Source organism: Streptomyces sp. NPDC051452 (assembly GCF_044454765.1).
GTDB lineage: Bacteria > Actinomycetota > Actinomycetes > Streptomycetales > Streptomycetaceae > Streptomyces.
Genome location: NZ_JBITEB010000020.1, coordinates 1 through 168,826 on the forward strand (window position 1 = coordinate 1; position 168,826 = coordinate 168,826).

Consider the following 168,826-nt stretch of genomic DNA (forward strand, 5'->3'; position numbering starts at 1 on the left):
GTTGATAGGCCAGATATGGAAGCCGGGTAACCGGTGGAGTTGACTGGTACTAATAGGCCGAGGGCTTGTCCATTGATGCTCGCGTTCACTGTGTTAGTTCTGAGGCAACGCCTGTTGCCGGCTTCGAGCAGAACAAAAGAAGAGTGTGCTTGTTCGCTCGAAACCATTAGGGTTTCGGTGGTCATAGCGTGAGGGAAACGCCCGGTTACATTTCGAACCCGGAAGCTAAGCCTCACAGCGCCGATGGTACTGCAGGGGGGACCCTGTGGGAGAGTAGGACGCCGCCGAACAATCTTTGGAAGGACCCCTGGTCCCAGCGTTCAGCTGGGACCAGGGGTCCTTTCGTTTTTACACTACTTGCAGTACCGAAGACAGGAGTCACCATGTCCACCAACTCTCCCGAGGACCGACCGGAGCGCGACCAGCGCCGACGGGACAGTGGTGACCGGGGCGACCGCGGCGGCGACCGTGGTGACCGTGGTGGCTTCCGTCGGGACAACGACCGTCGCGACAACGACCGTGGTGGCCACGGCCGGCGTGACGACAGCCGGGGCGGGTTCGCTCGGCGTGACGACCGTGACCGCGGCGACCGTGGTGGCGCCCGCCCGCCCTTCCGCCGCGATGAGCGCCGTGACGACCGTGGTGGCGACCGGCGTGATGACAACCGTGGCGGTGGCTTCCGCCGCGAGGGCGACCGCGGCTCCCGCCCGGGCTTTCAGCGCGACAACCGCGACCGTGGCGGCTTCCGTGGCCGTGACGACCGCGGTGGCGACCGCCCGTCGTTCCGGCGCGACGACCGTGGTGGCGACCGCCCGTCGTTCCGCCGTGACGACCGGCGCGACGACCGCGGTGGCGACCGTCCTCCGTTCCGCCGCGATGACCGTCGCGATGACCGCCGCGACGACCGCGGTGGCGCTCGCCCGCCCTTCCGCCGTGACGATCGCCGTGACGACCGTGGTGGCGACCGGCGTGATGACAACCGTGGCGGTGGCTTCCGCCGCGAGGGCGACCGCGGCTCCCGCCCGGGCTTTCAGCGCGACGACCGCGACCGTGGCGGCTTCCGTGGCCGTGACGACCGCGGTGGCGACCGCCCGTCGTTCCGCCGGGATGACCGCCGTGACGACCGTGGCGGTGACCGTCCTCCGTTCCGCCGGGATGACCGCCGTGACGACCGTGGCGGTGACCGTCCTCCGTTCCGCCGGGATGACCGCCGTGACGACCGTGGTGGCGACCGTCCTCCGTTCCGCCGGGATGACCGCCGTGACGACCGTGGTGGCGACCGCCCGTCGTTCCGCCGTGACGACCGCCGGGATGACCGGCGCGACGACCGCGGTGGCGACCGTCCTCCGTTCCGCCGGGATGACCGGCGCGACGACCGCGGTGGCGACCGTCCTCCGTTCCGTCGCGATGACCGCCGCGACGACCGTGGTGGCGACCGCCCGCCCTTCCGCCGCGACGACCGCCGGGATGACCGCCGCGACGACCGGCGTGGCGATGACCGAGGTGGCTTCCGGGGCCGCGATGACCGCGGACCCCGCAGGGACGACCGCGGCGCCCGCCCCGGTGGCTTCCGCGGGCGTGACGGGCGCGACGACCGGCGTGGTGGTGGCCAGTTCCGTGACGAGCGGGACCGGGACCGTGAGCCGATCAAGCGGCTGCCGATCCCGGAGGACGTCACCGGCGAGGAGATCGACAAGGACGTCCGGCAGGAGCTGCAGAGCCTGCCCAAGACGCTCGCGGAAGACGTCGCCAAGAACCTGGTGATGGTCGCTCGCCTCATCGACGAGGACCCCGAGGGTGCGTACGGCTACGCCAAGGTCGCCCTGCGCCTGGCGTCCCGTGTGGCCGCCGTACGCGAGGCCGCCGGCTTCGCCGCGTACGCGAGCCAGAAGTACAGCGAGGCGCTCGCCGAGTTCCGGGCGGCCCGGCGCATGTCCGGTAGCGCGGACCTGTGGCCGGTGATGGCCGACTGCGAACGCGGGCTCGGGCGGCCGGAGAAGGCGCTGGACATGGCCGGTGCTCCGGAGGTGCAGAAGCTGGACAAGGCCGGCCAGGTGGAGATGCGACTCGTCGCGGCCGGCGCCCGGCGTGACATGGGGCAGCTGGACGCGGCCATCGTGACGCTGCAGAGCCCCGAGCTGGCCTCCAACTCCGTGCAGCCGTGGACCGCGCGCCTGCGGTACGCCTACGCGGACGCCCTGCTGGCCGGGGGCCGGGAGGGTGAGGCGCGCGAGTGGTTCGCGAAGGCCGTCGAGGCCGACCGGGACGGAAGCACGGACGCCTCGGACCGGCTGGCCGAGCTCGACGGCGTGGAGTTCATGGACGCCCTCGATGAGACCGACACCGAGACCCAGGTCGAGGCCAAGGACGACACCGAAGCCGAAGCCGAAGCCGAGGCCGTGACGAAGGACGAGCACGAGGCCGACACCGAGGGCGAAGCCGAAGCCGAAGCCGTGACCAAGGACGAGGCCGACACCGAGGCCAACACCGAGGCCGAGGACGAGGACGAGGCCCAGGTCGAGGGCGACTCCGCGGACGCCGCTCAGGACGACGACAAGCACTGACGTCGGCCACGGACGCCAGACGAGGCAAGGGGGCAGGCTCCGCCAGGAGCCTGCCCCCTTGCCGTTGTGCCCGTGCCCGTGCCCGTGCCCGTGCCCGTGCCTGTGCCCGCGCCCGTCTCAGATCTCCAGTGCCCGCAGCACCAGACCCGACGCCGGCTTCGGGCCGAAGGAGGTCGACTTGCGCGGCATCGTCACGCCCTGGCGGGCCAGTTCGCGTACGACCTCCTCGCGGACCGGGTGCATCAGCACGGCCGTTCCGCCGTCGCGTTCGGCCTTCTCCACCGTGGCCGCCGTGTCGTGGATGTAGGCGATGTGGGCCGGGGAGTCCTCGGGGATGTGCCAGACGTGTTCGAGGAGGGTGGAGTGCAGGACCGTGGCGTCCAGGGAACGCCAGGCGGCCGGGCGGTCCGCCGGGATCGTCCGGGCCAGCAGGGCGGGGTCGGGGTGGCTGAGCAGGTGGTAGCCGCCGTCCCCGGCGAGCAGGAAGGCGTTGCCCTCGCAGGAGGCGTCGGCCAGCGCCGCCAGGGCTTCGGGCTGCGCCGCGTCGAGGCGTCGTACCCGGAACAGGCCGTCCACGGCGGCCAGCGCGTCGGCGACCGGCAGGCCGTGCAGCAGCCGGTGGATGGCGCGCACCCGCAGCGGGTAGCGGACGGTGTCGACCAGGAGGACCAGTCCGTGGTCCCAGGGGCTGGGGGAGGGGTGTTCCGCCCGCAGTCGCAGGTAGGTCGCCCAGCGGTGGTGACCGTCGGCGATCAGGGCCTGGTGGCGGGCGAGTTCGGACTGGACGAGCGCCATGTCGACCGGGTCGGTGACGGACCACAGGGTGTGTTGGTAGCCGTCCTCCGTGGTCGTGGCCAGCAGGGGTGGGAGGGACGCCGTGCGCTCGACGACCTCGGCGGCCGTGCCGTTGCCGCGGTAGGTCAGCAGCAGCGGCTCCAGGTTCGCCCGCGTGGCCCGCATCAGGGCGGCGCGGTCCGCGACCACGAGCGGCATGACGTCCTCGTGCGGCAGGACAAGGCCCTCCTCGGGCTCCGAGACGCGCAGGGCGCCGATGACGCCGCGCTGGAGCATGCCGTTGCCGTCCCGCTGCTCGTACACGTACAGGCACGGCTCGGGTTCCACGGTGAGGATGCCCTCGTCCAGCCAGCGGCGCAGGGTGTCCGCCGCCTGCTCGGTGCGGGCGCTGGACGTGCCGGCCTGGGGCAGGATCAGCCGGACGATGTTGTGCGGGTCGGCCGACTGGAGGTGGTGCACACCATCGGGGCGTACGACCACGTCGTACGGCGGAGAGGTGACGGAGGCCAGGCTGCCGACCCGTTCGGGGTCGTAACGAAGGCCGCGGAACGGAGTGAGTTCCAGGCCTCGGCGCGCCGTTGCTTCCGAGTGACCTGCAGTGTTCATCCCGGCATCGTACGTGTGCGGGCGGCATGCGGGATGATCGGGGGAAACGCGAGTGAACGAGGAGCGATGAACATGAGCCAGGGCGTCAGGACGAGGCCCGAGGGCAGTGGGCGGCCCCTGAGCGAGGCGTACGACACGGCGCTGCTCGATCTCGACGGGGTGGTCTACGCGGGCGGGAACGCGATCGCGCACGCGGTGGAATCGCTGGCGGCGGCGCGCGAGGGCGGGATGCGTCTGGCGTACGTCACGAACAACGCGCTGCGGACGCCGGACAGCGTGGCCGAGCACCTGACGGAGCTGGGGATACCGGCGGGGGCCGAGGACGTCATCACCTCCGCGCAGGCCGTCGCGCGGCTGATCAGCGAGCAGGTGCCGCGGGGGGCGCGGGTGCTGGTGATCGGCGGCGAGGGGCTGCGGGTGGCGCTGCGCGAACGCGGGCTGGTCCCGGTGGAGTCGGCGGACGACGATCCGGCGGCGGTGGTGCAGGGGTACGGCGGACTCGACCTGCCGTGGGGCAGGTTCGCGGAGGCCTCGTACGCGGTGGCGCGCGGGGTGCCGTGGTTCGCGTCCAACACCGATCTGACGATTCCCAGCGGGCGGGGGATCGCGCCGGGCAACGGGGCGGCCGTGGAGGTCGTGCGGATCGCCACCGGCGCGGATCCGCAGGTGGCGGGCAAGCCGTTGCCGCCCATGCACAAGGAGACGATCATCCGGACGGGTGCCGAGCGGCCGCTGGTGGTCGGGGACCGGCTGGACACGGACATCGAGGGCGCCTTCAACGGCGGGGTGGACTCGCTGCTGGTGCTGACCGGTGTCACCGACGGGCCCCAGCTGCTGGCCGCCCGGCCGCGGCACCGGCCGACGTATGTGGACGCCGACCTGCGCGGTCTGCTCACCGGGCAGCCCGAGGTCGCGGAGGCGGGCGAGGGGTTCCGCTGCGGTGGCTGGACGGCGACCGCCGGCGCGGACCGGCTGGAGCTGGACGGCGACGGCGAGGCGCTGGACGGGCTGCGGGCGCTGTGCGCGGCGGCCTGGACCTCGGCGGGGGACGGTTCGTGCGCGCTGGACGGGGCGAAGGCGCTGGCGCGGCTGGGACTGTGAAGCCGAGGAAGGCACCACCCGGGGATCGAGACCGTATGCGAGGGTAGGCTAACCTAACCTCGTGTTGGTCGACAGTCCCCCGGTACAGCGCGCGGAGAGCGCCCCCGCGCCCCCAACTCGTCGGGCGGTGAGGATCCTTGGGATCCTGCTCTCCGTCGCGGTCCTGCTGCTCGTCGCCCTGGCGAGTATCGCGGTCGGTGCGAAAGCGCTGCCGTTGGACCAGGTCTGGCACGGCCTGTTCCACGACACGGGGACCTACGGCGACGTCGTCGTGGACGAGCGGCTCTCGCGCACGCTCCTCGGTCTGCTGGCCGGTGCCGCGCTCGGTCTCGCGGGCGCGGTGCTGCAGGCGCTCACCCGGAACCCGCTGGCCGACCCGGGGCTGCTCGGCATCAACGCCGGTGCGTCCGCGGCCGTCGTCACGGCCATCACCTTCTTCGGTGTCACCAGCCTCACCGGCTATGTGTGGTTCGCCTTCCTCGGCGCGGCGGCGGTCGGCGCGCTGGTGTGGTTCCTCGGCGGCAGCCGGGGCGCCACCCCGGTGCGCCTGGCGCTCGCCGGTACGGCGATCAGCGCCGCCCTGTACGGCTATCTGCAGGCCGTGATGATCACCGATGACGCGGCGCTGGGCAGGATGCGGTTCTGGACGGTGGGTTCGCTGTCCTCGGCGACGGACGCGACCGTCCACCAGGTGCTGCCGTTCCTCGTGGCCGGCACGGTCCTGGCCCTCGCCCTCGCCCGGCCGCTGAACGCCGTGGAGATGGGCGACGACACGGCCCGGGCGCTCGGCGCCGGTCTCGGACGCACCCGCGCCCTGGCCATGCTGGCCGCGACCGTGCTGTGCGGTGCCGCGACCGCGGCCTGCGGTCCGATCGTGTTCGTCGGTCTGATGGTCCCGCACGTCGTGCGCTCCTTCACCGGACCCGACCTGCGCTGGATCCTGCCGTACGCCGCGGTGCTGTCGCCCGTGCTGCTGCTCGGGGCGGATGTCATCGGCCGGGTGGTGGCCCGCCCCGCCGAGCTCCAGGTCGGCATCGTCACCGCGATCATCGGCGGCCCGGTCTTCATCTTTCTCGTACGACGGCGAAGGACGGCCCAGCTGTGAAGACTCCCTCCAGGAGCCGTGCCGTGCGCACCCCCGGCGGGCTCTCCCTGCGGCTGGACCCGCGGGCCCTGATCGTCGTCGTCCTCCTGCTGGTCGCCGCCCTGGCCGCCGGTGTCGCGCTGATCGGCACCGGTGACGCCCGGATACCCGCGGCCGACGTGCTCAGGACGCTCGCCGGGAACGGCACCGCGTACCAGGACTTCATCGTCGACGAGCTGCGGCTGCCGCGCGTCCTGGTGGGTCTGCTGGTCGGCGCTTCCCTCGGTCTCGGCGGCGCGCTGTTCCAGTCCGTCTCCCGCAACCCGCTGGGCTCCCCGGACGTGCTCGGCCTGTCGCAGGGTTCGACGGCCGGCGCGCTCGTCGTGATCGTGCTGATGTCCGGCAGCGCCACCGAGGTCACCCTGGGCGCGCTGATCGGCGGACTGGTGACCGGTCTCGCGATCTATCTCCTCGCCTGGAAGCAGGGCGTGCACGGGTACCGGCTGGTCCTGGTCGGCATCGGCGTCTCCGCCGTCGTCACCGCGGTCAACGGCTATCTGCTCACCAAGGCCGACCTGGTCGACGCGGCCCGCGCGGTCGTCTGGATGACCGGCTCCCTCAACGGCCGTGACTGGTCGCAGGTATGGCCGCTGCTGGCCCTCTGCGCGATCGTCGTGCCGCTGGTCCTGTGCAACGCGCGCGGCCTGCGGATGCTGGAGATGGGCGACGACGTCTCCCACGCCCTCGGGGTGCGGGTGCAGCGCGTCCGGATGCTGCTGCTGGTCTGCGCCGTGCTGCTGACCGCGGCCGCGACGGCCGCCGCCGGACCCGTCGGTTTCGTGGCCCTCACCGCGCCGCAGCTCGCCCGGCGGCTGACCCGGTCCCCGGGGCCGAATCTGGTGCCCTCGCTGTGCATGGGCGCCGCCCTGCTGGTCGCGGCGGACTGGGCCTCGCAGCGCGCCTTCGGCGCCGACCAGCTGCCGGTCGGCGTGGTCACCGGCGTCCTCGGCGGCTGCTATCTGCTGTGGCTGCTGGTCACCGAGCGCAAGGCGGGCCGGATATGAGCGGCGCGCCCACCAACACCCCGAGGAGCACTGTGAACCGCCTGTCCGCCGAGAACGTCACCCTCGCCTACGACCAGCGCGTGATCGCCGAACAGCTGTCGGTGGAGATCCCCGACAACTCCTTCACGGTGATCGTCGGCCCGAACGCCTGCGGCAAGTCGACGCTGCTGCGGGCGCTGTCGCGGATGCTCAGGCCCAGCGAGGGCCGGGTGCTGCTGGACGGGCAGGTCATCCAGTCGATGCCGGCGAAGAAGGTCGCGCGGACCCTCGGCCTGCTGCCGCAGTCGTCCATCGCGCCCGACGGCATCACCGTCGCCGACCTGGTCGGCCGGGGCCGCTATCCGCACCAGGGTCTGCTGCGGCAGTGGTCCACCGAGGACGAGCGGGTCGTCCGGGAGTCGATGCGGCGGACCGGGGTGGCCGAGCTGGCCGACCGGTACGTGGACGAGCTGTCCGGCGGCCAGCGGCAGCGGGTGTGGATCGCCATGGCGCTGGCCCAGCAGACCCCCCTGTTGCTCCTGGACGAGCCGACCACCTATCTCGACATCCAGCACCAGATCGACGTGCTCGACCTGTGCGCGCAGCTGCACGAGACGCAGGGCCGCACCCTGGTCGCCGTCCTGCACGACCTGAACCACGCCGCCCGCTACGCCACCCACCTCATCGCCCTGCGCGGCGGCGAGGTGATCGCCGAGGGCGCGCCGAACGAGATCGTCACGGCCGAACTGGTCGAAGAGGTGTTCGGGCTGCGCTGTCAGGTCATCGACGATCCGCAGACGGGCACCCCGCTGGTGGTGCCGGCCGCGCGCAAGGCCCGCGCCCGGCGGGTCACAGCAGCTTCCTGAGCCGGAACAGGTCCGGCAGGCTCGCCTCCAGCTTCACCCGGCCCCTGCCCCAGGCGGTCGCGAAGTTCAGCCCGCCGTCCACCAGGGCCACCAGGTCGTCACCGGCCAGGGCGAGTCTGATCCGCGCCTGCTCGCGCGGCGGGCCGGGGCGGGTGTCGTCGACCTCGATCCGGCCACCGGTCATCCGGCCCGCGAAGGTGACGTCGAGATCGGTGATGTGGCAGCTCACCGAGCGTTCCAGGGCGGCGGCAGCACGGACGTCGCCCTCGGCTCCTCGCATGTTGTCCGAAAGCTTCTCCAGTGCGGCGCGGCACTCCTCCACGGTGGCCATCGCCACCGACGGTACCCCAGTGGTTCGAGGTAGCGTCTGGGCATGAGCGAGTCCGTGTCCGAGGCCGCCGCCGTACCGCCGGCCGCCGCGATCGTCACAGAGCCCGAGTCCGACCCCGCCGCCCCGGCGCCGGTGGGCGTCGCCCGCACCGCCACCGGCAACGCCGAGATCGACGCCCGGCTGGAGCGGCTCGCCGACGCCGACCACCTCGCCACCGACGGGCATGTCGAGGTGTACGAGGATGTACACCGGGGGCTGCGCGACGCGCTCACCGCGCTCGACGCCCGTCCGGAACCTCCGGCGCCCTCATCGCCGTACCCGACGTCACCGATGTCGCACCAGAGCAGGAGCTGAACCGAACGTGGCAGGAGTCGCACGCCGCCGTCTGGACGCGGAGCTGGTCCGCCGGAAGCTCGCGCGCTCGCGCGAGCACGCCAGCCAGCTGATCGTCGCAGGCCGGGTCACCGTCGGCCGGACCGTGGCGACCAAGCCGGCCACACAGGTGGAGACCGCCGCGGCCATCGTGGTCCAGAGCGACGACAGCGATCCGGACTACGTGTCCCGCGGCGGCCACAAGCTCGCCGGCGCGCTGGCGGTCTTCGGGCCCCAGGGGCTCGTCGTCGAGGGCCGGCGCGCGCTGGACGCCGGCGCGTCCACCGGTGGCTTCACCGATGTCCTGCTGCGCGCGGGCGCCGCGCACGTCGTCGCCGTGGACGTCGGCTACGGCCAGCTCGCCTGGTCTCTGCAGAGCGATGAACGCGTCACCGTCAAGGACCGTACGAACGTACGTGAGTTGACGCTCGAGGTGATCGATGGGAAGCCTGTGGATCTTGTGGTGGGCGATCTGTCCTTCATCCCGCTCGGACTGGTGCTGCCCGCCCTGAAGCGGTGCGTGGGGCCGGACGCCGACCTGGTGATGATGGTCAAGCCGCAGTTCGAGGTGGGCAAGGAACGGCTGGGCAGCGGGGGTGTCGTACGGAGTCCGCAGCTGCGGGCGGAGTCCGTGCGGGCAGTGGCCGAGAAGGCCTGGGAGCTGGGGCTCGGGGTGCGTGGCGTCACCGCGAGTCCGCTGCCCGGCCCCTCGGGGAACGTCGAGTACTTTCTCTGGCTGCGGTCCGGTGCTCCCGCACTGGACCCGGCCGACGTCGACCGTGCAGTGGCGGAGGGGCCGCGTTGACACAGAACCGGGCGCGAACTGTTTTCCTGCTGGCCCACACCGGGCGGCCCGCGGCGATCCGCAGTGCGGAACTCGTCGTCAAGGGCCTGCTGCGGCACGGCATCGGGGTGCGGGTGCTGGAGGAGGAGGCATGCGATCTGCCGCTGCCCGACGAGGTGCAGCTGGTCAAGGAGGCCACCGCGCAGTGCCTCGACGGGTGCGAGCTGCTGATCGTCCTGGGCGGCGACGGCACGCTGCTGCGGGGCGCCGAGTTCGCGCGGGCCTCCGGGGTGCCGATGCTCGGCGTCAATCTGGGACGCGTCGGGTTCCTCGCCGAGGCCGAGCGTGACGACCTCGACCGGGTGGTCGACCGGGTGGTGGCGCGGTCGTACGAGGTCGAGGAGCGGATGACCGTCGATGTCGTCGTGCACCGCAACGGCGACATCGTGCACACCGACTGGGCGCTGAACGAGGCGGCCGTGCAGAAGGCGGGCGCCGAGAAGCTGCTCGAGGTGGTGCTGGAGATCGACGGGCGCCCGGTGACGGGCTTCGGATGCGACGGGGTCGTGCTGTCCACGCCGACCGGGTCCACGGCGTACGCCTTCTCCGCCGGCGGGCCGGTGGTGTGGCCCGAGGTGGAGGCGCTGCTGATGGTGCCGATCAGCGCGCACGCGCTGTTCGCCAAGCCGCTGGTCACCTCGCCGGATTCGGTGCTCGCCGTGGAGGTGCTGCCGCACATCCCGCCGGGGGTGCTGTGGTGCGACGGGCGGCGGACCGTGGAGCTGCCCCCCGGCGCCCGCGTCGAGGTGCGCCGGGGAGCCGTGCCCGTGCGGCTGGCGCGGCTGCATCACTCGTCGTTCACGGATCGGATTGTCGCGAAGTTCGCGCTGCCGACCACCGGGTGGCGGGGGGCGCCGCACTAGCGGTTCGGGCGGCCCATGTGCGCTCCCCGCCCTGGACCTCGTATGGTCTGTTCCGTGTTGGAGGAGATGCGGATACGGTCGCTCGGGGTCATCGACGATGCCGTGGTCGAGCTGTCGCCCGGGTTCACGGCCGTCACCGGCGAGACGGGTGCGGGCAAGACCATGGTCGTCACCAGCCTGGGACTGCTGCTCGGTGGCAGGGCGGACCCGGCGCTCGTGCGGATCGGGGCCGAGAAGGCGGTCGTGGAGGGGCGGATCGCCGTACCCGCGGACGCCGCCGCCCTCGTGCGCGCCGAGGAGGCCGGGGCCGAACTGGACGACGGGGCTCTGCTGATCAGCCGTACCGTTTCCGCCGAGGGCCGTTCGCGGGCTCATCTGGGCGGGCGCAGCGTGCCGGTGGGGCTGCTCGCCGAGCTGGCCGACGACCTGGTGGCCGTGCACGGGCAGACCGACCAGCAGGGGCTGCTGAAGCTGTCCCGGCAGCGGCAGGCGCTCGACCGGTACGCCGGGGACGCGGTCACCGTGCCGCTCGCCAAGTACACCGAGGCCTACCGGCGGCTGCGGGCCGTCTCCGCCGAACTGGAGGAGATCACCACGCGCGCGCGTGAGCGGGCGCAGGAGGCCGACCTGCTGCGGTACGGGCTCGACGAGATCGCCGCCGTGGAGCCGCGGGCCGGTGAGGACGTGGAGCTGGCCGAGGAGGCGGAACGGCTGGGGCACGCCGAGGCGCTGTCGTCCGCCGCGACGGCCGCGCACGCCGCCCTCGCGGGCAACCCCGAGGACCCCGAGGGGATCGACGCCTCGACGCTGGTCGCGGGCGCCCACCGGGCACTGGAGGCCGTGCGGTCGCACGACCCGGCGCTGTCCGCGCTCGCCGAACGGATCGGGGAGATCGGGATCCTGCTGGGCGACGTCGCCGGTGAGCTGGCCGGGTACGCCGACGATCTCGACGCCGATCCGCTGCGGCTGGCCGCCGTGGAGGAGCGCCGGGCCGCGCTCACCGCGCTCACCCGCAAGTACGGCGAGGACGTGGACGCCGTCCTGGCCTGGGCCGAGCAGAGCGCCGGGCGGCTGACGGAACTGGACGGCGACGACGAGCGGATCGAGGAGCTGACCGCCGAGCGGGACGCGCTGCGCGCCGGACTGAGCGGCCTCGCGCAGGCGCTGACGGACGCCCGGACCGGCGCCGCCGACCGGTTCGCCGCCGCCGTGACCGCCGAGCTGGCCTCGCTGGCCATGCCGCACGCGCGCGTGTCCTTCGACATCCGCCAGACCGAGGACCCCGAGGGCGTCGAGGTCGGCGGGCGGGCCGTCGCCTACGGCCCGTCGGGCGTCGACGAGGTCGAGCTGCTGCTCGCCCCGCATCCGGGCGCCCCGCCCCGGCCCATCGCCAAGGGCGCGTCCGGCGGTGAGCTGTCCCGCGTGATGCTGGCCGTGGAGGTGGTGTTCGCGGGCACCGACCCCGTACCGACCTACCTCTTCGACGAAGTCGACGCCGGTGTCGGCGGCAAGGCGGCGGTGGAGATCGGCCGGCGGCTGGCCAAGCTCGCCCGGACCGCGCAGGTCGTCGTGGTCACCCATCTGCCCCAGGTCGCCGCCTTCGCCGACCGGCAGCTGCTGGTCGAGAAGACCAACGACGGGTCCGTCACCCGGTCCGGCGTAAAGGTGCTGGAGGGCGAGGAACGCGTGCGTGAGCTGTCCCGCATGCTGGCCGGCCAGGAGGACTCCGAGACGGCCCGCGCGCACGCGGAGGAGTTGTTGGCGACCGCCCGGGCCGACGGGTGAGGGACCGGATCCGGTCCCTCACGCTCACCGCCGCCCTCACCCGCGCGGGCATGTCCCTGCTGCGCGCCGGCCCGCCCGGCGGATCGGCGCGCTGGGAGCGGCGCAACCACGCCGGGCGGACCGTGGGGATGTACGCCGGGCCGGCGTCCGCCGTGGCGGCGGCCGTGGGCGCCGCGCGCGTCCACCCCGGAGCCGGGCTCGCGGTCCTGGCGGCCGGGGCCTGCGGGGCCTACGACGATGTCGCCGGGGACCACCGGCGCGGCTTTCGGGCTCATCTGAAGGCGTTGCGGGACGGCGAAGTCACCAGCGGCGCAGTCAAGTTGTTCGGGGTGTCGGCCGCGGGGCTGGCGGCCGGGGCCCTGCTGAAGGAACGCCCGGCCGACCGGGTGCTGGCCGGTGTCGTGATCGCCGGGACCGCCCACTTCGTCAACCTCCTCGACGTGCGCCCCGGGCGGGCCGTGGGCGCGGTGCTCGCGCTCGGGGCACCGGGGCTCCTGCGCGCGGGGCCGGCCGGCGAACTGGCCGCCGCCGCGCTGGGCGTGGCGGCCGCCGTGCTCCCCGACGACCTCGGCGAACGCGTCATGATCGGGGACACGGGGGCGCACGCCCTGGGCGCCGCGCTGGGGGCGGCCGTCGTGGCGGGCAACCGGCGCGCGGGGCTGCTCGCGCACGCCGTCGCCGTCGTGGTCGCCGCCCGGCACGGGGACCGGGTGAGCGCGTGGGCGCGGTCGTGGTGAGCGTCCGGCCTCGGCGGACGCGGTCGGACACCGGTCGGCCGCGCCGGGGTTCCCACCCCGGACTGTCTCACCCGTGTGGGTGACGCGCTCCGGCGCATTGCCCCGGGCCGCCGCACGCTGCGCCCCCACGGATTTCCCGGAACGGCCCCACGGCCTGGCATGCTTGGCGGGGACCGCGGGCGGGCGGCGGGCCGGGACAGTCCGGGCCGCGGGCGCGCGGGGTACGTCCGTGCACCCCCCTGAGCCCGCTACCTTCTGTACGTTCCCTCGTGACCACCCCACGCCGAACCAGGAGTCCGGGCCCCGTGACCCCCCTGAGCAGCAACGCACCGCACGGCCAGTCGCCGCTGCGCACCGTGCAGGTGCTGGGCGGAGGCAACGCCGGCAGCGGCGCGCACGTACGTTCCCTCGCCGAGGGACTCGTCGCGCGGGGCGTGCGGGTCACGGTGTGCGCCCCCTTCGAGGCCGACCGCGCCTACGGCTTCACCGGGACCGGCGCCGCGCACGTGCACGTCCCGCGCAGCAGCGCCCCGGCCTCCGTGGCCGCGCTCCGGGCGGCCTGCGCCGACGCCGACCTGGTGCACGCGCACGGGCTGCACGCCTCCTTCCGGGCCGCGCTCGCCCTCGGCGGCCGGTCCACCCCGCTGGTGGTCACCTGGCACAACCGGGCACGGGCCGAGGGCGCGCGGGGGCATCTGCTGCGCCTGCTGGAGCGGCGGGTGGCGAAGACGGCGGCCGTCGTCCTCGGCACCAGCTCCGACCTGGTCGACCAGGCGCGCCGCAGCGGCGCGCGCGACGCCCGGCTCGCGGCGGTCGGTCTGCCCGGACAGCGCCGGCCCGCGCCCGAGGACCCCGACAGGCTGCGCCCCAAGACCCGGGCCGAACTCGGCACCACCGGCCGGCCGCTGCTCATCGCGGTCGGCTCCCTCGAACGGCACCGCGGCTACGGCGTCCTGCTCGACGCGGCCCGCGCCTGGCGCGACCTGGACCCGGTGCCGCTGGTCGTCATCGCCGGGGAGGGCCCGCTGCGGGCGGAGCTGCAGCGGCGAATCGAGGACGAGCGGCTGCCGGTGCGGCTCATCGGCCGCCGCGACGACGTGCCCGAACTGCTCGCCGCCGCCGATCTGGCACTGCTGACGAGCGACTGGGAGTCGCGGTCCGTCCTCGCCCAGGAGGCGCTGCACGCGCGGGTGCCGCTCGTCGCCACCCGCGTCGGCGGCATCCCGGACCTCGTCGGTGACGCCGCCGAACTCGTCCCGTACGGCGACGCGGACGCGCTCGCCGCGACCGTCGTCCGCCTGCTCGCCGATCCCGCACGGCGCGAGCTGCTGCGGGAACGCGGGGTACGGCAGGCCGCCGGCTGGCCCACGGAGGACGAGACGGTCGCCCAAGTGCTCAGCGTGTACGACGAGTTGACCCAGCCAAGGCCGCTCGCCTAGGGGACGTGCCGGCGGGCGCGCAGGGCCAGGCTCAAGGCCAGTACCGTCTGCGGGTCGTCGAGGTCGGTGCCGAGCAACTCCCCGATACGGGCGAGGCGGTTGTACAGGGTCTGGCGGTTGAGGTGCAGTTCGCGTGCCGTCTCCGCCTTGCGGCCGGCATGCGCCAGATAGGTCTCCAGGGTCGGCAGCAGGGGCGGCTTGGAGCGGTGGTCGTGGTCGCGCAGCGGGCCGATCGCGCGGTCCACGAAGGCCGCCAGGTCCGGATGGTCGCGCAGCCGCCACAGCAGCAGGTCGATGTCGAGCCGGCGGGCGTCGTACCAGGGCCGGTCGGTCAGGCCCTGGGCCGCAGCCGCCGTCTCCGCCGCGTGCCGCAGCCCGGCCGAGGCGGCCGCCCAGCCCCCCGCCACGCCGACGACCACCACTGGCGGCGAAGCGCCGGGCCGCCGCGCCCCGGCCCGCTCCACACCCGCGCGCAGCGCCGCCGCCACCCGGTCGGCGACCACCGGGCGCTCCGACTCCGAGCGCAGCGCCAGCAGCACCAGGACCCGGCCCTCCACCGGTCGCACGCCCAGCAGCACCGGCATGCCCAGCGCGGCCAGCTCCTCCGAGAGCGCCCTCGCGGGCACCGCCCAGCCACCTCCACGCTCGGCCGTGTCACCCCGGGCGCCCCCCTCGGGGGAGAGGGAGTCCCCCAGCCGCATGACCACCGGCAGCAGCGGGCTGTCACCGGGCTTGAAGCCGAGGACCCGGGCCTGCGCCGGGGCGTCGTGCGCCGCGATCCGGCCCTCGGCGAGATCGGTGAGGAAGTCGCCGCGCCCGCGCGCCGCCAGCTCCTCCTCCTGGCGGGCCTGCATCAGCACGACGGCCAGGATGGCCGCGGCCCGCTCGGCGGCGATCCGGTGCACCGGCGCCAGCGGTGAGCGCACCGGCAGCAGCACCAGCCGGGCCCGCACCGAGCCGGCCGTACCGGGCCCACCGCCGGGCACGTCCACCAGCACCGAACCGGCCGGCGGCGGGGCGTCCTTGTGCGGGCCGCGCAGCCCCTCCCACACCTGCAACGGATCCGCGCCCTCGGGACCGGACCCGGCGGCGTACAGCAGCCGGCCGTCCGCCGCCTCCAGGAAGACCGGATTGCCGCCGAAGTCGGCCAGGATGCCGAGCACCTGCGGCACCCCGCCACCGCTCAACAGCGCCTCGGTACAGCGCCGGTGCACCTCCTCCGCCCGTTGCAGCAGCGCGTAGTGCCCGTTGACGATCTCGGTGTGGATCTCCTCGGTCACCGCCACGAACGGCACCTCGCGGTGCAGCTGGACCAGCGGCAGCCCGGCGCCGCGCGCGGTGTCCACCAGTGCGGCCGGCAGCCGGGTGAAGCGCGGGCCCAGCTCCACCACCAGGGCGGCGATCCCGCGCTCGGCGAGGGTGCGGACGAACGCCCGCTGATCGGCGGGCCGGGTGCCGAGACCGTAGCCGGTGGTGAGCAGCAGCTCGCCGCCCTTGAGCAGCGAGGCGATGTTCGGCACCTCGCCCGCGTGCACCCAGCGCACGGTGCGGCCCAGCCGGTCGGCGCCCGCCACGATCTCCGGCAGCCCGCTGCGCAGACCGGGCAGCTCCAGCGCGCGCTGAACGGTGATCCCGGCGCCCTGTGTGGCGAGTCTGCTCTCCGTACCGCTGTCCATGCAGCGGACGCTACCTGCGCGAACGCCCGGAGGACAGCCGCGGCTGACGGCCGGGCCCGGCAGGGCGGCTACACCGGCCGGATGTTGTGGTTGAAGCGGAACACATTGTCCGGGTCGAAGCGCCGCTTGACCTTCTCCAGGCGCAGCGTGCTGCCCTCGCCCAGCGCCGCCCGGACCCGCTCCGGGCCCTCGTCCCCGATGAGGTTCGGACAGACGGCGCCGGTGCTCCAGGGTCGTACGGCACTGCGGACACCCCGCACCCAGGCGACCGCCCGCTCGTCGTCGGCCGGGTCCTCCCAGCGGGCGCACGGGTGCACCGTCCAGGCGGCGTCCCGGTAGGGCACCGGGAACTCGCGCGGACCGGCGGCGATCGCCCCGCCCTGCGGGAACAGCAGCTGTCGGCTGCCGGCCTGCCCCGGCATGCCGTCCGCGCGGGCGCAGAAGACCTCCACCAGGTCGTCGGGGAGCGCGGACAGGCACTCCGCCGACCAGTGGCCGCGCAGTCCGGGCGGCTGGTCGAGCACGCGCTGCGCGTCCGCGTAGGGCAGGTCACCGGCCAGCTTTGCCTCGTGCGGCAGCGCCAGCACCGGCGCGGCGAGCCGCCGCAGCTCGTCCGCATCGCCCGCGTACGTCAGGACCGCGGCGCACAGCGGCCCGTCCGACGACTTGGGCGGCGTGGGCCGGCCGGGCGGCCCGGACTGGTACAGCACCGCGCCGCCCACCTCGTCGGGCCCGGCGCGGACGATCTCGCGGAAGGCGCTGATCACCTCCGGTCCGAGCCGGGGCCGGAACATCAGCAGGACGAGGGAGAACTCCGGCAGCTCGTGCAGGCGCAGGGTCAGCGCGGTGGCGATGCCGAAGTTGCCGCCCCCGCCGTGCAGCGCCCAGAACAGCTCGGGGTTGTCGTCGACGTTCGCCCGCACCCGCTCGGCGTCGGCGGTCACCAGCTCCACGCCCAGCAGATTGTCGGCGGCGAGCCCGAAGGCCCGGTCCAGCCATCCGGTGCCGCCGCCGAGGACGAAGCCGCCGACCCCGGTGGTGGACGCCCGCCCGCCGGTGGTGGCGAGGCCGTAGGGCTGGGTGGCCCGGTCCAGGTGGCTCATCGTGGCGCCACCCCCGACCCGGACCGCCCCGGCCCGCGGGTCGACGGCCACCCGGTGCATCCGGCGCAGGTCCACCACGAGCGCGCCGTCGCCCCGGGCCGCTCCGGCCAGGCCGTGGCCGCCGCCGCGCACCGCGATCGGCAGGTCCAGATCCCGGCCGAAGCGCACGGCCCGCACCACGTCGGTGGCGTCCGCGCACTGGGCGATCACGGCCGGCCGCCGGTCGATCACGGCGTTGAAGACGCCCCGGGCCTCGTCGTAGCCCGGATCGCCCGGGGCGAACACGGCACCGACCAGGTCTTCGCGCAGCGCGGCGAGGGCCGCGCCCGCCTTCGAGAGGGGAGCCATGGCCGCCACCCTTCGCGAAAGGGTCCGATGCCCAGACTAGGCGGGGGCCCCGGCCCGGTCGCGCTCAGCCGCCGTACGCCCCGGAGGCCGTCAGCCGCAGGGCGGTGTCGATCAGCGGGACGTGGCTGAAGGCCTGCGGGAAGTTGCCGACCTGGCGCTGCAGACGCGGGTCCCACTCCTCGGCGAGCAGGCCGAGGTCGTTGCGCAGCGCGAGGAGCTTCTCGAACAGCCTGCGGGCCTCGTCCACCCGGCCGATCATCGCCAGGTCGTCCGCCATCCAGAACGAGCAGGCCAGGAAGGCCCCCTCGTCGCCGGGCAGGCCGTCGACGCCCTCGTCGGCACCCTCGGTCGGGTAGCGCAGGATGAAGCCGTCCGAGGTGGACAGCTCGCGCTGGATGGCCTCGATCGTGCCGATCACCCGCTTGTCGTCCGGCGGCAGGAAGCCCATCTGCGGGATCAGCAGCAGCGAGGCGTCCAGCTCCTGGGAGCCGTAGGACTGCGTGAAGGTGTTGCGCTCCTTGTCGTACCCCTTCTCGCACACGTCCCGGTGGATGTCCTCGCGCAGTTCCTTCCAGCGCTCCAGGGGGCCGTCCGCGTCACCGGACTCGATCAGCTTGATCGTGCGGTCCACCGCGACCCAGGCCATCACCTTGGAGTGCACGAAGTGCCGGCGCGGGCCGCGCACCTCCCAGATGCCCTCGTCCGGCTCCTGCCAGTGGTCCTCCAGGTAGCGGATCAGCTTCAGCTGGAGCAGGGAGGCGTAGTCGTTGCGGGCGAGGCCCGTCATATGGGCCAGGTGCAGGGCCTCGGTGACCTCGCCGTACACGTCCAGCTGGAGCTGGTGCGCGGCGCCGTTGCCGACCCGGACCGGGCCGGAGAGCTCGTAGCCCGGCAGCCAGTCCAGCTCGGCCTCGCCCAGCTCGCGCTCGCCCGCGATGCCGTACATGATCTGCAGGTTCTCCGGGTCGCCGGCGACCGCGCGCAGCAGCCACTCGCGCCAGGCGCGGGCCTCCTCGCGGTAGCCGGTGCGCAGCAGCGAGGACAGGGTGATCGCCGCGTCCCGCAGCCAGGTGTAGCGGTAGTCCCAGTTGCGCACCCCGCCGATGTCCTCGGGCAGGGAGGTGGTGGGGGCCGCGACGATGCCGCCCGTGGGCGCGTACGTCAGCGCCTTCAGGGTGATCAGCGAGCGGACCACGGCCTCGCGGTACGGGCCGTGGTACGTACAGTGCTCCACCCAGTCGCGCCAGAAGTCCTCGGTGGCCTGCAGCGACTGCTCCGGCTCCGGCAGCGCGGGCGGCTGCTTGTGCGAGGGCTCCCACGAGATCGTGAAGGCGATCCGGTCGCCCGGGGCCACGGTGAAGTCCGAGTAGGTCGTCAGCGACTTGCCGTAGGTCTCGGCCTCCGTGTCGAACCACACCGAGTCCGGCCCGGCGACCGCGACCGTGCGGCCCTCGTGCTTGTGCACCCACGGCACGACCCGGCCGTAGGAGAACCGCATCCGCAGGGCCGAGCGCATCGGCACCCGCCCGGTGACGCCCTCCACGATCCGGATCAGCTGCGGCGCGCCGTCACGCGGGGGCATGAAATCGGTCACGCGGACCGTGCCGCGCGGGGTGTCCCACTCCGATTCCAGGATCAGCGAGTCGCCGCGGTAGCCGCGCCGGGCGGCCGTGGGCGGCTGCGCGTCGGCCGCGTGCGCCGGGCCGAGCCGCCAGAATCCGTGTTCCTCGGTGCCCAGCAGGCCGGCGAAGACGGCGTGCGAGTCGAAGCGGGGCAGGCACAGCCAGTCCACCGTGCCGTCCCGGCAGACCAGCGCGGCGGTCTGCATGTCTCCGATGAGTGCGTAGTCTTCGATGCGCCCGGCCACGTGCAACTCCAGTCGAACGGCCACGTCACCCCCGCGCAGGGGGCTGTCGCTAGTGCGGTCAAGGGGGTCGTTTGTTGTGCGTCGTTGAGCGGTGAAGCAAAGCAGCCCGCCGAGCCCTGAGGCAAAACGACAGTCCTTGCTCAACGAACTGCCGCGCTCTCGTTGTTCCGGGTGATACGGGCGGGGGTGGTGCCGTCGTTCCGGCCGGGCTCGGCAGCGAGTGTCCGAGCAGGATACGACGCACGTAGATGATCTGCGTCCCGCTCCGGGCAACCGGTGTGGGCCGAACGAGTGAGCAGCCGGTGAGAATCGTGTGACCGGAGCATGGCGTGTCACGGCTGGTGTCACCGCCTCGTGGCCGGGCGGACGCGGAGCGTGGCCGGAAGCCATCTCCCTCAGGCGCTGATACCCTGGTAGCCCGTGGACCGGTGGGCCTGAAGCCCCCGAACCGCAAGCGACGGCACCCCGGAAGCTTCCGCTCCGGAAACGCCGTACCGCACGACAGTCAGCGACCACGGGAGCCCCCTCTTGGCCATGCCGCCGAAATCTACGACGACCAAGCACATCTTCGTCACCGGGGGTGTCGCCTCCTCTCTCGGCAAGGGCCTCACCGCCTCCAGCCTGGGCATGCTGCTCAAGGCCCGCGGCCTGCGCGTCGTGATGCAGAAGCTCGACCCCTACCTGAACGTCGACCCGGGCACGATGAACCCCTTCCAGCACGGTGAGGTGTTCGTCACCAACGACGGCGCCGAGACCGACCTGGACATCGGCCACTACGAGCGCTTCCTCGACCGGAACCTGGACGGCTCCGCCAACGTCACCACCGGTCAGGTGTACTCCACCGTGATCGCCAAGGAGCGGCGCGGCGAGTACCTGGGCGACACCGTGCAGGTCATCCCGCACATCACCAACGAGATCAAGCACCGCATCCGGCGCATGGCCACCGACGAGGTGGACGTCGTCATCACCGAGGTCGGCGGCACGGTCGGCGACATCGAGTCGCTGCCGTTCCTGGAGACCGTCCGCCAGGTCCGCCACGAGGTCGGCCGGGACAACGTCTTCGTCGTCCACATCTCGCTGCTGCCCTACATCGGTCCCTCCGGCGAGCTGAAGACCAAGCCGACCCAGCACTCCGTCGCCGCCCTGCGCAACATCGGTATCCAGCCGGACGCGATCGTGCTGCGCTGCGACCGCGAGGTGCCGACCGCGATCAAGCGCAAGATCTCGCTGATGTGCGACGTCGACGAGGATGCCGTCGTCGCCTGCCCCGACGCCCGCTCGATCTACGACATCCCCAAGACCGTGCACGGCGAGGGCCTGGACGCCTACGTGGTGCGCAAGCTCGACCTGCCGTTCCGCGACGTGGACTGGACGACCTGGGACGACCTGCTCGACCGCGTCCACAACCCCGACCACGAGATCACCCTGGCCCTGGTCGGCAAGTACATCGACCTGCCCGACGCCTATCTGTCGGTGACCGAGGCGCTGCGCGCCGGCGGCTTCGCCAACCGCGCCCGGGTGAAGATCAAGTGGGTCACCTCCGACGACTGCAAGACCCCGGCCGGCGCCAAGGCCCAGCTCGAGGACGTCGACGGCATCTGCATCCCCGGCGGCTTCGGCGACCGCGGTGTGCTCGGCAAGGTCGGCGCCATCCGCTACGCCCGCGAGAACAAGATCCCGCTGCTCGGCCTCTGCCTCGGCCTGCAGTGCATCGTGATCGAGGCCGCGCGCAACCTGGCCGACATCCCGGACGCCAACTCCACCGAGTTCGACCCGGCCACCGGCCACCCGGTCATCTCCACCATGGCCGAGCAGATGGACATCGTGGCCGGCGAGGGCGACATGGGCGGCACCATGCGGCTGGGCATGTACCCGGCGAAGCTGGCCGAGGGCTCCATCGTCCGCGAGGTGTACGAGGGCAAGGAGTACATCGAGGAGCGGCACCGCCACCGCTACGAGGTGAACAACGCCTACCGCGCGGAGCTGGAGAAGAAGGCCGGCATCCAGTTCTCCGGCACCTCCCCGGACGGCAAGCTCGTCGAGTACGTGGAGTACCCGCGCGACGTCCACCCCTACCTGGTCGCCACGCAGGCGCACCCCGAGCTGCGGTCGCGGCCGACCCGCCCGCACCCGCTCTTCGCCGGCCTGGTGAAGGCCTCCGTGGAGCGGAAGAACGCCAAGTAACACACCGGTTGTACGGTGGCCGGGGTGCCGACCCGCGAAGGTCGGCACCCCGGCCTGCGTATCGGGCCGGTGGTCAACCGCGTGTGTGGAAGGACAGGGCATGACGATCAAGGACACCCCCGTGGAGTGGGAGATCCGGGCGACGGAGACCCCGTTCGTGGGCAACAAGACCTCCGTCCGCACGGACGACGTGGTCATGCCCGACGGCTCGGTGGTCCGCCGTGACTACCAGGTGCACCCCGGTTCGGTGGCCGTCCTCGCCCTGGACGCCGAGGACCGGGTCCTGCTCATCAACCAGTACCGCCACCCCGTGCGCCACAAGCTGTGGGAGATCCCGGCCGGCCTGCTCGACGTGCCCGGCGAGAACCCGCTGCACGCCGCCCAGCGCGAGCTGTACGAGGAGGCGCACGTCAAGGCCGAGGACTGGCGGGTGCTTACCGACGTGTACACCACGCCCGGCGGCTGCGACGAGGCCGTACGGATCTTCCTGGCCCGTGACCTCTCCGAGGCCGAGGGGGAGCGCTTCGAGGCCGAGCACGAGGAGACCGACATGGAGCACGCGCGCGTGCCGGTCGACGAGCTGGTGCGCCGGATCCTCGCCGGTGACGTGCACAACAACTGCCTGGTGGTGGGCGTTCTGTCGCTGGTCGCCGCCCGGAGCGGGGACGGGCTGGAGGCGCTGCGCCCGGCCACCGCGCCGTGGCCGGCCCGCCCCTTCGACGCCTGAGCCGCACCCGTACGGCCCACTGGTGTGACCATCGCCTGATCCGATCGGGCGATGTGTCCGCCGCGCTCCTCACGGAACGTCGCAGAGAGTGAACTAGGCTCGGGAAACGCCCGTTCCGGAAGACACCGGCGGGCTTGCGCGTGCGGTGGGACGGGAGTGTGGCCCGTGACGGATCAGGCGGTGGACACAGACGGTGCGCGACTGTCCGCGCACCCGGCCGTGGAAGGCCGTTTCCTGGGCCGCACCCGGGAGTTGAAGGAGCTGCGGGCCGACATCGAACGCGCCGGCCTGGACACCCTCTCGGGCCGCAAGGCGCCCCGCGCGCGGGTGCTGCTCATCGCGGGGCGCCCCGGTTCGGGCCGTACCGCGCTCGCCGAGGAACTCGTCCGGCAGGTCGCCGAGCGTTACCCCGACGGGGTGCTGCGGGCCCGGCTCAGCGAACCCGACGGCACCCCCGTCCCGGTCGAGCGCACCGCCCGCGAACTGCTCGGCGCGCTGGATCTGGCCGCCCCCGCCGGAGCCGCCGAGGACGATCTGACCGCGGCGCTGCGCGCGGCCCTCGCCGACCGGCGGGCGCTGCTCCTGCTGGACGACGCGGCCGGCGCCGAACAGGTCGACGCGCTGCTCCCGGAGACCCCCCACTGCCTGGCGGTGGCCGTCTCCGGCGGCCCGCTCACCGGCATCGCCGACGTCCGCCCCTGCACCCTCGGCGGCCTGGACACCAAGTCCGCGGTCGAACTGCTCACGGGCTTCACCGGATCGGTCCGCGTCACCGTGGACCCGCGCTCCGCCGAGAGCCTGGTCGAGGCCTGCCAGGGCCACCCGGCCGCCCTGGTCCTGGCCGGCGGCTGGCTCGCCGCGCGCCCCCAGGCCGCCGTCTCCGATCTCGCCAAGCGGCTGCACGCCGACACCGACGACGGCGCCGACACCACCCCGCTGGCCCGGGTGCTCCGGCTCGTCCACGCCCAGCTGCCCCCTCCGGCCGCCCGGCTGCTGCGGCTGCTCTCGCTGGCCCCGGCCGGGCTGATCGACCCGCACACCGCCTCCTCCCTCGCCGGCAGCTCGGTCGACGGCGCCCGCGCAGTCCTGGACGACCTCGTCGCCCACGGTCTGCTGCGCGCGACGGACGGCCCGCTGCCCCAGTACGACGTCCCCGGCTGTCTGCACCCGCTGCTGCGTTCCCTCGCCGTCAGCCACGAGCGGCCCGCGGAGTTGCAGCTGGCCCGGGCCCGGATGCTGGAGCGGACGGTACGGCTGCTGCAGTCCTGCCGGGCGATCACCGAGACGGACAGCCCGCAGGCCCGGGAGAAGCTCGGCGCGATGCCCCGCGAGGTGCGCTTCCCCCATCCCCGCGCCGCCGCCGACTGGCTGCGTGTGCGGCGCCCCGCGCTGCTGGCCTCCGCGCGTCTCGCGGTGGCCGACGGCGAGCTGGACACCCTGGCGAGGCGGCTGATGTCCCAGCTGGTCAGGGCCATCGTGGCCCATGTCGGCACCCAGGCCGCCGCCCCCGACCTGTACGGCGTGCACCGCCTCGTCCTCGATGTCGCCGAGCGCCGCGGCCTGCCCCGGGAGAAGGCCGCCGCCCTGCTGAACCTCGGCGATCTGGACGCGCAGACCGGCCGCACCCGGGACGCGCTGGTGCGCTACCGGGCCGCGCTGGACGCCGGACGCGAGGCGAACGACCCGTACGCGACCGGCCGCGCGATGGAATCCGTAGGCGGCGCCTACCAGGAGCTGGGGGACTACGACCGGGCCGCCGACTGGTTCGGCCGGGCCCTGGGGGAGCGGCTGGCCCGCGGCGAGCGCGAGCAGGCCGCCCGGCTGTACGGCCGGATCGCGGGCGCCCACACCTACGCGGGCCGCTACGGGGAGGCGCTCAGGAACTGGCGGGCCGCGGTCGCGGGCTACCGCAAGGGTGGCGATGTCGCCGCACACGCGCGGGCGTTGAGCGAGCTGGCCCGGGTGCAGGAGTACGCGGGCCGGCCCGCCGAATCGCTGCGCACCTGCCGGCTGGCGGTGGAGTGGGCGAGGCGGGCCGAGGACACCCGTCTGCAGGCCGCGCTCCAGCTGCGGCTGGCCGACACCCTGGAGCGGCTCGGCGACCCCGCCTCGGCCCACCTGCACCGCGCTGCGGCCCAGCGCATGCTGGACGGTGAGGCCCCGGAGAGCGAGGAAAGGCCGGAAGTCGACGGGAACGCCTGCGAAATCCGCAGTGCATCCGACGAAGATTGATGCAATGAAAGGCTAGACAGCCGGAACGCCTTCATTAAACTGGCTCTGCCGCACGTTCTCCTGCGGTGTCTCCCGGTGTGCCCCCGCACGCCTGGGTATGTCATGCAATGACACCCCCCATACCCTCTGAGCCAAGGACCGTGATCGACGTGAAGGTCGGCATCCCCCGCGAGGTCAAGAACAACGAGTTCCGGGTGGCCATCACCCCCGCCGGTGTGCACGAGCTGGTGCGCAACGGTCACCAGGTCGTCGTCGAGCGGGGCGCCGGCCTCGGCTCGTCGATCACGGACGCCGAGTACGTGTCGGCCGGTGCCGCGATCCTGGAGACGGCGGACGAGGTCTGGGCCGCCGCCGACCTGGTGCTGAAGGTCAAGGAGCCCATCGCGGAGGAGTACCACCGCCTCCGCAAGGACCAGGTCCTCTTCACCTACCTGCACCTGGCCGCATCCAAGGAGTGCACGGACGCCCTCATCGAGTCCGGCACCACGGCCATCGCCTACGAGACGGTGGAGCTGCCGGGCCGCGCGCTGCCGCTGCTCGCCCCGATGTCCGAGGTCGCGGGCCGGCTGGCCCCGCAGGTCGGCGCCTACCACCTGATGCGCGCGGCCGGCGGCCGTGGCGTGCTGCCGGGCGGCGTCCCGGGCGTGACCCCCGCCAAGGCCGTGGTCATCGGCGGCGGCGTCTCCGGCTGGAACGCCACCCAGGTCGCCGTCGGCATGGGCTTCGACGTGACGCTGCTCGACCGCGACATCAACAAGCTGCGCGAGGCCGACAAGATCTTCGGTACGAGGGTCAAGGCGATCATGTCCAACACCTTCGAGCTGGAGAAGGCCGTCCTCGACGCCGACCTCGTCATCGGCGCGGTCCTCATCCCGGGCGCCAAGGCCCCGAAGCTGGTCACCAACGAGCTGGTGGCCCGGATGAAGCCCGGAAGTGTTCTTGTCGACATCGCGATCGACCAGGGCGGCTGCTTCGAGGACTCCCGTCCCACCACGCACGCCGAGCCGACCTTCCCGATCCACAACTCGGTCTTCTACTGCGTGGCCAACATGCCGGGCGCGGTGCCGAACACCTCCACCAACGCCCTCACCAACGCGACGCTGCCCTACATCGTCTCGCTCGCCAACAACGGCTGGGTCGAGGCGCTGCGCCGCGACGCCGCGCTCGCCAAGGGTCTCAACACCCATGACGGCAAGGTCGTTTACAAGGAGGTCGCCGAGGCGCACGGACTGGAGCACGTCGAGCTGGCGTCCCTGCTGGTCTGACCCCTGCGACCAGGCGAGTCGCCAAGTCGCCGCCCGGCAAAAGGCGATTCGTCAACACGGCTCGTCAACATCGCGCACCCGGCCGGACCTTGCCCGACAAGGTCCGGCCGGATGTGTGTATGGTCACTTTGCGACTCTCGGTCAACTCGCCTCGAACGTAACCCTTCGACCGATTCGCACACCGGTGAAACCTGCTGTACGACGCCCGTACGCCCTTGACAGCCACATGTTTCATTGCCGACACATCCTGCCGGGTCCGGCGGATTGTGTTGCTGCGGACCGCCGACACGCCATAGAGTCGCCAACCGTCGGCATGGTGCCACGCTGACCTTGTCTAGAAGTTTCCTGGTCACCAAGGAGGTAAGACGACTTGTGAATGAGTCGACATTTTCTCCCGGGGGTGGTCAACCAGGAATGCCGGTACGGGGCCAGGACCCCACGGGATTCGAGGCTGTCGGCTCCGTAGCTGTGCGCACCTTCGCAGCCCACCAGAGTCCGGGGCCGCAACCGGCCCGGACAGCACACCAGAGCATGGATGGCCATCACGTGAACGCCATGGCCGGCGACGGAAGTGGCGCGCCCCACAACCACTTCGCCGACTACGACGAACTGCCCGAGGGGCACTTCTACGACCCCGACGCCGAGTACGAGCCCGATCCCGAGTACGCGGCCACGCTCGCGCCCGACGCGGCCCGCCAGCGCCGTGAGCGCGTCGGTCCGACCGGACGCCCGCTGCCGTACTTCCCGATCCCGGGCCCGCTGACCGACCACGGCCCCGCCAAGATCATCGCGATGTGCAACCAGAAGGGCGGCGTCGGCAAGACGACGTCGACCATCAACCTGGGTGCCGCGCTGGCGGAGTACGGCCGGCGCGTGCTGCTCGTGGACTTCGACCCGCAGGGCGCGCTGTCGGTCGGTCTCGGCGTCAACCCCATGGAGCTCGACCTCACCGTCTACAACCTGCTCATGGAGCGGGGCATGTCCGCGGACGAGGTCCTGCTGAAGACGGCGGTCCCCAACATGGACCTGCTGCCCTCCAACATCGACCTGTCGGCCGCCGAGGTCCAGCTGGTCTCCGAGGTCGCGCGCGAGTCCACGCTCCAGCGCGCGCTCAAGCCGCTGCTGCCCGACTACGACTACATCGTGATCGACTGTCAGCCCTCGCTCGGTCTGCTCACGGTCAACGCGCTGACCGCCGCGCACAAGGTGATCGTCCCGCTGGAGTGCGAGTTCTTCGCGCTGCGCGGTGTGGCGCTGCTGACGGAGACCATCGAGAAGGTCCAGGAGCGGCTCAACCCCGACCTGGAACTGGACGGCATCCTCGCCACGATGTACGACTCGCGCACGGTGCACAGCCGTGAGGTGCTCGCGCGGGTCGTCGAGGCGTTCGACGACCACGTCTACCACACGGTCATCGGCCGCACGGTCCGCTTCCCGGAGACCACCGTCGCCGGTGAGCCGATCACCACCTACGCCTCCAACTCCGTCGGTGCCGCCGCCTATCGCCAGCTCGCCAGGGAGGTGCTCGCCCGGTGTCACGCCGAGTGAGTCTGCCGGGGGCCGACGAACTCTTCCGTACGACAGGGGGCACGGCACTCCAGCCGTCGACTCCCCGGCGTGGGGCGGGCGGTGAGGCCCGGGTGCCGGCTCCCGCCGGGGAGAGCGACGAGGCGGCCGCCGCCGAGGACGCGCCGCAGTCGGTACCCGTGCGGGGCGGTGACGGCGAGGGCGCCGAACACGTCGCGGCGGATGCCGGGTCGGGCGAGGCGGGCGAGTCGCACAGCCGCCCGGCGCGCCGGCAGACGGCGCAGGAAGGTTCTGCCACCGAGCAGCCGCGCAAGCGCGGTCGGGCGGCGGCCCGGCGGCCCAGCGGACGCGAGCGGCACGACGAGAAGATCACCGTGTACGTGTCGGCCGAGGAATTGATGGACCTGGAGCACGCCCGTCTCGTCCTGCGCGGCGAGCATGGGCTGGCCGTGGACCGCGGGCGCATCGTCCGCGAGGCGGTGGCCGTGGTCCTGGCCGACCTGGAGTCCCGCGGGGACGCGAGCATCCTCGTACGACGGCTGCGCGGGCGGTAACGGTAGCCTGCGGGGGCCATGTCCTCGAACGACGTCCCCGTACCCGCGGCCGCCCCCGGCGCCGGCCGTCGGCGTGCCCTGGGACGCGGCCCGGGCACGGCACCGGCCGATCCGGCAGATCCGGCCGTACCTCCGGCGACGGCCCCCGAGCCCGTGCCTACGAAAGTGGCCGTACCTCCGGCCACGGCCCCCGAGCCCGCGCCCAGGGAACCGGCCGTGCAGGCCGAGCCTGCCGAGCCGGAGCCCGCCAAGGCCGTGGCGGCGGCCCCTTCCGCGGATGCGGGGGCCCTGACGGCCGGGCGCGTGCCCGCCGCGCCGGAGGCGGCGCCGTCCCCCGGTGACCAGGCTCCTTCCGACGGCGTCTTCAAGGTCCGCCTCGCCAACTTCGAGGGGCCCTTCGACCTCCTCCTCCAGCTGATCTCCAAGCACAAGCTGGACGTGACCGAGGTCGCCCTGTCCAAGGTCACCGACGAGTTCATGGCGCACATCCGGGCCATGGGGCCGGACTGGGACCTGGACCAGACGACCGAGTTCCTGGTCGTGGCCGCCACCCTGCTCGACCTGAAGGCGGCCCGGCTGCTGCCCACCGCCGAGGTCGAGGACGAGGCAGACCTGGCGCTGCTGGAGGCGCGGGACCTGCTGTTCGCCCGCCTCCTGCAGTACCGGGCCTACAAACGGATCGCCGACATCTTCAACGAGCGCCTGGACGAGGAAGCCCGCCGCTACCCCCGTACCGTGGGCCTGGAACCCGAGCACGCCGAGCTGCTGCCCGAGGTCGTCATCAGCATCGGACCCGAGGGCTTCGCCGGGCTCGCCGTCAAGGCCATGCAGCCAAGGGCCAAGCCGCAGGTCTACGTCGACCACATCCACGCCCCGCTGGTCAGCGTGCGGGAGCAGGCGGGGATCGTGGTCGCGCGACTGAGGGAGCTGGGCGAGGCGAGCTTCCGGGCGCTGGTGGAGGACACCGACGACACCCTGACCGTCGTGGCGCGCTTCCTCGCCCTGCTGGAGCTGTACCGCGAGAAGGCCGTCGCCCTGGAGCAGGAGGACGCGCTCGGGGAGCTGACCGTGCGCTGGACGGGCGGGGACACGGACGCGGCCCCGATGGTCACCGACGAGTTCGACCGGCCGCCCGAGCAGTCCCGGGAGCCCGTGGAGGCCAGAGAGTCGAGGGAGTCGAGGGAGTCGGGGGAGCCGAAGGAGTCGGGGGAGTCGAGCGAGTCGAAGGAGGAGATGTCGGCATGAGCCAGGAGACCGCGCAACCACCCGCCGGGCCCGGCACCGTCGCGGGCCTCGACCTCAAGCCCGCCCTGGAGGCGGTCCTCATGGTCGTGGACGAGCCCGCGACCGAGGAGCACCTGGCCAGGATCCTCGACCGGCCGAGGCGGCGGATCGCCGACGCGCTGCGCGAGCTGGCCGACGAGTACACCGCGCAGGGCCGCGGCTTCGAGCTGCGCTTCGTCGCCGGCGGCTGGCGCTTCTACACCCGTGCCGGGTACGCGCCCGCCGTCGAGCGGCTCGTCCTGGACGGTCAGACGGCCCGCCTGACCCAGGCGGCGCTGGAGACCCTCGCGGTCGTCGCCTACCGCCAGCCGGTCAGCCGCAGCCGCGTCTCCGCCGTGCGCGGAGTCAACTGCGACGGCGTGATGCGCACCCTCCTGCAACGCGGTCTGGTCGAGGAGGCGGGCACGGAACCCGAAACAGGTGCGATCCTGTACAGGACGACGAACTACTTCCTGGAGCGGATGGGCCTGCGCGGCCTGGACGAACTTCCGGAGCTCGCGCCCTTCCTCCCGGAGGCTGAGGCGATCGAGGCCGAGACCCAGGAGGGTATGCCGTCGTTCGACCCGGACGCGCCCGACGCGCCCGGTGGTCAGGACGCAGACGACTAAGACGGAAACCTTGATGCGAAGCAGCGGCAGCGGCAAGAGCGGTGGGCGCGGTAACTACCGCGGTGCCGGCAACGACAGGGACCAGAAGCAGGGACAGGGGCGTCCCCGCAAGCCCCGCCCCGAGGAGCGCCGCTACGACGTGGGCCCCGGCGCCTCCCCGGAGGGCCCCAAGTCCGGGCGCGGTGGCGCGGCCCGCGGCGGTGCCAAGGGCGGCCCGAAGAAGCCCCAGCAGGGCGGACGTACGGCCCCCGCACGCTCGCGCGAGTACGAGACGCGGGTCGAGGAGCGCAACCGGGAGCGGTACGCCGACAAGAAGGACGTCAAGCTGCCCAAGACCTTCCCGGGCGCCGAGCAGGAGGGCGAGCGGCTGCAGAAGGTCCTCGCGCGCGCGGGCTACGGCTCCCGGCGTGCCTGCGAGGAGCTGATCGAGCAGGCCCGGGTCGAGATCAACGGCGAGATCGTGCTGGAGCAGGGCCGCCGGGTGGACCCGGAGAACGACGAGGTCAAGGTCGACGGCCTGACCGTGGCGACCCAGTCGTACCAGTTCTTCTCGCTGAACAAGCCCGCCGGTGTCGTCTCCACCATGGAGGACCCGGAGGGCCGCCAGTGCCTCGGGGACTACGTCACCAACCGTGAGACCCGGCTCTTCCACGTCGGCCGGCTCGACACCGAGACCGAGGGCGTCATCCTGCTCACCAACCACGGTGAGCTGGCCCACCGCCTCACGCACCCGAAGTACGGCGTGAAGAAGACCTACCTCGCGCACATCGTCGGCCCGATCCCGCGCGACCTCGGCAAGCGTCTGAAGGACGGCATCCAGCTGGAGGACGGTTACGCGCGCGCGGACCACTTCCGGGTCGTGGAGCAGACCGGCAAGAACTACCTGGTCGAGGTGACGCTGCACGAGGGCCGCAAGCACATCGTGCGGCGCATGCTGGCCGAGGCGGGATTCCCGGTCGACAAGCTGGTGCGCGTGGCCTTCGGCCCGATCACCCTGGGCGACCAGAAGTCCGGCTGGCTGCGGCGCCTGTCGAACACCGAGGTCGGCATGCTGATGCAGGAAGTCGAACTCTGAACACCTTGCCGTGATCACCCATCCCCTTTATTGTCAGAGTGACGATAAAGGGGATGGTGAATCGCGTGTCCAAACGTGCCGCGACGGGAGCACTCGTCGGCCTCGCTCTCGGGGACGCCCTCGGCTTCCCGACCGAGTTCGACGACGTGCCGTCGATCCTGGCGAAGCGCGGCCCCTGGCGGGAGATCGACCTGCCCCGGCCGGCCCTGGTCTCCGACGACACCCAGATGACCTTCGCCCTCGGGCGGGCGCTGCGGACCGCCATGGAGCGCGGCCACCTCGCCCCGAAGCGGCTGGAGCGGCCGCTGCGCGAGGAGTACGTCGACTGGTACTACTCGCCGGAGAACAACCGTGCCCCGGGCCGCACCTGCCTGACCGCGTGCGCCCTGCTCGCGCGGGACGGCCTGCCCTGGCAGGACGCCGCCCGGATCGGCTCCAAGGGCTGCGGCGCCAACATGCGCGTCGCCCCCATCGGCCTCGCCCCCGGGCTCGGCGACGAACAGCGCTCGGGCGCCGCCCAGTTGCAGTCCGCGCTGACCCACGGCCACCCCACCGCGCTCGCCGCCTGCGACCTCACCGCCCACGCCGTCCATCTGCTCGCGCGGGGCACCGACCCGACGGGGCTGGTCGGCCGGCTGCGCTCCTACGCGCTGGAGCGGCGCACCCACTACGACCACACCTGGCTCGGCGACCTGTGGACCCGCTCCCAGGACCCCGGCCCGGAGCACTTCATCGCACGCGGCTGGGACGAGTGCCTGGACGTCCTCGACCGGCTCCAGGAGGCCGTGCGCACCGTCTCGCCCGAGACCGACCCGTGTCTGGTCACCGGCGAGGGCTGGATCGCCGAGGAGGCCCTCGCCACCGGGCTGCTGTGCTTCCTGCTCTTCCCGGACGAGCCCCTCACCGCCCTGCGCCGGGCCGCCTGTACCGCGGGCGACTCCGACTCCATCGCCTGTCTCACCGGTGCCTTCGCGGGCGCCTGGCTGGGGGCGGACGCCTGGCCGGCCGACTGGGCCGAGCGGATCGAGCACCGACGCGATCTGTTGGCGCTGGGCACGCTCTGGGACGCTTAGGCCCATGATCGAAGACCTCGGCATCGACCTCGCACCCGTGGTCGCGGAACAGCGCGACCCGCTGTTGTTCGCGACCATCTCCGGAGCCCATCTCTACGGCTTCCCCTCGCAGGACTCGGACGTGGACGTGCGGGGCGTCCATCTGCTGCCGGCGGCCGACCTCGTCGGACTGCGCGAGCCGGAGGAGACCCGGTCGCGAACCTGGGTGCGGTTCGGTGTCGAGCTGGACCTCGTCACCCACGACCTGCGCAAGTTCGTCCGGCTGATGCTCCGCCGCAACGGCTACGTCCTGGAACAGCTGCTCTCCCCGCTGGTCGTGCACACCGGCGACGCGCACCGGGAACTGGCCGCGCTCGCCCCCGGCGTCCTCACCAGCCACCACGCCCACCACTACCGGGGGTTCGCGGTGACCCAGTGGCGGATGTTCGAGAAGACCCGGGAGATCAAGCCGCTGCTCTACACCTTCCGCGTCCTGCTCACCGGCATCCACCTCATGCGCAGCGGCGAGGTCCAGGCCCATCTGCCCACCCTCCTGGACATGGTGGACGCCCCCGGATACCTGCCCGAGCTGATAGCGGCCAAGGCCGAGCGGGAACACCTGGCCGCCGACGTCGACGGCGCGCGGGTGGAGGCCGACGTGGAGCGGCTCCAGGCACTGCTGGACGAGGCGCAGGCCGGCTCAGCCCTGCCGGACGCGCCCGGCGCCCATGACGCCCTCCACGACTTCGTGGTGCGCGTCCGCCTGGCGGGCTGAGCGGGGCGGCGCGGGGAGCCGGCGGCCCTCGGCGGGCGCCGCCCTCCGCGCGGGGTGCGCGGCGGCCGAGTCGCGGCGTACCCGGAAGAGGAAGTCGGCCACCCGCTCCCGGTCCGGCTCCGGCGGCAGCGGGCTGCCCCGCCCGGCCTCCTCGGCCTCGGCCGCCAGCCGAGCCATCCACGCCTCGACCCGCGCCCACGGCACCTCGCCCCGCTTCACCGCCAGCAGCGACTCGCGCCGGTCGCCCACCTCGATCCGCAGCTCACCGGTGCGCAGCAGGTCACGGGCGCTCATCAGCAGCCGCAGCAGATGCATCGCGTGCTTCCAGCGCGGAGCGCCCGTCGTACGGACGTCCGCGTCCAGCTTGCGGCGCTGGCCGAGCGCGTAGCGGGAGAAGGTGTCGTGGACCTGGAGGGACAGGAAGGCGCCGCGCAGCGACAGCAGCTCGCGGCCGGTGTCGTCCAGGTGCTCCACCAGGGGGGAGTGCAGACACTCCAGGATGTTCGGGTTGCCGCGCAGCCCCAACTCGCAGAACCGTTCCAGCTCCCAGGAGAACCGCTCCTCGCCGGGGCCCTCCACATGTGTCGGCGGCTTCTCGAACCGCCAGAACAGGGCGGTGGGGGCGAGAAAGACGCCCCGCCGGTCGGTGTCGCTCGTGTCCGTCGCCAGGCCGAAGGCCCGGGAACCCATGACGCAGGCGTAGATCGTGTGGTCGCGCACCAGGTGCTGAGGGTTCTCGGGCCGCATGCCCGGAGCGTACGCGGCGCCCTCAGCCCAGGCGGATCGAATTTCCCTCCACCTTGATCGACTTCTTGGGAAGCGGCCTGGTCGCGGGACCGTCGGCCACCGAGCCGTCGGCGATGTGGAACTTGCTGCCGTGGCAGGGGCAGTCGATGGTGCCGTCCGTCACCCGGTTCACCGTGCAGCCCTGATGGGTGCAGATCGCCGAGAACGCCTTGAACTCACCCTTCTTCGGCTGGGTGACCACGATCTTCCGGTCCTTGAAGACCTTGCCGCCGCCCTCCGGGATGTCGCTGGTCTCCGCCAGCTCCTTCCCGCCGGATGCAGCGGCCGAGGTGTCGGCCGCGGGGGAGGCGGACTCCGAGGTGGCGGACGCGGGGGCGGCCGGCTGCGAGGTCTTGTCCTTGTCGGCACCGCATCCCACGCATCCCGTCGCGAGCGCCGCCGCGCCCGTCGCCAGAACCGTGCGCCGCGTCGCGGGCTGGGTCATGTCACCACTCCGTACAGAGGTAGAAGGGCAGGGTGTGAAACCGGTCGATACCGTCACATTCGCATCGTCTCAGTGATCGGGCCCCACGCGCCCGGACCGCGCGGGCTGACTACGCTGGACGGGCCAGAACAGACACACATGTCAGCGAGGAGCAGCGCCGTGGCGGTACGAGCGGTCCGGGGGGCCGTCCAGCTGGAGCGGGACGAGGCCGGACACATGGACGAGCGGGTCGGGGCGTTGCTGACGGCGGTCCTGGAACGGAACGCGCTGACCACCGACGATCTGATCAGCATCTGGTTCACGGCCACCCCCGACCTGCACAGCGACTTCCCGGCGGCCGCCGCCCGCAAGCTCGGCATCGTCGACGTCCCGCTGATCTGCGCCCAGGAACTCGAGATCGAGGGCGCCATGCCGCGCGTCGTCCGGGTCCTCGCGCACATCGAGTCGGACCGCCCCCGCGCCGACATCGCGCACGTCTACCTCGGGGCGGCGGCCGCCCTGCGCAAGGACATCGCCCAGTGAGAACCGCACTCGTCATCGGTACCGGCCTGATCGGTACCTCCGCCGCCCTCGCCCTCGCCCAGCGCGGGGTCACCGTCCACCTCGCCGACCACGACCCCGAGCAGGCCCGCACCGCCGCCGCGCTGGGCGCCGGCACCGACGAGGCCCCCGAGGGCCCCGTCGACCTGGCGATCGTGGCCGCCCCGCCCGCTCTCGTGGCCGGTGTGCTCGCCGACGCCATGCGCCGGGGTGTCGCCCGCGGCTACCTGGACGTGGCCAGCGTCAAGGGCGGCCCGCGGCGCGAACTGGAGGCGCTGGGCCTGGACCTCACGCCGTACATCGGCACGCACCCCATGTCCGGCCGCGAGAAGTCGGGCCCGCTGGCCGCGACCGGCGACCTCTTCGAGGGCCGGCCCTGGGTGCTCACCCCCACCCGGGACACCGACACCGAGGTGCTGAACCTCGCCCTGGAGCTGGTCTCGCACTGCCGTGCCGTCCCGGTCGTCATGGACGCCGACGCCCACGACCGTGCCGTCGCCCTCGTCTCGCACATGCCCCATCTGGTGTCCAGCATGGTCGCCGCGCGCCTGGAGCACGCCGAGGAGGCGGCCGTACGACTGTGCGGCCAGGGCATCCGGGACGTGACCCGGATCGCCGCCTCCGACCCGCGGATGTGGATCGACATCCTGTCCGCGAACCCAGGCCCGGTCGCCGACCTGCTCACGGACGTCGCCGCCGACCTGGACGAGACCGTGCGGGCCCTGCGCGCCCTGCAGTCCTCCGACGAGGACAAGCGGCGCGAGGGCGGCGCCGGCGTCGAGAGCGTGCTGCGCCGCGGCAACGCGGGCCAGGTCCGGGTGCCCGGCAAGCACGGCAGCGCACCGCGCCTCTACGACACCGTCGTGGTCCTCATCGACGACCAGCCCGGCCAGCTGGCCCGCATCTTCGCCGACGCGGGCCGGGCCGGGGTCAACATCGAGGACGTCCGCATCGACCACGCGACCGGACAGCAGGCGGGCCTGGTCCAGCTCATGGTCGAACCGCGAGCGGCGGGCCCCCTGAAGGAGGCCCTGCGCGACCGGGGCTGGGCTCTGCGGCAGTAGAAGGTGGAAGAGGGGTCCGGCCCCGCCTGCCGGGAGGGCTCCGCGGCCCCCTCGGCCCGCGGACCCCTCTCGCCGGCGGGCGCCCTCGGCGGTGCGTGGGGCCGGGCCGCGTGGGGCCGGGCCGCGGGTGCGGGCGGCCCCCGTGCGGCGGGACCGGCCGGACGGGGGTCGCAGGCGGGGCGAAGCCCGGTGAGGGTGGCTCCCGGAAGCCAGTAACCTTGTGCGGGGCGCCCTCGCGTCCCGCACCCCGCCCACCACCCTTCACCAGGAAGGTGCCCTCCCGTGGAAAACGGCGCCGCCCCGACCGCCAAGCCCGTGATCGTCGCCATCGACGGTCCCTCCGGCACGGGCAAGTCGAGCACGTCGAAGGCCGTGGCCGCGCAGCTCGGCCTGAGCTACCTGGACACCGGCGCCCAGTACCGGGCGATCACGTGGTGGATGGTGAACAACGGCATCGACCTCGAGGACCCGACCGCCATCGCCGCCGTGGCCGGCAAGCCGGAGATCATCTCCGGCACCGACCCGGCCGCCCCGACCATCACGGTCGACGGTGTGGACGTGGCCGGCCCCATCCGCACCCAGGAGGTCACCTCCAAGGTCAGCGCCGTCAGCGCGGTACCCGAGGTCCGCACCCGGATCACCGAGCTGCAGCGCTCGCTGGCCACCGGTGCCCAGGACGGCATCGTCGTCGAGGGCCGCGACATCGGCACCACCGTCCTGCCGGACGCCGACCTGAAGGTCTTCCTCACCGCCTCCCCGGAGGCCCGCGCGGCCCGCCGCAGCGGCGAGCTGAAGGGCGCCGACGTCCACGCCACCCGCGAGGCCCTGATCAAGCGGGACGCGGCCGACTCCAGCCGCAAGACCTCGCCGCTCGCCAAGGCCGGCGACGCCGTCGAGGTGGACACCACCGAGCTCACCCTCGCCCAGGTCATCGAGTGCGTCGTCACCCTGGTCGAGGAGAAGCGGGCCGGGAAGTGACCCGGCCGCCGGTTCCCTCCGCCAGAGGCGCCGAGGTCGGGCGGCGCATCGGCGTCGGCCTGATGTACGGGTTGTGGAAGCCGCGTGTGCTGGGCGCCTGGAAGGTGCCCGCGACCGGCCCGGTGATCTTCGCGGTGAACCACTCGCACAACATCGACGGCCCGATGGTCATGGGCGTGGCGCCCCGGCCGACGCACTTCCTGATCAAGAAAGAGGCGTTCGTCGGCCCGCTGGACCCCTTCCTGACCGGCATCGGCCAGCTGAAGGTGGACCGCGCCTCCACGGACCGCACCGCGATCTCCCAGGCCCTCGGCGTGCTCCAGGCCGGGGGAGTGCTGGGCATCTTCCCGGAGGGCACCCGGGGCGAGGGCGACTTCGCCTCGCTGCGCGCCGGGCTCGCCTACTTCGCGGTACGCGGCGGGGCGCCGATCGTGCCCGTCGCGGTACTGGGAAGCTCCAGGCGGCCCAGCCGGTTGACGAAGGCGTTGCCTCCGCTGCGTTCCCGGGTCGACGTCGTGTTCGGCGACCCCTTCGACGCGGGCGACGGCACCGGGCGGCGTACGCGCAAGGCGCTGGACGAGGCGACCGAGCGCATCCAGAAGCAGCTCACCCGCCACCTGGAAAACGCCAGGCGCCTGACCGGGCGCTAGGCGACACTTGAGTAGTGGATCAGCCGGGACGAAACCGGACCGGTCCACCGACCACCACGAATGAACGACGAGGTACGGACTTCATGAACGACGACATCCAGCCCGACGGCTCGGCCGCGCACGAGCACGAGCACGGGGCTCTCGGCGACGCCGAGTACGCGGAGTTCATGGAGCTCGCCGCGGACGAGGGCTTCGACATCGAGGACGTCGAGGGCGCCATCGAGGCGGCGGGCCACGGTCCGCTGCCCGTGCTCGCCGTCGTCGGCCGCCCGAACGTCGGCAAGTCGACCCTGGTGAACCGGATCATCGGCCGCCGTGAGGCGGTCGTCGAGGACAAGCCGGGCGTCACCCGCGACCGCGTCACCTACGAGGCCGAGTGGGCCGGGCGCCGCTTCAAGGTCGTCGACACCGGCGGCTGGGAGCAGGACGTCCTCGGTATCGACGCCTCCGTGGCCGCCCAGGCCGAGTACGCGATCGAGGCGGCCGACGCGGTCGTCTTCGTGGTCGACGCCAAGGTCGGCGCGACCGACACCGACGAGGCGGTCGTCCGGCTGCTGCGCAAGGCCGGCAAGCCCGTCGTGCTGGCCGCCAACAAGGTCGACGGCCTGAGCGGCGAGTCCGACGCGGCCTACCTGTGGTCCCTGGGCCTCGGCGAGCCGCACCCCGTCTCCGCGCTGCACGGCCGAGGCACCGGCGACATGCTGGACGCCGTCCTGGAGGCCCTGCCGGAGGCGCCCGAGCAGACCTTCGGCGTCGCGGTCGGCGGCCCCCGCCGTATCGCCCTGATCGGCCGCCCGAACGTCGGCAAGTCCTCCCTGCTGAACAAGGTGGCCGGTGAGGAGCGGGTGGTCGTCAACGAGCTGGCGGGCACCACCCGCGACCCGGTCGACGAGCTGATCGAGCTCGGCGGAGTGACCTGGAAGTTCGTCGACACGGCCGGCATCCGCAAGCGCGTCCACCTGCAGCAGGGCGCCGACTACTACGCCTCCCTGCGTACGGCCGCCGCCGTGGAGAAGGCCGAGGTCGCCGTCATCCTGATCGACGCCTCGGAGAACATCTCGATCCAGGACCAGCGCATCGTCACCATGGCCGTGGAGGCGGGCCGCGCGGTCGTCCTGGCCTTCAACAAGTGGGACACGCTCGACGAGGAGCGCCGCTACTACCTGGAGCGGGAGATCGACACCGAGCTGGGCCAGGTCGCCTGGGCGCCCCGCGTCAACGTCTCGGCCCGCACCGGGCGGCACATGGAGAAGCTGGTCCCGGCGATCGAGACCGCCCTCGCCGGCTGGGAGACCCGCGTGCCCACCGGCCGCCTCAACGCCTTCCTCGGCGAGCTGGTCGCGGCCCACCCGCACCCGATCCGGGGCGGCAAGCAGCCGCGCATCCTCTTCGGTACCCAGGCCGGCACCAAGCCCCCACGGTTCGTGCTCTTCGCCTCGGGCTTCATCGAGGCGGGCTACCGGCGCTTCATCGAGCGCCGGCTGCGCGAGGAGTTCGGCTTCGAGGGCACCCCGATCCACATTTCGGTGCGGGTGCGCGAGAAGCGCGGCAAGAAGAAGTAACGGCCGTACGGCATGTAACGGCCGTACGACGTGAAGGGCGGCCCCCGGTTCTCCGGGGGCCGCCCTTCAGCTTGCGTCCGTCACACCCCCCGGCGGGGTCCCGGGGGCAGCGGCAGGGCCGCCGGGACGTGGTGCATGCCGGTGTCGTGCTGCCGTCCGAGCGTGCCGACCCGCTGCCACTGCGACTGGGCCTGCTGCCGCGCGCTGTACGCGCCGGCGCTGTAGGCGCTGTACGAGCTGCTGAACGACCCCTCCCGGTGCCCGCCGTAGGACCCGACACCGTCCGGGATGTCCCCGAAGGCGCTGAACCCCAACTCCTCCTCGCCGCTGCGGTCACCCGGCAGCGTGCGGAAGGACTTGACCCACTCCGCGTAGAGCGCGTCGTAGATCGGCGTGGCCGAGGGCCCGCCGGCACAGTCCTGCGCCGTCCGGGCGGACGGGACGGAGACGAAGGAGGACCGACGGGGAGGAGGAGTGTCGTATGCGTGCACGTATGTCCAAACGACAGCGCTCCCAAAGGGATGCGGCCCCCGCTCTCCGGGCGGCTGCCAGGTCCGGGGCGGCCGTCGGCCGGGGCGGCTGTCAGGTGCCGGCGAGGGGGAGCGCCGCGGCGACCAGCCGTCCGTTCGCGGCCGCCTTGTCCAGCGCGTCCCGCAGCAGGTCCTCCCGCGGCTGCCGGCCGATCGAGCCCACCGGTGCCGCGAACATCAGCACCTGCTGGTGCTTGTTGGCCGCCGCCCGCCAGCTGTCCGTCACCTGGAGCGGCTGGTGCGCCTGCCACCAGGCGACCGGCTGGCCGCCGACCGGACCGGGCTGGAGCACCGCGTGCAGCTGGCCGACCGCGAGCAGCACCGACCAGCCGTGCAGCACCGGTGGGACCGAGGTCAGCCCGGTCAGCGGCTGGTAGCCCTGCTCGATGAGCAGCGGAAGGAAGTCGTCGCCGACCCCGGAGCCGCCCGGGCGCATGATCGCCGAGGTCGGCTCGACGACGAGCGCGGGATGCAACTCGCCCTCGATCAGGACGAGTCCGCTCGTCACCCCGAGCACCGCCTGCTCCGGCACGGTCCTGTCGGGGGCGCCGCCGGTGAAGTCGCCGCCGGCGGTGCCGATGGAACGCACGGCCCCCTGCAGCTGCTCCTCGGTGACCTGGACCACCTGCGAGGGCAGACAGCCGGCGTGGGCGAAGGCGAGGACGGCGGTCTCGTCCCCGACGAACAGAACGGTGCTGGTGCGCTCCTGCTCGGAGTCGCCCGGGGTGCGACAGGACGTGCAGTCGTAACTGCCCGGGGCGTTCTCTCCGGCGAGCAGCCGGTCGGCTTCTTCGTCGCCGATCTCGGCGCGTACGGCGTCACTGACGTCGAGCATGCGCGGCACGGGTGGCTCCCTCGGGATGCGGTGCTGGGTCGGCCGGGTGGCTCCCTGCCGATGAGCCCCGGGGGTTTCCGGGCTCATGAAGAAGACAACGGGCGTCCTGTGGTGGGGGTCACGCCTCGGGGCGGACCGGTTCGAACCATCCACCGCACAGCGTCACCTTCGGTACGGAACACGCCACTCCCCGTCAACTCATCGCCAGGTCAAGGGACTTGAATGAGTGAAGTGAGTCACAGATCGCTTGAGCTGTTGGTCGACAAATCATGAAATCAATGGATGAAGTGGGTGTCCGGAAATCGCCGATACCAGCGGTAACGGGCAACTGGCCTGGCCTGACGGACCGTTGGTTGATTCCCGCCGCTCCGGCTCCCTACATTCCTCCGCCGTGTGCACAGAGCACCGCTCGGGTACGTCCGCCGCCGGCACCGGCAGAGCACCATCGCCGACACCGGTCACGGCGGACGGGGCGGGCGCGCGGCACCGCGGAAGTCCGCGGGACGCGCGCTCCGTCCTGGGGGAGCCCGGGTTCGTGGAGAGGGAATTACATGTCCGATTGTGCCGATACCACCCGCATCACCACACGTCCCGACAGCGCCCGCAAGGGCCGCACGACAGCCCTGCTCGCCGGAGCCGCCCTGCTGGCCCCGCTGGGGCTGCTGGCCGCGGCCGGGGACGCCGGAGCGGCGGACAACGGAGTGTGGGACCGCATCGCCCAGTGCGAGAGCGGCGGCAACTGGCACATCAACACCGGCAACGGCTACTACGGCGGACTCCAGTTCTCCGCCGGCACCTGGAGCGCGTACGGCGGCACCGCCTACGCCGCGACGGCCGACCAGGCCTCCAGAAGCGCGCAGATCGCCGTCGCCGCCAAGGTCCAGCAGGCCCAGGGCTGGGGTGCCTGGCCGGTCTGCTCGACGCGCGCCGGAGCCTACGGAGCGGCCCCCGCGTCGGCTTCCACGGCCTCCTCCGGCGGCGCCGACGCGAAGGGCGTGACGACGAAGTCCGCCCCCCGCAAGGCTCCGACCAGGTCCGCTCCCGTGCGGTCCGCCCCGGCGAAGACCGCGCAGCAGCCGGTGAGCGACCACCGGGGCGCCTCCCGGGGCGACTACACCGTCCGCGAGGGCGACACGCTGAGCGTCATCGCGGCCCGCCACGGCACCACCTGGCAGCGCATCTACGCCGCCAACCAGGCCGTCATCGGCGGGGACCCCGACCTGATCGTGCCCGGACAGCGCCTGGCACTCTGAGCGCCGCTCTCCTCGGCGCGGGGCGGCCGCCGTTCCGACGGGGACGGCGGCCGCCCCCGGCCCACCGGGCGGACCCGGCCGCCGTGCCGCCGGGCATCGAGGGGCCGGACCGAGCGGGACGGCCGCCGTGCGGGGCGGCCGTGCGGGTCAGGAGGAGTCCGAACCGGCCTGGTGCCGCTCGGGTTCGGGCTGCGGGGCCTGGCCCGCGTACTCCGGGTGGTGCAGGTCGAACGCCGGGGACTCCGAGCGGATCCGGGGCAGGGTGACGAAGTTGTGCCGGGGCGGCGGGCAGGAGGTCGCCCACTCCAGGGACCGCCCGTAGCCCCAGGGGTCGTCGGAATCGACCTTCTCCCCGTACCGGGCGGTCTTCCAGACGTTGTAGAGGAACGGCAGTGTCGACAGGCCCAGCAGGAACGCGCCGATCGACGAGACCGTGTTGAGCGCGGTGAAGCCGTCGGACGCCAGATAGTCGGCGTACCGGCGGGGCATGCCCTCCGCGCCCAGCCAGTGCTGCACCAGGAACGTGGTGTGGAAGCCCACGAACAGCGTCCAGAAATGGATCTTCCCCAGCCGCTCGTCCAGCATCCTGCCGGTGAACTTCGGCCACCAGAAGGAGAGGCCGCCGAAGACCGCGAAGACGACCGTGCCGAAGACGACGTAGTGGAAGTGCGCGACGACGAAGTACGAGTCGGTGACGTGGAAGTCCAGCGGCGGCGACGCCAGGATCACCCCGGTCAGACCCCCGAACAGGAACGTCACCAGGAAGCCGGTCGCCCACAGCATCGGCGTCTCGAAGGACAGCGAGCCCTTGATCATCGTGCCGGTCCAGTTGAAGAACTTCACACCCGTCGGCACCGCGATCAGGAACGACATCAAGGAGAAGAACGGCAGCAGTACCGCGCCCGTCGCGAACATGTGGTGCGCCCACACCACGATCGACAGACCGGTGATCGTCATCGTCGCGCCGACCAGGGTCAGATAACCGAAGATCGGCTTGCGGGCGAACACCGGGATGATCTCCGTGATGATCCCGAAGAACGGCAGCGCGATGATGTACACCTCCGGGTGCCCGAAGAACCAGAACAGGTGCTGCCACAGCAGCGCCCCGCCGTTGGGCGCCTCGAACACCCGCGCGCCGAACCGCCGGTCGGCCTCCAGCACCAGCAGCGCCGCCGCCAGCACCGGGAACGCGAAGAGGATCAGGATCGAGGTGAACAGCGTGTTCCAGGTGAAGATCGGCATCCGGAACATCGTCATGCCCGGCGCGCGCATCCCGATGATCGTGGTCACGAAGTTGACCGCGCCGAGGATCGTCCCGAAGCCGGCGAGCGCCAGCCCCATGATCCACAGATCCGGGCCGAGACCGGGGGAGTACGCGGTGTCGTTGAGCGGGGCGTAGGCGAACCAGCCGAAGGCGGCCGGGCCCTCCGGCACCAGCAGTGAGCCGAGCACGATCAGCCCGCCGAACGCGAACAGCCAGTACGACAGCATGTTCAGCCGGGGGAAGGCCACGTCCGGGGCGCCGATCTGCAACGGCATCAGCTCGTTGGCGAAGCCCGCGAAGCTCGGAGTGGCGAACAGCAGCAGCATGATCGTGCCGTGCAGGGTGAAGAGCTGGTTGTACTGGTCGTTGTTCATGAGCTGCAGCCCCGGCCGGGCCAGTTCGGCGCGCATCAGCAGCGCCATGACGCCGGCCGCGAGGAAGAAGCCGAAGGCCGTGATCAGATACAGATGACCGATCTTCTTGTGGTCGGTGGTGGTGAGCCAGTCGACGACCAGCCGGCCACCCCGCACCGGTTCCGCCGCCGCCCGCGTCTGGGTCCCCATCGCTCGCTCGCCCCTTCACTCGTCGCGCCCGGGCCCGCCGCGACCCGTGGGCGCGGGTGTCCGCGAGCTGCCGACATGATGCTCGCGCGGCCGTGGCTCGGCCGGGGAGCATACGGCGGTCGTGTGCTGAATCCGTGAATTTCCTATGCGGCGTCAGCGGCCGGACCGCCGTGGTGGATTGGCGGGGTAATACCGCCCCGGGGCCACCCCGATCCCCGCTGCGGCACTTTCCCGTCGGGTAATTCGAAGAGACGCCCCGACACGCATAAATTTTGTTCGATTACCCCGGTAAGCGGTACGGAAACCCCCGAACGTGTGACGCGGTTCGGCCAAAACGCGGACCGGGAAGCTGTGACAGAAGTGTGACCGGAGTCGGATGCTTCTCTTACCCGGTCATGCCCGCTTCCGTCTTGGCCGGTTGCGGCCTAGCGTGGCGGCATGGCACCGATTCCCACTCCGCCAGCGGAGCCCCAGGACAGCCCGGACGGGTACGTCGGTCTCGACACCGCGCACGCCGAGCGGCTCGCCCGGCAGCGCGGATGGCCGACGGTACGGTCCCTGCCGCCGGGCGCGATCATCACCATGGAGTACCGGACCGGGCGGCTGAACTTCGAGGTGCGCGAGGGCCGGGTGGCCCGCGCCTGGAAGGGCTGACCCGGCCGCCGCCGGCCCCGCGCCGCCGGCCCGGGTGCGACGAAGGCCCCGCTCCCTTGCCGGGAGCGGGGCCTTCGTCGTGGCGGCGGGGCGGCTGTGCGTACCGGGCCCGTGGCCTTTTCGTGGGTTCAGCCGCCGGTGAGGGGCCGGGCCGGCTGGGAGGTGCCGCGTGGCAGCCGGTCGGCGTGCGGAGGCCGGCGGCTGCCCGCCGGGGTGACGGGGGTGCGTTCGGAGCGGGTCGTGTGCGGTCCGGGGGCCAGGTGCGCCGAACCCCGGGAGGAACGCGTCGAGGAGACCGGCTCGCGCACCGGGCTGACCTCCGCGGGCACGCCGCGCGGCCTGAGCACCACCGGCGTGAGGGGTACGACCGGTTCGGCGACGGGCCGGCTGCGCCGGGCGCGCCGGCGGTCGCGCAGGTCGAAGAGCCCGTTCTCGGCCGCGGCGATCAACGGCTCGAACCACGGCAGGGCCAGCAGGATCAGCAGGCCGGCGGCCCAGCCCAGCAGCACGTCGCTCAGCCAGTGCGTACCGAGGTAGACGGTGGTGAGGCCGACGCCCAGCGAGGTGACCGCAGACAGGGCCGACAGCCAGCGGCGCGCTCTCGGCGTGGACGCCAGATACGCCAGGATTCCCCAGGTCACCACGGCGTTGGCGGTGTGACCGCTGGGAAATATATCGCCGCCCAGGCCCATCTCGTTCGAGCCGATCACGGTCGCGTAGTGCGGACCGAGCCGCCCCATGCCGATCTTGGCGGAGCCGACGGTGATGTTCAGCAGCAGCAGCGAGGCGGCCAGCGTCAGCAGTGGACGCAGGGTGTGCTGCCGCCAGGACCGCCAGCCGAGCCAGGCCGCGACCATCACGGCGGTGGGGCCGCGCTGGCCGAGCACCACGTAGTAGTCGAGGAACGCGTGGATCTGCGGCCACTGCTGGTACGGCCGGAAGAACATGACCTGCCAGTCCAGCCGGACCAGCCAGGAGGTGGTCACCACGGCCCACACGATCGCCAGGTAGAAAGCCAGGGTCGCCGAGAACAGAACGACCCGGTGCCTGCTCATCCTTGGCACATCGATGTGGGCCGGTCGTTCCGGCTCACGGTCCAGTCTGGCGAACACCCGGTCCAGACGCCGGGTGAGGTTTCGTTCGGTACGCACCCAATCGACGTTACAGCGAGTGAGCTGTGGTCCCGGTCGAAACAGGGGCTTTGTGATGACGATGTGATGTGGGAAACCTCTCAAGGGCGGTACGAATTAACGTGATTCCGCAATCCTGTGAGACGTCTCTCTTCAATTCCTTTGATCATGCCGGGCGTTGTTTATATGGCGCTTATGAATGCGTTAACCGGGTCCTGGCGTGGAATTCTCCGGGACGCCATCGGGGCCGCCGCAGTTGATCATGGTGGGCCGGAGCCGTTCAGCCAGAACGCCCCGTAGACCGCCGAGGCGACCGCCAACCCCGCCGTGACCAGCACGGATCGGGAGGTGCGCAGCCGGGCCAGGGCGCACGCGAGCGGCAGCAGCAGGGGGAAGGCGGGCATCAGCAGCCGCGGCTTGGAACCGAAGTAGCTCGACGCGCACAGGGCGAGCGCGAGCACGGCACCGGTGTACACCAGCAGTTCGACCGGCTGGCGCCGACGGACGCCGGTGACGTACAGCCAGATCAGCAGGGCGACCCCGATGATCAGTCCGAGGCCGGCGAGGGCGGAGGGGAAGGACGTGAACTTGGCGGCGACGAAGCGGGCGAAGGCGTATCCGCCGTCGAACCCGTTGCGCCACCCGGCCTGGACGTCCAGATAGCCGAGCGGTCCCGCGCCGGTGCGGTGGCCGACCCACAGGACGTAACCGGCGGCACCGAGCGGGGCGAGCGCCATGCCGAGCGCGCGGCGCCAGACCGGGGCGCGCGGGGTGACGCGCGCGCCGGGGGAGGGAGGGGAGGCACCCGTTGCGCAGGGGGCGTACGACCCTTCCCGAGCGCCGTCGGTCGGGTGCGCACTCCCCTCGCCGGAACTGCGCGCCGGTGTGGGGGCGCGTTGGCCGGAGCGCGCGCCGTGCGGGTCGGGCGCGCTTCGGTCTCGCGCGAACGAGATCACGGCCGCGACCCACACCGCCGCGACCACCGCCGCCCCCACCGGCCGGGTCAGCCCGGCGAGCGCCGCCAGCAGCCCCGCGCCGACCCACCGCCCGGTCAGCACCGCGTACAGCGACCAGGCCGCCAGTGCCGTGAACAGTGACTCGCTGTAGGCCATCGACTGCACGATCCCGACCGGCAGCACCGCCCACAGCAGCACGGCGCACAGGCCCACCCGGGGGCCGTGGACCCGTTCGGCGACCGCGAAGATCCCCGCGGCCGCGGCCACCGAGGCGACCAGGGCGACGACGAGACCGGCGTCCGCGTACGACAGCGGCGTCAGCGCGTGCAGCGACCGCTCCAGCCACGGCAGCAGCGGGAAGAAGGCCAGGTTGGAGTGGACGTCGCCGTTCGGCAGCCGTACCTCGTAGCCGTACCCCAGCTCGGCGACCCGGGTGTACCACAGCGAGTCCCAGCGGGCGGTCAGCAAGGTGTGCGCGCTCGCCCCGCGCGCGGCGCTCCACACCGCCAGCACCAGCAGGCCCAGGGCGCGGACCGCCGCGTAGCCCAGGAGGGCCGGGGCCGCCCGGCGCAGAAGGGGGGCGCGGCGGGAGCCCACGCGTGTTTCACGATCGGTCACGGGCCCGATTATCGACCGGGCGCGGAACCGCACGGCTCGCCGGGTCGTAGGCAAGAGGGAGTGACGTGGTGTACGCCACACGGGTTCCGTCTCGCGTGTGAGAGGTCCGCCACGTGACGACGAAGTGAACTCGCGTACGCTGACGAGCCATCCGCGTGGGTTTGCGCGGGCCGGAGACACCGCTCTTCTCCGGCCGTACGACGGGGGATCCCCGCCCCGTCGCTCCGCCTCACGCGAGGGATCATCTGGGAGGTACGTACATGTCCGGGACGACCACGGCTGCCGCAGGGCCGCGCCGTCGGGCGGCCGGGGCCGGTGCCAACCGTTGGATCGTCCTCGTCGTCCTGTGCGCGAGCCTGCTGCTCGTCGCCCTCGACGCCACCGTGCTGCACGTGGCGGTCCCCGCCGTCACCGAGGACCTCAGGCCTGGCGCCGTGCAACTGCTCTGGATCGTCGACGTCTACCCGCTGGTCTGCGCCTCGCTGCTGATCCTCTTCGGCACCCTGGGCGACCGCGTGGGCCGCAGACGCGTCCTGCTGCTCGGCTACGCCCTCTTCGGCGTCGCCTCCGCCATGGCCGCCTTCGCGCCCAGCGCCCAGACGCTGATCCTGGCCCGCGCGCTGCTCGGCGTCGGCGGCGCCATGATCATGCCGGCGACTCTGTCGATCCTCCGCCAGGTCTTCCCCGACCGGCGTGAGCGTGCCCTCGCCATCGGCATCTGGAGCGCGGTCGCCGCCGTCGGCGCGGCCGTCGGCCCGCTGCTCGGCGGCTTCCTGCTGGAGCACTTCTGGTGGGGCGCGGTCTTCCTGGTCAACATCCCGCTGATGCTGGTCAGCCTGCCGGTGGGCCGGATGCTGCTGCCCGAGTCCCGGGGTGACCGAAGCGGCCCGTGGGACGTGACCGGCGCGCTGACCGCGGCGGCCGGACTCTTCGGCGCCGTCCTCGGGGTGAAGCAGCTGGGCGCCGGCGAGTCGATGACGAGCCCGTTCACGCTGCCGCCGCTGCTGCTGGGCGCGGCCCTCCTGTTCTTCTTCGCACGCCGCCAGCGCAGGCTGCCCCATCCGCTGGTGGACCTGCGGATGTTCCGCCGGCCGGCGTTCAGCACCTCCGTGGGCTGCATCGTGCTGGCGATGCTCGCGCTGGTCGGTCTGGAGCTGATCGCCGCCCAGTACCTGCAGCTGGTGCTCGGTCTCTCGCCCCTGCGGACTGGTCTGCGGCTGCTGCCCCTGACCGTGGCCGCGATGGCGGCGGGCCTGGCGGGCGCGCGGATGCTGCGCCGCTTCGGACCGCGCCGCATGGTCTGCGTCGGCTTCTGTCTGACGGCGGCCGCGGTGCTGACGCTGACGGCGATGGGCGGCACCGACGACCCGGCGCTGCTGCTGGCCGGCTTCGTGCTGCTGGGCTTCGGCCTGGAGACCACGCTCTTCGGTGCCTACGAGTCGATGCTCAGCGAGGCCCCGGCGGACCAGGCGGGCGGCGCGGCGGCGATCGGCGAGACGTCGTACCAGCTCGGCGCCGGCATCGGCATCGCGCTGCTCGGCAGCGTGATGAACGCGGCGTACGCGCCGGGGCTGCGGTCGGTCCCGGGCGTCCCGCACCCCGCCTCGGACGCGGCGGGGCACTCGCTCGGCGAGGCCTACGAGGTCGCCGGACGCCTCGGCGGGTCCGCCGGGGCCGCGCTGCGCCAGGCGGCCAGGGACTCCTTCGTACACGGGCTGCATGTCACGCTGCTGGTGAGCGCGGGTCTGCTGCTGCTGGGCGCGCTGATGGCGCTGCGGCTGCCGCGGGTCATGCAGTGCGGCGAGGAGCCGGCCGGGGCCGAGGTCGAGCTGCCGGGACCGAGGGGCGCGCGGACGGCGGCCGGGAAGCCGCGGGTCTCGGCCTGACCTCCTCTGGACGTGCGGGACACTGCGCCGTAACGTCGCCCGGAGAGCCGTAACTAGCGCTGCTAGTTTTGCTGAGTCCCGTCCCGGAGGGTGATCCATGTCCGCGTCCGCGAAGCTCCCCCCTTTCGATGCCGCCGACCCGCTCGGAATCGACGATTATCTGGACCCGGACGACCTGGCCGTCCGGGACACCGTCCGCGCCTGGGCGACCGACCGCGTGCTGCCGTACGTGGCCGACTGGTACGAGAAGGGCGAACTGCCGCGGATCAGGGAGCTCGCCCGGGAACTCGGTGACATCGGCGCCCTCGGCATGTCGCTCACCGGGTACGGCTGTGCGGGGGCGACGGCCGTGCAGTACGGGCTGGCCTGCCTGGAGCTGGAGGCGGCCGACTCGGGCATCCGGTCCCTGGTCTCCGTGCAGGGATCGCTCGCGATGTACGCGATCCACCGGTTCGGCAGCGAGGAACAGAAGCAGCAGTGGCTGCCGGCCATGGCCCGGGGCGAGGTGATCGGCTGCTTCGGTCTGACCGAGCCCGACCACGGCTCCGACCCCGCCGCCATGCGCACCCACGCCAAGCGCGACGGCGACGACTGGATCCTCAACGGCCGCAAGATGTGGATCACCAACGGGTCGGTCGCGGGGGTGGCCGTCGTCTGGGCGCAGACCGAGGAGGGCATCAAGGGCTTCGTCGTCCCCACCGGCAGTCCCGGCTTCTCGGCGCCGGAGATCAAGCACAAGTGGTCCCTGCGCGCCTCCGTCACCAGCGAGCTGGTCCTCGACGACGTACGGCTGCCGGCGACGGCCGTACTGCCGGAGGTCACCGGACTGCGCGGACCGCTCAGCTGCCTCTCGCACGCCCGCTACGGCATCGTCTGGGGCGCGATGGGCGCGGCGCGCAGCAGTTTCGAGGCGGCCGTGGAGTACGCGAAGACCAGGGAGCAGTTCGGGCGGCCCATCGGCGGCTTCCAGCTCACCCAGGCCAAGCTCGCCGACATGGCGGTCGAACTGCACAAGGGAATCCTGCTCGCCCACCATCTGGGGCGGCGGATGGACGCCGGCCGCCTGCGTCCCGAGCAGGTCAGCTTCGGCAAGCTCAACAACGTCCGCGAGGCCATCGAGATCTGTCGCACCGCGCGGACGATCCTCGGCGCCAACGGGATCTCCCTCGAATACCCCGTGATGCGGCACGCGACCAACCTGGAGTCGGTGCTCACCTACGAGGGCACCGCCGAGATGCACCAGCTCGTGCTGGGCAAGGCGCTCACCGGTCTCGACGCCTTCCGGTGAGCCTCCGGGCAGGGCGGGGCCGGCCGGCGGCCCCGCCTCAGCTCTGGTTGTAGAAGCCGTCCTCCCGGCGGCCGGCCGGCTCACCGCTGATGATCTCCGTGTTCGCGGGCGTCAGCAGGAAGACGCGGTTCGCCACCCGCTCGATGGTGCCCCGCAGTCCGAAGGTCAGGCCCGCCGCGAAGTCCACGACGCGCTTGGCGTCGGCGGGCTCCATCGCGGTCAGGTTCATGATGACCGGGACGCCGTCCCGGAACAGCTCGCCGATGGCGCGGGCGTCCCGGAAGCTGTCCGGGGTGACCGTGCCGATCCGGCGGCCCTTCTCCTCGGCCGTGTCCGTGGCCACCTTCACCCGGGGGTCCGTGACCCAGGCGTCTTGCGACTCGGTGCCCTCGGCGTACTCGTCGTCGTAGTAACGCTCGTCGTCGTTGTCGTCGACGAGGCCGAGCCACGCACTCGCCTTGCGTACCGATCCCATGGACGCCTCCTCTCACAGCGGTCTTTCTTGCTTCCGCATCCCTATGGTCATCCATGATGCGGACGGCGCGCCAAGTGGATAGACGCCGCGCGGGGGGTTTGTGACGGTACTGGTGCACGGCGGATCCGTCGAGAGTCCTTGTGCCCCAAGGCTCGTGACTCATACGGCTGCTGACTGTGAGTGAAATATGATTGTCGGCGGCGGACGGGTGACGCCCGGGGCGTACGGGTGAACGGGAACCCTCATACGACCCGACCATCCGTCGATACGATGCCGCAGCTCAACGTCGTATCACGGCACGGGGGATCATTGTGTTCGGAATCGTCAGGCCCTGCTCCCATCGGCTCGGGGAGGGCCTCAAGGCCCAGTGGATGGCGCACTTGTGCGGGCTGTGTCTCGCGCTGCGCAAGGACCACGGACAGTTCGCGCGCGTCGTGACGAACTACGACGGGCTGCTCCTCTCGGTTCTGACGGAGGCTCAGACGGGCGTGCGGAGCGCGGAGCGGCGTACGGCGGGGCCGTGCGCGCTGCGCGGCCTGCGGACCGCCTCCGTCACACAGGGTGACGGCGCGCGCCTGGCCGCCGCGGTCTCGCTGGTCCTCGCCTCGGCGAAGGTGCGTGACCATGTCGCCGACGGCGACGGACTGCTGGCGCGCAGGCCGGTGGCGGCCGCGGCCCGCCGGGTCGCGGCGGGCTGGGACAGGGCCGGGGCCCAGGGCGGATCGGCGGTCGGCTTCGACACGGACGTCCTCGTCGCGGCCGTGGACCGCCAGCTCGCCCTCGAGACCCTGGCCGGGCCCGGCACCCCGCTGCTGACGGTCACCGAGCCGACCGAGACGGCGACGGCGGCCGCCTTCGCGCACACGGCGGTGCTGGCCGGGCGGCCGGCCAACGCGGCACCCCTCGCCGAGGCCGGCCGGCTGTTCGGGCGCCTGGCGCATCTGCTCGACGCCGTGGAGGACCGGCACGCTGACGCCGCGTCAGGCGCCTGGAACCCGCTCATCGTCACCGGCACACCGCTGACGGAGGCCCGCCGGCTCGCCGACGACGCCCTGCACGGCATCCGGCTGGCGCTGGGGTCTCTCTTTCGGACCGGGCCGGCCGGGACCGGGGGCGCCCCAGGGCCTGCCGCGACCCCGGCGAGATCCGAAAAGGAGGCCCTACGGGGTGCGGAGTCCACCGAGGCCAAGCTGGCGCATCTGCTGCTGGTGCACGAACTGCGGCGCTCGGTGGACCGGGCGTTCGGGGCGGTGCCGACCTGCGCCGCCCACCAGCCGGGGCAGGGGCCGCGACCGGGCGGCGTGCCGCCGCTCTTCACCCCCACGCTCCAGCCGCCCAAGCCCAAGCCGCCGCGCGGGTTCCTGCCGGGCTGCGGGGCCTTCCTCGCCCTGTGCTGCACCTGCCGGATGTGCTGCGCGGCCGAGTACGAGGGCCCGTGGTCGCGCAAGCGGCGCGAGGGCTGCTGTCAGTTCTGCGACTGCGACTGCCCGTGCGACGGGTGCGGCGGCTGTGACGGGTGCGACGGCTGTGACTGCTGTTGTCCTTGCGACGGCTGTTGACGAAATGTGACGTTCGGTTCTTCAGTTCTTCAGTTCGGGCGGGGAGATCCGGGATTGGCTGATAGCGGATCCCGACGTCCCCCACTTCCGCAGGATCCTCGCGTATGTGCCGTCCGCGATCAGCTTGTTCACCGCCGCCCGGAACGCCGGGGCCAGCCTGGTGCCCTTCTTGAAGACGAAGCCGACGTCCAGGCGGTGGAACTCGTTGAGGAACTTCAGTCCTCGCTGGTGGGCGACGGCGTAGCGCAGCCCGTTGATCGTGGACATCACGACGTCGCTGCGGCCCTGCTGGAGCGAGGACCAGATCGCGCTGGGATCGGAGTACGTCTGCACCTGGTACCGCTTGTTTCCCGCGTCGGTGCACACGTGCTCGCCGGCCTCCAGCGTGGCCTCGAAGGTCGTACCGGCGCCGGTCGCCACCTTCAGGCCGCACAGCTGCCTCAGATCGGTGATCCTGCCGAGCTTGCTGTCCTCGCGGGTGGCGAAGCCCTGGCCGTCGTTGACGTAGGTGACGAAGTCGATGGTCTTGCGCCGCTCGTCGGTCACGCCGAAGTTGCTCGCGCCGAAGTCGTACTTGCCGCTGTCCAGGGCCGGCAGGATCGCCTCGAAACTCGCCTGCTCCACCTTGAGCCGGACACCGAGCACCTTGCCGACGGCCCGGGTGAAGTCGACGTCCTGGCCGGCCGGTGTCGTGCCGTCCGCGAGGTAGGTGGTGCCCGGCGGGGTGCCGCCGACGCTGATCGCGACGGTGAGGCGCTTGGTGCCCGCGGGCAGCAGCTTCGCGGCCCCGGCGTCCTTGCCGACGGAGGAGACCACGTCCGTGGTGGGCACGTCGTCCGAACCGGCCGCCACACCTGCGGCGCCCGTCCCACCGGAACCGGCACCGGACCCCGAACCGCAGGCGGTGAGCAACAAGGACGCCACCGTGATGGCGACAAAGGGCATGAAATGGCGGTAAACGGATGTGCGCATCGGACAGCGGTCTCCTGAAGCGGAAGGACGGAAAAGAGCGCGAGGGGAGGGGTGCGCGTGTGAAGGCGTGACGCGGAGAAGGGAGAACGCGCTCACGCCCGCCATGAGGCGGGCGCGCGCAGTGGGGTCAGCTCAACAGGAAGAGGACCACACGCGACCGAAGTCGATGTGGGAGCGGGTGACCAGCCACTGCTGTGGATGCATGGGCCAAGTGGAACAGGCATCCGGTTGCCCGTCAACCGAGTTGAGACGTGGGGCTCACAGTCCGGACAGCCGTTGACAACGGAGGTGAACGCCCGCGTACTCTCGGTGTACGGCCCTGCTGAGGGGCTCGGCCGTGTCCGCGCCCTACGGCGCGCCCGTGTGAAGGCACCACCCGTTCTGACGACTCGCGTCACGGAGCCTTCGCATGTCATCCGACACCCTCGCCAAACTCCCCACCACACCCGAGATACCCGAGCCGGCAGACGCCCCGCGGATCGTTCCGCGCCGCCGGTACGGGCAGTGGGCCGCCGCCGCCGTGGTCCTCCTCCTGCTCGGGTTCGCCATCGATTCCATCGCGCGCAACAAGGCGTTCCAGTGGGACGTGGTCGGCGACCACTTCACCTCCGACTCCGTCCTGCGCGGACTGTGGCTCACCCTGTGGCTGACCGCGGTCGTGATGGTCCTCGGCTTCGCCCTCGGCACCCTGATCGCCGCTTTCCGGCTGTCCGCCAACCCGGTCCTGCGAGCGGTCGGCCGGGGATACGTCTGGCTCTTCCGGTCGATCCCGATCCTGGTGCAGCTGCTGCTGTGGTTCAACATCGGGGCGCTCTACCCCGAGGTGCTCGGGGTACGGACGGTCGACCTGCTCGGTCCGGTCGCCGTCGCCGTCATCGGCCTCACCCTGCACGAGGCCGCGTACGCCGCCGAAGTCGTCCGGGGCGGGATCCTCTCCGTGGACCACGGGCAGATCGAGGCCGCCCAGGCACTCGGTCTGAGCCGGTGGCGGCGCGGGTACCGGATCATCCTGCCCCAGGCGATGCGCTCCATCGTGCCGCCGGCCGGCAACATGCTGATCGGCACCCTCAAGGGCACCTCGATCGTCAGCGTCATCGCCGTCAACGACCTGCTGTTCTCCACCCAGTTGATCTACCACCGCACCTATCAGGTGATCCCGCTGCTGATGGTCGCCACGCTCTGGTACGCGGTCGTCACCTCGGTGCTCGGCATCGGCCAGTACTACGTGGAGAAGTACTACGCGCGCGGCACGGAGCACACCCGATGAGGCCGCAGCTGGTGATCGTGGGAGCCGGTCCGCGGGGGACCGGTGTCCTCGAACGCCTCGCCGCCAACCTGCCCGAGCTGTACGCCGGCGAGGGCCTCGACATCCACTTCGTCGACCCCCACCCGCCCGGCGGCGGACGCATCTGGCGCGAGGCGCAGTCACCGCTGCTGTGGATGAACTCGCACGCCGAGGACGTCACCATGTTCACCGACGACACGGTGCCCATGGACGGCCCGGTGCGCGAGGGCCCCACCCTGCACGAGTGGGCCGCGCTGAACGGCCGCACCTTCGCCGACCGGCAGCTCCAGGGCCGCTATCTGCGCTGGGTGTACGAACAGGCGCGCGACGCCCTGCCGTCCGGTGTCACGGTCCACCACCACCCGCGGCGCGCGCTGCGGGTCACCGGCTCGCGCGAGGGCCGCCAGCGGGTGTGGCTGGAGGGCGGCCAGCGCCCCCTCCTCGCCGACCTGGTGATCTTCACCCTCGGCCATCTGGACGCCGAACTCGACGACGAACAGCGCGAGTTGGCCCGGTACGCCGACGAGCACGGCCTGCTGCACCTGCCGCCCGACTTCACCGCCGACAGCGACCTGTCCGCGCTACGGGCCGGTGAACCCGTCCTGGTGCGCGGCTTCGGGCTGGCCTTCGTCGACCTGATGGTGCTGCTCACCGAGGGGCGCGGCGGACGGTACGAGGGCGACACCTACCTCCCCTCGGGCCGCGAACCGGTGCTCTACGTCGGCTCCCGGCGCGGAGTGCCGTACCACTCGAAGATCGGCTACGACTGGACCGGCGACCGGCCCCCGCTGCCCCGCTTCCTCGGCCCCGCCGAGGTGCGCGAACTGCTGGCCAGACCGCAGGGCTTCGACTTCCGGCGCGACGTGTGGCCCCTGGTGGAGAAGGAACTGGGCTTCGCCCACTACCACCGGCTGTTCACCGCCCACCCGGAACGCACCGCGATGGCCTGGACCGACTTCGAGGAGAAGTACGCGGCCGCCGCCGGCCCCGCCGAGACCCGGGCGCTGATCACCGCCGCCGTCCCCGCCCCGGCGGACCGGCTCGACCTCGCCGCGCTCGACCATCCGCTGGCCGACGTGCGCCACACCTCGCACGAGGAGTTCCAGCAGGGGCTGCGCCGCTACATCGAGGACGACCTCGACCGCCGTCACGATCCCTCGTTCAGCGCCGATCTGGGGGTCTTCCTCGGTTTGCTCTCCGTCTACGGTCAGCTCGTGCGGCTCGGCGGCATCGGCACCTGGTGGCACGGGTTCTTCAGCTATCTGGCGTCCGGTCCGCCCGGGCCCCGGCTGCGGCAGATGCTCGCGCTGTCCCGGGCCGGCCTGCTCCGGTTCGTCGGCGCCGACATGGCCGTCACCGCCGAGGACGGGGTGTTCCGGGCCACCAGCCCCACCGTGCCGGGCTTCTCCGTCGAGGCCCGGGCCCTGGTCGAGGCCCGGCTGCCCGAGCCGACCGTGGGGCGCACCCGCGACGGTCTGCTGCGTGAACTGCACGCCGACGGCGGCTCCGAGACCCCCGAGGGGCTGCTCCGGGTCGACCCCGGCGACGGCCGCGTCCTCGACGGCGCCGGGCGCCCGCACCCCCGGCGCTTCGCCCTCGGCCCCTACACCGACGCCCGCAGCCCCGGCGCCTTCACCCGCCCCCGCACCGGTGGCGTCGCGTTCCGGCAGAACGACGCCACCGCCCGCGCGGCGCTGGCCCTCCTACGGGACCTGGCCGCTCGCGCCGCCGCCTGAGACGCCCCCTTCCGCGCAACCACAAAGGAACACATGCGATGACCGTCATGGTCGACATCAGGTCGGTGCACAAGAGCTTCGGCTCGCTCGACGTGCTCAAGGGCATCGACCTCCAGGTCCGCGCCGGTGAGGTCACCGCCGTGCTCGGCCCCTCCGGCTCCGGGAAGTCCACGCTGCTGCGCACCGTCAACCACCTGGAGAAGGTGGACCGGGGCGAGATCAGCGTCGACGGCTCGCTGATCGGGTACCGGCGCGTCGGGCAGAAGCTGTACGAGCTGCCCGAACGCGAGGTGCTCCGACAGCGCACCCGGATCGGGTTCGTCTTCCAGAACTTCCACCTCTTCCCGCACCTCACCGTCCTCGACAACGTCGTCGAGGCGCCGGTGGCCGCGCTGGGCCGGCCCCGCAAGGACGCGGTGCGCGACGCGCACCGGCTGCTGGCACGGGTCGGGCTCGACGACAAGGCCGACGCCTATCCACGGCACCTGTCCGGCGGCCAGCAGCAGCGGGTGGCCATCGCACGGGCGCTCGCGCTGGAACCCGGGCTGCTGCTGTTCGACGAGCCGACCTCGGCGCTCGACCCCGAGCTGGTCGGTGAAGTCCTCGACGTCATCCGCGACCTGGCGGCCCAGGGCACGACGATGATCATCGTCACGCACGAGATCGCGTTCGCCCGGGAGGTTGCCGACACGGTGGTCTTCATGGCCGACGGCCGGATCGTCGAGCAGGGACCGCCGGACGAGGTGCTGGACGCCCCGCGCGAGGACCGGACCCGGGCGTTCCTGTCGAAGGTGCTGTGAGGGATGGCAGCGACCGCCCGCCGCGCGCCGCGCCGGCCAGGGAAACGGAACCGAACGAGGCGCCACGGGCGGCGGTCCGGGGTGGTGTCGTGAGCGTGCGCCACGGCCGTGGCCTGGTCCATCTCGCCGCCTCCGTCGACCAGCCGGGCCCCCTCGACGTCGCCTCCTGCACCGAGCTGGCCCGGCTCGCCGAGCGCGGTGGGCTGGACTTCGTGACGCTGGACGACGCCTTCGCCCGGACCGGACCCGACGCGCTCGCGGTGCTGGCCCGGGTGGCGCCCGCGACCCGGCGGATCGGGCTGGTCCCCACGATCGCGACACACGGCGAGCCCTCCCGGGTGCGGGCCGCCATGGCGGAGCTGGACCGGGTCAGCCGGGGCCGGGCCGGCTGGCGGCTCGACGTGTCCGCCGGCCTGGCGGACGCCCGGCCGCTCGGCACACTCCCGCCGGCCGAGGCGCTGTGGCCGCAGGCGGTTGACGGTGCCGACCTGGCCGCGCAGTGGTGGGACGGTAGGGAGGAGGACGCCGGGAACGGGCGCCTGGCGAACGGCCGTCGTCCCGACCGAGGACGCCCCCGTGACGGCGGCCGCACCGGGACCGCCCTGTCCCTCCGGGACCCCTCGGCCCCGCCCCGGCCGTCGGCGGGCCGCCCCGTCCGCGTGGTGGACGCCGGCGACGGCCGGGCCGGTACGATCGCCGCCCGGTACGCGGACGTGGCCCTCGTGCGTGCCGTGACACCGGCGCGGGCCGCCGCCTTGGGCGAGGAACTGCGGGCGCGGGCGGTGGAGTTCGGGCGGGCGCCGAACTCCCTGCGGGTGCTGGTGAGCCTGCTGGTGGACCTCGGCGACGGCGAGTACGCGGCCGAGCGCGGGCACGGGGGAGGGGGCCCACGGCCGACCGCGCGGGGCCCGCTGTACCGGGGCGGCCCGGTCGACCTCGCGGAACTGGTCGCCGGCTGGCACGCCGACGGCGCCGCCGACGGCTTCCACCTCGTCCCCGTCGAACCGCGACGCGATCTCGAACGGCTGGTCAACGGCACGGTGGCACTGCTCCAGCATCGTGGCCTGTTCCGCACGTTCTACCCGGGCAGCACCCTGCGCGAGCACCTCGGCCTCGCCCTGCCCGCCGACCGGCCCGCCGTGACCGGAGGAGCACCGTGACCGGCGAAGAGCCTCGACCGTGGAACACCGTACGACCGGCCCGCCATGGGAAGCTTGATCACATATGGAAGGAAACGAAGGCATGACGACGGACGCGCCCGACGCGTGGAAGAAGTGGCACGCCCAGCGTGAGGAGGCGGTCTCGGCGCCGTACGGCCCGCTCGCGCTGACCGCCACCCACTGGGTCGAGGACTATGCGGAGGGTCGACTTCCGGACATTCCCGGAGCGTGGGTGGCAGACGACGGGGGAGTTGTGCTCACCGCCGCCGAGGCCGACGGCCTGACCGTGGACGGCCGGCCCTTCACCGGTCGGCTCCATCTCGCCGCCGACCGCGGGCCGGAGGCCGCCGCACGCGTCGCGCTCGGCGAGAAGCGGCTGTTCGTGCTGGTCCGCGAGGGGGTCTGGGGCGTACGGGTGTACGACCCCGCGTCCCCGGCCCGCCGAGCCTTCCGGGGCATCGAGGCCACCCCCTACGACCCCCGCTGGTCGGTGCCTGGGCGCTTCACCCCCTACGACGACACGAGGACCGTGCGGGTCACCCACGCGGACGGCCGTGACCGCGGGCTCGCCCTCGCCGGCCGCCTTGCCTTCACCCTCGCCGGAAAGGAGTCAACGCTCCAGGTCGCGCGGCAGGGCGACGCACGGCTGTGGGCGGTGTTCGCCGACGCCACCAGCGGCGACACCAGCTTCCGGTTCCGCTTCCTCTACCCGCCGGCGCCGGACGCCGAGGGCCGCACCCTCGTCGACCTCAACCGCGCCCAACTCCCCCCGTGCGCCTTCGCGGACCACTTCGTCTGCCCCTTCCCGCCGCCCGGCAACACGCTGGAGGTGGCGGTCGAGGCGGGCGAACGCACGCTGAGTCGACGTCAGTCGGCAGATGACGAGGGGCACTCGACGACCGCGAGCCCGAGGTAGTTCACCGTTCGACGGCCGAAAGGCACCCTTGTGCCTACCGGTCGTTCGGCCGAATACTCCCCCTCAGCGCTTGTCAGGGGCATGCGTTTTCGGAAAAACCCGGCCGCTCCGCTGACTGCGCCTCACGGGCCCCGACCCCACGCGGGCCCCCGACTTCCCCTGGGAGGGAACGAAACGTGAGGATCAAGCGCACCACTCCCCGCACCGGCACCGCCAGACGGACCCGCTTGGTCGCCGTGGCCACCGGCTTCCTCGCCGCAGCCGCGTTCGCAGCCCCCACCGCGAACGCCAGTGACACCCACACGTTCAGCGCGAGCCAGCTCAGCACGGCGAGCGACTCCGTCCGCGCGGCCGACGTCGCCGGCACCGCCTGGGCGGTGGACAGCAAGACCGACCGCGTCGTCGTCACCGTCGACAGCACGGTCTCCAAGGCCGAGATCGCCAGGATCCGGCAGCAGGCCGGCGGCAACGCGGACGCGCTCACCATCAAGCACACCTCCGGCAAGTTCAGCAAGCTGATCACCGGCGGCGACGCCATCTACGGCGGCTCCTACCGCTGCTCGCTCGGCTTCAACGTGCGCAGCGGCAGCACGTACTACTTCCTGACCGCCGGCCACTGCGGCCAGGTCGCCTCGACCTGGTACAGCAACTCCGCGCACACCACCGTGCTGGGCACGAACGTGGGCTACAGCTTCCCGGGCAACGACTTCGCCCTGGTGCGCTACACCAACTCCTCGATCGCCCACCCGAGCGCGGTCGGCAGCCAGACCATCAGCAGCGCGGCGACCCCTTCCGTGGGGACGACCGTCTACCGTCGCGGCTCCACCACCGGTACGCACAGCGGCCGGGTCACCGCGCTGAACGCCACCGTCAACTACGGCAGCGGTGACGTCGTCTCCGGTCTGATCCAGACCACGGTCTGCGCCGAGGGCGGCGACAGCGGCGGTCCCCTCTACGGGGGCAGCGTGGCCTACGGTCTGACCTCCGGCGGCAGCGGCGACTGCACCTCCGGCGGCACGACCTTCTTCCAGCCCGTGACCGAGGCGCTGAGCTACTACGGGGTGACGCTTCCCTGACGGGTTCGCTCCCGGCCCCACCGAGCCCCCGCACGCCATGGCGTGCGGGGGCTTCTCGTCGAGTTGGCCCGAACCCCACGGTCGACCACTTCGAGGACTCGGTCGGCGGTCTCGGCCGGCGGTCTGGATGTCATGTCTGGACGAGCCGGACGTGGGGTTTCCGCAGGTGGGAGGCGTCCGACCGGATGTCGTACACATGTTCGAGAATGAGGGTATGGTGGGGCGTGGAAGTGGAACAGATGTTCGAGAGTCGTTCGGGACTCACCAGTGCGGGAGGTGTGGATGCCGGGTTTCACCCATCTGCACACCGCCTCCGGGTTCTCCCTGAGACACGGGGCCTCCCACCCGGAGCGGCTGGCCGAGCGCGCCTCGGAGCGGGGCATGGACGCCCTCGCCCTCACCGACCGCGACACCCTGGCCGGCACGGTCCGCTTCGCCAAGGCCTGCGCCAAGGCGGGCGTCCGTCCGCTGTTCGGAGTGGACCTGGCGGTGGAGACGGCACAGGCCGTACGAGGTGAGCGGCGCCGTGCCCCGGTGCGGGGCGGCGCCTTCCTCGACGAGTCGGCGCCCCGGGTGACCTTCCTCGCCCGGGACGGCGCGCGGGGATGGGCCGGCCTGTGCCGGATCGTCACCGCCGCGCACGCGAGCGAGGGCGCCCCGCTGCTGCCCTGGTCCGGCCACCGGGGCGACGGCCTGACCGTGCTGCTCGGTCCCGGCTCCGACGTGGGACGCGCGCTCGCCGCCGGCCGCCCCGACCGGGCCGCGACGCTGCTCGCGCCATGGCGCGAGGTCTACGGCGACGCCCTGCGCCTCGAAGCCGTCTGGCACGGCCGTACCGGGACGGGGGCCGGCTCCCTGCGCCTCGCCGCCCGCACCGTCGGCTTCGCCGCCGAACAGGGGGTGCGGCCCGTGCTGAGCAACGCCGTCCGGTACGCCGACCCCGGCCAGGGGCCGGTCGCCGACGTGCTGGACGCCGCGCGGCGCCTGGTACCGATCGACCCGCGCGGGGAGCTGGACTCCGGCGAGGCCTGGCTGAAGGACCCGGGGGCCATGCTCCAGGCCGCCGAGCGGGTGGTGGAGGCGGCCGGTTACCGGCGCGACACCGCGCACCGGCTGCTGGAGCAGACCCGGGCCACGGCCGCCGAGTGCCGCGTCGACCCCGAGGACGACCTCGGCATCGGCACCGTCCACTTCCCCGAGCCGCACCTCGTCGGCGCCGGCCGCCGCACCGCCCAGCGGGCGCTCGCCTCGCGGGCGACGGCGGGCATGATGCGGCTCGGCTACGGCGGCCGCCGCGCGTACTGGGAGCGGATGCACCGCGAGCTGGACATCATCGCCCACCACGGCTTCGCCTCGTACTTCCTGACGGTCGCCCAAGTGGTGGACGACGTAAGGGATATGGGAATCCGGGTGGCGGCGCGCGGCTCCGGCGCCGGATCGCTCGTCAACCATCTCCTCGGGATCGCGCACGCCGATCCGGTCGAGCACGGGCTGCTGATGGAGCGCTTTTTGTCCAAGGAGCGCGTGGTGCTGCCCGACATCGACATCGACGTGGAGTCCGCGCGCCGGCTGGAGGTGTACCGGGCGATCATCGACCGGTTCGGCGGCGAGCGGGTCGCCACCGTCTCGATGCCGGAGACCTACCGGGTCCGGCACGCCGTCCGGGACGTGGGCGCCGCCCTGTCCATGGACCCGGCCGAGATCGACCGGATCGCCAAGTCCTTTCCGCACATCCGGGCGCGGGACGCCCGCGCCGCGTTGGAGGAACTGCCCGAGCTGAAGCGGCTGGCCGGAGAGAAGGAGAGGTACGGCAGGCTCTGGGAGCTGGTCGAGGCGCTCGACGCCCTGCCGCGCGGAATCGCCATGCACCCGTGCGGGGTGCTGCTCTCCGACGCCTCCCTGCCCGCCCGTACGCCGGTGGTGCCGACCAGCGGCGAGGGGCTGCCGATGTCGCAGTTCGACAAGGAGGACGTGGAGGACCTCGGGCTGCTCAAGCTGGACGTGCTGGGCGTGCGGATGCAGTCGGCGATGGCGCACGCCGTCGCCGAGGTGCGGCGGGCGACGGGCGAGCGGATCGACCTGGACGCGCTGACGCCGGACGACCCGGCGACGTACGGGCTCGTCCGCTCCACCGAGACGCTCGGTTGCTTCCAGATCGAGTCGCCGGGCCAGCGGGACCTGGTGGGCCGCCTCCAGCCGGCCACGTTCCACGACCTGGTCGTCGACATCTCCCTCTTTCGGCCCGGACCGGTCGCCGCCGACATGGTGCGGCCGTTCATCGAGGCGCGGCACGGCCGGGCACCGGTGCGCTATCCGCACCCGGACCTGGAGGAACCGCTGAAGGGGACGTACGGGGTCGTCGTCTTCCACGAGCAGGTCATCGACATCGTCGCCGTCATGACCGGCTGCGGCCGGGGCGAGGCCGACCGGATCCGGCGCGGACTGTCCGAGCCGGAGTCGCAGGCGCGGATCAAGGTGTGGTTCGCCCAGCACGCGGCGGCCAGGGGCTACGACGCGGAGACGATCCGGCGGACCTGGGAGATCGTCGAGGCCTTCGGGTCGTACGGCTTCTGCAAGGCGCACGCGGTCGCCTTCGCGGTGCCGACCTACCAGTCGGCGTGGCTGAAGGCCCATCACCCCGCCGCCTTCTACGCCGGGCTGCTCACGCACGACCCCGGGATGTACCCGAAGCGGCTGCTGCTGGCGGACGCGCGGCGGCGCGGGGTGCCGATCCTGCCGCTGGACGTCAACGTCTCCGGAGTCGCACACAGGATCGAACTGGTGTCTGAATCCCCGACGGTGTGGGGGCTGCGGCTCGCCCTCGGCGACGTCCACGGCATCAGCGAGGCCGAGGCGCGGCGGATCGAGGACGGCCAGCCCTACTCCTCACTGCTGGACTTCTGGGAGCGGGCCCGGCCGAGCCGGCCGCTCGCCGGGCGGCTCGCACAGGTGGGCGCGCTGGACGCCTTCGGCGCCAACCGGCGTGATCTGCAACTGCATCTGACCGAACTGCACCGGGGCGCCCGGGGCGGCGGCGGAGGCCAGCTGCCGCTGGCCGGGGGCCGCGAGACGGCACCGGCCGGGCTGCCGGACCTGTCGTCGGCGGAACGGCTCAGCGCCGAACTGGGTGTGCTGTCCATGGACGCCTCGCGCAATCTGATGGACGACCACCGGGAGTTCCTCAAGGAGCTGGGCGTGGTCTCGGCGCGCCGGCTGCGCGAGGCCCGGCACGGCGAGACCGTGCTGGTCGCGGGCGCCAAGGCGGCCACCCAGACCCCGCCGATCCGGTCCGGCAAGCGGGTCATCTTCTCCACGTTGGACGACGGCACGGGCCTGGTCGACCTGGCCTTCTTCGACGACTCCCACGACGTCTGCGCGCACACCGTCTTCCACTCCTGGCTGTTGCTGGTGCGCGGAGTGGTGCAGCGCCGCGGCCCGCGCAGCCTGAGCGTGGTGGGCTCGGCCGCCTGGAACCTCGCCGAACTGGTGGAGGTGCGCGGCGAGGAGGGGCTCGACGGGGTCGCGGCCCGGCTGGCCGACCCCTCCGGCCCGGCCGGAGACGCCGCGGGCGCGGACGGACCGGCGGCGGGGGCCGGCGGCGGAGCCTCCCGGGCCCGGCTCGCCGGGTCGGACGGGCTGCCCGCGCCTGCCGGGTCCGCGGCCCGCGACCCGATGGAGGGCCGGACGATCCGTATGCCCACGGGGTACGAGATGCATCCCTGGGCGGATCTGCGCCCGGCGGGCGAAGGGCCCGCGGTGGGAAGGAAGTTGTGGCACCAGAGTCCGGGGAGTGCGGGATGACCATCCTCTGCGTACGTTTCCAGCTGCCGCCGATGTACGAGGCGGCCCTGCCGGGGCTGCTCGGCCTGCTGGAGGAGTTCACACCGGTCGTCGAGGCGCTGCCGCCCGACGGCGCGCTGGCCGATCTGCGGGGCGCCGAACGGTACTTCGGGCGCGACGCCGTCGAACTGGCGTCGGTGATCCGGGTCCGGGCCCTCGCCCGGTACGGCGTCGACTGCGCGATCGGCGCCGGCCCGGGCCCGATGCTGGCCCGGGTGGCGCTGGGTGCCGCCCGGCCCGGGGTGACCCGCGCGGCGCCCGAGGACCCGGACGGCGTCGCCGGCTTCCTCGCCGAACGGCCGGTGTCCGTGCTGCCCGGCGTCGGCGCGGCGACCACCCGCATCCTGCGCGAGTACGGCCTGGACACGCTGGGTCTGGTCGCCGCCGCGCCGCTGTCCACCCTCCAGCGGCTGATCGGCGCGAAGGCGGGCCGGGAACTGCGCGAGAAGGCGAGCGGCATCGACCGGAGCCGGGTCGTCCCGAACGCCGTCTCGCGTTCCCTGGTCACCGAACGCCCCTTCGACATCGACGAGTTGAACCCCGGCCGACACCGCCGGGCACTGCTGTCGGCCGTCGAGGAGATCGGCGCCCGGCTGCGCGGGGTGGAGAAGGTCTGCCGCACCCTGACCCTCACCGTGCGCTACGCCGACCGCTCCTCGACCACCCGCAGCCGCACCCTGAAGGAGCCGACCGCGCACACGGCGGCCCTGGCCAGGACGGCCTACGGCATGTACGAGGTGCTCGGCCTGCAACGGGCCCGGGTGCGCGCGCTCGCCCTGCGCGCCGAGGGGCTCGCCCCCGCCGACCAGGCCTCCTGTCAGCTCACCTTCGACCCCGTGGACGACAAGGTCCGCCGCATCGAGGAGGTCGCGGACCGCGCGCGAGCGAAGTTCGGACCGCGGGCGGTGATGCCGGGCACACTGGCGGCGTGAGCCGGGGCGGTCGGTTGGCCCACGGGGGGGGTGAGGCGTGTGCCGTCGGCGAGGCAGCCGGAAGATCTCCTCCCGGGTCACGGTGTGTGGGTGACGGGCCCGGTCGACGAGATCGTATGCAAGGGGTATGCCGAGCGGCGGCCCCATCCCGAGGGCGCGCGGGCCCGGCTGGTCGTGTCGACCGCGCGCGGGCGGGTCTGCAAGTGCGCGCTACGGGACGGTTTGGCGCGGCCGGCTCTCGGGGGCCCGATCAGGCCCGCCTGGTGACGTGTCATCAGCGTGCCGGTGACGCGCCGGTTATCACTGGAAGTTTTTACTGACGCGTAACTTCACACTTGCACTACTCGCTCGTAACTTGACGAGTGAACAGCATCCTCGTGATCCGGATCACAGGGTAAGGCCGTCGAACCTCCCTTGAGCCGCAAGGAGATCACCCGATGCTGCCCTGGAAGAGATTGCTCAGACCCGTCGCCGCACTGCTCCTGACCGCCGCGGTCGCCGTCGTACCCGCCGCCACCGCCCAAGCCGCCGCCACCGCCCAAGCCGCCGCCACCGCCCAAGCCGCCGCCACCGCCCCGAGCAGTGGCTGGAACGACTTCTCCTGCAAGCCCTCCGCCGACCATCCCCGCCCCGTCGTCCTCGTCCACGGCACCCTGGGCAACTCGGTCGACAACTGGCTCTCCCTCGCCCCCTACCTGGAGGACCGCGGATACTGCGTCTACTCCGTCGACTACGGCCAGCTGGCCGGTGTCCCGCTCTTCCACGGCCTCGGCCCCATCGACAAGTCGGCCGAGCAACTGTCCACCTACGTCGACCAGGTGCTCGCCGCCACCGGCGCCGCCAAGGTCGACCTGGTCGGCCACTCCCAGGGCGGCATGATGCCCCGCTACTACCTCAGGTTCCTCGGCGGCGCCGCCAAGGTGAACGCCCTCGTCGGCATCGCCCCCGACAACCACGGCGCCACCCTGAGCGGGTTCACCAAACTGCTCCCGTACTTCCCCGGCGCCGAGGACCTGATCAAGGCCGGCACCCCCGGCCTGGCCGACCAGCTCCCTGGCTCCGAGTTCCTCACCAAGCTCAACGCGGGCGGCGACACCGTACCGGGAGTGCACTACACCGTCCTCGCCACCCAGTACGACGAGGTGGCCACCCCCTGGCGCAGCCAGTACCTGAACGGCCCGGACGTCCGCAACCTCCTGCTACAGGACTTGTGCCCGCTCGACCTCTCCGAACACGTGGCGATCGCCCTGCTCGACCGGATCGCCTTCCACGAGGTGGCCAACGCGCTCGACCCGGCCCACGCCAAGGCCACCACCTGCGCCTCCGTCTTCAACTGACGCACGGCGGGTCCTGTCCGGCCTGAGCCGCCGGACAGGCCCCGCGCCCCTCGGTGGCGCCGGCCGCCGCCCACCGCGCGCCGCCGGACCGACAGCGCGGTCGGGGATCCCGTGGGTGATCAGAAGCTAGCCCCACGAGCGCGTGGAATCGCCTGCCGAAGGCGAGTGGAGGAGATCCTTATGGTGCCGTTAAGGGGGCGCTCAGCCTGGGCTCAGGTAGACGGTGCGTGGGGCATGATCGAGGACATGCACGCCATGACCGATGAGGGAACCGAGCGGGTCCGGGCGGCCGTCGCCGGGGACGTGTCCGCCGTGCGAGCCGTGACGGACGCGGCCTATCGCCCCTACGTCGAGCGCATCGGCGTGGTACCGCGGCCCATGGAGGCCGATCACGCGGCGGACGTCGCCGGCGGCAAGGTGTTCGTCACCGGGGAACCCGTCGTCGGTCTCGTGGTGGTCGAGGTGCTCGCCGACCACCTGTTCCTGGACAGCATCGCCGTCCACCCCGACGCCCACGGCACGGGCGTCGGGCGGCGGCTGCTGCACTTCGTCGACGCACACGCGCGTGCGCTGGGGCTCGACGAGATCAGGCTCTACACCAACGCGATGATGTGGGAGAACCAGAAGATCTATCCGAAGTACGGGTACGAAATCGTGGAACGCCGGGTCGACGGCCCCTACGACCGGATCCACTACCGCAGACGGCTGGGCTGACCGGCCCGGGGCGCCCTACTCCTCGGGCCACCAGACGCGTGCGATGTCCCTGCGCACCTCCGGACGCCCCGCGGGGCGCTCCTCCGCCTCTTCGCGGATCCGGCGGCCGTCCGTCCTCTTCAGGGGCTTCTGCACGGTCGTACGGCGCATGGCTGCCTCCTTGGGTGCCTACCGGGTTCCGTGATGCCACAGAGGTAGACGTGTTCGGCGAGGGTTCCTCATCGGTGCCGGGATGTCAGTGGCGGCTGTCACGTCCGCGCTGTCAGTGGCCTGTGTCACTCTCTGTGCAGAGGGGGGAAGGCGAGTACTGCGGTGCGGGTGCCCCGTCAGGGCGCCGAAATGCCCCCGCCCGGGACCGGACGTCCGGGGCGCGGAAGGCCTGGGCTGTCAGGCCAGGAGCTCCTCGAAGCCGCCCTCGCGGGCCAGCCCCTCCAGCTCGTCGAGCGCGGCCATGGCGGCGGACGCCGCCCGCGGATCCCTCGTGGCCAGCCCGCTCTCGGCGAACTCGTCCTCGTCGAGACGGCGTACGTCCGAGCCGTCGGCGGAGCGCCACAGGTCCAGGTCGAGGTCCTCCACCACCAGCTCCGTCCCGGAGACGACCGCGGGGCGGGTGATGTCGCAGTACCAGCCCTTGACCCGGCCGTCGGCCGCGCGGACCTCCTTCACCGCGTACCAGCGGTGGCGCCAGTAGTACTCGGTGAACACATCCCCCGGCCCGAAGCGCACGAAGCCGAAGTCGCGGACGCCCGAGCCCGCCCAGGGGGCCCGGACGACGACCCGCTCGCCGTCGTCCCCGAGCAGCTCGGCCGGATACCGGATCTTCGTGCGCCCCGCCTTGACCAGCACGACCTCCCACCGGGCCGCCATGTCAGCCGAGATCGCGGACATAGCGCACCTCCGCCGCGCACTCCTCGTATCCGAGCCACTTGTTGATCGCGATCATGGGGCCGTTGCCGGTGTCGTTGCCCGTGAACGCCTCGGTGACGCCGGCGGCACGGGCCCGGTGCAGACCGTGGACCTTGGCGAGCTTGGCCAGGCCGCGGCCGCGGTGGGCGCGCGCGGTACCGGTCATCGCGGTGGAGTAGCGGGTGCCGCCGTCGGTGTAGGCCACGGTGAAGGCGGCGGGCCGGCCGTCGACCACGGCGACCGTCGTCAGCTCCCGGTCGAGCAGCGGATGCCGCCAGGTCTCCGCGAGCCAGGCCTCGTAGTTCGTGAACTCGTTGGAGACATCGCTCGGCTCGTCGCGCATCGTCTCCGCGTCCAGCTCGAACAGCGGCCGGGGATCGTCCGCGAAGTCGGCGCCGGTCCGCAGTTCGACCCCCGGTGGGATCTCCGGCGGGGGAGGGAGGGTGCCGTTCGCCAGGTCGAGCCGGAGGAAGCGGGCGCAGCGGCCCCGCCGGTAGCCGCGCCGCTCGGCGAAGGCACGGTTCGGCGCCGCGTCGAGTGCCCAGGCGAACAGCCTGGTCGCGCCCTGCTCCGCCAGGTACTCCTCGGCGACCCGGACCAGCAGCCGGCCGGCGCCGCGGCCCGTGCGGTCCGGGCGGACGTAGACGTTCAGACAGCCCTGGCCGGGCTCGGGGCCGTCGGGGACGAGGTGCACCTGGGCCGTTCCGATCACCTCGCCGTCCTCCTCCGCGACCAGCGGACGGTACCGGGCGTCGGGATGCACGTGGACGGCCATGTGCCGGACCGACTCCGGGGTGAACAGGATGTACGGCAGGGCGAGACGGCGCACCCGGGCGAAGCCCTCGGTGTCGGCCGGGACGTCCGGGCGGAGGTCGCGCACGATCACGGTCATGGGCAGGCACCGTACGCGGCGGGTACCGCGGTATGCCCCTCATTTTCCGCCGGGTGCGGGACAATCGCCGGTGTGAGCCTGAAGATCCATATCGACGACAGCGCGCCCCCGTACGAACAGGTGCGGGCGCAGATCTCCCAGCAGGCGCGGTCCGGGGCGCTCCCGGTCGGGTACCGGCTGCCGACCGTGCGGGGGCTCGCCGAGTCCCTGGGCCTCGCGGTGAACACGGTGGCCAAGGCCTACCGGGCGCTGGAGGGCGACGGGGTGATCGAGACGCGGGGACGCAACGGCACGTTCGTGGCCGCCGCGGGCTCGGCCGCCGAGCGCGAGGCGTCCTCGGCCGCCCAGGCCTACGCGGAGCGGGTACGGCGTCTGGGCCTGGGGGAGGCGGAGGCGACGGCCGCCGTACGCGACGCCCTGCGGGCGGCCTACGGCGGGTAACGTACGCGACGCCCTGCGGGCGGCCTACGACGGGGTAGGGGCCGGCGAGGCCGGGCGGAGAGCAGGCGCTGTGCCTCCGGAGGCACGGAGAACCGCCCCCACCCGCTCACGACCCCAACGCACCCCGCGCCCGCGACGCACCCTTGAGACCCAACGCATGCCCAGGACCGCGACGCCACCGCACCGCACGCTCACGGCCGCGACGCACCCCGCACCCCGCACCCCGGCTAACGGCCTCGACGCACCCCGCACCCAGGCTCACGGCCGGGCTTCCGCGGGCTCCGGCGTGCGCGTCACCGTCAGCCCCGCCCGGCGCGCCGTCCGCCCGAACGCCACCGCGTCCCGCACCGCCGCGCCCCCGGGGTCGTTGTTGAAGTACGCGTACACGTCCTCCCCGTCGGACCATGTCGTCGCGATGCGGTCGACCCAGGTCTCCAGGCAGCGGCGGCCGTAGCGCGGCCAGGGCCGGGCGCGCCCCTGGTGGAAGCGGACGTAGCCCCAGTCGGCGGTGCGCCACAGCGGGGTGACCGGGCGGGCCAGGACATCGGCCCAGCACAGGGCGGCTCCCCGGCACCGGAGGACCGCGCGGACCTCCGGCGTCCACCAGGAGTCGTGGCGTGGCTCGACCGCGACCCTCGTCCCGGCCGGGAAGCAGGCCAGGCAGGCGTCCAGCAGTGCCGGGTCGGCGCGCAGGGTGGGCGGGAGCTGGAGCAACACCGGTCCCAGCCGGTCTCCCAGGCCCGCCGCGTGGGTCATCAGGCGGTGCACCGGTTCCGCCGGCTCCTTCAGGCGCTTGATGTGGGTCAGATAGCGGCTTGCCTTCACCGCGACCACGAAGTCCGGCGGGACCCGCTCACGCCAGGCCGCGAAGTTCTCCCGTGAGGGCAGCCGGTAGAACGCGTTGTTGACCTCCACGGTCTGGAACAGCCGTGTGTACTCCTCCAGCCACAGCCGCGCCGGGACCCCGGCCGGGTAGACGAGGCCCCGCCAGTCCTTGTACTGCCACCCCGAGGTGCCGACGAACAAGGTCACCACACCATCAAAGCACTACGGGTACCGGCGGGCGCATTACAGGTACAGGCCCGCGTCCGCGCCTTCCCGGGCCCCCGGCACCGAGGTCGGCGTCGTGCCCCGGCGCAGCGCGTACAGCTCGGCGAGGGTGGCCCCGTCCCGGCCGACGCCCTCCTCGGTACCCAGCCAGTCCACCGCCTCCTGCCGGGTCAGCGCGCCCACCTCGATCCGCGCCAGGCAGCGGCCGGGACGGACCACCGCGGGGTGCAGTCGCTCAAGGTCCTCGTTGGTGGTGACGCCGACCAGGACGTTGCGGCCCTGGCCGAGCAGGCCGTCGGTGAGGTTCAGCAGCCGGGACAGGGCCTGGCCGGCCGTGTGCCGGGCCTCGCCGCGGATCAGTTCGTCGCAGTCCTCCAGCAGCAGCAGCCGCCAGCGGCCCTTGCCGGCGCCGTCGTCCTCGCCGATTGCGATGTCCATCAGATAGCCGACGTCGGAGAAGAGACGTTCCGGGTCGAGCACGCAGTCGACCTGGCACCAGTCCCGCCAGGAGCGGGCCAGGGTGCGCAGGGCGGAGGTCTTGCCGGTGCCGGGCGGCCCGTGCAGCAGGAGCAGCCGGCCGGCGATGTTCTCCGGGGTCGTCGTCATCAGCTGGTCCATCGCCTCGGCGACCGGCGCGGTGTAGTTGGGCCGCACCTCGTCCCAGGTGCCGGCGGAGATCTGGCGGGTGGTGCGGTGCGGCCCGCGCCTCGGGGAGACGTACCAGAACCCCATCGTCACGTTCTCGGGCTGCGGTTCGGGCTCGTCGGCGGCGCCGTCCGTGGCCTGGTCGAGGATCCGCTTGGCCAGTTCGGCGGTGGTCGCGGTGACCGTCACGTCCGCGCCGCGGTTCCAACGGGACACCAGCAGGGTCCAGTCGTCGCCCTCGGCGAGGGTGGCGCTGCGGTCGTCGTCGCGGGCGACCCGCAGCACGCGGGCCCCGTCCGGCACCAGGGTCGCCCCGGAGCGCACCCGGTCGATGTTCACCGCGTGCGAGTACGGCTGCTCGCCCGTCGCGAAGCGGCCGAGGAACAGCGCGTCGACGACGTCGGACGGCGAGTCGGAGTCGTCGACGTGGAGCCGGATCGGCAGAGCGTCGTGCGGGTTGGCAGACATGCCGCCATGATCCGGCACGGACGCACTCCGCGCACGGTATTTCCGCCGCCAGTCCCGGGTGTTCCCGGACCACTCCTCCGGGTGTTCCTCCGATGCCCCCGGCATCGGGGACGGCACGGGAGGGAACCGTAATTGACGGGATGTCAACCACCCTGACGCACGCGGCCACTAGATGAGCAGTGAACGTTTTGCGCTGATCCTGTTGAGCCTGCGAAATTCTTGGCATGGACACTTCCCGTCAATGCGCGTAGTTGGTACGACAGTTACGGCAGAGATCCTGCTAAAGGGAGGTTCCATGAGACGTTCCCGACTTACCGGATTCGTGACCTCGCTCCTCCTCGCCGCCGGCCTCGGTCTCACCGGGGCCGGCTCGGCACAGGCGTCGACCGCCGCGACCGGTGGCTACGTGGCCCTCGGCGACTCCTACTCCTCCGGAGTGGGATCCGGCAGCTACATCAGCTCCAGCGGCGACTGCAGCCGCAGCACGAAGGCGTACCCGTACCTGTGGAACGCCGCCCACAGCCCGTCCTCGTTCGCCTTCAACGCCTGCTCGGGCGCCAAGACGGACGACGTCCTCGCCAACCAGCTCGGCTCGCTGAACTCCTCCACCTCGCTGGTGTCCATCACCATCGGCGGCAACGACGCCGGTTTCGCCGACGTCATGACGACCTGTGTGCTCCAGTCCGACAGCGCCTGCATCTCCAAGATCAACACGGCGAAGGCGTTCGTCACGAGTACGCTGCCCGGCAAGCTCGACACCGTCTACAACACGATCAGCGCCAAGGCCCCCTCCGCCCGGGTGGTCGTCATCGGCTACCCCCGCTTCTACCTCCTCGGCCAGAGCTGCCTGGGCCTCTCCGAGGCCAAGCGGACCGCGATCAACGACGCGTCCGACCTCCTCAACGCCACCACGAAGACTCGCGCCACCGCCCACGCCTTCGTCTTCGGCGACGTCCGCACCACCTTCTCGGGACACGAGATCTGCTCGTCGAACTCCTGGCTGCACAGCGTCAACTGGCTCAACATCGGCGAGTCGTACCACCCCACCGAGGCCGGCCAGTCCGGCGGCTATCTGCCCGTGCTCACCAACGCCGCCTGACACCCCTCCGGGCTCGCCCGCGAAGGTGAAGCGCACCCACTGCGGAACCAAGAGAGGCGGAGGCCCCTTCACGGGGTCTCCGCCTTCGCGCGTGCGTCTCAGCCGACCGCGGCCGCGGCGCCCTTGAGTACCAGGCCGACGCCCAGCGCGAGGACGAGCACCGCGGACCCGAGCGGCAGGGTGCGGCTCACCAGCATGGTCAGCGGGTGCGTGCCCCAGCGTGGGCGCCGCTCCAGGATCCGGTTCGCCCCCGAGCCCAGCCGGACGACGGCGAATCCGGCCGCGGTGAGCGTCAGCGCCAGACCGGCGCCGTACGCGACGACCAGCAGCAGTCCGAACCAGGCCTTGCCCAGGGCCGTCGCGCCGACCAGCACGACCACGGCCGACGGGCTCGGCACCAGCCCGCCGGCGAACCCGAGCAGGAGCGTGCCGCGGAGCGTGGGCGCCGTGGGGTGGCTGTGGGTGTGGCCACCGTGCGTGTGCACCACACCGCCGTCGCCGTGAGGACCGGGCCGTCCGGAGGGGGCGGGGTGGCGGTGGGGGTGGCCGTGCCCGGCACGCCCGGCCTCGTGGCGCGCCCCGGCCAGGGCCAACGGACGCTCCCCGAGACCCTGGTGCGAGTGCGAGTGCGAGTGCGAGTGCGAGTGCGGGTGCGGGTGCGAGTGGGCATGCGCATCCGCACCCGCTCCGGCGGGCGTCCGGTTGCGCCAGGCCCGGCGTACGAGGGTGGCGCCGGCGAGCAGGACCAGGGCGCCGCTCGCGATGCCCAGCCAGGCGATCACCGAGGGCGTGGCGGCGGAACCGGCCGTGACGAGCAGGCCCAGGGCGACCACGCCGAGGGTGTGGGTCACCGTGACCGAGGCGGCCAGGGGCAGCACGTCCCGCAGCCGGGACCGGCCGCCGCGCGCCGCCGCCGTGGCGGCCATCAGCGTCTTGCCGTGTCCCGGGGCGAGCGCGTGCAGCGCGCCCAGGCCGACCGCGACGAGCAGCGCGAGCGCCGCGAAGCCGACGGTGAGGTCGTGGCGGGCCACCAGGCCGTCCAGGGCCCGGGTCCAGCGGTCGGCGCCGCGGGGCAGCACCGCGGCACCAGGTGCGTCCTGCCGCTCCCGCGCGAGCGCCGGGCCGCCGGCACGCGCACGCAGGGTGGCCGTCGTGGTGTGGACCGGGGAGGACAGCAGGTCCCGGGGATACACGGTCAGTTCGTGCGTGACGGAGGTGCGCGGAACGTCCGCCGCGGTGAGCGTCATCCGATCGCCGCGTGCGGTGATCTCCCGCCAGCCCGGCCCACCGGTGGCACCGGCGCCGCGGAAGCGGAGGGCCACGACGCCCCCGCGCGGCAGCGCGGCGGTCAGCCGGCACTCGACGCGGAGGGTGTTCAGTCCGGCCTGGCCGGGGCGTGTCCGGGCCGTGCCGCCGACGGCGGTCAGGGCGGTCCGGTGCCCGTCGACGGTGAGTTCGCTGCCCTCGGCGGCCTGGGCGCACCGCTGCCGGGCCCACCGCCCCGGGCCCAGCCGCTTCAGGTCGGGTCCGGCCTGGGTAGCCGGGATCTCCGCGAGATCCTCCACATGCTCGACTCGGAGCCGTCCCTCCGCCACGACCAGACCGTCGTAGCGGTTGACGGTGAAGTTGCCCAGGGGATGCGCGCTCGCGGCACCGGCCGGCAGGACCACCAGGACGCACAGGGCGAGGAGGACGAGGAGCGGACGCGGCCTCACCGCTCACCTCGCAGCTGCGCGCGGGCCCGCGCGGCGCCCAGTGGGGAGAAGCCGGGGTTCAGCCGCAGGGCCGAGGCCAGCGAGGAGCGGCCGGCCGCTCGGTGGCCCGTGGCCAGTTCGATCGTGCCGCGGTGGTAGAGGAAGGCGGCGTTGCGGTAGCCGGTGGCCGTGGCCCGGCGGGCGTAGGGCAGGGCCTCCGCGTCGCGCCCCTCGGTGTGCAGGGCCCAGGCGAGGGCGTCCGCCGTGTGCACGGTGTGCCGGCGGATCCATTCGGCGCGGGCCGCCCGCAGCGCGGCAGCCCGGTCGCCGTGGTCGGCGGCGGCCAGCGCGGTGTCGAGATCCGCGTCGACGCCGTTGGCCCTGGCCAGTGCGATCCAGGCGTCCACCAGGGCGTACTGCCGGTGGGCCCGTGCCCGGTCGCCGGCCGCGCCCCGGGCCTCGTACAACTCGCCCAGTTCCACGAGCGGGCCGGGCAGCGGGTAACGGGAGACCACCGTCTCCATCCCCTTGATCGCGGCGGAGCGGTCACCGCTCGCCGCCTGCACGCGTGCCCGGCCCTCCAACGCCGGCAGATAGCCGTCGTCCGCCGTGAGCGCGCGGGTGTAGTAGCCGCGCGCCGACCGGTAGTCGCCCTGGTTCCAGGCGAGTTGGCCGAGCTGGGCGGCCACGTACGCGGTGTCGCCCGGCGAAGTGGCCACGGACAGCGCCTGTTCGAGGACGCGGCGGGCCGTGCTCACGTCGCCGCGCAGCTCGTGCACGTACGCGTAACGGGTGAAGACCGGCACGCCGGGCCGGCGCGCGTCGGCGGTCCCGGCGGTCTTCGACGCCTCGGCGTACCGGCCGAGTTCGACCAAGGCGTCGATCCGGGAGGACAGCGCGCGCTCGCTGTACGGGTTCTGCCGCAGGGCGCGGTCCGCGTAGGTCAGGGCGCCCTTGAAGTCGTGCCGGGCGGCGGCGAGGGCCGCGCGCCCGGCGAGCGCCTGGTCGTTGTCCGGGGCGGTCGCGAGGGAGCGTGCCAGCGCCTTCTCCGCCTGCGGGTACCGGGACGGGTCGCCGTTGGTGCGGGCCTGTTCGACGTAGGCCAGCCCGAGGGTGGCCCAGCCGCCGGAGTCCTTGGGCTGCGCCCGCAGATGCGCCTGCAGGGCGCTGATGCTCGCGTCCAGGTTCTTGCCGCCCAGGACGCCGGGGTCGACGGCGTCGGCGGCGGCCGGCACCGACACCGACGCCGGTGCGGGATCCGTGCCGAGGGCGAGCGCACCACCGGTCATCGCCAGCGCGACCAGGGCAGCCCACCCGACGATCCGTCCGGCCCGCCGGGGCCGCCCGAGGGGGTTCGGTGCGGTGTCGTCCGGGGGCGGGGGAAGGAGGGTGGAGCGGGCCGGTGCGGCCGGTGTTCCGGTCTCGTCCCGCGGTGGGCCGCCGGCCCGCCGTTCGCCGGCCTCGTCGTCGTTCGTGCGCGGGGACATGGCCTCTCCTCGGTCGCCTGCTGATGTCGGAAGGGGAAGGAAGGCGCGGCCCGCCGTGGGGGAGCGGAGCGCGGGCCGCGCCGGTCTCGGTGGGACGCGCCGGTCAGTACGGGCGCTGCAGGCGCCGGCGCCACCAGGCGAAGGCGGTCCCGATCAGCAGGATCCCGGCCGCGCCGGAGGCCGCCGAGGCGGCGATCAGCATGGTGTCCGAGGAACCGCCGGAGGAGCCGGCCGGCCGCAGGGCGTCACCGAGCTGGCTGCGCACGTCCACGCCCGTGGTCGTGCCCTTGGCGAGCCGGCCGCGCGAGCCGGCCGTCGGCTCGGCGACATAGGGGAAGTGCGACTCGAACTTCTTGTCGTTCTTGTCGACCGCGTCCCCCAAGTCGTTCTTGGAGCCGACCAGTTCGCCCTCGACGACCTGGAGTGCCTCGTCGATCACGTCGTCGGTGAGCCGGCGCCCGTTCGGGAAGCCCGCGTTGTCGCCGTCGAGCACGCCCAGCCGCTTGGGATGCATGCTCGGCCGGATCGAGGTGTTCAGCCGCAGTTCCTCGGCGGGCTTGCCGTTCGGCGGCTGGTTGAGACCCTTGACGCCCTTGAGGAAGACGTCGACGAGGTCGTTGCGCGGCTCGGTGGGCGCCTTGATCTTGTAGATGGACTCGATGAGCTTCGGCAGCTCGGGGGCGGTGACGTTCTTCAGGAACTGCGCGTCGTAGGCGGGCTGGGACGCGTTGAACCTGTCCTTGTCCTTCTGCGGGTTGACGACCTCGTTGACCAGCGGGTTGCCCAGGCGGGAGACCTGCGCGTAGGAGCCCTGCGCGGTGCGGCGCTGGGTGGTGGACCAGATGCCCACGACCGGCTGGCCGGAGGACTCGCGGATCAGGTCGTTGGGCACCTGGAGGGCGATGGTGTTGACGTTGTAGCCCTTGAGGGTGTCCCGGCCGACCTCACTGAGGTTCCCCCCGTACAGCAGGTCGAAGACCCGCAGATCCGCGAAGAACGGGTCGTCGGCCTGCCCGGCGAAGGTCGTGGCGCCGGCCGCCGTCTTGTAGACGGCCTGCGACCGCAGCTTGCCGTAGTCCGGCATGGACGCCTTGCCGACGTCGGACGGCGCCACCGGCACATCGTCGGCGAGCTTCGTCCTCGACACCTCGTGCTCGTTCTTCGAACGGATGAGGTCGAGGTCGTAGGTCTGCGTGATGTTGAGGTCGGGATCCGCCAGATTCGAGACCGGTCCGGTGTTGTAGAGGAAGGTGTCCCCGTTCTTCCTGTGGGTCGTGAAGGTGTAGCGGAAGGTCAACTCGCTGTGCGCGTCGCCGTTGTTGTCGACGTGGAGGTCGTACTGGGCGTCGTCCGCGAAGGTGTAGAAGTTCGGGCCGCCCGCCGGCTCCTCGAACGGGATCCAGTCGCCCACGATCGTCGTCGTGTCGGGCTTGTCCGGGCTGACGAAGGCGTACAGGTCCGTGTTGTCGTACTGGGGGGTCCCCGAGATCAGCGGGGCCTCCCGATGGGAGGAGGCGGAGGCCGCCCCGGGGGCCAGCGCGCCGACTCCGGCGGCCGCGAGCCCCGCGGCGGCCAGCGCCCCGCAGATGAGGGTGACCAGGCCCGAGCGCCCCGCGCCACTCCTGGGGAAAAGAGGTGTCATGCCGTCCGTCCTCAGTGCCGAATTGCCTTTGACGGACGGTGATACGGAACGGAGTGCCCGATCGGTTTGGTCGGCCGGCGAAAAACTTTTCCTTGCTCCGCGACCCGCTTTTTCGGCCCGCTGATCCGTATCACCTCGGGGAGGTGTGTGCGGTGCGGATGCGCGGTACGCGAGGAAGACCCGGCTGCGGCCACGGTGAGGGGGCCCGGGCGACGGCCGACGAACTGCTGGTGCTCGTGGCGGACGGCGACCAGCGGGCGTTCGAGGAGCTGTACGGGCTGGTGTCCGGGCCGCTGTACGGACTGGTACGACGGGTGGTGCGCGACCCCGCCCAGTCCGAGGAGGTCGCCCAGGAGGTGCTGCTCGAACTGTGGCGCTGCGCAGCCCGGTTCGACCCCCGCCGCGGCAGCGCCCTGTCCTGGATCCTCACGCTCGCCCACCGCCGCGCCGTCGACCGGGTGCGCAGCGCCCGCGCGGCCGGCGAACGCGAGCAGCGCGAGGCGTCACGGGCCGGGGAGCCCGCGTTCGACCAGGTCGCCGAGGAGGTCGAGGCGGGCCTGGAACGCGAGTGGGTGCGCCGCTGCCTGAACCGGCTCACGGCGCTGCAACGCCAGTCGGTGACCCTCGCCTACTACGACGGCTACACCTACCGCGAGGTGGCCGAGCGGCTCTCGCTGCCGCTCGGCACGGTCAAGACGCGGATGCGTGACGGACTCTCCCGGCTGCGCCACTGCCTGGGAGGTGCCGTATGAGCTTCCTCGGCGGCCTCCGGCGCCCGGGCGACCCGCACTCCCTGGCCGCGCCCTACGCGCTCGACGCCCTCGAACCCGAGGAGCGGCGCCGCTTCGAGAAGCACTTGCGGGGCTGCGACCGCTGCGCCGCCGAGGTGCGGGACCTGGCCGAGGACGCCGTGCGCCTCGCCTGGTCGGCGGCCGTTCCCGCGCCCGCCGCCCTGCGCGACCGGGTCCTGGCCGCCGTCCGCGACACCCCGCAGGAGCGGGTACCGGCGCAGGGTCGGGGACGGAACCGGGAGCGGGGGCCGGCCCGGGAGCGTACGCCCCGGCTGCCGCCGTACGTCTGGGGTGCCCAGCCCCCGCCGGGTCGCTCCCGCCCGCCCCGTACCCGTCCCCTCCTCGCGCCCTTCACCATGCTCACGGCCACGGCGGCCCTCGTCGTCGCCTCGCTCTTCGCGGTCCAGGCGCACCGCACCGAGGACCGGCTGGACGCCGAGCGGGCCAGGGCACGTGACATCGCCCACGTTCTCGCCGCGACGGACGCCCGCGCCACGAACGGCGAGGACGCGCGGGGCCGCCGTATCGGAGTGATCGCTTCCGCCTCGGAGCGGGAAGCCGTCGTCACCCTCAGCGGATACGGCACCCCGTCCGGCGGGCGCGTACACCAGCTCTGGCTCATGCGCCCAGGCGCGCATCCGCGCTCCCTCGGGCGCTTCGCGGGCGACACGCCCTTGGTCGCGAAGGGGATGGACACCTCCTCGACGTCACTCGCTGTGACCGTCGAGCCTGACGGGGGATCAGCGCAACCCACCAGCCAGCCGCTTGTCCAACTCGGCCTGAAATCGGTTGGATTCGGAGAGTAGTCAACGAAGGATGGTCAACCGCCTTACAGGGAAGGTGAATCCTGTGGCCGAGATACACGCGTGCCCGCCCGGGGCGATAGGGTTACCCTGCCCGGGCCGGGTGGACTCGTACGGGTGGGGAGTGACATGGAGCAGATAACAGTGCGCAGCAGGGCCAGGGTCCCTGCGATCACCTGCGGAAGCAGCGCGACCAGTTCGCGCCTCGACCGCCATCTGTCGGTACTGGCGGGTCCCGCCATACCGCAACGGGAGACGATCGAGGCGACCTCGCTGATGCGCGAGCTGACGGCGCGTGACTCCGTGCACGAGCGCAGTGACCGAGGCCGGCGGGTCAGCCGTGTCTCGCTCTTCGCGCCACTGCGCCGGCTGCGCCGCTCGCTGTTCGGCGGCCACTGACCGCTCACCCGACGGCCACCGACCCGCGCCCCCCGGAGCCCGTCCGGGGTGCCCGTGGTCAGGCCGCCACACCGTCCCGGCGCAGCGCTGCGATCTCCTCGGCTGTCATCCCCACGGCACACAGCAGCGCATCGGTGTGCTGCCCCAGTGCGGGCACGTCACCCATCCGTGCCTCCTCACCGCCCGGCAGCGTGAGGGGAGGCAGCAGCGCCCGCAGCGGCCCGACCGGCGATCCCACCTCGCGCCACCGCCCTCGGGCCGCCAGCTGCGGATGCGCGGCCAGCTCGTGCAGATCCCTCAGCCGCGCACAGGCGATACCCGCCTTCTCCAGCCGGGCCAGCGCCTCGTCGGCGTCCAGAGTCCCCAGCGCACCCGCGACCAGCTCGTCGGTCCGCTCCCGGTTCGCCACCCGCGCCGCGTTCGTCGCGAACGCCGGGTCCGCTCCCAACTCCGGCCGTTCTATGACCTGTTCGGCCAGCCGGCGCCACTCCCGGTCGTTCTGCACCGACAGCAGTACCCGGCCGCCGTCCGCCGTCGGGTAGGCGTCGTACGGGGCGATGACGGCGTGCGCGAGCCCGGTGCGCGCCGGTGGCTCACCCCCGTGCATCGCGTGGTGCAGCGGATGCCCCAGCCACTCGGCGAGCGCCTCCAGCATGGACACCTCGACCGGGCCGCCCCGCCCGGTGGTCCCGCGCCGCACCAGGGCCGCCAGCACGCCCGAGAAGGCGTACATGGCCGCCGCGATGTCCGCCGCCGGGATCCCCGCCTTCACCGGCCGCTCGGGCGTCCCCGTCACCGACACCAGCCCCGCCTCGCACTGTACGAGCATGTCGTACGCCCGCTTGTCCGCGTACGGCCCCGAGCCGCCGTAGCCCGAGATGTCCACGGCGATCAGCCGCGGGTGCGCGGCGCACAGCGTGGGCGCGTCGAGGCCGAGCCGGGCCGCGGCCCCGTGCGCGAGGTTCTGCACGAACACGTCCGCGTCCGCGATCAGCCGCCGTACGACGTCGAGACCGCGGGGATCCTTCAGGTCCAGGGCGAGGGACTCCTTGCCGCGGTTGCACCACACGAAGTGCGAGGCGAGCCCCGCGGCCGCCGTGTCGTAGCCGCGCGCGAAGTCGCCGCCGTCGACCCGCTCCACCTTGACGACCCGGGCGCCCAGGTCGGCGAGCTGCCGGGTCGCGAAGGGCGCGGACACGGCCTGTTCGACGGCGACGACGGTGATGCCCTCCAGGGGCAGCGGAAGATGATCCATGAGGTGGATGATCCCCGGCGGCGCCGCTCGTGTCAGCAGCGGGTCACCGCTGCCCGTGCGCGTGCCGGCCACCCTCGGGCAGGCGACGCGGACCGAGTGGTCCTCGACGCGTTCGCACCGCGCCGATCGGACGGGTGCGCCGGGCCCCGCCGCCGCCCTAAAGCAGGGCGAACTGTCCGTCCGGACCCTCTTCCTGGTGGTCCAGGACCGAGGCGGGCCGGCGGGACGACTCGGGTACCGGCAGGACGCCCGCCCGCCGCAGTTCGGCCGCCGTCACCGTCGACGTCGGCGGCGAGCCGGACCACGGGCGCCGTACCTCCGCCAGCAGGGCCAGGACCGTGATCAGCTCCAGCAGCTCCGACGTCCAGCTCTGCGGCCAGGCCGCCGGGCGGATCGCGGCGAGCGTGCCCGGCTCGGCCGGGGCCGTGCGCACCGCGAACCAGGCCTCCAGGACCCGCACCCCGGCCACCTGGTGGTCCCAGGCTTGCGGCGGGACGGGGGAGACGCGGCCCTCGTCGATGTGCAGGGTCTCCTCGTCGCGGTCGTAGCGCAGGGCCACGGGACGGTCGGGCAGGGGCGCGCGGACGTAGGGGCGCCGGCCGCCGGGCAGCTTGGGGCGCTCGCCGTCGCGGCACATCAGCCACAGCATGCGCCGCCCCGACTCCACACCCGCGGACCACAGTTCCCGGTCGTCGGTCAGCGGCACGGTGAGGTCCGCGCGGACGGCCGCCAGGATCCACGCCAGCACGTCCGTCGCCGTGGGGCGGTCGCCCAGACGGGCCGACAGATGGTCCAGCAGGCCCGGCGCCAGGTTCGGTTCCGTGCCGCCGGGGCGCCGGTGCAGCGGGCGGACGCGGCCCGCGCGCAGGAGGGGCAGCAGCGGGGTGGCCAGCAGCGGAGCGTCGGCGTCTCCCGTCTCGACCGTGAACACCTGCCGCGCGTCCGCCACCCGCCACAACTCAGGGCGGGCCGCGTCGATCAGCCGGTGGTCCGGGATCAGCCACTGCTCGTCGAAGGGCGCCGCCAGCACCCGCACCGGTTCCGCGCAGCGGCCCTCGGCGCGCGCGAGCCGCCGCGTGTCGGACGACTGGCCGGGCAGCTGGCCCACGGCCGAGTGTGGCGTGCGGGCGCGGGTCGGCTGGAACAGCACGGTACGGTCCGGACCCTCGGCCTTCAGCAGGGCGTCCCAGCGGGCCTTCAGCGAGGCCGGGTCGGGTGCCGTCGGCCAGGTGCGGCCGAGCCGCAGCGGTGCGACGGACCACGGCATGAGGTCCGCCAGCGGCGGAGCGTCGTCGTGCGTCACGCAGGGCATGGTACGGCCTGACCGGTGCCCGGGATCAGGTCGCGTCCAGCGTGACGGTGAACGAGAACCGGTCGCCCCGGTAATGGATGACCGCCACGTCCAGCACCCGCCCTTCGGCGTCGTACGTGACGCCGGTGTAGTGCAGGATCGGGCTGAGCAGCGGGACCTGGAGCAGTCGCGCGGTCTCCGGATCCGCGAGCCGCGCCTCGACGGTGTCCGTGATGCGGCTGATGTCCGCCTTGACGATGTCCCGGAGGACCTTCGTCATCGGCCAGCGGACCAGATCCTCCGGGTCGATCCGCGCGGCGAGTTCGGGCCGCACGTGGTTGACGGCGTGGTTGGTCGGCTCGCCGGTCTTCTCGTCGCCGCGCAGCCGGTGGTACGTCGCCACCTCCGCGAGACCCGGGAAGTACTCGGCGATCCCGGCGGGCACCGGCGTGCGGCCGTGCTCCAGCAGTTCGGTGGTCATGCCGGACTGCTGGGCCACGATCGCGTCGACCGAGCCCAGCAGTCGCACGGGGGCCCCGCGCCGCACCCCGGGCTCGATGAACGTGCCGCGCCGCCGGTGCCGGGTGATCAGCCCCTCGTCCTCCAGCTCCTTCAGCGCCTGTCGCATGGTCAGCACGCTGACGCCGTAGTGCTCCGCCAGCTGCTCCTCGGTGGGCAGCCGCAGCGGATCCCGCGGCGAGCGGCCGAGTATCGAGGCGCGCAGCGACTGCGACACCTGGTACCACAGCGGCAGCTTGCGGTTCAGGACGATCGAATCCGGGGCGAAAGAGGTCACGCGGCTATCCGTACCTGTCCGGTCGTGTTCGGCGCAACGCGGGCGTCACGATGGCCTGAAGTGGCGCTCCAGGCCCTGCCACACGTCGTCGTAACCCCGCTGGAGATGGTCCGCGCCGGCCGCGCCCGGGGTGAGCGTCACCGGCCAGCGGGTCTCGAACATGAACGCCAGCCCGTCGTCGACCCTCTGCGGCCGCAGCTCGGCCGCGCTCGCCCGGTCGAAGGTCTCCCGGTCCGGGCCGTGCGCCGACATCATGTTGTGCAGCGATCCGCCGCCGGGCACGAAGCCCTCCGCCTTGGCGTCGTACGCGCCCTCGATCAGGCCCATGTACTCGCTCATCACGTTCCGGTGGAAGTACGGCGGCCGGAAGGTGTCCTCGCCCACCAGCCAGCGCGGTGCGAACACCACGAAGTCGACGCCGGCCAGGCCCGGGGTGTCCGACGGGGAGGTCAGGACCGTGAAGATCGACGGGTCCGGGTGGTCGTAGGAGATGGTGCCGATCACATTGAAGCGACGCAGATCGTAGACGTAGGGCACATGGTTCCCGTGCCAGGCGACCACATCGAGGGGGGAGTGGTCGTAGGTCGCCGTCCAGAGGTTGCCGCAGAACTTGTTCACCACCTCCACCGGGCCCTCGACGTCCTCGTACGCGGCGACCGGCGCCCGGAAGTCCCGTGCGTTGGCCAGTCCGTTGGCGCCGATGGGACCGAGATCGGGCAGCTGGAACGGCGCCCCGTAGTTCTCGCACACATAACCCCGGGCCGACTCGTCCAGCAGCTCCACACGGAAGCGCACCCCACGCGGAATCAACGCGACGTGTGCGGGCTCCACATGGAGCCGCCCGAACTCGGTGTGCAGCAGCAGCCCGCCCCGCTCCGGCACGATCAGCAGCTCCCCGTCGGCGTCCGAGAAGACCCGCTCCATGGAGGCGTCGGCGTGGTAGAGGTGCACGGCCATACCGGTGCGCTGGGTCGCGTCGCCGTTGCCCCCGAGCGTCCACAGTCCGGCCAGGAAGTCGGTCCCGGCGGGCGGCTGGGGCAGCGGGTTCCAGCGCAGCCGGTTGGGGTCGGGCACCGTCTCGGTGAACGGCGCCGTGCGGATCGCGCCGCCCGCGGTACGGGTGAACGCCGGATGCGCGGCCGACGGCCGGATCCGGTACAGCCAGGAGCGGCGGTTGTGCGCCCGCGGCTCGGTGAACGCCGTACCGCTCAGCTGCTCCGCGTACAGGCCGAGTGGTGCGCGCTGCGGCGAGTTGCGGCCCTCGGGCAGGGCACCCGGCACCGCCTCCGAGGCGTGTTCATTGCCGAACCCGGTCAGATACGACAGTGCCTCGGCGGTCTTCCGTGCGTCCCCGCTCATGATCGCTCCCTTGCGCGGTCCTGATTCCTGCCCACAGCTGATTCCTATGCGACACCGTAGGAATGCGGGAGGCGGCGCGCAAGGGGGATCCGCCCCCGCCGCGCGCATCGCGCCCGCACTCGGCCCATATGCCCCATGAACTCAGCCGGAGGGACGAGGAGAACCAGACCTGAGGGGGATCCGGGGAGCCGGGACGCTGACCTAGTCTGCCGAGCATGTCGTGGACGTCGTGGAGACGCGGACCGCTCGTCACCCTCGCGGCCTGCGTCCTGCTGCCCTGGACGCTGGCCGGCTGTACGGGCGGTGAGGCGCACGGGCACGGCGGCACGCCCTCGCCCTCCGCGGTGGGCAAGGTGCTGGACGGCACCGACGACACCGGCCGCCGGCTGCGCGAGGTCGCCGCGAAGGAAGCGCCGCAGGTCGGCGTCGAGGTGATCCCGGACTCCGGCGGTGGTTGGGACGTCCGGCTGACCTTCCACCGCTTCCACTGCTCGGCGCCGGGAACCCGGCCCACGGCGGTCACCGGACGCGGACTCGCCCACCTCTTCGTCGACGGCCACCGGATCGCCCGGCTGCACGGCCCCGGGTACCGCCTGCCCGACCGCCTCGTCCCGCGCGGCACCCACCACGTCACGGTGCGGCTGTACGCCGACGACGGCACCGTGTGGGCCGTGCGCGGCAAGCCCGTGCAGAGCACCGCCGACATCACCGTGTCGGGACCGGGGGATCCGGCGGCGGACCCGGCGGAGCCCTCCGGCGGGACGGCCATCCCGCCCGCCGGCGGCTGAGTGCGTCGGCCCCCCTTCTCCGTACTGCCGGGAGAGGTTCACCCGACGGACGCGGAGAGGCATCATGAAGCCCGTGCCCCACGCGACACCCCTCCGCCGCGCGCCCGTCCAGCGGCGCAGCGCCGAACGCCTCACCAGGATCCTCGACGCGTGCGCCGAACTCCTGGACGAGGTCGGCTACGACGACCTGACGACCCGTGCGGTCGCGCTGCGCGCCGGCGTGCCCATCGGCTCGGTCTACCGGTTCTTCGGCAACAAACGGCAGATGGCCGACGCCCTCGCCCAGCGCAACCTGGAGCGGTACACCGAGCGCGTCGGCGAGCGGCTGCGGCAGGCAGGCGAGGGCGGCTGGCGGGCGGCGATGGACGCCGTCCTGGACGAGTACCTGGCCATGAAGCGCACCGCGCCCGGGTTCTGCCTCGTCGACTTCGGCAACCAGATCCCGGTCGGCGTGCGCCAGGCCGAGCCCAACACCCGCTTCGTCGACCGGCTCACCGTCCTACTCTCCGGCTATCTCGACCGCACGCCCGACGAGAATCTGCGCCGGGTCTTCCTGGTCGCCGTCGAGAGCGCCGACACCCTGGTCCAACTGGCCTTCCGGATGGACCCGCAGGGCGACGAGGCGATCATCGAGGAGACCCGCGCGTTGCTGCGGGCGTACCTCGGGCGCGTGCTCGACTGACGCACGGCCGCTCCCGACTCCCGCCCCCGCTTCTCTCGCACGCCTCTGACCTGGAGTTTTGCGCTTATTGCTCGCACGTCAACATCTTGTTAACGCCGGACGACGAGACCTAACGTCAACGCACCGCCGACACCCAGGTGGGATGTTCAAAGGCGAACGTTAGGTATCCACTCATGCTGACCATCCTCGGCTTCGCCATGATCGCGACCTTCCTGGTCCTGATCATGCTGAAGAAGATGTCGCCGATCGCGGCGCTCGTGCTCGTCCCCGCGCTGTTCTGCGTGGCCGTAGGCAAGGGGCCGGGCCTCGGCGGCTACGTCATCGACGGCGTCACCGATCTCGCCCCCACCGCGGCGATGCTCATGTTCGCGATCGTCTACTTCGGCGTGATGATCGACGTCGGCCTGTTCGACCCGATCGTGCGGGGCATCCTGAGGTTCTGCAAGGCCGACCCGCTGCGCATCGTCGTCGGCACCGCGGTCCTCGCCGCGATCGTCTCCCTCGACGGCGACGGCTCCACCACCTTCATGATCACCGTCTCGGCGATGTACCCCCTCTACAAGCGCCTGAAGATGTCCCTGGTCGTCATGACCGGCGTGGCCGCCATGGCCAACGGCGTGATGAACACGCTGCCTTGGGGCGGGCCGACCGCCCGTGCCGCCACCGCGCTCAAGGTCGACGCGAGCGACATCTTCGTCCCGATGATCCCCGCCCTGGCCGTGGGCCTGGTGTGCGTCCTGGCCCTCGCCTTCGTCCTCGGCCGCCGCGAGCGCAAGCGGCTCGGCGTGCTCACGCTGGACGAGGCGCTGGTGGAGGAGACCGTCGGCCAGGAGACGGTGCTGATCGGCGCCGGCTCAGGCACCGGCACCGGCGCCGGCTCGGGCGTCGGCTCCGGCGTCGGAGCCGACGCCGGCTCAGGCACCGGCACTGGTTCCGGCGCGGGTGCCGGCGACGCGGCCGGCATCGGCGCGCGGCTGCCCGAACCGTCCGTGGAGGAGGGCTTGAAGGGCGACGGGTTCCAGGGGCTCGACCAGAACCGGCCCACCCTGCGACCCCGGCTGTACTGGTTCAACGCCCTCCTGACGGTCGTGCTGCTCACCGCCATGATCATGGAATGGCTGCCGATCCCGGTGCTGTTCCTGCTCGGCGCCGCGCTCGCGCTGACCGTCAACTTCCCGCACATGCCCGACCAGAAGGCCCGCATCGCCGCCCACGCGGAGAACGTCCTCAACGTCTCCGGCATGGTGTTCGCCGCCGCCGTCTTCACGGGTGTCCTACAGGGCACCGGCATGGTCGACCACATGGCCGCGTGGCTGGTCGACAACGTCCCCGCCGGCATGGGCCCGCACATGGCCTTCGTCACCGGCGTGCTGAGCATCCCGCTCACGTACTTCATGTCCAACGACGGCTTCTACTTCGGCATCCTGCCGGTGCTCGCCGAGGCGGGCCACGCGCACGGTGTCTCCTCGCTGGAGATCGCCCGCGCCTCGATCGTCGGCCAGCCCCTGCACATGTCCAGCCCGCTCGTCCCCGCCGTGTACGTCCTGGTCGGCATGGCCAAGGTCGAGTTCGGTGACCACACCAGGTTCGTGGTGAAGTGGGCCGCCCTCACCTCACTGGTGGTCCTCGGCGCGGGAATCCTGTTCGGCACCATCTGACCGCGCGGGAGGCGTCCGGGCGGTCAGATGGTGCGGGCATCCGGAATTGCGCCACACGGGCGATATCTGACGGCGCGCCGGGCGTCGCTGCCGCGCGCCGCGCGACACATGGCGGAGAGTCCAGGCGAAAGAGCGATTTGTATGAAAATCGTCTGAACTAGGAGGATTGCGCATGCCCACCATGACGCTTCCACGTGCCGTCGGCTCCCGCGCGGGCGCCACAGTCGTCCTCACCGCACTCGCCGCGGCGGGGGCGTCATGGGTGGCGGCGCCGAACGCGGCTGCCCAGGGGGAGAACGGCGACATCAGGATCCACCGGGAGGGCGTGCCCTTCGGTGTCTCCAAGGACGACCCGTCGGTCTGCCGGTTCTATCTGGACGCGGTCAACTTCGACATCCTGCCCACCATCGCCTACACCATTACGCCGCAGCCTCCGCTGCCCACCGCGGCCACCGTGGCAGGCACCATCCAGCTCGCCGGCGGCGCCGGGCACACCGACCCGCTCGGGCTGGCGGACGGACAGTACAAGCTCACCTGGATCGTGGCGGGTGCCCCCAAGGAGAAGGTGTTCCGGGTCAACTGCCACGACGGCAAGCAGGACGGGGCGCACGGCCCCGGCGGCCAGATCGAGGATCACCAGCAGGACCACCAGCAGGATCACCAGCAGGACAACGGGGGCTGGGGTCAGGGCGGCCAGGACGGCCAGGGCGGCCCGAAGGGCGGTGTGCACGCGGGCGGTGGCGGACTCGTCGACACCGCCGCCGCGTACTCGCCGGTGGGCGCGGCGGCGGCGGTCGGTCTCGTCGCGGTCTGCGGTGCCGTGTACTTCCGGCTGATCCGCCGGCGCCCCCATGGTGCCGCGTAGGCGCGGACGCAGGCCCTGGCACCGGACCCGTGCCTACCGTCTGACCAGAACGGCCCTGCTGGTGTTCGTCCTGGTGACGGTGGGCAGGCGGTGCGGCGGGCACGGCTCCCCGGCCGTGCCCGGCCAGGCGGGCGAACCGGGCACGGCGGTGGCCGCGGGGCCGCACTCCGCCCGGGCGGACGGGCGAGGCTCGGGCCGCAGGGACTCCGGAGCGGACCGTTCCGCCCCGCCGCCCCGCCCACTGACCCGGTCCCGGCCCACGACGTTCCGCATCCCCTCCCTGGGGATCGACGCCCCGGTGACGGGTCTCCGGCTCGACGGGAACCGGCAGTTGGAGACGCCGCCCGTGGATCAGCCGAAGCTGGTGGGCTGGTACGAGGGCGGCCCCACGCCGGGCGAGTCGGGCGTCGCGGTCGCCGTCGGCCATCGCGACACCGCGACCGGACGCGCCGTGTTCGCCGGGCTCGCCCAGGTCAAGGCCGGCAAGCCGATCGAGGTCCGGCGGGCGGACGGGCGTACCGCCGTCTACGCCGTGGACCGGATCAAGGTATTCGACAAGACGGACTTCCCGGACAAGGAGGTCTACGGCCCGGTCCGGCGCCCGGAGCTGCGGGTGATCACCTGCGGCGGCCTCTTCAGCCGGCGGACGGGCTACACCAGCAACGTGGTGGTCTTCGCCCATCTGACCGCGACCAGATGACGGGCCGGTGCGGGCGCCCCCCCCCGCACCGCGCACCCCCGACGCCTTCGACGCTTCCACGGGGTCACCTCTGGCGCCAGAAAACTAACATCGCTAGTTTGTGTGCCGGACGACGCAGCCCCGTCGAGAGGGAAGCAGCATGAAGGCACACGACGGCCTGTACATCGACGGCGCCTGGCGCCCGGCCGGGAACCAGGACGTGATCGAGGTCGTGAATCCGGCCGACGAGCAGGTCATCGCCCGCGTCCCGGCGGCCGGCGCCCCGGACGTCGACACCGCCGTACGCGCCGCGCGCGCCGCCCTGCCGGCCTGGGCCGCCACGCCCCCGGCCGAGCGCGCGGCGCGGCTCACCGCGCTCCGCGACATCCTCGCGGCCCGCAAGGACGAGATCGCCGAGACCGTCACCGCCGAACTGGGCTCCCCGCTCGCGTTCTCCCAGGCCGTGCACGCCGCCCTGCCGATCGCGGTCGCCGGTTCCTACGCCGAGCTGGCCGCCGGCCTCTCCCTCGAGGAGAAGGTCGGCAACTCCACCGTCCTGCGCGAGCCGGTCGGCGTGGTCGGCGCGATCACCCCCTGGAACTACCCCCTCCACCAGATCGTCGCCAAGGTCGCCCCGGCGCTCGCCGCGGGCTGCACGATCGTCCTCAAGCCGGCCGAGGACACCCCGCTGACGGCCCAGCTGTTCGCCGAGGCGGTGCACGAGGCGGGCGTACCGGCCGGTGTGTTCAACCTGGTCACCGGTCTCGGGCCGGTCGCCGGCCAGGCCCTCGCCGAGCACCCGGGCGTGGACCTGGTCTCCTTCACCGGCTCCACGGCGGTCGGCAGGCGGATCGGTGCGCTGGCCGGCGCCGCCGTGAAGAGGGTGGCCCTGGAACTCGGCGGCAAGTCCGCCAACGTCGTCCTGCCGAGCGCCGATCTGGCCAAGGCGGTCAACGTCGGTGTCGCCAACGTGATGTCCAACTCCGGCCAGACGTGCAGCGCCTGGACCCGCATGCTGATCCACCGCGACCGTTACGACGAGGCCGTCACGCTCGCCGCCGCTGCCGCCGCCAAGTGCGGCGACCGTATCGGCCCGGTGGTCAGCGCCAAGCAGCGGGACAGGGTGCGCGGTTACATCGAGAAGGGCATCGCCGAAGGCGCCCGGCTGGTCGCCGGAGGGCTCGAACCGCCGCGCGAGAAGGGCTACTTCGTCAGCCCGACCGTCTTCGCCGACGTCACTCCCGACATGACCGTCGCCCAGGAGGAGATCTTCGGCCCGGTCCTGACCCTCCTGCGCTACGACGACGAGGAGGACGCCCTGCGCATCGCCAACGGCACGGTCTACGGCCTCGGGGGCGCCGTGTGGGCCGGCGACGAGTCCGAGGCGGTAGCCTTCGCCCGCCGTATGGACACCGGTCAGGTGGACATCAACGGCGGCCGGTTCAATCCCCTCGCGCCCTTCGGCGGCTACAAGCAGTCCGGAGTGGGCCGGGAACTCGGGGAGCACGGACTCGCCGAGTACCTCCAGACCAAGTCCCTCCAGTTCTAAGGGAGTCCGACAGTCATGGCCGTACGAGCCGCCGTCCTGCCCGCCATCGGCGCCCCCCTGGAGATCACCGGCGTCGACCTCCCCGAGCCGGGCCCCGGCCGCGTCCGGGTCCGCCTCGCCGCCGCGGGCGTCTGCCACTCCGACCTCTCCCTGTGCGACGGCACCATGCGGGTACCGGTGCCGGCCGTCCTCGGCCACGAGGGCGCCGGCACCGTCGTCGCCGTGGGGGAGGGCGTCAGCGATGTCTCGCCCGGGGACCCCGTCGTCCTCAACTGGGCCCCGTCCTGCGGCACATGCCACGCCTGCTCGCTGGGCGAGGTCTGGCTGTGCGCCAACGCCCTCGGCGGTGCCGGCGACGTCTACGCCCACACCGCCGACGGCACCGCGCTGCATCCCGGCCTGAACGTCGCCGCGTTCGCCGAGGAGACGGTGGTGTCCCGGTCCTGCGTGCTGCCCCTGCCGGAGGGCATCCCGCTCACCGACGCGGCCCTCCTCGGCTGTGCCGTCCTCACCGGCTACGGGGCCGTCCACAACTCGGCCAGGGTCCGGCCCGGCGAGACGGTCGCCGTCTTCGGCGTCGGCGGAGTCGGACTCGCCACCCTCCAGGCGGCGCGGATCGCGGGCGCCTCGCGCGTCATCGCCGTGGACGTCTCACCCGGCAAGGAGGAGCTGGCCCGAGCGGCCGGCGCCACCGACTACGTCCTCGCCTCCGAGAACACCCCCCGCGAGATCCGCGCTCTCACCGGCAAGCAGGGCACCGACGTCTCGATCGAGTGCGTGGGCCGCGCCGTCAGCATCCGCGCCGCCTGGGAGTCCACCCGCCGGGGCGGCCGCACCACGGTGGTCGGCATCGGCGGCAAGGACCAGCAGGTGACCTTCAACGCCCTGGAGATCTTCCACTGGGGCCGCACCTTGTCCGGCTGCGTCTACGGCGACACCGACCCGGCCCGCGACCTGCCGGTGCTCGCCGAGCACGTCCGCGCGGGACGCCTGGACCTGTCGGCGCTGATCACCGAGCGGATCGGCCTGGAGGACATCCCGGCGGCCTTCGACAACATGCGTGCGGGCAAGGGCGGCCGGTCCCTGATCGTCTTCTGACGCCGACTTCCGACGCCGAAACACCCCACCCGCGCCCTGGCGGGTGCCGGGAGGCGGGTGCCGGGAGGCCGCGCGACCGGCCCCGGCACCCCGCCCGGCCTCACCCGCCGTCGTCCTGCCGCGCCTCCTCGTACTGCCGCGCCAACCCGTCCAGCAGAGCGGTGAGGCCGGCCTCGAAGGCCCGTTCGTCGATCTTCTCCTGCTGCTCGGCGAGCAGGTGCGCCTGCCCGAGGTGCGGATAGTCGGCGGGGTCGTAGGCGCTCGCGTCGTCCACGAACCCACCGGCGAACGACCCGAGCGCGGAGCCCATGATGAAGTACCGCATCAGCGCACCGACGGACGTCGCCTGCGCCGGCGGCCAGCCCGCCTCGACCATCGCGCCGTACACCGCGTCGGCCAGCCGCAGGGCGGCGGGACGCCGGCCCGGTCCGCGGGCGAGGACCGGCACGATGTTGGGGTGGTCGCGCAGGGCGGCCCGGTAGGAGACCGCCCAGTCGTGCAGCGCGGTCCGCCAGTCCGGCCCGTCCTCGAACATCGACAGGTCCACCAGCCCGCTCACCGAGTCCGCGACCGCCTCCAGGATCTCGTCCTTGGTGCGGAAGTGGTTGTACAACGACGGGCCGCTCACCCCCAGCTCGGCGGCGAGCCGGCGCGTCGAGACGGCCGCCAGGCCCTCGCGGTCCACGAGTTCCCGTGCCGTCTCGACGATCCGGTCGGTGCTGAGGAGGGGCTTGCGCGGTCGGGCCATGGCGCACATAGTAGGGCTGCCGTTAGAAACTAGCAGTGCTAATTTAAAGGTACAGCTTTCAATGTCCAGTCGGTGTGGGGTGATCTCGTGGTGAACCTGGGACTCAGCGAGGAGCAGGCGGCCGTACGGCAGCTGGCCCGGGACTTCGTGCGGCGCGAGATCGTCCCGCACGTGGTCGCCTGGGACCGTGCCGAGGAGGTCGACCGGGGCATCGTGAAGAAGCTCGGCGAGGTCGGCTTCCTCGGCCTGACCATCGACGAGGAGTACGGCGGCTCCGGCGGTGACCATCTCGCGTACTGCCTGGTCACCGAGGAACTGGGGCGCGGCGACTCCTCGGTCCGCGGCATCGTCTCGGTATCCCTGGGGCTGGTGGCCAAGTCGGTCGCCGCCTGGGGCGACGAGGCACAGAAGCGGCGCTGGCTGCCCGGACTGACCGCCGGAGAGTACGTCGGCTGCTTCGGCCTCACCGAGCCGGGCACCGGCTCCGACGCCGGCAACCTCACCACCCGGGCCGTGCGCGACGGTGACGACTACGTCGTGAACGGCACCAAGATGTTCATCACCAACGGCACCTGGGCGGACGTGGTCCTGCTCTTCGCCCGTTCCACCGACGCGCCCGGCCACAAGGGCGTGTCCGCGTTCCTGGTACCCACCGACACCCCCGGCCTGACCCGCCGCACCATCCACGGCAAGCTCGGCCTGCGCGGCCAGGCCACCGCCGAGCTGGTCCTTCAGGACGTGCGGGTGCCCGCCTCGGCGATGCTGGGCGAGGAGGGCAAGGGCTTCTCCGTCGCGATGTCCGCGCTGGCCAAGGGGCGCATGTCGGTGGCCGCCGGATGCGTCGGCATCGCCCAGGCGGCCCTGGACGCGGCCGTCCGGTACGCGGGGGAGCGCGAGCAGTTCGGCAAGCCGATCGCCCGCCATCAGCTGGTGCAGGAGCTGATCAGTGACATAGCCGTCGACGTCGACGCGGCCCGGCTGCTGACCTGGCGCGTCGCCGACCTCGTCGACCGCGGCCTGCCGTTCGCCGTCGAGTCCTCCAAGGCCAAGCTGTTCGCCTCCGAGGCCGCCGTCCGCGCCGCCAACAACGCCCTGCAGGTCTTCGGCGGCTACGGCTACATCGACGAGTACCCGGCCGGCAAACTCCTGCGCGACGCCCGCGTGATGACGCTCTACGAGGGCACCAGCCAGATCCAGAAGCTGCTCATCGGCCGTTCCCTGACCGGGGTCTCCGCGTTCTGAGTACGTTTCCTGAGTACGTCGGCGGATGTGGCGCGACCCGCGTCCGCCGATCCTGGACGGCATGAGTGAGACATCGGACAAGTCCCAGAACACGGCCGCCTTCTACGGCCAGGCCGTCGCTTCCTTCTCCGTCGCCATGGCCGCCACGGCCATCGGCATCTTCAAGCTGCACGCCGACGCCTGGGTCCGGGCCTTCCTCGGCATCGCCGTCCTGTACCTGGTCACATCGGCGTTCACCCTGGCGAAGGTGATCCGGGACCGTCAGGAGGCGGCCCGCGGCGCGTACGGCCCCTTCCAGAAGCTCTGACGCCCCCCGGACGCGCCACCGGCGCACGGCTACGCTAAGCGCCCGCTCACCGTCGGCGGTATGGTGGTGCTCCTGTCATCGAGAGGGGCGAACGAGCGATGAGTACGGCGGAGGAGACGACCGGCGGCGAAGTGGAGCCGTGGGAACAGGTCACCCCTGACGCGGCCCGGCGACTCCTGGTCGCCGCCGTGGATGCCTTCGCCGAGCGTGGCTACCACGCGACGACGACCCGCGACATCGCGGGCCGGGCCGGTATGAGCCCGGCCGCGCTCTACATCCACTACAAGACCAAGGAAGAGCTGCTCCACCGGATCAGCCGGCTCGGCCACGACAAGGCCCTCGACATCCTGCGCACGGCGGCCCGCCGCGAGGGCAGCGCCCGGGACCGGCTGGCCGACGCCGTGGGCTCCTTCGTCCGCTGGCACGCGGGGCGCCGCACCACCGCCCGGGTCGTGCAGTACGAACTGGACGCCCTCGGACCCGAGGCCCGCGCCGAGATCGTCGCGCTGCGCCGCCAGGTGGATGCCGAGGTGCGCGGGATCATCGAGGACGGGGTGGCCGCGGGCGAGTTCGACGTGCCGGACGTCAAGGGCACCACGCTCGCCGTGCTGTCCCTGTGCATCGACGTGGCCCGCTGGTTCGACGTGAACGGCCCGCGCACCCCGGAGCAGGTCGGCGCGCTCTACGCCGACCTGGTGCTGCGGATGGTGGGCGCCGCGTAGGGCGCCCCGGCGTTCAGAGGTAGTAGCGGGACACCGACTCCGCGACGCACACCGGCTTGTCGCCGCCCTCGCGCTCCACCGTGAAGGCCACCGAGACCTGGACACCGCCGGTGACGTCCTCGACGCCGGTGATCTCGGCGGTGGCGCGCAGCCGGGAGCCGACCGGGACGGGAGCGGGGAAGCGGACCTTGTTCGTGCCGTAGTTGACGCCCATCCGCACGCCCTCGACCTTGATCAGCTGGGGTCCGAAGAGCGGGAGCAGGGACAGGGTGAGATAGCCGTGCGCGATGGTCGTCCCGAACGGCCCCGCGGCGGCCTTCTCCGGGTCCACGTGGATCCACTGGTGGTCCCCGGTCGCCTCGGCGAACAGATCGATCCGCTTCTGGTCGACCTCCAGCCAGTCGGTGTGCCCCAGCCGCTCGCCCACGGCGGCCTTCAGGTCGTCGGGGGAGGTGAAGATCCTCGGTTGTGCCATGTTCCCGGCCTCTCGCTCGCGTGTCTAAGCAACTGCTTAGCATGGTCGGGTGTCGGGTCGATGTCAACGGACCACGGAATCGGTGCGATGGGTAATCTTGGAGGAGTGCCCCAGATTCCCGTGCAGGTCCACGAGCTGACCGTCGGCCAGTTGTCCGCGCGCAGCGGTGCCGCCGTCTCCGCCCTCCACTTCTACGAGTCCAAGGGCCTCATCAGCAGCCGCCGCACACCCGGCAACCAGCGCCGCTACGGCCGTGACACCCTGCGCCGGGTCGCCTTCGTCCGGGCGGCCCAGCGGGTCGGGATACCCCTCGCCACGATCCGTGAGGCGCTGGCGGAGCTGCCCGAGGAGCGGACACCGACGCGTGAGGACTGGGCGCGGCTGTCGGAGAGGTGGCGCTCGGAGCTGGACGAGCGCATCCGGCAGCTGAACCGGCTGCGCGACCATCTCACCGACTGCATCGGATGCGGCTGTCTGTCGCTGGAGAACTGCGTTCTGTCCAACCCCGGCGACGTCTTCGGTGAACGGCTCACCGGCTCACGCCTCCTGGCGGAGCACCCCTGAACCGCGGCCTCCGAACGGCGCCACCCCGGGCCCCGGCCCCCCGACCCGGCCGCACCGCTCCCTGGCCGCGAAACGGGGTCGGACTCCCGCGCGATCACTCGTATTCGGTGCCGTTCCTGCGGGTCAGATAGGCCGGGCTGACGGCCTTGGCGATCGCGCGGCCCGCGGTGACCGGGCTGTACCGCTCCACCGCCGGCCGTATCACCACGCCCTCGCGCAAGTGCAGCCCACGCCCGGACACCGTCTCCGGCCGCTCGCGAACCGGAGCACCTGGTCGATGTCGTACGGCCCCGAGTACAGCCGGGGCACCAAGGGCAGCTCCCCTTCGAGCAGTTCGGCCGCGTCCAGCCAGCGCGGCGCCCCGTCCACCTCCGCCGAGACGTCGAAGGCCGCGTACCCCAGCGTCTCGCGGCGACCGTCGGCGCCGTAGGTCAGGTCCTGCACCCCCGCGCCGAACACCTCGCCGAATATGCCGACCCGGCGTGCGCCGAGCCGCTCGGCCAGCCGGGCCGCCACCTCGGCGACCTTGTGCCCGCGCACCGCCCGCCAGTACAGGTTCCCCGGGTCCTCCCGCAATGCCAGGGACCTGGCACCGAAGCCCTTGGAGGACACGTACACCCGCCCCTCCCCGGCCACATAGGTCACCAGGCACGCCGAACCGTGCAGCTTCTCCGTCAGGACGACCGGCTCGCCCGGCGTGAAGATGTCCGGGTAGCGCTGGACGTTCTCGATGTCGACCCAGGACAGCAGCTCCGGCGCCGACTCCACGTCCCCGTCCATCGTCGGCGGGATCGGCGGCACCCACTTGGTGATGCCCAGCAGCTCCGCGAAGTCCGCGCCCTCGGCCGCCGCCCGCGCCAGATCGATGCCCGCCAGAGCCTTCGGCCGGCACACGATGCCCTGCGACAGCTCGCCGCGCAGCCGGACCGCCTTGACCCGGTCGGCGTCGCCTCCCGCCAGCCGTCCGGTCAGCCCCAACTCCTCGATCAGTCCCGGCGGGAGAACGGCCTGCTCCGGGATGTAGACGGCGGCGTCACCGGTCCGGTACGCGCCCTTGGCGACGACCGCCCGGTACAGGCCCACCTGGGCCAACTCGAGCTTGTCCGCGTTCGGATGCTCATGGACGGTCAGCAGCTCGGCCGTGACGCGCAGCGTCGACATCGGCGACTCCTTCGAGGCGGGGGCCGCGAGCGAACGTGCCCCTCGGACGTGTCTCATCGCCTCCCACTGTGCGGACGGGAAAGGGGTGGAGCGAGCGGATTGGCGGCTGATAGCGTCACGCGAATCGGCGTCGGACAGCGTCACGGACCTCACCCAGCGCCTCGCACCGCCACGTGACCCTCAAGGCGTACGGGAGGACGTCCCGTACTGGACCAGCGCCTCCGCCACCAACTCGGCGTTGGACGCCGCCCGGCGGCCGTCCGGTAGCAGCAGCGTGTCCTCCAGGCCGACGCGCGTGGCGAGCCCCAGCCGGCCGGCCAGCCGCAGCACCGGCCAGGTGCCGCCCCGCGCCCCGTGCAACAGGACCGGGCGGCCGGCCGCCGTGCCCAGCGCGGCCAGCAGGGCCTCGGCCGAGGCCTCGGCGGTCGCCGAATCCGGGTCGGTCACCTCGGCGAGCACGCGCAGCACCCTCGGCCCGAGCGGGGAGACGGCGAACCGGGCCGCGCCGTCGGTGCCCGACCGGATGCCCGCCTCGACGCCCACCCCGAGGTCGAGCAACCGCGCGGCGATCTCCTCGGCGCCCCGCTCATGCCAGTCGACCGAGGCGAAGTCGGGCCGCTCCGACCAGCCGCTCACCCGGGCGAGCCGGGCCGCCTGGTCGGGCTCGGCCCAGGCACCGGTGGCCACACCCACCGGGACCGCGACCCGTGCGCGAATCGCCTCCAGCGCCGGCGCGAGCACACGTGGGGAAAGACTGCCGTGACCGCACGGAGTCTTCGGATGGACCCGGACCGACGTGGCACCGGCCGCCACGGCGTCGGCCGCGGAACGCGCCATCTCCTGCGGGGACATCGGCACCGCCGCGCCGTCGGCCGCCGAGCGGTTGCCGTTGAGACAGACCTGCACCATGCCAACCCTCATCCGCCGCCCGTCGGCCGCCGGCACGCGTCACCGACCGGCCGTCGTCCACCAGCCTTCCGCGGCCGGGGGTGCGGCATCCCCTGCACACCCCCAGGTCCCCCCGGGTATCTCCAGGTGTTCCCCCTGATGTGCCGGCGGGCGCACCCTTGCTCTCCTCAGGCCGACATCAGCAGCCGCTCCCGCCGGGCGTACTCCAGCGCCCGGTGGGTGAGGACGGGTCGCGGGACCAGGATTCCGCAGTCGACGCAGACCGGGCCGGACGAGGGCTCGTGGTCCAGGTCATGGCGCCACACCAGACGTTCCCCGTCGCACACCGGGCAGGAGGACCCGGGTGCCCGCTCCAGCGCGGCGATCAGCCGGCGCAGCACCTCGGCCAGCGGCCCGTCGGGGTGCACCCGTGGGTCGTCGCACCAGGCCACCCCGAAGCCGCCCCAGGTCAGCCGGTGCCAGTCGTCCACACTGCCCGGCCGGCGCAGCCCGTCGTGCTTCTCCTTCCTCCGCCGCTCGGTGAAGTCCGTCTCGTACCCGAGCCAGACCGAGCGGGCCTCTTCGAGCTCCTCCAGTGCGGCCACGAGCCGCACCGGTTCGGGGGAGCGGTCCTCGGGGCCGAACCCCGCCCGGGAGCACAGATGGTCCCAGGTCGCGCGATGCCCGTAAGGGGCGAACTTCTCCAGGCACTTGCGGAGCGAGTACCGCCGCAGCGCCAGATCACAGTCCGGATCGCGTACCTGTCTCGCCAGACTCCGGAAACCGGCCATCGTCCTGCACCTCCGTCACATCTGCGCCTGTACTTCGGTCACTTCGGCGTCTTGCACGGACGTCGCCGAATAGACGTATCGACAGACGAATCGGCTCCATCTCTTCTCATCGCCCTGCCCTCGGACTTCGATAAGTGACGCGTGTTCATCTTTAAAGCTGGGGATACCGGCGGTAACGTTCGCCCACCCTTGTCGCTAGGAGCCGCTCATGCCACGGCGAACCCCACGCAACGCCACTGACGGAGTGAGAACGTCCCGCAGACTCTTCGGGTTCCTGAAGACCGCGTCCGTATGCGTCCTGATCGCCGGTCTTCTGTCCCCGCTCACCCAGACCGCGGCGGCGGCCGCCCCGAGCGCCGCCGCCGACGACTACTGCGGCGGCCGGTGCTCGGACATCCTGCCGCCCGGCGAGAACGGCAACGCCACCCTCGCCCAGATCCTGCTCAACCAGGCCTTCGGCACCCAGCCCGACCACGCCGAGGACCAGCTCGGGCCGTACGCCAACCTGGCCGGCGGCTATCCCGGCCTCACCGACGCCACGATCAACACCTTCTTCGACGACGCCTCGTTCGGTGTCCCCTCCGACCAGGTCGCCTCCAGCGAGAAGCCGGCCGGACGCGGTGACGTGACGATCGTGCGCGACAAGAAGACCGGTGTGCCGCACATCACAGGCACCACCCGCTACGGCACCGAGTTCGGCGCGGGCTACGCGGCGGCCGAGGACCGGCTGTGGCTGATGGACGTCTTCCGGCACGTGGGCCGCGGCCAGCTGACCTCCTTCGCCGGCGGCGCCGCCGCCAACCAGGGCCTGGAGCAGCAGTTCTACCGCAACGCCCCCTACACCGAGGCCGATCTCCAGGCGCAGATCGACAGCGCCGTCGCCAACAACGGCGCCCGCGGCCAGCAGGCCCTCGGCGACGTCAACGCCTACCTCGCCGGGATCAACGCCTACATCGACGCCTCCGACGGCGGCCGCTACTTCCCCGGCGAGTACGACCTGACCGGACACAAGGACCCCATCACCAACGCCGGGACCATAGACCACTTCAAGGTCACCGACCTGGTGGCGCTGGCCTCGGTCATCGGCTCGCTCTTCGGTTCCGGTGGGGGCGGCGAGGTCAACAACGCCGTGTCCCTGCTCGCCGCCCAGGCCAAGTACGGCGTCGAGGAGGGCACCAAGGTCTGGGAGTCCTTCCGCGAGCGCAACGACCCCGAGGCCGCCCTCACCGTCCACGACGGCCAGAGCTTCCCGTACGGAGCCAGACCCGCCGACGCCAAGGGCCAGGCGCTGCCCGACGCCGGCTCGGTGACCGAGGAACCACTCGTCTACGACCGCACCGGAAGCGCGGCCACCGCCTCCGCCCGGAGCATGTCCGGCACGGCCGCCAAGGCCACGCTCGGCTCGGCCCGCCGCGGCATGTCCAACGCCCTCGTGATGAGCGGCAAGTACACCGCCAGCGGCCACCCCGTCGCCGTGTTCGGACCGCAGACCGGCTACTTCGCGCCCCAGCTGCTCATGCTCCAGGAGATCCAGGGCCCGGGCATCAGCGCCCGCGGCGCCTCCTTCGCCGGCCTGAGCATGTACGTCGAACTCGGCCGCGGTCAGGACTACTCCTGGAGCGCGACCACCTCCGGCCAGGACATCATCGACACCTACGCCGTCGAGCTGTGCCAGGACGACTACCACTACCTGTTCCACGGCACCTGCACCGCGATGGACCAGGTCGAGCGGAAGAACGCCTGGAAACCGACCCTGGCCGACGGCACGGCCGCCGGGTCGTACACCATGCGTGCCTGGCGCACCAGGTACGGGCCGGTGGAGTACCGGGCGACCGTCGGCGGCAAGAAGGTCGCCTACACCAGTCTGCGCTCCTCGTATCTGCACGAGGCCGACTCGATCATCGGCTTCCAGATGCTCAACGACCCCGACTTCGTCAAGGGCCCCCAGGACTTCCAGAGCGCGGCCCAGCACATCAACTACACCTTCAACTGGTTCTACGCCGACTCCCGGCACACCGCGTACTACAACAGCGGCGACAACCCGGTCCGGGCGAGCGGGGTCGACGCCGAGTTCCCGGTGTGGGCGCAGCCGGCGTACGAGTGGCGGAACTGGAACCCGGCGACCAACACCGCCGACTACACCCCCGCCTCCTCGCACCCCAACTCCGTGGACCAGGACTACTACATCTCCTGGAACAACAAGCAGGCCAAGGACTACACCACCGCGTCCTGGGGCGACGGCTCGGTGCACCGCGGCAATCTGCTGGACGACCGGGTGAAGAGGCTGGTCGCGGCCGGCGGGGTGACCCGCGCGAAGCTGACCCAGGCCATGGCCGACGCGGCCCTCGCCGACCTGCGGGCCGAGGACGTGCTCCCGGATCTGCTCAAGGTGATCGACTCCTCGGCGGTGACCGACCCCACGGCCGCCGCGGCGGTGGACAAGCTCAAGGCGTGGGTGAGCGCGGGCGCCAAGCGCACGGAGACGTCGCCCGGTTCGAAGACGTACGCGAACGCCGACGCGATCCGCATCCTGGACGCCTGGTGGCCGCAGCTGGTGAAGGCCGAGTTCGAGCCGGGCCTCGGCAGCGATCTCTACACCGCCTTCACCGCGAACCTGCCCACCGACGAGGCCCCGTCCGCCGGACACGGCCCGACCGGCTCGCACGCCGGCAGCTCCTTCCAGTACGGCTGGTGGAGTTATGTCGACAAGGACATCCGTGCGGTGCTCGGGGAGGACGTCCAGGGTGGCCTGCCGCGGAAGTACTGCGGCGGCGGCAGCCTCGGCAGCTGCCGGGACAGCCTGATCAGCACCCTGAAGCAGGCGTCCGCACTGACCGCCGCCCAGGTCTACCCGGGCGACGACCAGTGCTCGGCGGGCGACCAGTGGTGCGCCGACTCCATCGCCCAGCGCGCCCTGGGCGGCATCAAGCACGGCAGGATCGGCTGGCAGAACCGGCCGACCTTCCAGCAGGTCGTGGAGTTCACCTCGCACCGCTGAGGTGAGCGGGCGGCGGGTCAGACGATGTGGCCCGCCGCCAGTACCAGCCGGGCCAGTTCGGGGTGCACGATGTCGCTGTGCGCCCCGTTGGGCGGCCCTCCGCGCCGGACGACGGCCGCCGCGTCCACGTTGACGCAGCCCGACGCCGGCAGCGCCGCGCCCAGGGCCGCCGCGAGGTCCAGCCGGACGGCGCCCGGTACCGCCTGCGCGCCGTCGTGGCCCAGGGCGCCCCACTCGGGCCCCAGCACGGCCGCGATGTCGCCGCCCAGGCAGGAGCGGTCGTCCCCGGCCAGCCGGGAGGCCAGGGGATAGAACGTGCCGAGCGCCGAGTCGAAACGCGAGTGACAGCACACCAGCGGTCCGTCGATGCGCCGCAGGCCGTCCTTGAGCGCGCCCGACCGGTCCGGCGCGTGCGGCAGCCGCGCCGTGAAGGCGTAGTGCGAGAAGGCGCCTTGCAGGAGCGTCACCGACTTCACCGCCCGCACCCCCTCGGGCAGCCCGCGCAGCGCGAACGCCACCAGCCGGCCGCCGAAGCTGTGCCCGGCCAGATGCACCCGCACCCCGGGTGCCGCACCCGCCAACTGCCCGACCAGGGGCCCGAGTCCGTGTTCGCCGACCGTCCCGGCCCGCCGTTTCATCGTGTAGTACGTCGCCTGCCTGAGCAGTTCCTTGGCGCCGTCCCACGGGTTCGGAACACTGAAGGCCCTGGGTGTACCGGGTGAGCCGAGCGCGGCCAGGGCCCCGGCGAACTCCTCGCAGGCCGCCGCCGGATCCTGTGTGAACACGGCGGGTTCGCCCTCCTCGTCCGTGTCGGCCGTGCCGCGCCGACCCTCCCCGTCCACCAGCAGCCGCACCAGCCGGCCGAACTCCGTCAGCCCCCGTGCGCCGTCGGGGCGTTCGTCGAGCATCCGCGCCAGCCGGTCGACCACCGGCGCGCGGCCCGGGAAGGTCGTCACCAGCGCACGCCGGGTGTCCTCGTCCAGTGCCGGACACGGGGCCGCCGCCTCTACGGCGGCCAGGGACCGGGGGAAGTCCGGGATCGGCTCGTCGCTGAACCGCATCGACGGCCAGATGACGCCCACGTACCCGAGCCGGGCCCTGGGGGCGAGCCCCGGGACGGGCGCGAGGAAACGGCGGTACAGCGCGGTCGCGCCCGATCGGTCGTTGTTCCAGCCGTGCGCGAAGACGATCAGGTCACGGACGCCGTGCTCCGTGACCTGCGCCAGCAACCGGTCGGCTTCGGGACGGTCCACGTCCCCGTCCGCGTCGAAGGTCAGCTCCCAGTAGGGGGCCACGCTCATCCCAGGATCCGCCATGCCAGGCTCCTTCGTCCCCCCCGGAACGGATGGGTCGTGCCGCATCGTCCCGCCGCGGGGCGCGGTTGGCCATACACCGGGACCTGTTCGCGGATCACCAGCGGATCACCCGTGGCCCTCAGTGGCTCACCCGTGGTCGGCCGGCGATCACCCGTAGAGCAGATACTCCTTTCGCGTCCGCCGGAACGCCGCCAGTTCCTCCTGCCAGGCACCGGTCACCTCGTCGGTGCCGGCGCCCGCGTCGATCATCGTGCGCACCCGGTCCGAGCCGGTGAGCTTGTCGATCCAGTGGTCCGGTCGCCAGGCGAAGCCGTGCCACGTCTTCCGCGCGGTCACCAGGAGCGCGATCCCGGTACGCACGGGATCGAAGGCGGCCCGGTCGGTGACGTGGATCTGCACCCCGCCGACCGTCCTGCCCTCGAACTTGGAGAACGTCGGCGTGAAGTACGCCTCCCGGAACCGGACACCGGGCAGCCCGAGCGCGTTCGCCGCGGCGGCCCAGCGTCCGTCGAGCCCCTCCGCGCCGAGCAGTTCGAAGGGCCGTGTCGTGCCCCGCCCCTCGGAGAGGTTGGTGCCCTCGAACATGCAGGTCCCCGAGTACACCAGCGCCGTGTCCGGGGTGGGCATGTTCGGGCTCGGCGGCACCCACGGCAGCCCGTAGGCGTCGTAGAACCGGGAGCGCTGCCAGCCGGTCATCAGCACGGTGTGCAGCTGCACCGGCCGGGCGAGGAACTCCCCGTTGAAGAGCCGGGCCAGCTCCGCGACCGTCATCCCGTGCGCCTGCGCGATCGGCTGCCGGCCGACGAAGGTGGCGAACTCCTTGTGCAGCACCGGCCCCAGGGCCGCGCGTCCGGTCACCGGGTTGGGGCGGTCGAGGACGACGAAGCGCTTGTCGGCCAGCTGGGCCGCCTCCATGCAGTCGTACAGCGTCCAGATGTAGGTGTAGAAGCGGGCACCCACGTCCTGGATGTCGAAGACGATCGTGTCGACGCCGGAGGCGGTGAAGACGTCGGCGAGCGGGCGGCCGCTCTTGAGGTAGGTGTCGTAGACCGGCAGGCCGGTGGCCGGGTCGTCGTAGCGGCCCTCGGAGCCGCCCGCCTGCGCCGTGCCGCGAAAGCCGTGCTCGGGGCCGAAGACGGCGGTCAGCCGCACCCGGGGGTCGGCGTGCATGACGTCGACGATGTGGGCCGCGTCCCTCGTGACGCCGGTGGGGTTGGTGACGATGCCGACGCGCCGGCCGCTCAGGATCGAGTAGCCGTCGGCGGCGAGCCGCTCGAAACCGGTGCGCAGCCGCTCGTGGTCGCGGAGCGCGGCCGGTACGGCCGGTACGGCCGCCATCGTCGCCGAGGCGAGCAGGTTCCGTCTGGACAGGCGCATGAGTGACCTTTCGTGGGCGGGGAGTGCGGGCCGTTCGTGGTTGCTCGCGCGGTACTCGCGTTCCTTGAGGTTGGCGCAGTCACCCTTCCCCTTACACATACCGACTGGTTAGTCTGTCGACGGAAGAGCCGATTCGCACCGTGTCGAAGGAGACCAGTGGTGGAAGCCGTGCAGGACGCGGGAGTGGTGGTGACCGGCGCCGGAGGCGGGATCGGGGCCGCGCTGGCCCGGAGGTTCGCGGCCGCCGGCGCCCGGGTCGTGGTCAACGACCTGGACGCCAAGAGGGCCGAGGCGGTCGCCGGGGAGATCGGCGGGATCGCCGTGCCGGGCGACGCCTCCGCGATCGTCGGCGACGCGCGCGACGCGCTCGGCGGCACCGTCGACGTCTACTGCGCCAACGCCGGTGTCGCCTTCGAGGACGGTGACGCCGCCTCGCCGCTGGAGGAGGGGAGCTGGGCGGCCTCCTGGGACGTCAACGTGATGGCCCACGTCCGCGCGGCCCACGCCCTCCTCCCGGACTGGCTGGAACGGGGCGACGGCCGGTTCGTGTCCACGGTGTCGGCCGCCGGGCTGCTCACCATGATCGGCGCGCCCTCCTACAGCGTCACCAAACACGGCGCCTACGCCTTCGCCGAGTGGCTGTCCCTCACCTATCGGCACCGGGGCCTGAAGGTGCACGCCATCTGTCCGCAGGGCGTGCGCACCGACATGCTGGCCGCCACCGGCAGCGCCGGCGACCTGGTGCTCCAGCCGACCGCGATCGAACCGGACGACGTCGCGAGCGCCCTCTTCCGGGGCATCGAGGAGGACCGCTTCCTGATCCTGCCGCACCCCGAGGTGGCCGGCTTCTACCAGGCCCGGGCCGGCGACCCCGAACGCTGGCTGGCCGGCATGAACCACCTCCAGCGCGCGTGGGAGGGTGCCCGGTGACCGCCTCCCGGTACGCGGCCCGCCCCTGGCTGGCCCTCCTCGACGACGCCCAGCGCGCCCCCGTGGACCCGGCCGACTCCCTCGTGCACGCCCTGCGCCGGGCGGTGGCCGAGGCCCCCGAGCGGACCTTCCTCGCCTACTTCGACGGCCGGCTGACCTACCGCGAGGTGGACGAGCTGAGCGACTCCGTCGCCGCCCATCTCGCCGGGCGCGGCCTGGCCCCCGGCGACCGGGTCGCCGTGCTCCTGCAGAACTCCCCGCACTTCGTCCTGGCCGTCCTCGGCGCCTGGAAGGCGGGCGCGACCGTCGTCCCCGTCAACCCCATGTACAAGTCGGCCGAGATGGCGCACATCCTGCGGGACGGCGAGGTGGCCGCCCTGATCTGCTCCGACCGCGCCTGGGCGGCCTACCTCAGGGACACGGCCGCACAGTCGCCGGTGCGGATCGTGCTGACCGGCTGCGAGCTGGACTTCCAGACCCGCGACGACCCGCGTGTCCTCGCCTTCGAGCGGCTGCCGCAGGCCCCCGACGCCGACGACCTCGTGGCCGTCGCCCGGCAGGGCGGCAAGGCACCCGAGGGCCGTGCGCCGCGCCCGGACGACATCGCGCTGATCAGCTACACCTCGGGCACCAGCGGCACCCCCAAGGGCGCCACCAACACCCACCGCAACATCATGTACAACGCCGAGCGGCAGCGCACCGGCCTGGACCTGCCCGGGACGCCGGTCTACTACGCCCTGGCGCCGCTGTTCCACATCACCGGCATGGTCTGCCAGTTCGGCGCGTGCCTGAACAGCGCGGGCACCCTGGTGCTCGCCTACCGCTTCGACGCCGGGGTCGTCCTGGAGGCGTTCGCCGAGCACCGTCCGCACTACACGGTCGGCCCGTCCACCGCCTACATGGCGCTGGCCGCCCATCCGGACGTCACCCCCGAGCACTTCACCTCCTTCGTGAACCTCTCCTCGGGCGGCGCCCCCGTGCCGCCGGCCCTGGTGGAGCGGTTCCGGGAGCGTCTCGGGCCGTACATCCGCGTCGGCTACGGCCTCACCGAGTGCACCGCCCCCTGCGCCTCGGTCCCGCCCGGCCTGGAAGCACCCGTCGACCCCGTCTCCGGGACGCTGTCCGTGGGCCTGCCCGGCGCGGACACCCTCGTGCGGATCCTGGACGAGCGGGGCGAGGAGGTCCCCTTCGGCGAGCAGGGGGAGATCGTCGTCCGCGGCCCCCAGGTGGTCCCCGGCTACTGGCGGCGCCCCGAGGCCACCGCCGAGACCTTCCCGGACGGGGAGCTGCGCACCGGTGACATCGGCTTCATGGACGCCCAGGGCTGGCTGTACGTCGTCGACCGCAAGAAGGACATGATCAACGCGTCCGGTTTCAAGGTGTGGCCGCGCGAGGTCGAGGACGTCCTCTACACCCATCCGGCGGTGCGCGAGGCGGCCGTCGTCGGCGTACCCGACGGCTATCGTGGGGAGACCGTCAAGGCCTATATCAGCCTCCGTCCGGGCGCCGGGACGGACCCGGATGAACTCGCGGTGTACTGCAAGGAGAGACTGGCCGCCTATAAATACCCGCGCCAGGTGGAGATCCTGCCCGACCTGCCCAAGACGGCCAGTGGGAAGATCCTCCGTCGGGAACTGCGTTCCCGCGCGCGCGACGACAGCGACGCCGGTCAGTAGGCGACGAGGAAAGGCAGGTGGCGGAAGTGCCCAGGACGACGGACGGAGACGGCCTGCCCGTCCCGCAGCGGCTGCTGGCCGCCGCCACCCGGCTCTTCGCCGAGCAGGGATACGACCGTACCTCCGTGCAGGAGATCGTGGAGGCCGCCGGCGTCACCAAGGGAGCGCTGTACCACTACTTCGGCTCCAAGGACGACCTGCTGCACGAGGTCTACGCCCGCATGCTGCGGGTGCAGCAGGAGCGCCTCGACGCGTTCGCGGGCGCCGACGAGCCGGTCGACCAGCGGCTCAGAGCCGCCGCGGCGGACGTCGTGGTCACCACGATCGAGCACCTCGACGACGCCATGATCTTCTTCCGCTCCATGCACCAGCTGAGCCCGGAGAAGAACAAGCAGGTCCGCGCCGAGCGCCGCCGCTATCACGAACGCTTCCGCGCGCTCATCGAAGAGGGCCAGCAGGCGGGCGTGTTCTCCACGGCGACCCCGGCCGACCTGGTCGTGGACTACCACTTCGGTTCCGTCCACCACCTGTCGACCTGGTACCGCCCCGACGGCCCCCTCACCCCCCAGCAGCTCGCCGACCAGCTCGCCGACCTGCTGCTGCGGGCCCTGCGCCCGTGACGGCGAAGGGCGTCGGCCCCTGACGGGCCCCACCCCCCTGCCAGGGGCGCACATGAGGGGCGGCCTCCGCCGAGACCGCCCCTCACGCGCACCGCCCTACAGGTACTTCTTCAACTCCCTGCGCGCCAGCGACCGCTGGTGCACCTCGTCCGGGCCGTCGGCGAGCATCAGGGTGCGGGCGCTCGCGTACAGCTCCGCCAGCGGGAAGTCCTGGCTCACCCCGCCCGCGCCGTGCAACTGGATCGCGCGGTCCAGGATGCCGACCACCGCACGCGGAGTGGCGATCTTGATGGCCTGGATCTCCGTGTGGGCGCCGCGGTTGCCGACGGTGTCCATCAGCCAGGCCGTCTTCAGCACCAGCAGCCGCAGCTGCTCGACGGTGACCCGGGCGTCCGCGATCCACTCCTGTACGACGCCCTGCTGGGCCAGCGCCTTGCCGAACGCCGTCCGGGACACCGCGCGCCGGCACATCAGCTCGATCGCCCGCTCGGCGATGCCGATCAGCCGCATGCAGTGGTGGATCCGGCCGGGGCCGAGCCGGGCCTGGGCGATGGCGAAGCCGCCGCCCTCCTCGCCGATCAGGTTCGACGCCGGTACGCGCGCGTGGTCGAAGACCACCTCGGCGTGGCCGCCGTGGGAGTGGTCCTCGTAACCGAAGACCCGCATCGCGCGCTTCACGGTCACGCCCGGGGTGTCGCGCGGGACCAGCACCATGGACTGCTGGCGGCGGATGTCCGGCCCGTCCGGGTCCGTCTTGCCCATCACGATGAAGATCTTGCAGTCGGGGTTCATCGCCCCGGAGATGTACCACTTGCGGCCGGTGATGACGTACTCGTCCGAGCCGTCGGTGGCCCGCTCGATGCGCGTGGTGATGTTCGTGGCGTCGGAGGAGGCCACCTCGGGCTCGGTCATCGCGAACGCCGAACGGATCTCACCGGCCAGCAGCGGCTCCAGCCACTGCTTCTTCTGCTGCTCGCTGCCGAACTGCGTCAGCACCTCCATGTTCCCGGTGTCGGGCGCCGCGCAGTTGGTCGCGGTCGGCGCGAGGTGCGGGGAGCGGCCGGTGATCTCGGCCAGCGGGGCGTACTGGAGGTTCGTCAGCCCGGCACCGTAGCCGGCGTCGGGGAGGAACAGGTTCCACAGGCCCTGCCTGCGGGCCTCGGCCTTCAACTCCCCGACCACCGCCGGGGTGTCCCAGGGGGAGGCCAGCGCGGCCCGCTGCTCCTCGGCGACCGTCTCGGCCGGGTACACGTGCTCGTCCATGAAGGCGAGGAGCCTGGCCCGCAGTTCCTCCGTGCGCGCGTCGAACGCGAAGTCCATGTCGGTCAGCCTTCCTGAAGAGTCGTCAGTCCGTGGTCGATGAAGACCGGCACGAGTTCGCCGATGCGGTCGAAGCCGCGTCCCACCGTCTGGCCGAGGGTGTACCGGTAGTGGATGCCCTCCAGGATCACGGCGAGCTTGAACCAGGCGAACGCCGTGTACCAGGAGATGTCGCGGACGTCGCGTCCCGAGCCGGCGGCATAGCGCTCGATCAGCTCCCGCGGGGTGGGGTGTCCCGGGGCCTCGGCGGTGGTGGAGACGGGCGAGTCGGGCATGCCCAGCGGCCGGCTGTACATCACCAGCAGACCGAGGTCGGTCAACGGATCGCCGAGCGTCGACATCTCCCAGTCGAGGACCGCGTTGATGGTGTCGTCGGCGCCGATCAGGACGTTGTCCAGCCGGTAGTCGCCGTGTACGACGGTGGGCGCGGGGGAGACGGGCAGGGCGCGCCCGAGGGCCGCGTGCAGCTCGTCGACACCGGCCAGCTCCCGGTTGCGGGACGCGTCCAACTGCTTTCCCCAGCGGCGCAGTTGCCGGTCCAGGAAGCCCTCCGGCCGGCCGAAGTCCGCGAGGCCCACCCCGGCGGGGTCCACCGCGTGCAGCTCGACCAGGGTGTCCACCAGGGACAGCACCGCGCCGCGGGTGCGCTCCGGGCCGAGCGGGGCGAGCTGCTGGGCGGTGCGGTACGGGGTGCCCTCGACGAACTCCATGACGTAGAACGGCGCTCCGAGCACCTCCTCGTCCTCGCACAGCAGCACCGGGCGCGGGACCGGCACGTTCGTCGGGTGCAGTGCGCTGATCACCCGGTGCTCGCGCCTCATGTCGTGCGCGGTGGCCAGGACATGGCCGAGCGGGGGGCGCCGTACGACCCATTTCGAGGTGCCGTCGGTCAGCGCGTAGGTGAGGTTCGACCGTCCACCCTCGACCAGCCGGCCGGACAGGGGGCCGTTCACCAGACCGGGGCGCTCGCGGTCGAGCAGGGCGCGCAGCCGGTCCACGTCGAGTCCGGGCGGGTGGTCGGCGCTCATACATCTCTCCTACGAACGGAGGAACTGGACCCGACTCATGATGCCGACCGGTCGGTATGTCGTCCAGTGCGTGAGCCGAACGTGGTGCGAAACGTGACCGGGGCCACCCTGGGCCGGGCGGCTCCCGGCATGTGTCCGGGGAGCCGCCGTCCATCGTCCGCCGGTGAGGTCAGTGGTCGTCCCAGTGGTCTTCGTGCGCGGCGTGCCGGTGCCCGTCGTGCAGATAGTCGACGTGGTCGCCGTGGCGTACCCGCGCGTGCCCGCACTCGTCGTGGTGTTCGTGCTCGTGGTCCTCGTGCTTGGTGTGCCCGGCCGGCTCGCACTCGTCCCAGTGGCCGGCGTGCTCCCGGTGCAGATGGCCGTCGTGCGCGTAGTCGAGGTGGTCGTCGTGCCGCACGGCCGTGTGCCCGCAGTCCGGACCGTGGCTGTGCGTCCAGTGCTCGCCGTGTTCCTGGTGAAGGGTGGTCATGATGCTCGCCTTCGGGTGCGGGGTGCTGACGACGGACAGGCTGCCACGCGAACGGCACATATCGGGGCATCCCGGCTATGTGGCGGGCCCGCCGGACATGGCCCGGACCGTTCCTCAGGCCACCAGCACGGCAGCGCACACCGCCAGCCCCACCGCGCACAGCACCGCCGCCACCGCGAGGCGAGGGGCGAGGGCGGCCGGCGGGCCGCCGAGGGACAGGGGCCGGATGCGGTGGTGGGCCACCCGCAGGAAGCCCAGCCACAGCGCGCAGCACACCGCGGCGACGACGATTCCGGCGGCCGAGGCGCCATGCAGCGCGGTCCTCACCGCGAGGACGGCGGCCACGGTGGCGGACAGGGTCGTGCGGCGCCAGGCCAGCCGGGTGCGCTCGGGCTGCAGCCCGGAATCCCGGCCGGCGGGGCTCACCCCTCCCATCCGACCAGCACCACGACGACCATCGCGACGGCCACCACCGCCACGACCACACTCAGCAGCACCGGGAAGCGGGACACGGGCAGGTCCTCGCCGCGCCGCATGGCCCGCTCGCAGCGCACCCAGTGGTTCACGGCCCGCAGCGAGCAGAGCACGCCGGCCCCCAGCAGCGCGAGCGCCAGCCCCACCCGCCACGCCCAGCGCAGGTCCGGCAGGAACTGGTCCACCGCGAATCCGCCGCCGATCAGCGCGAGCGCGGTCCGCAGCCACGCGAGGAAGGTGCGCTCGTTGGCCAGCGAGAAACGGTAGTCGGGTGTGGCACCCTCTTCCCGCACCTGGTCGGGCGCGAACCACAGCCGGATGTTCCGCACGAACTCGCTCACACCGACGACCCTACCGGCGGCTCACCGTCCGGCCCGGAACGCCCCCAGCCTCTCGTGGGCGGCCAGCCCGTCCGGCACCCACTCCCACGTGCCGAGCCGCGCCTCGACCTCCTCCTCGGACAGGAAGCCGTACCACTGGACCTCCTCCACCTGGGGCCGTACCGGCAGCTCGCAGCGCACCTCGTACACCGCCGACCACCAGCTCTTGCCGGCTCCGTCGTCGTACAGGAACTTGAAGAGGAACGCCGGCCGGGGCAGTCCGCTCACCCCCAGCTCCTCCTCCGCCTCCCGCAGGGCGGCCTCGTCGTAGGACTCGCCCGCCCCGACGACCCCGCCGACGAACATGTCGTACAGGGCGGGGAACACCAGCTTGGTCGCCGTGCGCCGGTGCACGAAGAGCCGGCCGTCCGCGTCCCGGGCCTGGACGAAGACGCAGCGGTGGCGCAGCCCGCGGGCGTACACCTCGCCACGCGGGTACTGGGCGACGACCTCGTCCTTCTCGTCGACGACGTCGAGGATCTCGTCAGCGGGATTCATACCCCCATCCAACCAGGCGCCCCCGGCGCCGGGGCCCTGGCGGGGGGCGGGGGGCTTGGCGTCGTTGGGGGCGTGGGCTCGGGGCGCGGGTGGGTTTCGGCGTCGCGGGGGTCCGGGGCTGGGGGGGGTGCGGGGGCTGGGGTCGGGTGTCGCGGGGGAGGGGGCTGGCCGGGCGCTGAGGGGGGCTCGGGTCGTAGGCCGAGGGCTTAAGGGGCGACGTCGTTGGGGTCGTGGGCTGGGCGTTGCGAGCGGGGTTCGGCGTCGCGGGGCGGCCCGGGGGGCGGGGTGGGGTCGGCGTCGCGGGGCCCGGGGCTCGGGGCTGGTGGTCGCGGGCGGGGTTCGGGGGCGTCGAGGCCGGCCCGTCCATGCAGGTGGCCTTGGTGTCGCGGAGGGCCTGGCCGGGGACTGAGGGCGGCTTGGTGTCGTCGGGGTCGTGAGCTGGGCATTGCGGACGTGGTTGGGCGTCGCGGGGCGGCCTGGGGCCGGGGTGGGGTCGGCGTCGCGGGGTCCGGGGACCGGAGGTGGGGCGTGGCGGGGCCGGGGCTGGTGGGTGTGGGTGGGGTTCGGCGTCGCGGGGGGAACGGGGGCCGAGATGGGGTCGGCCGCGGGGCGGCCCGGGGCCGGGGTGGGGTCGGCGTCCCGGGGCCCGGGGACCGGAGGGGGCGTCGCGGGGCCGGGGCTGGAGGGTGTGGGTGGGGTTTGGTGGTTCGTGGTCCGGGGCCGCCGGGCGGAGTCAGCGGCGCTGGAGGTCCCTGGCCGGGGGTTCCGTTTCCGTCGTGCCGCACGGCATCGCCGGGTGCAACCCGAGCAGCACGATGCCCGCAACCGCCGCCGCGAGTCCGGCCGCCTGCCAGGCCAGCGCCCCGGTGTCGGTGCGCAGCCGGTCGCCGAGGAAGCCCACCCCGCACAGGATCCCGGCCAGCGGCTCGGCCGCCGTGAGCGCGGGCAGCGACATACGCAGGGGCGCCGTCTCGAACGCGCTCTGCACCAGTATCAGCCCGGTGACCCCGCAGGCCAGCACACCGTACGGCTGCCAGCTGGTGAGCAGCTCCGGGAAGCCGCCCTCGCCGAAGAGCGTGCCGCTCACCCGGGTCAGCGCGTCCTGTACGCCGTACAGCAGCCCGGCCGCGGTGGCCAGCAGTACCGGGCCCCAGCTGAGCCGGGAACGCTTGGCGTACGCCGTGAGCACCAGCGCCACACCCACCATGGCACCGATGATCAGCCAGTGCCGCAGCGGGTCGGCGATGGCGGTGCCGCCGCGTGGTTGGCCCGCCAGGATGAACGCGCTCACCCCGCCGGCGAGCAGCAGCAGCCCGGCCCAGCCCTGGCGGCCCAAGGACTGCTTGGTCTGGTGGCGGGAGAGGGCGAGCGCGAACAGCAGGTTGGTCGCGAGCAGCGGTTCGACCAGGGAGATCTCGCCCTTGCCCAGGGCGACGGCGCCCAGCACCATGCCGGCCACCATCAGACCGAGGCCGCCCAGCCAGCGCGGCACCCGCATCAGGTCGAGCAGTAGCCGGGGGGAGAGGAAGTCGTCGAGGGGTGCCCGCTGTGCGACGTTCTGCTGGAGCACGAACCCGAAACCCAGACAGCAGGCCGCACCCACGGCGAGGAGGAGAACCAGAACGGACACGCTGCGTACCTCGATCATCCGGCCGGACCACGGACGCGTAGTGGCCGACTGTAGCGCTCCCGGTCGGCATTGACCCGGAGAGTACCCGCAACCGGGCGGTTGATTCGGTCACGCCGCCGGTCGGACGCACGGGGGAGCCGGGGCGGTGGCGGAACCGTCCGGCCATCGTCGGTGGCCGGGGCGCCGCGCGCCATGGCGTACGCCACAGGCCGCCGCCCGGACCCCGGCTTCCGGATGGTCCCCTTGCGCGGTTGGTCCTCAAGTACCCCTTCCCGGAGGGTAGTTGAAGCTGGCAACATCACGGTTCCGCTTGACGTGATCCTTGGCTGGGGGTTTGCTGTGAGTGATCGGCCGATGGCAGCCCGAGAAACAGGAAGTCCCGCGGTGCCCCCACTCTCGTCTCTGCTCGGCGCCCGCAGCGCCCCCACGGACCCGCCCGGCGACACCGCCCCGGCCGGCCCCGGCGCCCCCGACGACGCCTTAGGCGACGCCTCTACGGACGCCTTGGACGACGCGCTCGACGACGCGGCGTTGCGCACCGCCCGGGCCGCGCTGGCCCAGGGCCGACGGCAGACCGCCCGTGCCCTGCTGCTGCACACCGGCGACGACTGGGACCGCCGAGGCCACCGCCTCACCGTGCTCGCCCGCGACCCCCACGCCGCCGCCTTGGCCGAGGACTGGATACGGGCCGAGCCCGAGTCCGCCGACGCCGCCGCCCTGTACGCCATGGCCCTGGTCCAGCGTGCCCTGCGCGGCAAGGAGGACCCCGACCGGGCCCGAGAGGCCTGCGCCGCGGCCGGCACGCTCGCCCCCGCCGACCCCACCCCCTGGCTCGGCCTGCTGCTGCTCGCCCGCGCCCTCGGCCCGGAGCCCGAGGTGTTCGCCGTCTTCGCCGAACTGCGCCGCCGTCACCCCGAGCACCACCACGCCCACCATCTGCTGATCGCCCGCCTCGCCGAACGACCCTCGGGCGGCCGGGCCGACGCCCACGAGGTCTACGACCACGCCGAGCGGGCCGCCGCCGAGGCCCCCGCCGACTCCCCGCTCGCCGTCCTGCCGGTCGTCGCCTACGCCGAGCACTACCGGGTGCTGGCCGCCACCGGCCCGACCCCCGCCGACCCGGCCGCCTCCGGGCACTGGTCCGGACCCCGGGCCCGCCGCGTCCTGCGCACCGCCTTCGACTGGTGGCTGGAATGGGAGCACGACGAACACCCCCGCCGCCACCTCGACCTCAACCACCTCGCCTTCGCCCTGTCCTGCGCCGGCCGCCCGGCCGAGGCCGCCGCCCTCTTCCAGCGCATCGGCGGGCACGCCACCGGCGTGCCCTGGTCCTACGCGCACCGCGACCCCCTGGCGGCCTTCCACGCCGCCCGCACCCGAGCCCTGGGGCAGCGCAAATAATTACGGAACGCTGACCTGCTGCCCGGACCTCTGGCCCCACGACGCCCCGAGTGCTCGAATGAACAGGTGAACCCCAAACCCTCCGAGGAGCCGGACGGCCGGCCGATCGGCCGACGCGTCTTCCTCGGCACCCTGGGCCTGGGCGCGCTCGGCGTCATCACCGCGCCCACCCTGCAACGCGGCGCCGAGGGCCTGCTCGGCGCGGTCTCCGGCAAGGACCCGACGGGCCTGACCGGTCTGCTGCCCAACGGCGGCGGCTTCCGCTACTACTCCGTCGCCGCGTCCGTCCCGCACAAGAGCGCCGCCGACTACCGCCTCACCATCGACGGCCTGGTCGACCGCCCCCGCGGCTACACCCTCGCCGACCTGCGCGCCCTGCCCCAGACCCGGTTGGTCAGGGACGTCCAGTGCGTCACCGGCTGGCGGGTGCCCGGCACCCCCTTCCAGGGCGTCCGTCTCTCCCGTCTGCTGGACGCCGCCGGGGTCCGCTCCTCCGCCAGGGCCGTCCGCTTCACCTGCTTCGACGGCACCTACAGCGAGAGTCTCACCCTCGACCAGGCCCGCCGCCCGGACATCCTGGTCGCCCTGCGCATGCAGGACCAGGACATCGGCCACGACCACGGCGGCCCGGTCCGCCTCTACGTCGCCCCCATGTACTTCTACAAGTCGGCCAAATGGCTCTCCGGGATCACGGTCACCGACCGGGTGAAGCCCGGCTACTGGGAGGACCTCGGCTACGACGTCGACGCCTGGGTCGGCCGCTCGAACGGACGGACCGATGAGCCTACGAGCTGAGACCCCGGCCCCGCCGAGCGCCCGGGTCCGCCGCTTCGGCCCCGCCCAGCGGTGGGTGCACCGTACGACGGCGGCGCTGATGGGCGTGTGCGTGGCGACCGCCGCCGCCCTCTACATTCCCCAGCTGGCGGTCCTGGTCGGACGCCGCGAGCTGGTCGTCCGCGTCCACGAGTGCGCCGGCGTCGCGCTGCCGGTGCCCGTCCTGCTGGGCCTGGCCTCCCGCGCCTTCCGCTCCGACCTGCGCTTCCTCAACCGCTTCGGCCCGCACGACCGGCTCTGGCTGCGCGCCGCCCTCCAACGGGACAAACGGCACAGCTCGCGCCCGGCCGGCAAGTTCAACGCCGGCCAGAAGATCTACGCGGCCTGGATCGCCGGAGCGACGCTCGTCATGCTCGGCACGGGCCTGATGATGTGGTTCACCCACTTCACACCACTGGTGTGGCGCACCTCCGCGACCTTCGTCCACGACTGGCTGGCCCTCACGATCGGCGTGGTCGTCGCGGGCCACATCGGCATGGCCCTGGCCGACCCGGAAGCACGAAGAGGCCTGCGAACGGGAACGGTGAGCAGGGAATGGGCCCACCGGGAACACCGCCTGTGGCGCCCCTGAACGGCATCCGAGCCCGGCTCGCCGACGGCACCGGGCCTCACCCACCGGGCGCCAGACCCCGGGTCCGGAGCACCCGGCGCTCCAGCGGGCCGAACGCCAGCCACTCCACGGCGATCCCCACCAGCAGGATCAGGAGGATCGCCAGGAACACGCCCGGCATGTCGCTGTTGTCGCGCCCGTTCTCCAGCAACTGGCCCAGCCCCAGGCCGAGATCGGGCGAGGAGGCGATGATCTCGGCCGCCATCAGTGAGCGCCAGGAGAACGCCCAGCCCTGCTTCAACCCCGCCAGGAAGCCGGGGAACGCGGCCGGCAGGACGATGTGCCAGGTGCCGCGCAGCCCGGTGGCGCCCAGCGTCCGCCCGGCGCGCAGGTACAGCGGGGCCACCTGATCGACGCCCGCGACGAGGCCGTTGGCGATCGAGGGGACGGCGCCGAGCAGGACCACCGCGTACATCATCGAGTCGTTCAGCCCCAGCCACAGCACCGCCGGGGGCACCCACGCCACCGACGGCAGCGATTGCAGGCCCGACAGGACCGGGCGGACCGCGGCGCGTACGAACCGCGAGCGGGCGACCACGAGACCGAGCGGGGTCCCGATCGCCACGGCCAGCAGGAAACCCAGCAGCCCGCGCGACACGCTGGTCCAGACGACGTCCAGCAGGGTCCCCCGCAGCCACATCTCCCGCAGGCCGGACCAGACCGCGGACGGCGGCGGAAGCCGGTCGTCGGTCGTCACCTTTACCGAGACCAGGAGCTGCCAGGTGCCCAGCACCAGGCAGATCGCCACCACTGGCGGCAGGACCTTCGCCGTCAGGAACCCGCGTACGGACGCCCGGGCGCGCACGGGGGCCGCGTCCAGCGCGTCCAGGCCCGCCAGATCGTTCGCCTCCGGCGCCTTCGCGGGCGGGCCGCTCTTCCCCGCACCCCCGGTTGCCTCAATGACGGCCATGGCGGCGGATCTCCCTACGCAGTTCCTCGGTGATCTCGACGGACAACTCCGCAACGGCGGCGTCCTCGATGCGGCGCGGCTGCCCGATGTCCACGGTCCATTCGCGGACCACCCGGCCCGGCCGTGAGGAGAGCAGCACCACGCGCTGGGCGAGCCGCACGGCCTCCCGCACGTTGTGCGTCACGAACAGCACGGACACGTTCGTCTCACGCCAGACGCGGGTCAGTTCCTCGTGGAGCACATCCCGGGTGATGGCGTCGAGGGCCGCGAACGGCTCGTCCATCAGCAGGAGCCGGCTGTCCTGGGCGAGGGCCCGGGCCAGGGCCACGCGCTGTCGCATGCCGCCGGACAACTCGTGCACGCGCTTGCCGTGCGCGCCGCCGAGCCGGACGAGCTCGAGCAGGCGCTCGGACTCGGCGCGCCGTTCGGCTTTGGCAACGCCGCGCAGGCGCAGGGCCAGCTCGATGTTCTTGCCCGCGGTCAGCCACGGGAAGAGGGCGTGTTCCTGGAACATCAGCGCGGGCCGGCCGGCCGTGGAGATGCTGCCGTTACTGGGCTTGTCCAGCCCCGCCACCAGACCGAGCAGGGTCGACTTGCCGCAGCCCGAGGCTCCGAGCAGCGTGACGAACTCCCCTGGCGCCACGTCGAGGCTGATGTCGTCCAGGACGAGCTGCCCGCCGGCGGGGGTCGCGAAGGACTTCGAGACGTGCGCGAGGCGGGCGGCCGCACGGGGCACGGCCGCGTCCGCGGCGCCGGGGGCCGACGATGGAAGCGTGAGGGACATGGTCGATCACCTCCTGGAGGCGTCGGTACGGGGATGGGGCGGGGATCGGTACAGGGCCGGCAGCGGGATCAGCCGGTGCCGAGGCCCGCGTCCGGCACCGCCGGGCGGCCCTCTCCCGCGAGCACCTTGTCGAGCAACCTCAAGTCGTAGATCCCGTGCAGGTCGGGCCGCTTGAGCAGGCCCGTCGCCACCGCGTGCTCGGCCTGCGTCCGGAGCGTGGCGGCCAGCGGGTCGTCGGTGACCTGGATGGAGTCCCAGGCCGGATCGATCACCTCGGGCGCCAGTTCCTTGCCGGTGAGCGCCATGAGCGCGGCGTTCGCCGACGCCTTCGCGCCGCTCCGGTGGGTTTTGATCCAGGCGTTGGTCCGCACCGAGCCGCGCAGGACCGCCTCGACCACATCCGGGTGCTCCCTGAGGAAGCTCTGCCTGACGATGATGTTGGTGGTGACGAACCTCTTGTGCGGCCACAGCGTCGACTCGTCGAGCAGTACCTTCGCGCCTTGGCCGACGAGCTTGGAGGCGGTGGGCTCGGGCACCCAGGCGCCGTCGATGGAACCGGACTTGTAGGCGTCCGGAGTGATCTTGCTGTCCGTACGGACCACGGAGACATCGCCCCTGCCGCTCTGGGCGTCGACCTTCCAGCCCTTGCCCGCGACCCAGTCGAGGAACGCGACGTCCTGCGTGTTGCCGAGCTGCGGGGTGGCGATCCTCTTACCCTTGACGTCGTCAAGGGTCTTGATCCTCGCCGGGTTGACCACGAGCTTCACGCCGCCGGATGCCGCACCGGAGACGATCCGCAGGCTGGTGCCCTTGGACTTGGCGTATCCGTTGACAGCCGGTGACGGGCCGATGAAGCCGATGTCGATCGAGCCGCCGTTCAGCGCCTCGATCTCGGACGGACCGGCGTTGAAAATCTGCGGCTTGAGCACCGTACCGCCGAGTTCCTTCTGGATCAGGCCCTTCTGGACGCCGATCAGGGCGGTGGCGTGCGTGAGGTTCGGGAAGTAGCCGACGCGCACGGCGTCCGTGGACAGCTTCCTGCCCTTGGTCGCGGTCCTGGCCGTGGTGTCGTGCACGGCCTGGGAGCCGTAGCCGCAGGCGCTGAGCGCCATGGCCAGCAGCGCGGCTCCGGCAGCGGCGGCGGCGACGCGGCGTGGGGCGAGGGGGGTAGCGGGCACGCGATGTCCTCTCGTGGACCGGACTCAGAAGTCCCAGGCGTCGTCGTCGCGCGGACGGACGGCCAGGGGGGTGGCGAAGGATTCGCCGGTCATTCCGGCGGCGAGTGTGGTGCCGTCGGCGGGGTCGATCAGCAGGAAGGACCCGGTACGTCGGGAGTCGGCGTAGGAGTCCAGTGCGAGGGGTTCGGCGGTGCGGACCCTCACGGTGCCGATGTCGTTGGCGACCAGTTGTCCCGGGTCGGGGTGCGCGGAGAGGTCGTCCAGGGTCAGACGGGTGGGGATGTCCTCGACGATCGCCCTGACGGTCCGAGTGGTGTGCTTGAGCAGCACCCGCCGGCCCACGGTGAGGGGTGTGTCGGCGAGGTGGCAGACGGTCGCCTCGACGTCCCGGGTGGTGGCCGGCGCGTCGTCGCTCGGCACTATCAGATCGCCCCGGGAGATGTCGATGTCGTCCTCCAGGAGGACGGTCACCGACTGCGGGACCCAGGCCATGTCGACCTTCCGGCCCAGCAGGTCCAGGCCGGAGATCTTCGAGGTCCGGCCGGACGGCAGCACGGTCACGTCCTGGCCCACGCGCAGCGTTCCGGCGGCGATCTGGCCGGCGTAGCCGCGGTAGCCGCGGTAGTCGGGGTGTCCGGGCGTCCGGGGGCGGATGACGCACTGCACGGGCAGGCGGGCGTGGCAACCGGCCGGATCCTGGCCGACGGGGACGGTCTCCAGGTGTTCCAGGACCGTGGGGCCGCCGTACCAGTCCATGTGGGCGGAGGGCTCCACCACGTTGTCGCCGGCCAGCGCGGAGACCGGGATCGCGGTGATCTCCGGGACCCCCAGGCCCCTGGCGTACGTGCTGAACTCTTCGGCGATCCTGGCGAAGACCGGCTCGGCGTACTCCACCAGGTCCATCTTGTTCACCGCGAGCACCACGTGCGGGACGCGCAAGAGCGCGGCGACGGCGGCGTGGCGGCGGGTCTGCTCGACCACGCCGTTGCGGGCGTCGACGAGGACGACGGCGAGTTCGGCGGTGGAGGCGCCGGTCACCATGTTGCGGGTGTACTGCACGTGCCCGGGGGTGTCGGCCAGGATGAACCGACGCCGGGCGGTGGCGAAGTAGCGGTAGGCCACGTCGATGGTGATGCCCTGCTCCCGCTCCGCCCGCAACCCGTCGGTCAGCAGCGCCAGGTCCGGGCCCTCGCCGCCACGGCCGCGCGAGGCGCGCTCGACGGCCTCCAGGTGGTCGGTCAGCACCGACTTCGAATCGTGCAGCAGCCGGCCGACCAGGGTCGACTTGCCGTCGTCGACGGAACCCGCGGTCGCGAAACGCAGCAGCGTGGTGGCCGACAGGCCATCCGCCGGCCCGGTCGTGGTGGTGGTGCTGGTCATCTCTAGAAGTACCCTTCGCGCTTGCGGTCTTCCATCGCGGCCTCGGACACCTTGTCGTCGGCACGGGTCGCCCCCCGCTCGGTCAGCCTCGACGCGGCGATCTCCGCGATCACCGCCTCCAGCGTGGTGGCATCCGAATCCACCGCGCCGGTGCAGGACATGTCACCCACCGTGCGGTAGCGGATCAGCCGGGTCTGGATCGCCTCGGCCCCCTTCGGCCCGCCCCACTCACCCGCCGTAAGCCACATGCCGTCACGGCGGAAGACCTCACGCTCATGCGCGAAATAGATCTCCGGCAGCTCGATCCGCTCGCGCTGGATGTACTGCCACACATCCAGTTCCGTCCAGTTCGACAACGGGAAGACACGCACATGCTCGCCCGGTGCGTGCCGGCCGTTGTACAGCTGCCACAGCTCCGGACGCTGACGGCGCGGATCCCACTGTGAGAACTCGTCACGCAGCGAGAACACCCGCTCCTTGGCGCGTGCCTTCTCCTCGTCGCGCCGACCGCCGCCGAAGACCGCGTCGAAGCGTTCGGCGGCGATCCTCTCGGTCAGCGGCACCGTCTGCAGCGGATTGCGCGTCCCGTCCGGGCGCTCGCGCAGCCTGCCGGCGTCGATGTACTCCTGCACGGACGCCACATGCAGCCGCAGCCCGTGTTCGGCCACCACCCGGTCGCGGTAGTCGATCACCTCGGGGAAGTTGTGCCCGGTGTCCACGTGCAACAGCGGGAACGGCACCGGCGCCGGCGCGAACGCCTTCAGTGCCAGATGCAGCATCACGATCGAGTCCTTGCCTCCGGAGAACAGCACCACCGGACGCTCGAACTCCCCCGCGACCTCCCGCAGGATGTGCACCGCCTCCGACTCCAGAAGGTCCAGGTGCGACAGTGCGAAGGGGCTGTCCGTGCCCCGCTTGAGCGAGTCGACGGCCGTCATGCCAGCCCCCTCTCGGTCAGCAGCGCGTACAACGCCGTCACGGACTCCCGCACGGTCGCCTTCTGCGACCCGATCCGCAGATCCGGGCTCCGCGGCGCCTCGTACGGGTCGTCCACCCCGGTCAGACCACTGATCTCGCCCGCGGCCTGTCTGGCGTACAAGCCCTTCACATCGCGCACCGAGCACACCTCGACCGGCGTGGCCACATGCACCTCGACATACGCCGTTCCCTCCGCCTCGTGCCGCTCGCGTACCGCCGCACGGCTGTCGGCGTACGGCGCGATCACCGGCACCAGCGCGAGCACACCGTTGGACGCCAGAAGTTCGGCGAGGAACCCGATCCGCCGCAGATGCGTGTCACGGTCCGCGCGGCTGAAACCGAGGCCCGCGGAGAGGAACTCCCTGATCTCGTCCCCGTCGAGCACCTCGACGCGGCGCCCTTCGGCCCGCAGCCGCTCGGCCAGCGCGCAGGCGATCGTCGTCTTGCCCGCACTGGGCAGGCCGGTCAGCCAGACGGTGGCCCCCGTCGCCACTCAGACCGCCGGAAGCGTCGCGGCCAGCGAATTCGCCGCCTGGAGGCCGAGGTTGAGACCTGCCGCCGCCGGGTCGTGCGACCAGGGCTGAATCCGTGCGCTGTCGGCGAAGCGGCGCAATGCCGCCGACGGCGTGCTGCGAGGGGCCAGACGGCCCGCCCGCCATGCCTCGCGAAACGCGATGCCCGCGCCCTTGCTGTTGCGGTGCGCGACCCGGAGGGCGGGCACGAAGCAGACCTGTCCGCCCGTCTCCGCGAGCCGCTCCACGAGGCCGTTGTCGCTGGCGGTGACGATGTCCGGGAAGCCTCCCGCCGCCAGGAAACGGTCGGTCCACACGGCCGAGTTGCCACCCGCGAAGAAGGTGACAGGGCCGCAGTCCGGGTGCTTGGCGTATCGCACTTCGTACCGGTACTGGCGGGCGCGTGCGACTACGCCGCTGTCGAAGGGGAGGACGCGTCCGGTGATCGCGGACCGTTCCGTGGTCAGGGCGTCGTCCAGGACGTGGAACCAGTCCGGCAAGGGGCGTGCGTCGTCGTCGAGGAAGGCCAGGACGTCGCCGGTGGCCTCCTCGGCAGCGAGGTTGCGGCTGGCGGCGGCGCCGCGGCGGGTGGCGTTGCGCAGGATCCGGACCGGGAACGGGTAGGCGGCCTCGTCGAGGGTCAGGGGGGTGTCGGAGGCGTCGTCGACGAGCAGGATTTCGTGGACGGCGCCGCTGTCGTAGGCCGCGATGGCGGTCAGCAGGTGGCGGACGTCCGAGGGGCGGTTGCGGGTGGCGACCACCACGGAGACCCGCTTGGCGCGGTTCGGCTCCGGTGCGGGGTCGGTGGGGTGCTGTGGCGTACTCACTGCCGTACTCCTTGCGGGCGGGCGTCGGTGGCGCGGGTCGTCGCGGCGGCGAACGGGTCCAGGACCTCGTCGACCTCTTCCAGGAGGTCGCCGAGGGTTGCGGTGTCCTGGCCGGTGGCGGGCTCGGTGGTGATCGTGACGAGGGCGGCGGCCTCGGCTGCGCGGCGCACGGCGGTCGCGGCGTCCTCGGCCCGCGCCACGACGTAGCCGCAGCGGTCCTCCGACCAGCGCAGGGGGTGCACGGTGTCGCCCTCGTCGACCTGGACGTCGACGTCGACGACGCCGGGCGCGCACTCGGCATCGCCCGCACCGGTCACCGAGGTGACGACGCCGGGCCGGGCGACCAGGAAGCGGATCGCGGCCGCGCCGTCGGTCACGGCCTCGGGCAGCGGGTCGGGGACCTCCGCCAGGCGGTAGGTGGCCTCTTCGAGGTCGACGCCGTGCACCAGCCGTACGAGTTCGTTGATGCGGTCACCGCCGCGGCGGCTGTGCGACTCGACGACCCGCGGGCCTTCGGCGGTCAGGATCAGCTCGGTGTGCGCGGGGCCGTCCACGAGGCCGACGGCGTCCAGGAGGTCGAGGACCATGGCGTGCACCGCGTCGCGGTCCCGGTCGGTCATCGTGGCGGGGACGACATGGCCGAGTTCGACGGTGCCGCCGCCGGTCTCCTTCCCGGTAACGGCGACGACGGTGTGCCGGCCGCCGCTGGAGAAGGTCTCGACGCTCAGCTCTTCGCCCACCAGGAGCTGTTCGACGAGGAAGGCGTCCAGGCCGAACTCCTGGCGCCAGGCCCAGGCCGCGTCGGTCTCGTCCGGCGAACCGATCACGCGGACGCCGAGACTGCCGGAGCCCATCGTGGGCTTGAGGACGGCGGCGCCGTGGGCCTTCACGAAGTCCTGCAGTTCCCGGTGCGTCGGGCGGCTCAGCGTGGCGACCGGGCCGATGCCCCGCTCGTTGAGCAGGGAGCGCAGGGCGGACTTGTCGTGCAGCAGGCGGGTGGTGCGGGCGCTGTTGCCGGGCAGTCCGAGGGCGTCGGTAAGGTGCCCGGCAACCACCTGCGCGGCCTCGGTCTGCGTGAACACCCGTGCGAACGGCTGCTGTTCGTGCAGGGCGCGCACGAGTGCGGTGACGGTGGGGACGTCCTGGAAGTCCACGAGCAGCAGTTGTGCGCAGTGCTCGACGACGGAGGCGTCGAATGCGGACGGCTTCTGGACGTGCACGATCTCGTAGCCGAGGGCACGGGCTTTGCGGATGATGCCGGCCTTGCCTCCGAGGACGAGGACACGGGTCGCGGTCATGGAGTCACCTCTGGGTGGTCGCGGTGAGGGCGGATGCCGGGGCGGTGTCGGCGGCGGCCTGCCGCCGCAGCGCGTCCCACACGGCGGCCGTGTCCTGCGGGAGGCCGGCACCGGGCGTCGCGGCGGGCCGACGGGGGCTGAGCCCGGCCAGGTAGCGGCCCAGGTCCAGGCCCGTGAACTCCTCCAGGCGCGCGGTCTCCTCGCCCCGGCACAGGGCCTGGTACTCGACGACCAGCCGCCGCTCGGCCGGGACCCCGGGGGCGAAGTCCACCCAGTGCCGGTTCCACGCGGTCCACTTGGCGAGCGCGGCGGCCTCGGTCCGAGGCAGCCACGGCCGGTCGCCGGTCCAGCGCAGCATGGAGCGCGCGGCCTCCTCGGGGTGGCGCACCAGCATCACGTACCGCGCGTCGGGCAGCGCGGCGTCCAGCCAGGGCAGGTGCAGCAGGTACTCGTTGTACTTGTCACCCCAGCACGGCAGGCCCGCGTTGCTCTCGGCGAGGATACGACGGGCGAGCGCGGCGGGGTCGTCCTCGGCGCGGCCCTCGGCGACGTCGGCGGCCGCGGCGCGGAGGCTGGTCTCGACACGGGCGCGCCAGCCCTCCACGCCGGCGCCGTCGGGCGGCCGGCGGTCGAGGGCGTGCAGGATCTCGTCGGTGCGCAGGTGGCGGTCGGCCAGGTCCTGGCGGGTGAGCCAGCGGTGCAGCAGGTAGGGCAGCTTGCCGTTGACGGTGAAGTGGCCGCCCGCGTCGTGGAAGGCCAGGTTCATGGCGTAGGCGAAGGCGGTGGTGCCGCAGCGCTGGGCGCCGAGCAGGATGACGGGGGACGTGGTCATACGACCGGCTCCTCGGTGTGCGGTGCGGTTCCGGTGGCGGGCAGGGCACCGACGGCCTCGGCCATCGCGCGCAGCCGCCGCATACAGGTGGCGCTGGCTTCGAAGCCGCCCGCGGTGAACTCCTCGCCCCAGGGCTCGTCGCGCTGGGCCTGGGTGAGGACGCGGCCGATGCGCCAATGCGTCTCCAGGGAGACCCAGCCGTCGTAGCCGTCCTCGGCGAGACGGGTGAGGATCCGGGGCCACGGCAGGTCCCCGTCGCCCAGGCGGACGTACGCGGTGGTGCCGACGGGGTCCTTCACGTGGACGTGCCGGATGCGTTCGCGGCCGGTCTCGTAGTCGTCCGGGAAGGGCGCGGGATCCCAGCCGCTGAAGACGCTGTTGCCCGGGTCCCAGAGGATGCCGAGCCGGTCGTCTCCCAGCTCGTCCAGGAACTCCAGGGTGTGGCGCATGGTGGGGCTGTTGGTGCGCATGCCGGTCTCCACGACGAGCGGGACCCGGTCGGCGGGGACGCCGTCGAGGACCTCCCGGGCGGCCTTGGCAGCCGTGCGCGGGTCGGGGTCGCCCTCGCGGTAGAAAGTGAAGACGCGGACGAACGGCGCGCCGAGGAGCTCGGCCCGGCGGACGGCGTCGACGACCAGGTCGCGCACGCTCGTGATGTCGGCGTCGGTGCGCGGCAGGGCGCACTTGAGGGCGGGCGGGTCGAATCCGGCGACGCGCAGGCCGTGTCCGGTCACCGCCTCGCGTACGGCGGTCAGTTGGGCGTCGTCCATGAGGTGGGGCGGTACGCCGCCGCAGGACCGGATCTCCAGGCCGCCGAAGCCCTGGCGGGCCGCCTCGGCGGCCGCCTCGTCGATGTCCTGGGACAACTCGTCGTTGATGATGGCGAGTCTCAAGGGAGGATCTCCTCGAGGAGGGCTGGTGAATCGGGTGCGGGCCGGGCGCCGGAGGCGTACCACTGGCGCAGCAGCGCGATGTCCTCCGCCAGGGAGGGCGCCTTCGTCTCGGCGGTGACGGCACGCAGGTCTCCGGCCCGGGCGAGCACCTCCCGTGTCGGTGCGGCGCAGGTCGCGAGCGGCTGGTGCCGCGAGGTGTCGGGGGCGTCCCAGGCGAATCCCTTGACCTGACCGTGGGTGGTCCAGGGGGCGAGGCGGGCGGCGGCGGACGCCGGGTCCGGGGTGATGCGGGCCAGACCCATGGTGTCGAGCAGGATCGCGGTGCCGTGGTGCTCGCAGAGTGCCGCGAGTTCGTCGACGGGTGCGTAGCCGTGGTGGGTCTCCACCAGGACGAGGCGGCCGTCCCCGGTACGGGCGGACAGCGCGGCGATCTGGGCGACCGTCAGGTCCACGCGGTCCGGTGCGGTGCAGCCCTCGGCCGCGAACACCTTGACGGACAGGCCTGGTTCGAGCCAGGGCTGGGCCCCGCAGCGCGCGGCTGGGTGGGCCGGGTCGCCGAGGACGATGCCGGTGCCGACGAAGCATACGTCGACGCCCGCGGCGCGCAGCCCGGCGACGCCACCCGAGTCCTCCCAGCGGTGGCCCTTGCCCGCGCGGACGTCGACGGTGCTGCCGCCGAGGTCCAGGGTGAGCGCGGCGAGGGCGTCGGCGGTGAGGTCCGGGGCGGAGCCCGAGGAGAGGCCCACCCGCGTGGCGGGGGCGCTCACGCCGCCACCGCCAGATCTTGGGCCACGGAGGCCAGGATCGCGGTCACGGCGCGCGCGCCTTCCAGGTGGCAGCGGCGCGGCGGCAGTCCGGTGGTGACGGCCTCGGCCATCTCCTCGTACACCATCCGCCGCAGACGCGGGGTGGGCACCGTCGGCAGGGTCTGGCCGGTCTCGCCGAGCTGGGTGGTGACCATCCCGTCGGCGACACACAGCCCGCCGTCGGGGCCCAGCATCTGCAGCCGTTCGCTGCGGAACGCGGACTCGGCGGTGACCGTGAAGGCGAGGGTGGCGCCGCTTTGGAACTCGATGTGTCCGGTGACCCGGGAATCGATGCCGGGGGCCAGTTGCCTGCTCGGCGCCAGGCGCACTGCCCGGGGCTCGCCGAGGAGCTGGCAGGCGAGGTCGAGGTAGTGCACGCCCAGGTGGGCCGCGATGCCGCCGAAGGCGGAGACGGCGTCGCCGCGCCAGCCGGCCCTGCGGTAGTGGGCGGGCGGGCGGTAGCGGGACACTTCGAGGACCGCGGTGACGGCGGGGTCCGCCCAGTCGGCGTCGAGCACCGCGGCGGGCAGGCGCATCCGGTGCTGGAGCATCACGCCGACGGGCCTCCGGAACCTGCGCGCGGTGTCCGTGATCCAGTCGATCTCGGCCACGGACACGGCCGGGGGCTTCTCCAGGAGGACCGCCTTGCCGTGCTCCAGCGCTTGCACGGCGAGCGCGGCCCGGCTGCCGGGCGGCAGGCACAGGGCCACCAGCTCGACACGCGGGTCGGCGAGCAGGGCCTGCCAGGAGGCCGCCCGGGGAAGTCCGCCGACGTCCAGGGACGCGTCCTGCTCGAGCACCGCCACCGCTTCGGCGGCGCCGAGGCCGTCGAGGGCGGCCGCGTGCTGCCGTCCGGCGGAGCCGAAGCCGACGAGGCCCACGCCCACGCTCATCGGGTGCCTCCCGAGGCGGCCGGGGTGCGGTCCGCGGTCCAGCCCAGCCGCTCGACCACCGTCAGGGGCACGGGTATCCCGGAGTCCAGGGCGGCGGCCTCGGCCAGCTCCTCCTGTTGCTCCGGCAGGTGCACGCGCGGCGCGCCCTGGGGGTAGCCGGCGGTGACGGCTCCGGACAGCACGTCGAGCAGTTCGTCCACGGGGGGATCGCCGAAGGCCGCCGGGGACAGGGCGAGGAAGAGCTGCGAGCAGTCCATGGAGCGCTCGGGCTCCGCGCGCTGCTTGTGCACCAGCGGGCTCACGGTCCCCCCGGCGAGGATGCCGGCGAGGACCTCGGTGATCACGGCGACACCGAGTCCCTTGTGGCCGCCGAACACCGGTACCGCTCCGCCGCGGTCCAGTTCCCCGGGGTCGGTGGTGGGCCGTCCCCGCCGGTCCACCAGCCAGGTGGCGGGCACGGGCTCGCCGCGGTGGGCGGCGTGCCGGATCTTGCCGCTGGCGACGGATCCGGTGGCGAAGTCCACGACAAGCGGGCGCCCTTCGCCGCGTGGGACGACCATGCAGACGGCGTCGTTGCCGAGGGTCGGACGGCCGGCGCCGGGGGCGGCGACACTGGGTCCGGAGATGTTGAGGATCAGGCCCACGACGCCGTGCCGGACGAAGTGCTCGCGGTAGGCGGCGAGCATCCCGACGTGGTTGTTGCCGCGCACGGCGACGGCCGCGAGGCCCGTGGCCGCCGCCCGCCGGGCGCAGTGCTCGGCGGCGCGTCCGGCGGCGACCTGTCCGAAGCCGCCGCGGGCGTCGAGGACGGCCACCGGGGCGTCCTCGCAGATCCACTCGGGCTCGGCGGCGGGGTCGATGCCGCCGCGCTCGACCCGGTCGAGGTACATCGGGAGCAGCCCGACCCCATGCGAGAAGTGGCCGCGCACGTCGGCGTCGACGAGCACTCCGGCCACCAGCGCGGCGCGCTCCTCGCCGACTCCGGCGGAGGTGAGGGAACCGATCGCGGCGGCGGTGAGGGCAGCCGTGGAGAAGAGCGCCTGCTCCGGGGCCCGAGCCGGGGCGGCCGGGGGGCGGTTGAGGTGGACGACGCGGTCCGCTTCGGCGGCGGTGTCGGCGTCGGTGGTCACCAGCAGCACCCCACTTCCCTCGCGGGCCGCGGTGCGCGCCACGTCGGTGGCCACCGCGCCGGTGTCCGACGCGGTGGCGTCGACGACCACGACCGGACGGGGTCCCGCTCCGGTGGGCGGGGCCTGTCCGGCCCGTACCACCGTCACGCTCGCCGGCCGGACCGGGGCGACCCGGCGGGGGCGCCCACCGGTGCCCGCGGCCAGGGCGCCGTACTGGGCCCGCCGCCGTCCGTCCAGGACCTGGACCAGGGCCTGGGCCGAGGCCGCGTCGTCGGCCCGTACGGCGACGATCTCGCCGGCCGCCACGCTGACGGTCAGCCCGGCGATCAGGATGCGCTCGGCGCCTTCGGGGCCCTCGGCCACGATCAGGTCCGCCACGCTGAGTGCGGGCGGCCTGCCCGCTGCTTCGGTCATCACTGGCTCCTCAAGTGCCGTGCGGCGCACGGGTGGACGGCGGTGGGACGATCGGTTCCGGGGCTCAGGCGGCCTTGGGCTCCAGGAACTCCAAGCGGTTGCCGAGCTTGTCGAAGGCGTAGAAGCGGTGCATGCCGGGGAAGTTGTCGTCCCACGTCACCTCGTGACCGCACTCCTCCAGGCGCCTGGCCAGGCCTTCGAGGGACCGCACGAGGATGCCCGGGTGCGCCTTGCGGGCGGGGCTGAACTCCTGCTCCACTCCGAGGTGGACCTCCAGGCCGCCGCCGCGGAACCAGCAGCCGCCGCGCGCGGCGAGCACCGGGGGCTTCTCCAGCTCGGTCATGCCCAGCACCTCACCCCAGAACTGGCGGCACAGGTCCTCGGCCCCGGCGGGGATGGCGAGCTGGACGTGGTGCAGGCCGCCGAGGGCGTAGTCGTTGGTGGTCTGGTCGGTCATGGTCTTCTCTCTTCGTACTCGTGCGTGTGGTGAACCCGGTGGTGGTGCAAAGCGGCCGATGTCAGGTCAGCCGATGGTGAGGTCGTCGTGGCGGGCGGCCATGCCGTCGCTGCGTACGGTGAAGGCCAGCTTCCGCACGCCTTCCTTGGCGCGCTCCAGAGCCTCCTCCGGGGTGGCGCCGACCGCGCAGACGTGCGCACCGCGGGCGAAGGAGCCCGTCACGCCGTTGAGCCGCTTGCCCGGCTCGCGCAGCACCTCGACGTCGACGACGCCGTCCAGGACACGCGCCTCGTCCCCGCCGGTGACCTCGACGATCTCGCCGACGGCGTCCGGGCAGGCGTACCAGATGGCGGCCGCGCGCGGCCCCTGCGGCGTGCGGGCGAGCGTGGTCCGTACCTCGTCGAGGACCTTCAGGCCGACGGCCTGGCGGGCCACCACGTCGATCAGGTCGACGCCGCTGACGCGGGCCCACAGTTCGGGGATCTCGTCGCCCGCCGGGCGCAGATGGGTCTCCACCACGTGCACCGCGTCGGAGGCGACGATGACCTCGGTGTGGGTGACTCCGTGGCGCACGCCGAGCGCGGTGAGCATGTCCCGTACGGTCGCGGTGATCCGCCGCTCGTCCGCTTCGGGCAGCGGGGCCGGGACGACGTGGCCGACCTCGACGAAGTGGTCGTGCTCGGAGATCTTGCGGGTGACGCCGATGACGAGGTGTTCGCCGTCCTCGCTGACGGCCTCGACGCTGTACTCGTCGCCACTGAGGAAGGGCTCCACGAGCAGTTCGGGAGAGTCGAGGTCGTCCGCGCCGGTGGCGCCCCAGGACAGCGCGCGCTCGATGTCAGCGGGGCCGTCGATGCGGGTGACGCCCTTGCTGGCGACGCCACGGACGGGCTTGCAGATCAGGGGATAACCGGTCTGCTCGGCGACCTTGAGGACGCCCGCGGCGTCGTGCACGGTCTCGGCGGTGACGGAGCCGACGCCCGCGGCGGCGAGGACCCGGCGCATCTCGCACTTGTCGGCGACCGCGCGGACCGTCTCGGGGCTGTGCCAGGGCAGGCCGAGGTCGAGGCCGATGGCGGCGGTCTTCTCGGTGTCCTTCTCGGTGAAGTTGGTGAGCCGGTCCACCGGGTCCACGGCGTGGACGAACCGGGCGGCGGCGACCCACTCGTCGACGGACGCGTCCTCGCGCAGCACGATCAGCCGCTCGATCTTCTCCCGGCTGCGCAGCCGGGGCACGACCTCGGGCCGGCAGATGACGGTCGTGCGCAATCCGGGCCAGGCGTCGCGGGCCCGGTCGGGCAGGTCGCGGCCACCGCTGACGATCAGCAGGTGTTGGAGAGGCGGAGTGTCGGACATGGTGCTCCTCCGGGGATGCGGTGGGTTCAGGCGGCGGTGGGGGTGGACACGGTGGCGGGTTCGGTTCCGGCCGGCTCCGGGGCGGCCGGCTTCCTCGGGCGGGTGCCCACCCAGCTGAGGGCGGCGGCGAGCGGGAAGCACACGGCGAGGATCAGCCAGCCCGAGGAGCCGGTGCGGGCGAGCAGCCACAGCACGACGGCCGGCCCGGCGATCTCGGCGGCCGAGAAGCCCAGGTTGAAGAAGGCGAGGTAGCGGCCCTGGGCGGCCTCCGGGGACAGCGCGAAGGAGATCTCCCAGGAGGATGCCGAGTGCAGGAGCTCGGCGACGGTCAGCAGCAGCAGCGCGGCCATCAGCGTGACGGCCGCCCAGGCGGGGGTGTCGACGACACCGCTGGCGGCGAAGGCACAGCAGGCGAACGCCAGCAGGACGGCCGACCAGTTGGTGGCGCGCGCGGCGGAGGGGAGACTGTCGATGTGCCGGGTCACCCTGACCTGTCCGAGCACCGTGATGAGGGTGTTGGTGGTGACCAGGACGGTGATCATCCAGACCGGGGACGGGGTGTGGTCGGCGACCCACAGCGGGAGCACTGTGATGAGCACGGCGTCGTGCAGGAAGAGCACGCCGTTGGAGGCCATCGCGGCGACGAACCGCCAGTCGCGCAGCGGCGGGACCACGGCGCTCGCGGCGCCCTTGCCGCCGTCCTCGCCCTTCGGCGCGGTGGCGGGGCCGACCTTGGGCAGCATGCTGACGAAGGCGAAGACGAAGAGGAAGCTGATCGCGTTGCCGATGAACAGCCAGCGGAACGCGGTTTCGGAACCCGTGGTCAGGGCGATGCCGGCGATGCCGAAACCGATGGTGAAGCCGAGGTTGCGCAGGGATCTGATGAAGCCCATGGTGCGGTTGCGTTCGGTGCCGGTGATCAGGCGCCCCACCAGGGCCTGGTTCAGGGGTTGTCCGGCCCGGTCCATGACGAACAGCAGACAGGCCGTGACGACGAATTCCGTGAAGCCGTTGACGTTGAGGTACGCGATGTAGCCGATGGCCCGCCACAGGACGACGACGAGCAGGACGTTGCGCGGGCCGAACCGGTCGGCGAGCCGGCCCATGGGCACGGTGGTGGCCAGTCCGACGAGGCCCGCGATGCCCATGCCCAGGCCGAGCTGGGTCTCGCTCAAGCCCGCGAAACGGGTGAAGTACAGGGCCGAGCCCGCCAGGAACATACCGGTTCCCACGGAGCCGATCAGCGCGTTCAGCGCGATGATCTTCGATTCCCCGGTGGCGGGCAGGGCCCGGGTGAACCGGTCCCGCCACCTTGTGTGTTCAGTCATGGGGTTCCTCCCTCGGGGCGTGCGGAGTCGGACGGCGGGGCGGTGGGCACGCCGGTCCACCCCTCACGCCAGTGGTCCACCAGCCCGTCCCAGACCTCGACCGTCCCGGACGGCAGGTAGGTGCGCCGGATGGCGTGGGGCGCGGCCGTCCACGGCGCGGCGGCCGAGCGCACGGTGCCGAAGGCGAGCGCGTCTGCGGCGAGGGGGGCCGGCGGGTCGGGGATCCCCCCGTAGGGATAGGCGAACAGGCGGGCGGGGCCCGGCCCGTAGCGGGCCGCCACGTCCGAGACCGAGCCGAGCGTCTCCTCGCGTACCAGGTGCTCGGGGGAGCGGTCGAGGTGGGGGTGGGTACGGGTGTGGGCGCCGATCAGGTGCCCCGCCGCGGCCAGCCGGTCGCACTCGTCGTGGCTGAGCTGGTCCTGGCGCGGCTGTTCGCTGCGGTGGCCGAGCAGACCGGTGCAGACGAAGAACACCGCGCGCACGCCGAGCCGGTCGAGGATCGGCGCGGCGTACACGACGTTGTCGCGGTAGCCGTCGTCGAAGGTGACCAGCACAGTGGGGCGGTCCGGCCGCAGCGGGGCGGGGCCGGCTGTCAGGGCCGAGGGGTCGTACGGGGCGAAGTCCTCCAGCACTCGCGCCAGACCCTGTTCGAACTCACGGGGGGTGAGCGCGGTGTAGTGGCGGACGTCGGGGTGGACGTGGTGGAAGTAGAGGACGAGCGGCCAGCCGGGTGCGCTGCCCGTGGCGGGCTGGTGCTCGGCGGGGATGCCGGGGACGTACGGAGCGGTGGACCGGCTCATGTGGCGTCCTCCGTGCCCCGCGCCAGCGCGGCGTACATGACGTGCTCGATCTCCTCGGCCAGCGCCGCGATCCGCTCCGGACTCCAGCGACCGGTCGAGTACTTCAGGCTCAGCTCCAGCTCGCCGTCGATGATGTCGCCCTCCGCCATCAGCAGGTAACGCTCCCTCTGGAGGGGGGAGCGGTGGGCGCCGAAGCTCTCGTCGGCGGCCCGGAGCACGGCGCCGGACGCCCGCTGCTCCAGCCTGAGCAGATGGCCGCGGAAGTTCAGCCGGACGGTGGGCCTGGGCAGCCCCGCCAAGGCGGTCCGCTCGGCCTCGACGGGCGAGGCGTGGCGCAGCGCGTCGAATCCGTACCGCCGTTCCGGCAGCGCGTGGAGGCCTTCCAGGGCGGAGCGCAGCGCGGTGATGCCCTCGCCCTGCCAGCGCAGCACGGCGGGGAAGGTGCTCTGTACGTAGCCGACGGTGCGGGACAGGTCCAGGTCGCCGACGGAGGTGTCACGGCTGTGCGCGTACACGTCGACGCCGTGCGCGGGCTGTCCGGTCCAGCGGGCGAGGCCACCGACCAGGGCGCCGAGCGCGAAATCGTGCGGGGCGATGCCGGCGGCGGGCAGGTCGTGGGTGACCAGCCGGGTGGCCTCGGCGGACAGCCGGAACCGGTGGGTGCGCAGCGTGGGCAGCCGGTCGTCGTCGTTCCGCTCGGCCCGCAGGACGGTGAACTCCCCGATCTGACGCTCCCATTGCGCGGCGTCCTCGCGGGCCTGGAGGCTGTCCAGCCAGGTGCGGGTCGCGGTGCCGACGGCGCGGGGGCCGGTCGCGGGCGGCGGCGGGGGCGCGTCGGCGAGGAGGGCCTCCAACTCGTCGACGAGGAGTCCCATGGAGACGCCGTCGAGGACGAAGTGGTGCACGGTCAGCAGCAGTCGGGCCGTACCGTCGCCGAGTTCCGCGTACAGCAGTGCGAACACCCGGCCGTCGGCGAGTGACATCGACCGCTGGGCAGCGGCCAGTTCCTCCTCCAGGCGCGCGGTGCGGGTCGCTGCCGGGACGCCGGTGAGGTCGACGATGCGCACACACGTGTCCGGGTCCGGCTCGGCGAGGCAGGCCGTGCCGTCGGCGTGGAGGACCGTGCGTAGCGCGGGGTGGCGGCGCAGCAGGCTCCCGGCGACGGCGCGCAGCCGGCCCGCGCCGACGCCGGGGTCGGTGCTGAAGAGCGCGTTGAGACAGAAGTGGTCGCGCTCGGGAAGGTCGCCGTCGTACAGCCAGCGCCGCTGCGCGGGCAGCAGGTCGAGCGGTCCGGCCGGCTCCTCGCCGGCCGGTGCCGAGGGTGCGGTCCGCTCCGCGGCGCGGGACAGCGCGGCGCGTGCGGTGCGGCCGGTGAGCAGGTCGGCGGGGCGCAGGGGCACGCCGAGGGCGCGCATCCGCGCGCAGACCCGCATGGCCATCAGGGAGTCCCCGCCGCGGCCGAGGAAGTCGTCGTCGGGGCCGAGGTCCGGGTCCTGGAGCAGACCGCGCAGCATCCGGACGGCCGCGTCGAGGGGGGTGAGCGCGTCGTCCCCGTCCGGTGGCGCGGCGGTCGCGGCGAGGGCCGCGGCCGCCTGGGAGGCGGCGGCGCGCCGGTCGGTCTTGCCGGAGGTGGTGAGCGGCAGCCGGTCCAGGACGACGATGCGGCCCGGCACCAGGTAGCCGGGCACCCGCTCGCGCAGCCGGGCGCGCACGTCCCGCGGGTCGGGCCCGTCGGCGGAGCGGCCGAGGGCGGCGGCCAGTACGCGACCCCCGACGCCGTCGTCCAGGGTGAAGGAGGTCGCGGAGGTCACACCCGGGACGGTGAGCAGGTGGCGGTCGACCTCGTCGAGTTCGACCCGGTGGCCGCGTACCTTGACCTGGTTGTCGGCGCGACCCAGGAACTCCAGGTGACCCGCTGGATGGCGGCGCACGATGTCGCCGGTGCGGTACATGCGAGCGCCGGGATGACCGGCGAAGGGGTCGGGGGCGAAGCGCTCCTCGGTGCGGGCGGGCTCGTGGAGGTATCCGGCGGCGAGCAGCGGGCCGCCGATCCACAGTTCGCCGCTCTCGCCGTCGGCCACAGGTTCGCGCCCGTCGTCGAGCACGTGCAGCAGGCGGTCGCCGACGGGGCCGCCGATGGGCAGACCGGCCGTGTCGGGCAGCGGCGCGTGCGGGGGCAGCACCAGGGCACTCGCGGTGATCACGGTCTCGGTGGGGCCGTAGCCGTTGACCAGGGTGGTGTGGGCGAGCGGGGTGCGCCGGTGGGTCCTGGCGTCGTCCGTGGTGGCGCTCTCGCTGCCGATGACCACGGTGCGTACGCCCGCGAAGGCCGGACCGGTCGCGCCGTCGAGTTCGGCGCACGCCATCCGCCAGTAGACCGTGGGGAGCTGGAGCACGGTGACGCCCAGCCGGGCAGTGAGATCGGCCAGTGACGCGGTGTCGGGGACGCCGCCGTGGAAGGCGAGGGTGCCGCCCGCGGCGAGGGTGGGCCAGATCTCCTCCTGCGCGACGTCGAAGCCGAGGCTGGCGAACTGAAGCACCGTGTCGCACGAGGTGAGTTCGAGCAGGGCCGCGGTGGCGGCGACGTGACCGGCCAGCTGTTCGTGGCCGACCAGGACGCCCTTTGGGGTGCCGGTGGAGCCGGAGGTGTAGACGACGTACGCCGGTTCCCGCACGGCCGGTCGCGCCGTGCGGCGTGCGGCGGCGGCCCCCGCGTCCAGGACCGGACCGGTGCCGGGGTCGAACGTCGCCACGGCGCCGGAGTGCCGCAGCAGGTACGCGCGCCGCTCGTCGGGGGTGGCCGTGTCGACGGGCAGGAACGCGGCCCCGGCCAGCCAGGTGCCGAGCATCGCGACGACGGCCTCCGGACCGGCCGGCAGCCTGATCGCGACGATGTCTCCCGGCCGTACGCCGACGCGGTCGAGGTCACGCGCGGTGTCCGTGGCGCGCCGCCACAGGTCGGCGTAGCTGACGGTCGAGTCGGGAGTGCGCAGGGCGACCACGGCCGGGCGGTCGGTGACGCGGGCGTGGACGAGGGCGGCCACGGCGGGCGGAGGGGTTGCCACGGGTGCGGTGGCGGGGCTGGGCGCCGTCATGAAGGTCGGCCGTTCTTCGTGGGGGTGGGTCCGCTGGGATCGAGCACGAGCCGTGCCTTCGCGAGCAGTTCGGCGCGGTACACGCTGTGGTGCTGGACGACGACGGTCAGATCGGCGGCGGCGATCCCCGCGCGCAGGTCGCTGGTCGGGGCGAGCTGACGGCCGCGTACCGCGTACGACTCGACGTACGGGTCGTGGAAGGCCACATCGGCCCCGGCGCCGAGGAGTTCGGCGGCGAGCGGCTCGGCGGGCGAGTGGCGGATGTCGGCGATGTCGGGCTTATAGGTGACGCCGAGGAGCAGGATCCGTGCCCCGCGCACCGGGACGCCGTGCCGCTCCAACAGCTCCCGGGCGCGGGAGGCGACCCACACGGGCATAGAGTCGTTGACGCGTTGGGCCTGCTCCGCCATCCGGAACGGCACGCCCGCCTGGGTCGCGCGGTGGACCAGATACAGCGGGTCCACGGGGATGCAGTGGCCGCCGACCCCCGCGCCGGGGCGGAAGGGCGTGAAGCCGAAGGGCTTGGTGGCGGCCGCCTCGATGGTGTCCCACACGTCGACGTCGAGGCGGTGGCAGATTTGCGCGAACTCGTTGACGAGCGCCAGGTTCACCTGGCGGTAGGTGTTCTCCAGGATCTTCGCGGCCTCCGCCTCGCGGGGCGAGCGGGTGACGTGCACCCGCTCGGTCAGCTTGCCGTAGAACTCGGCGGCGCGGGCGGCGCACGTGTCGGTCAGGCCGCCGACGACCTTGGGGGTGTTGTGGAACCCGAACCGGGTGTTGCCGGGGTCGACGCGCTCCGGGGAGAACGCCAGCCCGAAGTCCCGTCCGGCGACGAGCCCGGACTCCTCCAGGATGTCGCGGATGACGCCCTCGGTGGTGCCGGGGTAGGTCGTCGACTCGACGATGACCAGCTGGCCGGGAGCGAGGTGGTGACGCATCGTGCGGGCGGCGGTCAGCAGCGGTTCGAGGTCCGGCGCGCCGTGGGGGTCGACCGGGGTGGGCACGCACAGCGCGATGATCGTGCAGTCGCGCAGGAACGCGGGATCGGTGGTGGCGTCGAGCAGTCCGGCGACCGCGTCGAGTTCGGCGCCGGTCACCGTGTCCACGGGTGGGCGGCCGATGTTGACCTGCGCCACCAGGAAGTCGCTGAGGTCGAGCCCCCGGGTGCGGTAGCCGGCCGTCGCGGCGGCCACGGCCAGGGGGAGGCCGGCGTACCCGATGCCGACGACGGCCACGTCGACGGTCCGGGTCAGGCCGAGCCTGCGGTCGCTGGCGGCGGCCGCGCCGGGTCCTTCGGGCGGCGCGGCGGCGATGAGATCCATCTGTGCTCCTGGGCGGGAGGCGCGGCTGCTCCCGGGAGGGGAGGCCGCGGGCGCGGGACGGTCCGGGCGGCGGGCGTGAGGAGATGGGAGCGACGCTGGTTCAGCGCCTTTGCAGCCGTGCTGAGCTGCTGTGCTGGGCTGCTACCACCAGCCGTTGTCGCCCTGCGGGCCCGAGGTCATCGCGGGGAGAGCCGGGACCGGTGCGGCGGCCTCGGTGTGGGTGACGGTCGCGGTGCCCGACTCGGACCCGGCGCCGGCGCACAGCGCGGCGAGGGCGAGCAGGGTGGTACAGAAGAAGGCGCGAACAGTCGCAGACATGGTGTTCCCCCGTGGTGTGGATCGCGGTGATGAGGTGGGCGTAGGCCGATCGCTCATTGCTTCGGCCTCGGGTGGCTCTCACCACCGGCCGGCCTCGTAGATCAACTCTGCTCGTCGGTGCCGTACCTGTTCAAGGGCCGCGCGCGGCGTCGACCTGACATGGCGGGCACGTGCCACAGCCGCACCCCGTCTCAGCATGCGAGACGGGGTCAAGGGGGAGTCGGGGCAAAGCGAGAGCCGAGGCGCGGACGCACGGCGTCGAAAGCCCGAGGAAACCGTCATGGAAGGACAAAGGGGCGGGTCACCGCGACCTCTCGTGGTCCGGTGACCCGCCCCTCGTACGGCGCTCTCAGCCCAGCAGCCCCGACTCGGCGATACGCAACGCCGCCTGGAAGCGCGTCTGCGCGCCGAGCCGTTCCATCAGCCCGGAGATGGACCGGCTGAGGGTGCGCGAGGAGATGCCGAGCCGGCGGGCGATCACCTCGTCCTTGACCCCGTCCGCGAGCATCCGCACGATGACACGCTCCGGCCCGTCCAGCACCGGCTCGACCGCCTGGGACGACGGAACGGGGTGCGCGGGCGTGGCGCTGTGCCAGCAGTAGTCGTACAGGGCGTGCAGGGAGCACACGAGCGCCTGCCCGTGGACGACGAGGGCGCCCTGTCCGCTGTCCTCCGGGTCGACCGGCAGCACCGCGACGTCGTCGTCGAACAGGAGCATCTGCAGCGGCAGGTAGTCGGCCGTACGGGCCTCCCGCCCCGGGCGCACGGCGTCGGCCAGGTAGCCGGCCATATAAGGCACCTCGGCGGTCCGGCACGGATACAGTGCCTCCACCTTGATGCCGCGGCTCTCCATCTCCTTGTCGCGCAGCAGCATGTCGTCGATCAGCTCCTCGGGCGGCGGTCCGCCCGGGTGCATCGACCTCATGCGCACGCGCGCGGTGCTCCCGGCGTCCTCCAGGAAGGCGTTCACCAGGGCCGGGTGCGGCAGAGTCTGCACCTCGACCTGTTCGCGCCGAACCTCCGACAGCCGGTGGTAGTCCCGCGCCAGCGTCGAGATCGACTCCCGGATCCGCGACACCAGCTCGGTGTGCGCGGCGACCTGCCGCTCCTCCGCGGAGAACAGTCTGCTCAAGGCCGCTTCCGGGGCCACGGTCAGATAGCCGCTCGACGAGTCGGACGCGGGCGTCAGCAGGCCCAGGACACTGAGTTCGTCACACAGCTGCTCCGCCTCGCCACGCGAACACCGGGCCTCCGCCGCCACGTCCTCCAGCGACCACCCGGGATTGCGAGAGATCAAGCCATAGATCTTGCGGCGTGCTTCGTCGTTCTCCCCCATCGAGAAGTCCCCCTTCCTCCCGCGGCCCCGCGCCGACCGGGAACGCTACCAGCGAGCGGTCGCCGTCGGCAGGTCATATTCGCACAGGCCGAAACACCGGTGGACGTCCCACCGTGGCCGAAACCGGACGCCCGTGCTCGCCGGACCACCCGGTACGCCACGTCCGCTCACGGCCGACGCCTCAAGAGAACTCCAGCAGCACCTTGCAGGACCGTCCGCGGTCGACGGCCCGGGCGAAGGCCGTCGCGGCGTCGTGGACCGGGAACACCGCGCTGATCAGCCCGTCGAACTCGCCGCGCGCCGCCGGCAGTTCCAGCGCCTCGTCGAACTCGGCGTCGAAGTCGCCGGCCGCCTTCGCCGCCGCGACCACCAGGCACCCGATCGGCCCCGCCCCCGTCACCAGCACATGCCTGCCGGACACGCGCCCTTGGTCGCCGCGTACGGCGCGATACCCGGCCGGACCACCTCGCTCTGCGGCGAGCAGATGTTGACGATCTTGCCGTGCCCACGTGCCGTCATCCGCCGGGCGGCCTCCCGACCGACCAGGAACGCGCTGGTGAGGTTGGTGTCCAGCAGGCGGTGCCAGTCGGAGTCGGTGAACTCGCGCAGCGGAGCGCGTAGTTGCATGCCCGCGTTGTTCGCCAGGATGTCCAGCGGGCCCACCCGCTCCTCGACGTCGGCGATGCCCGCGGCCACGGCGGGGCCGTCGGTCACGTCGAACACCGCCGTACGGACCTCACCGGGCAGGTGCGCCGCCGCCAGGGCCGTGCGGCCGCCGATGTCGAAGAGGGGATGAGCCGTCATCGCCGTACCCCGCCTAGACCACGAGGGACAGCAGCAGGATCAGGCCGCCCGCGACCACCGAGATGATCGTCTCCATCACCGACCACGTCTTCACGGTCTGCCCGACGCTCAGCCCGAAGTACTCCTTCACCAGCCAGAAGCCGGCGTCGTTGACGAAGCTGAAGAAGAGCGAGCCGGCACCGACGGCGAGGACCAGCAGGGCGGTGTGGGTCGTCGACATGTCGGCCGCGAGCGGCGCGACCAGACCGGCCGCCGAGACCGTCGCCACCGTCGCCGAACCGGTCGCCAGCCGGATCACCACCGCGATCAGCCAGCCCAGCAGCAGCGCCGGGATCGACCAGTCCTTGGAGATGTCCAGGATCATCTGGCCCACCCCGGAGTCGATCAGCGTCTGCTTGAAGCCGCCGCCCGCACCGACGATCAGCAGGATGCCGGCGATGGGCATCAGCCCCTTCTCGACGGTCCGCTGCAGGCGCTCCTTGCTGAACCCGGCGGGCCGGCCCAGCGTGAAGAACCCGACCAGCACGGCGGCGAGCAGCGCGATCAGCGGCGAGCCGACGACGTCGAAGACCCGCTGGGTCCGGTTCGCCGGGTCGTCCACGACGATGTCCACCAGCGCCTTGGCCAGCATCAGCACCACCGGCAGCAGCACGGTGGCCAGCGTCGCCCCGAAGCCCGGGCGGCCCTTCAGCTCCTCGGAGGGGCGCTGCGGCAGCATGCGCTCGGGAGCCGGGACGTCCACCCAGCGCGCCGCGACCTTGGAGAACAGCGGACCGGCGACGATCACCGTCGGTATGGCGACGAGGATGCCGAAGGCCAGCGTCACGCCCAGGTTGGCGTGCAGCGCGTCGATCGCGACGAGCGGGCCGGGGTGCGGCGGGATCAGACCGTGCATCACGGACAGGCCGGCCAGCGCCGGGATGCCGATGCGCATCAGGGAGTAGTTGCCCCGTTTGGCGACCATCAGCACGACCGGGATCAGCAGCACGATGCCGACCTCGAAGAACAGCGGAAGGCCGATCACGGAGGCGATCAGCACCATCGCCCAGGGCATGGCGCGCCCGCCCGCCCGGGCGAGGATCGTGTCGACGATCTGGTCGGCGCCACCGGAGTCGGCGAGCAGCTTGCCCAGGATCGCCCCGAGCGCGATCAGGACGCCGACGCCGGCCACGGTGCTGCCGAGCCCGGTGGTGAAGCTGACGATGGCCTTGTCGAGCGGCGCGCCGGCGACCGCCCCGAGCACCAGCGCCCCGATGGTCAGTGCCAGGAAGGCGTGGAGCTTGAACTTGGTGATGAGCAGGACGATCACGGCGATGCCCACGAGGACGGCGATGCCCAGCTGGGCGTGTCCGGCGGAGGTGATCGGCGGAGGCGCGTCCGCTGCCAGCATCTCGACGCTGAGTCTGGTCACGGGGGTTCCCTTGCGAATACGGGGGACGGGGGTGGGTGTTACTCGGATGCCACGGGAAGCGTGTCCAGCGCCCGTACTGCGCGTTCGGTGATCTCCTGGGGGCTGCCGTCGACGTCCACGGCGACTCCAGCCTCGTCCGACTCCAGGGGCTGCAGCGTGGCGAACTGGGAGTCCAGCAGCGCGGTCGGCATGAAGTGCCCCTGCCGCTGCGACATCCGGTCCTCGATCAGCTTCCGGTCACCCGAGAGGTGCACGAACACCACTCCGGGGGCCACGGCCCTGAGCCGGTCGCGGTACGACCGCTTCAGCGCCGAGCTGCTGACCACCCCGCCGAGCCCGGCCCGCCCGTGCGCCCAGTGTCCGATGGCGTCGAGCCACGGCCACCGGTCGGTGTCCTCGAGCGGGATGCCGGCCGACATCTTGTCGATGTTGGCCTGCGGGTGGAAGTCGTCGCCCTCGGCGTACGGAACGCCCAGCCGCGCGGCGAGCAAGGGACCGATCGTCGTCTTGCCCGTCCCCGCGACGCCCATCACGACGACGACCTGGGGGGTACGCATCACTGCCTCGCTGTCTTCCTCGACATCCGACGCCACATCGGCGTCGCCACACTGAAACCCATTAGGTACGACGAATTCAAGAGTTTGTGATTTATAAGTCTGACTTTTTGTGTCAGTGATCCACGCCGTACTCTGAGTGCATGACCACACCGGGCCGGGGGCTGCACGGCCGCGTACTGGACACCCTGGGCCCCGCGATCACGGCGGGCGAGTACCCGCCCGGCAGTGTTCTGCGCACGGACGAACTCGCACAGCACTTCGAGGTCTCACGTTCCGTGATGCGCGAGGCGGTGCGCGTACTCGAATCCATGCACCTGGTCGAGTCCCGCCGCCGGGTGGGCGTCACGGTCCGCCCCAAGCCCGAGTGGAACGTCTACGACCCGCAGGTCATCCGCTGGCGCCTCGCGGGCGCCGACCGCCCCCAGCAGCTGCGCTCCCTGACGGTGCTGCGGTCCGCGGTCGAGCCGGTCGCCGCGGGCCTCGCCGCCCAGCACGCCACGCCCGAGCAGTGCGCCGAGCTCACCGAGTGCGCCCTCGGCATGGTGGCCAACTCACGCGGCCACCGACTGGAGAAGTACCTGGTCCACGACGTCGCCTTCCACCGGGTCGTCCTCAACGCCTCCGGCAACGAGATGTTCGCCCGCCTCGGCGATGTCGTCGCCGAGGTCCTGGCCGGACGCACCCAGCACGAGGTCATGTTCGAGGACCCCGACCCGGCGGCCGTCACCCTGCATGTGCGGGTGGCCGAGGCGGTCCGCGCCGGCGACGCGGCCCGCGCGGAGGAGCTGACCCGGCAGATCACCGTGGGCGCCCTCCAGGAACTCGACATCCTGGCGCCCTGACGGCGGGTCCCGACGGCGGCCACCGACCTCGGGCCCCGGCGACGGAACCCCACGCTCGGGGGCTACTTGCCGTCCTCGGGGAAGTCTCCGTCGACGTACACCCACGCCCCGGCCACCCGCTCGAACCGGCTGCGCTCCAGCAGCGACCCGCCCCGGTAGGAGGCGCGGAACGTCACCGTGCCCGTGGTGTGGAAGGCGGACCCGTCGGCGGTGCCGAGCACCTCCAGCCCCGTCCACCTCGTCCGGGGATCGAGATCCAGCCGCTCCGGCCGGGTCCGCGGATGCCAGGTCCGCAGCAGATACCCCGCGTCCCCCTTCACGAACGCGCAGTAACGCGACCGCATCAGCGCCTCGGCGGTCGGCGCGGTGTCCGGACCGGCGTGAAACCGGCCGCAGCAGGCGTCGTAGGGCCGGGGCAGTCCGCAGGGGCAGTGGCGCGTGGTCATGCCCCCATTCTGCCCGCGGCCGGGGAGGCGCCCGCCCCTGACCGGGTGCACAGTGGAAGGGCCTGACCGACGTGCCCCGCCGGGCGTAACGCAGGGAGGAGCGACGGACGATGACCCGTCCCGTGCGAAGCCGTCCTCCGGCCGTCAAGGAGTGGCGGCTGAACCTCTACCTGTCCGAGCGTGACCCGGACACCACCGCCCGGATCGTCCTGGACACCGGCGACAACGTCCTGGAGAGCTGCGCCGAGGCCCGCCGTAGCCCCTACGACCCGGCGATGCCCGACATCGGAGACGAACTCGCCGCCGGACGCGCCCTCATCGCCATGGGCCGCATGCTCCTGCGGGCCGCCGACGGCGACCTGAGGACGACGGGAGCCGCCGAGGACGAGGGCCCGAGCCCGCTGTGGCTGACCCGGGAGTGACCGCGTCGACCCGGCGGTGACCGCACCCCGGGCACGCGAAAGGCCCCCGCGAATCGCGGGGGCCTCACTGGTGTCCGAGGGGGGACTTGAACCCCCACGCCCGATAAAGGGCACTAGCACCTCAAGCTAGCGCGTCTGCCATTCCGCCACCCGGACAAGGTGTCTGTCGTGCGAGGCTTCCCTCGGCGGGGCTCCCTCGCGGCGACGAAGGAAACATTACCAGGCTTTCCGGGGTGGCCGATCACCCCCTGTTCCCGTCGCCGGGCAGGCGTGAACGGCGTGTGACGGGCCGGGACCGGTCTTGGGCCCACGGCGGGGGCGGAGAGAGGATGAGGAGACCGCCGGCGGGACGGACCCGTACGACGACGGGCGCGACGGCCGGCGGACAACCGGCAGTGACAGCGGGAGGAACCAGCGTGAGCGAGACGGACACGACCAGGCACGTCACCGGCGAGGACGAGGTCGTGGACCTCTGCCGCGACCTCATCCGGTTCGACACCAGCAACTACGGCGACCACTCCGGACCCGGCGAACGCAAGGCGGCCGAGTGGGTCGCCGAGAAGCTCGCCGAGGTCGGACTGGAACCGAGGATCTTCGAGTCGCACCCGGGCCGCGCCTCGACGGTGGCCCGCATCGCGGGTGAGGACCCCTCCCGGCCCGCGCTGCTGATCCACGGCCACCTCGACGTCGTACCGGCCAACGCCGGCGACTGGACCCACCACCCCTTCTCCGGCGAGATCACCGACGGGTGCGTGTGGGGGCGCGGTGCCGTCGACATGAAGGACATGGACGCCATGACGCTCGCCGTCGTGCGCGACCGGCTGCGCAGCGGGCGCCGGCCGCCGCGGGACGTCGTGGTCGCCTTCCTCGCCGACGAGGAGGCGGGCGGCACCTACGGCGCCCGCTACCTGGTCGATCACCACCCCGAGCTGTTCGAGGGCGTCACCGAGGCGATCAGCGAGGTGGGCGGCTTCTCCTTCACCGTCGACGACCAGCGGCGGCTCTATCTGATCCAGACCGCCGAGAAGGGCATGCACTGGATGAAGCTGACCGTGGCCGGCACCGCCGGGCACGGCTCGATGATCCACCGCGACAACGCCATCACGGAGCTGTCCGAGGCGGTCGCCCGGGTCGGCCGGCACACGTTCCCGGTGCGGGTCACCAAGACCACGCGGGCCTTCCTCGACGAGCTGGGTGACGCGCTCGGCACCGAGCTGGACCCGGAGGACATGCAGTCCACGCTCGCCAAGCTCGGCGGCATCGCCAAGCTGATCGGCGCGACCCTGAGCAACACCGCCAACCCCACCCAGCTGAACGCCGGGTACAAGGTCAACGTGATCCCGGGCGAGGCCACCGCGCACATCGACGGACGGTTCCTGCCCGGCCACGAGGAGGAGTTCCTCGGCGACCTCGACCGGCTGCTCGGACCGCACGTCCGCCGCGAGGACGTCCACACCGACAAGGCGCTGGAGACCACCTTCGACGGGGCGCTGGTGGAGGCCATGCAGTCCTCGCTGCTGGCCGAGGACCCCACCGCCAAGGCGATCCCCTACATGCTCTCCGGCGGCACCGACGCCAAGTCCTTCGACGACCTCGGCATCCGCGGCTTCGGCTTCGCGCCGCTGAAGCTGCCGCCGGAGCTGGACTTCGCCGGCATGTTCCACGGTGTCGACGAGCGCGTGCCGGTGGACGGGCTGCGGTTCGGCGTCCGGGTGCTCGACCGTTTCCTCGACGCGTCGTGAGGCCCTGACCTCAGCTAATCGGGCAGTCGTACGGGACCGACTGAGAAGAGTGAATGCGACCATAAGCTCGTAGCTCCATTAGTTCCTCCTCGTTACAGGTGATGCGATCAGCTACTTGTTATCGCATTGCCAACGAGGAGGAACTAATGATCAAGAAGGTCGTCGCCGCTGCGGCCGCCACCGGTGGACTGGTTCTCGCGGGTGCGGGCCTGGCCGTCGCCGACTCCGGTGCCCAGGGTGCCGCCGTGCACTCTCCGGGCGTCGTCTCCGGCAATGTCATCCAGGTGCCCGTGCACGTCCCGGTGAACGTGTGCGGTAACACGATCAACGTGATCGGGCTCCTGAACCCCGCCTTCGGCAACACCTGTTTCAACAAGTGACGCCGGCTCCCTGAGGGGGCGCGTTGTCAAGCCGTCGGCCTCGGAGCGCGCACCATGCGCCCCGGGGCCGACCGGCTTTTCCGTACCGGTCCCGCCACGCGGACCGGTCGTTCAGGGAAAACGAAGGCAGGGGGGAACTCAGCATGCGACAAGGCACCCGCAAGGGCCTGATGACCATGGCCGCAGCGACCGGTGTGATCGCCGCCGCGAGCGGCTACGCCCACGCCGACTCGGGCGCGCACGGCAGCGCCACCGGCTCACCCGGCGTACTGTCCGGCAACACGGTGCAGGCGCCGGTGCACGTGCCGGTGAACGTCTGCGGCAACACCGTGAACGTCGTCGGGCTGCTCAACCCGGCGATCGGCAACACCTGCGCTCACGGCAGCGGCAGGTCCGGGGGGTACGGCGACACGAGCGGCCACTCCGGCTCCGGCGGCGCACACGCCGGCGGCCACACCACGGGGTCGCCGGGGGTCGGATCCGGCAACACCGTCCAGGTGCCGATCGACGCGCCGGTGAACGTCTGCGGCAACAGCGTGAACGTCATCGGCGTCGGGAACACCGCCACGGGCAACGACTGCGGCGACGGCGGCCACCACGGCACGCCACCGGGCCACGGCCACGGCAACCCGCCCGGAAAGCCGGGACACCCGGGACACCCGGGACATCCCGGGGAGCCTGGTCACCCCGGGCAGCCTGGCCATCCGGGGCAGCCCGGTCATCCGGGGCAGCCCGGTCATCCGGGTCAGCCCGGGCACCCCGGCACGCCGCATCAGCCGGGTACGCCGGGTCAGCCCGGCCGGCCCGGTGCTCCGGGCGGGCCCGGGACGGGCACTCCGCCCGCCGGTCATGGTTCCACGTCCCACGGTGCGTCGCAGGTCAGCGCGGAGTCCGGCAGCCCGGCCGGATCCGGGGCGGCCGGCACCCAGCTCGCGCACACGGGCGGCGACGTGCCCCTGGGACTCGCGCTGCCGGTCGGCGCGGGCGCCCTGCTCGCGGGCGCGGTGCTGTACCGCAAGGGCCGCTCCGCGGCCTAGCCGTACCGCCGCGGGGCCGACGCGGTACGGCGCGCGCCGCCGCTACCGCCCGTGCCGCCCGACATCGAGGCCGTCACCGCCCGGGACGACGGAGCGGGCCCAGCCATGCCGACGGGGCCCGCTCCGTTCATCAGTGCCACCTCACCACGTGGCCCGCACCTGGCGGATGATCCGCCGGCGCAACCGCACCCTGCGGCTGCCGTCACGCAGCAGGCTCAGTCGGTCCAACTCCCAGTTTCCGTACTCGGCATGGTCGGTCAGCAGACGAGTCGCCTCCTTGCGGGACACCCCGCGAGGCACGTACACGTCGACAAATTCGTATTCCGGCATCGCATCTATTGTGCGGGCTGGTGCCCGGTACGGATAGCGTCTGCACTATGTCTGATGCTGCGCAGCCCACCGCTGCCGAGGTACGCGCCGCCGCCGAGTCGGTCAAGACCGCGCTCGACCGCCACCTGGCGGCGGTCGAACGCAGGTCGGGGGAGGACGACCCGGCGGTCTCCGAGGCGTTCAACCAGCTGGCCGCGGCCGCCGAGGCGTACGACGAGCTGCTCTACGACCGCTACGACGAGGTCACACCTTTCGAGATCCCGGGCGCGGAGGACACCCTGCCCCCGTACGCGGGACCCGAGGAACCGAGCGCGCTCAGTGTGCTGATCCGCCGCGACTACACCGTCGCCGAACCCCAGCGGCTGCTGGCGCAGGCCCAGCGCGTGGAGGCGGCCGAGTACGAGCAGATCGGCGGCGACGGCGACGAGGCCGCCGGTACGGTCCCCGGGGCGCTTGGCGTCCTCTTCGGCGAGTTCGAGCCGGACGAGATCGCCTCCCGGCACAAGGAGTTCGGTCTGGAGGAGGGCGACTCCACGCTCTGGGTCACCGCCGCGGACGAGGCTCCCGAGGCGGGCGAGTGGCTGGACGCGCCCTTCGAGCACATCGACGCGCAGCGGGTGGTGTGCCGCTTCGACGTCAGCGCGGTGTTCGACGACGAGGACGTCGAGGACGAGGACGACCTCGAGTTCGTCGAGGACGAGGCCACCGTGGACGAGACCGGTGACGGCACCGGGGCCGGGGCCGGGGACACGGAGAGGTGACCTCGGCCGGCGGTGCCGCGGCGCCTGTGAAGCGCCGCGGCACCCCGGTCGCCGCCCCGGGCCGGCGTCAGCCCGCCGCCGGGATCTGGGGGCGCAGGAGGGCCCCCAGGCGGGTCGTGCGGGGCCTGGCCGGGATCTCCGCGACCGCCTTCGGCAACGCCTGGTCCACGCCGTGGACCACGGACAGATGCCGTTCCGCCCGCCCGAACGCCGTGTACACCCAAGGTCTGGTGAGAGTCTGAGCGGCGTCACCGGGCAGCACCACGACCACCGCCGGCCAGCGGGTGCCCACCGCCTGGTGCGCGGTCACCGCCCAGCCGAGCCGCACCTGGCTCTCCACCCGCTCCCGGGGCACCACGACGGCCGCTCCCGCGCACGTCAGATGCAGTCCGTCGGCGTCGGCCCGCACCACCACGCCCGGCACCGAACGGCCCGGCGCGGGGGAGTAGACGACCCGGTCACCCGGGTCGAAGCCGCCGAACCGGCCCGGCCCGGGATTGAGGCGCTCCTTCAGCGCGGTGTTGAGAGCGCGGGTGCCCGCGGCGCCGCCATGGCCCGGCGTGATCACCACGGTCTGCTCGGCCGGGACACCGATCGCCCGCGGCACCGAGTCCGCGACCAGCTGCACCGTCCGGTGCACGGCCTCGCCCGGGTCCCGCACCGGAACGATGACGATCTCCTTGCCCGGCGCCTCGACCTGGTTCAGCTCGCCGATACCGACCCCGGAGAGCAGCTCGCCCAGCGGACCGGGATCGGGCACCCGGGAGGCGATCTGGGGACAGGCACGGGCGGCGAGGAGATCCGCGAAGACCCGGCCGGGTCCGGCCGACCACAGCACCCCGGGATCGCCGCCGAGCACCAGCCGGGCCCCGTCGGGCAGCGACTCCACGAGCATCGCGGCGCTCTCCAGGTCCAGCTGGGGGGCGTCCGACACGATCAGCAGATCGAGGTTCAGCGCCCCGTCCGCGTCCCGGCCGGGGCCCTCGGCGCCGGACAGCAGACCGGCGACCGTCCCCACACTCCGCTCCGCCGGTTCCCCGCCCTCGCCGAGCAGCGCCGCGAGGCGGCGACCGCCGTCGGGGGTGTGGCAGGCCGCGAAGGCCCGCAGACCCGCGGCGCGAGCGGCACCGAGCAGCGCGGCCGGTTCGGCGCGGGCCGCCTCCCCGCCGGTGTGCAGCACCAGGGCGTGCCCGGCGACCGCGCGGCCCACCTCGGCCGCGCCACCGGACACCCCGGAGGCCAGCGCCTGCCACGCCTGCTCGGCGTCCTCGGACAGCGAGTTGACCAGCCGGGCCAGACCGTCGGCGAGACTCTCCTCCGCCAGCGCGTACCGCTCCAGACCGACCAGGACCCGGACGGGGCGCTCCAACTCGCCGTCCTCGGCGCCCTCCTGCCGCGGGGCCGGGGCCCCGGGCTCGTCCAGGGCGTCCTGGAACAGCAGGGCCTCGCCCTCCGCGAGGGCGCTCTGCACCGCCGCGTCCGGGTCGGGCACGCCCTGCCGGCCCAAGGCAGTGATCAGCGCGGGCAGTTCCAGGGCGGTGTGTCCCGCCACGGCGGCCTGCTCCAGCAGCCAGGCGGTCACCGCGCGGCCGCGCCGCTCGTCGTCCGGGCCGCACTCGGCGCCGAGCAACGCCCGTGCGAAGCCGTCGGCCTGCTCGGGCCGGACCCCGCCGACCTGCAACAGCCGCCAGGGGTCCGCCCGGAGCGTGTCACCGGCGCCCTCGCCCAGCGCCGCGGCCACCTGCGGGGCCAGCGTGTCGGGCGCGCCGCCCTCGCCCAGCACCTCGCGCACGGCCGCCACGGTCTCCGGCGCGGGTACACCCGCCGCCACGGTCGCGGGGACCGGCTGCGGGGGGCGCACGGGTTCCGGAGCCGGGCGGCGGGGCGCGGGCGTCGGATCGGCGAACACCGCGGCCGTCGGCTTCTCGCCGCTCTCCACGGCGCGCACCGCGGCGAGCAGGTCCGCCGCCTTCCCGCTGAGCTTGGTGCCGCTCTGGACCGGGGCCGCCCGCTCCGCCTTGCGCCGCTCGATACGCTCCCGCTCGATCCGCTGCGCGGCCAGCTCCGCCGCGGCCTCGGACAGCCCACCCGCGCCGGCACCGCCGTCGGCGGCAGCCCCTTCAGCGCTCTCCGAGTCCTCGGTGTTCGTCGGTCCGTCCGCGCTCTTCGAGTCCTCGGTGTTCGTCGATCCGTCCGCGCTCTTCGAGTCCTCGGTGCTCGCCGATCCGTCCGCGTTCTCCGAGTCGTCCGTGCTCTGCGAGCCGTCCGCCTTCTCCGCGTCCCCGGGGCCCGTCGTGCTCCCCGCGCCCCCGGTGTCGGCCACGCTTCCCCCGGCGTCCGCGGGCGCGGCTTCCGGCGCGGTCCCTTCCCGCTCGGCCCGAGGGGTGTCCGGTGTCCCCGGCCCGGCTTCCTCCGTGGTCTCCGGCTCCGTGCTCACAGCGTGCTCCAGTCGTGATCGGGATAGCGGTGCACGGGCGCCGACACATCGTCCAGCGCCCGGCAGATCTCGTCAGGAAGACTAAGGGCCTCCACTGACAATGCCGCCGTGAGCTGCCGGGCGTTGCGTGCGCCGACGATCGGTGCGACCACCCCCGGCCGGTCCCGGACCCAGGCGAGGGCCACCTGCAGCGGGGTGACCGCGAGCCCGTCGGCGGCCGTCGTCACCGCGTCCACGATGCCGGTCGCCGTGTCGTCCAGGTAGGGCTCGACGAACCGGGCCATGTGGTCCGAGGCACCGCGCGAGTCCTGGGGAATGGTGTGCCGGTACTTGCCGGTCAGCACGCCCCGGCCGAGCGGGGAGGAGGGCAGCATGCCCACCCCCAGGTCCAGCGCGGCGGGCAGCACCTCGCGCTCCACGCCCCGCTGGAGCAGCGAGTACTCCATCTGCGTGCTGGCCAGCCGGGTGCGGGTGCCCGGCGCCGCGAGCTGCCAGGTGGCGGCCTTGGCCAGCTGCCAGCCGCAGAAGTTGGAGACGCCCGCGTACCGGGCCCGGCCGCTGCCAACCGCCAGGTCGAGGGCCTGCAGCGTCTCCTCGAGCGGTGTCTCGGGGTCGAAGGCGTGGACGTGCCAGACGTCCACGTAGTCCGTCCCGAGACGGCCCAGCGAGGCGTCGAGCGCGGCGAGCAGATGGCCCCGGGAGCCGTCGAAACGGCGGTCGGGGTCGGGGACGCTGCCGGCCTTGGTGGAGATCACCAGGTCCCGGCGCGGCACCAGCCCGTCCAAGAGCTGTCCGAGCAGATACTCCGCCTCGCCGTCCCCGTACACGTCGGCGGTGTCGACCAGGGTGCCGCCGGCCTCCCAGAACGCCTTCAGCATGTCCGCGGCGTCGTGCTCGTCGGTGTCCCGGCCCCAGGTGAGGGTGCCGAGGCCGATCCGGGACACGCGCAGGCCGGTACGGCCGAGATGCCTCTGCTCCATGTCCGCGAGATTACTGGCCAGAACTGCTGCCGTGGGTTGCCTGTGGATAACTCGACCGGCCCGCTCGGGGCCGCCTCGGACCGCGTGATCCGGCCCTCTGTCCCGGCCGTGCCCTGCCCGCGGGCCGTACCCCCGCGCTAAGGTCGGCGCCACACGACGTTACTCACGGGTAAGGGGATTCGGCCATGCAACTCGGGATCAACCTCGGCTACTGGGGTGCCGGAATGGACGGGGACAATCTGGCCGTGGCGCAGGAGGCCGACCGGCTGGGCTTCTCGGTGTGCTGGGCCGCCGAGGCGTACGGCTCCGACGCGGCCACCGTGCTCAGCTGGGTCGCCGCGCAGACCGAGCGCATCGACGTCGGCTCGGCCATCTTCCAGATCCCGGCCCGCCAGCCGGCGATGACCGCGATGACGGCCGCGACCCTCGACTCCCTCTCCGGCGGCCGGTTCCGGCTCGGTCTCGGCGTCTCCGGGCCCCAGGTCTCCGAGGGCTGGTACGGCGTCAAGTTCGACAAGCCGCTGGCGCGCACACGCGAGTACGTGGAGATCGTCCGTCGGGCGATGACCCGGGAGCGGCTGACGTACGAGGGCGAGCACTGGACGCTTCCGCTGCCCGACGGCCCGGGCAAGCCGATCAAGCTGACCGTGCACCCGCAGCGCGAGCACATCCCGCTGTACATCGCCGCGATCGGTCCGAAGAACCTGGAGCAGACCGGCGAGATCGCCGACGGCGCGCTGCTGATCTTCCCCGCCGCCGAACACCTCGAGGACACCACCCTCAAGTACCTGCGGGCCGGGCGCGAGAAGGCGGGCAAGACCCTCGACGGGTTCGACGTCTGTCCCACGCTGCCGCTGGCCGTCGGCGACGACCGGGACGTGGCCCGCCTCGCAGACACCTTCCGCCCCTACACCGCGCTGTACGTCGGCGGCATGGGCAGTGCCAAGCAGAACTTCTACAACCAGCTCGCGCAGCGCATGGGTTACGAGAAGGAGGCGGCCGAGATCCAGCGGAAGTACCTGTCGGGGGACAAGCAGGGCGCCGCCGCCGCGGTCCCGCAGGACCTCATCGACAAGACCACGCTGCTGGGTTCGGTCGACCGCATCGCCGACCGGATGAAGGCCTACGCCGCCGCCGGGGTGACCACCCTCAGCCTCGCCCCGGCCGGCTTCACGCTCGACGAGCGGCTCGCCTCCCTGCGGGCCGGCAGCGAGGCGCTGGAGCGTGCCGGCCTCGCTTAGGGCGCAGGGCGCACATCCACGACCGGCCCTGAGGGCCTCTCTTCCGGATCTTGCCGGGGTCGCGGGGTCCGGCCATGCGGCGTCCCCCGACCCCGGGCGGCCTTGTCCGAGAGAACGGCCCATTCGGGAGGGAAGGTCAGCGGCCGTGGTGGGGGCTCGGGGGTCTTCCCCGCCACGGCCGTCACGGGGAACAACGCGCCCGGCGCCGCCCGGTTACGACCCGCGCGGTCCTTCATCCGGCAGAGTCTGTCCGCACACTTGTCGCGGCTCCCATATGCCCGCATTCGCCCGAGTCGAGACCGGTCACGCCGGCGCCGGACCGCCCGAACCGACCCCGGCTCAGAGCCACCCGCGCCGCTTGAACAGCCGGTACAGCACCATCTCCAGCGCCCCCATCACCAGGATCACCGCCGGGTACGACCACACCCAGTGCAGCTCGGGCATGTGGTCGAAGTTCATGCCGTAGATCCCCGCGATCATCGTGGGTACCGCGGCCATCGCCGCCCACGCCGAGATCTTCCGCATGTCGTCGTTCTGCCGCACGCTCGTCTGCGCCAGATGGGCCGACAGGATGTCCGACACCAGCCGGTCCAGGCCGTCCACGGACTCGTTCACGCGCGCGAGGTGGTCGTTGACGTCCCGGAAGAAGGGCCGCGCCTTGTCGTGCACGAACGGCACGTCGCCGCCGAACTGGCCCACGCCCGCCAGCCGGGTCATCGGCACCGTCAGCGGCCCGGTGGCCCGGCGGAACGTCAGGACCTGCCGCTTGAAGGCGTAGATCCGGGACGCGGTGTTGCGCGAGCCGCCGGTCTCCGGCTGGAACACCTCCGCCTCCAGCTCGTCCAGGTCGGTCTGCAGCTCCGTCGCCACCTCCAGATAGCGGTCGACGACGGCGTCGGACACCGCGTACATGACCGCGGTGGGGCCCTTGTCCAGCATCTCGGGCTCCTTCTCCAGCCGGTGCCGCACATCCGCCAGCGGCGAACCCTCACCGTGCCGGACGGTCACCACGAAACAGTCCCCGATGAAGATCATGATCTCGCCGGTCGAGACGGTGTCGCCCTCCGGCTCGTACGTGACCGGCTTGAGCACGAGGAACAGCGAGTCGTCGTAGACCTCCAGCTTGGGCCGCTGATGCGCTTTAAGCGCGTCCTCGACCGCCAGCGGATGCAGCCCGAACTCGCGGGTGACGAGGTCGAACTCCCGCTCCGACGGCTCGTGCAGCCCGATCCAGACGAAACCGCCCGCCGCCCGCGCCTCGTCCAGCGCGTCGGACAGGTCCTCCGGGCCCTCGGTGCGGTGCCCGTGCCGGTAGATGGCGCAGTCAACGATCACGCGGCGCATTCTCCCTTCGCCCGCCCACCACCGCCCGGTGGTGAACACCTACCCTTGCCGCATGCCCACGCTGATCCTTCTAAGGCACGGACGTTCCACCGCCAACACCTCCGGGGTCCTCGCCGGCTGGACGCCGGACGTCGCCCTGGACGAGCGCGGCGCCGCACAGGCCGCCGCGCTGCCCGGCCGGCTCGCGGGCCTGCCGATCTCCGAGGCCGTCCTCAGTCCCCTGCAGCGCTGTCAGGAAACCGTACGGCCGCTGCTGGAGGCCCGTCCCGAACTGCGCGCCCACACCGACGAGCGGATCGGGGAGTGTCACTACGGCGACTGGACCGGCCGCAAGCTCGCCGAGCTGACGGACGAACCCCTGATGGAGGTCGTCCAGTCCCACCCGTCGGCCGCCGCCTTCCCCGGCGGCGAGTCCATGAGGGCCATGCAGACCCGAGCCGCCGAGGCCGTACGCGAGTGGAACGCGCGCGTGGAGCGCGACCACGGCGCCGACGCCGTCTACCTCATGTGCTCCCACGGTGACATCATCAAGTCCCTCGTCGCGGACGCCCTCGGACTCCATCTCGACCTCTTCCAGCGGATCTCCGTGGAACCGTGTTCCATCACCGCGATCCGCTACACCCGCCTCAGGCCCTACGTCGTCCGCCTCGGCGACACCGGGAACTTCGCCGCACTCGCCCCGCGCGAGGACTCCGGCGAGGGCGACGCACCGGTCGGGGGTGGTGCGGGCGCACCGTGATCGTCGCCCGCAGTAGGGTGAAGCGATCCACCCACCCGCCCAGCCGCATGGCCCGCACCGCCGAACCTCTCGAATCCCATGGAGACAGGACGTGTCCCGTCAGGTGTTCCTCTACGACCAACCGGACCGTTTCGTGGCCGGCACGGTCGGACTGCCCGGGCGCCGTACGTTCTTCCTCCAGGCCACCGCAGGCCCCCGGGTGACCAGCGTGGTCCTGGAGAAGACCCAGGTCGCCGCACTCGCCGAACGCATGGAAGAACTGCTCGACGAGGTCGTACGGCGTAGCGGCGGCAGCGCCGCCGTGCCCGCCGTGACCCCCTCGGAGATCTCCGACACCGCCCCGCTGGAGGCGCCCGTCGAGGAGGAGTTCCGCGTCGGCACCATGGCCCTGGCCTGGGACGGCGAGGACCAGCGCATGATCGTCGAGGCACAGGCCCTCGTCGAACTGGACGCCGATACCGAGGAAGACCTCGCCGAGGCCGAGGAGCGCCTGCTCCAGGACGAGGAGAACGGACCCCCGATGCTCCGGGTCCGGCTCACCGGCGCCCAGGCCCGGGCCTTCGCCAAGCGCGCCCTCGACGTCGTCAACGCCGGGCGGCCGCCGTGCCCGCTGTGCAGCCTCCCGCTCGACCCGGAAGGACACGTATGTCCGCGCCAGAACGGATACCGCCGGGGAGCGTGACGGCCGCCGACACGGACCTCGCCGAGCTGCTCGCGCGAGGTGAACTGACCGTACGCGGCCGGATCCGCGAGGCGTCCAACGCGGCCCTCTTCTGCACGGTCGCCCTCGACGGCCGGGAAGCCTCCTGCGTGTACAAACCGGTGGCCGGGGAGCGCCCACTGTGGGACTTCCCCGACGGCACCCTCGCGGCCCGCGAGGTGGCCGCCTACGAGGTGTGCGAGGCCACCGGCTGGGGGCTCGTCCCGCCGACCGTGCTGCGCGACGGGCCGTACGGCGAAGGCATGTGCCAGCTGTGGATCGACGTCCACGCCGAGGCGGAGCTGCTCGCCCTGGTCGACGGCGAGGAGCCCGGGCCCGGCTGGAAGGCGATCGGCTTCGCCGAGGTCGGCGAGGGCCGCACCGCACTGCTCGTGCACGCCGACGACGAGCGGCTGCGCCGCCTCGCCGTCCTCGACGCGGTGATCAACAACGCCGACCGCAAGGGCGGCCACCTGCTGCCCACCGCCGACGGGCGGCTCTACGGGATCGACCACGGCGTCACCTTCAACGCCGAGAACAAGCTGCGCACCCTGCTGTGGGGCTGGGCCGGGGAACCCCTCACCCCGGAGGCCGTCGACGTCCTCAAGGGGCTGCGGGACGCCCTGGGCGGACCGCTGGGCGAGCGGCTCGCCACCCTCGTCACGCCCGCCGAGACCGACGCCACGCGCGCGCGTGTCGACGCGCTGCTCGCCTCCGGCCGCCACCCGGAGCCGAACGGGGAGTGGCCCGCCATTCCCTGGCCGCCGGTCTGACCACGCCGAGGGCGGGGCCCCGGCGCGAGGACGCCCCGCCCCGGCACCAGCACAGTGCGGCGCGGCCCGCAAGGGCGCCGAACCGGCCATCCGGTCCGATCCCGTTCGTATACGCAGCTCGCCGCCGGTTAGGCTCATGTACATGCATGCCTGGCCCGCTTCCGAGGTCCCCGCCCTGCCTGGTCAGGGCCGCGACCTGAGGATCCACGACACCGCGACCGGCGGCCTCGTCACCCTCGACCCCGGTCCCGTCGCCCGTATCTACGTCTGCGGCATCACCCCGTACGACGCGACCCACATCGGTCACGCGGCGACCTACAACGCGTTCGACCTCGTTCAGCGCGTGTGGCTCGACACCAAGCGGCAGGTCCACTACGTCCAGAACGTCACCGACGTCGACGACCCGCTGCTGGAACGAGCGGAGCGGGACGGCGTCGACTGGGTCGCCCTCGCCGAGAAGGAGACCGCGCTCTTCCGCGAGGACATGACCGCCCTGCGGATGCTCCCGCCGCGGCACTACATAGGCGCCGTCGAGGCGATACCCGGCATCGTCCCGCTCGTCCAGCGGCTGCGCGACCTCGGCGCGGCCTACGAGCTGGAGGGGGACATCTACTTCTCCGTCGAGTCCGACCCGCACTTCGGCCAGGTCTCCAACCTCGACGCGGCCGCCATGCGGCTGCTGTCCGCCGAGCGCGGCGGCGACCCGGACCGCCCGGGCAAGAAGAACCCGCTGGACCCCATCCTCTGGATGGCGGCCCGCGAGGGCGAGCCCAGCTGGGACGGCGGCCTCCTCGGCCGGGGACGCCCCGGCTGGCACATCGAGTGCGTCGCCATCGCCCTGGACCACCTCGGCATGGGCTTCGACGTCCAGGGCGGCGGCTCCGACCTCGCCTTCCCGCACCACGAGATGGGCGCTTCGCACGCCCAGGTCCTCACCGGCGAGTTCCCCATGTCCAAGGCGTACGTCCACGCCGGCATGGTCGCCCTGGACGGCGAGAAGATGTCCAAGTCCAGGGGCAACCTCGTCTTCGTCTCGCAGCTGCGCCGCGACGGAGTCGACCCGGCCGCCATCCGGCTCGCCCTGCTGGCCCACCACTACCGCGCCGACTGGGAGTGGACCGACCGGATCCTCCAGGACGCCGTCGCCCGCCTCGACCGCTGGCGCGCGGCCGTCTCCCGGCCCGACGGCCCGTCCGCCGACGCACTCGTGGAGGAGATCCGCGAGGCCCTGGTCGACGACCTGGACGCGCCCACCGCGCTCCGCGCCATCGACCGCTGGGCGGCCCGTCAGGAGCGCGACGGCGGCACCGACACCGGCGCCCCCGGCCTGGTCACCCGGGCCGTGGACGCCCTGCTGGGCGTGGCCCTCTAGCGCGGGACACCCCGGCACGAGGAGTGCGGGGGCGGCACCCTCACCGGGCGCCGCCCCCGCACGGCCGTAAGGCACCCCCCAGCCCGGAAGGTCGCCCCCGAAGCCCGCCCGCAAGGGCGCCCCGCGGGGATGCCTCCCCGCAACCGCTCCGAACGGCCGAAGGGCGGTACGCGTCCCGCGTACCGCGCCCTTCGGCCTCACTCCTCGGAGGTGTCGCCCTCGTCCCCGTCGTCGCTCTCGGCGGCGCCGGGCCTGGGCGGCTTCGGCGGCCGCCCCTTACCGCTCGGGTTGTCCCGCAGGAAGGAACCGCCCTCCCCGCCGTCCGCCGTCGCGTGACCGCCCGGCGGGCCCACGTCCCGACGGCGCAGATACCGCTCGAACTCGCGGGCGATCGCCTCACCCGACGCCTCCGGCAGCTCGGCGGTGTCCCGGGCCTCCTCCAGCGTCTGGACGTACTCGGCGACCTCGCTGTCCTCGGCGGCCAGCTGATCCACCCCCACCTGCCAGGCACGCGCGTCCTCGGGCAGCTCCCCCTGCGGAATCCGCAGGTCCAGCAGGTCCTCCAGACGGTTCAGCAGCGCCAGGGTGGCCTTCGGATTGGGCGGCTGGGAGACGTAGTGCGGCACGGCCGCCCACAGCGACACCGCCGGGACACCGGCGTGCGCGCACGCCTCCTGCAGGACGCCGACGATGCCCGTCGGCCCCTCGTACTTGGTCTCCTCCAGGTCCATCCGCTGTGCCAGGTCCGCGTCGGACGTCACCCCGCTGACCGGCACCGGACGCGTGTGCGGGGTGTCACCGAGCAGGGCGCCCAGCACCACCACCAGCTCCACACCCAGCTCGTGCGCGAAGCCCAGCAGCTCGTTGCAGAACGAGCGCCAGCGCATCGACGGCTCGATACCGCGCACCAGCACCAGATCGCGGGGCTTCTCGCCGCCGACGCGGACGACCGACAACCGGGTCGTCGGCCATGTGATCTTGCGCACGCCGCCGTCCATGAACACCGTGGGGCGGTTCACCTGGAAGTCGTAGTAGTCCTCGGCGTCCAGCGCCGCGAACACCTCGCCCTTCCACTCGCGTTCCAGATGCGCGACCGCCGTGGAGGCGGCGTCGCCGGCATCGTTCCAGCCCTCGAACGCGGCCACCATGACTGGGTCGATCAGCTCGGGAACCCCCTCCAGCTCGATCACCCAGTGCCTCCTTCCGACGTGCCCTCGCCTGACTCACCAACCTTACGGCGTCCGGCGGGGGCGTCCGCAGCCCCCTCACACGGGCCGGTGAACGGATCACTGCCCCGTTCACCACCGACGAACACCCCCGGCCCACCGCGAGTGGCCGCCCGCCCGTACCGCGTCCATGCGTCGTCCCGTTCCCGAGACCCACGCCGTCCCCTCGAACTAGGGTGCTGCACGGTCGTGTTCGGTGTCGGACGTCATCGCAACGGCAGGAGTGGCACGTCATGCCCCAGGAACTGCGCGCCGTCCACTGGACGGGCAGCGGCCTCGCTCTGATCGACCAGACGCGCCTGCCGCACCGCACCGAAACCGTGGACGTCCGCGATGTCGACACCCTGGTCGACGCCATCCGGCGGCTCGTGGTGCGCGGCGCGCCCGCGATAGGCGCCGCAGGCGGCTACGGCGTCGCGCTCGCGCTGCTCCAAGGCGAGCGGGAGGGATGGACCGACGGCGAAGTCCTCCGGGCGATCTCCCGCATCCGCGGCGCACGGCCCACCGCCGTCAACCTCATGGTCAGCGTCGACCGGGTCGCCGCGCGCCTGCCGCACGGCCTCACAGCGGTCCTGGCGGAGGCGGCCGCGATCCAGCGCGAGGACGTCGAGGCCAACCGCTCGATGGGCGCGTACGGCGCCGACTGGCTGATCGAACGCGTCGCCGTGGACCGCCCGCTGCGCGTCCTGACCCACTGCAACACCGGCGCACTCGCGACGGCCGGGTGGGGTACGGCGCTCGGCGTCATCCGGGAACTGCACGCGCGCGGACGGCTGGAGATCGTGTACGCCGACGAGACCCGCCCACTGCTCCAGGGTTCGCGGCTCACCGCCTGGGAGTTGACGCAGGAGGGCATACCGCACTACGTCCAGGCCGATGGCGCCGCCGCCGGCACGATCCTGCGGGGCGCCGTCGACGCGGCGATCGTGGGCGCCGACCGCATCGCGGCCAACGGAGACACCGCCAACAAGGTCGGCACGGTGGGAGTGGCCCTGGCCTGCTCCTACGCCCGGATCCCCTTCCTGGTGGCCGCCCCCACGACCACGGTCGACCTCTCCACGGCCACCGGCGACGACATCCACATCGAACTCAGGGACCAGACCGAGGTGCTGGAATGGGGCGGCCTGCGAACGGCCCCCGCCGGATCACCGGGCCACAACCCGGCGTTCGACGTCACCCCCGGACGCCTGGTGACGGGCCTGGTCACGGAGCGCGGCGTACTCGAGGTGTCGACGGGGGAACTGCCGGGACAGCGGCTGCGCTAGGTCCTGTCTGACAATTCGCGTCTGCCGCGCGACGCCATGCACGCTCCCCCAGCCTTCGGCCGGGGGGACCCCCACTCGCCGCACCGGCCCCAGACCCGAGTACGTCCAGTACGAGGGCCTGGGGCCGGCACTCCCCCAGCCTCCGGCCGGGGGGACCCCCAGAGCACGCACCTGACGCCGCGCGGCCGCCCTTCGGGCGACGACGCGAATTGTCAGACAGGACCTAGGGCCTTCCTCCCAAGGCCCCAGCCGCCGTCACCGTCGCCCCTACCCTTCCGCGAGCGTCAACTCCAGCAGCCACTCGACCACTTCGGTGTGGTGCCGGGCCTGCCGCGGATCGGCGCCCCAGACATACAGTCCGTGCCCGGCGACCACCACCGCCGGCATCCGGGGATCCCGGGCGGCCGCCAGCCGGTCGCCAAGCTCCGTCATGTCCTGGCTGTTGGCGACGACGGGCAGCTTCACCTCGACGCCGTGGGCCGGCTGCCCGATGCCCTTGAGCATCTCCAGATCCCGGAACACGATCCCGCCGGGCTCCCGGCGGCCCATGGCCACGGACGCCACGGTGTGCACGTGCACCACCGCGCCTGCGCCCGTCAGCGCCGCCACGCGGGCGTGCAATTGGGCCTCCGCCGACGGCCTGCCGCCCCGCACGGCGGCACCCCGCTCGTCCACCAGCACCACGTCGTCCGGTCCCAGCTCCCCCTTGTCGTGACCGCTCGCGGTGACCGCGAGCCGCAGCGGATCCCGCGACAGCACCACGGACAGGTTCCCCGAGGTGCCCCGCATCCATCCGAAGGCGGCGAACCGGGCCGCCTCCGCGGCGAGGACCGCCCCCGCCTCCTTCAGGTCGAGCGCGCCGACATCGGCGGTCATCCGGCGACCCTCCCCACGGTGATCTCGTCGAACGTCCTCACCTCGGGGTGGTCACCGACGCCCCCCGCCTCGTACGGTTCCCCGGGCCGCCGTACCCCGACGGTCCGCCAGCCCGCCTCCCGGGCCGCGTCCAGCTCACCGGGCCGGTCGGAGAGGAACAGCAGCCGCTTCGGCGCCACCCCGGTCGCCGCGGCGATACGGCGATACGACTCCGGCTCCCGCTTGGGCCCCGCGTTGTCCGTGTCGTACAGACCGCCGAGCAGCGGCAGCAGATCGCCCCACGGGGTCGAGGAGAACCACGCCCGCTGCGCCGCCACCGAACCGGACGAGTACACATGCAGCCCCAGGCCCGCCGCGTGCCAGGACCGCAGCGCCGGCACCACGTCGTCGAAGAAGTGCGCGACCAGGTCGCCGCACGCGAAACCCTCCGCCCACACGATGCCCTGAAGGGTCTTCAGCGGGGTCGCCTTGCGGTCCTCGTCGAGCCAGGCGTTCAGTGTCTTCTCGATCCGTACGGCGTCGGCGTCCGGCTCGCCCGTCAGCTCCCGCACCTGGGCCACCGCCCGCGCCACCGCGGGCTCGGCGGCGCGTTCGGTGAGCAACGCCGCGAACCGGGAGCGGGAGTACGGGTAGAGCACGTCCACCACGAAGCCGGTGGCGCTCGTGGTGCCCTCGATGTCGAGCACCACCGCGTCCACGTCGAAGCACGCGCTCACGCGGCTCCCTCGTCCCGCGCGTACCCGGCGGCGACGGTGTCGTAGTCCGGGAAGCGGGCGGCTATGTCGGAGCCGGTGAAGTTGCCGATCCAGCCGTCCTCCTCGTGGAAGAAGCGGATCGCGGTGAACGACGGCCTCGTGCCCATGTCGAACCAGTGCGTGGTGCCGCGCGGCACACCCAGCAGGTCCCCCTTCTCGCAGAGGACGGCGTGCACCTCGCCGTCCGCGTGCAGATAGAAGATGCCGGAGCCGGAGACGAAGAATCGGACCTCGTCATCGTCGTCGTGCGTGTGCTCCCGCAGAAACCTCTCACGGGCCGCCTTCGCCCTCACCGGATACTCGGGGTCGTCACCGGGGTGCAGGCCGAGCACGTCGACGGTGGTGAAGCCCTCCTCGGCGGTCAGCCGGTCGATCTCCGGCCCGTACGCCGTGAACACCGTCTCGCTGTCGGCGTCGAACGGCACCTCCTCGCGGACCGGCCAGCGCTCGTAGCGCACACCGAGCGGCTTGAGGGCGGCGGCGATCTCGGCGGGGTCCGAGGTGCGGCGGACCACGGTCCCGGGACCGGACTCCGGCCAGGTCGTCAACAAGGTCATGGCAGCGACTCCAGGGGACTGGAAGGAAAGCCGGATACCGAGACAAGCACCCGAGGGTCGGCGACGGAAGAGGGCCTCGGGCCCGGATCCCGGCCCGGGCATGCGAAAGGGGCGGCTCCCTCGGTGGGAGCCGCCCCTGTCGAAACCGCCGGGGCGGGACTACTTCTTGTCGAGCAGGTCCTGGACCTTGGCCCGGACCTCGTCCGTGGCCAGGCCCCGGATCGTCAGCGTCGTGCGGCGGCGCAGCACGTCGTCCTGGGTCTCGGCCCACTCGTGGTCACGCGCCCAGACGACCTGCGCCCAGATCTCCGGCGCGTCCGGGTGGACGCGCTCGGCCAGCTCCGGGCTCTCGTTCGCCAGTCGCGCGATGTCGAAGGCCAGCGAGCCGTAGTGGGTCGCCAGATGCCTGGCGGTGTCGGCGGCCATCCGCGGACCGGGCGCCGGATAGTCCACCAGGAGACGGTGCGCGACCGCGCGCGGGTTCGCGACACCCGGCAGCGGAAGCTTCTTCGGCAGCGAGGAGATCGGCTCGAAGTCGTCACCGAGCGGATGACCGGGCAGCTGCTCCAGCTTTTGCATCACCGTGCGGCCGATGTGCCGGAAGGTCGTCCACTTGCCGCCCGCGACGGACAGCATGCCGCCCTTGCCCTCGGTGACGACGGTCTCGCGCTTGGCCTTCGCCGTGTCGCCGGGACCGCCCGGCAGCACCCGAAGACCGGCGAAGGCGTACGTGATCAGGTCACGCCGCAGCTGCTGGTCCCGGACCGAGAACGCGGCCTCGTCGAGTATCTGGGCTATGTCCTGGTCGTTGACCGACACGTCCCCCGGGTCGCCCTCGTACTCCTCGTCGGTGGTGCCGAGCAGCAGCATGTCCTCCCACGGGAGGGCGAACGTGATGCGGTACTTGTCGATCGGGGTCGCCAGCGCGGCCTTCCACGGCGAGGTGCGCTTGAGCACCAGGTGCGCGCCCTTGGACAGCCGGATCGACGGCGCCGCGCCCGGGTCCTCCATCCGGCGCAGGTGGTCCACCCACGGACCGGTCGCGTTCAGGACGAGACGGGCGTTCACCCCGAACTCGTCGCCGCTCGTCCCGTCCCGCAGATCCGCACCGGTCACCCGGCCCCGGGTGAAGCGCAGACCGGTGACCTCGGCGTGGTTCAGCACGACCGCGCCCGCCTCGACGGCCGCGCGGACCGTCATCAGCGCCATGCGCGCGTCGTTCATCTGGTCGTCGCCGTACACGGCCACGGCCTTCAGGTTCTCGGTGCGCAGCTCCGGCACGTCCTGCGCCGCCTTCGCCGGCGACAGCAGATGACCGACGCCGTCACCGAAGGCGGAGAGCGCGGAGTAGGCGAAGACGCCCGCGCCGAGCTTCGCCGCGCCGTGCGGCCCGCCCTTGTACACGGGGAGGTAGAACGTGAGCGGGTTCGCCAGGTGGGGGGCCACCTGACGGGAGACCGCACGGCGCTCGAAGTGGTTCTCCGCCACCAGCTTCACCGCGCCGGTCTGCAGGTAGCGCAGACCGCCGTGGAGCAGCTTGGAGGAGGCGGAGGAGGTGGCACCGGCGAAGTCGCCGGCGTCGACCAGCGCCACCCTGAGCCCGGACTGCGCGGCGTGCCAGGCGGTGGAGATACCCAGGATGCCGCCGCCGATCACAAGAAGGTCGTACGACGCCTTGGAGAGCTGCTCCCTGGTCTCGGCCCGGCTCGGGTTGGAGCCGGAGGCCGGGTGCGTCCCCAGGGCAGGCACGGACTGCAGGGTGGACTGACTGGTCATGTTTGGTACTTACTCCTCGTCAGAGCTGTAGGAGTTCAGCTCAGCTCTCGTCCTCGATCCAGCCCATGGTCCGGTCGACGGCCTTGAGCCAGCTCTTGTACTCACGGTCGCGGGTCTCCGCGTCCATGTGGGGGGTCCACTCGGCGGCCCGGCGCCAGTTGGCGCGCAACTCGTCGGTGCTGGACCAGAAGCCGACGGCCAGACCGGCGGCGTAGGCGGCGCCGAGGCAGGTGGTCTCGGCGACCATCGGGCGCACCACCGGTGCGTCCAGAACGTCGGCGAGGGTCTGCATCAGCAGGTTGTTGGAGGTCATGCCGCCGTCGACCTTCAGGGTCACCAGCTCGTCGCCGGAGTCCTTGACCATGGCGTCGGCGATCTCCCGCGTCTGCCAGGCGGTGGCTTCCAGGACGGCGCGCGCCAGGTGCGCCTTGGTCACGTACCGGGTCAGGCCGGCGATCACACCACGGGCGTCGGAGCGCCAGTGCGGGGCGAACAGACCGGAGAAGGCCGGCACGAAGTAGGCGCCGCCGTTGTCCTCCACCGAGAGCGCGAGCGTCTCGATCTCGGCGGCGGTGGAGATCAGGCCCATCTGGTCGCGCATCCACTGCACCAGCGAGCCGGTGACGGCGATGGACCCCTCAAGGGCGAACACCGTCGGCTGGTCACCGATCTTGTAGCCGACGGTGGTCAGCAGACCGGCGTAGGAGTTGATGATCTTGGAGCCGGTGTTCATCACCATGAAGGTGCCGGTTCCGTACGTCGACTTGGTCTCGCCCTCGGAGAAACAGGTCTGGCCGAACAGGGCCGCCTGCTGGTCACCGAGCGCCGAGGCGACCGGGATGCCGCCCAGCAGTTCACCGAGCTTGCCGCCGGTGACCTCGCCGTACACCTCGGCGGAGGAGCGGATCTCGGGCAGGATCTGCATCGGCACGCCGATCGACTCGGCGATCTTCTCGTCCCACCGCATCGTGTGCAGGTTCATGAGCATGGTGCGCGAGGCGTTGGTGACGTCGGTGACGTGCTTGCCGCCGTTGGCGCCGCCGGTCAGGTTCCAGATGACCCAGCTGTCCATGGTGCCGAAGAGGATGTCGCCCGCCTCGGCGCGCTCCTTGAGGCCGTCGACGTTGTCGAGCAGCCAGCGGGCCTTGGGCCCGGCGAAGTAGGACGCCAGCGGCAGACCGGTCTCGCGGCGGAAGCGGTCCTGGCCGACGTTGCGGCCCAGCTCCCGGCAGAGGGCGTCGGTGCGGGTGTCCTGCCAGACGATGGCGTTGTGGACGGGCTCACCGGTGTTCTTGTCCCACAGCACGGTCGTCTCGCGCTGATTGGTGATACCGATGGCCTTGATGTCGTCGCGGGTGATGCCGGCCTTCTCGACGGCCCCGGCGACGACTTCCTGGACGTTGGTCCAGATCTCGTTGGCGTTGTGCTCGACCCAGCCCGGCTTGGGGAAGATCTGCTCGTGCTCCTTCTGGTCGACGGAGACGATCCGGCCGTCCCGGTCGAACACGATGCAGCGCGAGGAGGTGGTGCCCTGGTCGATCGCCGCGATGAACGGGCCTGCGGTGTGGGCGTCGGTCACTGTGTGCTCCTGAAGATCCGTGGTGATGGGCTGTACGTACGGCGCGTGCGCGAAGTCTCGGTGTTTCCCTGGGCTTCTCAGGCGAATGCGACGTTGTAGATGCCTGCGGCGATGGCGCCGCCGATCAGCGGACCGACCACCGGGATCCAGGCGTAGCTCCAGTCGGAACCGCCCTTGTTGGGCAGGGGCAGCAGGGCGTGCACGATACGCGGGCCGAGGTCACGGGCCGGGTTGATCGCGTAGCCCGTGGGGCCGCCGAGCGAGAGACCGATCGACACGACCACGAGCGCGGTGATCAGGCCGCCCATGATGCCGAGGCCGTTGCCCTTGTCGTTCAGGCCCTGGGTGAGGACCGCGAGGATCAGGACCACCGTGCCGATGATCTCCGTGGCCAGGTTCTGCACCACGTTCCGGATCTCCGGGCCCGTGGAGAAGATGCCGAGGACCGGGCCGGCGGCCTGCTCCTGGGCCTCGACGGCCTTGGCCGCGGTGTCCTGGGCGCCCGGACCGCCGACGATCTCCTTGTCGGTCAGGTGCGCGTGGAACTGGCCGTAGTACGCCACCCACACCAGGGTCGCGCCGATCATCGCGCCGAGCAGCTGGCCGCCGAGATAGGTCGGGACGTTCGTCCAGTCGCCGTCCTTGATGGCGAGGGCGACGGTGACCGCGGGGTTGAGGTGGGCACCGGAGAGCGGGCCGGAGATGTAGACGGCCGTCAGGACCGCGAAACCCCACCCGAAGGCGATGGCGAGCCAGCCGGCGTTACGGGCCTTGGAGGCCTTGAGCGTCACGGCGGCGCAGACGCCGCCGCCGAGCAGGATGAGTATGGCGGTACCGATGGTCTCGCCGATGAAGATGTCGGAGCTGGACACCCGCGACTCCTTTGTCCTTCGTCCAGGGGATAGCCGAACCCCGGGTCCCGCCGGGGGTCTGGTGCCCTCGGGGGTGAGAGCGATGTTCCGGCCTCTGGCGTTGTCACACTCTAGCGCGTATTGCCGGTAGGTGTTCGACAATGCCGACCGATGGACGGGAGTCTTGCTTCGGCGTTACGCGTGCGTCAAGAGTTCTGTTATCGAAAGCAGGATCGTTATTGATCGCTGTCGGTTATCGCTCTTCATGCGCTGACGTACCTTCTCACCCTTTATGTCCATTTCAGGGTAGGGCGAGAACCGGAACGCCGCCCGGCGTCCCGGTCCTTCCCTCGAGGGGCCCCGCACCCGGAGCCCGGTGCTCAGAAGCGGCCCGCGCCCAGGTCCCTGGAGACGGCACGGGCGCAGTCCCGCACCGCGGCGATCAGCTCGGGACGCAGCTCGCCCTCCCGGCACAGCCGCTCCACGGCGCCCGTGATCCCGACCGCGCCCACCGGCATACGGCGCCGGTCGTGGATGGGCGCGGCGATCGACGCCACCCCCTCCCAGGTCTCCTCGACATCGGCCGCGTAGCCACGCGCGCGCGTGATGTCCAGCAGGTGCTCGAAGTCGCCGGCGCCGCACACCGTGCGGTCCGTGAAGGGCTTGCGTTCGGTGTCCAGCGCCTCGCTGTGCGCCACCGGGTCGTACGCCGACAGCACCTTGCCGAGCGCCGTGGAGTGCAGCGGCTGCATCGCCCCGATCTCCAGCACCTGCCGGCTGTCGTCGGGCCGGAAGACGTGGTGCACGATCAGTACGCCCTGCTGGTGCAGAACACCCAGGTGCACGCTCTCCCCGCTGGAGCGGGCCAGGTCGTCGGTCCACACCAGGGCCCGCGCCCGCAGCTCGTGCACATCCAGATAGGTGGTGCCCAGCCGCAGCAGCTCCGCGCCCAGCTGATAGCGCCCGGAGGCGTCGTCCTGCTCCACGAACCCCTCCTGCTGGAGGGTGCGCAGGATGCCGTGGGCGGTGCCCTTGGCCAGGCCCAGCGACGAGGCGATGTCCGACAGGCCGAGCCGTCGCTCGCCGCCCGCGAGCAGCCGCAGCATCGCGGCCGCCCGTTCGAGCGACTGGATGTTCCGTGCCATCGCCGTCCTGCCTCCGTCCCCTTCGACTCGCCGACGAACGCCGGTCGACGCCGTCCGCCGGTGTCGACCGCAGTCGTACACCCGTCGTACGTCTCGCTAACCCTCGTTCGGCAATGTCGAACACTACCGGTCCATGTCGACCGCCCGCCAATGATCGGTCGACTCCTGTTACATCCCAGGTGACCTCGGCGCGGCGCGAGCGCCGTCCGAGTCCGCCCTGTGGACGTCGCTGCCCATCCAAGCCGACTCCCGGTTAGTCTGGCGCCGTGCGGCATACCCGCTTGTCAGGGAAACCGCATAGCCGACAGCCGTCGCACTCCAGGGAGCCCCTTCATGGCCTCGTCGCCAACGTCCCCTTCCGCCGACATCCGGACCCGTGTGTCCGCGCTTCGTGAGGCGCTCGCCACCCGTGTGGTGGTGGCCGATGGAGCGATGGGCACGATGCTCCAGGCGCAGGAGCCGACCCTTGATGACTTCCAGCAGCTGGAGGGCTGCAACGAGGTTTTGAACGTGACGCGTCCCGACATCGTGCGTTCGGTGCACGAGGCGTACTTCGCGGTGGGCGTGGACTGTGTGGAGACGAACACGTTCGGGGCGAACCACTCGGCGTTGGGTGAGTACGACATCCCCGAGCGGGTGTTCGAGTTGTCGGAGACGGGTGCGCGGGTGGCCCGTGAGGTCGCGGACGAGTTCACCGGCCGGGACGGCCGGCCGCGCTGGGTGCTGGGCTCGATCGGTCCGGGCACGAAGCTGCCCACTCTGGGACACGCCCCCTACACCACTTTGCGTGACGCGTATCAGCGCAATGCCGAGGGTCTGGTCACCGGTGGCGCGGACGCGCTGCTCGTGGAGACCACCCAGGACCTGCTGCAGACCAAGGCGGCGGTGCTGGGTGCCCGCCGTGGCCTGGACGCCCTCGGCCTCGACGTGCCGGTCATCGTGTCGGTGACCGTGGAGACGACGGGCACGATGCTGCTGGGCTCCGAGATCGGTGCGGCGCTGACCGCGCTGGAACCTCTCGGCATCGACATGATCGGCCTGAACTGCGCCACCGGCCCGGCGGAGATGAGCGAGCATCTGCGCTACCTCGCCCGCAACGCGCGCGTGCCGCTGTCCTGCATGCCCAATGCGGGTCTGCCGGTCCTGGGCAAGAACGGCGCCCACTACCCGCTGACCGCGCCCGAGCTGGCCGACGCCCAGGAGACGTTCGTCCGCGAGTACGGTCTCTCGCTCATCGGCGGTTGTTGCGGTACGACGCCGGAGCATCTGCGGCAGGTGGTCGAACGGGTCCGGGGTGTGGTGCCGGGCGTGCGTGATCCGCGTCCGGAGGCGGGTGCCGCCTCGTTGTATCAGTCTGTTCCGTTCCGGCAGGACACCTCGTATCTGGCGATCGGTGAGCGGACGAACGCCAATGGTTCGAAGAAGTTCCGGGAGGCCATGCTGGAGGGCCGCTGGGACGACTGTGTGGAGATGGCGCGCGAGCAGATCCGTGAGGGTGCCCATCTGCTCGATCTGTGTGTGGATTATGTCGGCCGGGACGGGGTGGCCGACATGGAGGAGCTGGCGGGTCGTTTCGCCACCGCTTCGACCCTGCCGATCGTGCTGGACTCCACGGAGGTCGACGTCATCCGGGCGGGTCTGGAGAAGCTCGGCGGCCGGGCGGTGATCAACTCGGTGAACTACGAGGACGGTGACGGTCCGGACTCGCGGTTTGCGAAGGTGACGGGGCTGGCGCGGGAGCACGGTGCCGCGTTGATCGCGCTGACCATCGACGAGGAGGGTCAGGCCCGTACGCCGGAGAAGAAGGTGGAGATCGCCGAGCGGCTGATCGAGGATCTGACGGGGAACTGGGGCATCCGTGAGGAGGACATCCTCGTCGACACCCTGACCTTCACGATCTGCACGGGTCAGGAGGAGTCCCGTGGGGACGGGGTGGCCACCATCGAGGCGATCCGTGAGCTGAAGCGGCGGCATCCGGCCGTGCAGACCACGCTGGGCTTGTCGAACATCTCCTTCGGTCTGAATCCGGCCGCCCGGATCCTGCTGAACTCCGTCTTCCTGGACGAGTGTGTCAAGGCGGGTCTGGATTCGGCGATCGTGCATGCCTCCAAGATCCTGCCGATCGCCCGGTTCAGCGAGGAGGAGGTGGCCACGGCGCTGGATCTGATCTACGACCGTCGTGCGGAGGGTTACGACCCGCTGCAGAAGCTGATGGCGCTGTTCGAGGGTGCGACGGCGAAGTCGCTGAAGGCGGGCAAGGCCGAGGAGCTGGCGGCGCTGCCGCTGGAGGAGCGGCTGAAGCGGCGGATCATCGACGGTGAGAA

Annotated in this window: 155 protein-coding genes, 1 tRNA gene, 1 rRNA gene and 4 pseudogenes; 81 read left to right on the forward strand and 80 right to left on the reverse strand. The window is 72.5% G+C overall.

The annotated features are described in order from the left end of the window. The coding region (locus ACIBA9_RS33105) for a hypothetical protein (protein WP_399368876.1) at nt 1-185 on the reverse strand (185 nt) is incomplete at its 3' end. Here ACIBA9_RS33105 and rrf point away from each other — a divergent pair. The 3 genes from rrf to ACIBA9_RS33120 all read left to right on the forward strand — a co-directional run bounded on the left by rrf (nt 174) and on the right by ACIBA9_RS33120 (nt 2,564). Continuing rightward, nucleotides 174-290, forward strand: a 5S ribosomal RNA gene (gene rrf / locus ACIBA9_RS33110). The two genes, ACIBA9_RS33105 and rrf, sit on opposite strands and share 12 nt — an antisense overlap. A gap of 151 nt (nt 291-441) precedes the next feature. Then, entirely contained in the window at nt 442-1,764 is a 1,323-nt protein-coding gene (locus ACIBA9_RS33115; RefSeq protein ID WP_399369113.1) for a hypothetical protein, read from the forward strand. Next, nucleotides 1,656-2,564: a hypothetical protein gene (locus tag ACIBA9_RS33120; RefSeq protein WP_399369101.1), complete on the forward strand. Its 909-nt coding sequence runs from the start codon at nt 1,656-1,658 to the stop codon at nt 2,562-2,564. Before ACIBA9_RS33115 ends, ACIBA9_RS33120 begins: the two co-directional genes overlap by 109 nt. Nucleotides 2,565-2,681: 117 nt before the next feature. On the opposite strand, the gene ACIBA9_RS33125 is transcribed toward ACIBA9_RS33120, so the two are convergent. Beyond that, nucleotides 2,682-3,965: a DUF1015 domain-containing protein gene (locus ACIBA9_RS33125; RefSeq protein ID WP_399368878.1), complete on the reverse strand. Its 1,284-nt coding sequence runs from the start codon at nt 3,963-3,965 to the stop codon at nt 2,682-2,684. Between the two features lie 72 nt (nt 3,966-4,037). Between ACIBA9_RS33125 and ACIBA9_RS33130 the strand changes: the two genes are divergently transcribed. From ACIBA9_RS33130 to ACIBA9_RS33145, 4 genes are all read left to right on the forward strand, one after another. Next, nucleotides 4,038-5,066, forward strand: coding sequence for an HAD-IIA family hydrolase (locus ACIBA9_RS33130; RefSeq protein ID WP_399368880.1), 1,029 nt, complete (start codon nt 4,038-4,040; stop codon nt 5,064-5,066). Between the two features lie 61 nt (nt 5,067-5,127). Next, the gene (locus ACIBA9_RS33135; protein ID WP_399368882.1) at nt 5,128-6,171 is read left to right on the forward strand and encodes a FecCD family ABC transporter permease; all 1,044 of its coding nucleotides are present in this window, start codon (nt 5,128-5,130) and stop codon (nt 6,169-6,171) included. After that, nucleotides 6,168-7,214 (forward strand): iron chelate uptake ABC transporter family permease subunit, encoded by a 1,047-nt coding sequence (locus ACIBA9_RS33140; protein WP_362160591.1) that lies wholly within the window; start codon nt 6,168-6,170, stop codon nt 7,212-7,214. The genes ACIBA9_RS33135 and ACIBA9_RS33140 overlap by 4 nt, the downstream gene beginning before the upstream one ends. Beyond that, the gene (locus tag ACIBA9_RS33145; RefSeq protein WP_399368884.1) at nt 7,211-8,059 is read left to right on the forward strand and encodes an ABC transporter ATP-binding protein; all 849 of its coding nucleotides are present in this window, start codon (nt 7,211-7,213) and stop codon (nt 8,057-8,059) included. Before ACIBA9_RS33140 ends, ACIBA9_RS33145 begins: the two co-directional genes overlap by 4 nt. Here ACIBA9_RS33145 and ACIBA9_RS33150 read toward each other — a convergent pair. Continuing rightward, nucleotides 8,043-8,390: a sterol-binding protein gene (locus ACIBA9_RS33150; protein WP_362160596.1), complete on the reverse strand. Its 348-nt coding sequence runs from the start codon at nt 8,388-8,390 to the stop codon at nt 8,043-8,045. The genes ACIBA9_RS33145 and ACIBA9_RS33150 overlap by 17 nt on opposite strands. A 42-nt stretch (nt 8,391-8,432) precedes the next feature. Here ACIBA9_RS33150 and ACIBA9_RS33155 point away from each other — a divergent pair, with 42 nt between their 5' ends. The 6 genes from ACIBA9_RS33155 (at nt 8,433) to ACIBA9_RS33180 (ending at nt 14,430) form a co-directional block, all read left to right on the forward strand. Continuing rightward, nucleotides 8,433-8,744: a hypothetical protein gene (locus ACIBA9_RS33155; protein ID WP_399368887.1), complete on the forward strand. Its 312-nt coding sequence runs from the start codon at nt 8,433-8,435 to the stop codon at nt 8,742-8,744. 7 nt (nt 8,745-8,751) lie between these two features. Further along, the gene (locus tag ACIBA9_RS33160; RefSeq protein ID WP_362160601.1) at nt 8,752-9,567 is read left to right on the forward strand and encodes a TlyA family RNA methyltransferase; all 816 of its coding nucleotides are present in this window, start codon (nt 8,752-8,754) and stop codon (nt 9,565-9,567) included. After that, nucleotides 9,564-10,469 (forward strand): NAD kinase, encoded by a 906-nt coding sequence (locus ACIBA9_RS33165; RefSeq protein WP_362160604.1) that lies wholly within the window; start codon nt 9,564-9,566, stop codon nt 10,467-10,469. The genes ACIBA9_RS33160 and ACIBA9_RS33165 overlap by 4 nt, the downstream gene beginning before the upstream one ends. Before the next feature lie 42 nt (nt 10,470-10,511). Further along, nucleotides 10,512-12,254 carry a DNA repair protein RecN gene (gene recN, locus ACIBA9_RS33170; RefSeq protein WP_399368889.1) on the forward strand — a complete coding sequence of 581 codons (1,743 nt, stop codon included), beginning with the start codon at nt 10,512-10,514 and terminating at the stop codon, nt 12,252-12,254. A gap of 50 nt (nt 12,255-12,304) precedes the next feature. Next, complete coding sequence (locus ACIBA9_RS33175; RefSeq protein WP_399369103.1) at nt 12,305-12,991, forward strand: hypothetical protein; 687 nt, start codon at nt 12,305-12,307, stop codon at nt 12,989-12,991. A gap of 305 nt (nt 12,992-13,296) precedes the next feature. Next, nucleotides 13,297-14,430 carry a glycosyltransferase family 4 protein gene (locus ACIBA9_RS33180; RefSeq protein WP_399368891.1) on the forward strand — a complete coding sequence of 378 codons (1,134 nt, stop codon included), beginning with the start codon at nt 13,297-13,299 and terminating at the stop codon, nt 14,428-14,430. Here the strand turns inward: ACIBA9_RS33180 and ACIBA9_RS33185 are convergent. The 3 genes from ACIBA9_RS33185 to ACIBA9_RS33195 all read right to left on the reverse strand — a co-directional run bounded on the left by ACIBA9_RS33185 (nt 14,427) and on the right by ACIBA9_RS33195 (nt 19,424). Next, nucleotides 14,427-16,106, reverse strand: a complete 1,680-nt coding sequence (locus ACIBA9_RS33185; RefSeq protein ID WP_399368893.1) for a PucR family transcriptional regulator — start codon at nt 16,104-16,106, stop codon at nt 14,427-14,429. The two genes, ACIBA9_RS33180 and ACIBA9_RS33185, sit on opposite strands and share 4 nt — an antisense overlap. Nucleotides 16,107-16,174: 68 nt before the next feature. Further along, nucleotides 16,175-17,557, reverse strand: a complete 1,383-nt coding sequence (locus ACIBA9_RS33190) for an FAD-binding oxidoreductase (protein ID WP_399368895.1) — start codon at nt 17,555-17,557, stop codon at nt 16,175-16,177. Nucleotides 17,558-17,621: 64 nt separating this feature from the next. Next, complete coding sequence (locus ACIBA9_RS33195; RefSeq protein ID WP_362160901.1) at nt 17,622-19,424, reverse strand: glycoside hydrolase family 15 protein; 1,803 nt, start codon at nt 19,422-19,424, stop codon at nt 17,622-17,624. Nucleotides 19,425-19,958: 534 nt separating this feature from the next. Between ACIBA9_RS33195 and ACIBA9_RS33200 the strand changes: the two genes are divergently transcribed. From ACIBA9_RS33200 to ACIBA9_RS33250, 11 genes are all read left to right on the forward strand, one after another. Beyond that, nucleotides 19,959-21,608, forward strand: a complete 1,650-nt coding sequence (locus ACIBA9_RS33200) for a CTP synthase (RefSeq protein ID WP_399368897.1) — start codon at nt 19,959-19,961, stop codon at nt 21,606-21,608. 100 nt (nt 21,609-21,708) lie between these two features. Then, the gene (locus tag ACIBA9_RS33205; protein WP_362160618.1) at nt 21,709-22,335 is read left to right on the forward strand and encodes an NUDIX hydrolase; all 627 of its coding nucleotides are present in this window, start codon (nt 21,709-21,711) and stop codon (nt 22,333-22,335) included. 165 nt (nt 22,336-22,500) lie between these two features. After that, nucleotides 22,501-24,567: a tetratricopeptide repeat protein gene (locus ACIBA9_RS33210; protein WP_399368899.1), complete on the forward strand. Its 2,067-nt coding sequence runs from the start codon at nt 22,501-22,503 to the stop codon at nt 24,565-24,567. A gap of 140 nt (nt 24,568-24,707) precedes the next feature. After that, a complete protein-coding gene (gene ald, locus ACIBA9_RS33215; RefSeq protein ID WP_399368901.1) occupies nt 24,708-25,832 on the forward strand; it encodes an alanine dehydrogenase in 1,125 nt (374 codons plus the stop codon). Between the two features lie 414 nt (nt 25,833-26,246). Continuing rightward, entirely contained in the window at nt 26,247-27,380 is a 1,134-nt protein-coding gene (locus ACIBA9_RS33220; protein WP_362160626.1) for a ParA family protein, read from the forward strand. Continuing rightward, nucleotides 27,365-27,913, forward strand: coding sequence for a hypothetical protein (locus tag ACIBA9_RS33225; RefSeq protein WP_362160628.1), 549 nt, complete (start codon nt 27,365-27,367; stop codon nt 27,911-27,913). Before ACIBA9_RS33220 ends, ACIBA9_RS33225 begins: the two co-directional genes overlap by 16 nt. Nucleotides 27,914-27,931: 18 nt before the next feature. Then, nucleotides 27,932-29,158, forward strand: a complete 1,227-nt coding sequence (locus ACIBA9_RS33230) for a segregation/condensation protein A (RefSeq protein WP_399368904.1) — start codon at nt 27,932-27,934, stop codon at nt 29,156-29,158. After that, the gene (gene scpB / locus ACIBA9_RS33235; protein WP_362160634.1) at nt 29,155-29,805 is read left to right on the forward strand and encodes an SMC-Scp complex subunit ScpB; all 651 of its coding nucleotides are present in this window, start codon (nt 29,155-29,157) and stop codon (nt 29,803-29,805) included. The genes ACIBA9_RS33230 and scpB overlap by 4 nt, the downstream gene beginning before the upstream one ends. A gap of 13 nt (nt 29,806-29,818) precedes the next feature. Further along, nucleotides 29,819-30,880 carry a pseudouridine synthase gene (locus tag ACIBA9_RS33240; protein ID WP_362160635.1) on the forward strand — a complete coding sequence of 354 codons (1,062 nt, stop codon included), beginning with the start codon at nt 29,819-29,821 and terminating at the stop codon, nt 30,878-30,880. Nucleotides 30,881-30,933: 53 nt separating this feature from the next. Continuing rightward, nucleotides 30,934-31,953, forward strand: a complete 1,020-nt coding sequence (locus ACIBA9_RS33245) for an ADP-ribosylglycohydrolase family protein (protein ID WP_399368907.1) — start codon at nt 30,934-30,936, stop codon at nt 31,951-31,953. Between the two features lie 4 nt (nt 31,954-31,957). Next, on the forward strand, nt 31,958-32,707 hold the full coding sequence (locus tag ACIBA9_RS33250; protein WP_399368909.1) for a DNA polymerase beta superfamily protein: 750 nt from the start codon (nt 31,958-31,960) through the stop codon (nt 32,705-32,707). Here the strand turns inward: ACIBA9_RS33250 and ACIBA9_RS33255 are convergent. Together ACIBA9_RS33255 and ACIBA9_RS33260 are read right to left on the reverse strand one after the other, a co-directional pair. Continuing rightward, nucleotides 32,633-33,454, reverse strand: a complete 822-nt coding sequence (locus ACIBA9_RS33255) for a DNA polymerase beta superfamily protein (RefSeq protein ID WP_399368911.1) — start codon at nt 33,452-33,454, stop codon at nt 32,633-32,635. The genes ACIBA9_RS33250 and ACIBA9_RS33255 overlap by 75 nt on opposite strands. A gap of 22 nt (nt 33,455-33,476) precedes the next feature. Continuing rightward, the gene (locus tag ACIBA9_RS33260) at nt 33,477-33,938 is read right to left on the reverse strand and encodes a Rieske (2Fe-2S) protein (protein ID WP_399368913.1); all 462 of its coding nucleotides are present in this window, start codon (nt 33,936-33,938) and stop codon (nt 33,477-33,479) included. A gap of 159 nt (nt 33,939-34,097) precedes the next feature. Between ACIBA9_RS33260 and aroH the strand changes: the two genes are divergently transcribed. The 5 genes from aroH (at nt 34,098) to der (ending at nt 38,732) form a co-directional block, all read left to right on the forward strand. After that, complete coding sequence (gene aroH, locus ACIBA9_RS33265) at nt 34,098-34,460, forward strand: chorismate mutase (protein WP_393900698.1); 363 nt, start codon at nt 34,098-34,100, stop codon at nt 34,458-34,460. Beyond that, on the forward strand, nt 34,457-35,542 hold the full coding sequence (locus tag ACIBA9_RS33270; protein WP_399368915.1) for a prephenate dehydrogenase: 1,086 nt from the start codon (nt 34,457-34,459) through the stop codon (nt 35,540-35,542). The genes aroH and ACIBA9_RS33270 overlap by 4 nt, the downstream gene beginning before the upstream one ends. 282 nt (nt 35,543-35,824) lie before the next feature. Next, on the forward strand, nt 35,825-36,520 hold the full coding sequence (gene cmk, locus ACIBA9_RS33275) for a (d)CMP kinase (RefSeq protein WP_399368917.1): 696 nt from the start codon (nt 35,825-35,827) through the stop codon (nt 36,518-36,520). Nucleotides 36,521-36,582: 62 nt separating this feature from the next. Beyond that, nucleotides 36,583-37,170, forward strand: a complete 588-nt coding sequence (locus tag ACIBA9_RS33280; RefSeq protein ID WP_399369105.1) for a lysophospholipid acyltransferase family protein — start codon at nt 36,583-36,585, stop codon at nt 37,168-37,170. Nucleotides 37,171-37,253: 83 nt separating this feature from the next. After that, nucleotides 37,254-38,732, forward strand: a complete 1,479-nt coding sequence (der, locus tag ACIBA9_RS33285) for a ribosome biogenesis GTPase Der (RefSeq protein WP_393900695.1) — start codon at nt 37,254-37,256, stop codon at nt 38,730-38,732. A gap of 80 nt (nt 38,733-38,812) precedes the next feature. Here the strand turns inward: der and ACIBA9_RS33290 are convergent, their stop codons facing one another. Both ACIBA9_RS33290 and ACIBA9_RS33295 read right to left on the reverse strand, forming a co-directional pair. Beyond that, on the reverse strand, nt 38,813-39,223 hold the full coding sequence (locus tag ACIBA9_RS33290; protein WP_362160658.1) for a hypothetical protein: 411 nt from the start codon (nt 39,221-39,223) through the stop codon (nt 38,813-38,815). Between the two features lie 91 nt (nt 39,224-39,314). Continuing rightward, entirely contained in the window at nt 39,315-40,106 is a 792-nt protein-coding gene (locus tag ACIBA9_RS33295) for a hypothetical protein (RefSeq protein WP_399368920.1), read from the reverse strand. Nucleotides 40,107-40,648: 542 nt separating this feature from the next. Between ACIBA9_RS33295 and ACIBA9_RS33300 the strand changes: the two genes are divergently transcribed. Further along, the gene (locus ACIBA9_RS33300) at nt 40,649-41,350 is read left to right on the forward strand and encodes a transglycosylase family protein (RefSeq protein ID WP_399368922.1); all 702 of its coding nucleotides are present in this window, start codon (nt 40,649-40,651) and stop codon (nt 41,348-41,350) included. Between the two features lie 147 nt (nt 41,351-41,497). Here the strand turns inward: ACIBA9_RS33300 and ctaD are convergent, their stop codons facing one another. After that, entirely contained in the window at nt 41,498-43,177 is a 1,680-nt protein-coding gene (ctaD, locus tag ACIBA9_RS33305; RefSeq protein ID WP_399368924.1) for a cytochrome c oxidase subunit I, read from the reverse strand. Nucleotides 43,178-43,615: 438 nt separating this feature from the next. On the opposite strand from ctaD, the gene ACIBA9_RS33310 reads away from it, so the two are divergent. After that, a complete protein-coding gene (locus tag ACIBA9_RS33310; protein ID WP_362160670.1) occupies nt 43,616-43,831 on the forward strand; it encodes an I78 family peptidase inhibitor in 216 nt (71 codons plus the stop codon). 128 nt (nt 43,832-43,959) lie between these two features. Here ACIBA9_RS33310 and ACIBA9_RS33315 read toward each other — a convergent pair whose 3' ends face one another. Continuing rightward, on the reverse strand, nt 43,960-44,982 hold the full coding sequence (locus ACIBA9_RS33315) for a phosphatase PAP2 family protein (protein WP_399368927.1): 1,023 nt from the start codon (nt 44,980-44,982) through the stop codon (nt 43,960-43,962). 239 nt (nt 44,983-45,221) lie between these two features. After that, nucleotides 45,222-46,535, reverse strand: coding sequence for a glycosyltransferase family 39 protein (locus ACIBA9_RS33320; RefSeq protein ID WP_399368929.1), 1,314 nt, complete (start codon nt 46,533-46,535; stop codon nt 45,222-45,224). 260 nt (nt 46,536-46,795) lie between these two features. On the opposite strand from ACIBA9_RS33320, the gene ACIBA9_RS33325 reads away from it, so the two are divergent. Together ACIBA9_RS33325 and ACIBA9_RS33330 are read left to right on the forward strand one after the other, a co-directional pair. Continuing rightward, a complete protein-coding gene (locus ACIBA9_RS33325; protein ID WP_362160677.1) occupies nt 46,796-48,421 on the forward strand; it encodes an MFS transporter in 1,626 nt (541 codons plus the stop codon). 97 nt (nt 48,422-48,518) lie between these two features. Beyond that, a complete protein-coding gene (locus tag ACIBA9_RS33330; protein ID WP_399368931.1) occupies nt 48,519-49,709 on the forward strand; it encodes an acyl-CoA dehydrogenase family protein in 1,191 nt (396 codons plus the stop codon). A 37-nt stretch (nt 49,710-49,746) separates the two neighbouring features. Here the strand turns inward: ACIBA9_RS33330 and ACIBA9_RS33335 are convergent, their stop codons facing one another. Further along, nucleotides 49,747-50,184 (reverse strand): cell division protein SepF, encoded by a 438-nt coding sequence (locus tag ACIBA9_RS33335; protein ID WP_399368933.1) that lies wholly within the window; start codon nt 50,182-50,184, stop codon nt 49,747-49,749. Nucleotides 50,185-50,495: 311 nt separating this feature from the next. On the opposite strand from ACIBA9_RS33335, the gene ACIBA9_RS33340 reads away from it, so the two are divergent. Further along, on the forward strand, nt 50,496-51,743 hold the full coding sequence (locus ACIBA9_RS33340; RefSeq protein ID WP_399368935.1) for a DUF5685 family protein: 1,248 nt from the start codon (nt 50,496-50,498) through the stop codon (nt 51,741-51,743). A gap of 21 nt (nt 51,744-51,764) precedes the next feature. Here ACIBA9_RS33340 and ACIBA9_RS33345 read toward each other — a convergent pair whose 3' ends face one another. Then, the gene (locus tag ACIBA9_RS33345; protein ID WP_399368937.1) at nt 51,765-52,688 is read right to left on the reverse strand and encodes an ABC transporter substrate-binding protein; all 924 of its coding nucleotides are present in this window, start codon (nt 52,686-52,688) and stop codon (nt 51,765-51,767) included. A 436-nt stretch (nt 52,689-53,124) separates the two neighbouring features. Between ACIBA9_RS33345 and ACIBA9_RS33350 the strand changes: the two genes are divergently transcribed. From ACIBA9_RS33350 to ACIBA9_RS33400, 11 genes and pseudogenes are all read left to right on the forward strand, one after another. Further along, nucleotides 53,125-53,982, forward strand: a complete 858-nt coding sequence (locus ACIBA9_RS33350; protein WP_399368939.1) for an amino acid ABC transporter permease — start codon at nt 53,125-53,127, stop codon at nt 53,980-53,982. Then, on the forward strand, nt 53,979-55,736 hold the full coding sequence (locus ACIBA9_RS33355) for an FAD/NAD(P)-binding protein (RefSeq protein ID WP_399368941.1): 1,758 nt from the start codon (nt 53,979-53,981) through the stop codon (nt 55,734-55,736). Before ACIBA9_RS33350 ends, ACIBA9_RS33355 begins: the two co-directional genes overlap by 4 nt. Nucleotides 55,737-55,774: 38 nt before the next feature. After that, complete coding sequence (locus ACIBA9_RS33360) at nt 55,775-56,536, forward strand: amino acid ABC transporter ATP-binding protein (protein ID WP_399368943.1); 762 nt, start codon at nt 55,775-55,777, stop codon at nt 56,534-56,536. 89 nt (nt 56,537-56,625) lie between these two features. Continuing rightward, a complete protein-coding gene (locus ACIBA9_RS33365; protein ID WP_399368945.1) occupies nt 56,626-57,696 on the forward strand; it encodes an LLM class flavin-dependent oxidoreductase in 1,071 nt (356 codons plus the stop codon). Between the two features lie 82 nt (nt 57,697-57,778). Then, the gene (locus ACIBA9_RS33370; RefSeq protein ID WP_399368947.1) at nt 57,779-58,612 is read left to right on the forward strand and encodes a DUF1684 domain-containing protein; all 834 of its coding nucleotides are present in this window, start codon (nt 57,779-57,781) and stop codon (nt 58,610-58,612) included. Nucleotides 58,613-58,788: 176 nt separating this feature from the next. Continuing rightward, nucleotides 58,789-59,688, forward strand: a complete 900-nt coding sequence (locus tag ACIBA9_RS33375) for a S1 family peptidase (RefSeq protein WP_362160701.1) — start codon at nt 58,789-58,791, stop codon at nt 59,686-59,688. Between the two features lie 282 nt (nt 59,689-59,970). Then, nucleotides 59,971-63,489 carry a DNA polymerase III subunit alpha gene (locus ACIBA9_RS33380; protein ID WP_399368949.1) on the forward strand — a complete coding sequence of 1,173 codons (3,519 nt, stop codon included), beginning with the start codon at nt 59,971-59,973 and terminating at the stop codon, nt 63,487-63,489. Then, entirely contained in the window at nt 63,486-64,460 is a 975-nt protein-coding gene (locus ACIBA9_RS33385; RefSeq protein ID WP_399368951.1) for a DNA polymerase thumb domain-containing protein, read from the forward strand. The genes ACIBA9_RS33380 and ACIBA9_RS33385 overlap by 4 nt, the downstream gene beginning before the upstream one ends. 102 nt (nt 64,461-64,562) lie before the next feature. After that, nucleotides 64,563-64,727: pseudogene (locus ACIBA9_RS33390) on the forward strand (MarR family transcriptional regulator); the annotation flags it as partial. Between the two features lie 170 nt (nt 64,728-64,897). Beyond that, nucleotides 64,898-65,797, forward strand: a complete 900-nt coding sequence (locus ACIBA9_RS33395) for an esterase/lipase family protein (protein ID WP_399368953.1) — start codon at nt 64,898-64,900, stop codon at nt 65,795-65,797. Between the two features lie 255 nt (nt 65,798-66,052). Then, on the forward strand, nt 66,053-66,511 hold the full coding sequence (locus ACIBA9_RS33400) for a GNAT family N-acetyltransferase (protein ID WP_399368955.1): 459 nt from the start codon (nt 66,053-66,055) through the stop codon (nt 66,509-66,511). Nucleotides 66,512-66,526: 15 nt separating this feature from the next. Here ACIBA9_RS33400 and ACIBA9_RS33405 read toward each other — a convergent pair whose 3' ends face one another. The 3 genes from ACIBA9_RS33405 to ACIBA9_RS33415 form a co-directional block, all read right to left on the reverse strand. Then, complete coding sequence (locus ACIBA9_RS33405; protein ID WP_362160714.1) at nt 66,527-66,661, reverse strand: hypothetical protein; 135 nt, start codon at nt 66,659-66,661, stop codon at nt 66,527-66,529. Between the two features lie 237 nt (nt 66,662-66,898). Continuing rightward, nucleotides 66,899-67,399, reverse strand: coding sequence for a DUF402 domain-containing protein (locus ACIBA9_RS33410; RefSeq protein ID WP_399368957.1), 501 nt, complete (start codon nt 67,397-67,399; stop codon nt 66,899-66,901). After that, nucleotides 67,380-68,309 (reverse strand): GNAT family N-acetyltransferase, encoded by a 930-nt coding sequence (locus tag ACIBA9_RS33415; protein WP_399368959.1) that lies wholly within the window; start codon nt 68,307-68,309, stop codon nt 67,380-67,382. The genes ACIBA9_RS33410 and ACIBA9_RS33415 overlap by 20 nt, the downstream gene beginning before the upstream one ends. Nucleotides 68,310-68,381: 72 nt before the next feature. Here ACIBA9_RS33415 and ACIBA9_RS33420 point away from each other — a divergent pair, with 72 nt between their 5' ends. Next, nucleotides 68,382-68,750, forward strand: a complete 369-nt coding sequence (locus ACIBA9_RS33420; RefSeq protein WP_393900676.1) for a GntR family transcriptional regulator — start codon at nt 68,382-68,384, stop codon at nt 68,748-68,750. A 258-nt stretch (nt 68,751-69,008) separates the two neighbouring features. Here the strand turns inward: ACIBA9_RS33420 and ACIBA9_RS33425 are convergent, their stop codons facing one another. Both ACIBA9_RS33425 and ACIBA9_RS33430 read right to left on the reverse strand, forming a co-directional pair. Further along, nucleotides 69,009-69,782, reverse strand: coding sequence for a DUF72 domain-containing protein (locus ACIBA9_RS33425; RefSeq protein WP_399368961.1), 774 nt, complete (start codon nt 69,780-69,782; stop codon nt 69,009-69,011). 36 nt (nt 69,783-69,818) lie between these two features. Beyond that, entirely contained in the window at nt 69,819-70,913 is a 1,095-nt protein-coding gene (locus tag ACIBA9_RS33430) for a DUF5925 domain-containing protein (protein WP_362160727.1), read from the reverse strand. A gap of 295 nt (nt 70,914-71,208) precedes the next feature. Between ACIBA9_RS33430 and ACIBA9_RS33435 the strand changes: the two genes are divergently transcribed. Further along, nucleotides 71,209-72,012, forward strand: a complete 804-nt coding sequence (locus ACIBA9_RS33435; RefSeq protein WP_362160730.1) for an SGNH/GDSL hydrolase family protein — start codon at nt 71,209-71,211, stop codon at nt 72,010-72,012. 98 nt (nt 72,013-72,110) lie between these two features. Here the strand turns inward: ACIBA9_RS33435 and ACIBA9_RS33440 are convergent, their stop codons facing one another. The 3 genes from ACIBA9_RS33440 to ACIBA9_RS33450 all read right to left on the reverse strand — a co-directional run bounded on the left by ACIBA9_RS33440 (nt 72,111) and on the right by ACIBA9_RS33450 (nt 76,835). Continuing rightward, nucleotides 72,111-73,727 carry a nickel/cobalt transporter gene (locus ACIBA9_RS33440; protein WP_399368964.1) on the reverse strand — a complete coding sequence of 539 codons (1,617 nt, stop codon included), beginning with the start codon at nt 73,725-73,727 and terminating at the stop codon, nt 72,111-72,113. Beyond that, complete coding sequence (locus ACIBA9_RS33445; RefSeq protein WP_399368965.1) at nt 73,724-75,193, reverse strand: tetratricopeptide repeat protein; 1,470 nt, start codon at nt 75,191-75,193, stop codon at nt 73,724-73,726. Before ACIBA9_RS33445 ends, ACIBA9_RS33440 begins: the two co-directional genes overlap by 4 nt. A 103-nt stretch (nt 75,194-75,296) precedes the next feature. After that, a complete protein-coding gene (locus ACIBA9_RS33450) occupies nt 75,297-76,835 on the reverse strand; it encodes a DUF4331 domain-containing protein (RefSeq protein WP_399368966.1) in 1,539 nt (512 codons plus the stop codon). A gap of 158 nt (nt 76,836-76,993) precedes the next feature. Between ACIBA9_RS33450 and ACIBA9_RS33455 the strand changes: the two genes are divergently transcribed. From ACIBA9_RS33455 to ACIBA9_RS33465, 3 genes are all read left to right on the forward strand, one after another. Next, nucleotides 76,994-77,587, forward strand: coding sequence for a sigma-70 family RNA polymerase sigma factor (locus tag ACIBA9_RS33455; RefSeq protein ID WP_362160740.1), 594 nt, complete (start codon nt 76,994-76,996; stop codon nt 77,585-77,587). Further along, nucleotides 77,584-78,432: an anti-sigma factor domain-containing protein gene (locus tag ACIBA9_RS33460; protein WP_399368968.1), complete on the forward strand. Its 849-nt coding sequence runs from the start codon at nt 77,584-77,586 to the stop codon at nt 78,430-78,432. The genes ACIBA9_RS33455 and ACIBA9_RS33460 overlap by 4 nt, the downstream gene beginning before the upstream one ends. A 126-nt stretch (nt 78,433-78,558) precedes the next feature. After that, entirely contained in the window at nt 78,559-78,828 is a 270-nt protein-coding gene (locus ACIBA9_RS33465) for a hypothetical protein (protein ID WP_345048959.1), read from the forward strand. Nucleotides 78,829-78,886: 58 nt separating this feature from the next. Here ACIBA9_RS33465 and ACIBA9_RS33470 read toward each other — a convergent pair whose 3' ends face one another. The 4 genes from ACIBA9_RS33470 to hmgA all read right to left on the reverse strand — a co-directional run bounded on the left by ACIBA9_RS33470 (nt 78,887) and on the right by hmgA (nt 83,529). Further along, on the reverse strand, nt 78,887-80,083 hold the full coding sequence (locus tag ACIBA9_RS33470; RefSeq protein ID WP_399368971.1) for a CaiB/BaiF CoA transferase family protein: 1,197 nt from the start codon (nt 80,081-80,083) through the stop codon (nt 78,887-78,889). Nucleotides 80,084-80,240: 157 nt separating this feature from the next. Further along, on the reverse strand, nt 80,241-81,395 hold the full coding sequence (locus tag ACIBA9_RS33475; protein WP_399368973.1) for a type ISP restriction/modification enzyme: 1,155 nt from the start codon (nt 81,393-81,395) through the stop codon (nt 80,241-80,243). 25 nt (nt 81,396-81,420) lie between these two features. After that, the gene (locus tag ACIBA9_RS33480; protein ID WP_399368975.1) at nt 81,421-82,170 is read right to left on the reverse strand and encodes a GntR family transcriptional regulator; all 750 of its coding nucleotides are present in this window, start codon (nt 82,168-82,170) and stop codon (nt 81,421-81,423) included. 45 nt (nt 82,171-82,215) lie between these two features. Beyond that, a complete protein-coding gene (gene hmgA, locus ACIBA9_RS33485) occupies nt 82,216-83,529 on the reverse strand; it encodes a homogentisate 1,2-dioxygenase (protein WP_399368977.1) in 1,314 nt (437 codons plus the stop codon). A 215-nt stretch (nt 83,530-83,744) separates the two neighbouring features. Between hmgA and ACIBA9_RS33490 the strand changes: the two genes are divergently transcribed. The 7 genes from ACIBA9_RS33490 to ACIBA9_RS33520 all read left to right on the forward strand — a co-directional run bounded on the left by ACIBA9_RS33490 (nt 83,745) and on the right by ACIBA9_RS33520 (nt 90,848). After that, nucleotides 83,745-84,317 carry a hypothetical protein gene (locus ACIBA9_RS33490; RefSeq protein WP_399368979.1) on the forward strand — a complete coding sequence of 191 codons (573 nt, stop codon included), beginning with the start codon at nt 83,745-83,747 and terminating at the stop codon, nt 84,315-84,317. Nucleotides 84,318-84,381: 64 nt separating this feature from the next. Then, a complete protein-coding gene (locus tag ACIBA9_RS33495) occupies nt 84,382-84,999 on the forward strand; it encodes a TetR family transcriptional regulator (RefSeq protein ID WP_399368981.1) in 618 nt (205 codons plus the stop codon). Nucleotides 85,000-85,172: 173 nt separating this feature from the next. After that, on the forward strand, nt 85,173-86,657 hold the full coding sequence (locus ACIBA9_RS33500; RefSeq protein ID WP_399368983.1) for a CitMHS family transporter: 1,485 nt from the start codon (nt 85,173-85,175) through the stop codon (nt 86,655-86,657). A gap of 172 nt (nt 86,658-86,829) precedes the next feature. Beyond that, nucleotides 86,830-87,522, forward strand: coding sequence for a hypothetical protein (locus ACIBA9_RS33505; RefSeq protein ID WP_399368985.1), 693 nt, complete (start codon nt 86,830-86,832; stop codon nt 87,520-87,522). Next, nucleotides 87,509-88,222: a class F sortase gene (locus tag ACIBA9_RS33510; protein WP_399368987.1), complete on the forward strand. Its 714-nt coding sequence runs from the start codon at nt 87,509-87,511 to the stop codon at nt 88,220-88,222. The genes ACIBA9_RS33505 and ACIBA9_RS33510 overlap by 14 nt, the downstream gene beginning before the upstream one ends. Before the next feature lie 139 nt (nt 88,223-88,361). Further along, nucleotides 88,362-89,750, forward strand: coding sequence for an aldehyde dehydrogenase family protein (locus ACIBA9_RS33515; protein ID WP_399368989.1), 1,389 nt, complete (start codon nt 88,362-88,364; stop codon nt 89,748-89,750). 15 nt (nt 89,751-89,765) lie between these two features. Beyond that, nucleotides 89,766-90,848 (forward strand): Zn-dependent alcohol dehydrogenase, encoded by a 1,083-nt coding sequence (locus tag ACIBA9_RS33520; protein WP_399368991.1) that lies wholly within the window; start codon nt 89,766-89,768, stop codon nt 90,846-90,848. A 100-nt stretch (nt 90,849-90,948) separates the two neighbouring features. On the opposite strand, the gene ACIBA9_RS33525 is transcribed toward ACIBA9_RS33520, so the two are convergent. Beyond that, nucleotides 90,949-91,596 (reverse strand): TetR/AcrR family transcriptional regulator, encoded by a 648-nt coding sequence (locus ACIBA9_RS33525; protein ID WP_362160775.1) that lies wholly within the window; start codon nt 91,594-91,596, stop codon nt 90,949-90,951. A 90-nt stretch (nt 91,597-91,686) separates the two neighbouring features. Between ACIBA9_RS33525 and ACIBA9_RS33530 the strand changes: the two genes are divergently transcribed. From ACIBA9_RS33530 to ACIBA9_RS33540, 3 genes are all read left to right on the forward strand, one after another. Continuing rightward, entirely contained in the window at nt 91,687-92,838 is a 1,152-nt protein-coding gene (locus ACIBA9_RS33530; RefSeq protein ID WP_399369107.1) for an acyl-CoA dehydrogenase family protein, read from the forward strand. 61 nt (nt 92,839-92,899) lie between these two features. Next, nucleotides 92,900-93,145: a YiaA/YiaB family inner membrane protein gene (locus tag ACIBA9_RS33535; protein WP_362160778.1), complete on the forward strand. Its 246-nt coding sequence runs from the start codon at nt 92,900-92,902 to the stop codon at nt 93,143-93,145. A gap of 98 nt (nt 93,146-93,243) precedes the next feature. After that, nucleotides 93,244-93,867, forward strand: a complete 624-nt coding sequence (locus ACIBA9_RS33540) for a TetR/AcrR family transcriptional regulator (protein WP_362160780.1) — start codon at nt 93,244-93,246, stop codon at nt 93,865-93,867. A 13-nt stretch (nt 93,868-93,880) separates the two neighbouring features. Here the strand turns inward: ACIBA9_RS33540 and ACIBA9_RS33545 are convergent, their stop codons facing one another. Continuing rightward, entirely contained in the window at nt 93,881-94,342 is a 462-nt protein-coding gene (locus tag ACIBA9_RS33545) for a MaoC family dehydratase (RefSeq protein ID WP_399368994.1), read from the reverse strand. Nucleotides 94,343-94,447: 105 nt separating this feature from the next. Between ACIBA9_RS33545 and soxR the strand changes: the two genes are divergently transcribed. Continuing rightward, nucleotides 94,448-94,906: a redox-sensitive transcriptional activator SoxR gene (gene soxR, locus ACIBA9_RS33550; RefSeq protein ID WP_399368996.1), complete on the forward strand. Its 459-nt coding sequence runs from the start codon at nt 94,448-94,450 to the stop codon at nt 94,904-94,906. A 94-nt stretch (nt 94,907-95,000) separates the two neighbouring features. Here soxR and ACIBA9_RS33555 read toward each other — a convergent pair. The 3 genes and pseudogenes from ACIBA9_RS33555 to ACIBA9_RS33565 form a co-directional block, all read right to left on the reverse strand. After that, a pseudogene (locus ACIBA9_RS33555) lies at nt 95,001-96,067 on the reverse strand (RNA ligase (ATP)). Between the two features lie 180 nt (nt 96,068-96,247). Beyond that, entirely contained in the window at nt 96,248-96,976 is a 729-nt protein-coding gene (locus ACIBA9_RS33560; RefSeq protein ID WP_399368998.1) for a 3-keto-5-aminohexanoate cleavage protein, read from the reverse strand. A gap of 167 nt (nt 96,977-97,143) precedes the next feature. Next, complete coding sequence (locus ACIBA9_RS33565; RefSeq protein WP_393901927.1) at nt 97,144-97,746, reverse strand: hypothetical protein; 603 nt, start codon at nt 97,744-97,746, stop codon at nt 97,144-97,146. 208 nt (nt 97,747-97,954) lie between these two features. Here ACIBA9_RS33565 and ACIBA9_RS33570 point away from each other — a divergent pair, with 208 nt between their 5' ends. After that, complete coding sequence (locus tag ACIBA9_RS33570) at nt 97,955-100,744, forward strand: penicillin acylase family protein (RefSeq protein WP_399369001.1); 2,790 nt, start codon at nt 97,955-97,957, stop codon at nt 100,742-100,744. Nucleotides 100,745-100,761: 17 nt separating this feature from the next. Here the strand turns inward: ACIBA9_RS33570 and ACIBA9_RS33575 are convergent, their stop codons facing one another. Together ACIBA9_RS33575 and ACIBA9_RS33580 are read right to left on the reverse strand one after the other, a co-directional pair. After that, a complete protein-coding gene (locus ACIBA9_RS33575) occupies nt 100,762-102,060 on the reverse strand; it encodes a serine-threonine protein kinase (RefSeq protein ID WP_399369003.1) in 1,299 nt (432 codons plus the stop codon). Nucleotides 102,061-102,207: 147 nt separating this feature from the next. Next, complete coding sequence (locus tag ACIBA9_RS33580) at nt 102,208-103,437, reverse strand: exo-beta-N-acetylmuramidase NamZ domain-containing protein (RefSeq protein ID WP_399369109.1); 1,230 nt, start codon at nt 103,435-103,437, stop codon at nt 102,208-102,210. A 156-nt stretch (nt 103,438-103,593) separates the two neighbouring features. Between ACIBA9_RS33580 and ACIBA9_RS33585 the strand changes: the two genes are divergently transcribed. From ACIBA9_RS33585 to ACIBA9_RS33595, 3 genes are read left to right on the forward strand one after another with little or no spacing between them, the layout of a single operon-like run. Beyond that, nucleotides 103,594-104,367, forward strand: a complete 774-nt coding sequence (locus ACIBA9_RS33585) for an SDR family oxidoreductase (protein WP_393901930.1) — start codon at nt 103,594-103,596, stop codon at nt 104,365-104,367. Then, nucleotides 104,364-106,043: a class I adenylate-forming enzyme family protein gene (locus ACIBA9_RS33590; RefSeq protein WP_399369005.1), complete on the forward strand. Its 1,680-nt coding sequence runs from the start codon at nt 104,364-104,366 to the stop codon at nt 106,041-106,043. The genes ACIBA9_RS33585 and ACIBA9_RS33590 overlap by 4 nt, the downstream gene beginning before the upstream one ends. A gap of 26 nt (nt 106,044-106,069) precedes the next feature. Then, the gene (locus ACIBA9_RS33595) at nt 106,070-106,663 is read left to right on the forward strand and encodes a TetR/AcrR family transcriptional regulator (protein ID WP_399369007.1); all 594 of its coding nucleotides are present in this window, start codon (nt 106,070-106,072) and stop codon (nt 106,661-106,663) included. Between the two features lie 96 nt (nt 106,664-106,759). Here the strand turns inward: ACIBA9_RS33595 and ACIBA9_RS33600 are convergent, their stop codons facing one another. The 7 genes from ACIBA9_RS33600 to ACIBA9_RS33630 all read right to left on the reverse strand — a co-directional run bounded on the left by ACIBA9_RS33600 (nt 106,760) and on the right by ACIBA9_RS33630 (nt 112,462). After that, the gene (locus ACIBA9_RS33600; RefSeq protein ID WP_399369008.1) at nt 106,760-107,983 is read right to left on the reverse strand and encodes an acyl-CoA dehydrogenase family protein; all 1,224 of its coding nucleotides are present in this window, start codon (nt 107,981-107,983) and stop codon (nt 106,760-106,762) included. A 5-nt stretch (nt 107,984-107,988) separates the two neighbouring features. Continuing rightward, entirely contained in the window at nt 107,989-109,011 is a 1,023-nt protein-coding gene (locus ACIBA9_RS33605; protein ID WP_393901933.1) for a phosphotransferase family protein, read from the reverse strand. A gap of 169 nt (nt 109,012-109,180) precedes the next feature. Then, the gene (locus tag ACIBA9_RS33610) at nt 109,181-109,480 is read right to left on the reverse strand and encodes a hypothetical protein (RefSeq protein WP_399369011.1); all 300 of its coding nucleotides are present in this window, start codon (nt 109,478-109,480) and stop codon (nt 109,181-109,183) included. Between the two features lie 114 nt (nt 109,481-109,594). Beyond that, nucleotides 109,595-109,915: a DUF202 domain-containing protein gene (locus ACIBA9_RS33615; protein WP_393901935.1), complete on the reverse strand. Its 321-nt coding sequence runs from the start codon at nt 109,913-109,915 to the stop codon at nt 109,595-109,597. Next, the gene (locus ACIBA9_RS33620; RefSeq protein ID WP_399369013.1) at nt 109,903-110,295 is read right to left on the reverse strand and encodes a YidH family protein; all 393 of its coding nucleotides are present in this window, start codon (nt 110,293-110,295) and stop codon (nt 109,903-109,905) included. Before ACIBA9_RS33620 ends, ACIBA9_RS33615 begins: the two co-directional genes overlap by 13 nt. 21 nt (nt 110,296-110,316) lie before the next feature. After that, a complete protein-coding gene (locus ACIBA9_RS33625; RefSeq protein WP_393901937.1) occupies nt 110,317-110,832 on the reverse strand; it encodes an NUDIX domain-containing protein in 516 nt (171 codons plus the stop codon). Between the two features lie 733 nt (nt 110,833-111,565). Then, nucleotides 111,566-112,462, reverse strand: a complete 897-nt coding sequence (locus ACIBA9_RS33630; RefSeq protein ID WP_399369015.1) for a DMT family transporter — start codon at nt 112,460-112,462, stop codon at nt 111,566-111,568. A gap of 384 nt (nt 112,463-112,846) precedes the next feature. Here ACIBA9_RS33630 and ACIBA9_RS33635 point away from each other — a divergent pair, with 384 nt between their 5' ends. The 3 genes from ACIBA9_RS33635 to ACIBA9_RS33645 all read left to right on the forward strand — a co-directional run bounded on the left by ACIBA9_RS33635 (nt 112,847) and on the right by ACIBA9_RS33645 (nt 115,268). Then, a complete protein-coding gene (locus tag ACIBA9_RS33635) occupies nt 112,847-113,863 on the forward strand; it encodes a hypothetical protein (RefSeq protein ID WP_399369017.1) in 1,017 nt (338 codons plus the stop codon). A 66-nt stretch (nt 113,864-113,929) separates the two neighbouring features. Next, nucleotides 113,930-114,658, forward strand: coding sequence for a molybdopterin-dependent oxidoreductase (locus tag ACIBA9_RS33640; RefSeq protein ID WP_399369019.1), 729 nt, complete (start codon nt 113,930-113,932; stop codon nt 114,656-114,658). After that, a complete protein-coding gene (locus ACIBA9_RS33645; RefSeq protein ID WP_399369021.1) occupies nt 114,642-115,268 on the forward strand; it encodes a cytochrome b/b6 domain-containing protein in 627 nt (208 codons plus the stop codon). The genes ACIBA9_RS33640 and ACIBA9_RS33645 overlap by 17 nt, the downstream gene beginning before the upstream one ends. Nucleotides 115,269-115,305: 37 nt before the next feature. On the opposite strand, the gene ACIBA9_RS33650 is transcribed toward ACIBA9_RS33645, so the two are convergent. From ACIBA9_RS33650 to ACIBA9_RS33770, 25 genes and pseudogenes are all read right to left on the reverse strand, one after another. Further along, complete coding sequence (locus ACIBA9_RS33650; RefSeq protein ID WP_399369023.1) at nt 115,306-116,217, reverse strand: ABC transporter permease; 912 nt, start codon at nt 116,215-116,217, stop codon at nt 115,306-115,308. Further along, nucleotides 116,204-117,001, reverse strand: coding sequence for an ABC transporter ATP-binding protein (locus ACIBA9_RS33655; RefSeq protein ID WP_399369025.1), 798 nt, complete (start codon nt 116,999-117,001; stop codon nt 116,204-116,206). The genes ACIBA9_RS33650 and ACIBA9_RS33655 overlap by 14 nt, the downstream gene beginning before the upstream one ends. 68 nt (nt 117,002-117,069) lie before the next feature. Continuing rightward, entirely contained in the window at nt 117,070-118,113 is a 1,044-nt protein-coding gene (locus tag ACIBA9_RS33660; RefSeq protein WP_399369111.1) for an ABC transporter substrate-binding protein, read from the reverse strand. Nucleotides 118,114-118,203: 90 nt separating this feature from the next. Further along, complete coding sequence (locus tag ACIBA9_RS33665) at nt 118,204-119,559, reverse strand: sulfate adenylyltransferase subunit 1 (RefSeq protein ID WP_399369027.1); 1,356 nt, start codon at nt 119,557-119,559, stop codon at nt 118,204-118,206. A 2-nt stretch (nt 119,560-119,561) separates the two neighbouring features. After that, a complete protein-coding gene (gene cysD / locus ACIBA9_RS33670) occupies nt 119,562-120,497 on the reverse strand; it encodes a sulfate adenylyltransferase subunit CysD (protein WP_399369029.1) in 936 nt (311 codons plus the stop codon). Then, nucleotides 120,494-121,030, reverse strand: coding sequence for an adenylyl-sulfate kinase (gene cysC / locus ACIBA9_RS33675; protein ID WP_399369031.1), 537 nt, complete (start codon nt 121,028-121,030; stop codon nt 120,494-120,496). Before cysC ends, cysD begins: the two co-directional genes overlap by 4 nt. Next, nucleotides 121,031-121,876 (reverse strand): glycosyltransferase, encoded by an 846-nt coding sequence (locus ACIBA9_RS33680; RefSeq protein WP_399369033.1) that lies wholly within the window; start codon nt 121,874-121,876, stop codon nt 121,031-121,033. Further along, nucleotides 121,873-123,174, reverse strand: coding sequence for an ATP-grasp domain-containing protein (locus tag ACIBA9_RS33685; RefSeq protein WP_399369035.1), 1,302 nt, complete (start codon nt 123,172-123,174; stop codon nt 121,873-121,875). Before ACIBA9_RS33685 ends, ACIBA9_RS33680 begins: the two co-directional genes overlap by 4 nt. 4 nt (nt 123,175-123,178) lie before the next feature. Next, nucleotides 123,179-124,006 carry a sulfotransferase gene (locus ACIBA9_RS33690; protein WP_399369037.1) on the reverse strand — a complete coding sequence of 276 codons (828 nt, stop codon included), beginning with the start codon at nt 124,004-124,006 and terminating at the stop codon, nt 123,179-123,181. Continuing rightward, nucleotides 124,003-124,899: a sugar phosphate isomerase/epimerase family protein gene (locus tag ACIBA9_RS33695; RefSeq protein WP_399369039.1), complete on the reverse strand. Its 897-nt coding sequence runs from the start codon at nt 124,897-124,899 to the stop codon at nt 124,003-124,005. Before ACIBA9_RS33695 ends, ACIBA9_RS33690 begins: the two co-directional genes overlap by 4 nt. Further along, complete coding sequence (locus ACIBA9_RS33700; protein ID WP_399369041.1) at nt 124,896-125,666, reverse strand: hypothetical protein; 771 nt, start codon at nt 125,664-125,666, stop codon at nt 124,896-124,898. Before ACIBA9_RS33700 ends, ACIBA9_RS33695 begins: the two co-directional genes overlap by 4 nt. Beyond that, nucleotides 125,663-126,598 carry a Gfo/Idh/MocA family protein gene (locus tag ACIBA9_RS33705; RefSeq protein WP_399369043.1) on the reverse strand — a complete coding sequence of 312 codons (936 nt, stop codon included), beginning with the start codon at nt 126,596-126,598 and terminating at the stop codon, nt 125,663-125,665. The genes ACIBA9_RS33700 and ACIBA9_RS33705 overlap by 4 nt, the downstream gene beginning before the upstream one ends. After that, entirely contained in the window at nt 126,595-128,142 is a 1,548-nt protein-coding gene (locus tag ACIBA9_RS33710) for an Ldh family oxidoreductase (RefSeq protein WP_399369045.1), read from the reverse strand. The genes ACIBA9_RS33705 and ACIBA9_RS33710 overlap by 4 nt, the downstream gene beginning before the upstream one ends. A 64-nt stretch (nt 128,143-128,206) precedes the next feature. Continuing rightward, entirely contained in the window at nt 128,207-128,599 is a 393-nt protein-coding gene (locus ACIBA9_RS33715) for a glyoxalase (protein WP_399369047.1), read from the reverse strand. 66 nt (nt 128,600-128,665) lie between these two features. After that, nucleotides 128,666-129,955 (reverse strand): ATP-grasp domain-containing protein, encoded by a 1,290-nt coding sequence (locus ACIBA9_RS33720; RefSeq protein ID WP_399369049.1) that lies wholly within the window; start codon nt 129,953-129,955, stop codon nt 128,666-128,668. 26 nt (nt 129,956-129,981) lie between these two features. Continuing rightward, nucleotides 129,982-131,283, reverse strand: coding sequence for an MFS transporter (locus ACIBA9_RS33725; protein ID WP_399369051.1), 1,302 nt, complete (start codon nt 131,281-131,283; stop codon nt 129,982-129,984). Beyond that, the gene (locus tag ACIBA9_RS33730) at nt 131,280-132,083 is read right to left on the reverse strand and encodes a polysaccharide deacetylase family protein (protein ID WP_399369053.1); all 804 of its coding nucleotides are present in this window, start codon (nt 132,081-132,083) and stop codon (nt 131,280-131,282) included. The genes ACIBA9_RS33725 and ACIBA9_RS33730 overlap by 4 nt, the downstream gene beginning before the upstream one ends. Continuing rightward, on the reverse strand, nt 132,080-135,178 hold the full coding sequence (locus ACIBA9_RS33735; RefSeq protein WP_399369055.1) for an amino acid adenylation domain-containing protein: 3,099 nt from the start codon (nt 135,176-135,178) through the stop codon (nt 132,080-132,082). Before ACIBA9_RS33735 ends, ACIBA9_RS33730 begins: the two co-directional genes overlap by 4 nt. Next, nucleotides 135,175-136,500, reverse strand: a complete 1,326-nt coding sequence (locus ACIBA9_RS33740; RefSeq protein WP_399369057.1) for a nucleotide sugar dehydrogenase — start codon at nt 136,498-136,500, stop codon at nt 135,175-135,177. The genes ACIBA9_RS33735 and ACIBA9_RS33740 overlap by 4 nt, the downstream gene beginning before the upstream one ends. A 141-nt stretch (nt 136,501-136,641) precedes the next feature. Next, on the reverse strand, nt 136,642-136,818 hold the full coding sequence (locus tag ACIBA9_RS33745; protein ID WP_399369059.1) for a hypothetical protein: 177 nt from the start codon (nt 136,816-136,818) through the stop codon (nt 136,642-136,644). 349 nt (nt 136,819-137,167) lie between these two features. Beyond that, on the reverse strand, nt 137,168-138,115 hold the full coding sequence (locus tag ACIBA9_RS33750) for a LuxR C-terminal-related transcriptional regulator (RefSeq protein WP_399369061.1): 948 nt from the start codon (nt 138,113-138,115) through the stop codon (nt 137,168-137,170). 220 nt (nt 138,116-138,335) lie between these two features. Further along, nucleotides 138,336-138,581: pseudogene (locus ACIBA9_RS33755) on the reverse strand (L-idonate 5-dehydrogenase); the annotation flags it as partial. Then, a pseudogene (locus ACIBA9_RS33760) lies at nt 138,557-138,958 on the reverse strand (SDR family NAD(P)-dependent oxidoreductase); the annotation flags it as partial. The pseudogenes ACIBA9_RS33760 and ACIBA9_RS33755, both read right to left, overlap by 25 nt. Before the next feature lie 13 nt (nt 138,959-138,971). Further along, nucleotides 138,972-140,369, reverse strand: coding sequence for a gluconate:H+ symporter (locus tag ACIBA9_RS33765; RefSeq protein WP_399369063.1), 1,398 nt, complete (start codon nt 140,367-140,369; stop codon nt 138,972-138,974). A gap of 38 nt (nt 140,370-140,407) precedes the next feature. Further along, the gene (locus ACIBA9_RS33770) at nt 140,408-140,926 is read right to left on the reverse strand and encodes a gluconokinase (RefSeq protein WP_362160832.1); all 519 of its coding nucleotides are present in this window, start codon (nt 140,924-140,926) and stop codon (nt 140,408-140,410) included. Between the two features lie 140 nt (nt 140,927-141,066). Between ACIBA9_RS33770 and ACIBA9_RS33775 the strand changes: the two genes are divergently transcribed. Further along, nucleotides 141,067-141,768 carry a FadR/GntR family transcriptional regulator gene (locus tag ACIBA9_RS33775; RefSeq protein ID WP_399369065.1) on the forward strand — a complete coding sequence of 234 codons (702 nt, stop codon included), beginning with the start codon at nt 141,067-141,069 and terminating at the stop codon, nt 141,766-141,768. A 62-nt stretch (nt 141,769-141,830) separates the two neighbouring features. Here ACIBA9_RS33775 and ACIBA9_RS33780 read toward each other — a convergent pair whose 3' ends face one another. Continuing rightward, complete coding sequence (locus ACIBA9_RS33780) at nt 141,831-142,214, reverse strand: YchJ family protein (protein ID WP_399369067.1); 384 nt, start codon at nt 142,212-142,214, stop codon at nt 141,831-141,833. Between the two features lie 110 nt (nt 142,215-142,324). Here ACIBA9_RS33780 and ACIBA9_RS33785 point away from each other — a divergent pair, with 110 nt between their 5' ends. Next, nucleotides 142,325-142,636: a dsRBD fold-containing protein gene (locus ACIBA9_RS33785; RefSeq protein ID WP_399369069.1), complete on the forward strand. Its 312-nt coding sequence runs from the start codon at nt 142,325-142,327 to the stop codon at nt 142,634-142,636. Nucleotides 142,637-142,704: 68 nt separating this feature from the next. On the opposite strand, the gene ACIBA9_RS33790 is transcribed toward ACIBA9_RS33785, so the two are convergent. Then, nucleotides 142,705-142,792 (reverse strand) — tRNA-Leu (locus ACIBA9_RS33790). Nucleotides 142,793-143,052: 260 nt separating this feature from the next. On the opposite strand from ACIBA9_RS33790, the gene ACIBA9_RS33795 reads away from it, so the two are divergent. The 3 genes from ACIBA9_RS33795 to ACIBA9_RS33805 all read left to right on the forward strand — a co-directional run bounded on the left by ACIBA9_RS33795 (nt 143,053) and on the right by ACIBA9_RS33805 (nt 145,795). Beyond that, nucleotides 143,053-144,378 (forward strand): M20/M25/M40 family metallo-hydrolase, encoded by a 1,326-nt coding sequence (locus tag ACIBA9_RS33795; protein WP_362160842.1) that lies wholly within the window; start codon nt 143,053-143,055, stop codon nt 144,376-144,378. A gap of 146 nt (nt 144,379-144,524) precedes the next feature. Continuing rightward, complete coding sequence (gene chpH, locus ACIBA9_RS33800) at nt 144,525-144,758, forward strand: chaplin ChpH (RefSeq protein WP_362160844.1); 234 nt, start codon at nt 144,525-144,527, stop codon at nt 144,756-144,758. A gap of 143 nt (nt 144,759-144,901) precedes the next feature. Next, nucleotides 144,902-145,795, forward strand: a complete 894-nt coding sequence (locus ACIBA9_RS33805; RefSeq protein WP_399369071.1) for a chaplin — start codon at nt 144,902-144,904, stop codon at nt 145,793-145,795. 141 nt (nt 145,796-145,936) lie between these two features. Here ACIBA9_RS33805 and ACIBA9_RS33810 read toward each other — a convergent pair whose 3' ends face one another. After that, nucleotides 145,937-146,125: a DUF5703 family protein gene (locus ACIBA9_RS33810; RefSeq protein WP_145882766.1), complete on the reverse strand. Its 189-nt coding sequence runs from the start codon at nt 146,123-146,125 to the stop codon at nt 145,937-145,939. Between the two features lie 47 nt (nt 146,126-146,172). Here ACIBA9_RS33810 and ACIBA9_RS33815 point away from each other — a divergent pair, with 47 nt between their 5' ends. Further along, nucleotides 146,173-146,886, forward strand: a complete 714-nt coding sequence (locus tag ACIBA9_RS33815) for a hypothetical protein (RefSeq protein ID WP_399369073.1) — start codon at nt 146,173-146,175, stop codon at nt 146,884-146,886. A gap of 67 nt (nt 146,887-146,953) precedes the next feature. On the opposite strand, the gene ACIBA9_RS33820 is transcribed toward ACIBA9_RS33815, so the two are convergent. Both ACIBA9_RS33820 and ACIBA9_RS33825 read right to left on the reverse strand, forming a co-directional pair. After that, the gene (locus ACIBA9_RS33820; RefSeq protein WP_399369075.1) at nt 146,954-149,323 is read right to left on the reverse strand and encodes a helix-hairpin-helix domain-containing protein; all 2,370 of its coding nucleotides are present in this window, start codon (nt 149,321-149,323) and stop codon (nt 146,954-146,956) included. Further along, nucleotides 149,320-150,303: an aldo/keto reductase gene (locus ACIBA9_RS33825; RefSeq protein WP_399369077.1), complete on the reverse strand. Its 984-nt coding sequence runs from the start codon at nt 150,301-150,303 to the stop codon at nt 149,320-149,322. The genes ACIBA9_RS33820 and ACIBA9_RS33825 overlap by 4 nt, the downstream gene beginning before the upstream one ends. A 185-nt stretch (nt 150,304-150,488) precedes the next feature. On the opposite strand from ACIBA9_RS33825, the gene ACIBA9_RS33830 reads away from it, so the two are divergent. Continuing rightward, the gene (locus tag ACIBA9_RS33830; protein WP_362160857.1) at nt 150,489-151,544 is read left to right on the forward strand and encodes an LLM class F420-dependent oxidoreductase; all 1,056 of its coding nucleotides are present in this window, start codon (nt 150,489-150,491) and stop codon (nt 151,542-151,544) included. 339 nt (nt 151,545-151,883) lie between these two features. Here ACIBA9_RS33830 and corA read toward each other — a convergent pair whose 3' ends face one another. Continuing rightward, nucleotides 151,884-152,879, reverse strand: a complete 996-nt coding sequence (gene corA / locus ACIBA9_RS33835; protein ID WP_399369079.1) for a magnesium/cobalt transporter CorA — start codon at nt 152,877-152,879, stop codon at nt 151,884-151,886. A gap of 61 nt (nt 152,880-152,940) precedes the next feature. Here corA and ACIBA9_RS33840 point away from each other — a divergent pair, with 61 nt between their 5' ends. The 4 genes from ACIBA9_RS33840 to mshC all read left to right on the forward strand — a co-directional run bounded on the left by ACIBA9_RS33840 (nt 152,941) and on the right by mshC (nt 156,472). Then, on the forward strand, nt 152,941-153,627 hold the full coding sequence (locus ACIBA9_RS33840; protein WP_393901951.1) for a histidine phosphatase family protein: 687 nt from the start codon (nt 152,941-152,943) through the stop codon (nt 153,625-153,627). 91 nt (nt 153,628-153,718) lie between these two features. Then, on the forward strand, nt 153,719-154,309 hold the full coding sequence (locus tag ACIBA9_RS33845; protein WP_362160864.1) for a DUF3090 domain-containing protein: 591 nt from the start codon (nt 153,719-153,721) through the stop codon (nt 154,307-154,309). Next, on the forward strand, nt 154,273-155,100 hold the full coding sequence (locus ACIBA9_RS33850; RefSeq protein ID WP_362160867.1) for an SCO1664 family protein: 828 nt from the start codon (nt 154,273-154,275) through the stop codon (nt 155,098-155,100). Before ACIBA9_RS33845 ends, ACIBA9_RS33850 begins: the two co-directional genes overlap by 37 nt. A 142-nt stretch (nt 155,101-155,242) precedes the next feature. Then, nucleotides 155,243-156,472, forward strand: coding sequence for a cysteine--1-D-myo-inosityl 2-amino-2-deoxy-alpha-D-glucopyranoside ligase (gene mshC / locus ACIBA9_RS33855; protein WP_399369082.1), 1,230 nt, complete (start codon nt 155,243-155,245; stop codon nt 156,470-156,472). Nucleotides 156,473-156,669: 197 nt separating this feature from the next. On the opposite strand, the gene ACIBA9_RS33860 is transcribed toward mshC, so the two are convergent. Next, the gene (locus ACIBA9_RS33860) at nt 156,670-157,662 is read right to left on the reverse strand and encodes a PAC2 family protein (RefSeq protein ID WP_399369083.1); all 993 of its coding nucleotides are present in this window, start codon (nt 157,660-157,662) and stop codon (nt 156,670-156,672) included. Nucleotides 157,663-157,931: 269 nt separating this feature from the next. On the opposite strand from ACIBA9_RS33860, the gene mtnA reads away from it, so the two are divergent. After that, nucleotides 157,932-158,963, forward strand: coding sequence for an S-methyl-5-thioribose-1-phosphate isomerase (gene mtnA, locus ACIBA9_RS33865; protein ID WP_399369085.1), 1,032 nt, complete (start codon nt 157,932-157,934; stop codon nt 158,961-158,963). A gap of 267 nt (nt 158,964-159,230) precedes the next feature. Here the strand turns inward: mtnA and mtnB are convergent, their stop codons facing one another. The 7 genes from mtnB to ACIBA9_RS33900 form a co-directional block, all read right to left on the reverse strand. After that, a complete protein-coding gene (mtnB, locus tag ACIBA9_RS33870) occupies nt 159,231-159,839 on the reverse strand; it encodes a methylthioribulose 1-phosphate dehydratase (RefSeq protein WP_399369087.1) in 609 nt (202 codons plus the stop codon). Next, complete coding sequence (mtnC, locus tag ACIBA9_RS33875; protein WP_399369089.1) at nt 159,836-160,555, reverse strand: acireductone synthase; 720 nt, start codon at nt 160,553-160,555, stop codon at nt 159,836-159,838. The genes mtnB and mtnC overlap by 4 nt, the downstream gene beginning before the upstream one ends. Then, nucleotides 160,552-161,151 carry a 1,2-dihydroxy-3-keto-5-methylthiopentene dioxygenase gene (locus ACIBA9_RS33880; protein WP_399369091.1) on the reverse strand — a complete coding sequence of 200 codons (600 nt, stop codon included), beginning with the start codon at nt 161,149-161,151 and terminating at the stop codon, nt 160,552-160,554. The genes mtnC and ACIBA9_RS33880 overlap by 4 nt, the downstream gene beginning before the upstream one ends. 159 nt (nt 161,152-161,310) lie before the next feature. Next, on the reverse strand, nt 161,311-162,927 hold the full coding sequence (locus ACIBA9_RS33885; protein WP_362160883.1) for a glycerol-3-phosphate dehydrogenase/oxidase: 1,617 nt from the start codon (nt 162,925-162,927) through the stop codon (nt 161,311-161,313). Between the two features lie 40 nt (nt 162,928-162,967). Beyond that, on the reverse strand, nt 162,968-164,506 hold the full coding sequence (gene glpK / locus ACIBA9_RS33890) for a glycerol kinase GlpK (RefSeq protein ID WP_399369093.1): 1,539 nt from the start codon (nt 164,504-164,506) through the stop codon (nt 162,968-162,970). A 77-nt stretch (nt 164,507-164,583) separates the two neighbouring features. Next, complete coding sequence (locus tag ACIBA9_RS33895; protein WP_399369095.1) at nt 164,584-165,378, reverse strand: MIP/aquaporin family protein; 795 nt, start codon at nt 165,376-165,378, stop codon at nt 164,584-164,586. 359 nt (nt 165,379-165,737) lie between these two features. Then, nucleotides 165,738-166,502, reverse strand: a complete 765-nt coding sequence (locus tag ACIBA9_RS33900; RefSeq protein WP_399369097.1) for an IclR family transcriptional regulator — start codon at nt 166,500-166,502, stop codon at nt 165,738-165,740. Nucleotides 166,503-166,835: 333 nt separating this feature from the next. Here ACIBA9_RS33900 and ACIBA9_RS33905 point away from each other — a divergent pair. After that, nucleotides 166,836-168,826: homocysteine S-methyltransferase family protein (locus ACIBA9_RS33905; RefSeq protein ID WP_399369099.1), on the forward strand; the 1,991-nt coding region annotated here is incomplete at its 3' end.

Coding starts and splice junctions, on each gene's coding strand:
- ACIBA9_RS33850 (WP_362160867.1), top strand. CDS start 154,273: ATGTCCGCGCCAGAACGGATACCGCCGGGGAGCGTGACGGCCGCCGAC.
- ACIBA9_RS33495 (WP_399368981.1), top strand. CDS start 84,382: ATGAAGCCCGTGCCCCACGCGACACCCCTCCGCCGCGCGCCCGTCCAG.
- der (WP_393900695.1), top strand. CDS start 37,254: ATGAACGACGACATCCAGCCCGACGGCTCGGCCGCGCACGAGCACGAG.
- ACIBA9_RS33230 (WP_399368904.1), top strand. CDS start 27,932: ATGTCCTCGAACGACGTCCCCGTACCCGCGGCCGCCCCCGGCGCCGGC.
- ACIBA9_RS33380 (WP_399368949.1), top strand. CDS start 59,971: ATGCCGGGTTTCACCCATCTGCACACCGCCTCCGGGTTCTCCCTGAGA.
- ctaD (WP_399368924.1), bottom strand. CDS start 43,177: ATGGGGACCCAGACGCGGGCGGCGGCGGAACCGGTGCGGGGTGGCCGG.
- ACIBA9_RS33450 (WP_399368966.1), bottom strand. CDS start 76,835: ATGACACCTCTTTTCCCCAGGAGTGGCGCGGGGCGCTCGGGCCTGGTC.
- ACIBA9_RS33190 (WP_399368895.1), bottom strand. CDS start 17,557: ATGGCTCCCCTCTCGAAGGCGGGCGCGGCCCTCGCCGCGCTGCGCGAA.
- ACIBA9_RS33300 (WP_399368922.1), top strand. CDS start 40,649: ATGTCCGATTGTGCCGATACCACCCGCATCACCACACGTCCCGACAGC.
- ACIBA9_RS33830 (WP_362160857.1), top strand. CDS start 150,489: ATGCAACTCGGGATCAACCTCGGCTACTGGGGTGCCGGAATGGACGGG.
- ACIBA9_RS33685 (WP_399369035.1), bottom strand. CDS start 123,174: ATGACCGCGACCCGTGTCCTCGTCCTCGGAGGCAAGGCCGGCATCATC.
- ACIBA9_RS33205 (WP_362160618.1), top strand. CDS start 21,709: ATGACGATCAAGGACACCCCCGTGGAGTGGGAGATCCGGGCGACGGAG.
- ACIBA9_RS33730 (WP_399369053.1), bottom strand. CDS start 132,083: ATGAGCCGGTCCACCGCTCCGTACGTCCCCGGCATCCCCGCCGAGCAC.
- ACIBA9_RS33785 (WP_399369069.1), top strand. CDS start 142,325: ATGACCCGTCCCGTGCGAAGCCGTCCTCCGGCCGTCAAGGAGTGGCGG.
- ACIBA9_RS33815 (WP_399369073.1), top strand. CDS start 146,173: ATGTCTGATGCTGCGCAGCCCACCGCTGCCGAGGTACGCGCCGCCGCC.
- ACIBA9_RS33665 (WP_399369027.1), bottom strand. CDS start 119,559: ATGACCAGCACCACCACCACGACCGGGCCGGCGGATGGCCTGTCGGCC.
- ACIBA9_RS33645 (WP_399369021.1), top strand. CDS start 114,642: ATGAGCCTACGAGCTGAGACCCCGGCCCCGCCGAGCGCCCGGGTCCGC.
- ACIBA9_RS33610 (WP_399369011.1), bottom strand. CDS start 109,480: ATGACCACCCTTCACCAGGAACACGGCGAGCACTGGACGCACAGCCAC.
- ACIBA9_RS33260 (WP_399368913.1), bottom strand. CDS start 33,938: ATGACCCAGCCCGCGACGCGGCGCACGGTTCTGGCGACGGGCGCGGCG.
- ACIBA9_RS33520 (WP_399368991.1), top strand. CDS start 89,766: ATGGCCGTACGAGCCGCCGTCCTGCCCGCCATCGGCGCCCCCCTGGAG.
- cysD (WP_399369029.1), bottom strand. CDS start 120,497: ATGACGGCCGTCGACTCGCTCAAGCGGGGCACGGACAGCCCCTTCGCA.
- ACIBA9_RS33780 (WP_399369067.1), bottom strand. CDS start 142,214: ATGACCACGCGCCACTGCCCCTGCGGACTGCCCCGGCCCTACGACGCC.
- ACIBA9_RS33715 (WP_399369047.1), bottom strand. CDS start 128,599: ATGACCGACCAGACCACCAACGACTACGCCCTCGGCGGCCTGCACCAC.
- ACIBA9_RS33200 (WP_399368897.1), top strand. CDS start 19,959: ATGCCGCCGAAATCTACGACGACCAAGCACATCTTCGTCACCGGGGGT.
- ACIBA9_RS33570 (WP_399369001.1), top strand. CDS start 97,955: ATGCCACGGCGAACCCCACGCAACGCCACTGACGGAGTGAGAACGTCC.
- ACIBA9_RS33625 (WP_393901937.1), bottom strand. CDS start 110,832: ATGAATCCCGCTGACGAGATCCTCGACGTCGTCGACGAGAAGGACGAG.
- ACIBA9_RS33720 (WP_399369049.1), bottom strand. CDS start 129,955: ATGTCCGACACTCCGCCTCTCCAACACCTGCTGATCGTCAGCGGTGGC.
- ACIBA9_RS33840 (WP_393901951.1), top strand. CDS start 152,941: ATGCCCACGCTGATCCTTCTAAGGCACGGACGTTCCACCGCCAACACC.
- ACIBA9_RS33880 (WP_399369091.1), bottom strand. CDS start 161,151: ATGACCTTGTTGACGACCTGGCCGGAGTCCGGTCCCGGGACCGTGGTC.
- ACIBA9_RS33395 (WP_399368953.1), top strand. CDS start 64,898: ATGCTGCCCTGGAAGAGATTGCTCAGACCCGTCGCCGCACTGCTCCTG.
- ACIBA9_RS33775 (WP_399369065.1), top strand. CDS start 141,067: ATGACCACACCGGGCCGGGGGCTGCACGGCCGCGTACTGGACACCCTG.
- ACIBA9_RS33445 (WP_399368965.1), bottom strand. CDS start 75,193: ATGTCCCCGCGCACGAACGACGACGAGGCCGGCGAACGGCGGGCCGGC.
- ACIBA9_RS33510 (WP_399368987.1), top strand. CDS start 87,509: ATGGTGCCGCGTAGGCGCGGACGCAGGCCCTGGCACCGGACCCGTGCC.
- ACIBA9_RS33565 (WP_393901927.1), bottom strand. CDS start 97,746: ATGGCCGGTTTCCGGAGTCTGGCGAGACAGGTACGCGATCCGGACTGT.
- ACIBA9_RS33350 (WP_399368939.1), top strand. CDS start 53,125: ATGTCATCCGACACCCTCGCCAAACTCCCCACCACACCCGAGATACCC.
- ACIBA9_RS33150 (WP_362160596.1), bottom strand. CDS start 8,390: ATGGCCACCGTGGAGGAGTGCCGCGCCGCACTGGAGAAGCTTTCGGAC.
- ACIBA9_RS33400 (WP_399368955.1), top strand. CDS start 66,053: ATGACCGATGAGGGAACCGAGCGGGTCCGGGCGGCCGTCGCCGGGGAC.
- mtnB (WP_399369087.1), bottom strand. CDS start 159,839: ATGACCGCCGATGTCGGCGCGCTCGACCTGAAGGAGGCGGGGGCGGTC.
- ACIBA9_RS33805 (WP_399369071.1), top strand. CDS start 144,902: ATGCGACAAGGCACCCGCAAGGGCCTGATGACCATGGCCGCAGCGACC.
- ACIBA9_RS33475 (WP_399368973.1), bottom strand. CDS start 81,395: ATGCCCTGCGTGACGCACGACGACGCTCCGCCGCTGGCGGACCTCATG.
- ACIBA9_RS33255 (WP_399368911.1), bottom strand. CDS start 33,454: ATGCGGCCCGAGAACCCTCAGCACCTGGTGCGCGACCACACGATCTAC.
- ACIBA9_RS33490 (WP_399368979.1), top strand. CDS start 83,745: ATGTCGTGGACGTCGTGGAGACGCGGACCGCTCGTCACCCTCGCGGCC.
- ACIBA9_RS33460 (WP_399368968.1), top strand. CDS start 77,584: ATGAGCTTCCTCGGCGGCCTCCGGCGCCCGGGCGACCCGCACTCCCTG.
- ACIBA9_RS33885 (WP_362160883.1), bottom strand. CDS start 162,927: ATGACCAGTCAGTCCACCCTGCAGTCCGTGCCTGCCCTGGGGACGCAC.
- ACIBA9_RS33710 (WP_399369045.1), bottom strand. CDS start 128,142: ATGACCGAAGCAGCGGGCAGGCCGCCCGCACTCAGCGTGGCGGACCTG.
- ACIBA9_RS33655 (WP_399369025.1), bottom strand. CDS start 117,001: ATGTCCCTCACGCTTCCATCGTCGGCCCCCGGCGCCGCGGACGCGGCC.
- ACIBA9_RS33810 (WP_145882766.1), bottom strand. CDS start 146,125: ATGCCGGAATACGAATTTGTCGACGTGTACGTGCCTCGCGGGGTGTCC.
- ACIBA9_RS33560 (WP_399368998.1), bottom strand. CDS start 96,976: ATGGTGCAGGTCTGTCTCAACGGCAACCGCTCGGCGGCCGACGGCGCG.
- ACIBA9_RS33650 (WP_399369023.1), bottom strand. CDS start 116,217: ATGGCCGTCATTGAGGCAACCGGGGGTGCGGGGAAGAGCGGCCCGCCC.
- ACIBA9_RS33770 (WP_362160832.1), bottom strand. CDS start 140,926: ATGCGTACCCCCCAGGTCGTCGTCGTGATGGGCGTCGCGGGGACGGGC.
- ACIBA9_RS33470 (WP_399368971.1), bottom strand. CDS start 80,083: ATGGATCATCTTCCGCTGCCCCTGGAGGGCATCACCGTCGTCGCCGTC.
- ACIBA9_RS33515 (WP_399368989.1), top strand. CDS start 88,362: ATGAAGGCACACGACGGCCTGTACATCGACGGCGCCTGGCGCCCGGCC.
- ACIBA9_RS33370 (WP_399368947.1), top strand. CDS start 57,779: ATGACGACGGACGCGCCCGACGCGTGGAAGAAGTGGCACGCCCAGCGT.
- ACIBA9_RS33130 (WP_399368880.1), top strand. CDS start 4,038: ATGAGCCAGGGCGTCAGGACGAGGCCCGAGGGCAGTGGGCGGCCCCTG.
- recN (WP_399368889.1), top strand. CDS start 10,512: ATGGTCTGTTCCGTGTTGGAGGAGATGCGGATACGGTCGCTCGGGGTC.
- ACIBA9_RS33435 (WP_362160730.1), top strand. CDS start 71,209: ATGAGACGTTCCCGACTTACCGGATTCGTGACCTCGCTCCTCCTCGCC.
- ACIBA9_RS33600 (WP_399369008.1), bottom strand. CDS start 107,983: ATGGACTTCGCGTTCGACGCGCGCACGGAGGAACTGCGGGCCAGGCTC.
- ACIBA9_RS33735 (WP_399369055.1), bottom strand. CDS start 135,178: ATGACGGCGCCCAGCCCCGCCACCGCACCCGTGGCAACCCCTCCGCCC.
- ACIBA9_RS33825 (WP_399369077.1), bottom strand. CDS start 150,303: ATGGAGCAGAGGCATCTCGGCCGTACCGGCCTGCGCGTGTCCCGGATC.
- ACIBA9_RS33410 (WP_399368957.1), bottom strand. CDS start 67,399: ATGTCCGCGATCTCGGCTGACATGGCGGCCCGGTGGGAGGTCGTGCTG.
- ACIBA9_RS33125 (WP_399368878.1), bottom strand. CDS start 3,965: ATGAACACTGCAGGTCACTCGGAAGCAACGGCGCGCCGAGGCCTGGAA.
- ACIBA9_RS33575 (WP_399369003.1), bottom strand. CDS start 102,060: ATGGCGGATCCTGGGATGAGCGTGGCCCCCTACTGGGAGCTGACCTTC.
- ACIBA9_RS33240 (WP_362160635.1), top strand. CDS start 29,819: ATGCGAAGCAGCGGCAGCGGCAAGAGCGGTGGGCGCGGTAACTACCGC.
- ACIBA9_RS33250 (WP_399368909.1), top strand. CDS start 31,958: ATGATCGAAGACCTCGGCATCGACCTCGCACCCGTGGTCGCGGAACAG.
- ACIBA9_RS33740 (WP_399369057.1), bottom strand. CDS start 136,500: ATGGATCTCATCGCCGCCGCGCCGCCCGAAGGACCCGGCGCGGCCGCC.
- ACIBA9_RS33185 (WP_399368893.1), bottom strand. CDS start 16,106: ATGGACAGCGGTACGGAGAGCAGACTCGCCACACAGGGCGCCGGGATC.
- ACIBA9_RS33605 (WP_393901933.1), bottom strand. CDS start 109,011: ATGAGCGCCGACCACCCGCCCGGACTCGACGTGGACCGGCTGCGCGCC.
- ACIBA9_RS33145 (WP_399368884.1), top strand. CDS start 7,211: ATGAGCGGCGCGCCCACCAACACCCCGAGGAGCACTGTGAACCGCCTG.
- ACIBA9_RS33310 (WP_362160670.1), top strand. CDS start 43,616: ATGGCACCGATTCCCACTCCGCCAGCGGAGCCCCAGGACAGCCCGGAC.
- ACIBA9_RS33360 (WP_399368943.1), top strand. CDS start 55,775: ATGACCGTCATGGTCGACATCAGGTCGGTGCACAAGAGCTTCGGCTCG.
- ACIBA9_RS33345 (WP_399368937.1), bottom strand. CDS start 52,688: ATGCCCTTTGTCGCCATCACGGTGGCGTCCTTGTTGCTCACCGCCTGC.
- ACIBA9_RS33465 (WP_345048959.1), top strand. CDS start 78,559: ATGGAGCAGATAACAGTGCGCAGCAGGGCCAGGGTCCCTGCGATCACC.
- ACIBA9_RS33325 (WP_362160677.1), top strand. CDS start 46,796: ATGTCCGGGACGACCACGGCTGCCGCAGGGCCGCGCCGTCGGGCGGCC.
- mtnA (WP_399369085.1), top strand. CDS start 157,932: ATGCCCCAGGAACTGCGCGCCGTCCACTGGACGGGCAGCGGCCTCGCT.
- ACIBA9_RS33535 (WP_362160778.1), top strand. CDS start 92,900: ATGAGTGAGACATCGGACAAGTCCCAGAACACGGCCGCCTTCTACGGC.
- chpH (WP_362160844.1), top strand. CDS start 144,525: ATGATCAAGAAGGTCGTCGCCGCTGCGGCCGCCACCGGTGGACTGGTT.
- ACIBA9_RS33155 (WP_399368887.1), top strand. CDS start 8,433: ATGAGCGAGTCCGTGTCCGAGGCCGCCGCCGTACCGCCGGCCGCCGCG.
- ACIBA9_RS33615 (WP_393901935.1), bottom strand. CDS start 109,915: ATGGGAGGGGTGAGCCCCGCCGGCCGGGATTCCGGGCTGCAGCCCGAG.
- ACIBA9_RS33415 (WP_399368959.1), bottom strand. CDS start 68,309: ATGACCGTGATCGTGCGCGACCTCCGCCCGGACGTCCCGGCCGACACC.
- scpB (WP_362160634.1), top strand. CDS start 29,155: ATGAGCCAGGAGACCGCGCAACCACCCGCCGGGCCCGGCACCGTCGCG.
- ACIBA9_RS33355 (WP_399368941.1), top strand. CDS start 53,979: ATGAGGCCGCAGCTGGTGATCGTGGGAGCCGGTCCGCGGGGGACCGGT.
- ACIBA9_RS33690 (WP_399369037.1), bottom strand. CDS start 124,006: ATGACCACGTCCCCCGTCATCCTGCTCGGCGCCCAGCGCTGCGGCACC.
- ACIBA9_RS33405 (WP_362160714.1), bottom strand. CDS start 66,661: ATGCGCCGTACGACCGTGCAGAAGCCCCTGAAGAGGACGGACGGCCGC.
- ACIBA9_RS33245 (WP_399368907.1), top strand. CDS start 30,934: ATGGTGAATCGCGTGTCCAAACGTGCCGCGACGGGAGCACTCGTCGGC.
- ACIBA9_RS33330 (WP_399368931.1), top strand. CDS start 48,519: ATGTCCGCGTCCGCGAAGCTCCCCCCTTTCGATGCCGCCGACCCGCTC.
- ACIBA9_RS33500 (WP_399368983.1), top strand. CDS start 85,173: ATGCTGACCATCCTCGGCTTCGCCATGATCGCGACCTTCCTGGTCCTG.
- ACIBA9_RS33540 (WP_362160780.1), top strand. CDS start 93,244: ATGAGTACGGCGGAGGAGACGACCGGCGGCGAAGTGGAGCCGTGGGAA.
- mshC (WP_399369082.1), top strand. CDS start 155,243: ATGCATGCCTGGCCCGCTTCCGAGGTCCCCGCCCTGCCTGGTCAGGGC.
- ACIBA9_RS33385 (WP_399368951.1), top strand. CDS start 63,486: ATGACCATCCTCTGCGTACGTTTCCAGCTGCCGCCGATGTACGAGGCG.
- ACIBA9_RS33580 (WP_399369109.1), bottom strand. CDS start 103,437: ATGCGCCTGTCCAGACGGAACCTGCTCGCCTCGGCGACGATGGCGGCC.
- ACIBA9_RS33335 (WP_399368933.1), bottom strand. CDS start 50,184: ATGGGATCGGTACGCAAGGCGAGTGCGTGGCTCGGCCTCGTCGACGAC.
- ACIBA9_RS33660 (WP_399369111.1), bottom strand. CDS start 118,113: ATGGCGCTCAGCGCCTGCGGCTACGGCTCCCAGGCCGTGCACGACACC.
- ACIBA9_RS33525 (WP_362160775.1), bottom strand. CDS start 91,596: ATGGCCCGACCGCGCAAGCCCCTCCTCAGCACCGACCGGATCGTCGAG.
- ACIBA9_RS33900 (WP_399369097.1), bottom strand. CDS start 166,502: ATGGCACGGAACATCCAGTCGCTCGAACGGGCGGCCGCGATGCTGCGG.
- ACIBA9_RS33430 (WP_362160727.1), bottom strand. CDS start 70,913: ATGTCTGCCAACCCGCACGACGCTCTGCCGATCCGGCTCCACGTCGAC.
- hmgA (WP_399368977.1), bottom strand. CDS start 83,529: ATGAGCGGGGACGCACGGAAGACCGCCGAGGCACTGTCGTATCTGACC.
- ACIBA9_RS33745 (WP_399369059.1), bottom strand. CDS start 136,818: ATGTCTGCGACTGTTCGCGCCTTCTTCTGTACCACCCTGCTCGCCCTC.
- ACIBA9_RS33175 (WP_399369103.1), top strand. CDS start 12,305: ATGTCCCTGCTGCGCGCCGGCCCGCCCGGCGGATCGGCGCGCTGGGAG.
- ACIBA9_RS33545 (WP_399368994.1), bottom strand. CDS start 94,342: ATGGCACAACCGAGGATCTTCACCTCCCCCGACGACCTGAAGGCCGCC.
- ACIBA9_RS33725 (WP_399369051.1), bottom strand. CDS start 131,283: ATGACTGAACACACAAGGTGGCGGGACCGGTTCACCCGGGCCCTGCCC.
- ACIBA9_RS33705 (WP_399369043.1), bottom strand. CDS start 126,598: ATGAGCGTGGGCGTGGGCCTCGTCGGCTTCGGCTCCGCCGGACGGCAG.
- ACIBA9_RS33505 (WP_399368985.1), top strand. CDS start 86,830: ATGCCCACCATGACGCTTCCACGTGCCGTCGGCTCCCGCGCGGGCGCC.
- ACIBA9_RS33280 (WP_399369105.1), top strand. CDS start 36,583: ATGTACGGGTTGTGGAAGCCGCGTGTGCTGGGCGCCTGGAAGGTGCCC.
- ACIBA9_RS33220 (WP_362160626.1), top strand. CDS start 26,247: ATGCCGGTACGGGGCCAGGACCCCACGGGATTCGAGGCTGTCGGCTCC.
- ACIBA9_RS33455 (WP_362160740.1), top strand. CDS start 76,994: ATGCGCGGTACGCGAGGAAGACCCGGCTGCGGCCACGGTGAGGGGGCC.